Here is a 230686-nt window from a genome sequence, read left to right on the forward strand (position 1 = left end):
AGCCGCCGCCGCTGGTGTAGCCGAAGCCCGCCGCGGCCCGCGCGGGACCGGCGGCCGTGAGAACGGCCGCACCGGCGCTGCCGAGGGGGACGAGGGCGGCGGAGGCCGCAAGCACGGACCGTCTGCTGAGGGCCAATTCCGGTTCCTTTCAAGTGGGTTGGAATCCGCAAGGAGTGCAGAGCACGGGGAAAGCGCTTACTGTCAGCCGGGGAACGTAGCAACGCCCCTCACACGCGTCAATCGACGGCAACCAATCCGTGGTGGCCGGCAACTTCACGGCATCAACGAGTCGGAGGCAGACATGACTTCACCTGCACACAGTCGCCGTACCGCACGCCGTACCGTCGTCGCCGCGGCCGCCGCCCTGGGCGCGGCGGCCGTCGCCGTCCTCGCTCCCGGTTCCTGGGCCGGCCCGGCCCGGGCCGCACGCCCGGCGGTGGCGTTCGACGGCGCGGTGGGCTACGGCGCCACAGCCACCGGGGGCGCGGGCGGGAACACGTACCACGTGACCAACCTCAACGACTCCGGCAGCGGATCGTTCCGGGACGCGGTGAGCGCATCGCACCGCATCGTCGTCTTCGACGTGGGCGGCTACATCACGCTGAACTCCGCGGTGTCCGTGGCCGACGACATCACCATCGAGGGCGACACCGCACCCGGCCAGGGCATCGGCCTGCGCGGGAGGGAGGTGTCCTTCTCCAACTCCTCGAACGACATCGTCCGTTACGTCAGATTCCGGGAGGGTACGCTCGACCCGGCGAACGGCAAGGCGAGCCTGGCGCTCGCCCGGGCGAGCGACATGATCTTCGACCATGTGTCGGTCGAGTTCGCCAAGTGGGACGACATCGACGCCGTCGGCGCCAAGAACATCACCGTGCAGGACTCGATCATCGCCGACCCGATCGGGCAGCGGTTCGCCGCGCACACCGAGGGCGGACCGTTCACCTGGTACCACGACGTCTTCGCCGACGCGCACAACCGCAACCCGCTGGCCAAGGCCGACACACAGTTCGTCGGCAATGTCGTGTACGACTACCAGGGCGGGTACACGGCCGGCAACTCCGGCGGGACCTTCCGGCACGACGTGGCCGACAACGCGTTCATCGCCGGACCCGTCACCGGTACGGCGTCCAACGCCTACTACCAGATGGCCCACCAGACGGTCTGGAACAGCGGCAACATCCTGGACGGCGACAAGGACGGCAAGCTCGGCGGCACGGCGCTCGGTGTCGGCGCAGGCGCCACCGGCCTCGCCTCCCCCTGGTCGCCCACCACCGCGTCGCTGGCGGCCTCCGCGGCCAGCGCGCGGGACGCGTACGCGCAGGCCGTCGCCCAGGCCGGCGACCTGCCCCGGGACGATGTCGACTCGCTGGTGATCGCCGACGTCACCTCACTCGGCACTGGCGGACGGCTGTGGTCGTCCCAGACCCAGACCGGTCTGGGCAACGACGGCTACGGAACCATCACCGGGTAGCCGGGAACTTCCGGGACCTCGCGTGCTCAGAGGTTGATCATGTGGCCGGCGAGGCCGTGCAGGGCGTCCTGTACCGCCTCGCTCAGGGTGGGATGCGCGTGGACGTTCCTGATCAGCTCGGACACCGTCAGATCCCATTTCTGGGCGAGGGTCAGCTCCGGGAGGAGTTCCGTCACGTCCGGGCCGATCAGATGGGCGCCGAGCAGTTCGCCGTAGCGGGCGTCGCTCACCAGCTTCACGAAACCGGCCGTGTCGCCGAACCCGTGTGCCTTGGCGTTGGCCGTGAAGGGAAACTTCGCCACCCGGACATCGAAGCCCCCGGCGCGCGCCTCGGCCTCGGTCCAGCCGAAGCTGGCGATCTGGGGCCGGCAGAACGTCGCACGCGGGATCATGCGGTAGTCCAGTTCCATCGTCTCCACGCCGGCGATGCTCTCGGCGGCGACGACCCCCATCGCCTCGGCGGCGTGGGCCAGCATCAGCTTCGCCGTGACGTCGCCGATGGCATAGATGTGCGGCTGACTGGTGCGGCAACGGCCGTCCACGTCGATCGCACCGCGGTCGGTCAGCCGTACCCCCGCGGAGGCCAGCCCGTAGCCGGCGGTACGCGGCTGGAAACCCGTGGCCTGCAGGACCTTGTCGGCCTCCAGGACTTGTGGTTCGTCACCCTGCCGGACCATCACACGGACACGGTCGGCGCCCTCTTCGACGGACTCGACGCGGGCGGAGGTCAGCACGTGGATCCCCTGCCGTGCGAACCGCTTGGCCAGCTCCGCCGACACCTCCTCGTCCTCCAGGGGCGCGATCCGGCCGAGGAACTCGACCAGCGTCACCTCGACGCCGTAGGAACGCAGCAGATAGGCGAACTCCACGCCGATGGCGCCCGCCCCGGCGATGATCAGGCTCGACGGGAGGCTGTCGGCGAGGATCTGCTCCTCGAACGTCACGACGCGCCGGCCCAGGGTCGTACCCGGCAACAGCTTCACGGTCGCGCCGGTGGCGATGATGCAGGAGCGGAAGGAGAGTGTCGTCTCGCCGTCGCGCAGGCGTACCTGCAGCGTGTGCGGGTCGATGAAGATGCCCTGGCCCTCGAACTGGGCGATCTTGTTCTTGCGCATGAGGTAGCCGACGCCTTTCGCGCGGCCGTCGGCCACCGTCCGGCTGCGCTCGTAGGCGTTGCGGTAGTCCAGGTTCACATCCCCGCTGATCTTCACGCCGAACTTGTCCGCATCGTGCAGGATCAGCTGGGCGACCTCGGCGTTGCGCAGCAGTGCCTTCGCCGGGACGCAGCCGATGTTCAGGCAGACGCCGCCCCAGAAACGGGCTTCCACGATGGCCGTGCGAAGCCCCAGCTGCGCGCAGCGGATGGCCGCCACGTATCCGCCGGGGCCCGCCCCGAGCACGACGACATCGAAGTCAGTGTCCATCTCCACCTCTCCCACGCTGTTCGTCGGCACCGTTCACGGTGCCGGACACCTCGATTCGTCGGTTGCCGCCGGTGCCGGCACAACTTGAACGCTGGTCGCTCGCCGGCCGGCCTGCAACCGGGGACCTGGGGCCATATGGGTGGGTGAAGCAGGCGCCGGCCCCCTTGGGACGAAGTTCGTCCCGAGCCAGCCGTCGGTGATCTCGCCGGTGAGTTCCAGCACTGCGTAGTTGCGAATTGAGACTTACCCTGGCAAGGCTTCTGACCCGCATCTGCCTGCTGAGTTTCAAGGAGGGACTCGTATCATCGGGTCATGAGGCGTACGACGTTCGCGGACTGGCCCTGCTCTGCGGCCCGGACGGACCTGGCCGAGGGGTGACATCCTCCCAGCACAGGGGCTCCTTGCAGTGTGAGCAGACGACCTCGGCGCGAGTGTCGTGACCACACGGCTCGTGACGGGTGGTGACCGGCACTCCCGCCTCCTCGGCGAGCCAGCGGTCGCCCCAGGCGGTGATGGCCAGGATCACGGGGTAGAAGTCGCGGCCCGACTCGGTGAGCAGGTACTCGTGCCTGACCGGCTGGGTCTCGTAGACGCGTTTCTCCAGCAACCCCGCATCCACCAGCCGGCGCAGGCGTTCGCGCTGATGCGGACCATCCGCTCACACCCCTTGTCGCAGCATCGGAGTGGAGCCGATGCCCGGCCGCGTCTTCGACCCCGCCGAAGCCGCCCGCGGTGACGCGGCCGTCGTCCCCGGGGCCGGAGCGGTGCGCCGGCGGCTGACCCTGACCGACAGCTGTGTCTGCCCCTGACCCCCGCCGTACCCGAGTGAATTGGACTCCCTGTTGATGGACCTGCGAGCGGCTCTGACCGCGCACCGTCTCGTCGCGATCGTGCGCGGTGACGATCCCGACGCCGCGTTGCGCACCGTACTGACCCTGGCCGACGAAGGCATCGAACTCATCGAGGTGTCGCTGACCGGCAAGAGCGCCCTGACCGTCCTCGAGCGGGCCCGGCAGGCACTCGGCCCGGACCAGCCGCTCGGCGTCGGCACCGTACTGAACGCCGCCGACGCCCGGGCCGCCCGAGGGGCCGGCGCCGACTTCGCCGTCACCCCCGCGCTGGGTGGGGGCGTCGGCGCGGCGATCGAGGCGGGCATGCCGGTCCTGGCCGGCGTGCTGACCCCTACCGAGATCGTGGCCGCGCGCGGCCTCGGCGCCGCCGCGCTGAAGATCTTCCCGGCAGCCCAGGTGGGCGGGCCCGCCTACCTCAAAGCCCTGCGCGGACCCTTCCCGAACGAGCCGTTCGTGCCCGTGGGCGGCGTGGACGAGGCCACGGCGCACGCCTACCTGACCGCCGGGGCGACCGCGGTCGGCGTCGGCTCCCCGCTGGTCGGCGATGCCGCCGACGGCGGCAGCATCTCCGCCCTGCGCGCCCGCGCCCGCTCCTTCCGCGCGGTGGCCGAGGAGTTCACGCCGTGACCTGGACCTTGCGTCCAGACCGGCTGGAACCCGGCGAAGGTGTCCGCTGGACCGCCGGGGGGATCGTGCGTCGACATCCTCGCCGGCCGTCTGCTCGCCGCACCCGACGAGCCCGCCGCGCCGCTGCAGCAACTGGCCCAACTGCCCTTCCCACTGGGCGCGGTGGCGCGGGGCTGGTTCTGGGCGGGCAGCATGGCGTACACCGCCGGGCGTGAAGGCGGGACCGTTGGGCACGGTGCCCGGCAGGTGGCCGGAGTGTGCCGGCCGGCGAAGGAGGTGGCATGACACACATGACCGGTATGTGGCGGCCGGCCGACGGCCCTGTGGTGTGTGTCGGCGAGACGATGGCGGCCCTGGCCCCCACACCGACCGGGCCGCTCGACGGTGCCGGGGACCTGCGGCTGTCGGTGGCCGGAGCGGAGTCGAACGTGGCCATGTACCTGGCCGAACTGGGCCGTCCGGTCTCCTGGCTGTCGGCACTCGGCGACGACGCCTTCGGCCGGCGGGTGCGTGCCGCCATCGCCGCAACGGGCGTCGACGTCACCGGCGTACGCACCGACCGCGAGCGCCCCACCGGCCTGCTCGTGAAGGACCCGGGCCCCGCCCGCACCCGCGTGCACTACTACCGTTCAGGCTCGGCGGCCTCGGCCCTCGGCCCCGGGATCCTGGACGACGAGCGGTTGCGGACCGCCGCCCTGCTGCACCTGACCGGGGTGACCCCGGCGCTGTCTCCCTCCTGCCGGCACCTCGTGGAACGCGCCCTCGGCGCCCCGGCGGGCGCACGGCCGTACGCCGTCAGCTTCGACGTCAACCACCGCCCCGCGCTCTGGTCGGACGGCACGGCCGCCGCCATGCTGCGCGACCTGGCCGGCCGCGCCGACATCGTGTTCGTCGGCCTCGACGAGGCGCAGGGTCTGTGGGGCTCCGATCTCGAAACGGCCGACGTACGGGGGCTGTTGCCGTGCCCGCGCATCCTCGTCGTCAAGGACGGTGCTCGGTCCGCCACCGCCTTCGGCGAGGAGGGCGCGTGCACCGTGCCGGCTCTGCGTACCAGGGTTGTGGAACCCGTCGGCGCGGGCGACGCCTTCGCCGCGGGCTTCCTCGCCGGACTGCTCGACGGCGGGGACCTGCGGCGTGCGCTGCGGCAAGGCCACATCACGGCGTCGTCCGCCCTCAAGGCGAGCGCGGACCACGGGCCGCTGCCCGATACGGACACGATCGAGCGGCTCCTGGGGCTCAGCGACGGGCACTGGGCGCAGCTCGGGCTGACGGCGGTGTGAGGCGCGCCGTCGGCCCGAGGCCGCCCGGTTGTCCCGGTGGAATGGTCACCCGGCCGGAACGGACCGGTGTGCGTCAGGTGCGCAGGAGCCGCAGGTCGATCGCGTCGGCCATGGCCTTCATACCCCCGTCGTTGGGGTGGATGTGGTCACCGGAGTCGTACGCCGGCTCGAGGGCCGCCGGGTTCGACGGGTCACGCATGGCCTGGTCGAAGTCGATGACCCCGTCGAAGGCGCCGCTGGTGCGGATCCACTGGTTGACGCTCTGTCGGATCGCCTCTGCGGCAGACGTGTAGTAGCCGTTCCCCTCGTCGGGCATCAGGGTTGCGCCGACGACGCCGACGTGGGCGGCATGCGCCTCGGCGATCAGAGTGCGGTAGCCGTCGATGAGATCCTGGGCGGTCAGCGGCCGGCCGTCGGGCCCGGCGTTGTTGCCGATGTCGTTGATCCCTTCGAAGAGGATCACGTCCTTGACGCCCGGCTGGCCGAGGGCGTCGTGCCCGAAGCGCTTCAGGGCGCTGACGCCCTGCCACAGGTTGGGGACGTCGGTGAGGACCCGGTTGCCGCCGATGCCGGAGTCGACGACGCTCAGCCTCTGCGGGCCCGGTCCGGCGGCCAGCCGGCGGCCGAGGAAGTCGGGCCAGCGGCTGTAGGTGCCGGTCGACGAATGGTAGCCGTCGGTGATGGAGTCGCCGAAGGCGACGACGGTGCCCTTCGCGGTCGGCGACACGACGTCCAGCCCCGCCAGGTAGTACCAGGAGGTCGTCGTCGTGCCGAACGCGGCGGCACCGTCGTCACCGGTGTGGTCGCCGGAGGCGATGTAGGTGGTGTCGAACGCGTCGGAGTGCCAGGTCGACATTCCCGTCGTGCCCGGCACATACAGGCTGACGAGCAGGTTCTCGCCCGCGCTGACCGAGATCGGGACGACGTCGCTGACGGCCTCTTCACCGGCGGGTATCGTGAGGCGGCCAAAGCGGCCGAAGGTGACGTTCCGCGTGGTGCCGCGCGTCGCCTCGCCACCCTTCGCCTGGACGGCCACGTCCACGGCGCTGACGTCGAGCGGGGTGGTGCTGTACCGGTTGGACAGGGTGATGCGTGCACCCGAGCCGGCGACGCTGCTGTGCACCACCATCCGGATGGTCTGGTTGCCGAAGGACGGACCGCCGGTCGTCATGCCGGGCGACCAGGCACTGACCCGTGTGCCCTTGCCCTGCGGCGAAGACGTGGCGGCGTGTGCCGCGTTGGCGGTGCTCAACGGAACGACCGCGAGGGCCAAGCCGGTCAGTGCGCCGCACACGCACAGCAACGACCTGCGACGCGGTCGGCGATCCGCCGCCGTTCTTTCCTCTTTCCGGGACATCTTCTTCCGGCACATCGTCTTCCGGGACATCGTCGCTCTCCACTCTCGTCGTCGTCCGCACACCATGAATTCCATTGCGGCCGGCCTCAGCCGAGGTTGCCCAACGTGACGGACTCACCGGGCTCGAGACTGATCCTCCGCGACGTGCTGCCCGCGAAGACGGTCGTGTCACGGCCACCGACGCTCTTCAGCGTCACCTGCGTGACCTTGCCGTTCTTCCAATGGAGGTCGGCGACGAAGCCACCGCGCACGCCGACGCCCGACACCGAGCCGGATGCCGCCCACGCGGCGGGCAGCGCGGGCAGCAACTCGACGTGGCCCGGGCGCGAGTAGAGCAGCATCTCGATCATCGCGGAGGGTGTGCCGAAGTTGGCGTCGATCTGGAAGATGCCGCGGCCCTGCCCCATGTCCATGATGTCGAAGAGGTTCGACGCGCTGCCGTTGCTGCCGTGCACCGACGGCTTCAGGTTGTTGACGACGAGCTGGTAGGCCTTTTCCGCGTTCTTCAGCCGGGCCCAGCACAGGCTGCGCCAGGCGTTGGCCCAGCCGTAGCTGTTCATGCCGCGGGAGGTCAGCAGTGCGGTGGTGCCGGCGAGGATCTCCTTCGGCGTGGAGTCGTCCGGGCGGATCCGGTCGCCGGGGAAGAGGCCGAAGAGCGGGGAGAGGTGCCGGTGGGTGGTGTCGCCGAGGTTGTCGGGCGACATCCACTCCTCCAGCCAGCCGCTGCTGGGGCTGACCACGGGCAGGTACAGGCGCTCACGCAGAGCGTCGATGGTGGTGCTGTAGGAGATGTCCTTGCCCAGTATCCGCGTTGCGGTGTGGTAGTTGCCGAAGAGGTTCCACACCAGTTCCTGGGCGTAGGTGATGCCCTTGGCGTCCTGCGGGCCCTGCTCGGGGGACCAGTCGCTGTCGTCGACGAGGACCTCGCGCGGGGCTCCGGAGGAGTCGGTGACCGTCGTGGTGACCAGGCGGGCCTCCCAGAACTCGACGGCGCCCTTGAGGAGGGGATAGATCCTCTCGAGGTAGGCGCGGTCCTGGGTGAACTCGTAGTGCTCGAACAGACTCTGGCAGAGCCAGGCGCCGGCGCCGGGGTGCCACCACCAGCCGCTGCCGCCGTAGGGGTTGGTGGAGAAGGCCACCGCCCAACCGGCGATCTTCCCACTGGAGTTGCGGTACCGGTTGGTGGGGCTGTTGAACAGCCGCTGGGTGACGTCCGTCCAGGAGGAGAGCTGCGCGAGGCAGTAGTCCGCGAAGGCGTCGAAGCATGCGGACAGACCCGCCCGGTCGGCCATCCAGTAGTTCATCTGGACGTTGATGTCGGTGTGGTAGTCGCCCATCCAGTCCGGATCGTTGCCGTCCAGCCATGGACCCTGCAGGCCCATCGGCAGGCTGCCCCGCGATCCGGAGATCATCAGATACCGGCCGAACTGCAGGTAGGCGGCCTCGAGTTCGGGGTCGGGGACGTTGTCCCGGTCGCGCGCCTGCACCCGTTGCCAGGTGTCCAGCCTGCGCTGGGCGGCGGACGAGGGGCCGAGGTCGATGTCCAACTGCTCGAAGAGGGGGCGGAAGTCGGCGACATGCGTGTGCAGCAGAGTGGCCGCGGAGTGGCCTGCCGCGTCGAGTACCTTGGTCCGCGCCAGGTGTTGCGGATCCACGGACGGGTCGCGGAACCCGGCGGCCGCGTCCGGCGCGTAGTCGGTGCCGCCGCTGACCACCACGGTGAGGTCCGCGCAGCCGCTGAAGGAGATCGACGTCCCGTCGACGGCAACTGTGCCGGTGCTGCTGCGGGCCGTGACCGCGGCGCCGTACTTCAGGCCGTTGGCGAAGGATGCCCCGAACGAGGCGGAGCGTCCGGCGCCGTCGGCGGTGGTGGACTCACCGTGCGTTCCGGCGAGGGAGACGGTACCCGTGTAGGTTCCGCCGCCCTGCTGGGAGAAGTGCACGACGATGACGTCGTCGGGGCGGCTGGCGAAGATCTGCCGGTGATAGGTGACTCCGGACAGGTCGTACGACGCGCTGACGAGGCCCTGGCCCAGGTCGAGGGTGCGACGGTAGCTGTCGACGGAGCCCAGGTCGTGCCCGGGGACGTCGACGGTGAGATGGGCCAGCAGGGTCAGGGAGCCGAAGTCGTCGCGGCCGTAGGGGAACTGGCCGTCGCTCTGCAGGGTGTCGTTGATGCCACCCGTCCACAGGGTCGAGTCGGTGATCATCAGCAGTTCGCTGGCGGGGTCGTTGCTCGCGAGCGCGCCGAGTCGGCCGTTCCCGACGGGCAGTCCCTGCCGGATCATCGAGTCGGGGGAGGCGGGGGCCTGCCACCACAGCTGGTTCCTCGCCGCGGCGGCCGGGGACAACAGGGGCGAGGAGGTGGGGCGCAGGGGAGCCGCCGAGGCGCTGAAGGCGGGCAGAGCGCCGAGGGCGGCGGCCGTGCCGGCTGCGGCGGCGAGGGCGAGGAAGCCCCTGCGGTTCGGGTGGTTGTCGCGCGATTCGGTGTGCTGGTTGTCCACGTTGTGCACTCCATGTCCAAGGGACGGCGCATGCGGGAGACGGCGGGTGCGGGAACAGGGTGTGCGGGCCCCTCGGGCCAACTCCCGGGCCCGCAGGGGAGATCAGGCGGACCTGGGCACGTCGATCCTGTCGATGTCGGGCGAGTAGTCCCAGCCGCTGTCGAACGTGATGGTGTTGGAGCCCGCCTTCAGGGCCAGCTGGACGCTGACGGTGTCGACGGTGCCCCAGTCACCGGTGGAGGGGAACTTCAGGCTGGTGCCGTTGCCGCCGTTGGAGTAGACGGTCACCGAGCGGGGATCGCCGCTGACGTAGGCGACGTCGACGGTGTAGATGCCGTCCTTCTTCACTGTGATGTCGTTGAACTGCAGCTTGCTGTCCAGGTACAGGTTGCCGACCTTCTTGCCGCCGGAGCAGGAGCCGCAGGAGGCGACGGAGGCGTTGCCGGTCAGGGTGTTGTCCGCGGACTCGGCCTCGTAGCGGGTGGTCGCCAGCGGCGTGCCGCCGGGCTTGACGACGAACAGCCGGGAGCCGTGCGCGGGCAGCGTCGCAGTGATCTCGTTCCGGTACGTCCCGAGGTTCTGGTGGTTCCACAGGTCGCGTACGGAGGCGGCCCCGGTGAAACCGAAGGATGCCCAGTCGGCGGTGACGGAGGCCGGCGCATCGCCGAGGTTGAACAGGGCGACCGTGTATGTGCCGTTGGGGTTCTTGGCACCCCAGACCTGCTGGTCGCCCAGCGGCGTGACGGGTCGCGCGACGGGCGAGGTGTTCTGGTCGACGGCGATGACTTCCTGGTTGCCCAGCAGGGAGAGGCCGTAGCTGTCCAGCTTGGTGAGGTCGTCACCGGTGAACAGGGGGGACTTGTTGATGGCCCACAGGGTCATGTAGCTCTGCCGCTCGGCGTTGGTGAGGCCGTCCATCGCCCCGTTGCCGACGTCGAGCGAGTCGAGGTCGTTCCAGCCGCCCGGGCCCGCCCGGTGGCTCCACGCGGGGGCGTCGTTCCACCGGTCGTTGACCGAGTTCTCCCAGGTGACCAGGGTGTTGCAGTAGCACTCGACGTCGGTGTCGATGCGCCAGCCGTTGGAGTACTTCTTCCAGTCGGCGGCGTGCCCGATGTCGAGTGACCAGGAGATCTCCAGGTGGATCGGGCGGCCGGTGGCGGCGATGGCCTGGTGCCAGGCGGCGACGTCCGCGACGTTGTTGTAGTTGTCACCGGACTTGGACGAGCCGGGGCCCACGCCGTCGAGCTTGAGGAAGTCGTAGCCCCAGTCCGCGAGCATCTGCGCCTGCGAGTCGATGTACTTCTGCGCGCACGGGTTGTCGAAGTCCAGCTTGTAGGCGCTGTCCCAGCCGTTGGTGGTGCGCAGGTCCGGGTAGACGATGTCGGCCGTGGTGCAGCCCGGGGCGTTCCAGACCGGCACCTTGCCGTCGCCGTACGCGCCCTTCTCCAGGCCGACGGGCAGGTAGATGCCGGCTTTGAGACCCTTGGCGTGGATGTGGTCGGCGACCGACTTCATGCCGTCGGGGAACCGGGCCGCGTCGGGCGTCTGCCGGCCGTACTGGTCGAACTCGGACGTCCAGTTGCTGTCCATCCACCAGCCGGCGTCTATGTTGACGTGGTCGTAGCCGTACTTCTGCAGTGTGGTGGCGAGGGCGTCCGTCTGCTTCAGGACGTTCGCCTCGGTGAGGTAGCTGTAGTTGCCGTCGGGGTTCAGGCCCGGGTAGTGGGAGGACTGCATGCTCCAACTGGACCAGCCCATGTACGGCTTGGCCGCCAGGCCGGATCCGGCGTCCTGACTGGTCGAGGCCGAGGTGGCGGATGCGGTCGTGGACGGGGAACCCGAGGCCACGGCCCGGGTGGCGGCGGCCGGGACCGCCGTGGCGAGTCCGGCTGTGACGGCCAGGACCAGCGTCGCTCTGAGAGTGCGGCGCGGGAAGCCGGAGAGGTGTCCGCGCAGGGTTCGGTACGGGGATGACCGCATGGGTCGCCTCCTGGGGTGGGGTGGCGGTGTCGTGCGCTGGTACCCGGTGGGGGGCGGGCGGTGGTCCGGGCGGGGAGAGGACGTGGTTCCGGGCGGGACGCCGGGGCCGAAGCGGCCGGGAGCCCGGCGGCCGGGGCGTCGGGCCCGCGGTTCAGCCCGCGCCCGGGCCGGTCGTGAGCGGGCTGATGAACCGTCGCCGGCGCGTGCGGTCCACCAGGAACGTGGGGATCGTGGTCATGAGAGCGCGCGGCATGGTCACTCCTCGTACATGTCTGATCCCATGAAGGACTGGATGGCGGTGGCCGCGGCCCCGCGCGCCCACTCCTCGAACGGCAGGGGACGTGTCATCACGTCGCACTGCGCGGCCGTGCCGAAGGCGGACGCGGCGAACGCGTCCTGGATGCCCTCGGCGACGAGGTCGTAGGCGGCCAAGCCCTCCCCGGAGATGATGACCCGTTCGGAGCCGAGGAGGTTCACCAGGAAGCCGATGGCCTTGCCGATGGCTTCACCGGCCCGTGCGTAGACCGCCCTGACACCTGGTTCTCCGCGGTGGGCCAGGGCAAGTGCCTCGGCCGCGTCCCCGACCTGCCGGCCGGTGGCCGCGCGCACCGCGCGGAGTATCGCGGGGTCCGCCGCGATGGCCTCCACGCACCCCCGGTTGCCGCAGTGGCAGAGCGGCCCGAGCGGGTCGAGGGACACATGCCCGATCTCGCCGGCCACACCGTGCGCGCCCGACACCACCCGCCCGTGCACGACCAGGCCGCAGCCGATGCCGGCGCCCACGGTTACCAGGGCGAAGTCCGAGAGACCGACTCCGGCCCCGAACCAGTGCTCGGCGACGGTGAGCGCCCGCACGTCGTTGTCGACCGTGACCGGCAGCCCGGTCGCGGTCCTGGCGATCTCGGCGAGCGGTACGTCCCGCCACTCCAGGAAGGGGGAGTAGCGGACCACGCCGTCCGTGCGGTCCACGTCCCCCGAGATCGCGATGCCGACCCCCCGTACCCGCACACCGAATCCGTCGGCCTCCGTGAGCAACTCCTGGACCAGCGCGGTGAGGGCGGGGAGCACGGCCTGCGGCTCGCGGTCCGTGAGCCGCAGGTGCCGGGAGATCCGGACACGGCAACACAGGTCGGCGAGCACGGCGATGATCTCGTCGCCGGTCACCTTGATCCCGATGAACAGCGCGCTTCCGCCGTCCACCCACACCAGGCTGGCCGGACGGCCCACGGCGGGCCGCGCCTCTTCGTCCACTCCCTCGACCAGGTAGCCGAGTTCCATCAGCGGACGGACCGCCTTGGTGACGGCGGCCGGGGAGAGGCTGGTCCGCCGCGCCACCTCGGACCGAGTGAGCGGACCGTGGGAGAGCAGGGTGGTGAAGACCAGGGAAGCGGCCGGCGTCATCGCCGGGGCTGCCTCGTGGGAGAGGGCCGGGCACATGGCCGGAAACCTAGGGAGGTTCTTTTTCGCTGTCAATGAATTAAGCACAGTCCTTTCTAAGAACATGAGTTGACCAGGATGTACCTGGAAAACCTAGACGGTTGGCATGTGTTGACACACGATCGAAGGAAGGGTGCTGCACGGCTGCCAGCACCGGCTGCGCGGTCCCGGCGACGACGGCCCGACGGCCGTGCAGTACACCTCCGCGCCCTGCATCTGATCCGGGTCGATGACCAACTGCATTCGAACACAAGGGCGTAAGCCGCTATGATCCACGCGGCAAGGCTGTAGCGCAGAGGTCGTCGCGCCCAAGCATCAAGCTGGAGGACGTCGGTTCGAATCCGACCAGCCTTGCCGCCCTTGTCGTGGAGGAAAGTCGATTGGCGTCGGTTCGTCCTGGGCGGGCGGAGGGCGATGCCGCCCTCGGCCCGCCGGGCACCGGCCATGGACCGGTGGAGTGGTGATGACGCAGCCGACACCCGTACGCTGCCCCGCGATCGAGCACCCGGACATCCCGATCAGTGATCCCGCCGCCCTGGAGCCTTTGCTTGCGCGACTGCGCTGCGCACACCCGGTGGAGGCCGACGAGTCCTTCCCGCTCGGCACCGTGCGCGCGGACGGGCGTATCGACCTGTGCAAGCAGGGCCTCGGAGCAGTCGGCGCCGCCCGGCTGATGCCCGTGGCCGCCGCATCAGCGCACGCCACGCATGTGCTGCTCGGCACCAACGCCATCGGGAACGAGGGAGCCCGCACGGTCGCCGACGCACTGGCCGACGGCCACGGCCTGCGCACGCTCTACCTCGGCTGCAACCGCATCGGCCCCGGGGGCGTCAACGCCATCGCCCACGCGCTGACGACGGACCGCACCGTCCGCGCCCTGTGGCTCAAGCGCAACCCGGTGGGCGACGACGGCGCCCGGACGCTCGCCGCGATGCTCCGCCACAACACCGCGCTGCGCACCCTCGACCTCGTCAACACCGGTCTGACCACCCACGGTCTGCGGGCCCTGTACGAGGCCCTCACCACCCGGCCCAGCCCGGTGGAACGTCTCTTCCTCGGCGGCAACGGCCTGACCGCCGACGCCGCCCCGCTGCTGGCGGCGCTGATCCGTGAGGCGGGTGTGCGCGAGCTGTACCTCCCCGCCAACCACCTCGGAGACGAGGGCGCCGCGATCCTCGCCGCCGCGGCCGACCCCGCACGGCCGGTGCGCCTCGGCCTGGGCGGCAACGGGATCGGCCCCGCCGGTGCCCGGGCCCTCGCCGGCTCCCTCGGCGGGATCGAGGCACTCGACCTGGGCCGGCCGCCGTCGGAACGCAGCCTCGGTGCCCCCGCCAACACCACCGGAGACGAAGGCGCCCACGCACTCGCCGACGCCCTGCCGGGCAGCCCGCTGCGCCGGCTGGAGCTGTGCCACACCGGCCTGACCGGGCGGGGCGCCAAGACACTCCTGGCAGCCGTGCCCGACAACTCGCCCCTGGAGTATGTCGGTCTGGGACCCGGCCTGCCCCGCAAGGTGAAGCGGTCCTTCACCTCGCGTCTGCGGCCCGTCGGCAGGGCGCATCCCGACCTGCGCGCGATAGGGAGTGTCTACCGTTGAGTTCCCGTGGCGAACCCCGTTGCTTCCCCGCCGACGAGGCGGCAAGCCGGCGACGCATCCGCCGGTACGCGGTGCCCCGCTGGATGATCGAGCGGGCGACCGAACGCCGTCTGGCCGGTGACTGGCGGGGTGCCTGTGCGGCGGCGAACGTCGACGTCACGTTCGACCTGTCCGAGGTCGCCGACCACTGCGGCGACCTCGTCGCCACGGCCCTCGAGGACGACCTCCGCCACTTCGCCCCCGACCTGCTGCGCTGGCACCTGCCGCGCGTGCTCGGCGGGCGCACCACGCTCGCCACGGACACGACCGTCGTTCTCGCACGCTACCGCCCGAAGGCAACGGGCGAGGGCCCCCGGGCCACGCCGTACCTGCACATCACCACGTCGGCGATGGTCGACGGACCGCAACGGATAGCCCTGCGGTTCAGGACGGTCAAGGACGAGCGGGCCGCGGGCGTCTTCGGGCGGACCACACAGGACTGGCGGTCCGCACGGCACCTGTGGGACGCGCGGCACGCCGGCGAACTGCGTGAACGGTGCGGCGGCGGCACGCGGCGGCCGCCGTTCCTGCACGCCGACGCCACCCTGCTCGGCACGGACGACCTGCCATCGGCCGATCCCGGCGACGGCGACCTGGCGGCGCGGGCCGAGTGGGCCACGCTGCTGCACCAGAGGGGCGAGACCCAGGCTGCCTTCGCCGCCGCCGGCCTCGAGCTGGACCTGACGCCACCGCCGACATCCGGCTGGTACCGCGCCGACCCGGAGCGGCTGGTGAGCGGCCTCGCCCTCAACCACACCCGCCTGGAGCCGGAGATCCGCCGGCAGATGGCCGAGGGCGTCGCCGACCGCTTCCTCATCGCCGTGCACTGGCGGACCTACCTCCTGCTGGAGCCCATGGACACCGGCGGGCTGCTGGTGCGAGCCGTGGACCGGGACGACGTCAAGGACGAGGCCTTCCTCGCCGAGGCCCTGTGGCGCAGGCTCCCCGACCTCGACCTGATGCGCGTAGGAGGCGTCGCGGCGGAGCATCTGCATCCGCTCGTCCGCGAGGCACTGTTCCCCGCCCTCCGGGTCCCGCAAGGCCCGGCCGGCCCGCCCGGACCGACGCCTCCCGCACATGTGCGGGTCAGGTGCCGCGGGGAATGGCACGAGGTGTCCTTCCGGCCCGGCGGCCTGCTGGGCATGCCGCACAGCGACGAGGAACAGCAGCGCGAACGCGCCATGCGCGCCTTCGGCGGTGCCGTCGCCGGCTGCTTCGCCGTGGAGCAGACGTGGACCTCCGGAAAGGGCCGCCTGCCCAAGGCGCTGCGGGCACAACGCCACGAACTGTTCCTGCGGGCCGGGCACGGTGACACCCCCGGCGTGCTGGAACTGCTGGACGCGGGTGTCGATCCCCGCGTGCGGGACGCCTCCGGGCGCACCCTGCTTCACGTACTGAACCTCCTCGACCACGAGACGCTGCTGCCGCGGCTGCTGGCGGAGGGACTGGACCTCGAGGCCCGCGACCTGCGGGAGCGCACGCCGCTGTTCGTGGCAGTCAACGACCTCGGTTCGAAGGCGCTGGTGGAGGCGCTCGTCGCCGCCGGGGCGCGGCTCGACGTGATCGACCAGTCCGAGCTGTCGCTGGCCCAGCTCGTCCGTCGCTACAAGCGGTCCGACCTGGAATTCCTCCGGGCACGCGTACGGGAGGAACACCCAGACGTCGGCGCCGAGTGGTGGGACGAATGGATGGACGAGCAGGAGCAGTACTACGCCGACGAGTTCGCCGACCCCGACGACGAGGAAGAGCTGCCCTCTTGAGCACCGGCCGTACCACCCCCGCCGCGCCGTCCGGTCCGCTGGCGGCCGCGGACGACCTCAACCGCAGGCTGCGCACCCGACGGACCGAGCCCGCCGCGAACCCCCAGCTGGAGGCGCTCGCCCTCGCCGTGACGGCCAATCAGCCCGTACTGCTGTGGGGAGAGCCGGGCATCGGCAAGTCGGCCGCCCTGGAGCAGCTCGCCGCCGGGCTCGGCCTGCCGCTGGAGACGGTCATCGCCAGCGTGCACGAGCCCTCCGACTTCGCCGGACTGCCCATCGTCGGTGACGACCCGGCCGTCACCGGTGTGCCGATGGCCCCGCCGGACTGGGCGGTGCGCCTCGCCCGCGCCGGACAGGGCCTGCTCTTCTTCGACGAACTGTCCTCCGCCCCGCCGGCCGTGCAGGCCGCGCTGCTGCGGGTGGTGCTCGAACGACGGGTCGGCAGCCTCGTACTGCCGGAGGCCGTACGGATCGTCGCCGCCGCCAACCCGCCCTCCAGCGCGGCGGACGGCTGGCATCTCAGCCCGCCGCTCGCCAACCGGTTCGTCCACCTCGAATGGACCCACGACCCCCGGACGGTCGCCCGTGGCATGGCCGGCACCTGGCCGGAGGTGACCGTGCCCCTCGTCGACGGCGCCAAGGTGCCCGGTGCGGTCGCACGGGCCCGTGGCGCGATCTCCGGCTTCCTCACGGCCCGGCCCGGCCTGGTCCACCACATCCCCGGCGACGCCGAGAGCCGCGGCCGGTCCTGGCCCTCCCCCCGGACCTGGGAGATGGCACTCAAGCTGCTCGCCGCCGGGTACGCGGCAGGCGTCGGCCGTGAGGCGCTGGCCGCCGCGCTCACCGGTGCCGTCGGGGACGGCGCGGGCATCGAGCTGCTGTCCTACCTCGAACACCTCGATCTGCCCGACCCCGACCGTGTCCTCGCCGACCCGGACGCCTTCGCCCTGCCCGAACGCGGCGACCGGCAGCTGGCGTTCCTCATCGCGGTGGTCGCCGCCATCCAGAGCGACCTCACCCGGCCCCGGTGGGAGGCCGGCTGGGCGGTGCTGGCGAAGGCCGTCGACGCGGGCGTACCGGACGTGGCCGCCCGGGCCGCCACCGACCTCGCGGCGATGCGGGACCTCGACTGGCCCGTACCGCCCGGCATCGACGGGTTCCTGGACCTGCTGCAGATGTCCGGGGCGCTGCCCGGCGGCGGCCGGTGAGGCGTGCCGGGACGACGGGGGATCCCCGCGGTGCCCTGGACATGACCAAACTGCTCGCCGCGCGTTACCGGGCGGCGAGCGACCGGCCGTACCTGGCGTCGGCGTTGTACGCCCTGACCGTCGTCGCGAGCACAGAGGTCCGGACGATGGGGGTGGACCGGTACTGGCGTTGCTACGTGTCCCCCGCCTTCGTCGACGCGACGCCGGTACCCGAACTCGCGGGCGTCTGGGTGCACGAGGTGGCGCACCTGCTGCGCGACCACCACGGCCGGGCCGACCGGCTGCCCGCCGCCGCCCAGCGCGACTGGCACCGCGTCAACGTCGCGCAGGACTGCGAGATCAACGACGACCTGCTCGCCGACGGCCTGCGCCTGCCCGAGGGCCGCATGGAACCCCGCCTCTTCGGCCTCCCCGACGGCCAGTTGTTCGAGGTGTACCTCGACCGGCTGCCCCCGGACGTGCGGTCGCCGGACTGCGGATCGGGCGCCCACGGCCGGCCCGCGCCCTGGGAACTTCCCGAGTCCGCCGGCCCCGCACGGCTGGGCGAGGTCGAGGCGCAGGCCCTGCGGCGGCAGACCGCCGAGGCCATGCGCGCCCATCAGCGCACCCGCGGCACCCTGCCCGCCGGCTGGCAGCGCTGGGCCGAGGAGATCCTGGAACCCACGGTGGACTGGCGGCGGGCGCTGTCCGGCGCGGTCCGGGAAGCCGCGGCCTGGGCCGCCGGAGCCGTCGACTACACCTATCGCCGCCCCTCGCGCCGCACCCCGGCGCTGCGCGGCGTCGTCCTGCCGAGCCTGCGCCGCCCGCTGCCACGGGTGGCCGTCGTCATCGACACCTCCGGTTCCATGGGGGACGCCGAACTGGCCGCCGCCCTCGCAGAGGTGACCGGCGTCCTGCGCGAGGTGGGTGTACGGGGCAATCGCGTGGCCGTCCTCGCGTGCGACGCAGACGTGCACGCCGTGTCCCGGGTGGCGGCCACCGAGCAGATCACCCTGGGCGGTGGCGGTGGCACGGACATGCGCGTCGGTATCGAAGCGGCGCTCGCGACGCGGGACCGCCCGGGCATCGTCATCGTCCTCACCGACGGGCTCACCCCCTGGCCCGACGAGAACCCGCCCTGCCGCATCATCGCGGCTCTGATCGGCTCCGCCGCACCGCAGCCCCCGAGCTGGGTGGAGACGGTACGCATTCCCGCCTGACGCCGCGAGCCCGGGGTACCGCTCGGTGCGCCGGCCGGGGCCCGGCCGGCATTGCCCCGGCATCCCGAGGTTTCGGAAGCCGATGTAGGGTCGTGCCGGCCGGAACGGCGGGCCCGACGAGGCGCGCCGAAGGGCGCGGGAGGCGCGCGGACCACGAAAGGTGTGATCCCGCGCATCCATCCAGGTCACCGGGGCAGGAGTGTGCCATCGGTCGGTCCCGGGCCCGGGCTTCCGCGCCGCAAGCGTTGTCGTCAGAGGGATGGGGCTCCGTGCGAAAAGCGACGAAGATCGCACTTGCCGGCGCTACGGCGTCGGTGGCTGCCGTGGCGGTGGCGCTCGCCTGCTACGGCTGGGGACAGTCAGGGGCGGGCACCGGCCACGGGGCGCGTTCCGGTGCGGCGCAGCCGGTGAACACGAGTCCGCCGTCGTCTCAGGAGGTACTCGGCACGGCCAGGCAGTTCCTCGCCGCCTGGCAGTCGCAGAACACGGCGAAGGCGGCGGCGCTCACCGACGACGCCGCTCGGGCGGGCACACAACTGACCTCCTTCGACAAAGGTCTGCACACCACCTCGCTGACGTTGACCGGCAAGCCGCCGACCGGGTTCCGGGTCCCGTTCTCCGTCCGCGCGCAGCTCGCCTACGCCGGGCGGAAGTCGACGTGGACCTACGACTCGTCGCTGACCGTGGCGCGCGGCACGGACGGTCGTGCGGTGGTGAAGTGGATGCCGTCGGTTCTCCACCCGAACCTGGTGCCGGGTCAGTCGGTCGTCGCAGCGGCGTCCGGTGCCCCGCCGGTCAAGGCGGTGGACCGCACCGGCAAAGAGCTGACCGCCGCCCGCTACCCCTCGCTGGCCGGGATCCTCGGCCAGCTGTCCGCCCGGTACGGCACGAAGACGCAGGGCCTGCCCGGCACCGAGATCCGGGTCGAGAACGCCGACGGCAGCGCGGGGCGGGTGCTCAAGGTGCTCTCGCAGGGCAGGGCGGGCAAGCCGTTGCCCACCACCATCGACGCCAACCTGCAGGCCGAGGCGGAAAAGGACGTCAGGAAGCAGGGACCGGACGCGTCGGTGGTGGCCGTCCGGCCCAGCACCGGTGACGTGCTGGCGGTGGCCATGACCCCGGCCAAGGGCTACGACAAGGCCCTCCAGGGCGCCTACGCGCCCGGCTCCACCTTCAAGGTCATCACGGCCTCGACCCTGCTCGAGACCGGCAAGTTCACCCCGGGCACGCCGCTGAACTGCCCGCAGTACTTCTCTTACGGCGGTCTCACCTTCCACAACGTGGACAAGATGAAAATCGACCACGCCACGTTCGGGGCCGACTTCGCGGCGTCCTGCAACACCGCCTTCATGTCGACGGCCAAGGTCCTCCCGGACGGCGCGGTCGAGCACGAGGCCCGCGACGTGTTCGGCCTCGGCCTGAACTGGAGTACCGGTGTACCCAGTTTCGACGGCAGCGTGCCGACGACCGGCGGAGCGTCGAAGGCGATGACGTACATCGGCCAGGGCAAGGTGCTGGTCAGCCCGCTCGACATGGCGTCCGTGGCCGCCACCGCGAAGGCGGGACGGTTCCACCAGCCGGTGATCGTGCCGGCCTCCGTGGACAACCGCCGGATCGCGCAAGCGCCGGGGCAGTTGAGTGCCCGGGCCGACGCGTCCCTGCGTGATCTGATGAAGCTGACCGCGCGCGAGGGGACCGCGGCGCCGACCATCGGCGGCCTGAACGGCGATGTCGGCGCGAAGACCGGCACCGCGGAGGTCGACGGCCGGAAGAAACCGGACAGCTGGTTCGTCGCGTACCGTGACGACGTGGCGGCTGCGGCCGTTGTGCCCGACAGCGGCGAGGGTTACAAGTTCGCGGGCAAGATCGTGACAGCCCTCCTCGCCGCGAGCTGACGCGCCGACGAGCCAGAGAGTGACCTTGACGACCAGCAACAGTGAGTGGGCTCGGCCTTCCGCCTACGGGAACCCGACCGCTCTCCCGTCGGTACTGACCGCCGTGGCGCGGCCTCGGCCACGCGCTGCCGTTTGGATGTCCGCCGCGGGCATCGCCCTGTTCGCGCTGGTCGGCGCGAGCGCGCCCAATCACAACACCCTCAGGGCGCCGATCCCGTGGCTCCGGCTGCCGGCCATGTCCGGCACCGTCTCCGAGGCAGTCACCTCCGCGGCCGTAGTGCTGGCGTGCCTCGGAACACTCGGCATGATCAACGCCCATGCGCGGGGCTGGCGGCCCAGCCCGCGGCTTCTGTTCGGGGCGGGTGCGCTCGCCGTACTCCTCGTCGCCGATCTCACCCCGGTCGGCTCCTCCGACACAGCCAGTTACGCCGCGTACGGGCGGATCGCCGCACTCGGCGACGACCCGTACGTGACGATCCCCGCCCAACTGGGCGGCGCCTACGCCCACCTGGTGAGCGACGCCTGGCAGCACACCCCGTCCGTCTACGGGCCGGTAGCCACCTGGTGGCAGACGGCTGCCGCGTCGGTCGGAGGCGACCGGCCGTGGCTGACTATATGGGCACTGATGCTGGCGAACGGGGCCGCGTTCCTGGGCACCGGCTGGCTGCTGCTGCGCACCGCCGACGACCCGGTCCGGGCCGGCCTGCTGTGGACGGCCAACCCGCTGCTGATCGGCGTACTGGTCGCGGGCGGACATCTGGACACCCTCGTCGCCTGCCTGGCCGTCTGCGCGGTCCAGGTCGCCCGCCGGGCCACCCGGTGGCACCACGATCTGATCGTCGGAGTGCTGGTCGGCCTGGCCTGCGGTGTCAAGATCAGCGCCGCCCTGCTCGGCGCGGGACTGGCCTGGCCGCTGCTGCGCGCGCGAGCCTGGCGGCAGACCGCAAGACAGGCCTGCGCGGCCCTGCTGACCCTGGCCGTCCTGTACTGCGCCTACGGGCTGCACGCCCTCGCCCCGCTCTCCGCCGCTTCCCACCTGGTGTCCACCCCGTCACTGTGGGCGGCGCTCGACGACGTCGGCGTCGCACTCCTGGGCGCTCGTGCGGCGGAGACCGCCACCAGCCTCCTGTGGCCGCTGCTGATGCTCGCGCTGGCCTGGGCGTTGCACCGACGGGTCCCGGCGGAAGTGCCCGCCGCAGTCGCCGTACCGTTCGTGCTCGCCTTCGCCTGGATCCTCGCCGCCCCGTGGTCGATGCCCTGGTACACGGCACTCGCCTTCGTGACGGCGGCCCTGTTCCGCGAGAGCCGGCTCACCGGGTACCTCATCGTGACCACCGCCGTGCTGGCCCTGTGTCACAACAGCGGTGGTCATGGCTGGACGTGGTAGGGGTCCCACCTCCGCGTGACATCGCGGATCCGAGACGGACCGGTGGTGCCGACCGCCGTCGTCACGGTGCACTGACCGGTGCGGTGCTCGACTCCGAGGACGGCGGCTCCGCCCCGCCAGGACGGGGCAGTGTCCGATGTATCGTCGAGTGGATCCTCTCCGGCTCGTGGGCCGGGTTCCGTACGTGCGAGAAATGGCCGAGCCCTTGAACCTGGCGTACCTCCCCAGTCCCTCCCAGGGGGTCTGGCACCTCGGACCGCTGCCGATCCGCGCCTACGCACTGTGCATCCTGACCGGCATCTTCACCGCCGTGTGGCTGACCGGCCGCCGCTGGGAGGCCCGGGGCGGGCGCCGCGAGGACATCGCCGACATCGCCATCTGGGCCGTACCGTTCGGCATCCTGGGCGGCCGGCTCTACCACGTGATCACCGACCCGGAGCTGTACTTCACCGCCGGCAAGCAGCCCCTCCACGCCCTCTACATCTGGGACGGCGGCCTGGGCATCCCCGGCGCGGTGGCACTCGGTGCGGTCGGCGCCTGGCTCGGCTGCCGCCGCCGCGGGATCAGGCTGGCCGACTTCGCCGATGCCGTCGCCCCGGCACTGGTGCTGGCCCAGGCGATAGGCCGCTGGGGCAATTACTTCAACCAGGAGCTGTACGGCCGCCCCACCCATCTGCCGTGGGCGCTGTACATCGACCCGGCGCACCGGCCTGTCGACAGCCCGGACATCGCCCTGTACCACCCGACGTTCCTGTACGAGTCGCTGTGGGACGTCGGCGTCATGGCGCTGTTGCTGTGGCTGGACCGCCGGCACCACCAACGGCTGCGCCGGGGGCGGCTGTTCGCCTGCTACGTGCTCGCCTACACCACCGGCCGGGCCTGGATCGAGGCCCTGCGTATCGACCACGCCAACCACTTCCTCGGCCTGCGCCTGAACGACTACGTCTCCATCCTCCTGTTCACCGGCGCCCTCGTGTACCTGACCGTCAGCCGCCGTCCGCGCCCGGGTGACGACGCGCCCTATCCGGACGGCGGGGGCGCGGATGAGGCCCTTGAGCCGGTCGCGGCCGGCGCCGCTGACCGGGATGAGGTGTGACAGCGGCCCCGGGCGCCGACGAAGCGCAGGCCGCCTCCGGCCATGGCTCTCGGAACCGGCGCCCCGGCCCGCCTCCGTGTGTGCTGCGGTGACGACGCCGGGTTCGGCCGTTCCTCGCGCGCCAGGGTGGTGACGTCGGGCAGGCCGGCAGGCCGGAAGACCAGGTCTCCGCGGTGTGCCGCTCAGTGGTCCGAGCGTTCCGCGGACCCCTGCGGTTCCAGGTGCGACGCGAGGACCGCCGCCTGGACCCGGCGCTGGACGCCGAGCTTGGACAGCATGCGCGAGATGTGGTTCTTGACGGTCTTCTCGGACAGGTACAGCTTCTTGCCGATCTCCCGGTTGGTCAGTCCGTCGCCGATGAGGGCGAGGATGTCCCGTTCCCGGGGCGACAGGGCGGCCAGCTCCGGCGGCAGCGTGGGCGACGTCGCCGGGTCCCGCAGGGAGTGCATGAGCCGAGCGGTGGTGGCGGGGTCCAGCATCGACTGTCCCGCGGCGACGGTGCGGACCGCCGAGACGAGGTCGGAGCCCTTGATCTGCTTCAGGACGTAGCCGGACGCTCCGGCCATGATCGCGTTCAGCAGGGCCTCCTCGTCGTCGAAGGACGTCAGCATGAGGCACGCCAACTCCGGCAGCCTGCTGCGCAGTTCGCGGCAGACGGTGATGCCGTCACCGTCGGGCAGGCGGACGTCGAGCACGGCGACGTGCGGGCGCAGCGCGGGGCCGCGGGTGAGCGCGTGCTCGGCGGTGTCCGCGTCGCCGACCACGTGGATGTCCGGTTCGGCGTCGAGCAGATCGGTCAGCCCGCGCCGGACGACTTCGTGGTCGTCGAGCAGGAACACACGGATCGGGTCCTGCGCGGTGAAGGTGCGTGGCTCGGTCATGGCGACCTCTCGTTCCCCGGTGACGGGACTGCGGACTGTCCGTGACGCCGATCATGACCTGTCGGCGTCCCACCCACTAGGGCCGACCGGCCCCACTCACTTCATGGTCGTCGCGCGCGAGGCCGAACCGCACGTCCACCACGCCTTTCACGGCCCGCACCAGCCGCGCGGCCACCGGAACCAGAGCGCTGTCGCGGATGAGGCCCCCCAGGGTGACGACTCCGTCGTGCACCTCCACCTGGACGGACGAGGACGCCGGGGGGAAGAGGTGCGCCACGATCTCGTGCCGGACCTCCGCGGCGATGTCCGCGTCGTCGCGCAGGAAGACCTTGAGCAGGTCGGCACGGCTGACGATCCCCTGAAGCATGTCGATCTCGTCGACGACGGGCAGCCGTTTGACCCCGGCCCGTGCCATGATCCGTGCGGCCTCGGCGACGGTGGCGCCGGCCTGGACGGTGACGGCCGGGGAGGACATCAGGTCGCCCGCGGTCAGCGCTTCGGCCTTCGCCACATCGGACGGTCGACGCAGTGGGAGGTCGGCCGCGTCGGGGTCGTCGCGCAGTTCCTCCTTGACCAGCAGATCGGCCTCGGAGACCACGCCGACGACCCGGCCCTCGCCCTCGATGACCGGCAGGGCGCTGACCTGCCAGTCCTGCATCAACTGCACGATCTCCTTGAAGGGTGCCCGGCGGCCGACGGCGGCTACCGTCTGCGTCATGACATCGCTGACGATGTTCGGCGTGCCGTACATGGTGAACTCCGTCCTCGCGGCGACGCCTTCCGCACCGCCTCATGGCCTGGTGGGGGAGACGTCGGGCTGCGGCAAGGGCCGGGGGAGTTGCGGGTGCACTTCGAAGACGTTCCGCAGCCCCGTGACACGCAGGAGGTGCAAGAAGCTCGTGTCGCCGGTGACCAGCCGCAGCCGGCCCTGCCCGGCGTGCACCCGGTTGCGTGCGCGGCACAGGACGCCCAGCCCGGCGCAGTCGATGAACGCGACCGTACGCAGATCCAGCACCAGGTCGAAGTGCGATGCGGCGGTGAGCATGTCGAGCCGTGCCGACAGAGCGGGCGCCGTCAGCATGTCTATCTCGCCCCGTAGGGTCACGACCGTCGTTCCGCAGGCTCCATGGTGGGCCACGGCCGATACCGGATCGCTGTGTCCTCCGGTCACCCGCGGCGTGTGGTTCTCGGCCATGAGGAGATCGAACCGGGGACACCGGCCCGTCGGGTAGGGCCGACCGGCCCTGGTCACCGGTCCGTCCGGGGCACCCGTGCCGCCGGCACGGGCCCGTGGGTGCCCGTGGGCGCCGCCGTCCGGCCGGGTGTGGGGGCCGGTCGGCCCAAGCGGAACGGTTCGCGCACTGGCGAAGCTGAACATGTGGGGCGGCTTCCGGCCCGTGCCGGAAGCCGCCGGTCCCGCGACGGGCCGACCGAAGAGGGTGAGGAATGCCATGAAGGGCTTCGTCTTCCACGGTCCCGGACAGGCGTCCTGGCGGGACGTGCCGGACCCGGGCATCAAGGAGCCGACCGACGCGATCATGAGCGTCGGCATCGTGACGATCTGCGGCACGGATCTGCACATCCTCAAGGGCGACGTGCCCGAGGTGCGCCCCGGGACGGTCCTCGGTCACGAGGCGGTCGGTGAGATCGTCGAGGTCGGCAGCGACGTGCGCACCGTACGGCCCGGGGACCGGGTACTGATGTCCTGCATCACCTCCTGCGGACGGTGCCGCTTCTGCCGGGAGCGCACCTACGGCCAGTGCCGGGGCGGCGGGGGCTGGATCCTCGGCCATCTGATCGACGGCACCCAGGCCGAGTACGTCCGCGTGCCCTACGCCGACCTGTCCGTCCACCCGCTGCCAGGTGCCGTCCGCAGCGAGGACGCGGTCCTGCTCGCGGACATCTTCCCGACCGCCTACGAGGTGGGCGTCCTCAACGGGCAGGTTCGTCCCGGAGACACCGTGGTCGTCGTCGGCGCCGGGCCCATCGGGCTGGCCGCCGTCGTCACATCCCGGCTGTTCTCGCCCGAGCGGATCATCGCCGTGGACCTGGCCCCGGCGCGGCTGGAAGCGGCCCACCGGCTGGGCGCCGACGCGGTCGCGGACGTCCGGGAGGGCCCCGCCCAACTGGTCGCCGACCTGACCGACGGGCTCGGCGCCGACGTGGTCATGGAGGCGGTCGGCGTCCCCGACAGCTTCGAGCTGTGCACGCGTATGGTCCGCCCGGGCGGCCATGTGGCCAACATCGGCGTGCACGGCAGGCCGGCCACGCTGCACCTCGAAGACCTCTGGATCAAGGACGTGACGATCACGACGGGCCTGGTGGACACCTACTCCACCCCGACCCTGCTGCGGATGGCCGCCGCCGGCCGGCTGCCCACCGGGCAACTGGTCACCCACACCTTCCCGCTGGAGCAGATGGAAGAGGCGTACGACGTCTTCGCCAAGGCCGCCGAGACCGGCGCGCTCAAGGTGGTGCTCGGCGGCGAGCAGCATGCGGAAGTCGCCGTTCCCGCGGCCCGATCCGGAAGGACGAGCGAACCATGACCGAACAACAGACGAAGCCGGGCGCGGCCACGGGTGGCGCCGTGGACCTGTCGCCCGGCCTCGGACACGCGGTACGGGAGCCCCGGTTCGCCGATCTGGGACTCTGCGAGTGCCACGCCCTGCTGGGGTCGCACGGAGTGGGCCGCCTTGCGGTGCCGACGGGCACGGGGCCGGTGATCGTGCCGGTCAACTACAGCATCGTCGACGGGGCGATCGTCTTCCGGACCGCCGACGGCGTGACCCCCTCGTTCTCCTGCGGGCACCAGGTGGCGTTCGAGGTCGACCGGATCGACGACGCGTTCAGCCAGGGCTGGAGCGTGCTGGTCCGTGGCTGCGCCCGGGTCGTGACGGACGACAGGGACAGGCGCCGGTTCAGCGAACAGGCGTACAGCACGCCTTGGGCGGGCAGCTCGCGCGACGTATGGGTGCGGATCGAGCCGCACACGGTGACCGGGCGACGGATCGGTGTTCCTCGATAGCACCGTGTCCCCGGGCAGCACCGTCGGCCGGGGTCTGCCGCCGACGCAGCGGCCGCTCGCCACTCACCGGCCGCCGGCCGGGCCCCGGCGCCCGCCCGGAACGGTGTCCTCGCCGGTGAGCAGGACGCCCGAGACCAGTTCCGGACGGATGCGGACCGCGTGGTCCGTGCCCTGCTGTGGTGCCCACGGGCACAGCAGAGACCGGATCCGAGCCAGTTCCCGAGGATCGGTGACAAGGCGGGCGTACCCCGTGACCACCACGCTCCAGCCCAGGTGGGTGACGGGGTCGATGGCGTCGGCCTCGAAGGCGACCACCACGCCGGAACCGGCGTCCTGCCCGGCGTGCGAGGTGAGCGCCGCGCCCTCGTCGGTGCGGATGACGATGTCACCGTCGTCCAGAACGTGCTGGACCGGGCGGACGGTCGGCAGGGCCCCGCGGGTGAAGACGACCCTTCCCAGGGACACGCTGCCCAGCAGTCGCAACGCCTCGACACGGTCCAGCTCGAGGCTGCGCAGCACGGGCTCGTTGTACTGGATCATGGCTGGTCTCCGCTCACCTGCTGTCTCCGCTCACCTGCTGTCCCCGGTCACCTTCTGTCCCCGCTGTCGGTCCGGCCGAGGGCGGAAGCTGTTCCGGAAGACGTTCCCGTGACGGAGCATGGCGGGACTCCTCGGCCGTGCGGCTGCGTACCACTCCAGCGTCCGCCGGCATCGGACGGCCCGGGAGGTGCCCACGGTCCCGTCGGCCGGGCCGATCGGCCCCGCCGCCGGAGCGGGCGGGAAGGCAGTCCCGGCAGGCTGGCCGGTTGCCGCCGTTCGCATACCGCCCCTGGCCGGAGCGGGATACCGTGGAGACGACCCGCCGGCGCCGGGTCCGCGAAGCTGATGGACCGGGAGGAGCATGGTGGGAACTCCCGAGGATCTCCGTGATCTGCTGCCGCAGTTGAAGCTCGACGAGCTGCTGGGGGAGCTGCAGTCGCGGATCGATGCTGTCCGCGGCACCCGGGACCGTGTGCACAGCCTGCTGGGGGCGGTCCTCGCCGTCGGCCGGGAGCTGGACCTGGAACAGGCGCTGCGCTCCATCGTCGAGGCCGCCGCGACCCTGGTGGACGCCGGGTACGCGGCGCTCGGTGTCATCGGGCCGGACGGCAGGACCCTGTCGGCCTTCCACACCGTCGGTGTCACCGATGAGCAGGTCGCCGAGATCGGTTCCCTGCCCGAGGGCCACGGCATCCTCGGCGAGCTGATCCGGCACCCGGAACCCCTGCGCCTGGAAAAGCTCTCCCAGCACCCGGCCTCGTACGGTTTCCCGGCCCATCACCCACCGATGAACAGCTTCCTCGGCGTTCCGATCCGGGTCCGCGACCAGGTCTTCGGCAACCTGTACCTGACCGAGAAGCGCGGCGGGCTCGCGTTCGACGAGGAGGACGAGTCGGTGCTGGCCACACTGGCCGTCGCCGCCGGCATCGCCATCGACAACGCCCGTCTGTACGAGGACTCCCGTCTGCGCGAGCGCTGGCTGAGGGCGAACGCGGAGATCACCCACAGTCTGCTGTCCGGCAGCGGTCCCGCCGAGGCACTGGATCTGATCGCCGAACGCGCCCGGGAGATCTCCGGCTCCGCCCTCGCCGCGGTCGCGGTGCCCTTGGCGGACAGTGGGATGCTCAGTGTGGAGATCGCCGTCGGAGTGGACGCGGAGGCGCACCGGGGGCTGGTGCTGCCCTTGGAACGCACACTGATGGGTCTGGCGTTCTCCGGCGCCGCCCTGGTCATCAGTGACGACGTCGCCCACGACGAGCGGGTGTCCACCGCCCCCCCGCGCTTCGAGGGGCTCGGCGCCGCCGTGGCCGTCCCCATCGGGACCGGCGAGGACGGTGTGCGCGGGGTGGTGCTGCTGGCCCGTGAGGCCGGACGGCCGGTGTACTCGGGCAAGGAGACGGAGACGCTGCTGGGGTTCGCCGCGCAGGCGGCGATCGCGATGGAACTGGCAGAGCGCCGACGGGACGCCCAGCGGATCGCGGTGCTTCAGGACCGTGACCGGATCGCCCGTGATCTGCACGACCTGGCCATCCAGCGGCTGTTCGCCACCGGCATGACCCTGCAGAGTGCCGGCCGCTTCATCGAGCACCCGGAGGCCGCCGAGCGGGTGCAGCGGGCCGTGGACGACCTGGACGAGACCATCAAGATCATCAGGTCGACGATCTTCGGCCTGCGGACCCGCGAGAACGCCGTCGGCGGCGGACTGCGTGCCAGGGTCGTCCAGATGGCCGGCGAGGCCGCGCAGGTGCTGGGCTTCCCGCCCAGCGTGCGGATGGAGGGCCTGCTCGACACCGATGTGCCGCGCGAATTCGCCGACCATGTGGTGGCCGTGCTCTCCGAGGCGCTGACCAACATCGCCCGGCACGCGCACGCCGAGCGCGCGGACGTGGCATTGACGACCGACGGCCGCGAGGTACGCCTGAGGGTGTCGGACAACGGCGTGGGTATCCCGGGCGACGGCCGCCGCAGCGGGCTGCGGAACATGGCCGAGCGGGCGGAACAGCTCGGCGGACTGCTCGAGGTCACCGGTGCGGACGGTGGCGGCACCGTGCTGGAGTGGCACGCCCCGCTGCCTGCGGAGTAGAAGTCATGCTGCCTGCCGCAGGTTCAGGTGACGGTGGTGGACACGACGCTCATAGCTGGATGGGCAGGTGACGAGGCCCGCGGAGCATGGCGTTCTGGCGGTAGGGGGGCGGGTCCTCGACCAGGCCGGCGGTGCCGAGGTGGGGGAGCAGCGCGCCGAGCGCGGACATGGCCTCGATGCGGGCGAGGGGTGCGCCGTAGCAGAGGTGGATACCGCTGCCGAAGCCGAGGTGCTGGTTGTCCGGGCGGGTGGGGTCGAACCGGTCCGGCTCGTGGAACCGCACGGGGTCGCGGTTGCCCGAGGCCAGCACCAGGATGACGGACGTGCCTCGGGGGATCCTGGTGCCGGCGACGTCGATGTCGGCGTGCGTGATGCGCTCGCGCATGTGGACCGGGGGTTCGTAGCGCAGCAGTTCCTCCACCGCTCGCGGCAGCAGGCCGGGTTCACGGCGCAGGTGGTCCAGCTGTTCGGGCTGGCGCAGGAAGGTGAGCACGCCGTTGGTGATGAGGTTGACCGTGGTCTCGTGTCCGGCGATGAGGAGCAGTACCGCGGTTTCGGCGAGTTCCTCCTGGGTGAGCCGCAGAGCCGGGTCCGGCTCGTTGACGAAGGCGGAGAGCATGTCCTCGCTCGGCTTGCCGCGGCGCTGTTCTGCGAGGTTCACCAGGTACCCGCCCATCTCGACCCGCGCCTGGTCGCCCGCCTTGTGCGTCCCGGTGGTGTCCTCGTCGGGCCTGACATCCGCGGCCGTGACGATCGCGTCGGACCAGGCCCGGAACAGCGGCTCGTCCTCGCGGGGAACGCCGAGCAGGCGACAGATCACGGTGACGGGCAGCGGGTAGGCGAAGTCGTCGACGATGTCGATCCGGCGGCCCGCCTCGAAGGATTCCGTCAGGTCCTTGGTGATCCGGTCGATCTCGCCGCGCATGCCGTCGACACGACCGGGACTGTGCGGCGGCCCGAACGGCCGCATGGCCAGCGCGCGCAGCCTGTGGTGCTCGGGGTCGTCGAGCCGCAGGAACGGCGGCTTGTGGATCACGTCGCCGCGGGTGCGGGGATCGGCACTCATCCGCGGGTCGTGGAGCAGGGCGGCGATCTCGTGGTACGTGCCGATCAGGTGGCTGCCGCCGGCCTGCCGCACCACGGGACCGGCTTCGCGGAGTTCCGCGTACAGCGGGTAGGGATGGGGGCGGCTGGCGTAGTCGGTGATCCGTGCCAGCAGGTTCTCGGAGTCCATGGTGGCTCCTCGTGGTCGGGCAGGACGTGGACGGCCGGTGCGTTACAGAACCGTCAACCGGCGATCGGGGAGGTAGCCGGTGAGCGCTACGGTCGGGCCGTGGGACAGCACCGACGGATCCGGCACGAGAGAGGGGATCGGGATGTCGGCCGCGATCGCCCGGTCCGCGGCACCGGGCGGCGGCGGGAACGGAGCGGCCGTCTCGATCAAGTGCCGGTAGTAGTCGAGGGACTTCGCCATGTCGACGGTGACCGCGGCCGTGACCCGCCCTTGGTAGCCGTAGACCATCGCCAGCCTGCGTGCCTCGAGAGAGCCCTGGGCGATGACCACGTGGTCGGAGTAGGTGGGCACGCCGACCGACTTGATGTTGAGCCCGAACTGGGTCGACCAGAACGTCGGGATGGTCAGGTGCGGGCGCTGCAGGGCCCCCGGGTTGACCATGTTGTGGGCCGCCACCTCCGCCTGCTCCACCGCGTTCCCCCAGTGCTCCAGGGAGAGCATCTGGTAGCCGAACAGCGGGTGGGGGAAGCGGGAGACGTCGCCGGCCACGAAGACGTCGTCCGTGACGATCCCGTACATGGTGAAGGCCCGGCACCCGGCGTCGCACGCGATCCCGCGCGGGCCCGCCGCCAGCCCGGACTCCGCCAGCCACTCGACGTTGCGGATCGCCCCCAGGGCCACGACGCACACGTCGGCGTCGACGCGGCTGCCGTCGGACAACTCCGCACCGGTCAAGCTGCCGTTCCCGCGCAGGGCGGTGACCGTCACCCCGGTGCGCAGGTCCACGCCATGGTTGCGCTGCATGACGGCCGCGAGCTTGGAGAGGGTGCCGCCGAGGGCGCCCACCAGGGGTGCGGAGCCGCGTTCGGCCACTGTGACCTGCAGCCCGAGTTCCCGACAGGCCGAGGCGATCTCCGAGCCGGTGAAACCGGCACCGATCACCAGTACCCGCTCCGGGCCGGCGGCCAGCCGCTCGGCCAGCCCCCCTGCGTCCTCACGCGTGCGCAGAGTGAACACCCCGTCCAGGGCGGCCTCATCCGGGTTGGGCCAAGGCCGCGCACGGGTTCCGGTGGCGATCAGCAGCCGGTCGTACGGCAGTGACTCCGCGTCCTCCAGCAGCACCTGTTTCGCCAGCAGATCAAGGCCCGTGGCCCGTACGCCCAGCCGCCACTCGGCGTCCGGGTCCCGACGCATCGGCAGTCCGGTGGTCTCCGCCGTCGCCTGGCCGAGCAGCACCTGCTTGGACAGCGGCGGTCGGTCGTAGGGCGGATGGGGCTCGTCCCCGACCACGGTCAGCGAGCCGGTGAAGCCCTCCTCGCGCAGCCCCTCCGCAGCCCTCAGCCCGGCCAGCGACGCACCGACGATGACGATACGGCCGTCCTTCAGGTCACCGGGCACCGGTGCTCACCTCTTCCCCGAGGAGGATGGCCTGCACCGGGCACGCCGCCGCGGCCTGGCGGACGCGCTCGACCTGGTCGTCGGGGACGGCCGTGGCGTACAGCAGCCCCTCCTCGCCGTGCAGCTCGAACACCTCGGGCGCGAGGAACACACACTGGGCATAGCCCTGGCAGCGTGTGAGGTCGACAACGGTCCGCATCTTCACCACTTCCTCCGCTGTCCCACCCCCCTCATCTCCAGCATGAGGGGAGAGCCGGACACTCGCACGGCGCTCTTCGACGGCCAGGCCGGTTTCGCCCGCCGGGGCTGCCTCGACACCCGAGGCCGCCCCGAAGCCGACACCGGCCAGCTGATCCGATCAGATGCCTGCTTACAGATCGAGGACGACGTCGGTGGCCGGCTCGCTGCAGCAGACGAGTACGGTGCCGGACTCGGGAAGTTCGAGAGGCGCAGTGGTGTAGGCGACGTCGCCTGACACCAGGTGGGTGATGCAGGTGTGACAGACCCCGGTGCGGCAGGACCAGCGGGTGGGGATGTCGCAGGCTTCGGCCAGGTCCAGGAGAGACGTATGAGAGGGCGACCACGGGGTGGTGACGCCGCTGCGGGCGAAGGTGATGAGGGGGCCGGTGCCCGGTGGGCCGGGTGGCTGGTGCGGCCGGACGGCGGCAGTGGGCGTCACGCCGGGATTGATGGCCGGCAGCGCACTGAACTGTTCCGTGTGGATCCGCTCGGGGCTGAGACCGTGGTCGCGCAGATGACCGCCGAACTCGTCCATGAAGACGGGCGGTCCGCATAGGTAGGCGTCGGCATCGGTGGGAAGGTCCATGGCCGCGAGCGATGAGGCGGTCGGGCGACCCTGGACGATGTGGCGCGCGTCGGGTTGTGGGGCGCCTTCGGCGGTGTAGTAGATCTGCTCGTGCGCGTCGGGGAGTTGGGCCAGAAGCGCGTGGGCCTCGTCCGCGAAGGCGTGCTGGGCGCGGTCGTGGGCGACGTGGATCCACCAGACGGGGCGCGGGTCTTGTGCGGCGGCGAGGTGATGGAGCATGGCGAGCACGGGGGTGGCGCCGATCCCCGCGGAGAGGAGGACGACAGGGCGGGTACCTTCCTCGAGGACGAACGTTCCGCGAGGGCTGGCGATGTTCACGAGGTCGCCGGGGCGGAGCGCGTCGTGGATGTAGCTGCTGACCTTTCCACGGTCCTCGCGTTTGACGCTGATGCGGTAGGTGCCGGCTGTGGGTACGGAGGACAGGGAGTAGCTGCGCACTGCGGGGCCGGTGTCGCCGACGGCGAGACGGATGGAGAGGTACTGGCCGGCACGGGCCGCGGGCAGGGGAGTGTCGTCGGTGGTGTCGAGGTAGATCGACGAGACGGTGGGTGTCTCGGGGACGATGCGAGCGACGCGCATGGTCTTGAAGCCCGGCCATCCCGGCTCCTCTCTGGGCTGCTGGGTGCCGCTGCGTTCGCGTGGCCATCCCGGCTCCTGTGCGGGGGGACGGGCGGCGGCGAGTTCACGGAAGGACCGCTGCCATCCAGGGCTGAGAGCGGGGATGTTCAGTGCTCTGCGCAGCTTCGCCGGGTCGCGGTCGGGGAGGTAGAGCAGTGCGTCGCTGTCGGCGACGCTCAGTTCTTCGGGTCCTTTGCGGATCAGGGTGATGCGGTCGCCGGCCTCGACGCGTCCTTCGGTCAGGACACGCAGGTAGAAGCCGGGGCGGTGGTGGGCGACCATCAGGGAGGCCATGGCCGGTTCGCCCAGGCGCATGCCGACGCGGTAACAGGTGACCCGCGGCTGGGTGACTTCGAATTCGGCCTCGCCGATGCGGTACCGGTCGCCGATGCACACTTCGTCGTCCGGCAGCCCGTCGACGGTGAAGTTCTCGCCGAAGATCCCGAAGGTGAGGTCCTCGCGACCGAGGTGCCTTCGCCAGTACTGGTAGGACTGCAGCTGGTAGACGAGGACAGCGCGTATGTCGCCACCGTGCCCGGCCAGGTCTCCTTGGCCATCGCCGTCGATGTTCAGCCGTCGCACCATCCGGGGGCCGGACACGGGGGACTTCCAGGCTCCGGTGTGGACGGTCCTTCCCTGCCAGGAGACGTCCTTGGGCAGCCCCACGTTGACGGAGAGCAGCGTCGCCATGGCGGACCTCCTGCGGATGGCGGCCGGGGAGTGACCCTCATGACGCTGTGCGTCATGCGCTCGGAAAGATCCTATTCGTGTGCCGGTGCCACCGCGATTCCGTCGACCGCTCCGCGGGCGCGTCGATCTAACCAGTAAATTCAGCTTGACAGGTTAGTTCGTCCGTGCTCGACTGGGCTTGTAACTGTTGAAGGTTGTGAGAAAGGTTAGGGGTATGTTCTCCGCAGTCCACCACCGCACGGCCACCGTCAACGGTCTCGATGTCTTCTACCGGGAGGCCGGCGACCCGAAGGCACCCGTGGTCGTCCTCCTGCACGGCTTCCCGACCAGCTCGCACATGTTCCGGCACCTCATCCCGGCGCTTGCCGACCGCTACCACGTGATCGCTCCCGACCACATCGGGTTCGGCCAGTCCGCCATGCCCGCCCTGGCGGACTTCCCGTACACCTTCGATGCCCTCGCCGAGATCACTTCGTGCCTGCTGCAGCAGTTGGGTGCCGACCGGTTCGCGATGTACGTGCAGGACTACGGCGCCCCCATCGGCTGGCGTCTCGCGCTCGAGAGCCCCGACCGCATCACCGCGATCATCACGCAGAACGGCAACGCCTACGAAGAAGGCTTCATCAAGCCCTTCTGGGACGGCGTCTTCGCCTACGCCAAGGCCCCAGGGCCGGACACCGAGACCCCCATGCGGGGAGCCCTGACCCCCGAGATCACCCGGTGGCAGTACGTGAACGGAGTCGGCGACCCCAGCTTGGTCAGCCCCGACAACTGGGTCCACGACCAGGCGCTGCTGGACCGCCCCGGAAACGACGAGATCCAGCTCAAGCTGTTCCGCGACTACACCACCAATGTGGACCTCTACCCGAGGGTCCACCAGTACTTCCGTGATTCCCAGGTCCCGCTGCTGGCTGTCTGGGGAGCGAACGACGCGATCTTCGGCCCCGAGGGCGCCAAGGCGTTCAGTCGGGATCTGCCCGACGCCGAGATCCATCTGCTCCCCTCCGGGCACTTCGCCCTGGAGAGCCATCTCGAGACCATCGCCGGGCACATCCGCGGCTTCCTCGCCCGCGTCCTCGTCTGACGCGGCGGCTGCGGGCGGCCCGGGCGTCGGGCACTTCCTCACCCCCGAACCCCTGCCCGAGCGCCTCGTGTTCGCCGAGCGACTGCGCCGCCGTGTGCGCGTGAAGTTCAATGACGCCTGGATCGCTGACAGCGGGAGCGCCGTCCTCCTGTATGAACCGGGCCGCTACCCGGTCGCCTGCTTTTCTCGCGAGGACATCGACAAGCAGCTCCTCGCCCCGAGCGGCAGGGTCACCCACCGCACCACAAGGGCCTCGGCGACACGGTCTGGTACACGGTGCGGGCCGGCGACCGCGCCACCGAACACGCCGCCTGGGAGTTCACCGCACTGCCCGAGCACGCCGCCGACCTCCAGGGTCGTGTCGCGTTCGCCTGGCGGGCGATGGACGTCCTTCTGCGAGGAGGACGAACGCATCCTGGGGCACGTCGCGGACCCGTACCACCGCATCGACATCCGCGACACCTCCCGCATGCTGGAAGTCCGTGCCGGTGGCGCCGTGATCGCCCGCTCCCGGCACCCTGTCGTGCTCTGCGAATCCGGATTCGCCCCGCGCTGGTACGTCCCGCGCGCCGACATCGACGAGAGGCGACTGCGCCCCGGCGAGAGCCGGACGTTCGACGGCACCCGCCTGCACCTCGGGCCCGGGCAGAACGTCGTCCCGCACGGCGTCGAGCGCGGCCTCGACGTCAACGAGGTCCGGTGACCGCCGCGCGATCCGGGCGCTTCTCGATCGCCCAGATCTGGTTTACTATTCAATTAAATGTGCCGTGAGGAGGTCGCAGCATGGCGGAACTCGGCCTGGCGGACACGGTCGGCATGCTCCGGCAGCCCGGCGTGCGGACGCGGAACACCAGCTCAGGGCTTGGATGGGAGCGGCTGTACCTCTCCATGCAGGAGGAGCAGCCCTACCGCGCGGCGTTCGATCCGGCTCCCACCCACCTGCTGATCCTGCACCTCAGCGGGCCCGTCACCGTACGGCGGGGGCAGGGCGCGGACGGGCGGTCACGGATGATCCCGGCCGGTGGGCTCTTCCTGCAGCCGGCCGGCCGCGCTCTCGCCGTCGAACTCGGCGGGCGGCTGGAGACGATCCACGCGTACCTCACGGACGACGCCCTGCGCGACGCGAACGGCGGGCGGCCCGTGGAACTGTCCGAGAAACTCGGGGTCAGCGATCCACTCGCCGAACAGCTCATGCTCGCGCTGGAGGGAGCGGTCCGCTCCTGGGAACCCTCGGCCCGCACGTACACCGACCACCTGACCGGTATGCTCGCCGCCCAGCTCGCACGCCGTCACGGTGCCCGCGCGACCGCACCCCCGCCCGACCGGTCCGGGCTGTCCGACAGGCAGCTCGGCGCCGTCCGTGAGCTGATGCGGCAGCGCCTGGCCGAACCGCTGCCGATCGCGGACCTCGCCGCCTCGGCCTCGCTGAGTCCGAGCCAGTTCACGCGGAGGTTCCGGGCGAGTACCGGCCGCTCGCCCCACCAGTTCCTGCTCACCTTCCGTCTGGAGGCCGCCTGCCGGATGCTGCGCACCGGCTCGGCCCCGATCGCGGAGGTGGCCGCCGCCTGTGGCTTCTCCCATCAGGAGCATCTCACCCGGGTGATGCGTGCCCGGCTGGGCACCACCCCGGCCGCGCTGCGCCGGTCCGGCTGAGGAGGCCCTCCCCGCCTCTTACGGCCTTCCCTCAGCGCTCCAGTACCAGGGCCAGTCCCTGGCCCACGCCGATGCACAGTGCCGCCAGGCCCGTGCCGGTGCCCGCGGCGGCCAGCTGGTGGGCGACCGCTCCGGTGATGCGGGCGCCCGACGCGCCCAGCGGGTGGCCGATGGCGATGGCGCCGCCGCGCGGGTTGACCACCTCGGGGTCCAGCTCCGGCAGTGCGGCCAGGCAGGCCAGCGCCTGTGCCGCGTAGGCCTCGTTCAGCTCGGTCGTGTGCAGATCGCCGGGAGCGACCGCCGCCTTGGCGAGTACCTTGCGGATGGCGTCGACCGGGCCCAGTCCGAAGTACTGCGGTTCGATGCCCGTCACCGCGGCCGCCCGGACCCGGGCCAGGGGTTCGCGCCCGATCGCGGCGAGTCCGATTTCGTCGGCGAGCAGCAGCGCGGCCGCCCCGTCGTTGAGCGGTGAGGCGTTGCCGGCCGTGATCGTGCCGTCCGCGGTGAAGGCCGGTCTCAGCCGGGCGAGGGCCTCGAGGGAGGTGTCGTCCCGGATGCCTTCGTCGCGGGTCAGGTCCACGCCCTCGACGGGGACGACCTCTCCCGCGTACCGGCCCTCACGCCAGGCGCGGGCGGCGTTACGGTGGCTCGCCAGGGCGAACGCGTCCTGCGCCGCCCGGGTGACGGCGTACTTGGCGCCGACGAGTTCCGCGCTCTCGCCGAGCGGGATCGTCCACTCGGCGGGCATCCGCGGGTTCACCATCCGCCAGCCGAGCGTCGTCGAGTACAGCTGCTGGTCCTTCGCCGGGAAGGCCCGCTCCGGCTTCGGCAGCACCCAGGGCGCGCGGCTCATGGACTCGACACCGCCCGCCACCGCGATGGACGCGTCACCGAGCGCGATCGCGCGGGCGGCCTGGATGACGGCCTCCATACCGGAACCGCACAGCCGGTTGACCGTGGCGCCGGGCACGGTGACCGGGAGTCCGGCGAGCAGGACGGCCATGCGGGCGACGTCCCGGTTCTCCTCGCCCGCGCCGTTGGCGTTGCCCAGCAGTACGTCGTCGATGCGCGCGGGGTCCAGGCCGGGGCTGCGGTCGACCAGGGCGCGCAGCACGCCGGCGACCAGGTCGTCCGGGCGTACGCCGGCGAGGGCGCCGCCGTAGCGGCCGAAGGGGGTACGGACGGCATCGACGACGTACACGTCACGCGGTCGCTCGATCATCGGTTGCTCCCAGCAGGCTTCTCACGAGGGATCGTCACGGGAGTGCGGGCCGCGACCTGATCGGCCGTCACACCCGGGGCGGTCTCGACGAGTTCGAGCCCGCGCGGGGTCACGTCGAGGACGCACAGGTCGGTGATGATCCGGTCCACGCAGCCACGGCCCGTGAGCGGGAGCGTGCACTCCTGGACGATCTTGGAGGTGCCGTCCTTCGTCAGGTGCTCCATGAGCACGACGACCCGGCCCGCGCCGTGGACGAGGTCCATCGCACCGCCCATTCCCTTGATCATCCTTCCGGGGACCGACCAGTTGGCGAGGTCGCCGCGGACCGAGACCTGCAGCGCGCCCAGGATGGCGGTGTCGATGTGGCCGCCGCGGATCATGCCGAAGGACAGCGAGGAGTCGAAGAAGGACGCCCCCGGCCGTACCGTCACGGTTTCCTTGCCCGCGTTGATGAGGTCGGCGTCGACCTCGTCGGGCGACGGGTAGGGCCCCACACCCAGCAGCCCGTTCTCCGAGTGCAGGATTACGTCGACGTCCAGGGGCAGGAAGTCGGCCACGCGGGTGGGCAGCCCGATGCCCAGGTTGACGTAGTCGCCGTCCCGCAGTTCGCCGGCGGCGCGCGCCGCCATCTCGTCCCTGGTCCAGCTCATCGCTCGCGCACCGTTCTCTTCTCGATCGCCTTGTCGGCGGCCTGCTCGGGGGTCAGCGCGACGACGCGCTGCACGAACACGCCCGGCAGATGGATCTCATCGGGGCCGAGTACGCCCGGCTCGACCAGCTCCTCCACCTCGGCCACGGTGATGCGCCCGGCCATGGCGGCCAGCGGGTTGAAGTTGCGCGCCGCGCGGCGGAAGACGAGGTTGCCGTGGCGGTCTCCACGCGCCGCTCTGACCAGCGCGTAGTCCGTGGTGATGGCGTGCTCCAGGATGTGGTCCACGCCGCCGAAGGTCCGCACCTCCTTGGGCGGCGAGGCCACGGCGACCGAACCTCCCCCAGACTCCGTCCGGGAGGTGCCCCCAGCCGCATAGCGCCACGGCAGTCCGCCCTCGGCGACCTGCGTGCCGACGCCGGCCGGGGTGTAGAAGGCGGGGATCCCCGACCCGCCCGCCCGCAGTCGCTCGGCGAGCGTGCCCTGCGGAGTCAGTTCGACCTCCAGCTCGCCCGTGAGGTACTGGCGGGCGAACTCCTTGTTCTCGCCGATGTACGAGCCCGTCACCCGGGCGATGCGGCCCGCGGCCAGCAGGACGCCGAGGCCACGGCCGTCGACGCCGCAGTTGTTCGACACCACCGCCAGGCCGCTCGCGCCGCTCTCGTACAGGGCGCCGATGAGGACCTCGGGGACGCCGCTCAGCCCGAAGCCGCCGACGGCGAACGACCGTCCGTCCGTCACGTCCGCCAGGGCCTCCGCGGCCGTGGCCATCACCTTGTCCATCTCGTTCTCTCCTACCGGGACAGCACCCGGCGCAGAACGCCGAGCAGCTCGTCCTGGGCCGACTGCGCGCTCACCGGGGCGGTGGCGCGGCGCCAGGCGACGTGGCCGTCCGGGCGCACCAGCAGCACGCCGTCCTCGGCGATCTCACCGACCCGGCTCCATTCGCCGTACGCGTCACGGGAGTTGTCGTCCCCGATGCGCACCACCCGCAGCGGGACGCCGAGGTCCGCCCGGCACGCGGCCGCGGCCGACTCCCACACGCCGCCCGACAGGCCGGTCAGCACGGTGAAGATGCCGCCGCCGACGACGTCCAGCGTGGACAGACGCCCGCCCTGGGCGTCGACCAGCCAGGCGTGCGGCAGTTTCGCGCCGGGCCGGGTGGTCGGCTGGGCCACCAACTCCCGGTCCTGCTCCCAGACTTCGGCCGGTCCGTCCTCGGGAAGCACCGCGGAGGAGACATAGCGCTGGTTCATCTCGACGCCGTGCGCGTTGAACTCGTAGTTCTTGAGCTGGATCGCCTCTTCGAGCAGGCGTCGTTTCTTGGCGCCCTCGGGCGTCGGCGCGCCGATCGCCGTGAGTCCCTCGGCGATGGCTTCGTGGTCGCCGCCACCACCGATGCCGAGCACGTCGAAGATCGGGCCGAACTGGTCGCGGCTGAGGTTGGCCCGTTCGACGATCTGCCGTCCGACGGGGGCCCGTTCGGCGGAGTAGCTGTCGAGCAGTGCGGGGCCGGCTTCGCCACGGATCACCATGGCGAGCTTCCAGGCCAGGTTGTAGGAGTCCTGGATGGAGGTGTTGGAGCCGAGCCCGTTGGACGGCGGATGACGGTGCACCGCGTCGCCCGCACAGAAGACCCTCCCGGACGAGAACGCCGAGGCGGAACTGTGGTTGACCGTCCACAGCGAGGTCGAGGTGATCTCCACCGGCAGGCCGGGGTCACCGACGAGGTCACGCACGATCTGCCGCGCCGACTCCTCGTCCACCTCCGGCGGCGGCTGCTCGATGTCGTACCCCCACACCAGCAGCCACTCGTTCCACGGACGCACCATGCGGACCAGGCCCATGCCGATGCCACCGGTCTCCGCCCCGGGCTGCAGCACCCAGTACAGGACGCTCGGCCGGTGGGCGCAGTACCGGGCGAGGTCGGCCTTGAAGACGATGTTCATGCTCCCGGCCTTGGCCATACGGCCGTCGAAGGGGAGGCCGAGCTGCTCGGCGACCGCGCTGCGCCCGCCGTCCGCGCCGATCAGGTAGCGGGCCCGTACGGTGAACTCGTCGCCGCGGACCCGGTCGCGCAGCAGTGCGGTGACGCCGCTGTCGTCCTGGGTGAAGCTGAGGAACTCGGTGTCGAAACGCACCTTGGCCCCTCGGGCCGCCGCGTTGTTCGCCAGGATCGGCTCCAGATAGGTCTGCGGCAGGTCGATCATCTGGCAGGGGCTCTTCGAGGCGTATTCGGCGGCCGACGCGGGCCCCGTGCCCCAGCTGCGGATGCGGCCGATCTCCTGCCCGGTCAGCGCGGTGCACAGCACCGTGTCGCCCATCAGGTGGGACGGACTGCCGGCGGCCAGTGCCTCGGACTCCACTCCCAGGTCGCGCAGGACCTCCATGGTGCGCTGGTTGGTGATGTGGGCCCGGGGCGTGTTGGCCAGCCAGCCGTACTTCGTCACCAGCAGGGTGCGGATGCCGTAGGTGGCCAGCAGCAGTGCGGCCGAGCCGCCGGCGGGTCCGCTGCCCACGACGAGGACATCGGTGTCGTACGTGCGTTGCGTGTCGGTGGTGGTCATGGGTGGGCGCTCCTCGGTCATCCGGCCAGGGGGGCGAGACGGAAGGTGTAGGTGAGCCGGCGCCATTCGCCGTCGACCGGGCGGCCGTCGGGGGTGGGGCCGGTCTGCGGTTCGAAGTCGACGACCAGGTCGTCCTTGACGCCGAAGACGGTGTCGCTGTCCAGGTAGGCGCCGCCGGACACGAACAGCTGCGTGATGAGCCGGCGGTGACCGGGCGCGTCGACCATGAAGTGGAGGTGCGGTGCCCGGAAGGGGTGGCGTCCGGACGCCTTGAGCAGCTGCCCGACCGGCCCGTCCTCGGGGATCGGGTACTCCGAGGGCAGGATGGACCAGAACGTGAGCCGGCCCTCGATGCCGGTGCGCAGTCGCCCACGCAGCACCGGCCCCTCCAGATCCGGGAGTTGGACGTCGTAGAAGCCGTCCTCGTTGGACTGCCACACGTCCACGACCGCGTCCTCGACCGGTTCACCGGCGGTGTCCGTGATCCGCACGTCCACCCAGAGCGGGATGCCGGGCAGCTCTCCGGAGATGTCGCCGCCGTGCGGGGTGTCGGGCGGGCCCTCGACGTAGAAGGGACCGAGCACCGCGGACGGAGTGGTGTGCGGCGTACGGGAGTTGGTGAGCAGATCCACGGCGCTGGAGACGCCGAGCGTGTCCGACAGCAGCACGAACTCCTGCCGGGACGGGCTGCAGATCTCTCCGGTGCGGGTGAGGAAGTCGATGGCGTACTGCCATTCGGCCTGGGTGACGTCGTTGGTCGCGACGAAGGTGTGCAGATGCCGGACCAGGTCGCTCAGCAAGGTGCGCACGCGCGGGTCGGGCGCCTGCGCGAAGCTGGCCACGACCTGTTCGGTGAGACGGGCCAGCTCGGTCTCCGTGGCAGGGGGACCTTCGGGCCGGCGCCCGCGCCAGGCGCCGGCCAGCAGCTCCGCGATGCCGTCGGTGGTCAGCTCGCGCGGGTTCGGGTACGGCGTCGAGGTGGCCAGCTCGGCCGCGCGGGCGAGGCCGGACTCCGGCATGCCCAGGGCGCGCAGCGAGGTGGGACCGCCCAGGGAGGCGATCAGGTCGTACACCCCGCCGGGGGCGTCGGGCACGCCCAGGGCGTCGGCGATACGGCGCATCACACCGGGCACCGCGGGCGCGTTGTAGGCCATGGCGTGCGGCAGCACGACGGTGTGCGTCTCGGCGTGCGGGAGACCGAAGCTCCCGCCGAGGGTGTGGCACAGCTTGTGGTGCAGGCCCATGCCCACCGTGGCGAGACAGGTCCCGGCGAGCCAGGCCGCGTGCAGCAGGTCGGCGCGCGCGTCCACGTCGGCCGGGTCGGCGGCGAGGCGGGGCAGCGCCCGGGCGATGCGGGAGACCGCGTCGAGGGCCTGTTGATCGGTGACCGGGTTCGCCTCCTCGGAGTACAGGGCCTCGACAGCGTGGGCGAGCGCGTTGACGCCGCTCGTCACCGTCAGGGACACCGGCAGGGAGAGGGTGAAGTCGACGTCGTAGACGACCGTCTCGGGCAGGATCTCCGGAGACGACCGGGTGACCTTGCGTCCGTCCCGGGTCTCGCCCAGGACGGGGGTCACTTCCGAGCCGGCGTACGTGGTCGGCAGGATCACCTGCGGCAGCCCCGTGCGCAGGGCCAGCGCCTTCGACAGGCCCGTGGTCGAGCCGCCCCCGACGGCGACGATGCCGTCCACGCCGGACTCCCTGACGACCTCGAGAGCCTGTTCCGTCACCTCCACCGGGGTGTGCATGGCCGCGCCGTCGAACTCCGCCGCCAGCAGGCCCCCGAGCGCGTGACGGGCCCGCGCGGAGGCCGCCGCGAGGTGCCCGCCGGACAGCAGCAGCACCCGGGAGCAGCCGAGCCGCTCGACCTCCTCGGCAAGGCGCCCGACCGTGCCGGCGCCGAAGACCACCCGGGAGGGGTGGGATGTGTAGACGAACGTCCGCATTGAACTCTGCCTCCGCGTGTCATCCGGTCGCATCGGTCCCTTGAGCCACCGAGTATGCGAATGACGTCCGCGTGAATTCCTGCACGATCCGCGCGGGCCACTGCACGAAACACGCGCGTCGAGCACCGCTGGACAGGGCTGCGAGGTGTACGTCGTGGCGACGCCTGCGGCACGCCGAGTTCGTGCGCCGGCGGCCTGTTTTGGCAGGCTGTCTCCCGTGAGCGGTGGTGGCGGGTGCGTGAAGGCATCGAAGATCCTGGTGGTGGAGGACGATCCCGAGGTGCGGTACGCCTTGGCGGACGGGCTCGCCGTGGAGGGCTACGAGGTGCGCGGGGTTCAGGACGGCCTGGCAGCATTGGCTGCGCTTGCCGACTGGGGGCCCGACGCCGTCGTGCTTGACGTGGTGATGCCCGGCCTGGACGGGCTGGCGGTCTGCCGCCGGCTCCGTGCCCTGGGCGACCGCACTCCGGTGCTGGTGCTGACGGCCCTGGGCTCGGTGAGCGAGCGCGTGGACGGCCTCGACGCGGGGGCCGACGACTACCTCGTCAAGCCTTTCGCGCTGGACGAGTTGCTGGCACGGATCCGCGCGCTGCTCCGCCGCACCGCCGCCGCCGCGCCAGAAGGGGAGGCACATCTGTCCTTCGCCGACCTCGTGGTGGATCCGGCCGCCAGGACGGGACGGCGCGGTGTGCGCCGCATCGAGTTCAGCCGCACGGAGTTCCTCTTGCTGGAACTGCTGTTGCAGCACCCCGGTCAGGTGCTGCCGCGGGCGACGATCCAGCAGCGCGTGTGGGGTCGCGACTTCGGCCCGGAGTCCAACTCACTGGCCGTATACGTCCGGTATCTGCGGCGGAAGCTGGAAGCCGGCGGTGAACCCCGGCTCGTGCACACGGTGCACGGTGTCGGTTACCGGCTGGACCTGCCATGACGGGGGTGCGACGGAGCCGGGAGCCGCGGGACACCGGCCGACACGATCGGTGGCTGCGACGCCGTCCGCTGCGCACCCGCTTGACCATGGCGGCCTCGGTGGCCGTGGCGGTCGTGGTCGTCGCCGTGTGCGGGGCAGCGTTTCTGGTGATCCGCCAGCAGCTGCTCCACCAGCTCGATCTGCACCTGACCCAGTCCGCCCGGCTGGCCGCCCAGCAGTACCGGCACGAGCCTCTGGGCGTGGTGCAGGGCGAATGCCGCTACCTCGCCGCGCCGGCGTGCGCACAGCTGGTCCCCGTCCGGGCCGGCGACGACCCCGCCAAGCCGTATCTGCTTCCGGTCGGCCCCGCCACCCGTGAGGTCGCCGCCGGGATCCGGGGCCCGTACTACAGCAGGCTGACGTTGGCGGGACACCCCGCTCGCATGCTCACCACTCCGTTGGGCACGGGGCGTGCCCTCCAGGTCGCCGTGCGCTCCGACACGGTCGACCAGGGGGTGCGGCGGGCCGCCGGGCTGCTCGGCGTCGTCGGGGCGATCGGCGTGGTACTGGCCGGTGCCCTCGGCTCCTGGGTCGCGCGTACCGGCCTGGCCCCCGTCAGCCGGCTCACCGCCACGGCCGAACGCATCGCCACCACCCGGGATGCCCGGCACCGCATCGAACTGCCGGCGGAGCGGGCGGGCCGCGAGGACGAGATCACCAGGCTCGCCGCCTCCTTCAACACCATGCTCGACGAGCTGGAGAAGTCCGTCACGGCTCAGCGCCGCCTGGTCGCCGACGCCTCGCACGAACTGCGCACTCCGCTCACCTCGTTGCGCACGAACGCCGAGCTGCTCGTGCGCTCCGCACAGCTCACCGATGCCCAGCGCGAACGCGCGGCCGCCGCGCTGGCCCGGCAGCTGCGCGAGGTCACCGTCCTGGTCAACGACCTGATCGAGCTGGCACGCGAGGAGGAGCCGGACCCACTGATCGAGGACGTACGCCTCGCGGATGTCGTCGTCCACGCCGCCGACGCCGCCCGCGACCACTGGCCGGACATGACCTTCGCCCTCTGCGTCGCCCCACAGGCACGCACCAGCACGGTCGCGGGAGTGCCTGCCCGGCTGTCGCGCCTGCTGTCGAGTCTGCTGGACAACGCGGCGAAGTACAGCCCACCGGGCCTCCCGGTAGAAGTGCGGCTGACCGCTCCGGCGGGGCATCTGGAGGTGGTCGTCCGTGACCACGGTCCAGGGATCGCGGAGGAGGACCTGCCCCATGTCTTCGACCGTTTCTACCGAGCCCGCTCGGCACGGGCCCTGCCGGGTTCCGGCCTCGGGCTGGCCATGGCCCGGCAGATCGCCCGTGCGCACCATGCCGACCTCACGGCCGAGCACGCACCCGGCGGCGGCGCGCTCTTCCGCTTGAGGATCCCGACCCAAGGCCCTGGCGCTCCATGACGGAGCCCACGGACGCATGTCCTGGCTCTCACATCTGTCTTAGATTCGGTCGCGAGAGTCGCGCCCATGAAGGCGAGGAAACTCAAGAAGACGAAGCAGAAGATCATTGCCCTGGGCGGTGCGGTCGTGGTGATCGGGGCGGTCGGTACAGCCGCCGCGTTCGGTACGGGTACGGACGAGCACCGGCGCATCGAGGCGCACGGGAACCAGCTCTCCGTGCCGGTCGACGGTGGCCGTGCGGTCGTGGACATCCGTTCGCTGGCGGTGCGGGCTCGGGCGGACGACGGTCGCACCTGGCAGCTTTCGGCGTCGGCCGCCGGCGATCTGGGTCAGCCGGGGAAGGTGTCCATCCGCGAGGGGAAGGCCACCTGGCGCTACGGCGACAAGGGATGGACGGTCACCGCCTCCGCACAGGACGGGCGCCTGGCCGTCACCGTGCACTCCGCTCGGCAGTCCAGCCTGACCTGGCCGGTCTCCGGCACCGACCGGAGCACGCAGGAGCTGCAGGTTCCCCGAGGTGAGGGCCTGACCATCCCGGTCGCCGACCGCTGGTGGAACTCCGCATCCGCAGGCCTGGCCGGAACCGAGGCCGCCATGGCCGGCGGCCTGACCATGCCCTTCTGGGGCACCAGCCAGTCCGGGCGGCACGGAGCCAGCTACATCGTCCCGTCGGACATCGGCACCACCCTCAAGGTCGTCTCCGACCACGGCCGTCTGCACACCGAGACCGAGCACGCGTTCTCGCCACAGCAGGACACGGAGAACTACACGGTGACCTTCGCGCTCACCGACGGCTCCCCGGTGGCCGCGGCACGCGACTACCGCGCCTGGCTCCAGGACCAGGGTGGCATCACCACCTTGCGACAGAAGATCGCCCGCAATCCCGAAGTGGCCAGGCTGGTAGGCGCGTTCCATGCCTACACCTGGGGCCAGGCGCGCACCGCCGAAGGCGTACGCCGCCTTTCGGAACTCGGCATCGACCGCATGTGGCTGGGCTACGACGCCGACGGCAACCCCATGAGCCGGCAGGCCACGCGCCTTGCCCAGCAGGCCGGTTACCTCGTCGGGCCCTACGACTCCTGGGCCAACGCGCAGGATCCGGTATCGGCCGACACCTCGGTGTCCAAGTGGCCCGCCCCCGTATGGCAGGACGCCTGCGTCCGCAACACGGACGGCACCGTCCTCACCGGCTTCGGCAACCGCGGCTGCTACGTCAGCTCCGAGGCCTTGCGGCGCGCCGAGCCCTCCCGGCACTACCTGGCCGACCGCACCCGGGCCATGACCGCCAACGGCGCCGCCGGCTACTTCCTGGACGTCGACGCCGCCGGGGAGCTGTTCACCGACCACTCCCCGGCGCACCCCATGACCCAGGCCCAGGACCGCGACAACCGGCTCCAGCGCATGGCCTGGCTTTCCGGCAACCGGCACCTGGTGCTCGGCTCGGAGGCCGCGGGATCCTGGGCGAACGGGGTGCTGGACTTCAGCCACGGCTCGGGCACCCCGGTCGACGACCGGCTGTGGAAACTGGAGAGGGACCGGCAGACCTGGGGCGGCTACGCGCCCTACAACGCGCCGGGGATCTTCTTCAAGCCCGTCCACCTGCCGGCCGACGTCGCGAAGGCGATGTACGACCCGAGGTACCGGGTGCCGCTCTACCAAACGGTCTTGCACGACTCGGTCATCAGCACCGAACGCTGGGAGCTGTCCTGGTCGAAGCTGCCGGACCAGAGCCGCACGCGTGCCCAGCTCGCGATGCTGTACAACGTGCCGCTCAACCTGGTCCTCGACCAGTCCGAACTGGACCAGCACGGCGAGCAGATCGCCGCGCTGCAGAGGTACTTCGCACCTCTCCACAAGGCGGCGGCAACCGAGCCGATGACCGACTTCCGCTGGCTGACGAACGACCATCTGGTGCAGCGGACCACCTTCGGCGACGGCGCCCTGACCGTGACCGCCAACTTCTCCGCCGCGCCCCACGGGGGACTGCCTGCCGGATGCGTCGACGCGACGATCAAGGGCGGCCGGGCACACCGCTTGTGCCCCGCAGGTCTGTGATTGGGCGGGTCCGGCGCCACAAGCGGGAGCGCTCGGTGTCGTACACCCTCGTGGAGCGCGCGACACGCTGACCGCTGCGCGCGGCGGCCGGACCTCCCGCCGAACGCCCTCGCGGGAGCCGCTCAGCCGCGGGCCACGAGATCAAGTACCTGCCGGGCGTGGGCGAGGGAACCGTCGACGGTGTCGACGGCGTACATCGAGTCGACCATGAAGTGCTCGATACCCGTCCGCTCGTGGACCCGTTTGATGGTCTCGGCGACCTGGGTCGTGCGGGTGCCGGCGTCGATGTTCACCCGTAGGACCGTGTCGATGGCCTCCGGGTCCCGGCCGGCCTGCACGGTGAGCCGGTCGAGCAGGGAGCGCTGGGCGATCAGTCCGTCGATGTCGACGTAGCTGGGAACGACGCACAGCGGCAGCCATCCGTCGCCGCGCCGGGCGACTCTGCCGAGCGCGCGCTCGGACAGGGCACCCAGGTAGAACGGGGGCCGTGGCCGCCTGGCCGGTTTGAGTGGTGAGTGGTGCGGCGGCACCGACAGCTGGACCCCCTCGTAGTGCGCCGGGTCGGTCGTCCACAACGCTTCGAGGGCGTCCAGCAGTTCGTCCATGCGCGCGCCCCGGCGGGTGAAGTCGAGGCCGGCCGCCTGGTACTCCTCGGGCGACCAGCCGACCCCGAAGCCGGGCAGGAGGCGCCCGCCGCTGATCAGATCGATGGTGGTCAGCGAGCGGGCCAGCTGGACGGGCGGATAGAGAGGGGCGATGAGCACGTGGCTGCCCAGGAGCACCCGCCGGGTGGCGCCGGCGGCGACGCCCAGCAGGACGAACGGGTCCGCGGCGGAGTTGAGTTGCTCGGGGATGGTCGCGCCACGCCCGCCGTAGCCGACGACCGGATCGACCGCGGCGAGGTTGCGGTCGCCCACCCAGAGGCTCGCGGCTCCCGCCTCCTCGACGGCGGAGGCGAACGCCGCTGCGTGAGCCACGCCGGAGGCCTGCCGGTGGAACTGGGGGAGAGCGAAACCGAGCTTCACGACTTTCCTCTTCCTCGCCGGCATGTATGACCTACGGCGAGTTCATAACACCTTCCTCGGCGGCCGGTGTGCCGGAGGCGTCTTGCGCGGATTTGGTGCGCGGAGATCCGGCCACGGGTTCTGTCAGGGTCGGTGAGCCCATGGAAATAGGGGACATGAGGTGTCCGGATTGGCCCGTAGTGTCGTGCTGGAAGCCGTAGAAGGGACACCATGCCATGCGCGTAGCAGTCACGACGCCCACCGGAAACGTCGGGCGCCACGTCGTCTCCATGCTCCTGAGAGCCGGGATCCGTCCGCTGGTCCTCGCGCGCGATCCCGGCCGGCTCGATGCTGCCGTCCGGCGCGAGGTCGAGGCGGTCGCGGTGGACCAGCGCGACCGCCAGGCCGTCGTCGCTGCCACCGCCGGGGTCGACGCTCTGTTCTGGGTCGACCCACCGTCGACGGGTGACGATCCGCTCGCGGACTATGAGCTGGCCACGGCGAGCGTGGTGAGCGCCGTCAGGGCGAACGGCATCGAACGGACGGTCTTCCAGAGCAGCGTCGGTGCCGAGAAGCGCCACGGGGCCGGCGAGATCGACGGCCTCGCAGGAACCGAACTGGCCCTCGACGCCCTCGGCGCCACGGTTACGCACCTGCGGTGCGGCTACTTCTTCACCAACCTCATGCTCCAGCTCGATGCGGTCCGGGCGGGCGCGATTCCGGTGATCCTGCCTTTGGACCAGGCCCTTCCCTGGGTCGCGCCACGCGACATCGCGGAGGTCGCCGTGACACGCCTCCTGTCGGCCGACTGGTCCGGACGCCGTGTCCAGGCCGTCCACGGCCCGGCCGACCTCACCTGGCCCCAGGCCGCCGAGACGGTGTCCGCCGCCACCGGCCGCCCGCTGCGTGCCGAGCGTGTCAGCGATGACGCGATGCGGAACCTGCTGCACGCATCCGGGATGTCCGCCGGCCTGGCCGAGGCAGTCATCGGGATGTCGACCGGGCTGAGGGACGGTTTCGTCCCGGAACAGCCGCGAACCCTGCGCACCACCACACCGACCACTCTGGCCGCCTGGGCCTACGACGTCCTCCGCCCCGCACTGTGAGTGACCTGCCCCTTCAGCGGAAGGGCGGCTGCTCGGCCGCGATGGCAGCCTCAGCCGGCGTCGGCCGCGCCGGCGCTCCAGCGTTCCTCGACCTTGGCCAGGCGCCAGTAGGCGATCGCCGCGGCCCAGACGACCACGAACAGGCCGACGATGACGTAGCCGACGTTGTCCAGGTCCAGGCCCGCGATCCAGCCGGTGACGTCGTCGCTCAGGCCGAGCTTGTCGTGCAGGACGCCGACCAGTTCGATCGTGCCGACGAAGAAGGCCACCGCGATGGACAGGCCGGTGATCGTGAGGTTGTAGAACACCTTGCGGACGGGGTTCGAGAAGGCCCACTGGTAGGCGAAGTTCATGAACGTGCCGTCGAGCGTGTCGAACAGGCTCATGCCGGCGGCGAAGAGGAGCGGCAGGCACAGGACGGCGTACCAGGGCAGGCCGGCGGCGGCGCCGTTGCCGGCCAGGGCGAGCAGCAGGACCTCGGTCGTGGTGTCGAAGCCGATGCCGAACAGGAAGCCGAGCGGGAACATCTGGCCGGGCCGGCGGACGGACTTGGTGAGGCGGCCCAGGATGCGGTTCATGAATCCGCGCGCGTCGAGGTGGGCCTCCAGCTCCGTCTCGTCGTACTGGCCGGCCCGCATGGCGCTGAAGACGCGGAGGATGCCGAACAGCGCCACGAGGTTGAGGGCGGCGATGAGGTACAGGAAGCCGCCGGAGACCGTGGTGCCCACCGTGCCGAGGATCTGGTGGGTGCGGGAGCCGTCGTTCATCAAGGTGCCCGCGAGCTTCGCGCCGCCGGCGACCAGCGCGGCCAGTGCGACCACCACGCTGGAGTGCCCGAGCGCGAACCAGAAGCCCACCGACACCGGCCGCTGACCGTCGGCCATCAGCTTGCGGGTGGTGTTGTCGATGGCGGCGATGTGGTCGGCGTCGAAGGCGTGCCGCATCCCGAGGGTGTAGGCCGTGATGCCCAGGCCGACCCCGAACGCCTTGCTGCCGACCTCGTAGTGATGAGGGACCACGAGCAAGAAGAGGATCCCGAAGGCGACCACGTGCAGGGCGACGACCACGGCCAGCAGGCCGGCGGTTCGGACGGTGTCCTCACGGCGCCAGCGGAACGACTTGGCGGCGGTGGTTTCGGGCACACCTGGGGACAGGGTCATACGGTCACGCTCCAGCACCTCGTGGATCAGCTTCGTGATGCCGTGGCCGGTCTCCTGGCTGACGGGTCGACGCTCCCGCCCCTGCCTTCCCGGCCGTGAGGCCAGTGGCAACGCGTGGGGCGAGAACTTCCCGATCACAGTGGCGAGGGCCGCTCCGGACTGAGCCTTTGAGGGGCTGTCACCGGTCTTCCCGAACACCACGGCCCTGTCACCCTAGAAGGTGGCGGCTCGTACCTGCAAGCCTGCACAACTGATCAGATATCGCGGCTCGAGTGCCGGTGGCTGCGATGATGAGTACATGCATCTCGTCCCCGCGGAACGCTCCGGGCAGCGCACCATCGACGGCCACAGGGTCTGCGATGCCATCGCCGCCGTCGGCGAGCCCGAGCGTGTGCGCGCCTGGGCCGATCGCTTCACTCTGCTCTCCGACCCCGGACGTCTGTCCCTGCTGCTCGCCCTCCGTGAGGCCGGACCCATCGCCGTCTCCGATCTGGCCGTCGCCACCGGTATGCGGGACACCGCGGTCTCCCAGGCCCTGCGCCTACTGCGCACCGCGGGCATCGTCGAGGGCGACAAGGACGGCAGGATCGTCCGCTACCGGCTCGTCGACGGCCCGATCTCCGACTTGCTGCAACACTGCACGTCCCGCGAGCCGGAAGCGGACGGTACGCCGCTCCGCTAGGCCCTGGGCCGCCCGAGCACCGATCGGTCCTGGACCGGCTGCCGCAGGGCTAATGCGTGCTCGGTCAATCGGTGTGCACGCACGCCCGGCCGGGTGTCCCGGTCACCGCTGCAATCGCTGCCTGCGGTACGTGCCCGGCGTCACCCCGTAGGCCGACTTGAACGTACGGTTGAACACCGCGGCGTCACTGAAACCCCACCGCCTCGCGATCTCGCGCGCACTGCGCTGCGCCTGGGACGGATCGGCCAGGTCCGCCCTGCAGTGTTCCAGGCGGCTTTCGCGCAGGAACGTGCCGACGGTGAGCCCGTCCCGCTGGAAGAGGTGGTGCAGGTAGCGCAGCGAGATGTGGTTGGCGGCGGCGATCGAGGCCGGTGACAGGTCGGCGTCGCGTAAGTGGTCGGCGACGTACGCCTTGATCTCGCGCAGCAGCAGGTCCGGTCCCGAGGGGACGGCCGCCGGCGAGGGGCGCACCGGTTCGGACGGGTGCCGGTCCGTCTCGCCGTGGAGGAATGCGGTCTCGCTGTCGAGGAAGGCCGTCGCGAGGCTGACCGCGGCGGTGCCCCACCACGCGGTGTGCCGGGCATCGACGGACGGCACGTGTGCGGCGAGCCCCTGCACGAAGGACGACAGGAGGGCCGCGGGCCCCGACCGGGTCGGCGCGGGACGCCCGGACACGTCGTGCAACACCGCGCCGGGCAGCGGCAAGGCCGCTTCGGGCAGATGCAGGACCAGCGCCCGGACCGGGGGACCGGCGGTTTCGGCCGAGAGCCGGACGCACAGGGAAGGCTCCCGCAGCATCACGGTGCCGGAGTCCAACCGGACAAGCCGTTCATCACGGTCGACGACCAGCGGCCCGCGCGTCGCGAAGACCAGGTGCCAGGTCCGCGGCGCACTGGCGGCGCACCGGGCCTCCAGCTCCACCACGGCCGGCGACGCGGGCGGGCTCAGCAGGGACAGCCGCACCGGCCCGAGGTCGAAGTGGTGCCGCTGGCCCGCACTCGTGCCGGGCTGTCCGGCGGCGGGCTTTTGAAGGCGAGTGCCGGTGGCGGACGCCGTGCCGTACGCGGTCTCACGCTCGTCCGGGCCGGCCGAACCGCCGTGAGCCATCATGTTCCGATCCCCCTGAAGCGTGCATGAAGTGCCGTGCGCACCTGCGGCGCCGCGACCGGCCGCACGTGTCGTGGACCGAAGGCCTGTCGTGCGCGGGGCCTTCTGCCCCGCCGCCCCGCTCCCCTCCCACGGGACGGCCCGCGCGGCGGCCCCGCACGTCGACCTGACCCGGCTGCCCACAGGTGCTGACCCCGAGTCTGTGCGGGGCTGACGGCACCGGCCAGCGCTGCCCGAAAGTAGCGTCAATCCCGGGACGTCCCACCGTCTGACCTGCGGGGACACTCCGTGGCCGGGTGGCGTGGCGGGACAGCCGTGAGATAGTGGGCCGTGCGGAGAAGGGGGATGCCGTCGTGGGACGCTGGCAGCCGCTGCGGAGTGACCTGCCCGCCGAGGTGGTGCGGCTGGTGCGAGAGCTGCGCCAGTACGTCGACCGCTGCGAGCTGAACACCGAGACCGTCGCCGCGAAGACCGGCTACAGCCGCAGTTCCTGGCTGCGCTACCTCAACGGCCGGAGACTGCCGCCCTGGCCGGCGGTCGCGGGGCTGGGGCGGCTGGCGCAGGCCGATGCCGAGTACCTGCGTGTCTTGTGGGAGTCGGCAGCGCACGCCTGGACGCCGACGGGCCAGACCGGCGGCACCGGCCCGGCAACCGCCCTGCGGCGTCCGGCAGTTCGCGCCGCGGATCCGGCCACTTCGGTCACTTCGGTCACCGGCCCGGCACCGGAAGGGAAGCGGCGCCCCCGCTCGAAGCCCACAGGGCCGCGCGCGGGCGTACTCTCCGCCGTCGCCGCAGTCTGTTCGCTGCTGGCGGCCATCCTGCTCGCCCGGCCATGGGACACCGGAGCCGATGCCGGACGTCCGCCGGACGGTGTTCCTGCCGGCGCACCCGGCTGGCCGTGGCCGTTGCGCAGCGCGGTGGACGGGGCGGCCGCCGCGTGCCGGTCGGCCGGCTGCCGGGGCCTGGACCCCTACCGCGAGAGGTGCGATCGCGACAGCGTGGCCGTCCACCGGCTGCGCGCGTACGGCCGAGTCCTGACGCTTCGGTACAGCCCGACGTGCCTGGCGAGCTGGGCGGAGGTCGAGACCCCGGCGGGGACGGTCGGGTTACGGATCACCACGAACCGGGGCGATGAGCAAGTGGCCGCCAGGGGCGGGGCGTACACGGCGATGGTCGGGAGCGGGCCGGACGCGGCGCGTGCCACGGTCGTCGTCGCCGGCCACCAACTCGGCGTGGCGCGGTACGACAGCTGGATCGACGCGGTCACCGGCAGCGTGTGAGGGTGACGGCGTCCGTACGCAGCCGGTGGAACCGCCCGGCGTCGTAGACCTCGTACGCGCCGCCCTCGTCCAGGCGCAGCGGGAGAGCGAAGCGTTCCCCCTGGTAGACGACCCATGAGCCCGCGTGGGCGATACGCTCCTCGGCCGCGCCCCAGGTGGCCGCGCCGACGATTCCGTCCGCGGACAGGTGGTGGTTGCTCTGCCAGACGCGCGTGGCGCCGGCGGTCGCGTCGTCGTAGGTGCAGGTGACGCCGGAGCGTGCGGTGTATCCGTCGGCCCACAACATGCTCTGCCACAGGCCGATCAGGTCGCTACGCCGGGTGCCGCCGGCCACCAGCTGCTGCGCGGCAGGCAGCCCGCCGGCGAGGAGCACGCCGTCACTGCGGTCGTCGGACCGGTGTGCGCGCGGGCCCGCGGCTCCCGCGCACACCACTGCCAGCACCAGTACGCACAGTGCGGCGCGCGCCGCAGAACCTCGGCCCATCACACCGTCATATCCTCAACTGTCCCATCGCCGGGGTGACTTGTGTGAAACCGGTGTTCCGAGTCCGCGGCGCGGTGGGTACGGTGGGGAAGAAGACGATGAACAGAAGGCACTGGGGCCCCGGAGGACGTGCTTGACTGACTGGCAGCCGTTACCCGACGCTCTCGCCTCGGATGTCCGCCATCTGGTGGTCGAATTACGGGCGTTGAAGGACCGCGCCGGGCTGAGCCTCGCGGCCCTCGCCAGGCGCACACCGCACAGCAGGTCTTCCTGGGAACGCTATCTCAACGGTAAGGCACTGCCACCGCAGCACGCGGTGGCTTCCCTCGGCAAGCTGGCCGACGCCGACCCCGCCCGGCTCGTGGCACTGTGGGAACTGGCGAACACTGCCTGGCACGACCGGGAAGCCCAGGACCGCGGGGTCCGGGACCCGCAGCCCGAGGCACCCGCTGCGACGACGGAGCCGGCCGCGGCCGTGCAGGCAGGGGAGCCGCCCGCAGTCCGTCGTCCCGGCAGGCGGGCGCTGATCTGGTCCATGGTCGCCCTGGCCGCTGTCATCGCGTCGTGCACCGCCCTCTTCAGCACGATCGGCCGGCACGCGCACGCGCACGCCGGCCCGGACGGCGCGCCGGCGGCGAAGACTTCGACGAGACAACTCGACGTCAACTGCTTCGCGGACAGCTGCACCGGCAAGGACCCCAAACAAGCCGGCTGCGGTGGCGACGCGTGGACGTCCGCCCTGAACAAGGTCGCCGGGGTCTACGTGGAGTTGCGATACAGCGACGCCTGCAAGGCCGCCTGGTCCCGGATCAGCTGGGGACGCCCCGGCGACAGCGCCCAGGTCGTCGGCGAGGGGGGCCGGACGTACGAGAACAAGGTCCACTACGACACCGACACCTACAGCGCGATGGTCGCCGCCCCGAGTCCCTCGGCTGCCAAGGCCTGTGTGCTGCTCACCTCCGGGGTGCACGGCTGCACCTCCCCGGGCGGCACCCAGCATCTGACCGAGCCCCCGAACCCGCCCACCTCGTCCCCGCCGGCCGCCACCGCCTCGGCCACCACCCGCCGGTAGGCGCCCAGTTCCCGGCGGGCCGGTATCGGTCACCGGCCGAGGCTCGGCTTCACACGGAAAATCCCTTCGTCGACACGGATACTGCCCCTCTAGGGTGGATCGCGTGCTGAGCGACAGTCAGATCAACGAGTTCGCCGAGCGCGGCTTCGTCGTGGTTCCACAGGTGGTACGGGGCGATCTGCTGGACCAGGCGGCCCGGCGGCTCGACGAGGTCATCGCCGCCGATCCACCTGACACCGACAAGCAGGGCAGCCATTTCTACTTCCTCCGGACCCAGGACGAGCCGGCCCTGATGGCGCCTTTGACCGGCAGCCCTGCCTTCGGTTTCGCCGAGGAGCTGGCCGGAGCCGGGACGCTGCAGGTCCCCTGGCAGGTCCAGGTCGCCCTGAACATCCCGCCGTACTCACACCGTCCCGGCCGTCCCCACATCGACACGGCCAACCCGGAACCGACCGGTGGGCCGGTCCGCGGCACGTTCACGCTCCTGGCCGGCGTGCTGATGTCCGACCAGCTCACGGAGAACTCCGGCAACCTCTGGGTCTGGCCGGGCACGCACCTCGCACACGCCGCATACTTCCGCGACCACGGCCCGCAGATGTTCTGCGCCTACCCGCCCATCGACCTGCCCGAGCCCGAGCAGATCAAGGGACGGGCGGGGGACCTGCTGCTCGCCCACTACCTCCTCGGCCACAACATCGGCGGCAACTACGAGTCAGAGCAGACACGACGCGCGCTGTACTTCCGGATCAGCACCATGGACCATGCCACCCACCGGAACGAGTTCCTCCAGGACCCGTGGCTCGACTACGGGCCGATCAGGCCCCGGACTCGGATGACGTGACGTACCACTGCCACTGCTGAAGCTGCGGTGGCTGCCTGGCCGAGGGTCTCGCGCCGGGTGCGTTGCGGATGCCCGCCGTCGACCTCACTCGAGGACGAGGCGATCGTGGGAATCGCCGAGGCGTACGGGGTAACCCCGGCGCAGGTCGTGCTGCGCCGGCACCTGCGGAGCGGCAACATCGTGATCCCCGAATCCGTCACCCCCGACCGCATCCGGCAGAACCTCGACGCCTTCGGCTTCGAGCCGACCGACGCCTTCATGGCCGCCCTCGCGTGCCTCGACCGGGGTCTGCGCGCCGGCCCCACAACCTCGACAACCTCGACGAGGGGAACGCATCATGCAGATCGATCTCTCCGGCCGCACCGCCCTGGTCACCGGCTCCACCCAGGGCATCGGCCAGGCCATCGCCACCGGCCTTGCCCGCGCGGGAGCCCGTGTCGTCGTCAACGGCCGCGGCGAGCAGCGCGTCGCGGACGCCGTCCGCACCGTGCGTGCCGACTCCGGCAGCGACGACGTGACCGGCGCCGTGGGCGACCTGGCGACGGAGCAGGGCACCGTCGCCGTACTGGGCTCCGTGCCCACGGCCGACATCCTCGTCAACAACCTCGGCATCTTCGGCTCCGCGCCTGCGCTGGAGATCGACGACGCCGAGTGGCGCCGCTACTTCGAGGTGAACGTCCTCTCCGCCGTCCGGCTCATCCGCGCCTTGCTGCCCGGCATGAAAGAGCGGGGATGGGGACGCGTCCTCAACCTGGCCAGCGACTCGGCCGTGGCCATCCCCGCCGAAATGATCCACTACGGCATGACGAAGACCGCGCTGCTCGCCGTCGGCCGCGGATTCGCCAAGGACGCCGCGGGCACCGGCGTCACCGTCAACTCCGTCATCGCCGGACCCACCCACACCGGTGGTGTCGAAGGATTCGTCCGCGAACTCGTCGGCGACGAGCTGCCCTGGGACGAGGCGCAGCACGAGTTCATGGTCAAGTACCGCCCGCAGTCGCTGCTGCAGCGCCTCATCGAGCCCGAGGAGATCGCCAACATGGTCGTCTACCTCGCCTCGTCCTACGCCTCCGCCACCACCGGCGGTGCCGTACGGGTCGACGGCGGCTACGTCGACTCGATCCTGCCCTGAGCCCAAAGCGCCCGCGAACTCAGGCGGGTGACGACGGGCGTGGGCCGCCGAAGCCGTGTTCCGAGAGGTCGAACCAGTTTCCCTCCGGATCCATGGCCCGGTACTCGGCGAAGGGGCGGTTGGTGAAGCGTTCCGCGGGTTTCGGAGTGCCTGCCGCCACCAGCGCCTCCGACGTGACCGCCGTGTCCTCGACGTGGAAGCCGAAGTGGTTCATTCCGATCGGGGTCTCGCCGTCGAGCTGGTGCTTGATCAGGGCGAGGGACAGGTAGCCGTCGGACAGGAAGCAACTGCGGTCCGGGTCGCGGTCGCGGGCCACGATGGCCAGGTGGCGGAGCTTGGGCCGGCCGGTGGGTCCGTCCATGGTGGAATCCTTCGCGTGGGGGGGGCGTGCTCAGGCGGGCGGGGCGCCGGGCCCATGTTGTGGAACGCTCTGACCTGCCACTCGGACTGCGGCGTCCGCTCCACGACGGCCAACGCGTGCGTGGCGGCAAGCGGTTCGCCGCCCCCGGGCGATGACGGTCGACTCAGCCTCGACCGTGGCCAGGTCGGGGCGCAGGAACTGGACGGCCACGACCACAGCGCCCGGATCGCCCGATCGTCGTCCCCGGTGCCGCCACCGGGTGCGTGTTCAAGGGCGTCGCCCGAGGCGGGGGCGTTCGTTGCGTCGGGCTCACGCATCGTTCTCACACCTTCAGCAAGGAACTCGTGCGGATGAGCAAGGCGAGTTCGGGGCAGTCAGCGCCCTCGGACGGACGCGGCGGAGGCGGCGCCCAGGCCGCCAGGGCGTGGTAGAACGTGCCGCCTCGACGTTCCAGGTAGCAGCTGAGGTTGAGGGGCCATCCGGTCCGTCCGAAGAGATGACGGTCCATGGGAGTCGGGCGCTCGCTGAGCACAGTCCCACCACCAGCCGCGGTGTTCGTTCTCGTAGGCCGGCCCGAACGTCGGCACGATCGTCTCGCGGAACTCCCGTCGGGCTGATGGATCGGTCGTGCGGGCGTTTCGGCCGAAGGTGATGCGCCGTACGTGGTACGTCGTCGCCTCCGCATGGCCGAGCAGGAGCGCGAAACAGGGCAACGGAGCGTCGGCCGCGATGAGTTGGTACTCGCCGATGGCAGCTGCGAGGAAGTCCGAGAGTGCCTGGTCGTCCATCAGCACGGTGGGAGGAGCGGGGGCCGTGCCGAAGGGTGCGGAGCCTTCGGGGACGCTACATCGGGCGTTCGGTAACGCTGGTTCGGGTGTGTTCGCCATTGCGGACATGGGGGGTGGTCTCCGTTGCCCTATGTCTCACACGTCCGCCGGGGCAGTGTGCGCATTCCCTGCCCGGTGTCGTGGGAGAAACGGCATGCGTGTCTCGGGCACTGTCGGACCCCGTTTCTCCCTTCGCGCCGCGGATGTAAGTCAATCGACTGACTTAAAATTGCGCGTCCGGCAACCGATGGAAGGAGATCCCTGGTGATGGCGGTCGCACGGTCCGCGAGGTCGACGACCCTGCCGCTGAGCCGTCCCTCGCCCCGCGCTGCCGGTGTGCGCAGGACGGCGTCAGGCCGCGCGGGCCACGGTTCAGCTGGCCCTGACTGCGGCAATGGGCTTCGGTCTGTATCTCTTCATCGCCGTGCTGCTGATCACGGCCGTCGCCACCCTCGTGGTGATCGGGGCCTGGATGCTGCCGGAAACGGTGCTGCTGATCCGGAGGATCGCGGGGGCGAAGCGGCAACAGGTGGCAGCCTGGACCGGCCGGCAGATCCCTGACGCATACACGCCGCTCACCGGCACCCTGCGTGAACGTCTGCGCAAGACGGTCCACGACCCCGGCACGTACACCGACCTGCGCTGGCTCGGTGCCCAGTACCTCTGCAGCCCGCTGGCCCCGCTGGCACTGCCGCTGTGGCCGCTCGGGCTGGCCGTCGACGGGGTGTGGTGCGGGGCGCTACGGCGCAAGGCGGTCGTACTCCCGCTGATCACGAACCTTGCCGACCTGGACGTTCGTTGGTCCGAGGCCCTGCTCAAGCCCTCTCCGAAGGCCCTGCTCGCTGAACGGGTGGCAGAGCTGACACAGACACGGGCGGGCGCGATCGCCGCGCACGCCGCCGAGTTGCTGCGCCGGATCGAACGGGACCTCCACGACGGCACCCAGGCCCGGCTGGTCTCGCTCTCCATGCGGATCGGCCTGGCCAAACGCGCCTACGACCATGACTCCGAGACGGTGCCCCGGATGCTCGACGACGCCCAGGACCTGGCCGAGGAGGCCCTCACCGAGTTGCGGCACGTCGTACGCGGCATCCACCCGCCGATCCTCACCGACCGCGGGCTCGTGGGCGCCGTCCGGGCACTGGCGGCGAGCAGCGCGCTGGATGTGAGCACGCAGGTGGACGGGCTGGAGGACCCCGGGGTGCGGGCCCCGGCCGCGGTGGAGGCCGCCGCGTACTTCGCGGTCGCCGAGGTGCTCACCAACGCGGCCAGGCACAGCGGGTCGTCGCGGGCCTCGGTCCAGGTGGAGCGTCTTCCCGCCGGTCTGCGGGTCGCGGTCCGCGACGAGGGACTTGGCGGCGCGGACGAAGGGGCCGGCACGGGACTGCTCGGTGTCCGCCGTCGTGCTGCCGCCCTGGACGGCGCGGTGACCGTGTCCAGCCCCGTCGGGGGACCGACCACGATGGTCGTGGAGCTGCCGTGCGTGTGGTGATCGCCGAGGACGATGCCCTGCTCAGGGAAGGGATCGTACTGCTGCTGAGGTCGGCCGGACACGAGGTCGTGGCCGTCGTCGGCAGCGGGCCCGAGATCCTCCCCGCATCCGACCAGCGTCCGGGCGATGGTGCTGTTGTCCAGCCCTTCGGCCATCAGCTTCAGGACCTCGCGCTCGCGCGGTGTCAGCGAGTCACCGAACGCGCGGTCAGCAAGCACATCGGCAACGTCTTCCTCAAGCTCGGCCTGCCCCCAGTGACAGCGGCCACCGCAGGGTTCTCGCCGTACTCGCCTACCTCGACAACCCTGGACGCCGCGGGTGACCGAGGGGGGAATCAGTTCCTGCAGCCGCACTGGTGAGAAGTCCCGCGACAAAAAACAGCCAGAGCGTCACGGACCGGAAGAACTTCTTCATCACGGACCCGAGGCCCGACTGCCGTCGGCCGCCGGCGCAGGGGGCACCACGTCCCCTCACCTGGGTTGCGGACGTCGGCTCTGTGGCCGCATATGGGGGGTGTGGCGTGATGCGTCGTACTCGACCGCGACCGCGACGGCGGGAGGTGCGCATGTCCGTGCGGATCCCGGGACGGATGCAGCCCGCGGCACGCCTGACGGCGTGGTGGCAAGACCGCGATCCGGATCTCGCGGCGACGAGGCGGGCCGGCCGGACCGCGCTGGTGATGCCGGCCCTGTTCGCGCTGGGCAGTCAGGTGTTCCACTCGCCGACGATGGCGAGTTTCGCCGCGTTCGGGTCATTCTCGATGCTGTTGCTGGTCGACTTCAGCGGTCCGATGGTGCAGCGGCTGCGGGCGCAGGCCGGGCTCGCGCTGGCCTGGGCGGTGCTGATCTGCCTGGGGACGCTGGTGGCGCCCGTGATCTGGCTCGCCGTCGTCACGACGCTGCTGGTCGGCTTCCTGATCCTCTTCTCGGGCGTCGTCAGCTCGGTCCTGGCGGGCAGCGCGACCGCGCTCCTGCTGGGCTTCGTCCTCCCGGTCACCACACCGGTGCCGCTGTCACAGCTGCCCGACCGCCTCGCCGGTGCTGGGCTGGCAGCGGCGGCGGCGCTGCCGGCCGTATGCCTTCTTTGGCCGCGCCCCGTCGCCGATCCGCTCAGCACGCCTGCTGCGCAGGTCTGCCGTGCCGCTGCCGCACACCTGCGCGCGGACGTCTCCGGCCCGGGCGGACCAGGTCCCGCGATCGACCGTGCGCAGCACCGGGCGGCGGCCGACCGTGCCGCCGACGCCGGAGCGGACCTGCGACGCGCCTTCGACACCACCCCTTACCGCCCCACCGGCCTGTCCACCGCGTCCCGTGCCCTGGTCCGCCTGGTCGACGAGCTGATCTGGCTGACCGGCATCCTGGCTGACCGGCCCGCCCCCACCGGCGAGCCCCCGGACTGCGACCCGGCCGCGCGCACGGTGACCCGCGCGGCCGCCGACGTCCTCGACCACGCCGCCGGCCTCCTCACGGACCCGCGCCGGGACGTCGGCCCGCTGCGTGCCGCCATGGCGGAGCTGCGGGCGAGCATGAACGGGATGGAGGAGAGTTCCACGGTCCGCCTGCCGGCCGGCCATCCGGTCGGCGACAGCGCGGCGGAGATCTACGGGTTCATCGCCACGCTCGACCTCTCCTTCCGTGCTCAGGAGCTGGGTTTCGCCGTCCTGCAGATCGCCGGCAACGTCGAACTGGCCGCCACCGCGTGGCAACGGCACTGGCGCGACCAGCTCCTCGGCCGTGAACCCGGTGCGCTGACCGAACCCCTGACCTCGGCCTGCGAACGGGCCGCAGCGCATCTCGAACTCCGCTCGGTGTGGCTGCGCAACAGCCTGCGCGGCGCCGCCGGACTCGGCATCGCTGTGCTGCTCGCGGACCTGACAGGCGTCCAGCACTCCTTCTGGGTGCTGCTCGGTACCCTGTCCGTGCTGCGTTCCAACGCGCTGAACACGGGCCAGAAGGCCCTGCGTGCCGTCCTCGGTACGGTGCTCGGCTCCTTCGTCGGCGCAGGGCTGCTGCAGCTGATCGGCCACCACGGCACCGCCCTGTGGTTCCTGCTCCCCGTCGCCGTCCTGGCGGCCGGCATCGCCCCCGCCGCCATCTCCTTCACCGCGGGTCAGGCTGCCTTCACCGTCACCCTCGTCGTGCTGTTCAACATCGGCCAGAACCCCGACTGGCACATCGCCCTGCTCCGCGTCCAGGACATCGCCCTGGGCTGCGCGGTCAGCGTCCTCGTCGCGCTGTTCTTCTGGCCCCGCGGTGCGACGGCCGCCGTGCACGAGGCACTCGCCGACGCCTACGACAACAGTGCCCGCTACTTCGCGGGCGCCGTGGACTACGCCGTCGGCTGCTGCACCGCCGCGACGCACGCCGCCGAACCCGTGCGGCAGAACCGCGAGGCAGCGGCCTCCGCACGCCGTCTCGACGACGCCTACCGGACCTATCTGGCCGAGCGCGGCGCCAAGCGGGTGTCTCTGGCCGACATGACCACGCTGGTCACCGGAGTGGCCGCGCTGCGGCTGGCTGCCGACGCAGTCGTCTCCCTGTGGCGGGGGAACGCCCCGGTGCGTACGGCCGCGGATCACACCGAGGCCCACCGCGCCATCCTCGGCGCCGCGTTCCAGGTCACGGAGTGGTACCGCGGCCTCGCGGCGAACCTCGGCGGCAGCACCGCCGTCCCGGACGCCGTCCCGCTCCACCCCGACGCCGCGGCCCGGCTCGTGGAGTCCGTTCGCACCGACCTGGTCGACGGTCGCGGTCAGGCCACCGCCGCTGCCGTCCGCATCATCTGGACCCGCGACCACGTCGACGTCGCCCGCCGACTCCAGCCCGGCCTCGCCGCGGCGGCCAAGGGCGGTGCCCTCCCCTGACAGCCCTTCGCCGTTCGGTGACAGGTGTTGACGGCACGCCGCAGCGCGGGCCGGGGATCGCTCCCGGCCCGCGCTCTATGGCCCGCTCGTCAGCCGTCGGTCGTCAGCCGAGCAGCTTGCTCGCCAGTGTCGCGGCGTTGTACGAGCCCCAGCCGGAGGTGAAGTCCCAGCCGCTGGCGGCGGAGTAGGCGCCGTTGCTGCCACTGGTGATGTCGTGGAAGCCGGTGCCGCTCGCCGTGTAGAGAGCAGGGTTGGCGAAGCCGAGGTTGGCCTTGCCGGCCGCCGCGGCCTGCTGGTTGTACAGCGCGGCGAACGCCGCCCACTCGGGCGCGGCGGCGCTGGTGCCGCCGACCGAGGTCCAGGAACCCTGCGAGTAGATCGAGACGCCGGGGCTGGGGTTGGCGTGGGCCGAGACGTCCGGCACCTGGCGGTAGCCGCCGCCGGCGCTCTTCTGCACCGCGGTCTGCCAGCTGGGGATCTTGAAGACGGAGGACTTGCCGCCACCGCCTCCGGACCAGGCCACCTCCTTGCTCCAGGCATTGGACGAGGTGACGGTCAGCTTGGTGCCGCCGACGCCGGTGACGTACGGGTCGCTGGCGGGGTAGTCGACGGAGGTGCCGCCGTCGCCCGCGTCGTCGGAGCCGCTGTCACCGGAGGCCGCGTAGAAGCCGAGGCCCTGGGCGGCGCCGGCCTTGAAGACGGCGTCGACCGCGTTGATGCCCGAGGTGGTGCGGGCGCTCTCGGCGGCACCCCAGCTGATCGAGGTGGTCGGGATGCCGCTGTCGACGATGGCCTGGTACGTGTCGACCTCGCCGGCGTCGGAGTTCGGGCCCTCGAAGACGGTGACGTTCGCCTTGGGGGCGATCGCGTGCAGGACCTCGATGTCCAGCTCGACCTCGACCTGGCCGTCGCCGAGCGAGCCGGAACCGCCGTCCACCTGCTGCACGGTCGGGGCGGCCGAGCCCAGGCCGTAGTGGCTGTCGTAGGCGCTGATGTTGGACTGCTGGAAGCCGTCGAACTCCAGCAGCGCGATCTTCTGGCCGCTGCCGGTGTACGTGCCGGAGACGTTGTAGCCGCCCTTGAGCTGGGCCGGGGTGTAGCCGCCGCCCGGGCCGTTGTGGGGAGTGACGGTGGAGGGCGCCTGGTGGTGGAGCTGGAGACGGTTGTTGAGGCCGGCCACATCGCTGACGAGGGACGCGAGGGCGGTCGGTAGCTTCGGCGCGGTGTCGTTGGCGTAGAACGAACGCCCCGACGCGGCGTCCTTCCAGGTCGACAGCTTGGTGCCGAAGGCCTTCTCCAGCTGGGTGGCGGTGCCGCTGGCGTCGACCAGCAGGTTGCCCGAGTGGACGGTGCCGACGGTGAGCCCCTGAGCGCGCAGGTAGTCCTTGAGCTGCTTGATCTCGGCGTCGGTCCGGCCGAAGCGCGCAGCGAACTGACGTTTCGTCAGGTAGTGGCCGTAGGAACTCGAGTGCGGGTCGCTGACCTTCGCCACGAAGGTGTCAAGTGCCGTGCCGCCTCTGGGAGTCAGGCTGATCGCCACCGATATCCGTTTCCCGGCCGCGACGCTCCCGGTGCGGGCCGCGTGCTGCTTCAGGCCCGGCAGGACGTCTCCGGCGATGGCGGCGCGGGTCGCGTGCGGCTGTGGGGAGTTCGCGGCGTAGGCGGCGGGGACGACTGCGGTGACCAGGGCCGGTGCGGCGACCAGGCCGAGCAGTTTCAGGCGTGACTTCACTGAAGTCCTCCGGAGAGTGGGGTAATTGTCCCGGAAGAGGAACGCCTTCACCGTAGAAAGGCCGGCCCCACCCCCATAAGCGGGGGAACCCTTGCGTTACGTGTTAACGGCGGATGTCACGTCAACGGCGTGTGTCGGGAGTGCGACGGGTCGGCGTATGACTTGACTGACTTACCGTCACGGTCGGTTCCACCCGCTTCATTTGGCCGTCGTCGCCGGAGTCGACACTCGTCCCGGAGGCGATGACGGCGACGGCCATCGCGTGGGCGAGCGCGGTGCGCGAGCGGACCCCGACCTTGCGGTAGACCCGCGACAGCGTTCCTTCCACCGTCTTGATGCTGATGAACAGCTCTGCCGCGACCTCACGATTGGTGGCCCCGCCCCTGACCAGCTCGGCGATCCTGGACTCGGTGGGGGTGAGTTCGGGCCCGCCCGCTCCCGCCTCAACGCTGCGGTCTCCGGCGTCCAGCCGGGACAGTTCGTCCCTGGCCCGTGCCGCCAGCGGAGCGGCGCCGATCCGTGTCGCGGTCTCCAGCGCCTCGCCGAGGACCGTCCGCGCCGCGCTCCTGCGGCGCGAACGGCGCTCGACCGCACCGAGCGCGATCAACGTGCGTACAAGCTCGATGGGCAAGGGGAGTTGGCGCAGCCGGTCCACGGCGTCCCGCAACCGCGCCGCGCCTTCCTTGGCCCGGCCGATGCCCGCTTCCCGCAGCCCCTCCGCCCGCTCCAGAGCGGCCAGCACACTGCCGGGCGTCTCGCCGGTCACACGAGCGTAGGCCTCGCGGACGACGGCCCCGGCCTCGTCCGTCTCGCCCAGGAGGACCAAGGCTTCGGCCAGGTCGCCGTGCCAGTGCAGCATGGGCGGGTCTGCGGCGCACATGGCAGCCCCGAGTTCTCTGACGCGCCGCAAGGTCTCGGCCGCGGAGGCCGCCCCCCGCGAATCGCCCGCGAGCAGTTCGGCCTGCCCGAGCACGGCCAGCGCGCGCAGCAGGAACAGCCGGTCACCGTCCGCTTCCGAGGCGCGTACCGCCCGCTCGGCCAGCTGCCGGGCCTCCTCGGCGGTGCCGCCCGCGGCCGCCGCCAGCGCGGCCGCGTACAGCGCGGGCGCCGCCTCGGCCATGACGCGCGAGCAGCGCGTCGCGGTGTGCAGTGCCTCGCGGCACTGTCCGGCATGCACCTGGATCCGGGTCAGTGACACCAGGGTCGCCATGATCTCCTCGACACCGGCGAACTCCCCGATGGTGGCCAGGAGTTCCACGACCTGCTCCATGGCCTCGGCCACGCTGTCGGAGTCCAGGGCGAGGACGGCCCGCATCCGGATCAGCCGCCAACTCTGCGGACCGCCGTCGGCGCCTCCGGCCAGGGCGAGCGCCTCCTCCAGCGCGGCGTCCGCCGCGACCGGCTCGCCGACCAGGGAACGCACTCGGGCGAGAGTGGCGAGCGCCCCGATCCGGGTCTGCGCGTCGCCCGCCACGGCCGCCTGCCGGGCAGCATGCCGGGCATGCCGGGCGGCCTCCTCCAACTCCCCGCACAACAGGCCGCGTACGGCCGCCCAGTGGTGCAGCCACGCTTGTGCCTCCGGATCACCGTCGGCGTCCCGGAGGCCTTCGTGGATCAGGGCTTGAGCACCCTCCAGCGCCTGCCCGGCGTTGCGCAGCAGGACCAGGCGGGCCCGCACCCGCCGGCGTGCCGAGCCCGATGCGGCAAGGACCGTCTCGGCGGCCTCGCCCGCCTCCTCCAGCCGACCGGCGTCGCACGCGTACTCGGCCGCGGCCAGCAGCCGGTCGGCGCGGTCCGCGGGCCGGTCGCCGGGGGTACGCCGGACGGCGAGCCGCGCCAGCTCGCAAGCGGAGCCGAGCGCGCCGTCGCGGCGCGCGTGCTCCGCCGCGTCCATCAGGGTGCGGGCGGTGTCCTCGTCCTCGTGCGGGCGGGCGTACGCAAGATGGCGGGCTTGCTCGACGGGCTCGGTGATCGCGTGGGCCAGCAGCGCGTGTGCCTGCCGACGGCCGTATTCCGGGGCGTCGGCATAGACGGCGGCCCGGATCAGCGGATGCCGGAAACATATGGTGCCGCCGGAGTCGGTCGTCGCGACGCCGAGTCGTTCGGCCTCGGCCAGGTCCGCGGCGGGGTCGGGGAGCCCGGTGGCGCGCAGCAGGGTGAGGCTGGGGCGGGAGGCGGCGCTGGTGACCAGGAGGGTGCGTCGCACCCTCTCCGGCAGTGCGCGCGCCTGGTCCAGCAGCAGGGTGCGCAGTCTTCGGGGCACGGGCAGCGTGGGCCCGAAGGACACGGGTGCCGGGCCGCGCAGGACCGCTCTCCCCAACTCCAGTGCGTACAAAGGGTTTCCGGCGGCCGTGTCCTGGATCTCCCGCAGCACCCCCGGTGGCAGGTCGCCTCCCACGCCGGCGCGCAAGAGGTGGGCCACCTCGGCGTCGGTCAGCGGCGGCACCGGAATTTCGGTGGTGCCGGGCGGGCAGCAGCGCAGCCGCTCGGGCTGTTCACCGTCCGCCACCCGCTCGGCGGCCACCACCCGGACGTTCAGGCGGCCCAGGCGGCGTACGGCGAAGGCGAGCGCCTCGGCGGTCGGCTCGTCGAGCCACTGCAGGTCGTCGAGGACCAGCACGACGGGACCCGTGGCGGCCAGGGCACGCAGCACGCCGAGGACGGCGACGCGCACCGCGAGCCGCCCGCGGCCGTCCGCCGGTTCCGGGCCGTGCAGCAGGGCTGCCCTCAGTGCCGCCCGGGGCTCGGGCGCGAGGGTCTCCAGGCAGCTCTCCGGCACCGGTGCGAACAGGTCGACGAGCCCGACGAACGGGAGCTGGGCGTCCTCCTGCGCGGGCGAGCAGCGCAGCACAGTGCCGACCGACGGGTCAGGCGCCGCCCTGGATGCCATGAGGGCTGCCACGAGCACCGACTTGCCGATCCCCATGGGACCGTGGAAGAGCACCCCGGGACGGGCCGCCAGCTCGGCCCGAGCGGCGTCGAGCAACTCGCGGCGCCCGGTCAGTGACCGTACTCCCACTGCAGTCGCCCGTCCTTCGCCCCGGGGGTGACACCTGTGGTCTTCGCACATGATCCGTTCCGTGACGGGCTACGCCCGGCGCGGAAGGCGGAACGATCGGTTCGGCGGCTGCAGTTGCTCCCCGGACCTCGGATCATGTGTTCATGACAACCCGCGGTGATTCGGCTTGTCAATGCTTGTCAATGAGTGCATCACTGAGCATGGCGAGGACCACACCGGCGGTCTTGACCTCGATCGGTACCTCTCGCGGCCCGGGGACGGGCACGGGGACTTCTTCCGCGCGGTACTTCCCGGTGGGCACGTGCACACGCCCGGCAAACATGGTGTGCATGACGCGGAACTTCGGCCGCCGGCCCTTCCAGCCCCGCGCGGGTCGGGCGTGCCGGACGGCCGGGCTGCCCGGACACTGGGGGTGGAGGACCGCTGCCTTCGGAAGGGCGGTGTGCCATGACGGCGCCGATGATGCGGGCCTGGTCGGTCGCACGGCCCGGGCCGGTGGAGGGGGACCCGCTGCGGCTGGTGGAGCGTCCGGTGCCGGTGCCCGGCGCGGACGAACTGCTGGTGCGGGTACGGGCCTGTGGGGTGTGCCGGACCGATCTGCATGTCACCGAGGGTGACCTTCCGGTGCGCCGGGCGGGCGTGACGCCCGGGCACGAGGTGGTCGGCGTGGTCGCTCAGGCCGGATCCGCGGCGGGGGAGTTCAGGGTGGGTGACCGGGTGGGGGTGGCCTGGCTGCGCCGGACCGACGGGGTGTGCGCGTACTGCGCCCGGGGTGCCGAGAACTTGTGTCCGCGCTCGCAGTACACCGGCTGGGACGCCGACGGCGGCTACGCCGAGTACACGACCGTGCCGGCCGCCTTCGCCTACCCGCTGCCCGGCGCCCTCGAGGACGTGGCGGCGGCGCCGCTGCTGTGCGCCGGGATCATCGGATTCCGTGCACTGCGCCGGGCCGCGCTGCCGCGGGGCGGGCGGCTGGGCCTGTACGGGTTCGGGGGCAGTGCTCATCTGTGTGCGCAGGTCGCGCTCGCCGAGGGCGCCACCGTTCATGTGGTCACCCGGGAGGCGGCCGCCCGTCGCCTGGCACTCGATCTGGGCGCGGCCTCCGCGGTGGACCTGACCGAGCCGGTGCCGGAACCGCTGGACGCCGCGATCCTGTTCGCCCCGGTCGGCGAGCTGGTCCCCGTCGCGCTGCGCGCCCTGGACCGGGGCGGGGTGCTGGCGCTCGCGGGCATCCACCTGAGCGACGTACCGCCGCTGCACTACGAGACCGACCTGTTCTACGAGAAGGAGCTGCGCAGCGTCACCGCCAACACCCGTGCGGACGGGCGGGAGTTCCTCACGCTCGCGGCCCGCTACGGCGTCCGCGCGACCACGCACCCTTATCCGCTGACCGAGGCACCCCACGCGCTGCGGGATCTGAAGGCGGGTCGCTTCGACGGGGCGGCAGTGCTGGTGACCGACCCGGCCTGACAGCGGGTGAGGGATCGGCCGCACCGTCACGCCGACGACCACGAGCCCGGCGTGTGGGGGGCTAGGACAGTGTGTTGATTCTGCTGCGGACCTTGTCCACGATCGTGGCGGGGAGTGTCGCGTAGCCCTCGAAGCTCAGGTCCTCCTGGCCTCTCGTACCGGAGATGTACGTCAGGAAGGCCTTGGTGGTGGGCCATGTGGCCGGCTTGTTGCCCTTGTCGCAGACGATCTCGTACGTAACCATGTCGATCGGGTAGGCGCCCGGGGTCTCGGTCGCGTAGTCGAGCTTCAGGACGAGGTCGCCGCTGGTGTTCGCCACGGTGGAATCGGCGATCGCTCTGGAGGCCGTGAGGACACTGGCATCGACCGGGGAGGGGGCTCCGGTGGCGATGGAGGCTGTGGCAACGTTCAGGGCGAGGGCATGCGACAGTTCGACGTAGCCGATGGCGCCCGCGGTTTTCTTCACCTGGTCGGCGATGCCCGTGGAACCCTTGGCGGACTGGCCCCCCTTGGCCATCCACACCTTGTTGTGCCCGTGGGGCCAGGCGTTCGGCGCGGCGGCGCTCAGGTAGGCGGTGAAGTTGTCCGTCGTGCCGGAGGAATCGGAACGGTGTGAGGTGCGGATCGGCGTCGACGGCAGCTTGGCGCCCGGGTTGAGCTTCGCGATCGCCGGATCGTTCCACTTCGTGATCTGCGAGTCGAAGACCTTGGCCAGTGTGGGGGCGTCCAGAACCAGTTTGCTGACTCCTGGCAGGTTGAAGCCGATCGCGATCGGACCGCCGACCATCGGCAGGTGGACGGCCCGTCCACCGTCGGAACAGATGCTCTTGGACTGGGTGATCTGGGCGGTGCTCAGTGCGGAGTCGGACCCTGCGAAGGCGGTTCTGCCCTCCAGGAAGTCGGTCTGGCCGGCACCGGAGCCGTTGCCTTCGTAGCTGATCCGGGTCCCGGGACATGCCCGCATGTAGTTCTTGATCCAGAACTTCATGGCGAACTCCTGCGCGGTCGAGCCGGAAGCCGACACAGTCGCCGCCTTGCCGCATGCGATACCAGTGGCGGCGGGCGAGGGCGAGGCAGCCGCGGACGGTGTGCCGGCGGACCGGGAACCGCCGCTTGAGCCGCACGCCGTCAGGAGCAGGGCACCGGAGACAACCGCCGCACCGATCGCCAGGCTGCGCGGGCCGCTCGTTGGCTGAAGCACTCTTCGGCTCTCCTTCTGTGGACCGCCGGGGTCGGCCCACTTCGAGGGTGTGGTGCCGCCTGATCCCTGCGCGTGTACGGGCTGCGAGGCCTGCGAGCAGGCCACAGGAGCGTGGGCAGGGCAGTGGCCGCAACCCGCCTGCTCAAACTATACGTAATCGATCGATTTCGTCAGGTAACGCACGTTGTCGACATCGAACGGCCTGCTCCTCGTGGCGGCCGGCACCGCCGCCTGCTGTGCGGCACTGTGCCCACCGCACTCGGGGCGCGGGGGCACGGTGCTGGTCGCCGCCGGCGAGGCCGTGGCCGGCCGCGGCGATCTTGGCGCCCGTGTCGAAAGCGCTGTTGCGCGGGTGCCGGCCATGTCGGCGTTACTTGTCGCCGAACGCCCTTGGTCACGGTCGCTGCATCACCCAGGGCGTCCTCGACGCTGGCGCGCGCCGGTGGTCGAGGATGCCGCCTTTGGTTGGACAGGGGCGGGAGCCATGTGCGTTTGTGTCGCCATACGGGCAAGTAACCCCAGGTGAGACGTGTAATCCGTAACGATCTTGACTCAGGCCTTGTGTGATTCCTGGGCCCGCTTAATCTCCCGTCATGGCTTTTCTTTCAAGTCGCCGCAGAAGATCCCGCCTTGCCCCGGAACTGGACGACCAGGATCTGGGCAAGCTGATGAAGAACCTGCTGGCGACCACGAGGGCAAGCACGGTCGGGATGACGGACATGTGCGTGGCACAGATCTCCCGTCTGCTGGAGCGTGACCCGGGCGACTGGGACCGTAGGGCGCACCGCATGGGCGTCCTCGCGGAGTTCCTCGCCGGATGGCGCCTGCCGCGCTCCTGGGCCACGCGCGAGCCGCGGAACGCGAACGCACTCGTGTTGTACGCATGGAGCGAGGTGGCCCGCGCCCGCGCCTACTCCCAAGGGAGTCTGGAAGACGCCGCCAGTGTGATCGACAGCTGTCTCCGGGCCGCCGAACTCACCCCGGAGGACCCCACTCCGTGGGTGGTCGTCCTGAAGGCGGCACGCCTGGAACACTGGGAACAGCCACAGGCGTTCGGCGTGTGGAACGAGGTGCTCGCGCGCGACCGCTGGAACCGTGAGGCCTACCTCAACATGCTGAGCTATCTCACCCCGGAGGAGGCCGGGTCGCGCCTCCAGGTTCTGGAGTTTGTGGACGCCGCGTGCGCGCGCATGCCCGCGAACGCGCCCTGCGCGGCGATGGAACTCACCGCCCAGGTCCTGCAGTACCACTCCGTCCTCGGCCGGGGCGGCTTCGAAGCGCTGGTGGCGCGCAACCACTGGTCCCAGGCGACAGCTGCCCAGGCCCTCGACCGCGCGGCTCACACCTGGGTGCAGCCCGGATTCCTCCGCCACGCGCGGGCACTCGCAGACCTCAACATCCTCGCCTACGCGCTGATGGCCGCAGACCGGCGCCACGAAGCCCGTGCGGCATTCGAAGCGCTCGGCGGCACCGTCGCCCCCTGGCCCTGGCAGGCCGGCGGCGACCCGCTGTCCGAGTTCGAGCAGGCGCAGCAGAGAGTTGCCCGCGGCGGGTGATCCGACGAGTTGGCGCAGGGCCCGGTCGTGGGTGATGCCGGCGCGGCCGTGCCGGCCGGTTGTGTGGGGGAGATCGCCGACCCGAAGATCACCACCCCGACGGTTGCCGTCGCCGTCTCGCCGGGGCGTCGTATCCGCCTTGAGAGGGCCTGGGGGAGTGATGCCACCCATAGGACCCAGATCACATCCTATCCGGCCTCGTAGCCCCAGAACGCCCTGAACAGGGAATAAAACCTCCAAAAGCTGCCATACCGGGCATAGCTCCGATCTAGGGTAGTACGTCACATCATTGCGCCCCGCCCCGCCCGCCGCTAACTATTGCTCTCGTCGCCGGGAGCCAGGCGACGGACCGAACGGACACCCGCCGGATCCGCCCACTGGCACCAGCAGAACGAGACCCGCCCCACGCGGCCCTCGACACCACCGGCACCCACGATGTCCCCCACCGAAGGGTTCCCCCACGCATGACCATGACCGCTCGCACCCGCATCGCCCGCCTGCGCACCCTCGCCCTCACCGGCATCACCACCACCGGCGCCGCAGCCGCCGTCCTCACCCTGATGCCGACCACCGCACAGGCCGCCGAAGCGACGCAGATGCACACCTCCCACGCGGTCACGACCACGGGGACGCACAGCCGCACCACCACCCAGCACACGACCGGCAACGCCAACAACCTCGACGGCTGGATCAAGCAGTCCCTGCAGATCATGAAGGCCAAGGGCATCCCCGGCAGCTACGACGGCCTCAAGCGCAACATCATGCGCGAGTCCGGCGGCAACCCCACCGCCCAGAACAACTGGGACGTCAACGCCCAGAAGGGCACCCCCTCCAAGGGCCTGCTCCAGGTCATCGACCCCACCTTCCACGCCTACCACGTCAACGGCACCGCCAGCAGCGTCACCGACCCCGTGGCCAACATCACCGCGGCCGCCAACTACGCCGCCCACCGCTACGGCTCCATCGACAACGTCAACTCCGCCTACTGACCCAGGCACAGACGAACGTCGACACGCCGCCGCACCACAGGCCGACGAGACGCGCGCGGCAACTCCTCTTCGCTGGCCCGCGCGCGGACTGCCGGGTGAACCCCGAGCCAGGGTCAGTGTCCCGACGATCGCCTTGGACGTCCGGGCGGCGAGCACCGTGTTGGCGTCGCACGTCACCATAGGGTCGACGGCCTCGTGGTGGACCGAGTTCATATGTCCCACTCAATTCAGTGGGCCTTTGCCGTCCTGGTCACGGGCGTCGGGCGGCTGATTCTGGGGTTCGGTGAGAACACACCGGTTTCGGTTTCCGGCAGGGGGTAGCCGTGTCGGCGTGGGGTTGTCCGGCCCGCCGCTGTTCCCCGTGGCGGTGGGCCGGGCCTTTGCCCGGAACCCGGTGCGCCCTGTGTGCGGCAGCCGGTGGCCGACCGACCCCGGCGGGGCGGTCGCTCGCTTCCTGACATCCAGGGACGGTCCCCGCAGTGTGCGGCTTGCGCCTTCTTCACCCGTTCGGAGGTGGGGAAACACCGGGAAGGAAGCCGGCGGCGAGGGCGCGGGGACGCACGTCTGCGGGCGGCGTTCGGGCACAAGTTCCCAGGTGGGTCGGCTTGCGAGCGAAAAGACGACCGCCCGGACACCAGGGTGAAGCGCCTGGTGTCCGGGCCTGGAGATGTGTGCACGGCGCGTGGGCTGCCGGACAATGGTCGTAGCTAGGGGCCCCGGCCCGATTCCGGCGGGCCGGGAACCCGTGTCATGCTTCCGCTCGGGACTAGTCCTCGTCCTCGCCGCAGGTCACACGGAAGCTGGCCACGATGCCGTCCTTGACGTGGACGCCGTCCTTGACGTGGAGGTCGTCGACGCCGAAGCTGGAGCTGTGGGGGCCGACGGTGGCGATGGGGGCGCCGTTGTCGCAGACCGCGCCGCGGAAGACCTCGACGCGCTTGTGGCTCTCGTTGCGGACGTTGAGGGTCTTGGCGCCCAGGCCGCTGATCACGGTGATGCAGTCACCCGGGCGAGCGGAGTAGGACCGCTCATTGACCAGGATCCGGCCCTCCTCGTGGCGGCGCTCCTCGTGGCCTCTGCCCTCGTTGCGCCTGCCCTCATTGCCCTTGCCCTCGTTGCCCTTGCCCTGTCCGGAGTTGCCCTGTCCGGAGTCGCTGCCGAGAGGGGCGTAGGCGGGGGCCGGGGCCGCCTGCGGGACCGAGGTGGGGGCGGACGCAGCCGAGGCGTAGGTGATGCCGGTCGCAGCCAGGGCTGCGGCGGCCGAAACAGCGGCGGTAACCATGGTGGAACGGGCGACCTTCATGTCGCTTCTCCTGTCTTATGTCTCCGAGATGCCGGCCCTTCAGCCGACTGCGACCCAACGTACACACGGCAGTCATATCAGTCATATCGGAATACTAGTTCAGAGCGCCGATTGGGGTATATGCAGCGGTATTTGTCACTTGGTCAGGACGTCAAGTGACCAGAAATCCAGGCATATTGAACGACTATTAGCCCGACCGGATGATCTACTGACGCCTGGTCACCCTGTGCCTACGGCGTGTCGCTGTGAATTCCATGAGTTGATCCGTGTTAGCGGATCGGCCGCCGTCGAAGCCCGCTCGTTGCGCAGCCTGGCAGGAGACCGCGGAGCGGCGGCGAGTCGGCGTCCCGGGGAGCCGGTGTCGTCGGCCCGTGAACCGGTGCAGTGATGCGCGTCCTGCCCCGGGACTTCGCCGACCGGCTGGGCGGGATCGCGATCGCTGTGGTTCCGTCAACCTGCCGGTGACAGCGGACTGTTGATCTCAGCACGGTCGTGATGGCGGGTGCGCAGGCGGGCGGCGAGGTCCGGGAGCGGGGCTCAGGCCGAAGCGGGGGCATGGACGGCGGCGCGCGGCAGGGCATGTACGGCTCGCCGAGAGTGCGATCGATGAGGGGCAGATGTTCCTCGGGAGCATCCTCGGCCTCTGGTCCTCGCCGATTCCCGGGGCGGATCTGGCGTACTCCCCCCGCCGTGACCGTCGCTGCCTGCGCCGACGGCAGTGGGCCGCTCTCGCCGCCGCGCCATGGGCGACCAGCCCGTCGGCTCTTCGGGCGCACGCCTTCCCCTGCACGGGTGCCCCGGCGGTAGGTGACGCCCGCTCGGGAGCGGGCGGCGAGTGCCTGCAGGGTGCCTCCCTGTGCGGAGGAGGCACCCTGGGGTGTGGCGGACTACTTGAACCAGTAGCGGACGCCGTGGTGGTGGGAGCAGGTGCCCTGGGAGTGCCGCGAGTAGGACAGGGAAGCGTCCATGCACTTCGCGGTCTCGTACTTGTCCTTGGGCTTTTGGTGGTGCGTCCAGCCGCACAGCCCGGTGGTGTGGTGTATGCAGTGGTGGGCGGTGTTGGTGGACGGCAGGGTGGCCGCAAAAGCGGCCGGTGCGCTGAAGAAGACGCCGGCGAGGGCGACAGCGACGGCCGAGGCGGCAAGACGTGTGCGCAAAGGAACCCCCCTTTGAAGTCGAGCAAGTGCAGCGGGAGTTTAATCGGCTTGAACGACTTAAATCCCCGCTTTGGCCGGAAAGTCGGTCGACAACGGTGCCGTGCGGTGTGCGCCTGCCGGTCGAAGCGTTCACCGCCCGCGCGGGCTGGTGGTTCTTTCGGCCGTGCGCCCAAGCCGGTGCGTCACTGGCGCTACCCGGCAAAGAGGCGCCGCCACCGAGTGGCTGAATCCACAGGCGGGGCGGCGTGGCAGGCCGGGCGGCTGCTGCCGGCTCGGAGCAGGGTGGTCGGTGTCGTCGTCGAGGAGGAATTGTGAAGCGTCGTGCCGTCGCCGTCCTGGCCGTTGTCGTCGCTGCCGTCGCCGGGCTGGTGCTGTCCGCGGTACCGGCTGTTGCTCAGGATGGTCATGGCCACGTCGAGAGCAACGACTGGAACGTCCCACTGACCAACATCGGCCTTCTGTAGTGCCGGCGACTACGGCCGCTTTCCTGTCGGCTGTGCCTCGTCGACGCCACGGCTCAGGGAAACGCCGTCACACCCTCTCACCTTGCCGCGCTGAGCGGCGCAGCCGGCCGCGGTTCTCCCCGCTCCCGTAGACCTCCTGAGCGAGCCGGCCCTTGACGGCGGCACTCAGGTGGATCGTGATGGTGACGCCGCCGTCTTCTTGCGTCTGTGGCAAGTTGTCCGGATACGCTCCGGTCTGGCCTGGGAATCGATCAGCGGAACTCGGGAGTCGGGAGAGCGTCATGTCGAAGATCGCCCTGTTCGGAGCCACCGGCACCATCGGAAGCCGCATCCTGGACGAGGCGCTGAACCGTGGTCATCAGGTCACCGCCGTCGTGCGGGACCCGGCGAAGCTGGCCGCTACCCGGCCGGGCCTTGCGGTGATGACCGGCGACGTCCTGGACCCCGCGTCCGTCGCCGATGCGGCCCAGGGACAGGACGTGGTGCTCAGTGCGGTCGGCGGGGGCGACGGACCCGGCCACGTCGCCACGATCAGGCCCGCCGCCGAGTCTCTGGTCGCGGGACTGCGCGCACTGGGGGACCGGGCGCCGCGGCTGATCACGGTCGGCGGCGCGGGCTCCCTGCGCACGGCGGACGGCAGGCAGGTCTGGGACGCCGAGGGCCTGCCCGAGGCCCTGCTGCAGATCATGCACGCCCACGGCGACGCCCTGGACTTCTACCGCACCGTTTCCGACGTGAGGTGGACGAACTGCAGCCCGGCCGCGACGATCGCGCCCGGCGAGCGCACCGGAACCTACCGCAACGCCATCGACGACTTGATCGTCGATGCCGACGGTCAGAGCCGCATTTCCGCCGAGGACTACGCCGTAGCTCTGCTCGACGAGATCGAAAAGCCTCAGCACGTCGGCGAGCGCTTCACCGTCGGCTACTGAAGACATCGCCCCATCGGTGCGGTCCGGGACCTGAGGGGACGTCCGGGCCGCCCACCGTGATGGCTGTGCTTCGCACGCCCGACATGTCGTGGACGGCGAAGGCGCCGCGAAGAAGGGGGCGTAGCCGACGAGGAAGATGAGGTAGGGAACGTCGGTACCTCCCGCACCGAACGCGGGAGGTACCCGAGTGCTGCTGTTGCACCGACGACAGACCAACCTCCACGCCTACCAGTAGTGCCGTCGGCCGGCGAGTGCGTGACCCATCGACCCGAGGATCCACAGGGCCGCGCCCACGACGAGGAGGATTATGCCGATGGTCCAGAGGATGGATATCCCCGTGACGAAACCGACGATGAGCAAGATGACGCCGAGAACGATCATGACAGGCCTCCTGAAGATGAATCGCTCCTGCCATCGAGTGCCCCCGAACTGGAACTTCATACGCCACCCTGAAATGTGCAACCTGGAGTGACCGCGAGGCTCCGGATGGTTGCGGATCCTAGGCGTTCTCCTGCGCGGGCACGCACCGCTCGGCGGCGGGTACGGGCAACCCGGTCACGACGGTGTCGCCGGTCTGCGGCCCCAGGCGGTCAGCATGCCGGGGGACAGCCCGGCGAACTCCGGCGCCTCAAGACACCGCTTCGCCTCATCGATCCCGGCGTCGTCCACCAGGCCGGTGCCCACCATGGCGGGGCGCGCCCGGTCCCACGTCCCGGCCCAGAACCGGCTGATGGGGCTGCCCGGCATCAGCGGAGGCACATGGATCTCGGCGGCCACCGCCTCCAGCCCCGCAGCGGCCATCAGCCGGGGACAACTCGGCACCCACGAGATGTCGGTGCCGATCGTTTCCCGCAGACCGCGCCACATCGCCCGCATCGCCGTCGTGTACGGCGTGCGGGGTGCGTGCTCGGTCGTCAGGTCCACCGCGTCGCTGAGCACGAGGACGCCGCCGGGTGCGAGCAGCGTGGCGAGCCGCTCGACCATCCGGGCGGGGGCCGGCAGATGCATCAGCACGAACCGGGCGTGGACGAGGTCGAAGAGACCGGGGGAGAAGCCGGGGGAGGCCGCGTCGGCCTCGAGCACGGTCAGCCCGGCGACGGGCTCGGCGGTGAGGAACCGGATGTCCCGGTCCACCGCGACTACCTCGGCCACGCCCGCCTCGCGCAGCAACAGCCGGGCCACTGTTCCGGTGCCCGCGCCCACGTCCAGACAGCGCATTCCCGGGCCGGCGCCGAGCTGCCGCAGGCGCGCGAACGTCGTGGCGTCGTAGGCGAGTGCCCCGAGGTCGATCCGCTCCGCCTCCCCCTCGTCCTGGGGGCGGAACACACGTTCCCCGTAGAGTCCCGGCCCTGCCGGACCTCGCGGGATCCGGCCGCCGTCTTCCCGTGCCACTCCTCCATCGTGGTGGCCGGGCGCGCACCGCACATCTGGAGACCGCGGTGCGGACACAGGAGGCGGATGCGGTCTCGAGCGTACGGAGATCAGTGGTGACTCTGCGTAAATGTGCGGGCTTCAGCGCAGGTCGATGACCGTGCGGAGCTTGCCGCTGGCCCGCGTGCGCTCGAAGGTTTCCCTCCGCACGCGCTGCACGGTGAGGGACAGCAAGCCCTCCTCCAGCGCGGAGGCCAGCTCGGGGACCTCGGTGGTGATCGCGGTCAGTGTGGCGTCGGGGCCGGGGGCGTACTGCTCGTCGAGCCGGACCGTCAGCTGCTCGCGGTCGGAGCCGGGCGCGACCGACAGCTGCACCTCGCCGTGGTACGCGAGACGCTCCTCCAACGCCCGCACGATCCGCCGGTAGTTGACGAAGTACGTGCCCACGCGCACCACGTCGCCGTAGCGCCCGAGCAGTTCCAGGCGAGGCACGGTGCTGCCGCACGCACATGTGCCCTCCACCGCACGTCCCAGGTCCCCGATCTCGTAGCGCTCCAGGCGCTGACCAGCCCGGGCGCGGGAGGTGAACACCAGCCGCCCCGGTTCGCCCGCAGCCACCGGCCGGTCCTCCCGCGGGTCCAGGATCTCCAGCGTGTGCAGGTCGGTCAGCACATGGTGGACCGAGCCGTCGCAGGACGCGCACTGGTAGCCCAGCGGCCCGAGGTCGGTGCTGCCGTAGGCCGCGGACCGGATCACCTCCACCCCGAAGTCCTCGGTGAGCACCCGGCGTTGTTCGGCGGTGAAGTGCTCGCCGCCGTAGAACACCTTGCGGATGCCTCCGTAGCTGCGCAGCCGGTCGGCCTCGGCGTGCAGCAGCTGCCACAGGTAGGACGGCATGCCGAAGAGGGTGTCGGCCCGGTGGGCGACCAGTGCCTCGGCGACCATGGCGTGGTCGGGGCCCGCTGCGATCGGGAACTGTGTGGCGTTCAGGCGTTCCAGGATGGAGAAGAAGCTGATGAAGCTTCCGTACATGCCGCCGCCGTAGAAGAGGTTGGCCGCCCGGTCCCGTGCCGGGTCGAAGCCGGCCGCGAGCAGTCCGTGCGCCGCGGCACGCATCTGGTTGTCGTAGTCGTCGCAGGTGAAAACCGACAGCGCGGGTGCGCCCGTGGAGCCTCCGCTGCGGAAGTGCAGGTGCGCGTGGCGCGGGTCCAAGGTGGCGAGCGCGCGCTGCACGCCCTCCTTGCCGAGGAGCGCGGCGTCCGGCGCGGGGAGCAGCACCGGTGGCGCCACCAGGTCGTCCAGACAGGGCACCGTACGGAAGTCCGAGTCCGTGGCGCGCACGCTTACCCTGCGGCTGTAGCGCTGCAACGCGTAGACGCCGTCGTGCGGTTCGCCCTCGTAGCTCTCCAGCATGGAGCCGACCGGGGTGACGCGGGTGACGCCCGCGGCGAACATCGCGCGGGACAGCTCGGCCACCTCCGCACGGTCGCCGCCGATCGCGGCGGTCTGCAGGTAGCGGCGCATGGGCCGCAGCGTCGCGGTGATCGCGTGCCGGGGCAGCGGCTTGACCCAGACGCTGCGGTGCAGCGGGGAGGCGTCCAGCGCGGGGCGGGTGTCGGCGAGGACCCGCCAGGAGCCGTCCTCGGCGGCGAACACACGGGTGAGGCCCAGGTGTTGTTCGAGCCGGGCGAGCTGCTGCACCGTGGTGATCTCCGCCTGCTCGGCGGGACCCGGCGCAGCGGCCCGACGCCCGTCGGACACCTTCGCCAGCCGTTCGGCGAACCGGCCGGCGAACGCGAAGAGTTCCTCCGCGTCGTCGGTGGCGTCGGCGTCGGCGGTGTCGAGATACACCACCTGCGGGCTGGAGCACGCCTGCTGTTCGTACCGGCAGACGTCTTCGGCGAGCGCGTCGAGCACTTTGTCCTCGGAAGCGGCCCGCCGGGTCAGGTAGGCGAAGGAGATCCGGTGGCCCCACTCGACCACCCGGCAACCCGCCTGGGCCAGTTCGCCCGTCGCGCGCACCGCGTCCTCACCGCCCCACACCGCGATCGCGTCCGCCGGACCGCACAGCGCCTGAAGCCACTCGCGGCGCGCGGAGGAGAAGCGCAGGGCGACGATCCGCTCGGCGATCAGCCCGGACGGGTCGGCCGCACCGAGCGCGGCGAGCAGGTCGAGGGCGAGGGCCGAGTCGGAGCTGCTGGTCTTCAGCACGTTCAGGTTCCCGGCCAGCAGGCCCTCCACGACACTCAGCGGTGCCACGGCCGCCGCGTTGCCCGGCGCGATGTGCACCAGCAGGCCGACGGGCGCCCAGGCCTCGTACACCGTCTCGCGCGCGTCCGGCCGGGTCAGCCGTTCCGGACGCAGGCCGCCCAGCTCCCGCCGCAGCTTGCGCTCCAGCGCCTCCCGGGTGAGTGCGCTCGCCAGCTCGGCCAGCACGGTCGGGGCCTCGTCCGCGGGCAGCTGCCCGGCCAGCCGGCCGTACAGGGCGGAGGCGGGATCGGCCAGGTCACGGCTGACCGCGGCACAGGCGCCGAGCACCACGTCGGTGGGCAGGGGACGGCTCAGGACCTGCCCGGCCAGCTCGGGCAGGGCGGCGAGCCGCCGGCCGGCCTCGGCGTCGTCGACGAACTCGCCCTGCCAGAGGTGGAGTACGGAGGTGATCACGACATTCCCTTCATCAGTTCGGCGGCGGCGACCGCGCAGCTGCGGTTGCGGCTCACGCCGGCACGGCCGTGCACGGTGAACCAGTCGGTGGACAGCGGACAGGGACACTCTTCGCCGGGGTGCAGCGAGGCGAGGTCGCCCATCACCACGCTGTGCGCGGGCACCGAGGTGATGTAGGGGCTGACCAGGTGCAGGAAGCCACGATCGCCGTACGGCAGGGGCCGCAGCGTCCCGGTGTCGCGGACGGCCGCCCTCGACCACACCGGCACATGCAGCCGGTGATGGGCGCACTCGACGTACGGCACGCAGTGCTCGACGGAGCCGAAGGTGTCGCGGACGCGCTCAGCGGGGATCCCGAGGCGGTCGGTGACCTCGGCGTAGAGGACGTCCTTGCCGATCTGCCGGTCGGCGTGCCCTTTCCAGCCGCCGCCGAGCACCACCAGCGATCCCTCGGGCAGCCGGAGGGGCGGCAGGCCCATCGCCCGCATCCGCTCCAGGGTGAAGTACAAGAACGCGGGGAAGCCCAGGATGCGGACCGGAACGTCGTCCTCGGCGTAGCGCTGAAGTGCCGCGATGCAGCCGTGCACGTCGAACTCGTGGCCGGTGCCGGTGTGCCGCAATGCGTGGGTGGTGTGCCGGGCCGGGGCGAAGTCGCACAGGTAGTTGTCGGTGAACGAGGTGCCCAGCTTCAGCGCCGGGGCCGGCTCGTAGCTGTACAGCAGGTAGTTCACCGGCTGCTCGGGAGTGATCCAGCCGTAGTGGTCGAAGATCCGGGCCACCATGCGCTGCGCCGAGCGGATGGTCCACTCGTCGAAGAACATCTGTGACTTCTGGCCCGTGGTGCCCGACGAGGTCAGGTGCAGGAACACCTCGTCGCGCGGGATCGAGAGCACCTCGTGACGCTTGAAGAAGGCGGCGGGCACCAGCGCGGTGCGCACGTCGTGGCCGACCGTGGCAGCGGGTGCTTCGGCCGGGTCCTCGAGCAGGGCGGCGAAGAAGGGGGAGCGGCGGGCGTGCCAGGCGTTGGCCTGCGCCATCGCGGTGGCGAACAGCGCGTCGGCGTCGGGGCCGTCGGCGTACGGCTCCGCCAGGTCGCACAGGCGCTGCACCTGGCCGAGCGCCGCCGGGTCGGGAACCTCGACGGGAGCGAGATGGGGTTTCATCGGGACACCTCGTGAAGGGGCAGGTAGGTGGTGGTCCATGCACTCAGGTAGGCACCGAGGTACGGCTGGAGCAGCGGGCTGACGGCGGTCGTGCGGAAGTCGATCTGACGACTGGTGCGCGAGAGCACGACGTAGTCGTGGAGCCGCTCGCCGATACGGCGCATCGCGGGATAGACCGCGCTCGGCACGAATCCCGAGGCCAGGAACACCTCCAGCGCCTCGGAGTCGGCCAGTGGCAGCAGCGCCTCGACATAGTCGGCGCCCGCCCGCGTGACCGACGCGATCACCGCCTCCAGGGTTCCCGCCACCGCGGACGGGCGCGGATGGACCGCGACCAGCGCGCAACTGCCCGCTACGGCATCGAGTTCGGCATACGCTTCGAAGCGGCCGTCGGCGGCCACCAGGACCGCGTTGGGCGTGTGCAGCGGGAAGAAGCGGTCGTCGGCCGCGGGGAACAGCTCCAGGAAGCGGCGCCGCACGAAGGCGGGGGCCGAGATCAGCTCGATCGGCCCGCCGCCGGCGGCGGGCGCTGTTTCGCCGCAGGGGGCGGGCCGGGTCCGGGAGTAGTCGATGCCGACGCCGTGGGAAGCGGCGGACAGCAGCGCCGACAGCCGTTCGGGCACGCTCGCCACGGGTTCGCGGCGCTCCAGCACACCGTCGGCGTAGCGGGCGAACAGCGCGAGGGTCTCGCAGCCCTCGACCTCGACGGCGTTCGGCAGCAGGCCGAGCGGCCGGAATCCATTACGTACGACGACCTGCTGCGGGCCCTCGGTGACCAGGCGGACGGTGGCGTACACCGAGTCCAGCAGGCCCGTGGCGAAGGCTTCGTCGCAGACCGCCCCGGTCAGCCGGGAGGCCAGACCGCCGCCGCGATGGGCGGGGTGCACCGCGAGTCCGACCAGTTTGCCGATGCGGCTGCCCGGTTCGGTCAGGACGACCGCGGAACCGACCAGGCCGCCCGTGCCGGCGCGGGCGGTGAGCCAGTGCGCGGTGCCGTCGCCGATCAGCCGGCGCATGACCACCGGGTCGCTGCCGAGCGGCACCGGGTAGCCGTGCCCGTACACCTCGAAGTACAACTGCCGCAGCTCGGCGATGTCCTGGACGGATGCGGGGGACAGGGCGGCGTTCACGAGGCTTCTCCCGCGGGTACCGGCGCCGGTGCGTCCGGGCGCCGGTACTGCCCGGCGGCGTGCGCGCGGCTGCCGAGCCACCACAGGGCCAGCGCGACCGGCGCGAGTCCCGCGCCCTGCACCAGGCACAGCGTTGTGGCCGTCAGGTGGTCGCCCAGGGTGCCGAACACGAGCGAGGAGACAGGGAAGGTGGCGCCCAGTACTCCCTGCATGACTGCGAAGAAGGCGGGCTTGTCGTCAGCGGGCACGAGCCGCTGGAACAGCGCGACGAACCGCACGCCGATCACGCCGACGCACCAGCCGGCCACGGCCATCGACGCGAGGGCCGCCGCATGCCCGGCGAACAGGCCCGGCAGGGCGAGGGCCGCGGCCATCACGGTCAGGCACACGCTGCCGACCGTGACGGGACGGCCGGGCAGGCGCCCGCCCGTGACCGATCCCAGCAGGGTGCCCGCACCGAGGGCCGTCTCCAGCGAGGCGACGGTCGAGCCGGTCGAGTGAAGCACCTCGCGGGTGTACAGCGGCATCACGACGTAGACGGCGGTCGTGAAGATGTTGGCGGCGGCGAAGCAGACCAGCACACGACGGATGAACGGCAGACCGGCCAGTACCTGGCGCAGCGAGCGCCGCTCGGGAGCCGGGCCGCTTCCCGCCCCATGGTGCGGAAAGCGTGTGGCGCCGATCAGCAGGGCGGCGAGCAGGTACGCGGCCCCGCAGACCCCTGCGACACCGGTCAGTGCGCCCGCGTCGACCACGAGAGGGCCGAGCAGTCCCCCGCACAGCCCGGCGACCGACTGGGTGGACAGTTCGAAGCCGGTGGCCGACTCGATGTCGGCGTCCTCGACGAGTTCCGGCACCGAGGTGGTCAGGCATGGATCGAAGACCGCCTGGCAGCCGGCCAGTGCCAGCCCCACCGCGTAGGCGGCGGTCATGGGAAGGACGCCGGCCCGGGCCAGGACGGCCGCCGTCACGGCCACCGCGCCCGCCGCGGTCGCCGCGCCCGCCAGCACCGTGCGGTGCGCGTGCCGTGCGACGGTGCGGGCGATCAGCGGGGCGAGAGCCACCGCGGGCACGGTGCTCACCATGAGGAACAGGCCCGAGTCGAGCCCACGGTGCCCGCCGCCCGCGAACCCGACGAGCCACCACACCGCGCCGACCTGGAACATGCGGCTCGCCGCCTGGGTGAGGAGCTGACCGGCCCAGACCCGGCCGAAGGACGGATTGCGCAGGACGAGCGGCAGCCGCCGTGCCCGCGCAGGTGCCGCGCTCACGTGTGCGGCCGTTCGTCGACGACCCGGACGAGCTTGCCCGAGCGGGAGTTGACCGCGAGATCCTGGTGGCGCACCCATTCGACGCCGAGCGGGTTCACGTGCCCGGAGGCGGTCGCGCTCGCGTAGAAGGGCCGCTCGGCGAGGACCGCCGCTACGACGGACTCCCCCAACATGGCCGGAGCCTTCCGGGGATCGGTCACCGCGAGCCGCAGCACCAGGCCGTCGCGACCCTCCCGGCGCCGCACCACGAGCTGCACACCGGTCACCTCGCCGCGGCTGTCAGCGGCTGTGACGACGTCATGGACGTCCTGGGTGTGGAGGGAGACGGGGCCGACCCGCACGCCCTCCTCGGCGCGCCCGAGGATACGGAAGACACCCCCGTCCCGGTCCACCCACTCGGCCCGGTCGCCGGCCGGATAGCGGAGCACGGGCATGAGGCGTCTGCGGAGATCGGTGACGACCAGCCGCCCCGGCACGCCGTTGCCGGCAACGGGTTCGTCGGTCTCGTCACGGAGGATCTCGACGACGGTGTGCGGTGTGAACGCGCGGTGCACGCGTGGATCCCCGCCCGGCACGGCTTCGCCGAGCAGGCCCGCGTCGACGCTCGCGTATCCCAGGGAGCGTGGCTCGGCATTCGGGAACGCCTGCCGGAGCAGCGGGAGTTGGTCTCCGAAGAGGCATTCCCCGCCGAAGAAGAGCAGCTCCACGTACGGCAGGGTCCGGTGTGCGCCGGCCAGGCGTTCGGCGAGCGAGCACAGGGTCGTCGGGGTGCCGGCGACGACCTGGACCTGGAACTCCTCCAGGGTCGCCGTGGTGGATTGCCAGGGTGTCGCGCCGCCGATGGGCAGACGGACGTTGGCCACGGGGGAGCGGTGCAAGGAGTCGAGGACGAAGCTGAAGCTCGCGTACAGGTCGCCCGCGTAGAAGAGGTCCGCCACCCGGTGACCGGGCCGCAGTCCGGCGCGGACGAGCCCGGCGCCGAACGCGGCGGTGAATTCACGCCATTCGGTGCGGGTGTAGTAGGAGAACTTCGGCGAGCCCGTGGTTCCGCCACTGCGGAATACGACCGCTTCGTTCAGGGGAGCGGTCAGCAGCCGATTGTCGCGAGGCGCGTTGGCTCGCCAGAAGTCGGCCTGGGGCACCACTGGGAGATCCGTGAGGCGCGTCACGTGATCGGGGAGCTGAGTGTAGAGATCGCGGTAGAAAGGCGAGTTGTGCCGGGCGAAACGTATGAGTTCCGCAATTGGTTGAACGGGCATCAATTCCTGCTCGAAGGCGTGGACCGCCGGCGCGGGAAAGGCCGGCAGGGTGCGACGGGAAGCTCCACTGACGTGGACTTCGTTCGCTGAGAGTGTGAGTGGGCGGACGCTCGTGACGAGTGGGCGTCCGCAGGCGAGTTTATCTCACCATTCGGGATGGATTTGCGCCAACTGGCCACCCGTGGAAGGGGTATTGATGCGCATGGACGGGTTGTCGGGAGCTTCGGTTCCAGGGAGGCCGGAGATGGTGATCACATTCAACGTGTCACCAGTAAAGGCTCTTTGAGAGCATTCAAGGAAGCCTTATGGGGAGCCGGTTCCCGGCAGCCCGTTTCATGGCTTGAAGTGACTCCGTCCGATCCGAAGAACGGGAAGAGCCGGAAGCCCGCCGTTGTGCGTCTCGCGGTGGATCAGTGGTGGCCGCCGACCGGTATGAGCGGAGTGCCTTCGGCGAATCGCGTGCCGCGCTCGGAGCGGAGGGGCGTGACGGCGCTCGGCGGCCGGTCTCGACGACGTCGCGGGGGTCCCCCGGGTAGTGGTCCCCGGGTGGACCGGGACTCCCGACCGGGATTCCCTGTCGAAGAAGTGTTATCCGGGCGGTGTCGAGAGGTCTCCCAGGTATCGGACACAATCGTGCGGTCTCGAGGACAGGAAGCATGGGTATGAGCACGCAGGACGCGATGAAGACGGCGGCACTGGTCACGGCGGCCCGAGAGGGCGACACGCAGGCGCAGGACGCCCTGGTCAACGCGTACCTCACCCTGGTCTACAACATCGTGGGCCGGGCCCTGAACGGCTCGGTGGATGTCGACGACGTGGTGCAGGAGACCATGTTGCGGGCCCTGGACGGGCTGGGCGGACTGCGTACTCCCGAGCGTTTCCGCTCCTGGCTGGTCGCCATCGCGATGAACCAGGTCCGGGAGCACCGGCAGAATCGTCTCTTCGCCCCGGGCGGGGTGGAGGAGGCCGAGGACCTGGCCGATCCGGGTGCCGACTTCGTCGATCTGACCGTCGTCCAGCTCCAGCTCACGGGCCAGCGCCTGGAGACCGCGCGGGCGACGCGCTGGCTGGAGCCCGACGACCAGGAACTGCTGTCCCTGTGGTGGCTGGAGTGTGCCGGCGAGCTGACGCGGGCCGAGGTCGCCGCGGCTCTGGACCTCTCGCCTCAGCACACAGCGGTCCGGGTCCAGCGGATGAAGGCACAGCTGGAGGCGGCCCGCGTGGTGGTACGAGCGCTGGACGCACGGCCGCTGTGCGAGGAACTCCGGAGCGTGCTGGCTTCCTGGGACGGCAGGGCCTCGGCTCTGTGGCGCAAGCGAATAGCCCGGCACGCCCGTGGCTGCACGCGCTGCAGCGGGCTGTGGAGCGGACTGATGCCCGCTGAAGGGTTGCTGGCCGGTCTGGCACTGATCGCGGCGTCACCCGCACTCCTCGCCATGGTCTCTTCCGCTTCGGGACGGCTTGCCCCGGCCGGTGCTGTCGCGCCGCCGGACGGCCAGGGCGGCGCCGTGGGATCGGACTCGGGCACCGGACGGCCTGGCGTACGGGGCCGGACCGGCTCGCGCAGCCAGTCCCGCCGGCGCAGGCGCATGCGCCGGCGGGCCGTCGGCGGCGCCGTCGTCGCGGCCTGTGTGGCGGGAGGCGGCCTGTGGTACTTCGGTACCGACTCCGGCACCGGCGCCGACCGCGCGAGCGCCGAGCGGAGTGCAGCCGTCCCCGTCCTGGACCTCTCCACGCCCAGCGCCGAGGACGGGTCGCCGTCGTCCTCGCCTTCTGCCTCTCCGTCCCCCTCTGTGACGAAGCCGAAAAGGACGAGCGCCCCGAAGTCGGCGAACCCCGCCAAAAGGAGCACGCCCGCGGCCCCGCAATCCGCCCGGAGGACTCCCGCGGCGGGAAGCACACCGCAGGCACAGCCGGATCCGACCGACGTCGCCGGCCAGGTCGTCGCGCTGGTGAACAAGGAACGGTCCGCCGCCGGCTGCAGTCCGCTCACCGAGGACCCGCAACTGCAGAAGGCGGCCCAGGGCCACTCCGACGACATGGCCGCACGCCACTTCTTCGACCACACCAACCCGGACGGCGCGGATCCCGGGCAGCGCATCACCGCCGCCGGCTACCACTGGTCCACCTACGGCGAGAACATCGCCCAGGGTCAGCAGAGTCCCGCAGCCGTCATGGAGTCCTGGATGAACAGCCCCGGCCACCGGGCGAACATCCTCAACTGCTCCTTCAAGGACATCGGGGTGGGTGTTCACAACGGCGCCGGCGGTCCGTGGTGGACGCAGGACTTCGGCGCCAAGATGTGACGCACCCGCGATGCGGCCTCGGCGCGGCCGGAGCCCGTGGGTGCGGGTCAGCCCGTGCCGAGTGCGGTGAGGAGACGGGTGCAACGCTCTGTCATCTCGGCCGCGCTCTGCTCCGGATGATCGGACCACCAGCGCATCACCGCGGTGACGGCGTACTGCCAGACGTGGTTGAGGAGTTGATGGTCGAGCGGGTCGTCGTGTCCGGCACGGGTGAGGAGCCCGGTGGCGCCCGCGGCCCCCATGGCGGCGAGCCGCCCGCGGTAACGGTTCACGGCATCGCGCAGCTCACCGGCCGGCGGGAGAGCCGGATCGTAGAGCACGGACCAGGCGTGCCTGCAGCCTTCGACCGCGGTGAAGATCGCGGAGAGGGTGTCCAGCGCGTGACCGGCCGTTCCGCTGCGGGACCCGGCTCCGGCCACGGCATCCACCAGGAGGCCGCCCACCCGGTGCACGCAGGCGAGGTGCAGACCGTCCTTGGAGCCGAAGTAGCTGTAGATCAGCGGCTTGGAGATTCCGGCGCGCCGTGCGACGGCGGTGACGGAGACACCCGCGTAGCCGTGTGCGCCGAACTCCTCCACGGCCACGTCGACGATCTGTTCCTCGCGGTCGGCACGAGAGACGCCCTTGGTTCCGGCCTTGCCCATGGGCCGCACTCTAGTACACGATATGACCGCTTGGTAATTTACCCATGGGTTAATTCGAGGAGTCGAGGTCGTGACACGGTCCTGGTGGGGATGGGGAAACGTCGAAGACGCCGTGGGCGGCGCCGAACTCGAGACGCTTCTGACGCGCGTACGGGCCCTGATGCCGGGCGGGCTGACCGATCACGAGCCCCCGGACATCTCCGCGCTCGGCCTGCCCGGGCCCCGCGTCACCCCTCCGGCCTCGCTCGCGGCCCTGTGCTCGGCGGAACCGCAGGACCGCGCCGCACACGCGCACGGGAAGGCGTTCCGGGACGTGGTGCGCAACCTGCACGGGGATCTGCGCCACGTGCCGGACCTCGTCGCCCGGCCCGCCGAGGAGCGTGACGTGGTCGATCTCCTCGACTGGTGCACCCGCGAGGGCGTCGCCATGGTGCCGTACGGCGGCGGCAGTTCGGTGGTCGGCGGCATCGAACCGCGATGCGACGACTACCCCGCCGTGGTCACCGTCGATCTCGGGCGTATGAACCGGGTCCTCGAGATCGACCGGACAAGCCGTGCCGCGCGGATCCAGGCCGGCGTACTGGGCCCGCACCTGGAGAACCAACTGCGGCCGCATGGTATGACGTTGCGTCATTTCCCGCAGTCCTTCGAGTTCTCCACGCTCGGCGGCTGGCTCGCCACACGCGCCGGTGGCCACTACGCGACGTTGTACACGCACATCGACGACCTGGTCGAGTCGATGCGGGTGGTGACCGGAGCCGGGGTGAGTGCGTCACTGCGGCTGCCGGGCTCCGGCGCGGGACCGTCACCCGACCGACTCTTCCTGGGCAGCGAGGGATCGCTGGGCGTCATCACCGAGGCATGGATGCGCCTGCAGGAGCGCCCCCGTTGGCGCGCCAAGGCATCGGTGCGGTTCGGTGACTACACGGCGGCGGTGGCAGCGACCCGGGCGATCGCCCAGAGCGGCCTGAACCCAGCGAACTGCCGCCTCCTCGACGCGGCCGAGGCACTGATCAACGCCGGCGTGAGCGTCGGCGGCGGACTGCTCGTCCTCGCCTTCGAGTCGGCCGGCCATCCCGTACGCCGCGACCTGGAACTGGCCGTGGAACTGTGCCGCGACCACGGCGGAGAGCCGACCGCCGACATCACCGAGGATCCCGGCAGGGACACGGCGGGCGCGCCAGAGGGGGCCTCCGCCGCGGACACCGCCGCGGAGACCTGGCGCTCGTCGTTCCTGCGGATGCCCTACCAGCGCGACGCGCTGGCCCGGCACGCGATGATCGTCGAGACGTTCGAGACGGCATGCACGTGGGACCGCTTCGAGGCCCTCCACCAGGCGGTCACCGAGGCGGCCCGGCAGGCGATCCGTGAGGTCACCGGAACAGGAGTGGTGACCTGCCGGTTCACCCACGTCTATCCCGACGGGCCGGCCCCGTACTTCGGGGTGTACGCGCCGGGCTGCTGGGGCAGCACGGTGACCCAGTGGGACCACATCAAGGACGCGGTGTCCGAGGCGATCCACGCGTGCGGCGGCACGATCACCCACCACCACGCGGTCGGGCGCGACCACCGGCCCTGGTACGACCGCCAGCGCCCCGCCCCCTTCGCCGCCGCGCTGACAGCCGCCAAGGCCGTCCTGGACCCGGCGGGCGTCCTCAATCCGGGAGTACTGCTTCCTGTGCCCTGACTCCGGCCACGGGCGTGGAAACACGGTGCACACGGTCGGTGTGCCGGCGGGCCGTGGGCCGGCCGGCGCGGCGCAGGACGGCGAGGTGGCGGGAAACTGCACGGCGACGTCCGTCCAGGCGGCAGCGAAGAATGCCTCGGCGCACTGTTCGAGAGTGTGGCGCACTCGGGCCCGCACTGCCCTCGGGCCCGCGAGCAGCCGTTCCGTGAAGGCCTCTTGCCGCGCGCCACGGGCCTGGGCCAGGTCGAGCGCCCGCTCGCGCGCGGTCGCGTCCGCGAGTGGCGACCGCGCGGCGAAGTCGCCCCGGTTGCTGCCGCACGTGGTGACGAGCGCGGCGGTCACGTACGTCTCGTCGTCGATCCGGTCCACGTCGTCCAACTCCTCGGCGAGGGTCGACCGAGGCCGGGCGGGGATCAGGAAGTCGGCTTGTGAGGAACGCCCCAGCGGTCACACCACTCTCGCGACCCACGGCCCGGCTGCCCTCTGGGGCGGCCTGGCCGCGGCGACGCTCCTCTCCGCCTCCGCCGTCGCCCACTGAGCCGACCCGGCGTGTGCGACGCAAGGGAAGGGCCGCTGCGGTTGAGACGGATCGAGGAACGCGGCTCGGTGATCCCCGACGGCATGCGTCCGCGCGCCTACCACAACTTGGCCCGCCCCCTTGGAGCAGGGCTGGTCGCTGCCCCTGCCAGCGGCGCTGGATAAGCTGATCCGTCAGACGATCGGCTCGCAGCTTCGCGGCTGCCGTGCCGCGCCCACCTCAGAAGGCAGATCCCAGCGTGTTCCAGGAAACCCCGATCTTCAACCGCCTTGTCGCAGAGCGCGGTGATGTGCCGACCCAGGTTCGTGGTGAAGCCGACCGCGTACGCCACGAGTTGGCGAGAGTTTTGCCCTCCGCTCCCTGGCCTGTCGCCGACCTGCGCCGGCAGCAGCCTCAACTGCCCGGCGGAGGCGTCTCTTCCGGCGCCCTGTGAGACGTGCTCGCGCGGGTGTCAGGGCGGTGTCCGCGGCCGGCTGCACACCATCGTCCCGCTTGTCAGTGGCGGATGCTTGACTGCCCGTATGGACCCAGAGACCATCCGCCCTGCCCTGCGTGACTTCTGCGCCGAACGGCTCGGTGTCGATCTCGCCACCCGGCTCGACCGTCTCGCCCGACCCGGATTCGGGCTCACCGCGGCCGGTCCGGGAGAAGCCGCCGGGCACAGCCGGTTCGGCGGCCGGGCGATGCTTGAACCGGGCACGCCCTGGCCGACCTGCGACGGCTTTCCGCTGAGCCTGATCGCCGTCCTCGACACCGACGCCCTGGCCCCTTGGCTCGACGGTGTCGTCCCGGCCGGGACGGGTCTGCTCAACTTCTTCTGTCTCGACAGCGACTCCGAACAGTGCGATCCCGCTGCCTGTGAACTGGCGCTGAAATACAACCCCTTCGACCCGCAGACGGGGAAAGTGATCGCAGCCCGATCCGCACACGCCGTCGAGACGAACCCACCCGCCCGGTCGAGTGTCTTCGACCCCATCGCCTGGGCAGCCACGCCCGGGCTCGACTTCCCCGACACCTGGGACCCGGCCTGGAACGCCCTCGACCTGGGACCCGAAGCCGACTACATGGCCAGAGCCTTGCCCGGCCAGTACGTGGAGGAGCTGCTCACCCACGGGCCGAACCGGCCAGGCGCGCTCGTTCACGAGGACATGGCCTTTGGATGGCCGAAGTTCCCCACGGGCAGTTCGCCGATGGTGCCGTGGGGCGAAGACCCGACCACCTACCACCACCTGCTCCAGTTGTCCGGACAGGACGAGTGGTACCTCGGCGGCGACGGCGGCTGGATGCATTGGTCGATACCCACCGACGCGCTCCGGGCAGGCGACTTCAGCCGGGCGATCCCAACCCCGGACATCTGGTGATCACGACACGACCGGTGCGCTGCCCTTGCCCCAGGCCGAACCCGGCTTCCCACATGTCTTCGCCGGTCTCTTCGATGGCGCCGCAGCGGCAAACCGGAGATCACGTAGCATTCTGATCGACCAATCGATCAACTGTTGCAGTCACCCGCATTGCAGGAGTTTCCTCCTCACCACGGACCAAGGGCGACTGCGCAGGGGGGAAGGAAGAAAACCGATGAAGTCAACCAATGCCTGGCGCCGCCTTGCCGGGACCGCCGTCACTGCCGTGATGGTCGGCGTGGGTGTCCTCGCGACCGCCCCGTCGGCAGCCGCCAAGGCCAACCTGCTGACCATCGACAAGGTGTCGTTCCGCGACCCGAACATCCAGGTGAAGGTCACCTACTCCTGCGATCCCGGCCTGGACCACGAACTCGTGGCCAACGGGACGACGCTGAGCACGGGTACCCATCGCGAGGGGATTGCCGCAGGCACCGTGAAGAAGGACAAGCTCATCTGTGACGACGGCAGTCACGTCGCCCAGGTGACCATGCGTCCCGCCACGGGCATGAACTTCGTGAAGGGAGACAAGGTCAAGGTCACCGTCTTCTACTTCGACAACGACGGATTCAGCTACGCCAACGAGACGACCGTCGTCGTGTTGTAAGCCGGCCTGCGCCGCGGGAAGGCCGCGTCCGGCTACCGCGCCGGGAGGACTGCTGAGTTCTCCCGGCGTGCCGGCGCGCGGATGGGAGGCGGGCCGCAGCCTTGCGTGACGGCCGGTCAGGGAATCCAGTATGAGACTGGGCACGGAAGGGGTGATGCCCGTGTCGGGCCGAAGTGCTGCGCCTGCTCATCCACGCCATCCTCGAGTACCAGCGCAACCGACTGCGGGACGACGCGACCATCCTGCTCTTCGAATGGTGCCCGCAGGTCCGGTGACGCGGTCACTGGAGGGGGTGGCCCTCGTGACCCGGGCCAGGAGGTCCGTGGCCGTCGCCGCGCCCGTGCAGGACGTCGGGACGCTCAGCGGGCCCCAGGTGTCCGAGCGCGTCACCGTCGCCGTGGTGAGCGGTGTGCTCGCCGTGGTCTGTGGTGTCGGGCGAGCCGCCCATCATGGCGAGCATCTGCCGGCCGCCGGTCTGGAAGAAACGCACCACCAGGGCGGCGGCCAGGAGCAGGAAGGCGATGTTGAGGAACGTGGTGTAGTCCCAGGTGATCCCTTCCATGGGGATCTTCGCTCTGGCTTGGCTCGGAACCAGGCCGAGCCCGCCGAAGACCAGCTCGACGACGTATCCGGCGGCGGCCATGGCGAGGTAGAAGGTTCCGCCGAGGTAGAGGGCCATCCGGCGGCCGTAGTACTTCCGGTAGATGTTCAGGATCGGCAGGATCAGCAGGTCCGCGAAGATGAACGCCACCACGCCGCCGAAGCTGATGCCGCCCTTCCACAGCACGACCGCCAGCGGCACGTTCCCGATCGAGCAGACGAAGGAGATCAGCGCGACCACCGGGCCGATCAGCGGACCCCAGAATTTGGCCAGCAGGGGGTGGCCCGCGAAGAAGAAGTTCTGCCAGAAGGAGTCCGGCACCCAGGCCGCGATGGCACCGGCGATCAGCAGGCCCAGCACCAGATCGCGCAGGATCGCCGCCCACTCCATCGCGAACACGTGGGAGACGCTGGTGTAGCCGCGCCACGACAACAGGCGCTTCCAGAAGGAGCCCGCACCGGTGACGGACATGTCCATCGCGGCGTGCCCCTCCATCGAACCGGCCAGCCCGCGGTCGGCCTGCGCTCGGGCCTCGCGCAGCAGACCACTGCGCAGAGTCAGCCGGAACAGCACGGCCAGCAGCACGATCATGATCGGGCCGCCGACGAACTCGGCGAGCGTGAACTGCCAGCCCATCAACAGCGCCAGGATCACGCCGAGTTCGACGACCAGGTTGGTCGAGGCGATCTCGAAGGCCATGGCGGCGGTGAAGTTCGCGCCTTTGCGGAACAACGAGCGGGCGAGCGCGACTGCCGCGTATGAGCAGGACGAGGACGCCATCCCGAGCAGCGAGGCGACCGTCAGCGTGCGCGGCCGGTCGTCACCCATCAGCCGGACGATGGTCGACTTGTGCACCACGGCCTGGACGATCGAGGACAGCAGGAAGCCGAGGATCAGCGCCCAGGTGATCTCCCAGGTCATCGACCCGACGATCGACAGGGCATGCAGTACGGCGTGCACGACTGGCATGGGGCGATCATCCCTCGTGAGAGTGCGTGCCCATCATTCCCGCGGCGGGGCGCGCCGTCCATCGGCAGGAACGCATCATGCGCCCGACGATGGCATCGGCCTCACCTCGAGGACCACAGGCTTCACCTCCCCGGCGCGGGCTGGACGGTGATGGTGCAGAGCCGCTTGGTGACGCGGTGCGGTCATGGTGCGTTCCAGCGTGCTGGTGACCTGGTCGACCAAGCGCTGCTTGAACAGGTCTTTGGCGGGGTTTCGCCACCGCGGCCTGCATCCGCCCAGTTCGCCCTGCCTCCAGCACCTGCGTGAGCGGGCCGTCGAACCGGGTGCCCACTGCTCGGCGTCCGCGGGTCCCTGGACCGCGTTCGGTCATCTGCCCCAGATCTTCCGGTACGCCTCTCGGTAGCCCGGTGGGTCCCAGGTCGTGGCTCCGGCGCTGTTCGCGGCCGTCGAGACGTGGACGGCGGCGACGTAGCCGCTGGCGGGACGGCCGGAGAAGGCACGGTTGAACTCGTCGACGATCTGCCAGCCCTGTTGCGACAGCGGCTCGGGAACGGTGGCGGCCTGGAACTTCCTGCTGTTGATGCGCTGGAAGGCGGACGGGTCACCGTCGCCGGCACCGATGTTGAACGGCGGGCCTGCGCCCTGCTTGCCCGCCGCGCGGAAGGCGGGGGCGGCGTCGGCGAACTACAGGTCGTTGATGGCGACGGAGTCCGTCCATCTGCTCTGGAAGCGGGCGAGGAGGCTGGAGACCTCACGGGGCGTACGGTTGCTCGCGTCCGGGATCGGGATGTTCTCGTACGCGAGCAGCCGCACGCCGGAACAGGTGGCGAGTTCCTTGCTGATCAGCTCGGACTTCCTCCTTGCGAAGGGGGCCGAGGCGTCGGTGATGAGCACGACCCCGGCCCGGCCGTCGGAGCGCGAAATGATCCACTGTGCGCTGATGGCGGCCACGTCCTCCACCCGGGTGGTGACGTTGGTGAACAGCTCGGGCCGCCTGTTGGGGCCGGGCGAGGCGACCGCGTGCCAGCCGACGAGAGGGATGCCGGCCGCATTGGCCTGAGCGACCTGCTGCGAGGTCGAGCCTGGGTCGAAGCCGCCGATGACGATGCCCGAGGGCCTGAGAGTCACGGCCTCGCTCATGGCTGCCTGGGTGCCGGCGGGGCTGCCGCCCCCGTCGATCACCCGGACGTTCCAGCCGATGACTCCCGCGGCCTCCCGTACGCCGTTCGCAACGCCTGCGACTCCGGGGTTGGTCATGGTCTGTGCGACGTAGACGATCGTCTTGCCGGCCACCCTCGTGGGGCCGCTGGTCGGTCCGTTCCAGGCGGCGTCGGTCATCTGCGCTCGTGCGACGGCGGCTTGCGCCCTGGCCTGTGCCGCAGGGCAGTCGCCCGGGCCCGTGGTGGAGACCGCCGGGCCGTTCGACGGGCCGCGCCCGCAGCCGGCAAGGACGGTCGCCGTGGCCAGCAGGGTGATGGCGACGCACCGGGCCGCGACGGCGCGGGAGGTGGCCTTGCGGTTGCGGTGCACGAGAACTCCTCGCGGAGGGAAGAGCGTCAGGGTGTGGCGGGGGTCCGGCGCCGGGGCCCTGGCGCGGGTCATGGAGCGGTGTCCGCGGTTCCCCTTCCGGACGCCGACGGCGGCCGCGGCGGTACCGTCGGCGCCTCGCGGGCCGCGCCCGCACCGGTGCTCAGTCGGCGGGCGGAGTAGCCGGCCAGGCCGACGGCCAGCAGCAGAGTGTCGCCGTAGAACAGGGGGACCGTCCAGAAGTCGGCGCCCATCTGTCCGATGCCGGTGAGGTCGACGGCGAGCACGGCTACGGCGACGACCGTGCCCAGGGCGTTGGGACGGCCTGGTTTGATCGCGGTGGAGCCGAGGAGGGCGCCGACGAAGGCGGGCAGTAGATAGTCGAGACCGACGCGGGGATTGCCGATCTGCTGCTGAGCCGCCAGCAGCACACCGGCGAAGCCCACGATCAGCCCCGATCCGGCGAACGCGTAGACGGTGTGCCTGCGGGTCGGGATGCCGACCAGATCGGCGGCGCGAGGATTGGAACCGATGACGTACAGGCACCGGCCGAGCGGCAGCCGCTCCAGCACCACCCAGAGGGCGGCGGCGAGCGCGAGTACGTAGAGGGCGGGCAGCGGCAGGCCGAGGAACCTGGAGTCGTAGAGGTCGGTGAAGGCGGTCGGCAGACCGTGCGGGCCCGGGACGATCCGGCCGCCGCCGGTGACCCAGCCCGTCACGGCGTACAGCATGCTGCCGGTCCCGAGGGTGGCGATGAACGAGTCGACCCGGCCGAACTCGACGACCGCGCCGTTCAGGACGCCCACGACCGCCCCTCCTGCGATCACCACGAGGCAGGCCCAGGGCCAGGGCCATGCGTCGGTGACGACGAGTTGCAGCACCATGACGTGCGCCAGGGCGAGACCGTAGCCCGGACATCTCCGGGGGTCGGCCTGGCCATTTCTTCCCGACCTTTGCCAGCGATACTAAGTGGCGCAAATCGGAGTTCCATGCCCCCGACCTGGCCCACCACCGCGATGTCGCGGTGCGCTACCTGCCCGCCACCGGCTCCCTCAACGTCTGCGGCGACTGGTACGACGTCGTCGACATCCCGCCCGACCGGCTCGCCGTCGCGGTGGGCGACGTCATCGGCCACGGCCTTGAGGCGGCGGCCGTGATGGGCATGCTCCGCAGCGCCCTGTCCGCGGCCATCCGTGCCCTGGAACGCCCGCCCAGGCCCTGGAGGTTCTCGGCCTGTACGCCCGGTCCGTGGAGGGCGCCCTGGGCACCACCGCCTTCAAAGCGGTCGTCGACACCCGCAGCCGTCTGATCACCTACAGCAGTGCGACGTGCTCAGCGAGTGCGGCAGTCTGGGCACAGAACCGCTCGCCGACACCGTCCTGGCGCGCCTCGGCGTCGCCAGTGGCGGCCGGGACGACGTCGCGCTGATCGTCGTACGGCTCTGACCAAGGCCAAGTCCGGTGCACGGACCTACAGGGAAGGCGTGGCGGCCTGCGCCGTCGTGCTCGGCGAACTGGAGCGCGTGCAAGACGCGTTCCGTGAGCTGGAACAGCCGCACGCCCACGGCGAGATCGTGCTCCGTCCGTAGCCGGACGACACGCTCGTGAGGCTGCTGTCGCGGCCTGGATCCGCCGACGGCAGGGAACTCAACGACAAGAAACGAGGCACTCGTTGCTAAAGCGGTCTCCCATGGCCACGCCCTAACTTGAGAGCGTCGAAAGGCCAATTGAAGCGACGGCGCGGGGGGACGCGAGAGGAGATCTGCGTCCATTTCAGGGCGACGTCGTATTCCGTACGGGAGGGAAAAGGAATTGCTGAAGATACAGACCGCTCGCCGATTCGGCGTCATGCTGGCGGGGGCAGGCGCCATCACCGCGGCCCTGGTGCTTCCGGCCAACGCCGCGGGATCCGCGACCGCCTCGACGGTCGTGAGCGGCACCGCGTGGGCGGGCAAGTGCGAAGCGATCCTCTACACCAACGACGTGCCCCAGGCCAGCTCGGGGACCTACCAGAGCCAGACGGCGAGCGACAGCGAGGTATGTACGGGGTGGCTGATACGGTCGGCCGACAACGGGGCCACCTGGAGCGTCGTCTCGGGCTACCACGACGTGTACGACCAGGGCGCCAGCTCGTACACCGGCTGGTACTGGGACGGCGCCGGCTATCAGGCGAAGGCCTGTGTGATGGACGCGGCGGGCGCGGTCGCCTGCACTGCCGCCTGGTGACGTCTGCCTGAGGTCAACGGGCGTCCGGGGTCCGGCCGACCGGCCGGGTGGCCACGAGGCCGGACCCCGGACCGGTCGGCTCGGGCGGCCCGCCGGACTCGCGCGCACCGGTCGGGTGCGGACACCCGTGGGGTACGGGGGCCTGAGCGCGGTGCATTCAAGCCGCCTCCCGGGCCCGATTCTGTGGGCCGTCGGGGGCAAAACGGCCGTGCCTGCTTGTGCCTGCCGCCGGGCCGCCCCGCCACGCTGAACAATGGGCCCGGTCTGCAGACAGGCACAGGTTCGTACGGTGCAGAGGGGATCGACCGATGGGCACAGCAGGGCGTCTGGACCGTAGAGCTGTGCTTGTCGGCTCACTCGCGGGTGCCACGGTCGCCCTTACGGGATGCTCATCGACGAGCGCCGCCATTCCGGAGACCAGTTCTTCGCCCAGTCCGCGCCCGACCACGTCTGCCACCGCGTTCGCGAGACTGATGGATGGCAATGCGCGCTGGGTGAGCGGACATCTTCAGCACCCCGACCGGGATCCGGACCGGCGTCAGCTCGTGGCTCAGCAGCAGGAGCCCTTCGGGTCGGTTCTCTCGTGCATCGATTCCCGGGTGCCGCCCGAACTGCTCTTCGACACCGGGCTGGGTGACCTTTATGTGATGCGCACGGGCGCGCAGACGGTCGATCCGGTGGTCACTGGTTCCGTCGAATACGGCCCCATGACGAGTGGCACCCCGCTCGTCGTCGTCCTGGGGCATCAGCGCTGCGGCGCCGTGAAGGCGGCGTACCAGTCCCTGCGTGACGGCAAGCCCCTGCCCGGCAACCTGCAGGCGATCGTCACGGCTCTGCGGCCGGCGTACGAGCAGGCGGTGCGGGAAGGCGGGGCCGACCCGGTCGAGACGATGGCCCGAGCCCAGGCCAAGTTGACCGCCACCGCACTTCGCTCCAACGAGGACCTCGCCCCACTGGTACGCAAGGGCTCCCTGGCGGTGGTCGGCGCGTACTACTCCCTCGACACCGGCAAGGTGGAAGTCCTCTCCGGAGCACCCTCCTGAACTGCCTCGGACCTACGCGGGGCAGGCATGTCTCGTCTGCGTGCTCGGCGTGGTGTCTGTGTCTCGAGTCGGAGGGCCGGCGCGATGCATGCGGGGCCGCCCCGGCATCGTCACGGCTTCACCCGGGTCGTCGCCGCGGTGCCTCGCCGTCGAGTCGCCGCGCTGCCTCGCCGTCGACAGGGATGCCCAGCCGCTCGGCCACCGTGGTGAGGGCCGTGCCCAGAGGGAGCGCGACCCGGGTGAGGGCGTGCAGGTCGCCCCGGGTCGGGTCCCGGTTGACGATCAGCACCGGCTTCCCGGCCTGGGCCGCCTGGCGGACGAACCGCAGCCCGGACATCACCGTCAGTGAGGAGCCGAGAACCAGCAGTGAGGCCGCCTCGCGCACCAGTGTGCGGCAGACCTCGACCCGCTGCGGCGGAACGGCTTCGCCGAAGAACACCACGTCCGGTTTGAGGATGCCGCCACAGATCGTGCAGGGCAGCACACGGAAGTCCCCGACCTGTTCATCGGTGAGGTCGGCGTCACCATCGGGGTTGAGTCCGGCGGCCACCGGCTCGAAACCCGCGTTGGCCTGCTCCAGCCGGCGGGCGAGTTCGCGGCGCGGGCTGAAGGCGCTGCAGGAAAGGCAGACGACCCGGTCCAGGCTTCCGTGGAGTTCCACGACGCCTTCGCTGCCGGCGGCCTGATGCAGGCCGTCGACGTTCTGCGTGATCACGCCCGAGAGCAGGCCGTGCCGCCCGAGCGCGGCCAAGGCCCGGTGTCCCGCGTTGGGGCGGGCACGACCGAAGGTGCGCCATCCGAGGTGGCTGCGCGCCCAGTACCGGCGCCGGGCCTGAGCGCTCGCGGTGAAATCCTGGTAGGTCATCGGGGTGTGCCGGCTCAGGCTCCCGTCTTCGCCCCGGTAGTCGGGGATACCCGACTCCGTGGAGATGCCCGCTCCGCTGAGCACCAGCACACCGCCTGTGCGCAGCGCGTCGGCGACCGGCTCGAGATCCGTGGTGCCTGGTGGCAGGTCCGCGGTAGGGGTCCAGCTCAGAGTGGGGCGCATGCGCATGCAACCAGGGTACGAAACCGGCCGCCTTCAGTCGTCGGACGTTCCAGGCAGCGTCCCCAGGTGGGCTGCCTGATGGAGGAAGGGGCAGGTGCCCGGGCACCTGGGTGTGACGCCTGGTGTCCGGGCTTGTTGGTGCGTGCATGGGGCGTGGGCTGTCGGACAATGGCGAGGACTGGGGTCCCCGGCCCGATTCCGGCGGGCCGGGGCCCCGTATCGTGCTGTGTCTATTCGGACTAGTCCTCGTCGCGGCAGTTCACGCGGAAGCTGGCCACCACACCGTCCTTGACGTGGATGCCCTCGGTGCGGTCCGGGTGGACGCCGAAGCTGGAGCTGTGCGGGCCGACGGTGGCGATCGGAGCGCCGTTGTCGCAGACCGCGCCGCGGAAGACCTCGACGTCCTTGTGGCTCTCGTTGCGGACGTTGATGGTCTTGGCGCCCAGGCCACTGACCACGGTGATGCAGTCACCCGGGTGGGAGGAGTACGAGCGCTCGTTGATCAGGATCCGCCCTTCCCCCTCGTGGCCGCCGCCTCGGCCTTCGCCGCCTCGGCCCTCTCCACCGCGGCCTTCTCCGCCTCGGCCTTCGTCACCGCGGCCTTCGTCACCGCGGCCTTCTCCGCCGCGGCCTTCGTCGCCGCGGCCCTGGCCGCCTCGGCCCTCGTCGCCGCGGCCTTCGTTACCCCGGCCTTCGTCGCCTCGGCCTTCGTTGCCCCGGCCCTCATTGCCCCGGCCCTCATTGCCCCGGCCCTCATTGCCCCGGCCCTCATTGCCCCGGCCCTCATTGCCCCGGCCCTCATTGCCCCGGCCTTCGTTACCGCGGCCCTCGTTGCTCCTGCCCTGCCCCGAGCCGCTGTCGAGGGGCGCGGCGGCGGCTGGGGCGGGCACGGCCGGGGCGGGAGCGCTTGGGGCGGCAGCGGCTGGGGCGGGTGCGCTCGGGGCAGCGGCCCGGGCCGCGTGCGGGACCGAGGTGGGGGCCGAGGTGGCCGAAGCGTAGGTGATGCCGGTCACGGCAAGCGCCGCGGCGGCCCCGGCAGTGACGGTCACCATGGTGGATCGAGCGAGCTTCATGTCGCTTCTCCTGTCTGCTGTCTCGGAGATGCCGGCTCGTCAGCCGACTGCGACCAAACGTACCTATGCCGGTCATATCGGTCATATCGGCAGGGGTACGTCAGGGAGCCGATCGGGGCATGTGCGGCCTTGTTCGCTGCTCGAGATGGATGTCAAATACCCGAGAAAAAAAGGCCTATTGCCATACTATTAGGCCGTACGGGGGAACTGGTGACGCCTATCCACCCGTGCGGGCGGTGTGTCGCTGCGGACACCGTGGAATGAAGCGTGTTAGACGTTTCAGGTTGCCTGGTCCTCAGTGCGGGAAGGCGCGAGGGGGCCGCTGCCGGGGCAGTTCCTCGCGGAAGCTCGAGATGGCGGTGCTGATCTGGCGCATCAGGACCGTGTGCTCCAGCCGGTCGAGGTAGAGGTTCGCGCGTGCGAGGGTGGGCAGGTCCACGCAGAAATAGAGTCCCATGAGCGGGTTGACGAACAGTTCGCTGCCGCGGGTGCGCTCGGTGAACCGTACGTCGCCGAATTCTCCCCGTACGGCGGCGGCGACGGATCCGTGCACGATGCTGGGATGGCTGACATGGCAGTGCTGGGCGTGGGCGACCGCGTCCAGGTAGGCGGTGCCCTCAGAACTTTCGCGGGGAAGCGAGAAGGCGCCCAGGTAGCCGCCTGCGCGGTCCAGGCCGGCCAGGTTCTCCAGCACCAGAGAATGGTTGACACCGTGATAGGCGTCCACGCCGAAGCCGACGCAGGCCACGAGTCGGTGCGGGACTTCCTCCAGTCCGGCGACGGCCGCCAGGCTGGCCATGTCCTCCTCCGGAGTTCCGAGCCCGTGCTCGTCCCCCTGCATCAGGATGTCGGTCCCGCCGTCCACCAGCACGACCGCATCCACGCCGCCGACGTGCTCCAGCAGCGCCCGGTAGGCGGCCCGCAGCGGCTGGACACCGATGCAGGGAAAGGCGTAGACGGTATCGGGCAGTCCCTGCGTCCGCAGCCAGCGGGCGAGAGAGCGCTCGGGGAAGTAGTCGCCGCGCAGCGGGGTGTCCGGGCGGACGGCGGCGACGTCTTCCGCGACCCAGGAGTCGAGGTCCAGGCCGTACAGGTCGGAGAAGGACAGGCTGGCCAGGTGGACCTCGGCGCCGGCCGACCGCAGCGCCAGGGCCAGTGGCAGTCCGGCGTAGACGTCGAAGCCCCCGCCCGCGCCGGCGACGAGGATCCGGCGTGCCTCGCGCAGGCGGGTGAAGAAGGCGGGCTCACGGAGGGAGAACATCAGCAGAACCTAACAAGGCCGGCCCGCCGCCCGAACAGCAGGCCGAACCGTCCCGGCCTCGGGGCGTCCGGAATGCGGCGAGCTCCGGCAGAACTGACGGAAGCCGTCATCGGACGTATGTGCGACGATCCCTGGGTGAATGATCTACGCTTTCGCTCTGCCACCGAGGCCGACTTGGCTGCCCTCGTCCGCCTCCGCGACGATGCGGCTCGCTGGATGCTCACCCGCGGTGTCACAGGGCAGTGGCGGCCGGGAGAGCTGGACGAGGACCACTTCCGCCGGGTCATGGCGCACGGCGAGGTGTGGCTCGCGGAGGCCGGCGGGCGTGTCGCCGGCGCCTGGGAGCTGTGGTGGGCGGACGAGGCCGCCTGGGGTCCGCAGCCACCCGTGGCCGGGTACGTGCACCGGCTCATGGTGGACCGGGGTGTCGCCGAGCCCGGCACAGGGAGGCTGCTGCTGAGGGCGGCGGAACACCGTGTGGCTGCGGTCGGACGGACATGTGTGCGCCTGGACTGCTTGGCCGCAAATGCACAGCTCAACGCCTACTACCAGAATGCCGGATACCGCGTGGTGGGCCGCAAGGAGGGCAAGCCGCAGCCGGGTGGAGCGCCCAAGTCCTTCACGCTGCTGGAGAAAGAGATTCAGCAGCGGACTAGGGCGGACACCGGGGAGCCTCTTCCCCACGGGCATCGAGTTCACCAGTGGTGAACTCCGGTTTCTGCGAGCGGGCTCGCCGCGATCGTGTCGGTGTCGGATGCGCGACCTTGGCCCCCGCCTCGGAGGCCGCCGTCGGCCGCGCCGCCGTCGGCAGACGCCCCGGCGCGCCTCTCACACGGCGTCAAGTCGACCGAGCGGGTGCCATCCGGCGCGCCGCACGGTGCCCTGCCACGCCCGTCCGTATGTGCCTTCTAGCCTCGGCGGCATGCTGGGGCTTCCTGCACACGTCCGTGCCTGTCTGTTCGACCTAGACGGGGTGCTCACCCAGACCGCGAAGGTGCACGCGGCTGCCTGGAAGGAGATGTTCGACGGATATCTCCGCGAGCGCGCGACGCGCGAGGGGACCGACTTCGTGCCGTTCGACGCGGTCGGCGACTACGACGAGTACGTGGACGGGCGGCCGCGTGAGGACGGCGTGCGCACGTTCCTCGCCGCACGCGGGATGCACCTGCCCGAGGGGGCGCCGGGGGACCCGCCGGAGGCGGAGACGGTGAACGGCCTGGGCAACCGGAAGAACGAGCTGGTCCTGCAGCGGATCCATGAAGAAGGGGTGGAACCCTACGACGGCTCCGTCCGGTTCGTGCACGCGGCGCGGGCGGCAGGCCTGCGCTGCGCGGTGGTGTCGTCGAGCGCGAACTGCCAGGACGTGTTGAGAGCGGCCGGCATCGAGGACCTGTTCGACGAGCGGATCGACGGAGTGGTGACGCACGAGCGCCGGCTGCGGGGCAAGCCCGCGCCGGACACCTACCTCGAAGCCGCCCGAGGGCTGGGCACGGATCCGGGAGAGGCCGCGGTGTTCGAAGACGCCCTCGCCGGCGTCGAGGCCGGACGGGCGGGACGGTTCGGTGTGGTCGTCGGCGTCGACCGGGTGGGCCAGGCGGAGCAACTGCGGGCGCACGGCGCCGACGTGGTGGTCCGTGACCTGGCCGACCTTCTGGAGGAACGGTGATCACCCACCCCAGCTTCACGGTCGAACCATGGTCTCTGCGCGAGACCGAGCTGAACCTGGACGTACTCGCGCAGAGCGAATCGGTCTTCGCCCTCTCCAACGGGCACATCGGGTGGCGCGGCAACCTCGAGGAGGGAGAGCCGCACGGTCTGCCCGGCGCGTACCTCAACGGCGTCCACGAACGGCATCCGCTGCCGTACGCCGAAGCGGGCTACGGATATCCCGAGTCCGGCCAGACGATGATCAACGTCACCGACGGCAAGATCTTCCGCCTGCTGGTCGATGATCACCCGTATGATCTGCGCTACGGTCGGCTGGTCGCGCACGAGCGGGTCCTGGACTTCCGCTCCGGCATCCTCAGCCGCACCGCACGGTGGACATCACCCGGCGGTCGCACGGTGCGGATCTCCTCGCGGCGGCTCGTGTCCTTCACTCAGCGGGCGGTTGCCGCGGTGGTCTACGAGGTGGAGCCGCTCGACGGACCGACCACCGTGGCCGTGCAGTCCGAACTCGTCGCCAACGCCCAGCTGCCGCGCTTCGAGGGCGATCCGCGCGTCGCCGCGGCGATCGGGTCACCGCTGGTGGCCGAGGAACACTTCGCGCAGGACACCCGGCTGCGGTTGGTGCACTGCACCGACCGCAGCGCGCTGCGGGTGGGGGCGGCGGCCGATCACCTCGTCGAAGGTCCGCAGACCACCCGCTGGACGGCGCAGAGCGAGCCGGACGTCAGCCGTCTGACGGTGACCGCGGATCTGGTGCCCGGGCAGCTCCTCCGGCTGGTGAAGTTCGTGGCCTACGGCTGGTCGGGGGAGCGTTCGCTACCGGCCGTGCACGATCAGGTGGACGGGGCGGTGGCGGCCGCGGTCAGCACCGGCTGGGACGGTCTGGCGGCGGCGCAGCGGGAGTACCTGGATCGCTTCTGGGCGGGCGCGGACGTCGAGGTCGAGGGCAGCGCGCGCATCCAGCAGGCGGTGCGGTTCGCCCTCTTCCATGTGCTCCAGGCGGCGGCCCGTGGTGAGAACCGGACGATTCCCGCCAAGGGCCTGACCGGAACCGGGTACGACGGACATTGTTTCTGGGACACCGAGTCCTATGTGCTGCCCGTGCTGACCTACACCGCTCCGGAGGCCGTCGCATCGGCGCTGAGGGCGCGCCACAAGATGCTGCCGGCGGCGCGGGAACGCGCGCGTCAACTGGGGCTCGCGGGAGCGGCGTTCCCCTGGCGCACGATCGAGGGCGCCGAGTGTTCCGCCTACTGGCCGGCCGGGACGGCCGCCTTCCATATCAACGCCGCCATCGCGGCGGCCGCCGACCGGTACGTCATGGTGACCGGGGACGAGGACTTCGAACGCGGTGAGGGGCTCGACCTCCTGGTGGACACCGCCCGGCTGTGGCGCTCCATCGGACACCACGACCCGGAAGGCGTCTTCCACATCGACGGAGTCACAGGCCCCGACGAATACAGCGCGATCGCCCGCGACAACCTGTACACGAACCTGATGGCCCGGCAGAACCTGGTCTCGGCCGCCGACGCTGCCGCGCGTCATCCGGAACGCGCCGCGGAACTCGGTGTCGACGACGAGGAGGCCGCGGCGTGGCGGGACGCCGCGGCCCGCATGGCGGTGCCGTACAACGAATCGCTCGGCGTGCACGAGCAGTCGGCCGGCTTCACGACTTTCCAGCACTGGGACTTCGAGGCGACCCCGCCCGAGAACTACCCCCTCCTGCTGCACTACCCCTACTTCGACCTTTATCGCAAGCAGGTGGTGAAACAGGCCGACCTGGTGCTCGCGATGATGGAGTGCCCGGATGCCTTCTCCGACGAGCAGAAGGCACGCAACTTCTCCTACTACGAGGCGCTGACCGTCCGTGACTCCTCCCTGTCGGCGTGCTTCCAGGCGGTGCTCGCGGCCGAGACCGGGCATCTGCGGCTGGCCTACGCCTACCTCGGCGAGGCCGCCCTGATGGACCTGGAGGATCTGGAGCACAACACCCGTGACGGTCTCCACATCGCATCCCTCGCCGGGACGTGGATCGCGTTGGTCGCCGGGTTCGGAGGCCTGCGCCGGTACACCGGCGCAGGCGGGAACCAGGACCAGCTGGCGTTCGCACCGCGCCTGCCGGAGGCGCTGTCCAGGGTGGCGTTCACACTGCTGGTACGCGGACGCCGGATGAAAGTGGACATCAGTCCGTCCCATGCGCGCTACCGCCTGGCGGATGGCGAACCGCTGGTCGTGCTGCATCACGGAGAGCCGACGACCGTGACGGCCGACGCCCCCGTGGACCGGCGGCTGCCGCCCGCACCCGTGCGTCCCGAGCCGCAGCAGCCGCCGGGCCGCCGCCCGGTGGGCCTGCCCGTCGAGGAGGAGGACCGGGCGGCGACACAGGAGTAGCGCCGGCACGACCAGTGGTTCGACCCTCGGCACCCCCAAGAGGCGTCAGAGCATGAGCAGCAGCCGCGTGTTCGGGACGAGCTTCCGGTTCACGCTGGTGCTCTGCACGAAGATCGTGAAGTCGTCGTTGTGGTCCGGCTTGACGCGAACCTCCACGCCCGGCAGGCCGAGCAGGGCTCGGGCCTCCGGCCCTGTGTACACCCGGTCCGTCTTCTTCTCCAGCACCGCGATCCGCTTCTGCGCCTGGATCTTCTCCGACTTGCTCAGCTGGTAGAACGCACCACCCGTGCGGTAGGTGTGCCCGCATTCGATGACCCAGTCCCGGATCGCAGCGTCACGAGTCACCGATATCAGCTGGTACTGAGACGGATCCACCGGGGTGAGGCCGGCCGCCTTGATGGTGTCCTCGTTGACCACCTCAGCACCCGTGGAGAACACCGCCCGGGATCCCCGGATGCCCTGGGTACGCCCCACCATGAACTTCTCGGTGGCCTGCTGGATGACCTGCCCGGCCTCCTCCAGACCCTGTGTGCTCGTGGCGTCCCAGATGGCGATGTTGTCCTTCGGGAAGCCGCACTGCATGGCCTCACGCTTGCCCATCTGATCCGGCACAAGGACGGCCAGCGTCCAGTTGACCTCCTGTGTCTCGATCAACTCGGCCACAGCCCCGACCAGTTGACGCGGATCCCTGGCGGGGGCGTCCGGGCAGCGGTGGCTTGCGTTCTCCTGGCCGTCCGTCAGTACGAACGTCAGGAAGCTGTGGTCGCCGTACAGTTGAGCCGTCTGCGCCAGTTCCCGCTGCGACTTCAGTGTGGCCGCCAGCAGAGCGGTCATCCCGCCGACCCGGTACAACTGCTTCAGCGACGGCATCCGCAGCACGTCCTTGTCGTAGATGACGCACTCCACCTTGTCTGCGAAGACGTACAGCGTGACGCGGGTTTCCTGGTCCAGCTCCCTCGACCGGCGGGCAAGATAGGCGATCTGCTGGTCGGCGACGTCGACGACCTTGCGGCTCAGATGCGACATGGACGAACTGGCATCCAGCACAAGAGCGACGTGGTTGATGTAGTTCTGGCTCCCGGACATGGCGGCTCCCCCTCATTCCGACTGGATGCTCCTACCGTCTCACGCACCACTGACAATCGATCTCGGCTCACGGCGCGACTGAGACAGGAGGCCGACGAATGCCGGCAGCCCGGCTGCTGCTCAGAATGGACGACAAACTCAGCCCGCCGCCTGCTTGATGCCAAGGGGGTTGTGCCGACGGGCCACGCGCGGGGATTCTGCCTCGTGCGCTGGGGCACATGCCGGTTGCCGACATCTGCGCGCGGGCGGACGCTGGGTGACTTCTTCTTGAGTCACTCTCATGCGGAGGTCTCCGGTGCTCAGTGGTGTGGTGAAGTGGTTCGAGCCCGACCGGGGCGCAGGTGTCATCGCCGAGGGCGGCGACAGCCGTGCCGTTGCCCACCGTTCGGCGGTGCGCGGTGACGCAGGCAGCGAGCCGGCGGCGGGCAGGCAGGCGTGCTTCGACATCACCCAGGACACCGCCGGTGGCCGAGCCGACACCATCCGGTCTCGGACGCCGGAGTTCTGTGCGCCGGCCGAGGAGCCGCAGCAGGACGCGTCCGCGTACGAAGGAGTCGGGTGGCCCATTGAGACGGCCGACTCGGTGGACGCAGCGGAGGACTGTCCGTGGTGCGTCCAATTGAGGGAGGCCGACGCCGCGGACCGGCAGTGGCCGATGCGAGGAGGCGGGGTCGCGGCCGCTGCGGTCCGGTCCCACACCGCAGGACTGTGGGCGGGCACGGTCGTGCTGGCTGTGGCCGCGATCGGCGTTGTGGCACTGCTGGTCATCACGTCCGTATGAGCCGACCGCAGGTGCGCAAGACCGCCGACGCGAGCACCGGAGGCACGCCACCACGGTCAGCCGGACGGACATGCCCCCAGCGCCACCGGAATACGCCTATTCGGGCGATAGGGGCGGTAAGCCATAACTCATGGAGTTTCACAAACGTTTCACAGGGTGCGGGCATGTACCCGCGATCACCTCTGGAAGGCAGGATCCTATGAAACGGGTCACCCGCAACGGTGTGATCGCCGTCGCCGTCGCCTCGGGCGCGATGGCTGTGGCGGGGCCGGTGTACGCCGACTCCACGGCGAACGGTTCCACGATTGACTCGCCGGGGCTGATCTCCGGCAATGCGATCCAACTGCCCGTACATGTCCCGGTGAACGTCTGCGGCAACACCGTGAACGTGGTGGGACTCCTCAATCCCGCCATGGGCAACAGCTGCGCCAACGCAGGAGAGAGCGGCCGGGCTAAGGCACCGGGCCAGGCCACGGCCCGCGGCAGCGCACGGAACTCGCCGGGTGTCGTTTCCGGCAATGGCCTCCAGCTGCCGGTTCATCTGCCGCTGAACGTGAGCGGCAACACGGTCAGCGTGGTCGGAGTGGGCAATCCCGTCTTCGGTAATCAGTCCGTCAACTCCTCGGACGTCCATCCCGACGCGCCCACCCGTCACACACCCGAGCCGCCCACCCGGACCACACCGCCGGTCCGCTCCGTACCGTCGGTGCCGCACAAACCGGTCACGACGCGCCCCACGCCCAAGACGACGCATGTGACCGCGCGAAAGCGGACGGGGAGTTCGCTCGCCGAGACCGGCGTCGACGGCCTCTGGACTGCCGCCGCCGCAAGCGGGATGGCTCTCCTCGGCGGAGCGGTGCTGTACCGCCGATTCCGCGTGCCGATGCCACGCTGAGGAGGGCGGTCGAGGGCCTTCCAAAGCCGATCCGCTCGTACCACCTCCCGTCCGGGTAACCGGACGGGAGGCAAAGGACGCAGACCGAGACGTTGTCGGACAACGCCGCGATGCTGCGTTCCGCCGAGCGTAACGACTTCGTCCGCGAGGGCGTGCTCCGCGCCTCGGCCTGCGTGATGGGGGAGTCCCTGGACGAGGTGCTGCTGGGGAGACGACAGCGCGACTCGCGGGCAAAGCCGGCGAAGCCGTGTCCCTGTCCGGAAAACCATTCGCCAACCCGTTTCTGAGGGCCGAGACTGATGCCCTTGCCGGAACGAGCGGAAGAGTGGTTCGACACTGGCGTACAACCGAGACACCTTGCCGTTCCCCGAGAACCGTGTGCCCCGCGCCAGGTCTCTGGCGAACTGGGACGAGGTCGATCCGGCCCGCCATCCCTTCGCCTGGGACGAGGACGAGGACGCCCGCCTGCGCGCGCTGGTCCGCGAGTGGGTACCACCCGTGCTCTCCGGCAGGGCAGGGTGGTGGCAGGGCGAACACTGGTGTGAACGCCAGGTGGACGCGCTCATCCGGGAGCGCTACGGGAGTTGGGCTCAGGGATGGAACTGGTGCTATCGGCACGGAGGGGTCATCGGCAGCTGGGTCACCGGGACCAGCTCGGTGACAACCCCTGATGAGACCGCAGCCCGCGTCGTAGCCGCGCTGCTGGAGTGGCGGGGATGGCTGGAGAGGCTGGCTCAGCGCTTCGCGGAATTGGCGCCGCCGCCAGAGGCCGCTCCCGAGGATCGCAGCTGGCATCTGGAGCGAGCCTGCGTCCGGTTGATAACACTCGCACTGGACTCAGGCGCGGAAGGCGGTTGGCACGGGCAGGCAGCGCTGGTTCTGCGTTGGTTCCTCACCACAACCGGCATGGACCAGGCCGAAGCAGGCCAGGTGGTGGAGGCCGCAATCGGCGGCCGGTTCGAGAGCTGGGTGACTCCCGGGCAGACAGTGGTCGACTCGGTCGGTGAGGACCTTGCCGTCGCCCTCACCGGCCACGTCCCCTACCGGGACCATCGCGAGTGGGCCGTCCTGGAGGAGTTCCATGACCGCTACTGACAGCCTCAGGACCTGGTTGCTCGTGCGCCGTGAGACCGACTGGTACCAAGCCCCGGCCCTGCGGCGGGAGCTGACCGCGCGGGACGGGTTCCGGGCCTGGTGCGCGGGGCCCGTCCACCGCCGCGACGCGATCCGCGCCGAACGCCTGCTCTCCGCCTATACCCTGGCCCGCGCCGATGCCGTACGCCGCACCCCGCTGGACTTCGCGCTGCTGTCCGCCTGGCAGTGCGAAGTCCTCGGCGTGGCAAAGGCGTTGTTCCGTACGGGCGATGCCTATGCGAAGAACGGCACCGAGCGGTACGGCCTGACCGCCCGCACCCAGGCCGACTTCGCCGCCTGCCTGCGTGAGGCGACGGACCCGGGCGTACCGCTTGCGGCTCGCGCGGCTCGCGCCTACCTCGACGTGGCGTTCTTCCACCCTTTCACCGACGGCAATGCCCGTGCGGCCCTGCTGACTCTGGTTCATGTCCTGGCCCGCGAGGACATCGTCCTTCCCGAGGTGGGCCCCCTCCAGACCACCCGCTATGCGGACGACCCCGCAGGCGCCGCCGACCTGGCCGCACTTATCGGCCTGCTCAACCGCAGCCGGCATTGAAGTCGCCGCCGGGAGGTCGCTCAGGGGGCGGTGAACAGGGTCGGGAAGCGGGAGGCCAGCCACGGCCGGGGGCCCCAGGCGAGGACCTGTCCCCGGGCGATGGCACGCCATGGATCGATTCGGCCCAGCGCGATGAGCAGGAAGGCGACGGGGTCGAGGAGGATGGTGCAGTCCGCGCGCTGTAGTGGTGCCTCCGGTGTCACCTGCACGGTGCCGTCGGCCAGAAACACGCCGAATGCCTCGCCGCCGCGCAGCCGGATCCGGTATCGGGCCGTGAGGCCGGCCGTGGCTGTGGGGTCCGTGACACGCGGCATGACCGAGAGCATGAACGGCATGCACAAGCCCGCCCGTGCGCGGTCGACCATGTGCGGACGCTTCAGGGCGCGAGCCAGGTCGTATCCATGGCCGAGCATGTGCGTGAGCAGGTACGACGCGAGAACGGACCGGTTCATCGGGCCCAGGGGGGTGACGGGTGCCGGGCCGTCGGCCGCGGTGCGCGACAGAGCGTCCAGGAACGCCTCGGCCTGCTCCGTGATCATCGTCGCGAGGGGCTCCGCGCGGCGCTCTGTGAAGACGGCGAGGGACTGGGCGTTGGCCCGGGCGAGGCTCTGGGGTGTTCCGTCGCCGTAGGGGCGCTCCCGGCCGGCTGCCAGGTCGGCCATCAGCTCGTTGGCCATGGCCAGGTGGGCTGCGGCCTCGCCGAGTGTCCACTGCGAGCCCGGCACGGCAAGCGCCGTGTCGCTCACGCTGCGCACCAGCGTGGCGATCTCCTCGGCGGTGCCCCGGATCGCCTGTCCCAGCCCGTCGGGCAAGGGCCATGAGCCGTTCTGCCGTACCGTCGTGTACACGTTGCGTGCTCCAGTCCCCACTTGCCCGGCACGCCCGACGTGCCAGCGGCGGTGGTACCCAACCAGACTCGCAGGCGCGCGGCAAGCCCCCGCGCGCCCCTGGCGCTGTGGTCCTGGTGCTCGGCGGCTGCCCGGTCAGGGAAGAGGCGGCTCAGGACGGTGAGGCGGTCCGCACCCGCTTGGCGTCGGTGCCCGGCTCGGCTCCGGGGCCGTGGCGGCTCGCCGACGAGTCCTGGCCCGTCCTGCGGTCGCCGTTCGCCTGGTCGCCGTGCGGCAGTAGTTCCTCAAGCACCTGTATCGCTCCGCTGATGCGAAGCAGGGTTTCGCGCAGTGTGGTCTGTTGTTGCAGCAAGGCGCTGAGCTGCGCCGAGCCTTGCTCGTACTCCCGCTTCAGTTCGTCGAGGCGCGTGTGGATCCGTTCCGACTGAACCGACATGGTCACCGTCATCCGCTTCTCCGATTCGTTGCGGCCCCGGTCAGGGGCTCTTCCCCACCGCCTTGCTCACGGGCTGTCCATGGACGTCGGGGTGCAGATACAGGTCTCGATCGCCGTCCGCCTTGTCCTCCTCGACGATGATGGGGTGGGCCTTGGCCCAGGCGTCCTGACGAACCCCGGTCACCTGCCATGACACCCTGACCCCGGGCCGGTCCGTACGGATGGTGAAGCTGTTGTCGTGGATCTCGCGGACCACGGCCGCGCGCGCCAGCTCGCCGACGGGCGTGAGCTGATAGTGGTAGTCCCGATTGAGTGCCGCGAAGAAGTCGGGCAGGACGACGGTCGCCTCACCGACGGCATCGGTGACGACGGTGCCGTTGTACAGGTTCACCATGTGCGGTGATTCGACGAACGAGTGGGAGAGGTACTTGCCGGCCGGGTCGAGAGGGTGGTCGATCTTGAAACCGCCACCGCCTTTGAAGAGACCTCCGGTGACACTGAGACCGTCGACCGTCAAGGTGCCGCTGACGAACACCCTCCCGTTGAAGAACATGTCTCCGTTCAGGAGGCTGTCGCCCTCCACATGCAGCCTGTGCTGAGGGGCGGCCGTTCCGATCCCTACAGAGTCGTCGCCGTCGAACGCGACGACGCTGCCGCCGCTGCGGAGGAAGAGTACTCCGTTGCCGATGTCACCGATCTGAGAGCCCCATAGCGACATCGTGGACGCTCCGTCGGGCCGGCCGAAGTCGCCGTGGAACGTGAGATTGTTGTTTGTGACGTTCATGGTGAGGCCCCACCCCGAGTTCGCTCCGTAGAATCCGACCTCGTTGTCGTCGGCCATCCCGACGAACGCACGCAGATTCGCTGTCGGCATGGGGCCCTGGGCGAACCAGATCCCGGCGGAATCGTCGTTGCCCTGGCACACCCGCATCCGGCGTGGCACGTCCAGCGCGTAGCCCTGGGCACTCGTCGGGCTGGCGGTGAGCATGTCTCCGCCGGACCACAGCCGTGCCTGCCCGCCGCTCGCGTACCACACCCAGCGTTCGCCCGCGCCCGGATTGTCGGTGAATCCGGTGGCCTCCCGGTTGGCGAAGGAGAAGCCCCCGCCGGCTCCACCGCTGTGGACCTCAGATCCTTCGACGTGCAGGATCCGCTGTGCCGCGCTGGTGCCGATTCCGATGCCGATGTTCCCCGCCTGGTCGACAACCAGGCGATCCTGTACGGCGGTCTGGTCGGTGAAGTGCCAACTGCCGTCGGATCCGGAGTAGGTTCCGTAGGTCCGTGCACCGGTTGCGGTGTTCGCGAGTTGCAGTCCAGAACCCCAGCTGGCCCCGGACGACACCAGGCGCAGTGACAGGTGGTCGGTTGCTCCGCTGTCGATCTCCAGAGCCGCGGAGGGACTGGTCGTCCCGATGCCCACGCTGCCGTGGAACTCGCCGGCGACCGCAGACCCCGAAGCGACGATGCCGCGAGTGCCGCCTTTCGCCACCACTCCGGTGCCGTGCTCGCTGAGTCCCTCGATTCCCGCACCTGTGGCGTGGTCGGCCTGGCCCAGCACTCCCACGCCCTCGAAGCTGTCGTTCAGGCCGAGCACACCCGCACCGCCGTGACCATCGCCTGAGGTGCTCGCTCCGCCGGCCAGGCTGCTGGTGCCGACGACACCTTCGCCGACGGCGCTGTCACCCCATACACCGAACTCGATCGGCGGGGTTTGCTGTGCGGGGTCGAAGCCGCTGGGAACGTTCTTCGCTTGAAGGGGTCCCGTTGGTTGCGACATGGTCGGCTCCCTTCGTGAGTTCCTGGGCGAATGGGCTACTGGTAGGTGATCTGGATGCAGAACAGCTGAATCATGTCCGCGCCCGTCGCGCCGGTGAGATCTGCTGTGACGAAGTAGCGGTGCGTCCCGTTGTTGACAACCGCAAGCCCGGGTTGAGGCGGCGGCGAAGGCGGCTGGGACGCCTGATTGAGTTTCGCGGCATCGATGATCGGCTCGGAGCCCTGGGCATTGTTGATGTCACGGCGGCGCAGGATGACGTGAACGGTGCCGCTCGGCTGGTTTCCGGTGACAAGCATGGACTGGATCGTGGCCCCGTCGGGGAGCGAGACGTTCATGAGGCCGTGTGCCTCCTGCGATTGACCGTCGCTCGGTTTTCGTGCGCCGTCGGGCCCTTGCAGCCAGGGCGGCTGCGTGTCGCCGCTCTGTGTCACCAACGGCGTCAGGATCGGTGCCAGCGTGAGGTTGGCCTGCGGCCTGCTGAGCGCGTCGACGAGCGGGTTGATGTGATCCTGGGCCAGGGTGGCGAATTCTGCCGCCACGTTGTGGAAGCGGGCGTTGAACCCGTTGTCCCCGCCGGCCTGGACCCGGTCTACGTTGTCGATCCAATCGGTGTGCGCGAACTTGGGGATGTAGTGCGGAATTTGAAGATCTGTCATGGTCCATCCGTCTTTCCGGGCCGGAGGAACGGGGAGGGGTACGGGCCCGACATGTGGTAGGTCGGGAAGGTGTAGCTGGGCAGCAGGTCGGCATCGTCGGCGCGCAGTGCGGCGACATGGGCACGGAGCCGTTCTGTTCTGACCTCGACTCCGAGCGGGTGGAACCAGTTGAGGATGTTGAGTACCAGGTCGTACTGGTCCTTGCTGATCACCGCGTCGGACCGGTCCTCCAGCGCCGGTCTGAGCCGTACTTCGCACTGGTACGGCAACAGGCGGTCGCCCTGGACATAGGCGGCCTGGACGAGTACGGGCCCGGGTGCCAAAGCCGTGATCCTGTCGGACGGGCGGATCAGCGAGGCCAGTTGAACGCTGCCGCGGCCGAACGGCGCCGTCGACCACGCCGGTTCCTCTCCGGCACCGGTGCCCAGATGCACATAGGCGGTGAGCCGGGGCGGACGCGGTGGTGTGTCGGCCAGCGGTGCGGGGTCGGCGAGGCTGAGCGTCGCCGCCGTGGCGGAGGCGGCCAGCAGGCACGGCTGGTACGCCGCGGTCGCGGGGCTGGCGGCCAGTGCCGTGCAGGTGCCGCCCGGGTTGAACGGCCGGGGAAGCAGGGTGTCGGTGCTCGGTGCGATGACGTGCACGTGACCGGGCCCCGCGGCGGAGCCGGAGGTGGCCGCATACACACATGCCTGGTCGGCGCTGATGCTCAGCAGCAAGGGTGGGGAGTGGGCCGGGAAGTCATCGATGACCGCGCTCTGTTGGTTGTCCGCGGTCCGATACACCCGCACCGTTCCGGTGTCACGCTCCGGGTCGTCACCGGCGCAGGCGATGTAGAGCTTTCCGCCGTCCGGGGTCAGGGCGGCGCTCGCCGCACCGACTCCGGTGGCGACGGTCGTGCCGATGACTTCCAAGGAGACCCGGTCGACCTGGCAGAACTCGTCCTGGCCGAGCAGGACGTAGAGCGAGGGGTTCCGCGCTGTCACCGCGATGGACACCGGCACGTTCGGGAGATTGAGGCCGCCGGTCTGCGCATGACTGTGCACGTCGTACGCCCGCAGCGTCGAGTCGCCCGCGCAGCCGACGAAGAGCCGGTCGCCGTCGGTGGCCAGTGTGATCGGGCGTGGCCCGGTGGTGATCAAGGCCGTGGTCGCCAGGGTGACGGGGTCCAGGACCGATACGACGGGGGATTGATCATGGACCACGAACAGCTGGCCGGCGGCGAACACCAGCACCCGGGGGAACGCCGCCACGGCGGCGGAGCCGTCCGGGGCGAGGCGGGGAACGGCGTTCGTAGCCGCGGCGGAGACGGTGAAGGAAGCCACCCGATGCGTTCCGGAGTCCGCGATGTAGGCACGTCCGCCGTCGTCGGACAGGCATACGGCGACCGGATCGGTCCGCGGCTCGATGGCGACGTCGGCCGATTCCCCGACCCGCAGTTCGCCGGGTCCGGTCACGCTGATCGTTTCCCCCGCCGCCACCGCCACATGAATGCCCGGTGCCGTGCCCGCATCCGCTGAGTCCTCGCACGCCACGTAGGCGAACCCCGCCGCGAACGCGCGGGCGGCCAGCGCTGCTGCGGGCAGTGTGGTGTGGCGCAACAGCAGTGCGCGTCCCTGCTGGTGCAGTCCGGGGTCCGCGGGATCATAGGACTTGGCCACGACGAGATTGCCGGGGACGGTGGCGAGGAGGGCGAGCAGCCGGTCCAGGGCCTGCTCCGTGGCCGGCTGCATCCGGCGATCGGCCAGATCGGGTCCGTAGTCGACGCCGGTGTGTCCTGTCTGGTCATCGGTGCGCAGCCGCAGATACCGCTCGCTGAAGTCCTCGTCGAGGCCGCCGGCCGCCGCTGTCTCCGTCACCCCACGACGGCCCCCACCATCGATCGACTGCCCGGCGCCAAGGCCGTCCTGCGCGAGGCCGATACGGACGGCCCGCGTGCCACCACGGGTGTATCCGCTGCGGGTGACCTCGACGTGGACCGACACATCCCCGGCGGCGAGCGCCCGCAACGTGGCCGTGCCGCCCTGCGACTGAAGTGTGGCGGCACCGGCGCCGGGGCGGGTGAGGGACCAGCGCACCTGGGTGTCGGCAAAGCGTGACGGGTCGGGATCGACACCGAGCACCAGGTCATGGCCTTCGTCGACATCGGGCGGCTGCGGGGCGCCCGCGTCGGCGAGCGGGGTGATACGGAAGACATCCGCCCGTGGCTGCGCGACCTCGACCTCGTCGGCGCCGGTACGGCACACCCAGCCGAATCCGGCGGCGTGCGCCTGTACGGCGACCTCTCCCACGTCCACGGTGTTGTGCCGAAGGAGCAGCGCCCGGCCGACCCGGTGCAGGTCGGGGGCGTCCGGAACGTAGGCCTTGACCACGCTCAGCACTCCGCCGGGCGCCGTGCCGAGGCGCCTCAGCAACTCGTCCAGGGCCTGCCGGACACTCTGCTGCATCATGCGGCGGTCTTCGTCGGTGCCGAAGTCGAGCGCCGACGAGCCCGTGTGGCGGCACAGCCAGGCGGGGTCGAAGTCGGTCTCGTCCGCCACGGTGCCGACCGCTTGTGCCGCGGTGCCGCGCTGGTCGCCGTCGGCCGCGACGGACTCGCCCACCGCAGGCGGCTGGGGCAGGACCCGGATCTGGTGGGTTCCGGTCACCGGGTGCTGAGCGGCCTCGTCGACGACGAAGGGGGCGTCGTCACCGGCGACGTCCACCGCCGCCTTGTTGAGTGCGTCCTGGAGGGCGTCGGGTGTGGGCAGCAGCCACCGCTGGAAGATCCGCAGGCGCGCGCGGTACTGGTCGTCGCCCTCGCCGGTCACCGGGTGGAAGGTGCGGCGGGGCGCCTTCGACAGACGTACCTCCTCCACCAGCCCGACGTACTGGGCCTGCGTCAGCCCGCTTTCCGTGGCCTCCTGCCCGAGTCCGATCACGATCGGCTGGGAGGCGGTCAGCGCGCCCAGGTGGTCGGGCGTCAGGCGGGCGACCGCCACACCGTCGACATAGAGCAGCACGACGGTGTGCGGCGGTGGTCCGGGCCGGTTGTCCACGACCCCGGCGACGTGGTGGAACGTGCCGTCGGCCAGGTCGCGGTCGGCGAAGAGGTCGACTTCCTGGGTGCCGTCGGAGAGCGAGAAGCGCAGGTTGTGGTCGAACCCCTGGAAGGTACCGAGGGTCAGGGCCCACCCCGTGCCCGCCGTCGTATTGAGGGGCGAGCGCTTGGCGATCACGACTCCGGGCCCGGTGGAGGCCGGGTCGGGCTTGACGAGTGCCTCGACGGTGAAGGAACTGCCGGAGGCGAGGGCGAACTCCGGGCGGTCCGCGATGGTGATGCTCGATGCCGGCTCGGTGAATTCGACGGCGCGGGAGAAGCGGCCGGTACGACCGCTGACGCCGCCCTGGGTGACCGCGGGATGTCCCGCGGCGTCGCGGACCGTGGCCGTCTGCCCGTCCGGTGCAGCGGGCTCGTCCAGGTGGTACAGGGCCAGGGTGTCGGCGTCCCAGGTGTAGGGCCTGGGCGGGAAGCGAGGTGCTCCGAGGTCCAGGCCCAGCAGGTCCAGGCTGGCTCCGTGGGCGGCGTCCACGTTGCGCTGGGCGGCCACATCGGTGCCGTGGCAAGCCAGGTCCTCGAATTCCCGGCCGGCGGCCCACAGGAGTTTGGCGAGGTTCCCGAGCAGGGCGGTGAGTTCCCAGTCCTGGTCGGTCTGGTCGGCCGGCGGCTGGGGTTGGAGGCGTGTGATCCTCAACCGGTCGGTGATCTCGGCTGCCCGGCCGGGGATGGGGATGGCGACGCCCCCTCCCGCCGGCCATGCCGCGGGGATCCAGACGTCGACGTGCTCCTCTGCCGACGCGTCGCTCCGGGTGAACCATATCCGTACGGTCAGGGGTTCGAGGGCGGTTCCTCCGGGTGCCAGCAGGTATCTCGGGGAGTCGGGCGGCACGCCGTAGCACCGTTCGTAGGCGTCGAAGTCGTAGTGCGTGACCGGGATCGTGCCGTCAGGGCCGCGCGGTCCCAGGGCGAGCGTGAGCCGCTCCATGCCCCGGGTGTAGGGCGAGGTGAGGGCGGTTTGCATGATCTCCAGGAAGCGGGTGCTCATCGTTCGGTCACCACCTGGATGTCGATCAGCGGGGAGTCGATGGTGAACTGGGCGATCTCGGTCGGCGCCATGACCAGGTTCTCCCCGACCTCCAGCTCCTCGGAGCGGCCGAAGACACCGCCCGAGAAGTTGATGTCGTCGAAGGCCGGCGGGTAGCGGCGCAGGTGCAGGTTCTGCACGTCCACCACCCCGGTCGTGGTCCGGGCGATCAGCATGATGTCCGAGTAGCGGACGCCGCTGCCCAGCCGGAGGTTGTTGACGCTCGCGTGCACGGCGGCGAGGATCTCGCCCTGGATCGCGTCCGTGTCGTGGCCCGGTTCGACGACGAAGGTGGCGCGGATGGCGACGTCGACCTGGTTGGCCTGCACCACGTTGGCGAAGACGGAGACGGGCCGCCACTGCCGCACGATGTCGATCACGGCGTCCTGGGCCCCTTGGACGGTCCCGCCGCCGGTGGTCCAGGGCCAGCCCGGCTCGGTCGCCACCACGACGTCGAAGTAGTAGGGCGAACCGATCCGGCGCTGCGCGGAGAACGCGCGCTGGCCGAACAGGAACGTGTTGAAGTACCGCTGGGAGGCGTCGACCCCGCCGAGCGGGTCGAAGACGGCGGCGTCCCGCACACCTGTGACGTCGAGGATACGGTCGAGCACGGATTCCTTGGTCCACAGGGTACGGGGAACGCCCAACAGCCGTGCGCGGTAGTCGGCGTCCGACTCCAGCAGGGAATGGCCGTGGAACTCGGCCGCGGCCGCGGGCTTCACGGTCGCCGTGCCGAGGCTGAGGTGGAGGCCGGCCCAGTCGGGATCCAGCCGGAGTTGCTCCCCCGCTTGGATCTGCCCCGCCCATTCGGGATCGACCGCCTGGACGCCGACCACGGCCGACGGGGTGACTGCGCTCAGGGAGACCGTCTCGGTGGTCCGGAGGCTGACAGGCTGCTGGGTGAGGCTCTCGACGAGGGTGCCCTCGGGGAGTACATAACGGCGCCCCGGCGCCGCGTCGGAGAGGGTGAGCGCCACCCGGCCCCCTGCCGGGAGCCAACGCCGTCCTATCCCCAGGTCGGTGCCGAGCAGGTCCAGGCTGGGTCCCTGCGCCGTGGTGACGAAGTTCGCGTAGTACTGCGCCTCCAGGCCGCGCCACAACTCATGGGCGTGGACGGCGACGGCGTCCAGGACCTTGCGCAGGGCGCTCCCGGAGGTCAGGTCGACGTCGTCACCGAACATGTCCCTCGCCCGGGCCTGCTGGTCGGCGATGATGCGGTCGAGGCCCTTGAGGACGAAGCCGTCCGGGCCCACGCCGAAAGTGTCGAAATCAGTCAAGATTGCTTCCCACCTGCAACGTCAGTGTGTCCTGGGCGATGGTGTCCACGACCACGTAAGCCGTGTGGCTGCGGTCGGCGTGCTGCGCGGCGACCACCCGGCTGCGGGCCGCCGGGTCGATGTCGGGGTGCAGCTCGAAGAAGCGCGGTTCGTCGTCGAAGAAGATCTCGCGGACGTCGGCGACCCGGGGGTCGCTGCTGATGCAGCGGACCAACTGCATCTTCAGGTACTCCTTGCGGCTGTGCAGGCCTTCCGCGTACGTGCCAAGCGCCAGCAGGTCGAAGCCGAACCGCGTGTTGACGCGGTCGCTGCCGAGCTGCGTCTCGATGCTCAACGTCAGGGCCTGGGCGAGCGCCTGCCGGCCCTCCACCAGAGCCAGGTCACCGGTGTCCGGGTCGAAGACCAGGTCACCGGCGTCCGTGCGCAGGCTGCAGCCGAGGCCGGGGGCGCTGTCGGAGGCTGCCATCAGGTGGCCTCCAGAATGCTCTGCCCGGGATCCACCACACTCCAGGTACCCGGCCCGGCGCCGCTTGCGGTGAATCCGTGCGCCGAATCCAGCAGCACCGGCAGCCCGTCCACGGCCAGCTTGAGCGTACTGCCGCCGGGGAGCGCGGGTTGGGTGACACAGGGGTTGGGAGGGGACGGGGGCGGTATGGTGCACGGGGTGACCATGCCCGGCACCGGAGTGGTCGGGGAGCCGAAGGTGAGTCCGGCCTCCGCACCGGCGGTGAGCACCCCGTGATCCTGGACGGTCATGTGCCCGTTCCCCGCGGTGATTCTCAGCTGCCCGCCGTGGGGACACATGATGATCGCTCCTTCGACCAGGACGGTACCCATCACGTGATCGCCACCTTCCCCTTGTCCATCGTCAACGTGACCCCGCCGGCCGAGAGGACCAGGGGGTGTGCGCCACTGTCGATCGCGACGTTGCCGTCGGAGCCGATCCGGATCGTCGTCCCCGACGCATGGGTGATCAGGAAGACGTCCGCGGCGCCTTCGCCGGGCCGCTTGCCGACCGGGGAGCAGGCTCCCCGGCCCACCGCGATCCGCAGTCCGACCGTCTCCAACACCCGGCGGCCGTCCGCACCGGTGAGGTCATTGGCACCCTTGCCGGTGGGTCTCGGGGAGGAGCCGGTCGTCAACTCGGTGGGCAGACAGAGCCACCAGTCGCCCTTCCTGGCCTCGGGCCGCTCCATCTTCGGGTCGTTGGCCCACACGAACCCGGTCACCACCGCGTCGTCGTGGGAGTCACGGACCTGATTCACCAGCGCCCGCATGCCCTCGTAAACCGGCACCGACAGGCCGACGTTGTGCCAGGCGAACGCGGCCGCGAGCGGTTTGTCGGGCAGAGGCGGCTCGGATCCGGAGATGTCCACGTCCACGCTGGGCGATACGACCGCGTCGGCCCTCTCCTGGCCGCGCTCCAGGCTGGCCACCCGATCGCCCGGTTTGACGGACCGGATCCGGCCCACATCGACCGAGGGGGAGATGGCCATACTGTCCTGGATCTTGGCCGTGATGCGGTCGGCTATCGCCAGCGGACTGCCCTGGCGCGCCAGTTCGCTGTGACCGCGGTTGCCGCTGTCGCGCACGGCGACGGCCCGGCCGCCGCAGGTGTATCCGGACCTGGGCGAGAAGGAGTGGGTGAGCTGGAGAATGCGGAATCCCTCGAAGGGGTTCTGGTATCCGTCCACACCGGCCGCCACCATCTGGCCGGCGCGCAGGCCGGGCATGCCGAGCACGGTGAAGTCGAAGGCCGAGACGTCGGTCTGCTGCGGCAGGTCCCTGGTGATGCGCTGCTTGGCGACCGGACCGATGCGGACCGGGCGGAACTCGGCCAGCCGAGCGCTGGACATGCTCGCCAGGTCGATCAGGCAATCCTCCCTGCCGATCAGAGAGGTGAGCGAAGACGGGCTCGAGGACAACGAGGGTCCGTTCCCCGGTGGGTACTGCACCTTGGTGCCGAACTGCGCCTGGCCTTCCTGCACCAGCACCTCGGCTCCGTAGCGGTGGGCGAGCCGCAGCAGCAGGCCGAACGCGTTCTGGGCGGTTGCGGTGATGCTGGACCCCTCGACCGAGTCCGGCGTCATCTCGCCGGCCGGGGCGACCTCGGCACTCTTGATGACGTACCGGGCCGCCGCGGCGGGCGAGACGTCGCACAGTGAGATGGCGGCCAGCGCGGGAGGCGGCTTCTCGCCGTTGACGGCCACCGTCGTGAGGAGCCTGAAGGAGGCCTCCTCGTAGCCGGTGAGCAGCATGCCCAGTGGCGGGAAGCGGGTCGAGGACTGGATGGAGCCGACCCGGCCGGCCAGCACGGCCGTCTTGTGTCCGGCGGGTTCTTCGAGGTAGCCGAGGCGGATCACGACGGGGACTCCGACATGACCGGTGCCGGACGAGGTGTCCAGGGCGTCGGTCAGCGTCCGGTGGACCGCCAGCGGCAGGTCCGCGAAGTGGATCTGGAAGCTTCCCGGCTCGCCGATCGCGTAGCTGACGCTGATCTCGGCGTCGACCAGGCAGGATCCGCTGTGGGGGTCGCTGGACAGCTTCAGCTGCTGGTCGGTGAACTCGACCTGGTACCAGAGGATCACACCCATCGTTGCGCCACCCCGATCTCGATCCGCGTGCCGTAGTGCCCGGGGCCGTTGAGGTTGCCGCGGGCCACCCGGGCTTCGGCCAGCGTGACCGCCAACTCACCTGCGTAGTGCACCAGTTCAGGCTCCACGACCAGCTTGCGCAGCAGCAGGACCTGAGGTCCGGCCGGGCCCTGGCGGACCACGCGGAGCACCAGATATCCCAGTGGCACCTTCGGTTGCCCGTCGGGCGCACCCAGCTCGTACACGGTCTCCACCGGGTCCGCGTCGCCGACGTCGACGCTGGCGTAGAGGCCGAAGTCGTAGCTGGTACCGCCGATGACGCAACTGAACGCCTGCGGCAGACCCTGGTCGGGTTCCACCGGGAGGCGCCGGAAGTCGTACGGGCTCACAGCGGGCCTCCCAACTGCCGCTGGACCGGGGTAATTCCACTGACGCTCGGGATGGCCGCGGCACCTGCCGCAAGGGCCGTGTCGAGCGCTTCGCCGACGATCGCGGACAGGCTGGAGCGCGGCACCTGTTCCAGGGTGATGCTGACGTCGATCGCCTCACGCTTCTGGTTCGACTGGGTGAAGCGCAGGCTGCTGATCTGCATGTCGAGGCTGATGGTCATGCCGCACACCACCGGCAGCCCGGCCACGTTCATCGTCGGCGCGGTGGCGGCCGCCAGGGAGCGGGATGTGAGGGCCATGGCCTCCAGGCGCTTCTTGACGATCAGCCGGGTCGAGCCGACCAGTACGGCTTCGACCGCGATCGTCCGAGTGGTCGGGGAGACCAGCTGCGCCAGCCGACTGCCCGCGATCCGCGCCACCTGGTAACCCTCGGACAGGGTCAGGCTGGTGACCGTGAACAGCGGCACGGCACCGATCAGGACCGGAACGTTCACACCGGCGGGCACGTCACCTCCTCCTTTCCGCCTCCTCGGCTTCGGCTCGGGCGTGGGCTCGGCTGACTCCTCAAGTGCTCCGGCACCCTCCTCCAGGGCCCGTGCGGCCCGATCCTCATCTGCGGCGACGCGAAGGCGCACTGCCGGGGGCAGGGGCGACGCGGTACTTGACGGAGGGGGCGCCGGGCGCCGAAACCGGCTTCCTGCCCGGGGCCACGGCTTCGAGGACCTCCTCGAGTTCCTCCGCGGTCATCCACTCGAAGTCGGTCTCGTGCGCGAGCAGCGACTCGGCGAAGTCATGCCCTCGCGTGGAGAACTTCACCTGAGGATGGGTGAAGCTCTCCCAGAGATCGCGCTTGAGCAGCGCAAGTTCCTCGGCAACCTGTCCGTTGCGCTTGCCCTTGATCATTCGGAGGGTCACCTCCCGGTAGTAGAAGTCCGTGTGCAACGTCGGGTGGCGTGTCCCGGCCGCCGGGATCGTTCGCGCCTCCATCGAGGTGCGCGGCAGATGGATGCCGTTCAGAGGGGAGTTGCGCGGGTTGATCCCAGCGTCCTCGAGGATCTTGCGGGCGATCGCGGCGCGGGAGTCCTTGTAGGCGACGATGTGGTGCGTGTCGTGGCCGGGAGGACGCGGGTCGCCGGCGGCGGCCATGTTGGCCTCCAGCTCCGCCGAGGCGCGCCTGATCTCCCTGATCTCCTGATGCCGCTTCTCGGTGACGGTGAGCGCTTCGGCCGGCTCCTCGCCGGGTTCGTAGTGCAGGGCTTTCTCGTCGTGGGTCGCCTGACGGGCCGCGTCGTCGAACTCCGCGGCGATGTCCCACTTGCCGCCGGTGGTGCCCGTGCGGTCCGGCCGGTGTTCCTCGAACCACGCGATCACCCTCGTCGCCCGCTCCGGGTCCTCGCGGGCCATACGCCGCAGGCTTCGCAGCCGCTTGTCCAACTCGGCGGGGTGCGTGGCCAGTTCCCCGTACCGGCGCTCGATCTCGTCGATCAGCTTGAGTACGGCCGCCTGGTCGGCCTGTCGCTTCCTGGCCATGATGCCCGGCAGCCGACTCCAGGCCTCCGGGTCCCCGCGCTCCAGTCCGTCCAGGAGGCGGCGGAAAGCGACGGGACCTTCCTTCTTGAGGTACTGGACCTGCACGCGTCGCAGCTCCTCGAGCGTGGTGTCGAACGCCTTGGCCTGCCCGCCGGACCGCTCCAGGAGCCCGGCGACGACTCCGTAGCCGAAGTCCCCGACCGCGTTCATGCGTTGCGTGTCGCCGGCGAGCAATGTCAGCACATCCGCCCCGACCTCCGCCTGCGGCCCGATGCGCTCCAGCCCGATGCGCTCCAGAACAGCCACGAAACGCCTCCCTTCGCCTGCGGGGAGCGCGTCGGCGATTCGCCTCAACTCCGCCATCTCGAAGCCGTCCCGGCCGGCGAGGTGACGGAAGGCCGTGCCCAGCCGCTCGGTGAGACCGCCGGCCTTGGCAGCCAGCGTCTGCAGCACCTCGATCTTGCGCAGCGACTCGTGGGCCAGCGACCCCAGCTCGGTGTGGGCGGTGGCCAGGGTGCTCAGGGTGGCTCCCTCGGCGACCTCGACCTGTCGCAGGAGGTCACCGAGCCGGACTTGGTCCTCCTTCGGCAGGTGGTTCAGCAGCTCGATCACTTCCCCCTCGCCCTCAAGCTCCTTCAGGACCGTGCTGCCCTCCCGCAACGCCTGGGCGAGCCGAGCCAGCCGAACGGCGATCACCTCGGCCTCAGGCGTCTTCGCCACCGCGCCGAGAACACTCAGGAACCGCAGTACGGCCGCCAGCTTCTCGCCCAGGCCGACACCCTCTACCGCCGCCTTGACCTCCCCGACGCCGATGAACCAACTGGCGACCTCCACCACGACAGCCCACTTGATCCGGGTGACCACCCTGTCGCCGACGTGCAGCACCGCCATTCCCTTGAACCCCTCGGCGAGCGCTGTACCCAGGTGGCTCAGCAGAGCCGCGCACTCGGCACGCGCGGGCGGATAGCCGAAGCGGGCGAGTGCGACGGTGATGACCAGGCGGGTGAGCTGGGCCAGGCCTTCCACGATTTTCACGGGCTGGGTCACCAACAGCTTGAGGGAATCCAGCATGCCGCCCAGCAGCCCCAGTACGGCCCGCACCGCTTCGGTGACCTCGGCCAGCTCCCTCCAGGCAAGGTGTTCCGGGTCGCCCTCTTCGACCGCGCGCTGGACGGCCTCCTGGAAGGTGCGGGGCAGGCGGAACGCCTCCTCGACCAGGGTGACGAAGCTGCCGAAGGTGATGGGTGCGGGGTCGCCGAACTTGCGGCCGACCGTGATCAGCAGGTTCCACAACTCTTCGGTCAGGTCGTCGAAGAGTTCGGCATAGAGCCCGCTCGGCGTCAGCATCGCCTGAACGGCCAGCAACTCCGAAGTGCTGTCCAGCGACCGCATGATCTCCACGATGGCCCGGTCGTGCTCCCTGAGCCGGTGGGCTTCGACGAGGACCGTCAGGTATCCGGCCTTTCCGGACCAGTCGACGAGCGAGAAGGCTTCCAAGCCGAGCTGGGCAAGCCGGTCGGCAGCCTCCTGGAGCCGACGCTTGTCACCGGCGAGGACCTCGGCGACCAACAGGTCGAGTTCCCCGAAGACGAAACGGTGGACCTCCTCCTTCGCCAATTCGGGCCCGGGGCGATTGATGAGCCGTATCAGCCGGGTGGCCGCCGCCCTGTTGCGGGTCAGCGGATGCCGTTCTTGCGTCACCACCGTGTGAACGGTGTAGCGGAGACCGGCGTCGTCGGACACGGTCGGCAGGATTTCGCCGACGGGTACGGACGTCACGGTCATGCCTTCGAACTCCCAGGGGGAACCACCGCGGTTCATCGTCTCCTCGGTGACGCTCGGCGTGGTCCCCACCACCCAGAAGCCGCTCGCCTCGGTTCCGGCAGGCCCTTCCAGGATCGCGAAGGACGTGGCGCCGAAGACCGCAAGGCCGAGCTGCCTCGCGCGGGCGAAGTTGCTCGCGCGGACGTACCGTCCGGCGCCGCCCAGCGTCACTCCGCGGAAGGCGTCGAGCATCATCACCAGACGCCCTTCGAACGCGCTCGGACCGGTGACGACCCGGTCCCCGGCGAGGTGTTCCGGGGCGGCGGCCGGGGTCATGGCCGCTGGGGGTGCGGCGACGACGAGGACGGGGCCTTCTGGAGCCTGTCCCGCTCCTGGCGCGGTCGCCTCCGCGCGGGGTCGCCTCGGCGGCGTCGTCCGCCGGGGACCGTCGGGAAGAACGCGCGGGACGTCCGCGGGAGGCTCCGTCTCGCCGCCCACTGCCGCGACGGATACGGGTGCCGGCTGCGTCAGCGCCTGCACCGTACCTTCCGTCTGCGTCTGCGTCTGCGTCTGCGTCTGCGCCGTGACGGGTCCTCCGGTGCCGGGCCGGGTACGGGCGACCGCGCGGCCGACAGCGGCGATCAGTACCTGCTCCAGCGCATGCCGCTGCGCCTCGTCCGGTTCGCCGGTGACGACGGCCGACTCCGGCAGATGGATCCGGATGCTCGTCGTGGACGCGCTCGTCATCGCGATTCCAACAGGCTTAGCTGGTCCATGAGTTCGTCGCGGCGCCGTTGCGAGGCGCGCAGTTGCTCCGGTGTCGCAGAGCTTTCCTGAACGGTGGCTTCCTCGGTGGCGATGTCCTCCAGGAGAACCGCGCGGAGTTCGTGGTCGCCGAGCGGCATCAGCTCGATCGAGAGGGTGGAGCGGATCAGGTCGAGCGGCGCTCGCGCGGTGAGGTAACTGCCGACCCAGATACGTGATTGCTCGCTGTGTTGGACGCGTGTCGTGCTGATCGCGACGGAGGTGAGTTCGATGTCGCAGCCTATGAGTTCCTGGTCTTCGCCGGGGGCCCGGTAGACCGTGGTGAGGATGCCGATGTTGCCGAAGAGCGGTGCACCGGGCTGCCGCAGCTGGAGTTCGGCCATCGTGCGGAACTGCTCGTCGAGGCGCGCGAAGACGGCCGGTTCGAGAGCTTTGAGTTTCTCGGCGGTCAGATGCTCCAGAACCTTGTTCTCGATGGCCCCTTCCACCAAAGTCATGATGGCGTTCCACAGCACCACGGCGGCCAATGCCAGGAGGCGGCTCCCCGCGCCCCTGACTCTTCGGGTGACGCTCGTGCGGCCCGGTGCCGGTATGGGCTCGCGAGACTGCGCGCCACGCACACGCCGGCGCGTTTCCCCGGTCGTCGCATGTTCACGCGGGCGTCCGGGCTTCAGTTTCGCCTTCTTGGCCGCGGTAACCTGCGCCCGGCGCGCGGATATGATCCCCGGGCCGACGATGTCCTCGAATTCCACGCCCTTCGGCAGGTTTCTGCCGCGTGGGGCATATCCGCCGGCGTTGAGCACCTTCAGCTTGATGTCGAGGGCCCCGAGGGTCTCGGGAATCGGACGGCCGCCGCGCACGGCCCCGAGTGCTTCTCGTAGTCTGGCGAGAATACCGGCCCTGTCGGGGAAGTCCGGCATGTCGCGTACGAGGGTGATCGCTTTGTCCAGGCTCGCGGTGAGGTTCACGCCGAGCGAGGTCACCTCTTCGCCCCTGATGGCCTCCGCGGTCCCGCGGGCCTTGTTGTCGATCAGCCAGAGTTCGCCCGTTCGCGGGTGGTACGCGATGGCGTCGAAGCCGGAGGCGGTGAACCCGTGGGCACCGGGACCCGTCGATGCCACGAGCAGGACATAGCCGCGTTGCCCCAGGATGAATCCCAGATCGTTCTCACCGTACATGCCGCCCGCGTGGGAGGCGGTGACGGCCAACGGCTGGTCTGTTGCCGGTGTCCCGCCGCCGGCGGAGGCCAGCCGACTGTCGGCCAGGCGCAACCGCTCCTCGACAGCTCCCTCGACGGCCTTGCCGAGTTCTTCCAGTGCGGGGGGCGAGAGGTTGCCCCTCACCACCACGGTGATCGGAAAGTGACATGTCGCCGGCATCGGAGTCTCCGCGTCAACCCATGGCGTCGTAGAGGGCGTTCCAGATCCGGGCCTCGATCTCGCTCTTGGTCTCCTCCTCGACGTCCCCGACCATCACTACGTGGATCGGGAAGTGGTAGTGCACCTCGTCGCCGGAGCGGGAGACCGTCACCGGTTCCACCCGGTGCGCCGCGCCTTCCTCGTCGCCCGGCATGCTGTTGTCCGGCATGGCGTTGTGCGACATGGTGTTGTCCGACATGGTGTTCTCCGGAATCCTGCTACGCGCTGGTCGCGATGACTTCCAGGCAGATGCAGTTGAAGGTCGTGGTGGGTACCCCGTCGATGACGATGGTGTTGGCGACCGACGTGATGTAACAGTCGTTGAAGGCGATCTGCCGGAAGGTCCAGTCGTTCCCCCTGGCCTCCTGGATCCCGACGCTGAACTTGGTGTGGCTCAATGCCATGGTGGTGAGCTGCGCCACCACGGGGCCTATGGCCTTGACGGCCATGGTGAAGGTGAAGGCCTGCGGCTGGGCCACGTGCGCGACGTTGTCGGCCTCCAGGGAGTGCAGTGGTTGCACCGGCACGTTGAACGTGGGGTTGAACGAGTCGATGGGGGTGACGGGGGTCGTGCCGACCATCACCGTCAACCGGGTATCCCATTTGAGAGCATCGGGCATCGTTTCGCTCCGCTTACGTGAGGGTCAGGTCGATGTGGAGCCGGTGGATGGCGCCCGCATAGACGACGCTCACCTCCATGTCGACCGTGCGGTTGGACTGTGCCTGGCGGATCTCCTGCTGTTCCGCCGCCGACAGCGTCTGCGGGTCCTTTTCCAGCAGTGTCAGCAGCGGGATGTGTATCGCGTAGTCCTCGATGACCGCTCGCCCCACCAGCGGCCCGAGTACGCTCTGGACGAGCGTCACCGCGGAGCGCAGCCCGGAGCGGCTGGTACGGAGGTTTCCGATGGCCTGAATCAGCACCGCCTTGATCCGGAAGGTGACGTCGTCGATCGTCCGGACGATGTCGATGTACGCCTTGTTCCTGCTGGGGTCAGCCGTGTAGCCCTCGCCCAGGAAGAGCGAGTGTCCGGGAATCAGCGACGGACTGGTGATCCAGTTGACGTGGTTCTCGACGAACACATCGATCTCGCTGTCCGAGAACACCCCGGGCATCGAGATGCTGATCGGCTTGAGCAGCATGGAGATGTGCGGCTCGTAACCGGCGATCACCCCGGCGGTCGCCGCCGCCACATCGTCGGCGGACTTGTGGGCGACCAGGAACATCCGCTCGTTGTGCACATCGCCGGCGTTGAGGCCGGCGACATCCTTGGCCGCGAGGGTGCCGTCGAGCAAGTTGATCATGGCCACGCCGATGCGCTCCTTGCCGTCCCCGCCCTCTTCGGAGACCTGCACCACATGTTTGGCCAGCTCACCCACCACCCCTGCGTTGTCCTTGTTGAGCGGGGTGTTGGCGAGCAGCACGATCTGGACGTCGAGGTTCTGCACTTTGTCGAGTGCCGACTTCCAGTCCGGGTTCGTCGCGTCGACAGGGACGCCCCAGATCCTGGTCGGGGGTGGTGACTGCGAGAACGCGGTGGCGATGGCTGCCGCCAGGGGTGGCCTGTTGCCCTGCACCGGGGTGTTGGCCGCATGGTCCTTCGCCAGGGCCTGGGCGAGTGTCAACGTGAACGGACCGGTCCCGTCCACCTTCGCCACGGTGGCGGATTCCGACGTCGTGCCTGTGCCGATCGTCACGGTGGTGGACACGGCCACACTGTCCTGGGTGGTGATGGTGGTGGCGCCGGCGGCTGCGTCCGCGGTGAGTTCTGTCCTGACGCTGGGATAGGCCGCGTCCGACTGCGACGGGCTGGTGAAGTCCTGCGGCTCGGCGTCGGGCGATCGTGCTGTGACGCCGGCTTGGCCGACGATGGCGATGTCACCGAAAGCCCGGGTAGCGGGTACGAAGAGTTCGCTCTTCGCGTCGACTTCGATGTACTTGACCGGCATCAACTGCCTCCTGAATTTTCAAACGCGGCCACGAAGCCCTCCTCCGCGAGAACATCGGCCACCTGCTGCTGTGTCACCGGAGGCGTCGCGGAAGGGAACAGGTCGGCGGGGAAGACCCCGAGCCACGCGCTCGTGGTGAGCAGATCGCCGCCTTCGTAGGCGTCGAGGCCGGGCTGGAACGCGTCCAGGGCCCGCTTGCTCTCGGTCAGTTGGCGCAGCGCGGCGCCCAGATCCAGGGTGGGGAAGAAGAGCACGGAGACACGCAGTCGAAAGGTACGGACGGGAGCCTGCGGATCGAAGGGCGGAGGCTCCGCGAAGTGCAAGTGGTAGAGCCGTGGGAAGTCCGCTTGAAGCTCGGCGTAGCTCGGCACATGAGCTGCCTGCATCAGTGCGGGCAGGTCGAGAAACTGGAACCTTGCGACGAACTCCTGCTCGGTCAGGGCCGATACGTCATCGAAGGCCACCGAGTCCAGGGCCCCCTCGGTCAGCGCGACGTGGGCCGTGACCACGGTCTCCAGGGCCATGTCTATCCAACGGGTCGGCACGATGGCCGGAACCTTGACGCAGGCGCGCGCCTGCTCGGGCTGCGGGAGCACCTTTTCCCACTCGGCCCGGAGCGTTACGGGTTCGACAACGGGCACCTGGAAGTGTTTGGCGGTGACGGTGACCGAGTCGACCGTCTTCACCTCCAACCGCTGCGGCTCGTAGACCGAGGCCAGCAGGTCCTGGATCCGCTTCCGGTCGGTGTCGCCCTGCGGGATCAGCAGCGATTCCACATTTGCCGGATCCGAATAGCGGATCAGGAGAAGGTCGGCGAACCCGGTCATCACGCGTGGCCTGCGGTGCGGGGCGTTGCCGATGACGGACTACAACAAGTCCCGAGCGAGCACATCGCCTACTCCTCGTGTGCACATCCACGGATGGCGGTCGCCACGAATGGGCGACGACAATGGCGGAACCGCATCAGGCGTACTCACCTTCCCCTTGCAGAGTACGCTGATCGGGTGAATCCGGCATATTGAACGGGTACTGCACATAGGCCTATGCCACAGCGCAATTCCATGTGACGCTCACACCCACAAGACGGCCACGGTCCTGGCGGCGATGAAGAGTTCGAAGCAGCTGGCTGTTTGACGAGTCAACATATCTCCGCTGGACACCCGACCCCACAGGAGGGAAGCTGGCATCAAAACCGCCCGCCGGGCGGCAGCGGCACCGTTGTCCCAGCTGTTCCGCCGACGGTCCACACAGCCGTTCCTGACGCCTGCGGACGTACTCGACCCGTCGGGCCATCTTGCGCGAACTCCGGTACTGCCCAAGGCGGTTGGCGTCCCACGGCCTGGGCGGGAGATGAACAGGGGCGCTTTCCTTGCACCAGTTCCCTTGCACCAGGAGGGGTCGTCATGCCCAAGCGTCTCGTCATCTGCTGCGACGGAACATGGGACTTCGCCGACCAGCCGGGCAAGACCAACGTCACCAAGGTCGCGCTGTCCGTGCGCTCCGGAGTCGCTGACGGCAAGGAACAGCGTGTGTACTACCACAGCGGCGTCGGAACCCGCCGCTGGGAGCATCTCAGCGGCGGCGCGTTCGGCGTGGGCCTGTCTCAGAACGTGATCGATGCCTACCGCTTCCTCGTCGAGACGTACGAGCACCGCGACGAACTGTTTCTGTTCGGCTTCAGCCGAGGCGCGTTCACCGTTCGCAGCCTGGCGGGTCTCGTGCGCAACTGCGGCATCGTGCGCCGGGAGCACACCCGCCGGATCCAGGAAGCCTGGGACCTCTACCGCGACCGGATCGAGAAGCCGAGCGGCGCGGCCTCCACGCTGTTCCGCCGTTCGTACGCGCACGAGACGGAGATCGACTTCATCGGGGTGTGGGACACGGTCGGTGCCCTCGGCATCCCGGTCCCGTCCTCCCGGGCGCTTGATCCGGTCGTGGATCGCATCAACCACCGCTGGGCCTTCCACGACACCCAGCTGAGCAGTCGGGTCAGGGCGGCCTTCCATGCGCTGGCCATCGACGAACAGCGCTCGGCGTTCCGGCCGACGCTGTGGCAACAGCAGCCCGGGGCAGCCGCTCGGGGCCAGGAACTGAAGCAGGTGTGGTTCGCCGGAGTGCATTGCGATGTCGGTGGCGGCTACCTGGAGACAGGGCTGTCCGACATCACCCTGCTCTGGATGGTGGACCAGGCTCGTAAGTACGGCCTGGTGTTCGATCCGGATGCGCTCAGTGCGGCCGGGCCGAGCGCGATGATGCCGGAGGAGAGCATCGACTTCCGTGTGCGACCGGACGTCATGGGTAAGTTGCGCCCTTCGCGGACAGGCCTGTACCGATTGGCCGAGCCGCTGCACCGGCCCATCGGACGCGCGGCGGACAAGACGGGCCGGCTCGACGGCGAGGAGTTCCTGGCGGTGGAGGCCAAGGAGCGCTACGACAGAGACCCCGGCTACCGGCCACCCGAACTCGAAAAGTACCTCGCCGACCAGCAGCGGGTACAGCTGGAACCCTGACACCCCGCGCGCGGGAAGACCAGTATGACCCGCCCGCAGGGCATCGGCGCCAGGTTTCCGACGTCTGGGAGGCGAAGAGCCATGCCCTGGAATCTGAACGGCACATACCTGGAGAGCTGCAATTGCGACGTGGTGTGCCCTTGCACCACCTCGGGTCTCACCGCACCCGCCGACCACGAGCGCTGCCAGGTGACCTTCGCGTTCCACGTCGACAGCGGGAACGTGGACGGCGTGGACGTCTCCGACCGCAGCGTCGCCGTCTTCGTCGACGCGCCCCGCGTGATGGCCGAGGGCGGCTGGCAGGTGGCGCTGTACGTCGATGCGTCGGCCGACGACGGCCAGGCGGAGGCGCTGGGAAAGGTCTTTTCCGGCCAGGCTGGCGGGCCGATGGCGGCGCTCACTCCACTCATCAGCGAGGTCCTCGGCGTGGAGCGCGTCCCCATTGACTACCGCAACGACGGCCGCCGCCACACCGCACGGGTGGGCGACGCCATCGACATCGAGATCGAGGACCAGGTCGCCCCGCAGTTCGGCGAGGACGGTCCGGTCATGGGCCTGACCGGTATGTTCCACCCGGCGAGCAGCACACTGACCATCGCCCGGTCCATCCGGGCGAGGGGCGAAGGCGTGTACGGCCGGTCCTGGGACTTCTCCGGCGGCAACGGACACTCGGCGCCCTTCACGTGGTCCGCGTGACCGGTCGGCTGGTCATCGTCCGTCGCGGGGTGGGCCCCGCCGGACTGCTGCTGGTCGCGGCGGCTGCCGCCTGGGTCTGGATGGTGACACGCTGGGGCGGCAGACAGGCGATGCCGGGCACCATGGGCCTGGGCCTGCCCGTTTTCCTGGCCGTGTGGGCGCTGATGATGGCTGCGATGATGCTGCCCGCCACGGTGCCCGTCGCCGCGCTGTACGCACGCACCGTCATCGTGCACCGGGCGCCGCGCATGGTCGTTTTCACGGTCGCCTACCTGCTTGTCTGGGCCGCGGCCGGGCTGCCGGCGTACGGGCTGGCCGTCGGCCTGGGCCGGGCGGCGAGCCTCCCCGCTGCGGCGGGAAGCGCAGTGGCCGCGGCCGCGTTCGCGGTCAGTGGCGTCTACCAGCTCACGCCCCTCAAGGACCGCTGCCTGGCGAGGTGCCGCTCGCCGATGGGGCTGATGCTGCGCTACGCCTCGTACCCGGGGTCCTCGCGTGATGTGCGTGCCGGAGCCCACCACGGGGCCTTCTGCCTGGGCTGCTGTTGGTCACTGATGGTGCTGCTGGCCGCGTTCGGCGTGATGAACCTGTGGGCCATGCTGGTCCTGGCCGCCGTGATCACCACTGAGAAGCTCGCTCCGGCAGGCCGCCTGGTGGCCCGTGTCGTGGGGATCGCCTCGATCGCCCTGGCCGTCGCCGTCTTCTGGGTCCCGGCGCTGGCTCCGGGCCTCACCGGTAGCGGTACGGCCGGGATGTGAGGACGTAGGCCGTGCCCACCAAGAAGTCACACACCGGGCGGACACATGAGGGGCACATCGTACGGGGCCGCCGGAGGGTGGTGGCCGGCCCGTCGAGGGGGTCCACGGCGTCGGCCGGCTCCTCGACGGTTGCTCCTCCGACTCCGAGCCATGGGCCGCGAGGTCTCCGCCGGTACCGGGAGTTCTTCGGGCGTGCGATCTGCCCCGATAAGATACCTTTTGTGATCGGGACAGGACGGCCTCGGCGTCATCGCCCTCCATACGGTGGCCGACGCGAGACTGTGCTGCTGTCCCCCGTGGTTCTCACCATCCTCGTCGCCGGCCTGGCCTTCGCCACCCCCAGGGAGATCGCCTTCAGCCGTCTCCTGCCCGCCGCACCCGCGCTCGCCGCCGCGATGTGGCCGGTTCTCCCGACGATCCTGCTGGGGGCGTTCTGCCTGCTGGTCATGATCGGACTCAGCCTCGTCTACACCGATCTGGGGACGCCCTACACCGCGGCCGCGATCGTTGCGGTCACGCTGGCGGCCGCCTACACCAGCCATCTCCGACTGCAGCGAGAGGAGACACTCTTCCAGATCCGGCTCGTCGCCGACGCCGCCCAGCAGGTGCTGCTGCGCCCGCTGCCGCGCCGGGTCCAGGACGTCGAGATCGAGTCGCTGTATCTGGCGGCCCAGGAGCAGGCGCGGATCGGAGGCGACTTCTATGAGGTGGCCGACACGCCGTACGGGGTGCGGCTGCTCATCGGTGACGTGCGCGGGAAGGGGTTGTCGGCGGTGGGGGCGGCCTCGGCAGTGATCAACTGCTTCAGGGAGAACGCGTACGACCAGCCCGACCTGAGGGGCATCATCCATCGCCTGGAGGCCAGTATGTGCCGCTACAGCGTCGCGATCATCGATCCGGATCAGTCCGAGCACTTCGCCACCGCTCTGATCGCGGAGATCCCGTACGACAGCGGCCATGTCAAAGTCCTCAACTGTGGGCACCCGCCGCCACTACTGATACAGGGCGGAAAGATCAGCGTTCTCGAGGCCACCGTCCCCTCGCCGCCCCTGAACCTCGCGATGCTCCTGGAAGACGACTACACCGTCGACACCTTCACCTTCGCCTCGGGCGACCAGATGCTGCTCTACACCGACGGCGTAACGGAGACGCGGGACCGCACCGGCGAGTTCTTCCCGCTGCCGGAGTGGATGACGCAGCTCGGCCCGGTGGCGCCCCGTGAGCTGCTGGACCGGCTTCACCAGGACCTCCTCCACTACAGCGGCGGAAGACTTGACGACGACATCGCGGCCGTCGCCGTCCGCTGCCGGCGCCCCGAGGCCCAAGAGCGCTCCGCTGAGCAGGCGTAGGTGGCCGTGACCAGGCCGATCGTGCCGCTGCGGGTCGGATCGGCGGTCTTTTCGGAACAGCGATTATCGGTTGAATTGTCGCTGGACCACCTACGGGCCGTGCCATCACTCATGCCGGCCGTCGCGTCGGCGGTCGCTCCAGATGTGTGCTGCCTCGGTCTGGGCCGACCATGGATGAAGGCAGAACGCCCGCCGGTACGGCACGAGCCAAGGCGCCGAGCGGGAAGGAAAATGAGGCATGGGCGCGACGGATTCCTCCCGAGCACGCGAGGGGCGGTCAGCGGCGGGTCCCGCTGCGCCGCCCAGTGGCCTGCTCGATCTGCTCGGCGTCGCCGCGGTGGTGCTGAACGCGCAGGGCCAGGTGGTCTTCTGGAGTTCGAAGGCCGAGGAACTGTTCGGCTACACCGCGGCGGAAGCGCTGGGTCAGTACGCGGCTCCGCTGACGATCCACGAGGAGCACCAGGACGCGGTGACCAAGCTGTTCACCGAGGTCATGGAATCCGGCATCGACTGGGCCGGGGCCTTCCCGATCCGCCACAAGGACGGCAGCACCCGCTTGGTGGAGTTCCGCAACATGCGGCTGCTGGACGACCTCGGTGACGTATACGCCCTGGGCCTCGCCGCGGACCAGGCCGCTGTGGAGCGGGTTGAGCGAGATGCCTCCCTGGCCATGCGCCTGGTGTCCCAGTCGCCGGTCGGGCTGGCCATTTTGGACACGGACCTGCGGTACCTGGCCGTGAATCCTGCTCTCGAGCGCATCACAGGCCATTCCGCCGCCGAGCGTCTCGGCCGGCCGGCCGGTGAGGTCCTGGGCTACCTGGACACGGACCCCGAGGCACGTCTGCGCCGTGTCCTGGAGACGGGCGAGTCGGTCGTGGACCGGGACATCGTCTGCCGTCCCCCCGGCGACCCGGACCACGAGCATGCCTGGTCCGTCTCGTACTACCGGCTGGAGGACTCCGGCGGGCGGGTGCTGGGGCTGGCCTATTCCGTCATCGACGTCACCGAGCGCCATCGAGCCGCTGCCGAGGCGGCACAGGCGCGGCAAAGGCTGACACTGATCGCCAGGGCTTCCGCCTCCGTGGGTACCACCCTCGATCTGGTGACGACCGCGTGCGAGCTGGCCGACGTCGTCATCCCGGCCCTGGCCGACGTGGCCGCCGTGGACGTACTCGACAGCGCCCTTGACGGCCGGACCGCGCCGCACGAGGGACCGGCCCTCTTCTGCACCCTCGCGGTCGGCGTGGCCCCCTCCGCGGAGGCGGTCCGCGCGGCCGACCCGCCAGGGGGACGCGCCCCCTACGGCAGCGACCGCCTGATCACCCGGTGCGTGCGCACCCGCGAACCGGTACTGGTACCCCGCACCACCCGTCAGGATCTGGAGCGCATCGCCCGACACGGCGAGGCCGCCTCCCTCCTCGAGGCCGCCGGCGTGCACTCCTACCTCGCCGTACCACTGATGGCCCGGGGCGAAGTCCTTGGCGCCCTCGACCTCAAACGCACCCGGAACCCCGCGCCATTCGATGACGACGACGTGTTCCTCGCCCTGGAGCTGGCCGCGCGAGCCGCGGTCTGCATCGACAACGCCCGTGGATACCAGGCCCAGCGCCATGCGGCCCTCACCCTCCAACGCAGTCTGCTTCCCGAGCCCCCATCGCACCTGCCCGGCCTCAAGGTTGCCTGCCGCTACCAGCCGGCCGACGCCACGAGCGAGATCGGCGGCGACTGGTACGACGCCATACCTCTCCAGGGGGACAGGACCGCCCTGGTCGTCGGGGACGTCATGGGCAGTGGCATCAAAGCCGCCGCCACCATGGGGCAACTTCGCAGTGCCGCCCGCGCCTTCGCCGAACTCGCCCTCGCCCCCGCCGAGGCCCTGCGTCACCTCGACCACCTGACCGAAGGTGCGGAACAGACCATCACCACCTGCATCTACTGCGTCTACGACCCTCACCAGGGCCAGTGCGAGATCTGCCTCGCCGGCCACCTGCCCCCGGTTCTGATGCGTCTCGGCCACGCAGCACAGCTTCTCGACCTTCCCACCGGCGCACCGCTGGGCGTCGGCGGAGTCCCCTTCGAGGCCGCCACCATCCCCTTCCGCCCCGGCGACGAGCTGGCCCTTTACACCGATGGCTTGGTCGAAACCCGAAGCGAACCGATCGACGCCCGCCTGGACACCCTCCTCGACGCCCTCACCACGACACGTGGCCACGATCTGGAAGACACCTGCGAGCGCATCCTGCGGATTCTGCGCTCGCCCGGCGGTGAGGACGACGTCGCACTGCTCATCGCCCGAGCGCAACCTTGAGCGGTACGGCAAAGGCTCGAGTGCCCGAGCCGACGGTGGGTCCGGCCATCGGCGGCACGGGCACGAGCGGCGCTGTCGGCCGGTGCTGGTCGCGATCTGTACATTTGTGCATGAAGAGTCACGACTGTCAGACATGCGACGGTCGCGCCCATGCTCGGGAACCCTCGCAGGCGAGGACGACATGATCGACTTGAGTGCGCCGATCATGGCCACATTCCTCGTGTATGTGGCCGTCATGATCGCAACGGGAGTCTGGGCCTACAGCCGTACTCACACCCTTGCCGACTTCGCGCTGGGGGGCCGAAGGCTCAGCGCGTTCGTCGCCGCCCTGTCCGCAGGGGCCAGCGACATGTCCGGCTGGCTGTTCCTCGCCTTTCCCGGAGCGGTGTACGCGGCCGGTGTCGGTGCCAGCTGGATCGCCGCCGGTCTGGTGGTCGGTACGTACCTCAACTGGCTGTTCGTCGCGCCGAGGTTGCGCACCTACACCGAGCGCGCCGGGAACGCCGTGAGCTTGTCGGCCTATCTGGAGGAGCGGTTCGAGGACCGTACCCGGCTGCTCCGGATGGTCTCGGCGGCGGTCACCCTCGTGTTCTTCACCGTCTACGTCGCCAGTGGGCTGGTGGCCGGTGGCCTGCTGTTCGGGCACATCTTCGGTGTCGGATTCGGGCTCGGAGTGACCCTGACCGCGCTGGTGATCGTCGTCTACTCGTGTCTGGGCGGCTTCCTCGCCGTGAGCCTGACACACGTGTTGCAGGCCACGCTGATGTTCCTCGCCCTGCTCGTGCTCCCCGTCGTCGGTATCGGGGCGCTCGGCGGCCTCTCGGCACTGCGTGACGCCCTGAACAGCAAGACCCCCGGCCTGCTGGACATGGGCGCCAAGGTCGACTACGGAAACGGGCGGTGGTCGGCAGGGGGGTCGCTCGGCGCCGTCGCGATCATCTCGCTGCTCGCCTGGGGGCTCGGCTATTTCGGGCAGCCCCACATCCTGGCCCGCTTCATGGGCATTCGCAGCACCAGTGCCGTCCCTGCGGCCCGCCGTCTGGAAACCGGGTGGGTCATCGTCGTGCTCGCAGGTGCCACCCTCGTCGGCCTGGTGGGCATCGCCCGGACCGGCGCGCCGCTTCACGACCCCCAGACCGTGTACATCAGTCTCAGCCGGACGCTGTTCGATCCCTGGGGCGCCGGCGTCATGCTGATCGCCGTACTGGCCGCGATCATCTCCACCGCGGACAGCCAGCTCCTCGTGTCGTCCGTCGCCCTCACGGAGGACTTCTACCGCGCGTTCGTGAACCGGCGCGCCTCGGACAGGACCCTGGTCTGGGTCGGTCGCGCCGCCGTCGTCGCCGTGATTCTGGTGGCCTTCGTGATCGCGCTCAGGGGCGGCGGGCTGTTGGGCATCGTCGCCTACGCCTGGGCGGGCTTCGGAGCCGCCTTCGGGCCGGTCGTCCTCCTCTCCCTGTACTGGCCCCGCATGACCTGGGCGGGGGCCATGGCCGGCATCGTGTCGGGTGCGGCCACGGTGCTGCTGTGGAAGAAGATCAATCCGCTCCTCGGCCCCTTCGAGTCGGGCATCTACGAGATGGTCCCGGGCGTCCTGGTCGCCACGGCCGCCGCACTGGTCTTCGGCCGGTTCGTCGGCCGGCCGCCGAAACGGGCCTTCTGGCGGATGCCGGGCGGCGGGGTGAGCCAGCTGATGCTCACCCCCTTCCTCGCCCACGCTCCCGTCGGCATCGCCGTCCTTGACACCGACCTGCGGTACGTGTGGGTGAACGACGCGCTGGACCGCCAGATCCCCCTCGAACGGCGGCTGGGGCGGCGGATGGCGGAAGTGGCGCCGAAGGCGGAGGCCGCGGCCTTCGAGGAGAGGATGCGTGGGGTCCTGGAGACCGGCGCTCCGGTAATGGACTACGAATACCGCGGGGCCGGCCACACGGCTCCCGACGCCGGACGCGCGATCTCCGCATCCTTCTTCGCCATGAAGGACCGCCGCGGTCGCACCGTCGGCGTCTGGTACATGGTCATCGACGTCACCGAGCGCTGGCGGGCCCAGGAACGCCTTGCCCTGCTCAACGATGCCGCCACCCGCATCGGCAGCACCCTGGACGTGACGCAGACCGCGCAGGAACTGGCCGAAGACGCCGTGCCGTCCGTCGCCGACTTCGTCGCCGTGGACCTGCTGGACTCGGTCATGCGGGGTGAGGAACCGGCACCCGGGCCGGTCGGGATGGCGCCGGTCATCCGGCGCGCGGGGCAGCAGTCGGTGCGCGAGGGCTGTCCTGAGGCGAGTCTCGCCGTAGGGGAAACGGTCCGGCGTGCCGCCACGTCGCCCGTGACCCGCTGCCTGCTGGAGAGCAGGACGCTGGTGGAGCGGGTCCTGGACCGCACCGCCAGCCCGTGGGTGACCGAGGACGAGTCGCTGGGCGCCTCCTTCCGCGATTACGACTTCTGCTCGGTGATGGTCGTGCCGGTCCGGGCGCGCGGCGTCACCCTGGGCGCGGCGACGTTCGCCCGGTCCCGGCGGCTGGGCCCCTTCGAGGAGGACGACGTACGTCTTGCCGAGGAACTCGTCTCGCGTGCGGCGGTGTGCATCGACAACGCGCGTCGTTTCACCCGTGAGCGCACCGCGGCCCGTTCCATGCAGCGTTATCTGCTGCCGCAGGAACTGACGGGAGGGTCCGCGCTGGAGGTGGCGTCGTGGTATCTCCCGGCGGATGTCCCCGGTGGTGTGGGCGGCGACTGGTTCGATGTGATTCCGCTGTCCGGAGCACGGGTCGCTCTGGTGGTCGGGGACGTGGCCGGACACGGCATCAATGCCGCGGCGACCATGGGGCGCCTGCGCACCGCAGTACGCACGCTCGCCAACCTCGATCTCTCCCCGGACGAGTTGCTGGCCCATCTGGACGACCTGGTCATCGGTCTCATGGGGGCACACGGCAACGACGCTGCGACGGCGACCGAGGATGAGGGCGCGGGCACCGCGTTCATGGGCGCCACCTGCCTGTACGCCGTGTACGACCCGGTCAGCGGGCGGTGCACGCTGGCCCGGGCCGGTCACCTCCCGCCGGTGATCGTCGGTCCGGGCGGTGGTGCCCGCACTCTGGACCTGCCCGCCGGGCCGCCACTTGGTCTCGGCTACCTCCCCTTCCAGTCCGTCGAACTGGAGCTGGCCGAGGACAGCCTCATCGCGCTCTACACCGACGGCCTCATCGAGTCCTTCGACCGGGACGTCGACATCGGGCTCTCCCGACTGGGTGATGCCCTTGCGGTGCCCCTGCCGACGCTGGAGGAGACGGGCTGCAGGGTGATCGATGATCTGGTGACCGGTCCGCCGGCCGACGATGCGGCCCTGCTTCTCGCCCGGACGCGCGTCCTGGCCCGGGACCGGGTCGCCTCCTGGGACCTGCCCACCGATCCGGCCGCCGTCGCGCATGCCCGTAGCCTCGCCGTCCAGCAGCTGACCGAGTGGGACGTTCCCGATCTGACGTTCACCACGGAACTCATCGTCAGCGAACTGGTCACCAATGCCATCCGCCATGCGACCGGACCCATCTGTCTCCGTCTGATCCGCGACCGTGGCCTGATCTGTGAGGTCTCCGACGCCAGCAGCACCTCGCCGCGCATGCACCATGCCCGGACCACTGACGAGGGAGGGCGGGGTCTGTTGATCGTGGCCCAGCTGGCCCACCGGTGGGGCACTCGCTACACGGCGACCGGCAAGATCATCTGGACGGAGCAGGTCGTTCCGTAACCAGTCACACGTGGCTCAGCACGCCATCGAGGCCACTGCCCGACAGTTCGAAGCCCGGCATCAACGTGTGGTGATGCAGAAGGGGTGCCCGGCCGGATCGGTGAGGACCCGCGCACCGTCCCCATGAGGCTGCTGATCCGGCTTGCCCGCGCCCAGCTCCAGCAACCGAGCCTCGGCTTCGTCCAAGTCCTCCTCGACCTTGAAGCAGAGGTGAAGTTGCTGGGGAACGATCTGGTCGGGCCAGCTCGGGGCCCGGTAGTCGTCCACCCGTTGAAAACCGATGAAGAGTCCGTACTCACCGTTGAGACCCGCGAAGTCGGCATCCGACTTCGGGTGCGGCTCAAGGCCGGTGGCCTGCTGGTAGAACGCCGCCAAAGCCAGCGGATCGGGGCAATCGAGCGTGATCGCAACCAACTTCATCTGCAGGACCATGGCTTCCCCGTGTCGATCGGTGGACTTCCGCGATGAACACCCTACTGCAGCGACACTCTGACGTTCTCCCTGGTCAGGGGCGGGATACTGCTGCTACGCGCTGGGGGCTACGCAGGCCGGTGCCTGGGAGCGGGGGAAGGCACGGAGTACACGGCGCGGCCGACGAGGGCGCCGCCGACTCCGTGTAGGGCCAGCGCGGCGACTGCCCGCAGGCCTTCCTTCCGGGCTGACGCCGGTGATCACGCAGCGGGCGCAGCCGGCATCGTCGAGCACGGTGACGACGGGCAGACGGTGGCCCCGGCTCGCCCCGGCGTTGCTGCTCCTCGGCTTCGCCGCCTACCCGGTGACCGCCCTCCTGTGCCGGGGCCCGGTCCTGCGCCCGGTGCGGTGGTTGGCCGGGCTCGGCCTGGTCGCGGTCGTGGCGGCGGTGGCCTGCCCGTTCGCCGTCTTCGCGCTGGGGGACGACGCGGCGACGCCCGTGCTGTGGGGCCGCCCGGTGGTATGGCTGGCGGTGCAAGGGCTCGCCGTCGCCGTGGTGGTGTCCGCCTGTGTCTCGGCAGCCGCGGTCCGGCGTCGGCGGCCGATGCCGTGCAGGCCGGCCTGGCTCCGCCTGGCCCCGGTAGCGCTGGCCGCGGCGGCGTTCGTGCCGTGGGCAGGGTGGTGGGGTGTCGCTGCGTGAGGGTCATCGTCGTCGCGGCCGGACCCCTGCCCGTTCCGGGAGAACCGGTGGGGACTTCGGAGCCGGATGTCGCCGAGTTGCTCGAGCGGGGCCGCGTCGTGCCGGACCGACCCACGGCAGCCCGCCGGTGACACACCGGGACCGGCCATGTGGGGCGCGCAGCGGCCCGCCCCACGGGCCTACGGCGCCGGTGACGCGTCGCGCTCGGCATTCTCCAGCCAGTCGGTGTACCAGCGGGCGAACGTCACCGGCGTACCGTCGTCCGTGAGGAGCGGGGCGAGGTCTACGTCATCCACCCGGCAGTCGGACCAGATCGTGCCGCGGTGGCTGCCGCTGACGATCAGCCATTCCCGCTGGGCGCAGCCCAGGTGGGAGATGACGATGGCGCCGGCGGTACGCTCCGGGGCGAACATGACGGCCTCCCACCGCTCGTCCCACACCTCGATGGCGTCGTCGAAGTCCTCGATGTCGGCGAAGTCCTCTTCCTCAGGGCGTTGGGCAAGGAGTTCGTCGAGCAGCCTGCGGTCCGGCCCCCGGTCGGGAAACGGCTCGGCGAGTCTGGACAGGTCGGCCAGGTCCGCGCCGTCGCCCTCCCACCGCCAGCGGCCTTGCAGGCGCCGGACCGGGAACAGGCCGTAGGCCGGGCCGGCGCCGCCCGCGCCGACGTGGAGCAGGAAGGTCCGGTACTCCTCCGGCAGCCGCACGCCTGTCTGGGCCTCGAGTACGGCAAGCTCGCCCTGGGTGAGCGGGTCCTCCACGATCCACTTGTGCCCCATTGCCCCGAACACCTTGCTGCCGGCCGGTCCTGCACCCGCCGCCTCGACCCGCTGACGTACGCCCGCCCACCACTGATCAGTCATGTACAGACCGTATGTGCCGCCATCGACATCCGTGGCGCGGGGCCGCCGACGCCGCCACAGACATCCGCGGCGCGGGCCCACTGCCGCCGTCCGGAGGGACGCGGGGACGGCCCGACACCCCCCGGGGCAAGACACAGACGCACACCGACCGGCGACAACTCCAGCCAATTCCCCGAGATCTGGGGCGAACTGACGTCGGCTTCCGTGCCAGCTCAGCCGCCAGTCGCTGCTGGCCGACGTCGCGAACCTCACGGCCCGTGTTCCGGAATACGCCAGAGACCTGCCTTCTGCCGGCGGCAGAACACCGGCCCGACCAGGCTCGACGATCACTACAGTCCAGGCTCATGACGACGGTTACAACGCGCACGATCGAATACGTCGCCGATGGCCTGACGATGATCGGGCACCTCGCGCTCCCGGCCGGTGTCGACCGCCGGCCCGCGGTCCTGGTCGGGCCCGAGGGGATGGGGCTCAGCGACGTCGAGCGTCGCCGGGCCGATGCGCTCGCCGAACTGGGATACGTGGCGCTGGCCTTCGACCTCCACGGAGGACGCTATTTGGGCGACCCTGAGGAGATGCTGGCCCGTTGTCTGCCGCTGCTCGCCGACCCCGACCGGATGCGAGGCATCGGCCACGCGGCGCTCGACGTGCTCCGCGCCGAGCCGCGGACCGACCCCGACCGGATCGCCGCCATCGGCTACGGCACCGGAGGCGCAATCGCGCTGGAACTCGGGCGCGACGGCGTCGACCTGCGCGCGATCGGGACATTGAACGCACTGACCACGGGCCGACCGGACGAGACGGCGCGCATTCACTGCCCAGTGTGGGCCGGGGTCGGGTCGGAGGACCCGATCATGCCGCCCGCTCAACGGAACGCATTCACCGCCGAGATGCAGGCTGCGGGCGTCGACTGGCGCCTCACGGTCTACGGCGGCGCCTTGCACGCCTTCCACCACCCGCCGGTCGACCACACCATGCTCCCCGGCGTCGGCTACCACCCGCAGCACGCGCAGCGAGCTTGGTGTGACGTCGTCGACCTGCTCGCCGAGTGCCTGCCCATAGCGGAGTGATCTGGTCGGCAACCGCGATTCCGGATCTCAAACCAAGCTGGTCGTCCGTCACCACTTACCAAGTCCGGCCCACCCACCACCGATGCTCCGGTCGCCACAGCAGGCTTCTGGCGCGTTCCGGTCCTACCCCCTGGCCAAAGTCGCCGCAACTCTGGCTGGTCGACACCCTGTATCCGGACGGCCGCCCGGCCGCCGCCCAAGAAGTCAACTCGTACGCCGAGAGTGCCCCGGTGACGCGTTTCCAGCCCGTGCTCAGCATGAGCCGGCTGACGAGCCTCGCGCTCGACAAGAGGCTCGCCGGGGGCGTTATGGGAACCGCGTGGAAACTGACGTGCCGGGAAGTCCCAGGGCCGCCTTGGTCTGTCGCGTGCGTTCGTCGGCGAGCACTTCCGTTCGGCTCGCTTCGACGGCGTCGAAGACCTGTTCGGCGATCGCTTCCGGGGTGTTCTTGGGGCCGGTGACATGGGCGGCCATGTCCGTGTCGATGTAGCCGCTGTGCACGCCGACGACGAGGATGCCGGTGTCGTGGAGTTCGCCGCGGATCCCGTTGGTCAGGGCCCAGGCGGCGGCCTTGGAGGCGCTGTACGAGCCCATCGCCGGGTTGGTGAACCAGCTCGCGATGGACAGCACATTGACGATGGCGCCGGGCGCGTTGCCGATGAGCAGCGGTGCGAAGGCGCGGCACACGGAGAGCGTGCCGAAGTAGTTGACCTCCATCTCCGTGCGGGCGGCATCCAGATCGGGTGCGGCCAGCAGCGGGCTGTCGGTGAGGACTCCGGCGTTGTTGACCAGCAAGGTCACGTCGGGGCACGTCTTGGCGGCCGTGGCCACCTGGGCGGGATCGGTGATGTCGAGGCGGACCGGGATCACGCCGGGTTCCACCACGGACCGTGGGTCGCGGGCGCCGCCGTAGACGCGCTGGGCGCCGCGCTGCAGGAGCATCCGTGCCATCACCTGCCCGAGCCCACGGTTGGCGCCGGTCACCAGCGCCGTTGCCCCTTGGATCTGCATGCTTTCAACCCCCTGCCTCGCCCCCAGTAGACCATGTGAGATGGACGGCGGTCTCGGAGAACCCCAGCCCGCGATGGATGCCGGCCACGCTGCGAGACCTGGCGGTCCTGCCGGTCGACGTGCTGGCCAACGGCTGGGACAACCTCGTGTGCCGGCTTGGCGATGAGTTCCTCGTCCGGTTGCCGCGGCTGGCCATGGCCGCCCAGTTCGTCGCGCACGAGCAGCGGTGGTTGCCGGAGTCGGCGGGCCGCCTTCCGTTGCCCGTGCCGGCACCGTGCGTGTCGGACAGCCGAAGGCTCAGGAGCGTTGGCTGAACATGCCCCGCGCAGGGCGGTGCGGGCAGAGCCTTTGGGCTGGGGTTGACACTGGGTGACGTCATCCTGATGGCCCGTGCCGACCGGCAGACCCGTCCGACTGCGGTGAGGATGAGCGGGACAAGAGGGGGGAAGTGAAAGGAGCTGATCATGTTCCGCTCGATTGCTACGGTACTGGCTGCGACCGCCCTCACCGGTTTCGTGGGCGCCGGCATTGCCAGCGCTGTGCCTAACCAAGCCCAGGTCTCTGCGGCCGTCATTCAGCAAGCGCGAGGCGGCGGCGAGGGCGTCGGCGGCCTCGGCGCCGCCGGCAGTGATTCCGGCGTCGGCGTCGGCGGCGTCGATGCCAGTGGCACCGTCGGTGTCGGCGGCCTCGGTTCCAACGGCGACGAAGGCACCGGCGTCGGCGGTCTGTGAGGTTCTCACTGCTGTTCCCTCCCGGCACCCGTCTCGTGCGGGGGCCGGGAGGTTTCGGCTGACGGCAGGCGCAATGTGACCCGGCAGGTGTTCCTCGGGCCGCGACGGCGCTGATGCGCGGCACGAGGAGGGGCGAGTGAGAGTGATCAAGCGACGGACCCAGGTCTGGGACGGCATCGACGCCGGGAAGGGCCACCTCTGGGCAGCCGCGCTCCCCTCCAGCCCAACTGGCAGCCTTTCCCGCGAGGTTGGAGAAAGGTTCGCAGCTTCCACGCCCCCGATCGGTGTTTGCGAAGCGTCAGTAGGATCAGGTCATGCCGTCCCCGATGGTCCGCCGCTATCTGCTGTCCGCCCTGCTGGTCGTGGCACTGGTCGCATTCGGCTACTACGCTCTCCAGCCCGTCCGGGTAGCTTGCACGCTCGACTCCGGACCCTATGGCTCCACCTTCACCCCGAACAGCGCCCACGCTTCTGGCGATGGTCAGTGCGGTGAAGAGCGCACGCGGTTCCTGACGTGGATCGGGCGATAGGCGCACGGGAAATTCCCAGGCGGTTGGCCAGCTTGATTGACCGGCCTTGGTCACTGTCCGCAGTGAATCCACGTCTCGGCGAGTTCCGCGACCCAGGTGGCTGCCGCGTCAGGTGAAGGCGGGGGCGCGCCGACGACGACCACTTCGTTGACGCCCGCTGCCACGAGGGCGGGTACGTGCTCCGGGGTCCCGTCGCTGAGTGCGACGGCGACCATGAGTTGGTCGAAAGCGCGGCCGCGACGGGCACACTCGTCGGCGAGAACTGCGACGCGCATGGGCACCTCGGCCGCCGGGACGTTGAAGCCGTACCAGCCGTCGGCGAGCGTGACCGCACGGCGAAGAGCGGCGTCGCTGTTGCCACCGACCACGACCGGGAGCCGGCCGCCGCGCAGCGGCTTCGGGTTGACCCTGATCGCGTCGAAGCGGGTGAACTCCCCTGTGAAAGAGGCCGGGTCCTCGGTCCAAAGGGTGCGCATCGCGGCGAGGTACTCTTCGGCGCGCCGCCCTCGCCCGGCGAAGGGGACCCCGAGCGCTGCGAATTCCTCGGCCGACCAGCCGACCCCGACACCGAGGACGAACCGCCCGGCAGAGAGCACGTCGAGGGTGGCGGTCTGCTTGGCGACCACGACCGGGTTGTGCTCGGGCAGCAGGAGCACACCGGTGGCGAGCCCGATCCGGCTGGTGGCCGCCGCGGCGAAGGCAAGGGCGAGCAGCGGGTCCAGCCAGTCCGCGTCCGCCGGCACGCTGATCCGGCCGTCGGCGGAGTACGGATAGCGAGAGGCCGGAGTGTCCACGAGCACCACGTGCTCACCGCACCAGAGCCTGGCGAAGCCGTGGGTCTCCGCGGCCGTGGCCACCGCACGGATCACCTCCGGACGGGCACCGTCACCGACACCGAGCGCGTGCAACCCCACCCGCATGCGCCACCTCCTGACGCCACCGTAGGCGCTGAGCGCAGACACACCCTGGTGACATGACACGCCGCGCGCAGACGGTGGGGCATGTCACCCGGACGGGCGAGGCCACCGTCCTTGCCTGCTCTGTGTTTCCGGCGGCGGGTATCAGGCCCCGGTCTCCCGCACGCCAGGGCAGCGCAGGCGTGGCCGGGCAGGCGGGGAGTGCATCCCGTGCCGCTGACAGCCGTGAATACTTGACCTGGAGGTACAGAATTTGTAGTGTTCCCGGTATGGGCAGGCCCAAGCAGTTCGAACCCGGGATCGCCGTCAGCGCGGCGATGGAGGTCTTCTGGCGCAAGGGTTATGCCGCGACGACACCGCAGGACCTGGTGGATGCGCTCGGCATCGGCAAGGGGAGCCTGTACCACGCGTTCGGCAGCAAGCAGAAGCTCTTCCTGCTCGCACTGCGACACTACGGCGACGCCCAGGTGGCGGCGCTGGCCGAGCGGTTGCGGGCGCCCGGGCCGGTCAAGGACCGGCTGCGAGCCGCGCTGCAGGAGCTTGCGCAATCCGATCTTGCGGATCCTGATCTGCGCGGTTGTCTGGCCGTGAACACTTCGGCCGAACTGATCAGTGTGGGCCGGGAGGCGGCCGCCGTCGTCCGGAGTGTTTTCGACCGTATCGAGAGCGTGCTGCGGGCGGTGGTCGAGGAAGGCCGACGCGCTGGGGAGTTCGACGCCCGCCGCGATCCCCAGGAGATCGCGAGCGGCTTGCTCGCCGTCATCGTCGGCATGCACGTCTTGGCGAGAACTGCCGACGGCCCGGACCGCCTCAACCGAATCATCACCGCGGCCCTCTTGCCCCTGTAAGTCCCTTTCTCTGCCTGGTCTCAGTCCGCACCGACAGGCGGAACAGCGACAGCGACTGGAGTGAAAGCCATGGTCGATGTGGGATTGTTCGTGCGCGTGGAAGCCAAACCGGGCCATGAGGCCGCAGTGGAAGCCCTGTTGAGGGCGGCACTGCCGGACGTCGAGGCGGAATCCGGCACCATCGTCTGGATGGCGCTGCGCCTGGGGCCGACGACCTACGCGGTCGTCGACGCCTTCCCTGGCGAAGCCGACCGGCAGGCTCACCTGGAGGCAGGACGGGCCCGGCTGGCCGAAGCGCTCGAGCACTTTGCCCAGCCGCCCACGCTTGAGCGTACGGACGTCATCGCCGCCAAAATCCCCTGGCCGGCTGACCGTTCTGCGGCATAGGCGATGGGCGTCGACTGCCGCTCTGCGCGCGGGCCGGCATGGCACCAAGCGTGGGGAATGTGTCGTTGACGCCGTCGTTGTCGGATCACGGAGTGGAGGGGTGAAGCAGCGCCCCATCGGCTTCGTCGTCTTCGAGGGTTTCCGGCCTCTGGACCTCTTCGGTCCCTACGAGGTGTTCCAGCACGACGACCGGCTCACCGGCGGATACTCCTGCCAGATCGCCGCGCCGCGGTGTGGCCGATCTGGACCCTGCTGGGATCGATACGTTGGTGGTGGCCGGTGGCGGCGGAATCGACCAAGCTCGGCACGATCCGACGCTGACACGTTGGATCGCCGGCGCGGGGCCACCGCTCGGCGCGTCACCTCGGTGTGCATCGAGGCTGCCAAGCGGGCGCTCGTCGAGAGCGCCACCTTGCAGGCCCGGGGCGACATCACCGTGGTCCGCGACGCCGGGCGCGGGAGGCCTGCTCATTGCCGGCTCCTCTGCCTTTCCGGCCCCCCGCGACCCGGCGTAGCGTTCAGTACTGCTCGGTCTCCGCGAACCCGGTGTCCCCGTCGTCGTCGGCGCCGAAGGCGCCGGCCGCGGCGGTCGGGTCGAATCCGGGCGGGCTGTCCTTCAGGGCCAGGCCCATGCCGGCCAGCTTCGCCTTGACCTCGTCGATCGACTTCGCACCGAAGTTGCGGATGTCCAGCAGGTCGGCCTCGGAGCGTGCCAGGAGTTCACCCACCGAGTGGACGCCCTCACGCTTGAGGCAGTTGTAGGAGCGGACCGTCAGCTCCAGCTCCTCGATCGGCAGCGCGAGGTCGGCGGCCAGGGCGGCGTCCGTGGGGGACGGGCCCATGTCGATGCCCTCGGCGTCGATGTTCAGCTCACGGGCGAGACCGAACAGCTCGACCAGCGTCTTGCCGGCGGACGCCATGGCGTCACGCGGACGCATGGCCTGCTTGGTCTCGACGTCGACGATCAGCTTGTCGAAGTCGGTGCGCTGCTCGACACGCGTGGCCTCGACCTTGTACGTGACCTTCAGCACGGGGCTGTAGATCGAGTCGACCGGGACACGGCCGATCTCCTGGCCCACCTGCTTGTTCTGCACGGCGGAGACGTAACCGCGACCGCGCTCGACGGCCAGCTCCATCTCCAGCTTGCCCTTGCCGTTGAGGGTGGCGAGGACGAGGTCGGGGTTGTGCACCTCGACACCGGCCGGGGGCGCGATGTCGGCGGCGGTGACCAGGCCCGGGCCCTGCTTGCGCAGGTACATCACGACCGGCTCGTCGTTGTCCGAGGAGACGACCAGCTGCTTGATGTTGAGGATCAGGTCGGTGACGTCCTCCTTGACGCCCGGCACGGTGGTGAACTCGTGCAGGACACCGTCGATGCGGATGCTGGTGACAGCAGCGCCGGGGATCGACGACAGGAGGGTACGGCGGAGAGAGTTGCCGAGGGTGTAGCCGAAGCCCGGCTCCAGCGGCTCGATCACGAACCGGGAGCGGAACTCGTCGACGACCTCTTCGGTCAGTGACGGACGCTGCGCAATCAGCACGAGGTATTGCCTCCAGTGTTTGGCGCCCGCTATGTGACGCCGTAGACACCACGAAGCGTACGGGCGGTTCGGCCTTCTGCGAATCCGAACCGCCCGACACAGTCCGTCTGCTAGCCGAACGGCTGGCCCAGCCCATGCAGGAGTGGAGTCCGACGATCGGCTGCTCCTGTCCCTGAAAGTCAGCCACCAGCACAGTTCGTGGGTGCATACTGAGGGAGATGACAAAGCCTGCTGCGCCGAAGCGACATTTGCCTACCAGCCCATTCAAAGCACCGGTCACGCCAGTTCCCAAGCACTTCGCCCTGGGCGACCAGGTCACACACGACATGTACGGCCTCGGCCGTGTAATCGGCATCGAGGATGGAATCGCGGCACTCGTGGATTTCGGCTCGGCGCAGGTGCGGGTCTTGAGCCCGTACACCAAGATGACCAAGCTCTAGGACCGCTGTGCCCGGTCACGGCACACCAGGCCCCCCGGACTGCAGGCGCATCGTGCCGAGTGCGCGCGCGACAGTGAGAGGCCCCGGAATCCGGGGCCTCCCGCGATTCTCGTGGATCACTCCAGGACGTTGAGGAAGTTGGTGGCGTCGTCGACGAAGTACACCGCGTCACGGTCCAGGTCCACCGCCAGACCGAACAGCGCGCCCGCACCCGGCGGGGAGCCGCTGTTGTCGAGTTGCCGGAAGGCCACTTGGCGGCCCGACGACGGGATGGTCTCCACGATGTTGCCGTCACCGCCGTTCACGGTCAGGATGTGGCCGTTGGGCGCGATGGCCAGGCCGAGAGGGCCGTTGAGCCGGCCGCCGCTGCTGACGACCGGACCGGTGCCGGCACTGGACTCCCGGGACAGTGCATCCGGAATGACGGTGATCCGGTTCTTGACCGTGTCGGCGACGAAGAGCGCGCCGTCCCGGGCGAGGCCGACGCCGGTCGGGCCGACCACCAACGCGTCGGGGTCGGTCCTCTCGGCGAAGTCCGAGCCGATCGTGGTCGTCCGCACCCGCTCCGGCGGCTGGTTGCCATGGAGCTTGAGGGCGATGCGCAAAACGGTGCCCCCGTCCACTTCGTTGCCGCCGCCCGCCACCGTGCCGTTGAGCACGTTGGTGACGAACAAGTCGGTCCAGTCGCCGTGGCTCGCGGCGGTCATGTCCCACGGTCCGTTGATGCCGTGTCCGGCGAGGGTCTCGCGGACCCGGCCGTGGCTGTCCAGGATCAGCAGACAGCCTGCCTGCGCGGTGGCGGAGGTGCCGTCGGCGGTCGGCAGGCTACCCACCACCACCCACCCGCCGGGCAGGATGCTCAGAGCGGTGGTGAGACCCACGCCGCCGGGGCAGGGGCCGGGCAGGTGGGCAGGGTCGATCTGGGCGAACAGCCTGGCGGTGCCCCGCGGGCTGATCTGGACCAGGGTGGTGCCCGTGCCCTGCTGGTTCTGGCTGTTGTTGAAGTTGCTGACCAGCACGTTGCCTCTGCGGAGCTTCCCAGCGTCGTGCCTGACCACGGCGGTGCCGTAGGGGTTCACATCGCCGTTCGCGGGGACCGTGGAGGCGATCTCACGCACGGTGTGGAGTCGGCCGAGGAACGTGTCATTGGCCGAGGCGGCGCCTGCCGCGGCCGTCATTGAGACGGCCGCGGCGGCCGTCAGCGCGGACAGCCGTCGCGCCAACCGTGACAGAAAGTTAGTCCTCATGAGCGTCACGTTAAGAGTGATGGTGGCATTTGGGGCGCACGGACACGCTCTACGCTCGGGCGTTCGCTCCGCCGGTGATCCGAAGCGCGCAAGCGTGCGGGGCGCGGCGCTGTCAGCGGCTGCAGGTGGAGTAGGGGTACGTCGTGGGCGGGGCGGTCGGCTGCCCATCGACTGGGTTCCCGTCGCTCGGACCTTGCTGCGCCTGGGCGGTATGGCCGCACGCGACCACTGCCCGCGGCCGTCGCCGTGGCCCGGCTGCTGTGGTGGTGCCACCGCCGCCTCGAAGACGAAGGCCAGGCAGGCCAGAGCGGCCTCGGTGGCGTAACCATGCGGATCGGCGTTCATCGCCGCCCACGGTTCGAGGTCGGACTCCCGCCACCGGCGGAGCAGGAGACGATCGGTACGCAGTTCTGGCATGTCGGTCAGCCAACGCCATCACGATCAGAGTGTCGATCGGTTATGCCGACTCCTGTGCGCTCGCCGATGCCGGCCCGCCGCGCGGGTCGTCGTGGCCCACACCGCTTGGCAGGGCGCCAGCGAGCGTGGTGGCGGACCTGCTCCGGGGGCCGGGACGGTTTCAGTGCACCGGCTGGTGAGCAGGGCTTCGTGTGCAGGGCGCCGTCTTCCGCTTGGCCTGGTCGCGCACCGGTGTCACCACAGAGCAGCGTGTGCCGGCCGGGAGCGGTGAGGGCGCGGGGGAGGGGACCCACCGAAGCGCGGAGGCCCCGCATGGTCGATTCGATCCTGCCGCTCTCGCCGGGGCGGCGTCCCATCCGGCTCATCCCAGGTCGAAGGTGTTGGGCAGACCGAGCCTGTAGCGCACCTCGTCGATCCGCTTCAGGGGCTCCATCTCCGGCGGCCGGTACAGCTCCCACACACGGCACCGCTCGGCGTCCGAACGGTCCGCGTCCAGCAGGGCGTTGACGGCTCGCCGTGCGGACTCGTTGGCGCCTTCCATGGTCGCGAGGTCGACGTCGGTGCGGACGTAGTCGCCCGCGAGGAAGAAGTTCGGGATCGCCGTCCGTGCCGAGGGACGGTGGTAGAGCGTGCCCGTCGGGTGGATGAGGAGCTGTTCGCGGTTGTGCGGGTCGGGGCCGCCGAGGCCCGTCACCGCCGGGTCCATGAACCAGCCGAGACGGTCCCCGTCCCTGAGCGTGGTCTTGCCGGCGTCGTTCAGCCCGTCCTTCAGCTGCGCCCACAGCTCGGCGACGATCTCGTCCCTGGTGCACTGCTTGGCCGTCTTGCCGTACAGGATGCCGGGCTTGTCCCACTCAGAGATGATCGCGGAGAGGCAGTCGTGGGCCCGCCCGTCGCCATAGTCGCGGGAGAAGTCCCGTCCGTCCCAGAACTGCGCCTGGCCGATGGCCGTCACCGACCAGGGCGAGTCGAGGCAGTTGATGTGGCCGTGCACGACGGGGGTGGGCGTGCGCAGGTAGAACATCACGCCGGTCATCCAGTCCGTCTTCAGCGCGTCGCACCGGCCGAGCTGTGGGTCGGCGGCGCGCAGGGCCCTGCCCCAGGTGGCGCGGGCGTGTTCGACGGGCATCGCGGAGACGTAGTGGTCGGCGGTGACCGTGCGTTCGTGGCTGCCGTCGCGGGCCGCGACGCGGACGCCGGTCACCCGCCCGCCCTCGTACCCGACCTCCAAGACCTGTGTGCCGGTCACGAAGTCGACGCCGAGCGAGCGCAGATGCGCCTCCCAGGGGTTGATCCAGGCCTCGCTGGTGGGAGCGTTCAGGACGCGGTCGATGTCGGCGTCGCCGTCCATCCCGCGGCCGAGCAGGCCCCACAGGATCAGGGCTTCGATGATGACGCGGCCGACGGTCCTGGTCGACGCCACCTCGGCGCGGGTGGCGACGAGGTTGCGGGTCTGCCCGATGCCGAGGAGCGTCTGGTACTCCCTGCTCATCTCGCCCGCGCGGATGAAGTCCCACCAGGCGACCTTCTCCCACTGGCCCTCGCGGCGTGCGTCGCAACTGGTGAGGTGGACAAGGAGACGGTCGGCGAAGTAGGCGGCCTCGTCGGCGGGCAGGCGGGTGCCCACATCCAGTACGGACAGGATCTGGTCGCGGATCCAGGACGTGGTGATGTCGCCGGGCGCCGGCGGAGTCGTGATCCGGCGCAGTGGGAAGTGCAGGTCGGGGCGGCCCGAGGTGCGGGCGAACAACTCCTCGGTGGCGTTGCGGAGGTTGCCGTGGACGCCGCCGGCGTTGCCGGGGAACGGGATGCGGTGCATCGTGTCCGGCAGGTTCCGGTAGAAGCCGGGGAAGAAGCGGAAGCCGTGCTCGCCGGGCAGGGGCCGCCGGCCGCCGGCGGCCGTGCCGGGGACGTCCATCGAGCGGGCCTTGCCGCCGAGGGTGTCGTAGTACTCGTACACGGTGACGGCGTAGCCCCGTTCGGCGAGTTCGTGGGCGGCGCTGAGCCCGGAGACGCCGCCGCCGAGGACGGCGACGCGCCGGCGGGAGGGCGATGCCGCGGCTGCCCGCGCTGCGGGACGTAACGCGGTCGCGCCGACCGCGCCGCCTGCGGCCGTGAGGAAACTTCTGCGGGAATGTCCGACGGCCGGCTGGGGCTGCTGCTGCGCGTGTTCTGTTGTCATGATTCCGGGAGGGTAGGGAGGCTTCCGGCAGCCCGGAAGCCCGTTTGCCGTCCTCCACAGCATCCTCACCATCACAGGCAGAAACAGACATGCCACGCGTGTTCGTGCAAGGTGGTCCGTCGACCCGTTGCCGCGGCCCGCGCCCGAGGCCCGGCGCGGCTCGGTGCGACGGATCACCGAGGGCGGCGGGGAGGTCCTGCCCAAGCCGTGCCGGGACGTGACCGGGTTCGGGCCCGACCTCTCAGCTCCCAGCGACGGCATGGGGCCGCCGAGCCCCCCGCCCACCGCCACCGCGCGGCCACGACCTCCGGCAGGCCGCGCAGACGCTCGCCGCGCGGGCGTGCGCATCCTGCCATCCCGTCGGACATGAAGTGCGCGGGAAGGACCTCGGGTTGCCGTCGTCCCGGTTTTCGGCCCCCGGCATCGTGGTCTTCCCCGACAAGGACGACCTTGCCGGGGACAGGAAGCTGCTGGAGGCGTGCGAGACGCCGGTACGCGACCTGCTGTCCGAGTTCGACCACCCGGACGACCTTTCTCTTGGATCACCGGACCCGACTGCCGCCGCCTGGTTGAATGTCCGTATGCCGCTTGGGGAGTTGCCCGTCGACGCAGGCGCCGGCCTGGTTCCGGGACACCGGCCGTTGCTCCTTCTGGACGTCGACGGGGTGCTGCGCGAGCATGTCTTCTTCCCCGGGGAGGAGCCGCCGGTCCGCCCGTGCGACGCCCATGGCCCCTGGCTCGCGGACCTGGGCCGGGAGTTCGAGTTGGCCTGGGCAACGGCTTGGGAAGACGAAGCGAACACCTTCGTTGCACCTGTCCTGAACCTGCCGACCCTGCCAGTCGTTCGTTTCCCGCCCGTGCCGTTCGATTCGGCGGAGAAGGTGCCCGCGATCGACACCTTCGCCGGCGACCGTCCGGCTGTCTGGGTGGACGATGTCCTCACCCCCGAAGCATGGACGTGGGCCCACTGCCGAACCGTGCCGACACTGCTGGTCACCACGAATCCCGCACACGGCCTGACCTCGCAGATGGTCCTCGAACTCCTCGCCTAGCAGGGTCCTTGTGACCGGGTGCCCTCCGGGCAAGTCGAACTCACCTCCAACTGGCCGCTCCTTCGTGATCATCTGTTCGTTGGGCTGGTCGCGCCGCTGACTGATGCGCAGTTGGGGCTCGCCCTGCGGAGCGGCCCGAACTCGGTGCCGATGGTGCCGCATTGACGCAGACGGCCCTGCTGATGGCCATGACGACTTGGCAGTTCGTTCGCCCCGTCCGCGACTTCGGTGCTCCGCACCGCAGACCTCCGGCGTCGAACTGGCCGCCGGGGAGGGCGGCGCGGCCCGTACTGGTTCGTGCCCAGACGAGCAGTCCCTCGTGCCACCGCACGTCGACGGGTGCGTCCACGCAGAAGTCCTCCGGTGCCGGGGCCGCAGAAGGCCAGGTCGCGACCCGCTCGGCGAGCCGCTCCACGACCGGCCGCCACTCCTCGCCGAGCGCCCACTCGGCGAGGTACTCCTCGAATGCGTTCACCGGCCCAGTGTGCCTGGCGCCCAGTGTGCCGGGAGCCCGGTTGCCGGGAGGCAGGGGCCTGCGCCGGGCCGGGCGTCTGTGCGCCGGTGGACAACCGGTCATCACATGCCTCTGGCAGGGTGCCGCGTCGTGGTTTGTACTGGCAGGGAACCGGCGCGGTGGCGCGCGGCCGGACAGGAGAGCCGCCGCCCCCGTAGGCGGCCGGCTGGCACCCGGGAGCTGCTGCACGCGTTGAGAACGGCATGGCCACGGCGATGCCCGTATGGCTCGCGGCCTGGTACTGCGGACGATGCGACGGTGTGTTCTTCCCGCCGGGCTGCCATCCCGAAGGGGCTGTCCCGGACACGCTCATGCCGACGGCCGCTTTTCAGCAGGCGGTCTGGAGGGCCGGCGGTTTTGCACCCCAGGGGGATCCGGTCAAGTAGCCAGAAGGCGCTCGACGTCGACGGATTGCCTGAAGCCTCCTGAGTTCCTGGAGCACCGGCGCGGTCGGCGGCGTTCCGTCCCCACCGCTGTCCAGCAATCACCCCCGGCACATTTCGGTGAACGCCGTCATCGCCCGCACGCGTCAGCATCCGGTGGGCGACGTAGCGTACGGCAGCGCAGTTCGCCTACCTCGTCCCCCGCTGTCGCCCATTGCGTCGGACAGCTTGCCGATCGCGGCGCACCGCTTCCCGGTCGCGGAGAGTCCATGTGGTCGAGGTGCCTGTGCCGCCGCGGGCGTCTTCCCGCTCCGGCGGCAATGACCAGGCGACTTCCTGGCTGACGGGAAGTCAGGCAGGGCCTGCGGGGCCGCTCTGCGGGGCTCCGCTTTCTGCGGTGTGCGCCGTGTCACGCACCCAAAGGGTCGCCCAAGTTGTCTGCATCACAGCGCAAATGTCCATTTAGCGTCCATGCTCGAAGCGGCTACCGGCTACCGGCTACGGCTACCGGCTCCCGAAGTGGAGCCCATCGGCATTCTCTTGGGCGCGAACTTCCAAAGTGGCCCATGTCATAGCACTCGTGATGTTCCTCCTTGTGTCCCCAGAAAGGTGCTCATTATGGCCGCTTACCTCTGCCCTCCTGCCGTGATACACGGCGAGCACGCCGTGAAGACCAGCGAGATCGTGGCGGAGGTGCGTGACCGGCATCCGCACGCGGCGTGGGCGCCGCGGATCGACGGCATCGCGGCCAGCACGGGCATCGAGACCCGCGGGTGGATGCTGCCGCTGGAGACGGCCGTCGCACCCGGCAGCGGCGGTGGCCTGCGGACTGTCGGCGTCGGGGCGGCCCAAGAGGCGCTGGCACGCGACGGGTTCACCCAGCAGGACGTGGACCGCGTGATCGCCGCCCTCGAGGCGATACCCACGCCGCAGACCGTCCAGGAGCGCACGGCGCCGGCCTGGGAGGCCGTGCAGTCCTACGGGGAGCGTGCGGCGCGCGGGGCCCTGCAGATCGCCGGGCTGGACGCGGCAGACGTCGACTGCCTGATCACCAGTAACTCCACCACCCCGGCGCTGCCGGGTCTGGACATCGCCCTGGCCAACAAGCTTTCGCTCCGCAACGACGTGATGCTGCTGCCGGCCACGCAGTGGGCCTGCATCGCGGGGACCCGCTCCCTGGCGCTGGCGGCGGATCTCGTGGCCGCGGACCCCGACCGGGTGGTCCTCGTCGTGATCGCGGAGGCGCTGAGCACGACCTACCAGCCCGCGGACGACACGCTCGAGTCCCTGATCGTCCGGCTGCTGTTCGCGGACACCGCGGTCGCCATGGTGGTCACGGGCCGCCAGAGGCGCGAGTCGGTCCTGCGGCTGGACGCCGCATGGCACCACACCCTGCCCGGCACCCAGGACCTGCACCGCCTGGACACACGGGCGGACGGCACCCACTTCGTGATGGACCGGCGCGGGCCGCGCGCCGTACAGGAGACGGTCACCGCGATGTGGGAGTGGCTGCGCGTCCGCTACCAGGACCACCCCGACTCCTGGCACCCCGACGTGCTGCTCGCGCACCCCGGCGGGACCCGGGTGCTGGAGTACATGGAGCAGACGATGCCTGATGCCTGGCCGTCGGGGCTGCTGGACTACAGCCGGGACAGCTACACCAGCGGCAACCGTGGCGGCGCGGCCGTGTTCGACATCATGCGGCGGGCGCACGACGCCGGGCAGAAGCCGGGCAGTCGCGCCGTCCTGTACGCGGCGGCACCGGGCCTGACCGCCACCGCCCTGGAAGGCGAGTGGCTGTAGTGCGAGCCCGCGCCACCCGTACCGGCGAACGGGCCGCCCGCATCACCGGTCACGCCGCCGGCGCCGCCGGGGGCGCCGTCCGTAACCGTCGGTGCGCCGCCTGACGCGCACGCCGCTCGTACCCTCGCCGTGCTCCCGTACGACGGCCGAGCCCCCGTCCTGCACCCGCGTCACCTCGCGACTTCCGCCCAGACCACCTTGCCGGTGTCCGTCCACCGCACCCCCCACCGGGTGGTGAGCCGGTGCACGATGTGCAGGCCACGACCACCGTCGTCGAGGAGGCCGCCCCGGCCCAGACGTGGCCGGCCGTTGCCGGTGTCGCCCACCTCACACAGCAGGCCGTGACCGGCCCTGATCAGCCGTACCGTGATGGGGCCGGTGGCGAAGCGCACCGCGTTCGTGACCAGCTCGCTGACCAGCAGCAGCACGGTGTCCCGGGTGTCGTCCCTGGTGCGCCATCGCCGCAGCAGCGCGGAGACCTGCGCGCGGGCACGGGCGGGGGCGTCGTCGCGGGCGGGCAGCCGCCAGGTCGCGGTGTCCCCCTTGCGATAACCGATCATCCGCGCGAGCAGCAGGGTCACGTCGTCGCGCTGGGGCACGGGTGCGAGGGCGGAGGCGACGTGCCGTGCGGCCTGCTGCAGGGCGTCCCAGGGGTGCACCCCGGACACGGCGTCCGCCAGCCTGCCGATGCCCTCGTCGATCGACACGGCCGGATCCTCCACCAGGCCGTCGGTGTAGAGGGCGAGCAGGGAGCCCGGGGGCGCGCCGAACGTGTACACGTCGAAAGGCTCCCGGAGCGCGAACTCGGCGCCCAGGCCGGGGTGAGGACGGACGGCGAGCGGGCCCGCGTGCCCGTCCGGGGACACCAGGACCGGGGGGAGGTGGCCGGCGCTGGACAGCGCCACCTGGTGGCTGACCGGGTCGTAGAGGGCGATGCAGCAGGTCGACCCGAGGGCGCTGTAGCCGGCCGCCAGCCCGGACTCCGCGTCGTCCAACAACGTCACGGTCTCGTCCAGGTGCTCCAGCACCTCGTCCGGCGCCAGCCCCGCGGACAGCAGCGCGCGGGCCTCCATGCTCAGCTGGCCCATGGTGGCCGCGGCTCCCAGACCGTGCCCGACGACGTCACCGACCACCAGCGCGGTACGGCCGTCCGGCAGCGGAAAGCTGTTCACCCAGTCGCCGCCCACGCCCGCGCTGTCGGGCGTGGCGGGCTGGTAGACGCTGGCGATCTCGATGGTGTCGCCGCCGGCGCGGGGCAGCAGCCGGCGCTGCAGCGCCAGCACCTGCGTGTGCTCACGCTGGTGCTGACGGGCCAGGTCGACGTGATGGACGGTCCTGGCCACCAGTTCCTGCAGGTCGAACAGCTCGCTGTCGCGGAAGGGGCAGTCCGCCCGCCGCCAGACCTCCGCCACGCCCAGCACGACAGGCGGCGGGCCGTCCAGGACCAGCGGTATGCACGCCACCCCCGCCGACCGCTCACCCGGCACCAGGGCGCGCATCACTCGCGGGCTGCCCAGAACCCGCTCGACCGCCTTTCGGTCGGGTATGACGATGGCCTGCGGGGCATCGTCCCGTCGTACCGCCTGCGCCAGCAGGCGACTCGCGTCGCTGGGAAGATCGTCGCCCGGAGTCACATAGCCCTCGGGCCACGCCCGGTCCGGCACCAGGGCCGCCCGCCGCAGCCGGATGCGCCCCTGCGCCTGCCCGGTGACTCCCTCGCCCGTCCACACGGCGAAATCGAGGTCGACGGCAGCCACGTCCCCCCAGGCCAGCAGGGACTGCGCCAGCGACTGCGCGGTCTCGCCGATGTCCAGCGAGGTGCCGATCGCGGTCTCGGCGGCGTACAGGTGCAGCCTCCTGGCCATGGCGATCACGGAGACGGTCAGGCCCTCCTGAGGCACCGCGGCGGGCAGGATGCTCATCGAGACCACCAGCTCCGACCCGTCGCCGCGCCGCAGGCGCTGGATCCGGGCGACATGCGCCTCACCGGTTTGCAGGACCTGCCGCAACCGCCGTGTGACCGTCGGTACGTCCCCGGCGGGCAGGAGATCGACGAAAGGACTCCCGGCCACGGCGTCCAGACCCGCGAACACGGGGGCGTCCAGATTGCAGCCGGTGATCGTCAGATCCCTGTCCAGGTTGACCACGCCGAGAATCTGATCCTGACGGCCGGCTGCCGCGCCGTCCGGTACACGTTGGCCGGCGGTGCGGTCACCCTGCGCGTCGGCGGGACCGGCGGCAGCTGCCGCTCCGCCGCGCGGGATGTAGCGCCCCAGCGCGCTGCTGACCAGGTCGAACGGCGAAGAGGACGAAGGAGAGGGTGTGGAGTCCATGCGGCTCTCTCACGCAGTCCCCGGCGCAGCGCCGGGGCCGTACTCGGACCCGTGCGACCGGGCCCCGAGATCCCTGACCGCACACCTCATTGAATAACACCCGCAGTCGCTTCGCCCACATCAGCGGATCACGAGGTGAACGCGGACAGTGAGGAATGCCCTGACGCGCCGCAGGCGGCGGCCGACGTGATGGCGGCCGCCGCCCGACGGAAGGCATTCAGGTTGATGTGCGTGGCGTGACGTGGCGTCAGTGTGTCGCGCTGCCCGCTTCCCACTCGGCCCACGGCATGTTCCAGTCGCTGAGGCCGTTGTCCGGGGCCAGCACGGTCTTGTCCGCGGAGTTCTTGACGATCACGACGTCACCGATCATCGAGTTGTCGAAGAACCACGCGGCGGGCTGCTTGCCGTCGCCGCCGCCCTCGATGTCCTTCAGGCCCACGCAGCCGTGGCTGGTGTTGGCCTTGCCGAAGATCGAGTCGGCACCCCAGTAGTTTCCGTGGATGAACGTGCCCGAGTCGGTCAGGCGCATGGCGTGCGGTACGTCCTTGATGTCGTACGCGGGCTTGCCGCCCTTCTTCGTGAGGCCGACGCTCGCACCGTTCATATGGATCTGCCGGAACTTCTCGGAGATGACCATCTGGCCGTTGTACGTCGGGTGCTCGGGGCTGCCGGACGAGATCGGGATGGTCTTGAGCGTCTTGCCGTCCCGTACGACGGTCATGTGCTTCGTCTTGGCGTCGACGGTGCTGATCTGGCTCCGGCCGATCTTGAACGTGACCGTCTTCTGGACGCCGTGGTGGGTGAGCTTGACGGTGACGGTGGAGCCGGGCTTCCAGTAGTTCTCGGGGCGGAAGTCCAGGCGGTCGTCGTTGAACCAGTGACCGACGACCCGCTGGCCGCTGCTCGAGCTGACCTGGATCTCCGACTGCACGGCGGCCTTGTCACTGATCGCCTTGTCGAAGTCGACCGTCACCGGCATGCCCACACCGACGGTCGAGCCGTCCTCGGGGGAGAGGTGCCCGATGAAGTCGTTGCCCGGGGAGACCGTGGTGATCGTGGCGTTCCCGGTGGCGGAGCGGCCCTTGGCGTCCTCGGCCTCCGCGGCGACCTGGTACTTGGTGGCCCGCTCCAGCCGGCCGTTCAGCTTCCAGGACGTGCCGTCCGCGGACAGGGTGCCCGGAATCTCGGTACCGGTCGCGACGGCCGTCATGGTCACCTTGGTGAGCTTGCCGTTGCTGACGGTGACCTTGACGGGGGCGTTGATCCCGACGTTGTGGGCACCTTGCCCGGGCGTGATCTCTATTCGGGCGTCGGAAGCCTCCTGTGCGGCCGCCTGGCCTCCCAGCACCTGCGATTTCGGGTGATTCCCGGTGTCGTTGCCGCTGGTGGCAGCGTTGCTGGTACCACCGAGGGCCGTGAGTGCGAGTACGCCGCCGAATACGCCGGCCGTTGCCATCATCCCGGTGCGTCGCTTACGTGCCGTGATCAAACGCTTCTCCCATGCCGCTGGTCGTTGAATCCCTGGCGCTGGTTACCGGAGGAGTGCAACCAGCCGTAAAGAACTACCTTTACGCATTCATCCACCCTAAAGGGAGTCAATTGTGGCGAATTCCACGCGCCGGGAGAGCGTCACAGAGGCCGGTTCAGGGCGCGGCCTGCGTGGTGACGACCATCACCTCCTCGACACCGGCGGCCATGACCGTCTGCTGGATCTGGTCCCTACGGGAGTGTCTGCAACTCGGTACGGCCGGCTGGACCGCCCTACGCTTGGTACCGCTGGGCGGCCGCGGTGGAGAAACGGTCCAGATGGCGAGGTCAGGTCCGCCGGGTACAACGGGGCCCGCGTCGCAGCGGCCAGCACTCGTTCGAGCATCTCTTTGGGCACCGGCTCATCGCTGAACGCGCGCACGGCCCGTCGACTGTCCACGGCCTCATACACATCCACGCCTTCGCGCCCTCGCCGTGTTCGGGCCGGGCGCGAGGACTCGGAGTTGGAGAAAGCGATCGACGGGGCGGCATTCGACCTGGCGACCGATATCGCGTACCCCACGGCAGCCCAGGCCGAATTCGGTTATGACGTCGACACGGATCTCGGTGTGGAGCCAGGTTGGCGTTCTGGCTCGGCCGTTCCGGATCAGCCGTTCCGGTCGGCCAGGAAGCCGTAGAGTTCGGCGCGTGTGGTCCCCTTCGGACAACGTCTGGCCCCTGGCCTACCTGGACGGATAAACCCCGGAGGAGGGGAGGGCGAGCCTGGGTCGGCTGCAGCCAGCGCCCCCGTGCTCGTGCTCGTGCTCGCGGCCCGGCGAGCCGGCCGGCAGGGGGACCGCCGGTTCAGCCGGCGGTCGCCCAGGCGCTGCGCGCCCAGTCGGCGAAGCCGGTCCAGTGGATCTCCGGATGGGCGGCATGGAGCGCGGGGATGTCGACGCGATAGCCGGGTCCGTTCAAGAACGTCCACATCGCGTGCATGTCCGGATTGTCGATGGCCGCGAGCGGTACGTACTCATGACGGACCTCTCGTCCCAGCGCTGCACCGAGCGCGGCGGCCATCTGCGTGGGCGTGGGCGCGTCGCCGGCCAGTTCGATGCGCTGCCCGACGTACGCAGCGGAGTCGAGCAGCACTTCCGCGGCGAACGCGCCGAGGTCGGGCCGGGCGAGCTGCTGCAACGGCCGGTCGGGCGGCAGCGGCAGATCGAGCACGCCGTCGAGGATGCGCCGGGCGCCGCCGAGCGCGTTGTCGAAGAAGTACGTCGGCCCCAGGATCGTGTACGGCACGTCGCCCCCGGCCAGTTCCGCCTCGATGCGCGCCTTGCTCTCGAAATGCGGTACCCCGCTGTTCTGGTCGGCCCCGGCCACCGAACTGAACACGAGGTGCGCGACGTGCTCCCGCGCCGCAGCGGCGAGGATCGCCCGCCCCTGCTCCACCTCCGCCTCGACACCGGCCTCGAAGGGCGTGGTGAACGCGAAGACACCGGACACACCCTTCATGGCCGCGGCCAGCGAACCGGGATCGCTCAGGGAACCCGCCACCACCTCGACACCCTGGTCGGCCAGTTGCCGCGCGGCACTCCGGGCGGGGTCGCGGACCAGCGCCCTGATCCGGGCCCCGCGGGCCAGCAGCGCGTCGGTCACGGCCCGGCCCTGACCACCGGTCGCAGCAAGCACCAAGACTGGTTCATCGACCATCGAAGAACTCCTTTCCGAGCAGGAGGGGCGGCGGATCGGCAGCCGGCCCCGCAGTTCATCATCGGCGCCGAACGACGGCGCACGGCGGCGACAGGCGGGTGCAGGGCGTCGACCTCATCGACCCGGACGCCCTGACGGGCAAGCCGGTCCTGATCGCCGTGACCGGAGGCTGCTCCTGTTCGGCAATCACCACCGAGGTCGCGGGCAGGGCCCGGAACTGCGCCTCCAGCAGCTCCTCGGATGAGGACGACGGTCTCCGCGACGGTCCCGGCCGGCAGCTCGTGCACCGGCGTGCCGCAGAGGAGACCGTGCCGGTGGGTGCCGGTATCCGGCCGGCGAGCTGTCCGAGCAGCGTGGACTTCCCGCTGCCGTTGGGGCCGGTGATCAGCAGCAGGCCGGGGCCGGACAGGGCCGTGGTCAGGGGCGCGGACGAGCCGGGGAGCCGCAGGCCGCTCCTCTCCACGCACAGCACGGCTGACCGCTGCGGCGTGACGTTGTGTCATGCCGTCCCTGTCTACGTCTGTTCTGTTCCGTTCCGTGCACCGTCAGGTTCTGGCGGTGCACGGCACCGGTGTCCGTACGGCGGGTCCGCCGCGGAGGATTACCGGCAGGCGCACGGGGTGTTGCCGGTCACAGAACCGTGCCGGCTGGCCTGAGCGCCCACAAGGTGGTTGAAGTCTCCACGCATCCGTCGCTCCTGACAGCTCCCACGCCTTGCAGTCGTTGCCGTTGCCGGGCACCGGACGGCCGACGACGACCAGCCGCCTGTCGGTGTCGATGACGACCTGATGGTGCGTCGAGCGCGTGAGCCAACGGTAGGCGCCTGCGCCGCTGGTACCTGGCCGACCACCGCTGCGCCCGACTACTTCTTGCCCTTCTCGTCGTTTTCCTTGAAGCAGACGACGAACGATCCTCCTGCGCCCATCTCGGTGAGTGAGCCGGTCGTGCCTGGAACGTCCGAGCACGAGAAGGTGTCGACGACTCCGTGCTTGTCCATCTTCAGGACCTTGTAGTCGGCGTGCGGGTCGGTGCAGTCGAGCTTCTTGGCTTTCGCTGCCTTGTCCGTCCCGACGTTCTGGAAGCAGTCACCGGCCTTGAGCGTCGCGGACTGGTCCTTCGCGTCGTGCGGGCCAAAGACCACGAACGCCACCAGGCCCGCGATGACAAGGAGCAGACCGAGGAAGATCCGGCGGTTGCGCCGTATCTGCTCCGGGGTGTGAGAGGTGTTCAGGCCGCCCTGGGGCGGTATTTGAGACACGGGGGTAGTTCCTCAGGCAGTGGGGACGTGCGAAGGCGACCATGAATCTAGCCCACGTGCCTGTACTCGTCGTGCGCCGCCCCCTGCTGATCCTGCTTGTCAGCATCGGGAGTTGCGATCGACGACCGCGGGAGCAGGTTCCGAGGTGTCTGGCTGCGGACTGCACATTTCCGGCCGTGCCGCACGGAACCCCGGGCTGTGTGGGCCCCTCTCATTCCCCGGAAGGGGACGCCAATGAAGATCACGATACGGTACATACCCGTCGCTGCCGCGCTCGTCTGCTGCTGCCTGCCGATGGTCTCCTGCGGTACGCAGCACGCAGGGGCGCGAGCGGTCGCGACATCTGGACCGGGACAGTCTGCGGCGGACGGGACGAGCGACGATCAGACGCTCCCCGACACCACCAGCGACGACCAGCAGGACCCTGGCCCTCCCGTGGGCGACACCACGGACGACACCGGGGGCGTGCCGACGGCCGGTCCGTACCGCTGGTTCCCGATGCTCCGCGGATTTCGCGCATACCTCACGACGGATGCCCGGAAAGGGGATGCCGCCATCGCCGTCCGCGTGACCAGTGTGTACACCCGCACGCCCGCGGGCAGCGCCCGCAGTATGTCCCTGGTTCGGGTCGACTACGGAGTGATGGAACGGGAAGACGTGGACCGCACTGCGCAAGTGTTCGCCCGCTGGCGGCGTTCCGTGTACGGCGATCACGGCCATGTGGATGTCCTCGGCCTGGGGAAGATGAACGCCGAACAGGACTGGTAGTCGTCGGCCGGGCAGGCACACAACGCTGAGGGGTGTGGCGTGGTGCCGGACGACGCCCTCGGCGTTCGCCGGTCCCGGCCTCAGCCGGTAGCGGAGAGGCGGTCTCCTCGCACTTCGGAACGTGCGTCAATTTCAGATTGACGATTGGGGATCGTCAATCTACGATTGACGCATGAGCCCACTCAACATCAGCCTCGCTGACCTGATCGCCCGTCTCGACGAGGAACTCCCCGACGCCGACGACCTGGCCCGCATCAGCGAGGCCCACGTACGTGCTCAGACCCTGTCCCTCCTCGGCGACCAGCTCGTCGACCACTACGTCGGCAAGGCCAAGCAGGCCGGCGCGTCCTGGACCGAGATCGGCGACGCCATCGGGGTGTCCAAACAGGCCGCCCAGCAACGCCATGCGCCCGCCGCGTTCGAGCGGTTCACGGAGCTGAACCGGCACAGCATCGTGCTGGCGCAGGAGGCCGCCCGAACACACAAGCATGACTTCATCGGCACCGAACACATCCTGCTCGGCCTGCTCGGCGAACCGCGGGGCCTGGCGTACGAGGTGCTGATGGCGAAAGCCGGGTCGGAGCAGCACATCCGCGAAACGATCGAGGAAGCGATGCCGCCGGCCGGGCCGAAGGCGCTGCGGGGCCACATCCCGTTCCGGGCGGACAGCAAGGAGGTCATCGGGCAGGCGCGCCGCGCTTCGGCCGACCTCGGCCATGACTGGGTCGGCACGGAACACACGCTGCTGGGACTGATCCGCGCCGAGGAGAGCCCGGCCGCGCAGATCCTGCGCAGCCTCGGCTTCACGTCGGACGAGCTGTACGAGACGGTCAAGACCGAGATCACCAAACGGTTCTCCGCGCGCGACCAGTAAACCGCCTCGGGCCGCTCGGCCTCTCCATCGTGTTGGTCCAGTATGTGTGGGTGCCCACCTGGATGGCGAGTTCACCGCGTCAGCCAGGCGGCTTCAGGCAAGGCCTGTTCGGTCCAGATGCACTTACCCGAGGGGGTGTAGCGGGCGCCCCAGCGTTCGGCGAGTGTGGCAACCAAGTGCAGCCCCCGGCCGCCCTCGTCGGTGTCAGCCGCGCGGCGAATATGAGGCATGGTGGCACCGTTGTCGGTGACCTCGCAGATCAGCGACCTGCTGCGCATCAGGCGCAGAGTGGACGGTCCGCCGACATGACGTACCACATTGCCGACGAGTTCGCTGACCAGCAGTTCGGTGGTCATCTCCAGATCATGCAGGCCCCACCGGGCGAGCTGGTCGCGGACGTAGCCGCGGGCCTGGCTCGCGGCCCGGGGATCTGCCGGCAGCCGCCAGCAGCCAATGTCCTCACGGGGAAGCGGGTGGACGCTGGCGAGGAGCAGGGCAGCATCGTCATTGGCCTTCTGTGGGTCACGCGGAACCGTGGCGATGAGTGAGTCGCACACCGAGTTGAGCCGTGCGGCCGTCGGCTCGGCCTGAGCTGCGAGGACCTGGCCGGAGCCGAGGTGACGGGCCATCAGGGTCATGCCCAGGTCCAAGTCGCGTTCCGGGGACTCGAGAAGACCGTCGGTGTAGAGGACCAGCAGGCTGTTCGGAGGAAGCTCAAGTGAGTGCGACTCGAACGGCGGGCACGCGGTGCCGAGCGGCGGGTTGAGCGGGAGATCGGGGAAGCGGACCGTTCCCTCGGGGTGAACCACGGCAGGGGGCGGGTGCCCAGCCGTAAGGATGGTGCAGCCGCTGCTGGTGGGGTCGTAGACGGCGTACAGACAGGTGGCGTAAAAGTCGTCGCCGAGAGCGGTGACCAGATTGTTGAGGTGAAAGAACATCTCTTCGACCGGCAGGTCGAGGTCGTCGAGCGTGTGGACCGCGGTCCGCAGCCGCCCCATGGTGACCGCTTCGGACAGCCCGTGGCCCATAACGTCTCCGACAACCAGGGCGACCCGGCTCCCGGACAGCGGGATGACGTCGTACCAGTCGCCTCCGATCTCTGCTCCCTCTCCGGCCGGAAGATAACGGGCGGCAGCGGTGACTGCGGGCAAGGCGGGCAGGTCGTGAGGGAGTAGGCCGCGCTGCAACTCGCGGGCTCGGCGATGCTCGCTGTCGTACAGGCGACCTCGCTCCAGCGCCTGGGCCACCAGACCGCTCACTGCCGTGAACAGCGTCCGCTCGTCGCTGGTGAAGGTGTGCGGCCGCGCGTAGGAGACGCACAGGACACCGACCCTCCGCCCGGATGTGACCAGCGGCAGGTATGCCCAGGTCTGGCTGTCGGACCGCTCGGCGATGTCCGAGAGATGGGGATAGCGGCGGAGGTACTCCTGTGGCGAGGAGATGTACAGCGGCACACCACTCCTCAGGGCTTGGTAGGGCGGTGTGTTTTGCTCCACGGGGACCTCGCCGATCAGCATCAGGAATTCCTGCGGCATTCCGACGGCACCCAACAGGACGGGGTGCTCGCCTTCCTCGTTCCAGATGGTGATGCCTGTGGCGTCGAACAGCGGCCGCAGATGCTCAGCGACAGCATCGATGACGTCCTGCCCGGTGACTGCGGCAGCGAGAGCCTGGGTCAAGTCCGCGACTCGAACGGTGCGCTCCGCAGCGGCAGTCTGCGGTGTCTCCGCCGGCGCGCCCTCATCGGACCGCAATCGTGCCGCGATCCACTGTGCCACGGCGTCGAGCAATTGCCGGGCAGTTTCGGGTTCGTCCGAAGCGGCCGTCAGGACAGTGAGGGTGCCCAGCGGCCCGTGCGCGCCGGGCAACGGGACTGACACGAGCCCTGTCCCGGAGGGGAGGGGCAGAGGACCTTGCTCCTGCCGGCCGGTCCGCACCATGGTGCCGTCGCGCACGGCGCGGGCGGGTGGCAGCGCATCGTCCAGTGCGACCTCCCGCCACGCCTCAAGCAGAGCCGGAGGCAGGCTGGTGTGCGTCGTCAGGCGCAATCCGCGGCCCGCAGGGTCGCTCAGATGCAGCAGCCCGCCAAGCCCACGGAGCACGACCACAGCCTGGTCCAGGCCGAGCCGCACGGCTTCCTGGTCGCTGAGACCGTCGCCGACGGCGGCGACGGTGTGAAGAAACTCCCTGGCCGGCGGTTCCAACGCGAGGTCTTGTGCCGGTGTGGGGGTCGGTCGGCTTCCCTGGTGGGGGGCCATCCCCTTGCCTAGCTCGGTGATGGACACACCTAGCATACGGGCAAAGAGTGCAAAGGGTAAAAATGGGCAGGGCTGAGGAGTGGGGGCACGGCCGGCGTACCGCCTCGCCAGGCCCGGCAGCTCAGGCGGTGACCAGGGCCGTTGTGCCGCAGCGAATCCTGCAGGCGTCAGACGGAGAACCTCATCAACGCGTCCTGGTCGAGGGGGGACACGGGCGCTGTGAAGACGGCCTCCCGCTGGGGTCTTCCCAGCCGCAGGGTCCGGTAACTACCTCTCCCTGGGGGGCGGTTCCGGGTGTCTTCCGTCGGGGCGCCGGTCCACCGGGCGCGCGGGCGGGATTTCGCCGCCGGGGAAGTCGCGGGGACCGGTCCACAGGGCGGGTACGGCGTCGCAGCGGCGGCACAGTTCGTAGGCGATCGCCTCGTAGTTGACCCGCCAGCCCTGGAAATGCGGCCAGGCGTCCTTCGGCGGGCGTTCGGCCCGGAAGCCGGCCGCCTCCAGCATCGCCACCGCCGCGTCGAACTCGTCGTAGGTGAGCCGGATGGGCGCGTCCGGCGAGGGGTCGGCGTCGAACGGCATGCGCAGCGCGCGGGCGATGTCACGAAGGGCGGTGAAGCCGGCCCTCAGCACCAGGCGGGCCTCCGGCGGCGTGTGCCTGGGCGCGAGCGCGAGTTGGAGGGCCGCCGCGTCCAGCACGGCGATGAGCCCGACCAGCCAGCTGCGGTGCGGGCGCGGCGAGCGGAAGGTCAGCAGGATGGGGTAGGTGGAATGGCTTTCGCCCATGTCGGAGGCGAGGCGTTCCCAGGCGCGGTACAGCTCGGGCAGCGCGGTCTCGGTGTCGACCAGCCACTGCCGGGCGAGGATCTCAGGTCCCCAGGCAGGCTCGCCGGCCCGCGCCTGGAGCAGGGTGACCTCCAGCTCGCGGCGGTTGTAGGCGGCGTAGAGCGTGGGCAGGTAGGCGATCTGGAGGGCGATCAGGACCGGTCCGGTGGCCGCCGCGGCGAAGTCGAGAGCGGAGAGGCGCAGCCGGGCGCCGCTGGCGAAACCGAGCGTGAACAGGCTGGAGCCGGCCTCCCGGAACGCGGTGGTCCAGGACAGCGAGGACAGGGCGTAGAGCAGTAGCCCGAAGCCGAGCAGGGCCCCGCAGAGCCAGGTGGCGAGCATGCCGATGAGCATGAGCGGGGCCAACCAGGTCTGGGCCCTGTCGATCGCTGTGTACCCGCCGCGCGGGGCGGTGAGCCGGAGCATGCGGCGCAACAGCCACCAGAGGCGGAAGACGAGTGCGGAGTGCAGGCCTCTCGGGACCACCAGAGTGCGCAGGATACTGCTCAGCACCAGTACAAGGGCCAGCGCTCCGGCCGCGCCGGAGATCAATTCCATGGACTCATTCTCGCGCCGGGCATCACCGCGCGCTCCGCCGAACGAGGACTGGTACCGAAGTGCGCTGGACCGGCAGCCGCGGCGAGGTGACCGGACCGACCGGCGGTCGCTGACCGTGCGACAGGCCGTCTCTTCTACCGCTCTACCGCACAACCAATCCCGCTCCTCGACTGTCACACCCGTGACATACGCTGCGCTGGCAGCCGCGCCCGGCCGTCACCGCGCAGTTTCGGTCATGTCCGGGCTGTGCGCGGCGCTATCGGCTCCCGGTCTTGGGCCGGGACTCCACGTGGGGGTAACACAACTGTGCGTAGGCGCACCCTCTCAACCGCGACGGCGCTCGCGGTTGTCTTCAGCTCGGCGGCACTGAGCGTCGTCGCGGCTGGTACGGCCTCGGCGGCTCCCGCCTCCGTGTACGTGGTCGGCGGCTTCGTCGTCGACGGCGCGATCGGCCGGGTCTTCGTCGGTGACGCCGAGACCGGCAAGGTCTTCGCCGCCGACTACAACGGCAACCAGGTCGGCGAGGCGGACGGCATCACCGGCGTCACCGACCTCGCCCTGTCCGACGACGGCAGCACGCTGTACGCGGCCGCCTCGGGCAACCACCAGATCGTGGCACTGGACGCGGCCACACTGAACGTCAAGACCCGCTACACCGTGCCCACCACCACCGGTCCGACCCAAGTGGCCGTCTCCGGCGGCAAGGTGTGGTTCACCTACGGCGACCAGTGGGACGGCAACCTTGGTTCGGTCGACCCGGCCGGCGCCGGCACGGTGACGACCGGCCAGTACACCAACAAGCTCTGGGGGCAGGCGCTGCTCGACACCGACCCCAGCCAGCCCGGCATCCTCGCCGTCGGTGAGACCGGCCTGTCCACCGATTCGATGGCCGTCCTCGACGTCTCCTCCGGCGCGCCGCAGCAGGTCGCCTACTACCACGGCGACTACTCGCTCAACAGCGGCATCCACGACATCGACCTGGTGCCCGGCGGCACCCACGTGCTGGTCAACGGCACCGACCGGCAGGCGTACGCGAACGGCACGTTCACCGCCGACGGCGCGTATCCGGCCGGGACCGATGCCGACATCGCCCCGAACGGGCTGGTCGCGCAGGCGAACGGCAGCGCCGTGTCGGTCTACCGGCCGGACGGCTCCGTGCCGATCCGTACCTACGACACCGGCTCCAACGGGGCGAAGACTCCGCTGGCCTGGTCCCCGGACTCCACCGAGCTGTTCGCCCTCGTCGGCACCAACAACGGCTGGGTCGTCACCCCGCTCGGCAACCCTGCGCTGGAGCAGCCCACCCTGACGGTGAACGCCCCGTCCACCGCGTCCGGTGGCAGGCAACTCACCGTCTCCGGCAGGCTGTCGACGTCGACGCAGCCGCCCGCCGGCACCACGCTGAAGGTCACCCGCACCGACGCGGAGAACCCCTCCGGCAAGGCGCTGCCCACCGTCCCCGTGCAGGCCGACGGCTCGTACTCCTTCACCGACACCCCGCAGGCCGGCGGCACCGCCACCTACAAGGTCTCCTACGCGGGCGACGGCACCCACGCGGCGGCCACGGCCACCGCCCAGGTCAAGGTCTCCTTCGCGACGCCGAGCCTGACCCTGAACAACAACGGCACCGTGTACGACTACAACAAGGCCGTCACCTTCACCGCGCACCTCGGCCCGACGTACAAGAACCGCACGCTCGAGATCTGGGCCAACCCCTACGGCGCCGACAAGCCCAACAAGCTGGTGAAGAGCGGCACCGTCGACTCGCGCGGCAACCTCTCCGTCACCCTCAACATGGTCCGCGACACGGACGTCACCGCCGTCTTCAAGGGCGACACCCGCACCGCGGCCAAGACGGTGAAGTCCACGGCGCACGCGAGCGTAGCCATCTCCCTCGCCGTCTCCCGGCAGTACAAGGCGGCGAAGATCGGCACGACCCCGTACTACTGGTTCCACAAGAACGTCGCGCCCCTGTTCACCACGACCATGACCTACTACCCGGGTCGCAAGCAGCGCCTCGAACTGCAGGTCTACGTCAATGGCAAGTGGGTGGCGGAGGGCTCCAAGTACTTCAGCCTGGGCACGGACGGCAGGTCCGTCGTCTACCTCCCGGCTCCCGGCCAATCCGGCATCAAGGCGCGGGTCCGGTCCTCATACATCCACGGCACGTCCGGAGACACCGTGAACACGACGACGTACGGGTCCTGGAAGTACCTGTACTTCACCAACTAGCCGTTCTAGGCACCCCGTTGGCGCCGCCGTTCCTCGTGTCCGAGGGACGGCGGCGCCCTTTGTGCCCGGGAGATGGAACCATCTACGCAGGCGAACTCGTCGAGCTGACCGGGGATCCGCACAAGGTGAACTCCATCTGCGATCTCACTGCGCCGCAGCTCGGTGTCCGATTCCCCGGCGTGGCCGGGAGCATGCCCGAAGCACTCATCGAGGCCGTCACTCTCCTCTCGCGGGGAAGGCTCCACATCCCGGTCGAGAAGTCGTATACGCCCGACGAGGCCCCGGCGGCGCACATCGACAGCAAGGCCGGTCACACGCCTGCGCCGCTTCCGGCCCCGTGATGAGTACGGCGGAAGTCATGGTGTGTGTGCGTGGTCCAGATCGAGCAGCAGTCTCTCCACGTCTGTCATCAGGGAGCCGTAGATGTGCCATGCGCCCGGCCTGGTGAGGGTGCCCCGGCCGATGAGGTCGGTCATGGTCTCATGCCAGGTCAGGGCACCCTCGATCGCTCCGCGCAAGCGCTCCCGGGGGGCTGCGTCCGGTGTGCCGGTCGCCGGGCGCGGTCCGGCGAACTCTTCGACGGCCGTTCCCGCCAGCTTCAAGGTTTCGCCGTACCGGTCCAGGAACTGGTGGCCCAGATGGTGATCGGTGTGACCGTCGTGCGCGTTGTCGGCCAGCGTCCGCGCGATTCCGCGTACCTGGAGAAACACGCCGCGTAGAGTTCTGAACGCCTCGCCGTAGGTCACGTCCTTGCGCCGTGCATGTGCGGTGCACCGGGTGTTCCAACGCAGGCTCTCGTCCGCCTGCCGCACCTGCTCCTCCGCGTCCACCAGGTCTTTCTCCAGATCGCGCGCCTGGTGCAGCCATACGCGTGCCCTCGCCGCCACCTGCCGCTCGGCCAGCCCGGCGCCCATCTCGCCCAGCAGCGTTCCCATGGCCCGGGCCAGGCTGCGCACCGCGGAGTCGGATTCATCGAGGTAGAGCGGGGGCAGCACGAGGGCGTTCACGACGATGCCCACCACCGCACCCGTCAGGGTCTGGGCCCCAGGGGCCACCAGACCGCCCACCGGTGCCGCGGTCGTGGCGGCCAGGGCGATGACCGCAGTCGAGGCGATCTGAAGACGATCGTCAGCGGCGCGACGAGGTCCGACCACCACCGCGATCACGGCAATGGCCGCGACGCTTGCCGCGGTCGATCCCATCAGCCAGGCGGTCGTGAGGGCGAGGGCCAGTCCAGCCGACCTGGCGACCACGCTTTGTACCGCCTTGGTCACGGATCGGTACACCGTGGGGGCATTGGCCATGATCAATGCCGTGGCGACGGCCAGATACGGGCGATTTCCGGGGGACCACGGAGCCGCGACGCCCCAGGCGAGCAGCGCCGCCGTCAGGCTCTTCAGGCCGTGCACCACGTAGTCGGCTCGCCTGAGGTCGGCGTGGCTGGCGCGGTCGGCAAGACGGGCACCTGCCGCTCCGGTTCTGGTCACGAGAGCGCGCAGCGGCGAGATGGTTGAATCTTGCATGACGTGATGTTGGCACGTTTTATCCCTTTTCGGGTATGGCGCGCCTCACGCCTCCGCCTTCTCGTGGGGTGAATGGGGTGGAGCCGGAGGTGCGCCCACTTCGAATTCGACGCGGCTTATCACTCCTGCGTATTCCGGGCTATTCGGGTGATTTACTTCACGCATCAAGTTTATTGTTCAACTACCTCTGGATGTGTAGCTTTGCCAGGGCCAAGACAAGGGGGTGTCCGTCGTCAGCAGTCACGGAGCGACGGGCAGTGCAAGGAGGAAAGATCATGAAGAAGCTCATGCGGCGTATCGCGACCGTAAGCGTCTCTGCGGCACTTGCCGGAGGCGCTCTCCTCGCCGCCGGCGGCCCCGCGGCCGCGGCCACTTCGCAGGCCGCCGGGCCCACCCCTGCCCGAGCCGTCCTGACCGCGGCCGCGAAGCCCATCGGCCCCTACGGCACGCATCACGACCGTGTCGGCCATGCGCGCGGTCACCGCTTCCATGACCGCGGCGACCAGGGTTACGGCAGCCTGTATGACGACGGCCACGGCCGCACGGGCACGTACCGGATGGCGAGTGGCCGAATCGACCCTTGGGTGGAAGACCAGCTGCTGAACCTCGACCCCTGGATCGAGGACCAGTTGGCGACGTTCGTCCACTCCGGCGAACTCGGTCATCGGCACTTCGTGAACGACTGGCGCCACACCATCCACACGCACTCGGACCGGTCAGGAGAGGGGTACCGCCGCTGAGTGCTCGCCCACGGCACACTCAGGTGCGTCGCCCCCGCGTCGGCAATCGGCGACTGTTGCCCGGTGCGGATCGCGGACCCGTGTCGCCGCCCCCCTGTTTGCCGTGGTGAGGGTCTTCGGTGACGAGGCCCTGGCCACCGCCCTCCTCGACCGCCTCCCGCACCACCGCGAGGCCGTCCCCGTCACCGGCAACAGCTACCGGGTCGAGAACCGCCTCCGGGCCATCGAACGAGACGCCGACGTGGCCTGAGTGGTCCGCATATCCCCGTATTTGGCGGTGCACTCACACGACTACGGGGAGCCCCCTGACCACATGCCCGTCCGTGCGGCCTCTTAATATCATTTCGCATTCTTCGACGGACGCTGATGCCTGCTTGGCCGTGCCCGCCGTCCAACGCCCAACGCCCAACGCCCAGTGCCCATGACGACACAGTGACTCCACCGTAGGGCGACGGGGTCGTACATCGAGGAGGAACGTTCATGCACGCTCGAAGGATCGGCGCGGCCGCCGCAACCGCAGTGGCGGTTCTGGCTGCCCGCGACCTCATCCAGAAGAAGCATGCACTGCTCCGGAATTACCCGGTGATCGGGCACGCCCGGTACCTGTTGGAGAAGATCGGGCCGGAGCTGCGACAGTACATCGTCACGTCCAACGAGGAGGAGCGGCCGTTCAGTCGTGACCAGCGTTCCTGGATCTACGCGTCGGCGAAGGAGGAGAACAACTACTTCGGGTTCGGAACCGACGTCGACGTCGAGCACGTGCAGGGGCACGCCTACCTGAAGCAGCGCACGTTCGCCGGCACTCTGCCCGACGCGCACGACCCGCAGGCGCCGCTGCCCTCGGCCAAGGTGCTGGGCGGACCGCGCGGGCGCGCCAAGGCGTTCCGGCCCGCGAGCGTGGTGAACATCTCGGCGATGAGCTTCGGATCGCTCTCGGGCGCGGCCATCACGGCGCTCAACAAAGGGGCGGCACTGGCGGGCACGATGCACAACACGGGCGAAGGCGGGCTCTCGCCGTACCACCGCAACGGCGGCGACCTCGTCCTTCAGATCGGGACGGCGTACTTCGGCTGCCGCAACGAGGACGGCAGCTTCAACCTGGACAAGCTCAAGGACGTGGTCGCCGGGGCCCCGGTCAGGGCGATAGAGATCAAGCTTTCCCAGGGCGCCAAGCCGGGGTTGGGCGGGATGCTGCCGGGCGCGAAGGTGACCGAGGAGATCGCCGGCATCCGCGGCATCCCGGTCGGCAAGGACTGCGCCTCCCCGTCGCGACACACAGCGTTCACCGACGTCGACTCGATGCTCGACTTCGTGGAGTTGCTGGCCACCGAGACCGGTCTGCCGGTCGGGGTCAAGAGCGCGGTGGGGGAGATGGGCTTCTGGCAGGAACTGGCCACGCTGATGGCGCGCGGTGACCGTGGTGTCGACTTCGTGACCGTGGACGGCGGTGAGGGCGGCACCGGGGCGGCGCCGCTGATCTTCACCGACTCGGTGTCGCTGCCGTTCCGCATGGGCTTCTCCCGGGTCTACGGCACCTTTGCCGAGCTGGGGCTGACCGACGAGCTGACCTTCATAGGCTCCGGCAAGCTCGGCCTGCCCGAGAACGCGATGGTCGCCTTCGCCCTGGGGGCCGACATGATCAACGTAGGCCGTGAGGCGATGCTGTCCATCGGCTGCATCCAGGCCCAGAAGTGCCACACCGACAAATGTCCCACCGGCATCGCCACTCAGAACCCATGGCTGGCCCGCGGCGTCGACCCGGTCTCGAAGGCCACCCGGGCCGCTGCCTACCTGCGCACCCTGCGCAAGGAGCTGATGAAGGTGTCGGCGGCCGTCGGCGTCGCCCACCCGGCACTCATCACGGCCAAGGACATCGAGATCATGAACGGCGACTACGAGGCCCGGACCCTGGCCGGCGTCTACGGTTACAAGGACGGCTGGGGCGAACTCGGCCCGCACCTCGCAGATGGGATCACGGCACTGCTCACCCCCCAGTAATGCTTCGTTCGGTTCTGGCTCTGGTTCTGCTTGTGGTGAGTGGGCGGCCGCAGGTGGTGCAGGTGCCGGTCCAGCACCTCAACAGTTCCTGCAAGACGTCGAGGACCTGGTAGAGGGTCAGGCCGACGGGTGTGCTTTTGGGTCGGGGTCGAGCCGCCGGAGGGTGCGGACGGCCTGGGCGGCGGTGACGAGGGTGACGTGATGGTGCCGGCCGCGCCAGGTGCGACCTTCGAAGTGGTCCAGGCCCAGGCCGTGTTCGAGTTCGCGGTAGTCGTGCTCGATCCGCCGGCGCATCGTCGCCCACCGCACCAGGTCAGCGATCGGGGTGGCGGGCGGTGAGGTCCATCGCGGAGGGCGCGCCGTCGTGGATGCGCAGGGCGAGGTTCGTGATGCCTGTCGGCAAACGTTTGCCGACAGCTGAGACCTCACCGGCTGGTGAACTTCCCTCGGTGAGCCCACATGAGGGCCAGCCGGGGTGCGCAGGCTGTGCCGTCTTGTCCAGAGACTGTGGTTGGGGACGGCCGTCAGTTGGGCCGCCGACTTGAGGCGCGGGCCAGCGCTGCTCGGGCTCGTACGACTTCGGCTTCGCGGCGCCGATCGCCAGTCTCTCGAAAGATGGCAGCAGCGGTGGAAAGAGCCTCAACGGCCTCGTCGAGCCTGCCTACCTGACACAGACTGAGCCCGACATTCTTCCAAGCAATGCCTTCGCCGTGGCGGTCGCCCAGCTCCCGGCAAAGCGACGCGTCCTGGGCACCAACGTCAGCAGCCTCGTCGAATCGGCCTTCTTCGGCGAGGGCTTGTCCGAGGAAATTCAGCGTAGAGGCCGCACGGCGGCGATCGCCGGTTTCCCGGAAGAGGCTGGCAGCGCTGGTGAGTGGAGTGATGGCCTTGTCAGGGCTCCGCTTCTGATGCAATATTTCCCCGAAGTTGCCCAGCGCCATGGCCTCGCAGTGAGGGTAGCCGATCTCCTTGGCGAGGCGAGCAGCGCCAAGGACAGCGTCGGCGGCCTCGTCGAATTTACGCATCTGGATCAATGCGGCCCCGAGGTTGTTCAGCGCTTGTGCCTCCCCATGGGGGTCACCGTATTCACGAAAGAGGGCAACGGCATCAGTGTGAGCCTTGACTCCCTCCCCGAACTTGCGCGCGCCGACCAGGGCCAGTCCGAGGGTGTCCAGCGTCACGCTCTCTGCGTGGCGATCGCCCAGCTCCCTCCAGTGAGCGAGAACCTCGGTCAAGTAGCCGACGGCCTCCTCGGATCCGCCCAACTCGATCTGAATGGGCCCTAAGATGCCCAATACCCTGGCTCCGCCCAGGCTGTCTCCCATCTCCCCGAAAAGAGCTGCAGCATCGGTGAGGACATTGGCGGCCTCCACGAATTTCTCCAGGAATGCCAGAGCCTGTCCGAGATTGCTCAACGTCGTGGCTTCTGCGTGGCGGTCTCCGGCCTCACGGCAGAGATCGAGAACCGCCGTGAAGATGCCGGCAGCTTCTTTGAACCTGCCTGCACGGATGAAGGCACGCCCTAGACCATCAAGCGCTGCTCTCTCATTGTGGCGGTCTCCGGCTTCACGGCAGATGGCAACGGCGGCATTACTGAGGTTGATCCAGTCGTTGGCGTAGCGGCGCAGGTCGAAGAACGTGCCAAGAGCCAGTACGAGTCCTGTCGCGGCGGCGTGGTGTGCAGGGGCGGCCGTGGCGGCGGCGACGAGGTTGCTCTGTTCGGCATCCAGCCACTCCAGTGCCTGATCGCGGTCGGTGAAATCGTCCGGGAGGGGCAAGCCCGGCGTTGTCTGCAGGTGGATGTCGGCGGCCTGAGCGGTAGTGAGGTAGTGGTCGAGCAGGCGGGTCACCGCCGCATCCCGGCCGTCGTCCGAGGCGCGGGCGTGGCCGGCCTCGTCCGCGAAGAGCCGGACCAGATCGTGCATCCGCCAGCGGCCCCAGACCTGCCCAGGATCGACCAGGTGCGCGTCGGCCAGGTGTTGCAGCAGTTCTTCGGCCCTGTCCGTGTCGGTGCCGACAAGGCGGGCGGCGGCTTCGGTGGACAGTTCGGGCCCGGGGTTGAGGGGCAGCAGTCGGAACAGCCGGACGTGATCACTCTCGAGGAGCCGGTAGGACAGGTCGAAGGCGGCCCGGACGGCCCGGTCGCGGCGGCTCAGCTTGTCCAGGCGGGTGTGCTCGGCCTGAAGGGCGGTGGCCAGGGAGGCCGCGGGACGGGCAGGCGCAGCAGCCAGGAGGGCGGCGGCGATACGCAGGGCCAGCGGCAGGCCCGCACACAGACGGGCAATCGTCGTGGCCGCTTCCGGATCGTCGGCAATGCGGGTGTCGCCGTCTCCACGGGCGTGGCGTAGCGCCTGGTCGAGCAGGGCGATGGAGGCCGACTCCTCAAGGACGTCGAGGTCGTGGAGGCGGGCGTCGAGTCCGTCGAGGGTGTGGCGGGAGGTGACAAGGGCAGCGGTCACACCGTCGGTGGGCAGCAGCGGGCGGGCCTGCTCGGTGGTGAAGGCGTTGTCGACGACCACCAGGATCCGCTGCTGGTGTTCGGCGTAGGCGGCCAGCACGCTGCGGTACAGCCGCTGCCGGTCTTGCAGACCGTTGGGTATGTGATCGCCGGGCATGCCCAGTGCCCGCAGCAGGCCTTCCAGGGCCCGCTCGGGAGACAGGCGGCGCTCGGGGTCGTAGCCGGACAGGTCGGTGAAGAGCACCCCGCCGGGGAACCAGCCCGGCTTCTTGCGGGCCCGGGCGGCGGTCTGGACGGCCAGTTCGGTCTTGCCGATGCCGGCCAGACCGGACACGGCGGTCACCAGCACTGCCTGCCCGGCGCCCGTGCCGCTTTCGCCTGGGGCCAGGTCCTTCAGCAGCCGGTCGACGTCCTGGTCGCGGCCGGTGAAGGCAGCAGAGGGGGCGGGCAGGCCGGACAGGGCCGGGGTGATCTGCGGCGGCAGCTGCACGGCGATGTCCCGGCCCTGGATGACCGCGTGGAAGAAGAACCCACCGCTGATCGTGTTGTTGACCCGGCCATCCGCTGCGCCCTCGTGGGCTGCCTCTGTCTGCCCCATGCCGGTCAACCCCGCGCCGGTGGGAGGATGCTGTCACCGTCGTCGGTATCGGCCGTCGGCTGCGCGGCCGGTGCGGAGGGCGCCGGGGGTGGGGTGGTGAAGGACAGGCCGGAGAAGTCCCGGCCCTGCAGCACCGGCCCGTGCTGGGTACCGCCGCTGATGGTGTTGTGCACCGTGCCGTCGCCGGTGCTCATCAGCTTGGCCTGCTCCTGCCAGGCTTCAAGCCCGTTGCGGAAGTCCGCATCCAGCGCGGCCCGTACGGCGAGTGCGGTGCTCAGCGCCTGCGCTTGCTGCTGGTCGGCCGGATCCTGTTCCAGCCGCGCCAGCTCCGCCTCCCCGGAACTGACCGCTGGTGCCTTTTCACCGGCATCGCGGCGGAACGGGCGCCGCACCAGAGCCGTTAACCCCGCCCAGGCCTGCCGCCCGAGTTCCCCGCCAGCCCCGCCGGCCAGCGCCGCCAGCAGCCCTACCGATACCGGGTCCACTCCGCACCACCTTCACCTTCCGTAATCAGGCTATTACTAAGAACGGAACGAGCGGGAAGGAAACGGTAGTTCCCACCCGTCGCCAGGCGTCCGCCTCGTGGCGCCCGTCGCGCGCAGCGACGGCAGCAGTGGATTCCCTCATACCCGAAAGGCCCGGACGGCGCCCCCTTTGCCGGCCACCGAGCACGTCAACGTATGGCGTCGATCCGTCTCCGCACTGCGTGTCCCCTCAGCTGCCGTGATCGTTACCGGAGTATGCGAAAGATCATCACGACCGCGGCGTTCGCCTTGGCTGCCATCGCCATGTCTGCTCCAGCTCACGCCGACAGCGGCGACGGCAGCGCTTCCGCTGCGCCGGCCGGGAACATGGGCCGCACGCTCCTGTGCGCACTCACTTCGATCACCGGAACGGGCGACGGCGTCCATTTCGACCGCTGTGTGAACGCCGACCCAACACATCCGTAGCACGGTCTGGACCGCGAGCACAGCGCCCAGGGCCGCGTTCTACCCCAGGGAACCTGTGGATGCAGCAGCGCAGCGGTTCGCGCCCTGGGCAGCCCGCTCCGCTGCCTGTCCACGTGGATGGCCTCGCGATGGCGCCGGTTGCGACGGCCGTACGGCGCGCCACAGTCACCCGAGCGCGATCCCCGGTACGCAGAGCACCGCGAGCCCGCCGAGGACGCATGCGACCGGGGATGCGCACACGATCACGATCACGGGCGTCAGGAACGTACCGAGCGGTGTCTTGGTGGCGCCCTGCTCGCCCGTTCTGGCCAGGAATATGCGGCTCGGGTGGCAATTCGCCGCGCTCTCGGCGCACCGGACCTGCCCGTGCAGATCGGTGAACTCGCCTGATCGTAAAGCCTTCTGTCGAGACGATCGGCCCCTTGCATCGCCCACCGAGCAGCACGCCGACGTCTGCGCCTTCGAGCATGGCCTGGAGACGGGAACATGGTCGGCCAGCCGCGGAAGCCGCAACGGACGTGGCCACGCCGGTGACGGGCGCACACCCGTCACCGTCAGGCTTCACGCGGACCGCGCCGAGTACGTCCCGCCTCAGGCTTGATCTATCGAGCAGGACCGCGACGCACATCATGAGGGCGGCGCCTTGGCCGGGTCCACCAGCAGTGCCCGGCTGTCGCAAGCGCCTCTTCCGCCTCGCCACGTAGGACCAGCCCTGACGGTGGCGCCGGTCGACCGCCCTGACGCTACGTCAGATTTTTGTGGAGGTGTGACTGGACCACAGGGCGCCGCCCGAATTCGGGCCGCCGCCCTTGCGGTACACCACGAAGTTGCCGTCGTCCTGGAGCAGGGCGTAGGCGCCGTAGTTGCCTGCGGTGCCCGTGTGCCACAGCCACTTGGAGACGAGGCGCGGGTGGAGCCCGACGTCACCGTCGGCATCCACGTCCAGGGTCCAGGTGTCCTTGCCGCTCGTACCGCTGTTCCAGATGGCCTTGTTGTCGCGCTTGCGGTAGATGACGAGGTTGCCGTCGGTCTGGAGCACCATCCAGACGGTGGCGGACTGAGCCCAGTCACCGAACCACATGCTCTGGTACGGGGCCGACGGGTAGGGGGCGCATCGGGTCGGCGAAAACTCGTGTGTCATGGAGGACCACTTGGGCCCCCACGAGCCCTCGTCGCCCCAGACGGTGAGTTCGCCGTCGGAAGTAAGGCGCACCATGCCATTGGTGGCGCCGTAGGTCTTGCTGCTCCACAAGGCGCCGCCGGTCTTCGCGTCGCCGCCCTTGGGGTAGACGACGAAGTTGCCGTCCAACTGCATCACTGCGTACGCGCCCGGGTGGCCGGACGTCTTGCTGCTCCACAGCGCGTGCCTGGGGCCGCCGGGCGTGGTCACCGCATAGAGGACCAGGTTGCCGTCGGGCTGCATGACCAGGCTGGTGGTCTTGCTGAGGCTGGTGAGGCTCGCCCCGGGAGCGAGTCGATCGCCGCGGTCCAGGACGGCCACACCCGCGTCCTGCAGAGGGTCGCAGTTGACCGTGTCCGTGGGCGCGGGAGCGGCGGACGCCGTCGGCACCAGGCCGGTCACCGCCGAGACGGCGAGTAGAGACGTGAGTGCGCCACGCATGAGGTGTCTGCGCATGAGTTGGATATCCCCCTTGGATTGGTGATGCCCCGTAGTCAAGGGCTGTCGTTAAGAGCTGGTCATCGGTGGTCGGGGTGGTCTGGGCCCGCCAGCCAAGATCTATTTCTACATGGAGATGTCGGCGCCGCTGTACCTGGGGGAGGGGATCGAGGCCTCAGGGGTGTCCGAACAGCGCGAACGACGCGGGTCGCTGGGCCGGACAGGACGACGGTGACTGCGCTGCTCTGCAGAAGGGCCTGCGCGTCACGGCCAGCCGGGTCATGGCGGCAGACCGGCCGTACGGCCGTACGGCCGTACGGAGTGCAGCGATCTGATCGGCACGCTGATCGAGGCCGCTGCCGCTGAAGGATCTTTCGGCCCTTCAAGGTTATGACGGGCATGGGGCGTTGACTGGGCTGGGCGAGCCTGGCGCGGGTCTGGCGCGGGGAATCACAGGACCGGTTGCTTGGTACGAGCCGTTGTCGCATCGGGCCCCAGGCTCCAGGCCGGCCCGAAGACGATCAGAACTGCCGCGTGACCGCGTGGCAGGCCGCTTGGACTGGTCTACGGCCTGGCCGTGGTCGTGGAGGTCGCCCGGGCCGGGCCACCCCCTGGCCGTGCATCTGACCTGGGGCGGGCCGAGTGAATTCGGCGCCGTGCGGTGCTGGTGTGGGTTGCCTGGTCGGACAGATGTCTCCCGGCGCTGGTCATGCCGAGCACCGGAGGCAGGCGCGGACTTCTCGGCCGCTGTGCGTCTGGTGGATCTCGGTCGACTGCGCGAGGTACTTGACGATGCCCGTGCCGCGTCCGTGTTCGTCCGGGGCGACGTCGTGTGAGCCACGCTCCACCGTGGTTCCCGAGTCACTGACCACGATGTACAGGGCGCCGTGGTCGAGGACGAGTGCCAGCGTCATGCACTCGCGGCCGTACTGGGCGGCGTTGGCGGTGAGTTCGTCGACGATGAGCACGGCGGAGTCGCGCTCGCTCTCGGGGACGCTCCAGCACTCCAGTAGATCCGCCGTAAAGTGACGCGCGGCGGACACGTGTGCCTCCCGTGCGGGCAGGGTCAGTGTCGCTCGATGGGGGCAGGGCCGCGAGCTGGCGCGCTCGGAATCGGTCACAAACATGGTCTTCTGGCTCTTCTGTGCGCGTGTGGAGGCTGGATCAAGGTGGGTACCGCCAGGAACGCGGAGGTGGTCGGTACGCCGGAACCTGTATGTGAGCGCTCATCTGGTAATACGCACGGTGAGTGGCATATGGTTCGAGCGATTCGCACCTTTTTCCCGACTCGATGGCTTCCGGTTGACCTCACGCACGGATCGTGACCAGCTTCTGGCCGTTGCCAGCGATGATCTCGAAGCGGTCGATGGATCCCGGAGACATGGGGACCGCCCCTGGAATCTTCGTTCCGGTCGGGTACTGGCCGGCCCGCCAGGTAGCGGCGTCCGCCCTGGTCCCGCCGGGTCCGATTGCCTGCAGTCGGCAGATCATGCCGGCCGGCGCACCATGGGCCGAAACCTGGAGGACACTGCCCCAGGCCGAGGGGAAGACCTTCACCGAGGCGGTGACGCCGGTGGAGGAGTCGTTACCGGAGAAGGTGCGCGACGGGGTCGGAGCGGTAGGTCCGGGTGGCTTACCCTGGCTTGTCACTGATGTGCTGGTCGCCAGCCAGGTGCCGCCCACTGCCGCCGCCGCGACCAGCATCAGGGACGTAGCCGCGCCGGCCAGTTGCAGCCGCCAGGTCCTGCGACGCCGGGCCGCGGCCCGCTGGAGCATCCTGTCGATCAGCGCGGCCTGGGGAGCCTGGGGCGCCACGGACATGCCGGACGGTGCCTGCGGCGCGCCCTGCGCGCTCCGACCTGCCCGCCGCACCAAGCGGTCGGCCAGGTCCTCGGCGCCGGCGGGCACCGGCTGGCCTTCCGCTTCGGCCGCAGTGACCATGGCGAGCAGCGCCGGCAGTCCGGACAGCTGCTCGTACTCCACCCGGCACGCGTCACATGTCGCCAGGTGGGCCCGCACCTGTTCCATCTCGGCTGGGGGCAGCGCGCCCAGGACGTACCCTCCCAGTGCCATCCGCACGGCGTCGTGGTCCGTGTTCATCGCCGGCACCTCCTCCATGCCTTGCTCATGGCTCGATGCCTCGTTCCTCCAGCGCAAGCCGGAGGGCGTGCAGGGCGTAGTACGTCCGCGACTTGACGGTCCCCAGCGGGATGCCCAGCACACCCGCGGCCTCCGCCATGGTCCGGCCCCGGTAGTACGTCTCGACCAGTACGGCACGGTGGTCCGGCGACAGTGTCCGGATGGCGTCGGCCACCGCCCAGCTCTGCAGTGCCTGCTCGATCTGGTCCTCGCCCGCCGTCTGTTCGGAGGCCCGTTCCAGGGCCTCGCTGCCGGTCTCCGCAGGCCTGGCGCGCCGGGCCCGGTGGGCGTCGATGACCAGGTGCCGGGCGACCGTGAACAGCCAGGCCCGGGCCGAGCCGCGGCGGGGTTCGAACGCGGTGGGGTGCTGCCATGCCCGCAGCAGGGTCTCCTGCACGACATCTTCGGCCCACTGCCGGTCTCCTGACGTCAGGCGCAGCGCGTAGTGGAACAGGGGGCCCGCGTGCTCGGCGTACAGAGCGCGGATCAGTTCCTCGTCCGTGGCCGAAATGGCCCCTTTACCAGAGACACGGTGTCCGGAGCGATCCGTATCAGCTGTTTGGCCACGTTTGCGGGTGCTCCATGGCATAAGTCGATCATTACGCACATACGCTCGTGTGTCGCGCTGCGCGCTGCGTGCTGCCCCTGTGTGCCGTGCGACGCCCTCGCGACTGGGTCGTGCTGAGGAGATCAGAAGAAAGTTCGACAAAAGTCGTGAATCGGTTGAACCGGGTGGAACCGGCGCCCGTGAAGTCAGACAAGAGCTGAGACGCGCGGCAGATCGTCGAAGAACGTCGCTGCACTGCCGCCGTAACGCGCCCCCGCTTGCCGGGCCCGTTGCGGGACGCGCGGCCCTCGCACGCGCATACCGCGCACGTCAGACCGTCGCGCGTGCTCGGCCACCCCTTCCCCCACTTCTTGATCGGTGAGGAACAAACACCATGTACCCGAATTCTGGTCATGCCGGCCACCGGTCGCGCGTCGCGGCCGGGCTCGTAGCCGTGACGGCAGCCGCTCTGTGGTTCCTGAGCGCGTGCGGCCCGTCCCCGCATTCCACCGCAGTCGGCGCCATCACGCCCGGCGCTGGTCGGCATGAGGTGGCCGGTATGCCCGGTGCCCCCGCGCCGGGACATGCGGCGAGCACCGCGCCCGGCGATTCGCCGATGCCCGGCATGAACATGCCCATGCGTTCGCCGGAGACGGGCGCAGCTGACGAGCCGGTGACCGCAGACGCCGTGACGATCAAGAACTTCGCGTTCTCCCCGACCGCGCTGGAGGTCAAAGTGGGCACCACGGTGACCTGGACCAACCAGGACACCGATGCCCACACCGTCACCAGCGCCGCATCGGGCGGACCGTTGCACTCGCCCGCACTGGCCACCCACGTCACCTACGGCTACCGGTTCACCAAGCCGGGCACCTACGCCTATCTCTGCACCATCCATCCCTTCATGACGGCCAAGGTGGAGGTGACCCGATGACCGGGTACCGCGAAGCTCAGGATCCAGCCCCGGGCGGTGCCGCCGGCCGGACAGCCGGAGAACATGACATGACACGCCGTCAACTCATGCGACATGCTGGATGGTTCGGCGGGGCCGTCGTGCTGACCGTGGCCGGCGGAGAGGTGATCAGCCACATCGCCGGCTCCCGGGGAACCGGTGCCGAGGCCGCTGCGGGAACCAGCGGCGCCCTGCGGTTCGTGCAGGTCTCCGACAGCCACATCGGCTTCCACGGGCCGGCGAACGTGGACGTGGTCGGCTCGTTCACCGAAGCGATCGACCAGGTCAACGCGCTCGGGTTCCGGCCCGACTTCGTCATGCACAGCGGCGACCTGACACACCTGTCCACAGTGGACCAGTTCGACCATGTCAGGCAGATGATGACCCGGCTGCGCACGGACCGCGTCTTCACCGTGCCCGGCGAGCACGACTCCATCGGCGATGCGGGTCGCGCATACCGGGAGATCTTCGGCAAGGGCACGCTCGGCGACGGCTGGTACAGCTTTGACACCCACGGAGTGCACTTCATTGCCCTGGTCAACACACTGAACCTGGAAAAGCTGGGCCACCTCGGCACCGAGCAGATCAACTTCGTACGCAAGGACCTGGCGGGAGTGTCGTCGGACACGCCGATCGTGGTCTTCAGCCACATCCCGTTGTTCGCCATGTACCCCAAGTGGGGCTGGAGCACGGACGACGCGTTGAAGGTGATCGCGCTCCTGCGCCGCTTCTCCTCGGTGACCTGTCTCAACGGACACGTCCACCAGCTGTTCACCAAGACAGAGGGCAACATCACCTTCCACTCTGCCACCACCACTGCTTACCCACTGCCGAAGCCGGGACAGGCTCCTGCCCCCACCCCCCAGGTCGTGCCCGCCCGGCAGCTCAAGACTGCGCTGGGCATTCGCACCGTGGGCTACCGGCAGGGCGACCGGGAACTGGCGATCAAGGACAAGAAGCTGGCATGAGCCAGGGAAGGCCGTGGGGAGCCGCGGACATGCCCGCAGGAGATCAGCAGGGCGCCCTGGTCCGCGGCCTGCCCCAGCATCCGGCGCCGGCCGTCCCGTGCGCGGGACTCGTGCTCGTCGAAGGTGGGGCAGTCGTCCGGCTCCATGATCTGCAGTGGGCTGTGCAGCAGATCCCGCGTGAACACCGCCTGGTCCGTTCCCGGCCACAGCCTTCGCAACCGCCACAACACGCCGTTGATCACTTGTGTGGGCTGGGCGCGGACCGTGGCCACATCAGCTGACTCGCATCCGGGCATGGAGAGAGCAAGCAGTCGATCGCCTCGAGCCGCACCGCAGCAACGCTGCCAGCGACGGCGCGTTGGAGTGAAGGTCCAGTGGACGCCATTGGGGGCTGCTCCGATCAGCCGAGCCGGCGCAGATGCTCGACACTCAACCGAGCGGCTGCGCCGATCGCGGGATCGGCCTGCGGTGGCCGAGGACCAGGCCCGGTGGGTCTGGTGAACACCGCCACCGCGAAACGGGATCCGTCTGGGAACTCCACAACACCGACATCGTTGCTCACACATCCGGGAACGGTGCCCGACTTGGCGGCTACCCGCACCGCGGCACTGAACCCGGTGGCGATCTTCCGGGTCAGCCGCTGCTGACTGAGGATGGTTCGCACTGCCGCGCATGCCTCACCCGGTCCGGCCTCGTCCCGCCAGACCAGCCTCAGCAGGGCTGCCATCTGCCCGGCCGTTGCGCTCGTGACACGTCCGGGCTGCAGGGACGGAGCGGACAGGACACGTTCCCAAATGCGGTCGGCATCCCCTGGTGCGCCCGCTTCGCGCATCGCGCGCTCCATCTCCGCCCACCCGGCGAAGCCGGCATCGCAGCCAATCGCATCGAACTCCTCCCGGATAGTGCCCGCCAAACGGATCCGGTCCAGGCCCAACCCGGCCAGGCGAGCATGGATCCGAGGCACCGACACCCGGCGGATCAGCACATCGGTCGCGGTGTTGTCGCTGATCGTCATCATCATTCGGGCGGCATCGCGCAGCGAGACCTCGGCCTCGTCCTCAAAAATACAAAATCCCTGACCGCCTGGCGTGGCTTGCGACGGCGAGAGCCGAACACGCTCCGCCAGGTTCAGACGCCCCTCGGCGCCCTGGCAGAACAGCTCCAACGCCACCGCGATCTTGAATGTCGACGCGGCGACCACCAACTCGCCATCACCCAGCACCACCTGCCCGGGACCGTCGATGTCCAGGACAGCCACATTGCCCTTGCACCCGGCCTCGGCAAAAACCTCTTCCAGTCTGTCCTCGATCACTCGCCTACGATGGTCTGTCCTGCGACCATCCTGAGTCGGGATTCGCGGACAGTGAACGAATCCGTCGTGCTGCGAGTCCGGCACTTCGTGCCCCGAGCGAGCAACCACGCGACCCGAACTCACGTTGAAAGGACATCCGCCGAAAGTGACCTTCCGGGTGCTGGCGGACCAGGTGGAAGGGGCACTGCCACTTCACCGGCCAGCGGTCCTTACTCGGGATTTCGCGCGAGTGCTCTGACCGGAAAGGTTGAGGGCGTCATGATCCGGTACCGCTTCATCACGCGGCTTTGCGTGATCGCCCGCCCCAGCGGATGCCCTTCCCGCTTCGGGCGCGGGCGTGTTGTCTCAGACGGGGCTGAAGTGCGACGCGCCGTCAGGGATCACGTAGATCGGTGCGCCGTCAGGCCGGGCGGCACGGATCGACCTCAGCGTGGTCGGCACGTTCGCGGCACCTTTGCTGCGGCGGTTGACGCCCCACAGGACGTCGTCCCCGATCGAGTAGCGGCCATGGAAGCAGCGGACACCGCGGGTACGGTGGTACGCAGCGGGCAGCCGGTCGGGGTGACCCTGCTCGGCCCAGCCGGGCCCCGCGGCGGGCGTGATCCCGAGCGGGCCGAACTCGTCGAACGTCAAGACCCGGTCCGGCGTAGTGCTTCGCGGCCGATGCAGATGACCCGGCCATGGACTTCCCACAGGCAGGCGACGAGTTTGCGCAGCGCCCAGCACGCGAAGGTCCGGCCCGGCTATGCCTCTGCTGCCGCGCGCGACTCCTCGGACTGGCCATGCAGGACATGGTCTAAGCCGTCGGCGACCAGCGCCAGCCAGATGCGTGCAGAGCCTGGGCCCTGTCGATCACGATTCCCTGACGGAGTCTCTTTTCTTCAACGTTCTTGTGGGCGGCGCTGGCGGTCTGCTGCTCCGGGTGCCTGCGATAGACCTCGCCCGGCTGGGCCTGCATCCACCCCGGGCTGACCGCCTCGCAGAACAGAGCGACGGCGAGATCCTCGTAGCCCGGAAGCGCGGGCCAGCCGCCCACGAGGCGCACAAGGTCCGTCCGGGCGGTCAGCGTGGTTCCCATGACCGGTATGCCGCGCTTGGCGCCGTCCAGGAGAACCTGCTCCGGCAGCGGTCCGGGGGCGGGATGCGGGCCTGGCTCCAGGCGGCCGTCGGGGTAGAGATCCAGGAATGGGGCAACTGTCCAGCCGTAGGAGGGATTGCTCTGCAGGACCTCGATGTCGCGGGACAGGGTCTGCTGGTCAGGCAGTAGATCGTCGGCGTCGACGCAGCGCAGCAGAGTTCCGGTTGCGCGCCCCAGGCCAAGCGTGCGGGCCCGGGCGGCTCCGCCCCAGCGGCCGGTGCCCTTAGAAATCCATGAGGCGTCCGGGACGGCCTCGAGCGGCTTGCCCGTTTGTCCGTCCTCCTGTACCACCCACTCGAGCTGCCAGCCGCCGGGAAGCTTCTGATCGGAGAGGCATTCGTACAGTTCATGCAGGTATGTGTGCCCACCCTCGTACACAGGCGTCAGAACGGTGATCGTCGGCATCGGGGAAAGTCTCCATTTCGGCACTTGATTGACGTGGACAAGGGCTGAGCGGTTGGCGGGCACTGGGATGTCTGAAGCCCAGTATCTCGTGATCCGGTTGTTGCTCCGGTGGCGCGCAATCGCGTCGGCCCAGGTCTGCACGGGGCGGCGGCATCGAGAATCCGGCCTTGTCCTCGAGGCGCAGCCATGTTCCGAGTGTCGCCGCCGTCATGCCGCCTGCGGCCACACGTCCTTCTGCCACAGTCCCGCTGCCTGCTCGTTGCGTTCCGCAGCACGGCGGGCGGGACTCTGCCACGACCAGCCGTGCCGGTGCAGCAGCCGCCACGCCGCTGCCGTCGAGCAGTCGATGCCGAACTTCCAGGCGACAGCGCTTCGATCCGGGCCACGATCCTCCGCTGGTCCTCCCAGCTGTGCTCAGCGGGACCGAGGGCCCTCTCGCCGCGCCGGTGGTGCTGGATCCGACTGACCACCTGGCATCTGGAGGTCCGGTCCCTGTACTGGCCGCCGCCGCAATCGACCGGGTCGCGGAACGGATGTTCGACCGGCACGGATCGACGTCGGCCGACTGGTGTGGGTGGTGTGCGACAGCCGCCGCAGCCCGAGATCGTCAGCGTGCTGGTGAGCTGTCCGGTGCGGCCACGCGGCCCCTGGCGTAGCCACAGAACTCGCCGCTCACCGGCCGTCGTCGCCTTCGGCCGTGCGGCCACCGCGGTCGCCCACGGCGACGGGCTGGTTCATCGGATGCGAGCCACGCCCGAGTAGATGCCGCTGGCCTCCGGTTCCGGGGCCGGTGTGGAGGCGAACCAGTCCGTCGCCGTCACCAGGCCGGGTGGCACGAGATCCAGGCCGTCGAAGAAGCGCTCCACTTCTGCGCGAGTACGGAAGGCGAGCTGGATACCGCCCTTGGCATACTCGGCGACGACCAGTTCGGCGAGTTCCGGAAACAGGTCGGATGCGGCGTGCGACAGGATCAGGTAGCTGCCCGTCGGCAGTGTGTCGACCAGGGCGCGGACGATGCCGTGGGCGCCTTGCTCATCGGTGATGAAGTGCATCAGCGCGATGAGCGACAGCGCGATGGGGCGGTCGAACTCCAGGACACGTCGGGCATGCTGGACGATCGCCTCCGGGTCGCGCACATCTGCCTGGATGTAGTCCGTCGCTCCCTCAGGGCGGCTGATCAGCAGCGCCTCGGCGTGACGCAGGACGATCGGGTCGTTGTCGGTGTAGACGACCTTGGCCGACGGTACGACGTTCTGCACGATCTGGTGGAGATTCGGCTCGGTGGGAATTCCGGTGCCTATGTCCAGGAACTGATCGATGCCCTGCGTGGCGAGCCACGCGGCCGCCCGGTGCATGAACTGACGGTTCTGCCGAGCGGCGTCTCGCGCCTCTGGCGGCAGCTTCTCACCGACTGCCTCGTCGACCGGATAGTTGTCCTTGCCGCCGAGCAGCCAGTCGTAGACCCGTGCAGGGTGTGCCTGGCTGGTGTCGATCGGCAGGGACGGCTGTGGGTTGGTTGTCATGGCAGCTCCGTCACGCCGGTGAAAGTTGCAAACCGAGTTCGCGGTGATCGTACTCGGAAGTCTCAACTGCACTGCATGAGGGGTGACTTGAACAGCGTGACTCTCTGCGGCGGAAGCGGAGCCAGAACCTGTCGAAGCGCTACGAAGCTTTACGGCCGCTTCTGGTCGTCCAGTCGGAGGCGAGCGCTTCCTGCGCCGCTTCGAGAGTGACCTCCCCGAGCAGACCGAGGTGGGCAGCTTCATCTCCACCGGGTCCTTCTGGTTCTTCACCCCGGAGTCTGGCCGGCGGCCTGGGCCGGGCGGAGTTGAGCCGCACATGCCGTTGCAAGCTCGGTTCCTGGCCGTGGAGTCGGGTGTCGTTCAAGTGATGAGCGCCATGCGGACCTGTGGCAGACGGTTACGTTGCAGGGTCGCCGCCTGCAATCGGATCCGTCGTACCCGGCGCCTCCTCACCACAGCCGGCGTCCGGCTCCGCACCCGCCGGGCAAACCGTTTCTCCTGCTCCCTGCCGCGGCGATTTCTTCCCCACGGCCATCGCAGCAGCTGCACGAGCCAACTGCGCCTGCACTTGTTCGAACGCTCGCGACCCTGATCGCTTCCGTCTGTGACTTCCGCTCATACACGTTCAACGCCCCGCCGCGCTGTCCGTAACCGCAATACCGCCAAATGGGGCACATGGATCCGGCTCCGAGCAACGTCATCCGACGACAACCGGGGGATTTGCTCACCCTGCATCGTTCCATTGGCCAGGGGCGGCTGCCGGTGTCCTTGCCGCGCCTCTCGGGTGAAAGGTCTCGAGGGTCAGCCGTGTGCAGAACGGCAAGCACGCACCCAGCCGTTCAGCGTGCGGGGTGCGCGTTGGGCGGCGCGGTCCCAAGCTCGCGGGGACCGCGCCGCCGGGTGGAGCGGCGCTTACCTGCCCGATCCGGTCAGCCAGTAGTTGCCGTTGGTCGCGACGTTGTATCGCTGCCAGAAACCGCGGTGGACGGGAGAGCCCTTGTAGACCCAGGACACATGGATGTTGTCGCCCATGTTCATGTAGTAGGAGCCGTAGCCGCCGTTGTTCCAGTAGCCGCACCAGTTAATGTCGACGCTGTACCCGGCACCGCCGTAGTCGCTGCAGTCGGTCCAGTGCTGCCACACTCGGTCATTGCCGTTGTAGGCGTACTCCGTTGAGACCTTGGAGTGCCAGATCCAGCAGCTGGCACCGCACAGTTCGGTCCAGCCCGTGGCCGTCTTCCATGCCGTAGGGCTTGCCGCCCCATTCGAGGCATGGGCGGTCTTCGCCGCGTCCATGTGCACGGTGAGGGTGTCGTAGCACGGCCCGGTGGCCGGAATCAGGCCGGGGTGCGTCTGCCTGACGTAGCCGCATTCTTCGACCGGGGCCTCGATACGGACGGACTTGGTCTGAGGTTTCGACGACGGGGAGAGGGTGATGTCGGGCAGAGCGGCCGTGCTGCTGCTCTGCCGTTGGAGTGCCGTTGCCGGAGTGCTGGTCGCGGCCGAGGCGCTGCTGGTTCCGATGCTCAACGCGGCGAGCCCGGCAGCCGCAGCGAGCCCGACCCACTGGCGGATACGCACGGATGAACCGTCCTTTCCTTCTTGTCCGGAGGGGAGTTTGACGCCCGAACCAGCAGACGAACGCGTGATGCGAGTGGCGGAACGAGCAGAGACTGAGGGCAGGTTCTGATCGTGCGGGCGTTCCGCGACTCGTGGAGGGTCCGGGTGCTGGCGAGGAGGCGTGGTGAGGTGGAAGGTACTGTCTGAAGCGCGTGTCTCAATGTTCTCGCCCTGCGCTGTCGTACCCGCCCGCCGGGTGCGGGCGGCTGGGTCATGGACATGCACCATGGACGGCGCATCTCTTCCTGCCCCGATCATTCCCGGGTGCTGATGGCATGTGGATAGCAGTGCGTGCCACATGCTTAGCGATGGACGCCAGCATCTGCGCGCAAGATTCCCTGGCGGTATTCGGTGGGGGTGGAGCCGTAGACGGTGCGGAAGGCCCGGGTGAAGTCGGCGGGGCGGGGAAAGCCCCAGCGGGCGGCGATCGCGTGTACAGGCCGTGTGGACAGGCTCGCGTCGTCCAGGTCGCGTCGTGCGTGCGCGAGGCGCTGCCGACGGATGTAGGAGGCGACCGTGGCGCCGTGGGCGTGGTGGTGGAAGAGGCGGTGCAGGGTCCGCAGCGAGATGTGGTGAGCGGCGGCGACGGTGGCAGGGGAGAGTTCGGCGTCGCCCAGATGCCGGCGGATGAAGTTCTGGATCTCCAGGAACTGGATGTGCTGGCGGGTCTCGGCGGGTGTCTGGCCGGCGGCATCGATGTGGTGGGCCAGCCAGGCGGTGATCAGGTCGACGAGGACGCTGCCGAGCCGCTGGCTGTCGGCCGGCGGATAGGGCGCGGTGTCCGTGGCCAGGTGGGTGAGGAAGCCGGCGAGCAGACCGCCGACACCTTCGCGTCCTGACATCCGGGCCGCCAGTATCCGGTCCACACGGTTCGACGACACGGGGACCATGGCCCGGGGGATCTGTACCACTACGGAGGCCGCTGTGTCCCGTCCGGCCTCCACGACCGCTGCGTAGGGGCGGGAGGTGGAGTACACCACGAGATCGCCTGCTCCGAGCGGCGCCTCGCACCGGTCCTGGACGATGACTTGCTGTCCGCGGAGGATGAGTCCTACAGCGTACATTTCGGGGTCGGACTGGCGGATCAGCTGGGGTGTCCGTCGTGACGTCATGGACGCGTAGGTCAGGGCGGTCACCTGTGCCCCGCCCAGGTCCGCGGCCTTCAGTGAGGCCCGGAATTCAGATGCGCGGTCGATGGTGAACTCATTGGGTATCAGCGCGCTTGCCGTGATGTCCCGCCATGCCTCCACCCGGTCCGGCACCGGCACGCGTTGACTGTCGAAGACCTTCTCCAGCATCGACAACGTCCCCCCTCTTTCTTGCCTTCTGTGCGGTCGCTTGCACTCTCTCTGGTGGGGAGCTGCCAGAAAAGCCGGTCGTCGGACACAGCAAGGTGACCGGAGGCGGACGAGAGCGCCGCAGGTCGCGGTGCCATCCGAGGTTGTCCCTGAACGAATGCGAGTGCGAAGGCCGGTTCGCCGGCCGGTGCGCCGAAACTGTCCCGCCCCGGGCCCGAACGGCTGCGGGGCTCGAAGATCCGTCACCCGGTCACTCGTTGTGGCGTGGGCAGGGTCCTTGTGGCCGGCGAGGCATACGGCCGGTCTGCCCGCCACACACTCCGGGGAGGGAGGCAGCGGCGTTGCTGCTGATCGATGCCGCTCGTCCGTATCCGACGCCGAGCCGGTCAATCCCCTGTGGCATCTGTTCCTGAACCGGGTTTGGTGGGTGGCCTCGGGCGCGGCTGGTCCGGTGAGACATGAGCCTTGCGGGTCCTGCGGGTCCTGTGGGTCCTGTGGGTCCTGTGGGTCCTGCGGTTCCTGTGAGGGGTTCCGGTGGCAGGCCGGGTGTCTGCGGTGTCGCAGGTGCCGTGCGTCTTCCCGGTCCGCGAACGCGGGCCCGGAAGGCGGGTCATTGGCCCGTGCCGTAACGGAGCCCGTCGAGGATCAGGTCGAGGATGCGGCCGGTCCGTTCACGTTGGGCGGGGGCATTGGTGGCCAGTGAGACGCTGCTGAGGCTGAAGCCGACGTCGATGGGATCGACGTCCGAGCGCAGGAGGCCCGCTTCGGCGCCGGCGTGCAGCAGTGAGCCGATCGCGGTGCCGAGTTTGTCGAGGCTCTCGGCGAAAGGGTCCGCGCCGGAGGCGACCGCGGCGCGCAGGGCTTGTGCCATGCCCTGCTTGGCGGCCAGGTAGTCGATGAACTTGTCCATCCACAGGCGCATCGCCCGGTCCGGCGGGTTGTCGGCCAGCAGCTCGGCGGCGCTGTCGCAGACCCGGGCCAGTTCATTGCGGTAAGTCGCTTCGATGAGCGCCTCGCGTGTGGGGAAGTGCCGGTAGAGGGTGGCCGAGCCGACGCCCGCGGCCTTGGCGATCGTGTCGATCGGAACGTCCGCGCCTTTCTCGGAGAAGGCGCGCACGGCCGCTTCGAGGATGCGTTCCCGGTTGCGGCGGGCATCGGCCCGCAGCGGGCTCGGCTGGGTGGGCAAGGCTGCTCCCTTCGTCTGGGGGAACAGTCTAGCTGGACAACCGGGGAGTTCCCCGGTTAGCGTTGCAGTTAACCGGGGAACTCCCCGGTTATGGCGGACGGACGCCACTTCTCTGTGACAGGCAAGGAGAGCCCTGATGACCTCCCCGAAGACGGTTCTGATCACCGGCACGTCCTCTGGTATCGGCCTGGCCGCGGCCGTCGGTGCCGCACGGGCGGGCTGGACGACCATCGCCACCATGCGTGACACCGGCAAGGCCGAGGCCCTGCTCAGGGCCGCCGACGAGAACGGGGTCGGCGACCGTGTCCAGGTCAAGCGTCTGGACGTGGTCGATGCCGAGAGCATCGCCGCCTGCCTGGACGAGGTGATCGCCGAGCACGGCCACCTCGACGCACTGGTCAACAACGCCGGCGCCGCCCAGGTCGGCACCATCGAACAGAGCAGCCTCGACGACGTCCGCGCCGCGATGGAGGTCAACTTCTTCGGCGTGGTGGCCACCACCCGCGCCGCGCTGCCCCACCTGCGCGCCGCCCAGGGCCGGGTGATCACCGTCACCAGCGTCGGTGGTGTCGTCGGCCAGCCCTTCAACGAGGCTTACTGCGCGGCCAAGTTCGCCGTCGAGGGCTTCATGGAGTCCCTCGCCCCCGTCGCCGCCACCGTCGGCGTCGACGTCACCGTGGTCGAACCGGGCGCGGTGGCGAGCGAGTTCGTCGCCAACCTCGGCCTGGACGTCCCCGCCCTGCTCACCGCGGCCGGCCCCTACGCGCCGGCCCTTGAGGCATACATCGCCCGCACCAGGGACTCCTTCGGCAACGCCCAGACCCCGGCCGAGGCCGCCGCCCCGATCATCGACGCCCTCACCAGCGAGCGCCCGGCCTTCCGGATCCAGACCTCCAAGTGGGCCCGCGACTTCGTCGCCACCACGCTCGCCGACCTCGACGGCTCGGCCGTCCAGGACCTCACCCGCGCCTGGGTCCGCTGAACAACCCCACAACAGGAACCACCGAGCTTCCCCGAGCCCACCGCACTCGACACCCTCCACGCCGTCCTCACCGCCACCGTGACCGCTGGTACGCCGGCTACGAGACCGGGAACCGAAACCTCGGCCACCACGGCGAACTTGTCACCGAGGACTTCGTCCTGCACCGCCCGCCGCAAGGCCAACTGCCCGACGTCCAGGGCCGCGAAGCCTGCCTGGACGGCATCGCCACTGCCTTCCCGGGCCGGTCCAACGCCCACCATGGCCGAACCCACCCACCGGGACGCGCTGTGGGGTCAGCTCCGCCGACATCCGGCGAAGTTCCCCGGCGACCTCGGGGCGGGCAGCCGGCAGGCGGCGCACCCTCGCCTGCCCCTCGGCGGTCAGTTCGCCCGCCGTATCGGTGTCGCCCGACCGCCGCGCGAGCAACAGGTCGTCACGGGCGGCATCCAGTTCGCCGGCGACGGCCTCAGCACGCTCTGGCTGGAAGCGCCGCCAGAGGGAGACCAGAGCCTCGTGGACCGCGTGCCAAGCCTGCCCGGCCATCAGTGCCGTCACCGTTGTCCCCGCCGTCCTGGCGAGGTCGGCGATCTCGGGTCCCATGGCGCCGCCGCCCCCTTCCTACTGCCGTCGACAGTAGTCCGACGTCCGACGGACGGTCCGTCGGCCCGGCGCAAGCATCGCCGCGTCCACCGAGGAGAAAGGCGCCGTCGACGAATCCCCGTCCGCCTGGTCATCACCCTGTTCCACCGTCGTCAGATACGGAATCGCGCCCGCGGCGCGCTCGGCAGCGAGCTTGAGCGCCCTGGGGCCCAGTGCGGCCGCAGCCGGGTACTCCACTGGCACGCCGGCCTGGTCCAACTGGTCGAGATGATCCGAAAGAAACGGCCTACACGCAGGTGAAGTCGGTGTGCGAGCGACGACGACCGCTGCGGAGAAGCCGACGCTGTCCTCGAGCCCGTGTCCGGTTCAAGGTCTCATGTCAGTGGCTCTCTGCGACGGCTACGCGGCTTGACTGCAAGGACGTCCGCCCGGCTGCCGGGGTGCCGAGGCGGTGTGCGAGCGCGAGGAGGTTGTCGTCGGACACCACCTGCAGGCCGTACTGCGCGAGCAGCGAAGCCATCTGCTGCGGCCTCCACAGCGAGCGCCATGGTTCGCCGGATGTGATGGAGCTGCCGAGCACGCGTGTCAGCAGCCGCCCTGCGGCCGCCCTCACCGAAGGCGCCTGGTAGTTGACGACGAGCGCACTTCCCGGGGCCGTCCGGGCGGCGAGTGCGGCCACCGTGGCGCGCACCTCGTCGCGCGTGAGGTAGGGGACGACGCCCTCCCACAACCATGTCGTCGGCGCGGCAGGGTCGTGCCCGGCGCCGTCCAGGGCCGCACCGAGATCATCGACGGTGAAATCGACCGGCGTGAACCGTACGGAACGGGCGATGGCCGGCAGCCCGGCGGCGAGGCGATCGTCCTCTTCCGGTGCTCGGGGCGCTGGTGCGGCCTTCGTGAGGCGGGCGCGTTTGTCCTGCTGGGAGGCCGGATGGTCGACTTCCCACACGTCAGTCCGGGCGAGTTCGGGCATGCGCCACGCGCGCGTGTCCAGGCCGGCGCCGAGGATCACGAGCTGGCCGGCCGCGTGGGCGCGCAGTGCCTCGTCGATCGCGACCGTCCGCGGTACGAGTACCTCGGCGCACGCCCGCACACTCTCGTAGAGGATGCGCTCCTGCCAGCCCTTCGGCGCAGTGTTCGCGCGCACCTCGTCCACGGGTGTACGTTCCGCGGCGCGCAGCAGCCGTACCGCCACCGGATCCGCGAAGTGGCCTGGAGCAGCTGTCCCGTCCGCGGCCGCCCGTCCCTGGCACACCAGCACCGCCGTCCGGCTCGCCGCACGCCCACTGTCGCTCATGGAGCCATATTTAATACCACTGGACCATCACGGCCCTGCCTCCGTGCAGTACTTGCAGCGCCTCGCCGCCCTGCACACCTACCTCGTCAGGCCGCCGCCGACAACGACCGCTACGAACTGCGCCATTCAGCCCAGGTTGGCCAACGCACGCTGTGGGATGCTGCCGACCTGCCCCAGAGCCAGGACAACCACTCGGCGTCCACTCGGTCTCGGCCCAGCTCATTGACCGTGAGCGGCTGATGTTGCAGCTCGCCGACCAAGTCACCCAGATCTCGGGGCGCATGCGCACCGATGCGGCCGGCTACAGCGCAGCGAACCAGCCCGGCGGGCACGCGAGGCCGTTGGGTCCCCACCCGCCCGGTACTCCACACGCCGGAGGGGCGCGCTGCCGTCCTGGCGGAGGTCGGCACGTTCCTCGCCTGCCTCGTAGCCGAGCGGAACCTCTGGCCGGGCGACGGCCTGCGGCCCCCGATCTTCCAGCGGGTGCAAGGACACCAGCGTGGGCCCCTGCCGAGTTGGCAGGGGCCCATGGCACAAGCAGCAGACGTGCGCCAGGACCCTCCCTCGACGAGCAGCATCCTGGTCAGCGCGGTTTACTGTCTGCTCGTGGCCTGCCGACCCGGCCTCACCTCAGATGCCTGGTGAAGAACTGAGCCGCGGCGTCCCCCGCGAACTGCGGGACGCCGGTGTGCCCGCCCATATTGGCGTGCAGGGACTTCTCCTCGGAGCCGAAGGCGTCGAACAAGTCCAGGGCCGCCTGCCGGTCGTTGCCTTCATCGTCCCACTGCAGCAGGACATGCAGCGGAATGGTGACCTGGCGGGCCTCCTCGAACACAGCGCGAGGCACGAGACTCCCGGCGAACAAGCCGGCGGCCACGATGCGCGGCTCGACCACCGCAAGGCGAACCCCGATGGAGATCACTCCGCCTGAGTACCCGACAGGGCCGCCGATCTCGGGCAGCGACAGGAGGGCGTCCAGGGCGGCCTGCCATTCCGGGACCGACTTTTCGACGAGCGGGAGGGTGATGGCGTCGATGATCTCGTCGCTTACCGGCTCGCCGGCCTCCAAGGCCCGGCGCAGGTCGGCGCGGGCCCGCTCGACGGCGGCCCAACGGGGCCGGTCACCGCTCCCGGGGAGTTCGATGGTGGCCGCGGCGAAACCGTCCGCCGCGGCGTGCCGGGCCCGTCCCGCCAGCCGGGGGTACATCTTGCGCAGTCCGAGCGGAGGGTGGCCGAGCAGGATCAGCGGCACCGGTGCGGTCGCGGATGCGGACGCCGGCGTCCACAGAATGCCGGGGATCTCGTCGAGTGTGAATTCGCGTTCGATGACACCGTCGTCGAGACGCTGCTCAGAAGTGAAATGCATGGTCGTGCCTTTCGGGAGTGCACATTACGGCGCTCCCGGACGACCTACCGCCCGACCGCGACCCCGGAGGGGAGCACCCACGTCGATACTGCGTACACGGGTACCACCTCCTCAATCTCTCGCACGGCCTCCGGAAACGTAGCAGCGATCGCGGCGGTCCGCCAAACGGTTTTTTGCGCGAGGTCCCTGGCCGGATGCCAAGGAGTCGGAAGAAGGCAGCAAACGGTGACGCTTCGTCAGGTAGCTCTGTGCGGTCTGCCCGGACTGCAGGCGCTGTTCGGACCGGGTGCATGACTCCTGCCAGCGCAGACCCAGGGGTCTCCCGCTCGGTGAGTTCCGCGTCGTGATCCTGTCGACGATACGGCGTCTCATCTGTGGCTCGGCAGACTGCCCACCTCCCCGGCTGGCTGTCCAACTGGGCGTTGACGCAGGGAGGATGACCTTGCTGCGCCGGGTCGTGACGCTGCTCGATCCACAGTCCAGCACACCGCGGGTGCTCGGGGTCGTCGATTTCGCCACCCGGCGCGGACAGGCGTACGCCACTGTGATCACGGACGGCGAACGCCACCACCCAGTCGATGTCCTCCCGGCGGCGCCCTCGGTGCCGCTTCCTGGACTGGTCGCGGTTGATCCGACCGCAGCGCATTGCGAGTATCCGTCGCTCCTGATGACACATCTGGCGGGACGGACAGTCCTTGGTGATGAGGGATTGGAGACGCGCGTCCCTGTGCTGGCCCGGCAACTCGTGGCGATCCACGCGTTGCGACCCGCTGAGCGGCCCCGGGAGTACGTGATGTTGACGACCGCCGACACCGTCGTGACTCCGAAGGGCGCCTGCGCGGCGGCATGCGCCGCGGCGATCGACGTGATCCGCAAACCCGCGCCGCCCTATGAAGGACGGTTCCTGCACCGGGACTTCCAGCCCGGCAACGTGCTGTTCGACGTGTCGCCCCCAAGGCCGACAGGTGCCCGGATCACGGGGGTCGTCGACTGGGCAGCGACCTCCTGGGGCCCGGCGGATCTCGATGTGGCGCACCCATCTCGCACTGCTGCACGGCCCGGCCTGGGGTCTGCGATTCCCTGAGGCGTATGAGGAGGCCGGCGGGGTGCTGGCCGCGGCGGCGCACGAGCGGCTGTACTGGCGGGTGCGCGACTCGCTGGCCTGCTCAGAAGAAGTGCAGCAGGTGGCGCAGGCGTGGCGTGAGTCAGGGAGGCCGGAGCTGACGTCGCAAACCGTGGAGGAGCGGCTGAATGCCTATGTCACCGCCCTGATGGACGCGCTGGGCTGAGCCGAAGCAGCCCGTGACGCGGGCACGGCGGCGAGCGCCGGTCCCGGCTGCCACGTCCGGCAACGGAGCCGATCGCACACCGCGCCGGGGCACACCCGAGTACGGGCTGGCTCCCGGCCGACAACTCTGCGACCCCTCCGAATCGAACGGCAATGTCACTCGCCGTAACAGCTCCCCGCGATCTGTGCCAGAGCCCCGTGTTCACCTACGGAGCCACGTGAAGTACTGGTAGCAGTACAGGTACGGGATGAACATCACGGTCCCTGAGAAGAACGCGCTGGCCCAGATGCTCAACACCTGCGACTGACGTCTCACGGCACCCCGGCACCCCGGCGCCGTGCGCTGGCGTCGCGAAGCAGAGGTACCGGGGTAGCGCCCCGATCCCTCCATCATGAGGACCGGGGCGCTTGTGCTCCGGCTCACTGGGCGTGGTGGGCCGGGAGTGGACTCGCCGCATGGAACGGTGTGGCCTCACTGTGTTGTTGACAGAGCGATCTGGCTGCTGCTTTCTGAGGACTTGCGCAGGCGTGCGTTGCCCAGGGCCAGCCGCTGGATGCGGGCCGCGGCGAACCTGCGGTTGTCGGTTGGTACCCGGTTGGCAGCGCTGCCGCCGGGCTACTTGATGTACTGGTAGTTCCACAGACCGCAGAGGGTGGTTGCCGCGACGGCCAGGCAGGCCGGGTTGACCGCGTTGTGGCTGAAGACCCTGGCGGCGCCGTAGTGTGCCCACTGGCTGCCGTTGGTGTACCAGTCTTCCTGGAACACCTCGTGGCTGGGCATCTTGACGTGGCTTCCGTAGAACCAGCGCTGTCCGTTCTTGTACAACTCCTGCCAGCTCGTATAGCGGATTTTCGTCGCGGGGCAGAAGGGGTTGCCGACGGAATGGGTGATGTACACCCGCGCGAAGTTGCCGGTCATCACGACTGCTTTGATCTTGATTCCCGAGGCGCTGGCGGTCTTTGCCGCAGGATGGGGGCTGAGGCGATGCGTGGTGTGTACGTCCTTGTATCCGTACACGTGCTTCTTGTCCCAGTCGTACTTGATGGCGACGCGGGTCCGGTACCGTCCGGAGTTGAAGGCCGATCCGCGCCCGTCACCGGCGTACCACTGACCCGAAAGCGATCCGCAGGCCACCGAGGGGCCGGTGGGCACCTTCACCCGGCTTTGCGGGATGAACGTCTCGTACGTCGTCCATGTGGAGTTCTTCCGCCAGCCGGCACGCAGCAGACTCTGCTCGCGGGTCACTGTCCCGGCGGCCTGCTGAGGGACCGGGAGGTGTGCCAGCCGCGCGACCTCCTGCATGCTGATCGCGGGTGGCGTGATGTCGATCTCGTTGGTGACCGAATCCAGGGTTCCGGCACCCCCACCTGCCGTACGAGGAACGCTGGCTACCTCCGCTACCCCTTCCTGGCCCAGACGGGTGCTCAGCGAGACACGTGATCGGGGGAGCGCGGTCACCTTCCCGCCCACTGTCGCCGTGTGCACCGACCGGGCGTCGGAGGCCTGTGTGCCTGCTGTAGTAGAGGCGCCGGGGGCCGTCCAGTCGATGTTTGTCCCGGTCGTCGCGGACACCACGGTCACAGGCGTGACCCCGCTCGCTCGTTCCGGATCCGTGGCGACGACCTTCGCGATCACGGACAAGTGACCGCCGTGTGCGACTCCCAGCAGGACCAGGCTGCGGTAGCGGGACGCCTTCATCGCGAGGTCGAGCGACGTTCCGGTGCCCCTCCAGACCAACGTGCCCGCCGCGTCGTCTGCCAGCAGGTACTCAACGGCACCCGCCTGCGCGTGCCATCGGAGTCGAAGGGTGTCGTCGGCTAACGAGGCTGTGAGCGGCTCGGCTTGCCGGCTGCGCACGACGGCACTTCCCGTGCGCGGCTGCGCCGGCGCCGAGACCGTGTGGGGGGAGGCCACTTCTGCTGCGGCCGGGGCCGTCAGGCTCATTCCCAGCATGGCTGAGCCGAGCAGGATTCCCCACGCTCGTGCTTGGTGTGTGTGCTTCACGTCTCTCCTTCGTGTTCGTCGGGAGTGGCCCAAGGACGGGCAGGCCGTCGTGAGGACGGACGCCCGTCTGGTGTGCCCGGGCGACAGCCGTCTGGCTGAGACGGGCTCAGGGAAACCACTGCTTCGGCGAGGGCCCGGGCCGGCGGCATGGCATCGCGCGGCGGCGCAGGCCGAGTTCCGTGGCGGCTGGCCCGGTGTCGGTGGTACTCGCCTCAGTGCGTTTGGGACGTCCAGAAGCTCTGGAAGTCGCCGTCGAGGCGGTTGGCGTAGGAGGTGAGCCCGTCCTTCTTCGGGTCGCCGCCTTCCCGGAGCCCTCCGAGCACTCCGATGACCGTGCCCTCGCCCGCGAGCGTGTTGCCCGGCCCGATCAGGACCGGCGATCCGCTCACGCCGTCGGTGAAGCCACGGCACTGGAACTGGTATTCGGGCTTGTGGTCCTTGACGCCCTTCTTGGCCAGGGCGGTAGGGCCGCAGATGGTGGAGTAGTTGTACTTGCTCGGGTAGCCGACCAGCGTCGCGCACTTCCGCTCCAACCAGCGTGAATCCAGTACGGGTTGGCGCCTGTGACCGACTGGATGCGGACATGGCTGTGGCTCTTGACGTGGATGACCCCGTAGTCGTAACTGGGGTTGCGGTAAAACGCCCAGCGGTCCGGAATAGCCCAGCTCTTGATGCCCCATTTCCCGTAGGGCGCCTGCCCGTGGTAGTAGGCGGGCACAAAGACCGACAGGTCATTGCCGACATTGATACCGTGCCAGACCAGGCAGTGGCCGGCGGTGAGGAACGAGTCCCGGCTGCCGCTCGTCACGACCGTCCCGGTGCAGCTCAAGTCCTTGCCGGCGAAGTGATAGAAGATCTTTCCCACACGCTTGGGATGGCCGACTGACCGCGGCGTGACGTCCGAGGCGGAATTCCCGCGACATCTGCTGCCCTCATGCGCTGGGGCGTCCAGTACCGCTCGGCGGCAGTGGCCTGAGCGTCATCTACGTGACCGATCACGGCATGCCCGGCCGTGGAACCCGCCGAGCCGCCCGGTGCGGCGGCGGCCGGCAGCGTGGCCAGCCATAGGCCATGGCTGCCCCGCACACGGCGACGGCTGTCTTGCTGCGCAGTCGCATGATGTCCTCCCGTTGTGTCGACTGTGTACCGCAGCGTCATGGGCACGCCGACGCCCACACAAGCCTGGGCAGCAAAGTGACGCACCAACGGGATGCGCCGTCCCCTGACCTGCGGCGACCCGCTGTACGGAGGTACCGCGGCGGGACGCTCCAGCAGTGACACGTCAGGCTGGAAGTGGGTGCAAGGCCTGCGGCTTTGACGCAGTGTCGGGCTGGGGTGTGGGCACCCGGTCTCCTGAGGCCGAGACCCGGGCCGCTTCCACTGATCCGGGTCGTCGGTGGGCAGGTGGCGTCGGCTGGTGAAACGAGGGATCCGCCGGCGGGCCACTCCTGGTGCGGGGGCGGCCCGCCTGCGCGGTCGCGTGGGACAGGCGCGGCCGGCACGGCTGAGACATTGCGAACGTGGGCTCGAGGATGTGGTCCGGTCCGGGCCGGTCCTTTGCCGCGGTGGTCACTGGGCGCTGGGCGTCAGGGACACGGTAGGAACATGCCGGTTTCGGCTCCTGGTGAGGGGTGGCCGTGTCACCGTGGGGCTGTCCGGCCCGTTGCTTTCCCCCGTAGCGGCGGGCCGGACCTTTGCCTGGATCCCCGGGCGGCCTCCTGGCCTGCGGCTTGCGTCCTTTCTCACCCGTTCGAGGGCGGGGGAAACGCCCGGAGGGAAGCAGCTGGTGAGGGCGCGGGGAGATGCGCTGGCAGGAGGCGTTCGGGGTGTAAATCCGCAGGTGGATCGACCGGTGAGTGAAACGACGCGGCCCGGACACCAGGATGTGGTGCCTGGTGTCCGGGCCTGTTGGTGCGTGCATGGCGGGTGGATTGTCGGACAATGGTGGGGGCTGAGGTCCCCGGCCCGATTCCGGCGGGCCGGGGCCTCATATGGTGTTGTCGGTTTCGGGTCAGTCCCAGCCGCCGCCCTCGCCTCCGCCGCCTTCGCCGCCGCCCTCCTCGCCGCCGCCTTCGCCGCCCTCGCCGCCGCGGCCGTGGTCGCAGTTCACGCGGAAGCTGGCCACGATGCCGTCCTTGACGTGGACGCCGTCCTTGACGTGGAGGTCGTCGACACCGTTGCTGGAGCTGTGGGGGCCGACGGTGGCGATGGGGGCGCCGTTGTCGCAGACCGCGCCGCGGAAGACCTCGACGCGCTTGTGGCTCTCGTTGCGGACGTTGAGGGTCTTGGCGCCCAGGCCGCTGATCACGGTGATGCAGTCACCCGGGTGAGCGGAGTAGGACCGCTCGTTGACGAAGATCCGGCCCTCCTCGTGGCGGCGCTCCTCGTGGCCCCGGCGCTCGTTGCCGCGGCCTTCGTTGCCCTTGCCCTCGTTGCCCTTGCCCTCGTTGCCGTTCCCGTTGTTGTTGCCGTTGTTGCTGTTGTTGTTGCCCTGTCCGGAGCCGCCGTTGAAAGGCGCCGCGGCTGCGGCCGGGGCCGCCTGCGGTGCCGAGGCGGGGGCGGAGGTGGCCGAGGCGTAGGTGATGCCGGTCACGGCAAGCGCCGTAGCCGCCCCGGCAGTGGCGGTCACCATGGTGGAACGAGCGAGCTTCATGTCGCTTCTCCTGTCTGCTGTCTCGGAGATGCCGGCTCGTCAGCCGACTGCGACCCAACGTACCTAAGCCAGTCATATCGGTCATATCGAATTACTGGCACCATGGGGCCGATTGGGGCATATTCGGCCCCATTCATCGCTCAGCCAAGGTGCCAATTGCGCCAGAAATGCATGCGTATTGACACACAATTAGGCTGGCCGGGGGATCTCGTGACGCCTTTTCACCCCTCCATCGACGGCGTGTCGCTGCGAACACCGTCAGATAAAGCGTGCTATCGAGACGGCTGCATCAAAGCTCGCTCACCGCATCGCCCACCAAGAGACTGCAGAGTGGCTCCTCGTCAGTCAGTGCACGGGCCGGCGTCGCTGGCCGGTGAACCTGGCGTCGTGGTGCGCATCCTGCCCCGGGTCTTCGCAGACTGCGTGCATGACATCGCGATCTACGTCGTTCAGCCAACCCGCGTGTGGCAGCCTGTCGTTGACCATTCCGACATGTGTTTCCTCGCGGGCACCGGCTGCCCTGCCAGTTGACGGCGGCTGATCTCCGCGGCGCAGCCGCGCCAGGTGGCCCCCATCGGTCACGGCATGTACGGAACAGCAGCCGCCGTCTTGGGGGTGGCGGCCAGTCGTGACACAGTGGCAGGACATTTGCAAGGCGCCCGCCTCTCGGCACTCGTCGTCGGGGAGTGACGTCACATCAGGCCGGTACGCGACACACGCACACGAACCCCCGGGGTGCCGGGGTACGGCAGCGATACCGGCCGTCATGTCCCAAGCGACTGACAGGCCGACGGCCTCATTCGCCCGGATCAAGGTTCGCGCCCTTGTCTTCCGCGGCAACGATGCTGCCGTCATGCGCCGCGACCGCACCGACTCCACCCCACCCGGCGCCAACGTTGATGGGGGTATTTGAATCTGGCTCTGTCCGCAGTTCCGTGAATCCCCAGGTCAGTGGCGGGAACTGGGAATCTTTCCGGCAGCGTGGCTCCTGTCGTGGCGAGGAGGACGGATGAGTCTCGGTTTCGAAGGGACGGCCTTGCTCTACTCGCTCAGCCCCACGATGCCCCAGCCTCGTCCGGCGGCTTCGGTGAGGACGTGGCCCCACTCCGTCAACAAGTCTGTGAATGCGGCGAAGTTGCCGACCCATCCTTCGGGATCGGCGGCATGTTCAATGAAGGCCCCTTGCATCCTGTCAAGCCAAGGCCGTACCCGCTCCCAGGTCGCGGCCAGTTCCCGCACGCCGTCTGGTGGCTGTGCGAGCAGCAGCCCATAGACGCTGGGGTCGTCGCTGAAGAAATCCGGATCCGTGTGCTGTGCCTCGCCGTCCAGCCCATCCCAGACCAACCCGGACAAGAACGCGTCCAACTCGGTCCGCACCAGAGGATCAACATGGTCGCGGATGGATTCCCACCGCTGCCCGGCCCAGAAGTGCGCCTTGAACGAGCCACAGGTGTGCCGGAACTCGTATACAGCGAAGAAGGCGCTATTGGGTCCCCGTGGCCACTCCCAGTCGCCCTCGACCATCGGCGCGTCGTGATCCCACAGCCCCGTCTCATCGGCATACCAGGCATTCCTCAGCCGCGGCAGCCGCTCCCGGGGCGGAACCTCCCTCAGCCATGACCAGTCTGCGATCATCACCGTGATGTCCAGCCCCATGGGGGTCAGCGTACCGATCGCTCGAGCTTCACCCGTGCGGCCCAGGTCGCGGCATGACCACCTGCGTCCGCAACCCGTGGCTGGCCGTGAGCCTCTACCGCTTCTCCTTGGAAGCCTGGGAGAGCCGGACTGTGACTTGGCTACCGTGTGCGACCCGCGTGCCGGGTAGCGGGATCTGACTGCAGATGTGCCGTGGGAGCGTTCGCGGGCCGTCGGGACACTCCCCGGCGCCGGAGTTCACGAGGCGCAGACCGTAGTTCCGCGCGCTGGCTCGTGCCTGGGCCACTGGGCGGCCGACCAGGTTGGGAACCTGGACAGAGGTGTGGTGATCCACGGTGGTGGATGGCATCGCTCCGTGAGTGTCTGAGAAGAAGGGGGCGCCTGCTGAGGCCCACACCGCCCACACCGCTCCGGCGATCAGCAGCGAGCCCAGGAGCGCTCCGAAGATGGCGTGGCGGCGACGGGCTGTGTGTTGGCGGGGAGCCGGTTGATCCGCGGTGTTGGGTGTTTCGCCAGTGGTCGTAACCTCCCGTCGACGGTTGCTGGTGCGGGTGGTCTTGTGGGCGGAGGCGCGCGTGTCTGAGGAAGGGGTGGCCGTTGGTGTCGCGGGAATCGAGGCTGTGCCAGTGGTGTCTGCGTGAGCGGGTTGCCCAGGTGACACGGCCGTGCCGAGTTCTCTGCGGATGCTGTCGATAGCGGCCAGCATCTCCCACGCCGTGGCGTAGCGGTGGTCGGGGTCCTTGGCGAGGGCCGTCAGGACCACACCGTCGCATGCCGCAGGTGGCTTCGGTACGCAGGCGGAGGGCGGCTGGGGCTCGTCTCCCAGGTGTTGGTAGGCGATTGCCATCGGGGACTCGCCGGTGAACGGAGGATGCCCGGTGAGCAGCTCATAGAGCAGGCAACCGGTGGAGTACAGGTCAGTGCGCCCGTCAAGGTGCTGCCCGCGGGCCTGTTCGGGAGAAAGGTACTCGGGGGTGCCCACCACCATCGACGTCTGGGTGAGCGTCATGCCGGGCGTGAAGACGTTCCGGGCGATCCCGAAGTCCATTACTTTGACCGAGTCGTCGGCGGCGATCATCACGTTGGCGGGTTTGATGTCGCGGTGGATGATGCCCCGTTCATGGGCATGAGCCAACGCTTCGAGCACGCCGGCGGTCAGGCGCAGGGCCCGGTGCGGCGCGAGCGGGCCTGAGCGCACCAACTGGTGCAGAGTGTGGCCTGGGACGTACTCCATAACGATGTACGGCCACTCGAGCCCGTCAACGCTTTCCATGCCGACGTCGTAGATCGCGACGATCCCGGGATGACTCAGGGAGGCGACCGCCTGCGCCTCGCGGGCGAACCGGTCCCTGCCCGTCGCATCCAGCGCATCGACGCGCAGCATCTTCACCGCAACCCGGCGAGCGAGCACGAGGTCGTCAGCGAGGTGCACCTCGGCCATCCCGCCACGGCCAAGCAGGCGGCGAAGCACGTACCGGCCGCCCAGCGTGCGTTCCTGACACGTCGACTGCTGCATGATCTTGTGTCCCCCCGATCCGTCGGTGCGGGCCGGAAACAGCCCCGTACATGTCTTCCTCACGTTCTTGTGGAAACTCTGTGGCCGCGCTCGACGAAGGAGGATGGAGATGCTGGTCGGTGCCCCCCATCCATTGCGCAAACCCTGTTCGAGGACCCTGCTTCCGGCAGTGCGCCTTTTCCAACCCGAGGTCGCCAGCCGCCAGCCGCCAGATGGACGGTTCTGGGGGACGCTGAAGCGCGGGGGAGTACCTGGTGACCGGCACCCGCATGAAGCCGACTGTGCACACCATCGAGCGTGTCGGCATCTGGGTGATCCCGCCGGTGACCGTGATCGTGACGGCCCGATCAGAGCAGTAGCCAAGCCGATCCGGGCGGCCGCTGCAGCGGAGGCCCGGACCGGCCCCAGCACGGCAGCCACGGAGCACGGCGTACTTCTTCCGCCCGAGACTGCTGTGGTTGAGTGACAATGGCACGGCTTCCCGGGGATGATCACGATGTGGGCAATTGATTCCTCTTAGCTTCTTCTGAGAATCGGATGTGTCGCCCAGCCGGCGGTCGCCTGCGTCCGTCACCCATGGAGGTCATCGGATGATTCTTCGTGCCTGGGTTGCAGCGCCGCTGGTGGGTGCGGCTATCGCCCTCGCGTTTCCGTCGGCCGGCATCGCTGCGCAGGCGTCTGTACGGCACGCGGCCGACTCCCTGCGGCTCGATGAAGGGGACGGGCACCACGGTGACCGCAGTCCGTGGCGGAACTGCCGCAGTCACCGCCGTGTCGTGCTCATCGACAAGGGCCTGAGGGCCATTTTGATCAATGGCCGACGTGGTCCGGAGGCTCTCGTCCTCCAGGGCTCGGGACCCTCCTCGTCGCCGGCGGCACCGTGGGACAGCTTTACTGTCTCGACGTATCTGGACGTGAATTATCCCACCCAGACAACCGCCCAGTACGAGTTGGCGATTAAGGAATTCTTCAGAGTGCACCCGGTCTTCGTGGTGAAGGCCTTCGACAACCACGAGCGATCATTTCCCTTCCCGGCCGCCCACTGCCATGACGGCCAGGACGACGGTGACCGCGAGGACGGGACCCGTCCGCGTGGTGGTAAGGAGGGGAGTGGCTCGTCCAGCTCCCCGTTGCCCCAGAAAGGACGTGAGAGCGCGGCTGCCGGCTGGAGCGCCGGCCTTCCGAGCGCTGAGTACACCGTGATCGCGGCCGGCGGTTGGCTGACGGTTGTGGGAATGCTGGCTATGGGCTGGCTTCGCCGACGTCGTTCTGACGCGCGACGCTCGGCTGGAGGGGGAACCGGCACCACCTCTGGTCCCTGACACCACGTCGCGTCAGGACGAGAGGTGCTGCCGCCTCAGTCGTACCAATTGACGAACGGCCGGCCTCTGGGGCGCCAGGGAAGACGCGGTCCTCCGTAGCCCGAAACGAGGCGTGTAGAAGACTCGCTGTGTACTCTGCCTGGCTATCACGGTCCGATGCCGGCCATCCGACCCCAGCGTGGAGGTCGGGGCGTGGGCCGAGCAGGTCTTCTTCCATCGGCAGCGCCTGCGGTTCGACCGCCACCGGTGGGTGTGCACCGCCGCTGCTACCGGTCGCCGGGGGCCTCTCGACGGGACCGGTCAGGAGGAACTGCTGCTTGCGGCGGTGAGCGACGTGGCCGAAGCGGCTGGGCTTGACCACGGGGCTGGGCCTGGCCCAGCGGTTGGATCTGCCTAAGCGACTGAGTTTGGCCGAGGAACTGCCGCTTCCGGCGGAGGTCGACGTGCCTGAGGAGCTGGGTGTGCCTGAGGAGCTGGGTGTGCCCGAGGAGCTGGGTGTGCCCGAGGGGCTCGGGCGGGGGTCGTGGCGGCAGAGCCAATCAGGGTCTTTGAATCCGTAGCTCAGGCCCCATTCCTTGTCGCAGCCACCCCAGTATGTTCTCACCCAGCCGCAGTAGGGGCCGCCGTAGCTGTAACAAGGGGGCGCTGATTCCTCCGGGCCCGGATTCGTGAAGGGCAGCTGGGGTGATTCGCCATTGCTCGTCGAGGTGCCGATGGCGCTGACCATGCGGACCTGCGTGGCATCGGAACTCCGGGGCATCCAGTCCGTGAAGAAGACGGGCAGGCCGATGGCTGAGGCGGAAGCCGCCACCGTTGCAGCCGCGAGAGCGCAGCGGGTCAGGCGCATGACTGTTCCTCTCGGCTTTGTGGTCTGTGGCAGATGTGAACGAACTCTGTGCACGGGCGCCACCGCTGTGAACACTGGAGCTGAACGTAAGTTTTTGAGATCCTCGCAACAACTCGCGAATCGCCGGTCAGGTGGCCTTGCTCCGGTTTTTCACTCGAAGAGTCTCGCCTCGATCTACCAACGCGTCGGCCGCGGCGACCACCTCGGAGAACACGACCGCATCCCGCCCCACGATCCGCCACCGCTCCAGGCCGGTCCCGGCGTTGCCGCCCACGGGAGGCCGGTACCCGTGGCGGCGGCTCGCGGCGCGGCGCCCGCCCTTGCTCGTCCTGGCCCCTCTACGGTGCGGTGACACCTACGCTCAGCTCGCCGCCGGATTCGGCATCGGGATCGCGACCGTCTACCGCTGCATACGCGAAGTGTCGACGTCCTGGCCGCCCTCGCGTCGACGCTGGACGAGGCGATGACGACAGCCCCTGCGAAGGGGTTCATCATCCGGCTGGCCAGGGGGCCGTTTCAGGCAGCGGACCACATCCTTCCTGGTCACGTCCGCAGGGTGCGGGCTTGACGGGCGCCGCGCCCCGCGCCTTACGGGTGCTGCGCCGTGCCCGCCGCAGGCTGTTCCGTCCCGCAGTACCGGCACTTGCCGGCCGCGGCGGGAATGTCCTCGGAGAGGCAGGCGGGGCACGTCTTCACCGCACCGGCCTCCTTGAAGGCGGCCACACCGCGCCGGGCCTGGAACTTCTTGTACGGCACGACGATCAGGAAGTAGACGACGGCCATGAAGATGACGAAGTAGATGACCGCCGAGATGAACGACCCGATGTCGAGGAAGGTCGCCTTGTTCCCGGGCCGCCCGAGCTGCCACCCGAGCCCGAAGTTCCGACCCCCTTGCGCCCGCGCGATGATCGGGTTGATCACATTGTCCGTGAACGACTTGATGAGGGTGCTGAACGCCAGCGCGACGATCAGCCCGACCGCCACGACGACGATGTCGCCCCGCATCAGGAAGGCCTTGAATCCCCTGAGCATCTTGTCTCTCCGCGTTGGCACCGGTTCAGCTGATCGGTCGCCAGAACGCTAACCGCCGTGCGCGCAGGGCCGAGGATGCGACGCGCAGGAATCGCCGCACTCGGTCCGGCAACCGAGATCTTTTGTACGAGCCCGTTCACCAAGGCCTCACCCAGACGGATCATCGGCACCGCATGCCCTCTCGTCCCTGTGACGGCGCTCTACTGCCAGCCCGTCGGCAGCCGGCCGGGCCATCGCCGACATGCTGCTCACGCGCCCCGAGCGTGTCTGAAAGATCGTGTAAGTCCGTGACATGACAGCCTGGCCGTGGGCTCGGCCTCGGGTCCTTGGCCAGGCGGATCGGACAAGTCATGGCGGAGAAGACAGAACCGGTCGCCGCGGCGGCCGGGGAGGCGATGGTCGACGAGGTCGTCGAGCGGCTGCTGAACAGCGCCGACGCCTCTGGGGCGGCTTTGCTCGGTGAGGGCGGGCTGCTGACGGAGATCACCAAGGCTGTTCTGGAGCGGGCTCTGGAGGCCGAGATGAGTGGACACCTCGGCTACGAACGCGGTGATCCCGCTGGTCACGGGTCGGGGAACTCCCGCAACGGCACGTCACCCAAAACGGTTTTCACGGATGCCGGCGCGGTCACTTTGGCGGTGCCGCGGGACCGCAACGGCGACTTCGAACCACGACTGGTCCCGAAGAACGCCCGTCGGCTCGCGGGCTTCAACGACCGGATCCTCTCGCTCTACGCGCGAGGGATGAGCGTGCGGGACATCCGCTCCCATCTCGCTCAGATCTACGGGGTCGAGGTCAGCCCCGACCTGATCAGCAAGGTCACCGACGCGGTGGTCGACGAGCTCGTGACCTGGCAGAACCGGCCCCTCGACGCTGTCTGGCCCATCATCTACATCGACGCCCTGTGGGTGAAGATCCGCTGCGGCTCGGTGACCTCGAAGCCGGTCTACCTGGCCGTCGGCGTGGACATGGACGGCCGCAAGGACGTTCTGGGCTTGTGGGTCGGCTCCGAGGGCGAGGGCGCCACCACCTGGATGGCGGTCTTGTCCGAACTGCGGAACCGGGGCATCGAGGACGTGTGCATCGTCGCCTGCGACGGGCTGAAAGGCCTGCCCGACGCGGTCACGGCGACCTGGCCCAAGGCCACCGTCCAGACCTGCGTGATCCACCTGACCAGAGCCTCGCTGAGGCTGTCGTCGGTGCGCGACCACCCCAAGCTGGTCCCGGCACTCAAGGCCATCTACACGGCCCCGACCGAGCAGGCCGCCGAACAGGCCCTCGACGCATTCGAGACCTCTGAGCTGGGCGAACGCTACCCCGCGATCGTGCGGACCTGGCGGGCGGCCTGGCCGGAGTTCACGCCTTACCTCGCGTTCCCGCCGGCCATAAGGACCGTTGTCTACTCCACGAACATGGTCGAGTCGATCAACTCGCGGCTCCGTAAGGCCACCCGCAACCGCGGTCATTTCCCCTCGGAGCAGGCCGCGTTGAAGGTCCTCTACCTCGCCGTCCGCGAGCAGATCAACCCCAAAGCGCGCGACGCGAACCACGTCGCCGCACACTGGAAAGAGGCACTCAACCAGTTCTCACTGTTCTTCGAGGACCGGCTCAGCATCCAATGAAACCAACCGACTTACACAAAGTCGCTGACACGCCCCGCGCCCCCCCTTCTCCGCTCGCGAGACCCGTCGGGGAGAAGGAGGAGAGGCCCGTGCCGAGGCCGGCACGGGGCGGATTCGTGGCCTTGCTGCCTCCGGGACGCGGCCAGGAATCAGTACCAGGCCCCGCAGTCGTCCCAGCCGTTGTTGAGGTTGTTCACGCACACGCGGGCCTTGTAGCCACGGCCGTCGTAGTGGAAGCGGGTGGTGGCCTTGTTGAGGTCCCTTCCTGTGCCCGCACTGTCCACCCACTTGATCTGCTGATCGTGGTCGATCTCCAGGCGCATCGCGCAATCGGAGCCGCTCCAGGTCTGCACGAGCCCTTGCACCTTGGGACCGGGCTTCTTGCCGTTCATCCATGCCTTGCAGCCCGGAATGGTCACTGGTGAGGAGGAGATGAAGTAGACCCTGGAAGCCGCAGAAGCCGCAGAAGCCGCAGAAGCGGTAGGAGCCGCAGAGGTGCCGACGCGGCTCGGGGATGTCGCTGTGGCATGCGCCGGGGAGGCCAGGCCGGTCGCCGCACCGGCCAGGGCGGTCGCCAGAGTGGTGGCAGCAAGGTTCTTGAGTCGGTTCACTGTGCCGTTCTCCCGTTGACGTGATTGGTGGCAGGACCATCTCGCGGGAGCAGGGCATCGTGCTATCGGTGCGGGGCAAGTGACGACATCTCGGGACGTCCACGCCTGCGACCTGCGCAAAGCTGCTTGCGGCGGACGCCTGCGTGGGACACGACGGGCTTGTGGAGCGGCTGCTGGAGGGTCAGTTGAGGTCGACGAGGGGGCTGACAGACAGCGGGCAGGGCGACATCGACGCCGTCACGGCTTGCATGTTGCGTTTTGGCGTGCACTGCTGCTGGTCAGTGCGCGCGGGCTCGCAGGCGGCGGAGCATGCGGGGATCCTCGAAGCCGACCGCGCGGGCGGCGGCATCGACCGTGGCGCCGTGGCTGATGAGGTGCTCGGCGCGTTCAAGACGCAGGGTTTGCTGATAGCGCAGCGGCGTGAGACCGCCGGTGGCGCGGGTGAAGAGGCGGGTGAGAGTGCGTTCGCTCACGCCTACGGCCGCGGCCAGGGCGGACAGGGGCAACGGTTGGTCGAAGCGGGCGTCGAGCAGGTCCTGGGCGTGGTGCACGGTGTCGTCGAGGTGGGATCGGTACCGGAGCATTGCGCTGGCCTGTGGTTCATGGCCGTTGCGCCGCGCGTAGACGACCATGTCCCGGGCCACCTGGGCGGCGACGGCGGGGCCGTGCCGGGTGGCGATCAGGTGCAGGGCCAGGTCGATGCCGCTGGCGATTCCGGCCGAGGTGACCACCCGGTCATCGGCGGTGTACAGGACGTCGCGAACGACCATCGCCCTGGGGTAGCGACGGGCGAGTTCGTCCTGCACGTCATGGTGGGTGGTGCAGCGGCGGGCATCGAGCAGGCCGGCCCGGCCGAGCGCCTCGGCCCCAGCGCAGACGCTGGCAACGGTCCCGCCCTTGGCGTGGTGGTCCCGGAGAGCCTGCAGGGTGGCCGCGCCGATGGCAGGACTGCCGGCCAGGGTGCGCGCCCGCCAGCCGGGCACCACGATGAGGTCCTCGGGGCCGAGTTCGGGCCAGTCGAGCTGGGCCACCAGCGGCAGGCCCTGAGCGGAGGGGACCAGCGGCTGCTCGGCGATGTAGCTGAGTGTGTAGGGGTGCCCGAAGTCGGAGGCCGTGGAAAAGGCCTGCGCGGGGCCTCCCAGGTCCAGCAGATGGAGTCCGGGGACCAGGAGAAAGACGATGTGGCTCACGATCCGGTCATCATGCCCGAAGCCCGCCCGAGGCCTCCAGTTGCCCGACAGTGGTGATGGTGGCGAAGCGTCCGGCGAGGGCGTACTCAGTGCGCCTGATGACTTCTTCGGCGCTCAGGGTGCGAGGATCCGACAGCAATTCTGCGACGCTCTGGTCGGCGGGAGCGTCACGGTGCGGGATGGGGTTGGTCGCGGTGGCGTCGATGACGAAGGTGACCAGGTAGCCGAGGTCGCTCGCGACGCGGGTGGTGGTCTCGACGCACTGCTCGGTACGGATGCCGCAGACAGTGAGTTCGTGAATGCCGCGCTCGGTGAGAAGTTGCTGCAGGTTGGTGGTGGTGAAAGCGTTGTGCGAGGTCTTGTGGATCAGCGGTTCCGAGTCCTGGCGCTGCAACTCCTCCATCAGCCGGACATGGCCGAGGGCGGGGTCGAAGACGTCGCCGCTGCCGGGCTCGGCATGCAGTACCCACACCACTAGGTCCCCGGCCTGGCGGGCGAGCCGGACGAGTCGGTCCACCTGGTCGGCGATCTTCGGGTTGGAGATGGTCTCCCACAGCGGGCGGGCGCGGAAGGATTCCTGGACGTCGATGACGATCAGTGCTCGATTCATGTTCCCAAGCCTGACCGGCGGGCCCGGAGCGGCGACAGGCCTCATCGGGTCCGGGTACGGACCGATCCGGTCACAGCTGGAGCCGTGACCACTCGGTGCGTACTGGCCACCACGCCCTCTCTGCCATCACTGTCAGGAGGGGGGAGTGCTCTGGCGTCGTCATGTCCGGACCGTACGGTGCGTACCTTTCCTGGACGGCGGTCACGACACCGGGGCTCTCAGGGGTGCCGCTCGATCGGGTGCCCGATCGAGCCAGAGCGTGTCTGACCGTAAATGCGCTAATTATCGTAGATGGGAGACAAGATGGGGTTCCATGGCGCATAAGATGACGAAAGACGAGTGGAAGTCGTTCATTTCCGAGGGCACCCGCACGGCGAAGCTCTCGACCGTACGGGCTGATGGTTCCCCTCATATCGCTCCGGTCTGGTTCCTCCTGGACGGCGACGAGATCGTATTCAACACAGGCAGTGACACCGTCAAGGGCCGGAATCTCGCCCGCGACGGGCGTGTTGCGCTGTGCGTGGACGACGAACGGCCGCCGTTCGGTTTCGTCGTCCTCCAGGGCACAGCGGAACTCGGTGATGATCTCCCGGAAGTCCGCCGCTGGGCGACGCGTATCGCCGCCCGGTACGTGGGGGAGGAGCGGGCTGAGGAGTACGGCGCCCGCAACGGTGTTCCCGGGGAACTGCTGGTACGGCTCCGGGTCGACAAGGCCGTCGCCCTTGCCAGGATCGCGGACTGACCAGTGACGGCGCCGAACTCTCGGGTTCCCCGCCCGATCGGGTGCAGCAACGGGCAGGAACGGCAAATGGTGGCACCTCCGGATTCTCGTTCCGGCTGCTCGCGCGGCGGAGGCTTCTGATGCGGTCCCTGGCCCTTACGGCGGGCTTGGGCCTGAGCCCTGGGACCAGACCAGCTCAGGCAGCTGAAGAGCGCGGGCGCGCTCATGCGGTCGGTCTGCGGGCGGTTGAGGTGGCCGAAGAGCAGATCGGCATTCCCTACGCCTGGGGAGGCGGTGACCGTACCGGTCCGGGCCCCGGCTTCTGCGACGACAGCAACGGCTACCTCAACGGGGTCTGCGTGGCAGACTCCACCGTCGGCTTCGACTGCAGCGGCCTGACCCTGTACGCGTGGTACACCGCCAGCGGCGGCACCGTGGACCTGCCCCACTACACGGCTGCCCAGTACCGGACCAACCGCCCCGTGGACCTCGGCGAGCTACGCCCGGGAGACCTGCTGTTCTTCTCCCGTCCCGATGCCCCCCTGCATCACACCGGGATCTACGCAGGCGGCCAGGCGATGATCCACGCGGAACGCACCGGCACCCGCGTCGCACGCCTCGACGGCGTCTTCCAGGACCCCCGCTGGGGCGCCGAGTACGCGGGGGCGGTCCGCCCCGCTCCGCAGCCTTCCTCGCCGAGTTTCTGGAAGGCTCCGGCATCCCCTCGGTGACGCTCACCGAGGCGGTCGTGCAGAGACCGGTCTGTACGGTGGGCCCCGCGCGACGGGAGCCACCGTACAGACCTCCGGCACCTATCACTACGCCGCCCAGTCGAGCCGTACCTGCCACGGACCCTCCGGGTACCCGGGCAGGTCGCCACCGCCGCGGCGGATGCGGATGACATTTCCCATCCAGTTGATCAGCGGGCCGCCGAAGTCGACCGCGGCCGGCGGTCCCAGCCGGTCCCGGCCCACGCGTGCGCCGAGCGGGAGAACGTCCCGTCGGCGGGCAGCGGCCGCGGACGCCTCCCGCCGCTGTCGCGCCATGCCGGCTCGGCCATCCCAGGCTCCATATGCCGCGCACTGTGCCCCACCGACCGTCGCGGCATCTGCACCGACCTCACGGCCGAAGGGCTGGCACTTCTGGAACAAGCCCGTGCCACCTGGGGCGAAGTCCTCCATACGGTACGTGGGACGAGCAGCGGAAGACGCGCGCCTGTGTGTCCTGGTCGACGCGGTGTACACGTATGCGCCGGGGCCCCATGTGTGACCCGTCTCGCTGCGTCACGCTGCTCGGCGATGCCGCGCACCCGATGCTTGAGTGGCCTCCACCGCCCCGGCCCCGCGGCCGCGCCGGCGTCGGTCATGTGCACTCTCCACAGCGGTCGCATCCGACCCAGGGCGGCGTCGTCAGAGGGTGTGTGCCGGAGTCCCGGTGTGGCCGCCCTGAGGTCTGATCAGCCGGGGCCGTCATCTGACGGGTGTTGCGAAAGCGCTGGTCATAGCCAATCGGCAGGTGGCCATGACGACGACCAGTCTCGCCTTCTCGGATCGACAAGCCGAAACGCCGTTGCCGCTCGGCTCAGGTGTCGAGGAGTTCCGGCACGAAGATGTCCTCGCACGTCAGCTTTCGCTTCGACAGGCCCTGCTCGTGGTGGTAGCGCAAGAAGGTGTCGATGGCCTTGCGGTTCGCGGCGACGCCGTAGGGCCACCAGTCGTCGCCGAGCAGCCGACGGTTCTCCTCGAACAGCGTGCTGAACCACGGCGTGATGACGCTCATGTGCTGCTTCGTGGCGTCGTCGAGGTACTTGCGCTCGGCGAGTTCCTTGGCTTGCGTGAAGGCGTCGTACACGGCCCGTGCGAGGCCCGGCCGATGTGCCAGTTCCCTGCGGATCGCGATGATGTGCATCGGGGGGAAGATCCCGGTGCGGCGGTAGTAGTCGCGCTCCACGGCCTCGTAGTCGGGGAACAGGCGGGCGACCTTCGGGGAGCCGTCCAGCACCGCCTGCGGTACGTCGACGGAGATCAGTGCGTCGATCTCGCCGGACTCGAGCATGGCGCCCAGGGTCTGGCCGTCCTCCGCGTGGCGTACGTCGACGCCGTCCGGGACGGGCTGCGGGATCCAGCCGAAGGCGGGGATGGGGTGGTTGGTGCCGCCGATCACCCAGCGGCACTGGTCGGGGGTCACGCCGTACTCGTCGGCCAGGATGCCCTTCGGCCAGATCCCGGCGTCGTGGCCGTAGAGAGCGAACTCGCCGACGGTCCTGCCGGCCAGGTCCTGCGGCTTCACGATCCCGCCGGCGGTGTTCACGAAGATCGCCGAGTGGCGGAAGTTGCGGTTCGGCAGGATCGGCAGCGCCAGGAACGGCGCGTCGTCGAGGTCGAAGGTGCGCAGGAAGTAGGTGAGACCGAACTCGGCGAGGTCGTAGTGTCCCTCGACGGCGCGGCGGAAGATGTCCGACACGAGCGGTGCCGTCTCGAACACCGCGTCCACCCCGTCGACCGTGACCCGGCCGTCGAACAGTGCCTCGGTGTGCTCGTAGGCGTAGACGCCGATGCTCAGCTGGGTGTTCATCGGTGGATCTCCTCTCCGGGAGTCCGTGGAATGGGCCGCTTCCGTGAATGACTGTTCACTTTAGGGTGTTCCCGGGACGGTGGAGCTGTCAAGATGAATGTTCATTCACGATGAAGGAGGTGGCCATGCCGCGCATCACAGCCGGGCGCCGCGAGGCGAAGCGTGCGGAGATCGTCGCTGCGGCCCGTCGTTGCTTCGCCCGCGACGGGTTCCATCAGACCTCGATGCCGGACATCGCCGCGGAGGCAGGCATCTCGGCCGGCGCGCCTTACCGCTACTTCACGAGCAAGGAGGAGATCATCCTCGCTATCGCGGGCGACGCGTTCCGGCTGATCTTCGAACCGGTTGAGCGGCTGGCCGAGAGCGTGGACGCCCCGTCAGTCGCGGAACTGGTGGCCGCCGCGCTCGGCACGATCAGCGGCGAGACGGTGCAGGACGCGGCGGGGCACGAGGTCGCAGTGGAGGAACTGCTGCGCTGCGTCGTGCAGACGTGGGCGGAGGTGCTGCGCAACGACGAGGTACGCGGCCCGGCAGCGGAGGGCTTCGAAAGGGTCCGCGCCACCGTCGCCGACGCTCTGCGTCGCGGCCGGGCCGCGGGCACGGTGCCCGCCGCCATGGACCCGGACAGCGCAGCGCGCGTGGTGATGGGGCTGCTGCACGGACTCCTGCTCCAGCGCGTGGCCTTCGGACTCACGGACACGGCCGGCTTGGCAGACGACTTGCACGGCGGCCTGATCTTGTGAAGTGCCATGACTGCGCCAAGGCGGCGCGACACCGGCATAACGGCGGACGGACACGGCGCATTGATCCCCGCGCCCCGCGCGTCGCGGTGGCTCACTGCGCAGTACAGGAGTGCTGGCCCGGTTCATGGTGATCTACCAGCCCAACCCGGAGGTCGGCATGCGCTGCCTCTGTCCGGCGCGCTCGCCAGCTCGGCCGTCAAACGAGGATGTGCCGACGTCGTTGTGGCACGGCGCGCATACGACGAGACCCATCCCGATAGGGCATCCGGTGACCCGTGACAGTGGCCGTGCGGGCGGTGTGGCCCCACCTCAGCCGCCCACTGCCGGGCCGGTGCGCTCGCGGGCGGTGGCTCGGACGCGGGCGATGACGGGTGAGGTGGCGAAGACGTCGCCGAGTTGCGCGAGCCAGTCGGCCTCGGCGTCCAGGGGCTGATGGAGTGCGTCCGTGTCGGTGGCATCGGCGTCAGCAGGAGTCGGGAGGGCGCCGACGGCGGCGCGCTCGAGGGCGCCGGCCAGGGACGCGGCTTCGGCGATGAGTGGGACCTGGTCTGCGGCCGGGGGGAACCGACGGGGTTGCCTCAGCAAGCCAGTCGACGGTGCGGGGATCCGTGTAGTGACGGAGGATCATGCGGGCATCCTGGATCTCGATGACTCTCCGGTAGAGCGCGAAGTGCACCTGGAACGGCCCGGACTGCCTTCGCGGCGCAACCAGCGTGATCTCGGGCAGCACGGCGTGCAGTTCGCCCCATAACGGGGTGAGTGCACGGTAGCGGCGACAGGCGCCGGACCAACCGCGCACGGCGGTGGCGATCGGTGCCCACAGTGTGGTGCCGACCCCGGCCGCGAGCAGTCCGATGCACAACGAGCCCAGCACGGCGGACAAGGTGTCGTCCCCGCTGTCCTGAGTGCTGGTCATCGCTTCGCGGATCATGTCGTCGACTCCCCAGACATCTCACGCGAGGCCGGCCAGGCTGCCGAGGGTGAACAGCCGCGTCGCGGTGCGCAGGAGGCCGGGTCCAGCCAGGCGGGCACGCCGGGCCAGCGGACGGACCAACGCAGCCAGGCAGTAGCCGAGATACAGCGTGATGATCGCGTCGTACCCGACGAGGTACCACCGGTGCGACGGGCTGGTGACCAGATCGCCGTTGACCAGCCGCGGACGAGCGAGGAGTTCGTGTGCGAGTGAGGTCAGCAGGGCCCCTCCTGCCAGGACCAGTTCCCGGCGGACGGCACATCGTGGCGGCTTCGCGGCGTACAGGGCGAGGGCGAGCAGCCGGAACGCACACGCCGCGCACACGTACAGGCCGGCACCCAGCAGCACCGGCAGCAGGACCAGCCGTAGGCGCGCGGCGCTCTCGATGGTCAAGGGATCGAGCAGGCTCAGCTTGGCGCCCAGTGCCGCCGCCGCGAGGGAGCCGTACCGGGTAGCGGCCGCGAGGCCCTCCCAGCGGACGCGGCGGAGGTAGCAGGCGCTGAGTACGAAGACCGCGGCGATCAGGTAGAGGGCGATGTCAGTCACGGCCGTCGTGGTCCGGTGCTGGAGCGAAGAAGACGTTGAGGCTCAGGAACCGTTCGCGGTGCAGCGATGCCGTGTCGGCTCGGGCTGCCTTGCTCATGATCAGCGAAGCCAGCAGTTCGGCCTCCCGCTCCTGTGGTTCGTCGTAGCCGGTACGTCCGAGCACCCGCCGTACCAGGTCGGAGGACAGGTGCGGGAGGAGCACCTGGGACGTGACCGGAGAGAGCGGCGTGGTGCCCGCGTGGTCGAACAGGAGGTGGGCTGCCTCGTGGACGAGGATGTGCTGTCGGTGCAGGGGGCTGGTGTCGGCTGTGTAGAGGATGTAGTCGGTGCCGCTCGTGGACACCAGGAGGCCGCAGGGAAGGTTGGGGCGGGAGGCCACGGGGAGCAGCTCGATGGTCCGACCGCGTCTGCGGCCGAGCCGGGCGAGTATCTCCGCGGCGTCGAACGGCTCGGGCATTTCGAGCCGTTCGGCCATCTGTCTGCATCGCCGCACCGCTCATCAGGGAGATCCAGGACGGTGGTGGGGACATGAGGGTGTAGATCCTCGGTAATTACGAATTGTGTCGATATTCTCGTGCGATGTAATCGAACCAGGTGTTCCGCCTGGGTGACGAAGGGTCTGTTTCATGCGCAAGTTCCAGCGCGTTGCGGTGGTGGCGGCGGTAGTTGCGGGGCTGTCCGCTCTCGGTGCGGGGGTCAGCTCGGCTGCCGGCGGCGAAGACGAGCCTCCGCAGATCACTGCGGTGGCCAACTCGTCGGCCAGCGCTGTGGCTACTGGCGGCGACTTCAATGCCTCGCCGCAAGAGCAGGGTCACCCCGGGCCCGATGAAGGTCACGGCCAGCACCAGGGCGACGAGTAAAAAGGTACCGAGGGCGCGTCCTCCTGGCGCCACTGACGGTGCGTGGGCCTTCTTCGAAGGCCTGATAGGCATCGCACGAACTCGGCATCTCGGACACAGCGTATCGGTCTGTTCCGCAGCGTGCTGAGTGACACTCCTGTCGAAGACAGCCCGGACACGCGACGGTTTTGCCGCGGTGCGCGTCCGGGCTGCGGCAATTCTGTTCCGACCTTCTCGGGCCCGGGCGCACGCCGGTCACTGGTATGCGCGCCCGGGCCTCCGTCGTAGTCGTAAAGGAAGCGCAGTTCGCTTCGGGGAAGACCCCTGCCGTCTTGGGCCCGCACCGACAAGGACGGCGCGCATGTCATCGAGCAGACGCGGGACTGCTCGGGGCATGCGCGCACGCGTGGGCTTTCCGGCGCCCGGCTGGCGGACGGCGGACGGCGGATGGCGGATTGGTCGGCGTCGGGCCGGTCGTAGCTTGCTCCGGCATGGCAGAGCTGCCCAGGGGTTTCAAGAAGCAGCACATCGAAAACTGAGCGCTGTCGGCGCAACGGCAATCCCCGGTATCCAGCCAGCGGTTGAATACCGGGGATTGCTGCGCGGCGCTGCGCACCGCATGACACCCGAGCCATGGCGAGTGCCAGCCTTGCCGAGGAATCGAGTTTGCTGTCGAGCGACCGGCGCTCGCTGCTACACCCGATCCGGAATTCACGGCTACCCCTGGCCAGCCCTTCAGCCCCGTCGGTGTGGGCAGCGCAGGCCCGGGCCTCAGAAGGCGCTGTTGTTGCAGCCCATCGTCGAACCCAACCTGCTGGCCTGGGCGCCCGGGTTGCCCTCGCCGTTGAGGGCGTTGCCCAGCGCGCCGTTGATCAGGCCGACCTCGCCGAGGACGTCGGCGTTCAGGTCGTGCGACCTGCACTTCGAACTCTGCATGATCTGGAAGCTGTCCCCGTGCTTGCCGCCCTTGCCGCCGCCGTCGCCTGCGTAGGCTGTACCGCTGACGAGCCCGATGCTGCCGAGTGCGGCGATCAGGACGGCAACGTTGCGAAGCTTGCGCATGTCATCTCCGTGGAGTGAGTGGATGCGATCCCTGACAGATCGACTTTTTACAGCTACGGGAGATTAGTATGAAATGCGACCAAATCGGCAATGGCGCGCCGACTTTGTGATCAGGTGTCAAAAACATCCGAAAGTCGTATCGCGTGCGACCGGGCTCGTCGAACGCCATCCCGAAGGGCCCGCGCGGGGTGCGCGTCGACGTCTGGCCGTCAGCCCAGAGCGCTGGCCACGGAGTTCGGCTACGGCGCGGGGTGCGGCATCTCCCGCGTGCCGGGCTTCTTGGCTGGCTCTTCGTTACCTGCTCCCCGCCAGAGATCCGCCAGCCGGCGGTACGGCTGCGGGGTATGGCCGGGCGCGCACTTTCCTGGAGGATCTGCAGCCGGGTCAGGTCCGGTGTTGGTTTGGCTCCGTTCGGATCGGGCTGCTCGTCGAAGCCAGTCGCCTGGCAGGCGGGAGCGGTTGGGCTGACACCCAGTCAACGATCACGGTGCACTGTGGGACCCCACACATGCGGCATGCGCCTACGCGTGCCCGCCGAGCGGGTACGCGTAGGCGCATGTGCGAATCGGAGTCGTAGCGTGGGGGGCGTCGTGGACTTCCCGACAGTCCCGATCCGATGGCGTCCCACTTTGTGGTGTAGCCGATCAAGGCTAGGGCGTACGCCCCGGGGCGTGTGGTGATGGGGATTCCGCTCCCTGCCCAGCAGGCGGGCCACCTGCAACTCTCCTTGGTGAACGGCCAGTTCAACCCGGGAGGTGCACGGTGGCCCTGTCTCAGTCTGACCTACTCCGCCTGCTGGAGTCACTACGTTCGGCGGACGGGCTCGAACTCGTCCGTTCGGTGGCCGAGCGGATGCTCCAGGAATTGATCGAGGCCGAGGCGAGCGCGAGGATCGGCGCGGAGTGGAACGAACACACCGACACCCGCACCGCGCTGCGCAACGGGCACCGGGACAAGACACTGACCACGCAGGCCGGCGACCTGGACCTGGGCATACCCAAGCTGCGCTCGGGCAGCTTCTTCCCCAGCCTGCTGGAGCGCCGCGCATCGACCAGGCCCTGTTCGCCGTCGTGATGGAGGCGTACGTCCACGGGGTGTCCACCCGCTCGGTCGACGAGCTGGTCAAGGCCCTCGGTGCGGACAGCGGGATCTCCAAGAGCGAGGTCTCGCGGATCTGTGCCGACCTGGACACCCAGCTGACCGCGTTCCGCACCCGGTCGCTGGACCATGTCCGCTTCCCCATGTATCTGGATGCGACGTACTGCAAGGCCAGGGTCGCCCACCAGATCGTCTCCCGGGCCGTGGTGATCGCCACCGGTATCACCGAGGACGGCGGCCGCGAGGTGCTGGGAGTGATGGTCGGCGACAGCGAGACCGAGGTGTTCTGGACCCAGTTCCTTCGCTCCTTGCGCGAACGCGGCCTGAACGGGGTCCGGCTCGTGCTCGGCGACCACCACTCGGGCCTGGTCAAGGCGATCCGCAAGGTGATCATCGGTGCGGCCTACCAGCGGTGCAGGGTGCACTTCCTGCGCAACGTCTTCGGCGTGATCCCCAAGGACGCCGCCGAGATGGTCGCCGCCACCATCCGCACCATCTTCGCCCAGCCCGACCAGGCCGCCGTTCGCCGCCAGCTCGACACGGTCGCCGACATGCTCGGCGCGCAGTTCCCGCAGGTCAAACAGATGCTCCTGGAAGCCAAGGACGACCTGACGGCATTCGCAGCCTTCCCCGAACGACATTGGAAGAAGATCCAGTCCACGAACCCGCTGGAGCGGGTCAACCGAGAGATCAAGCGTCGCATCGATGTCGTCCAGGTCTTCCCCAACGACGACGCGCTGCTGCGGCTGGTCACCGCCGTGCTCTTCGAGATGCACGACGAGTGGATCGCCTTCCCCCGCCGCTATCTCCCCGAGGGCAGCATGGACCAGATCTACCCCGCCGAGCTCCCCGAAAGCGCCCCCGAGCTACCCAACACCACCAACACAACCGCCGATTGATCGGCTACACCACGACAAGGGACACAACCCCCGATCCGGGAAGCCTCTCGGGCCAGGGACTACGGACGACGGTTTCATCGACGCTGTCGCCTGCCGGCCCTCGTGTCCGATCCGACCGCGGTACGACTGGCTGGCCGGCCACGTAGTGGTCACGCCGACCTGACGTGGCCGGCCAGGACCTCGTTGCTGGCGACGCCGACGAGGGGAAGACGTCCGGGAGCCACCACCCCATACGTCAGGACCGCCGCCTCCTGCGAGACAGCGGTACTGACGACCAGGATCAGTTCCAGATGCCGGTTATGTCGGAAGCGTTGGCTGCGGCTCCGGCATGGGTGGTCAGACCGGCCAGGTCCTCGAGGGTGCGCAGGGTGTTGTAGTGGTTGTAGTGCGTCGAGGTGGAGCTGCCCGGAGCGACGTGCGCGCCGTAGAACACGGTGGCGATGTGGTTGCTGTGCGAGCTGTCGTCCTCGTCGAAGGTGACGGCCAGGACGCTGTTGTGCGTCTTGGCCCAGGTGGCGTAGGCGCCGAGGTTGTTCTGCAGCCAGGTGTCCCCTGTGCTGATGGAGCAGTCGTGCATGTCGTCGCACAGGTTCGGGACCACGAACGAAACCTTGGGCAGGGTCGTGTAGTCCGTCGGGAACTGCGTGAAGGTGTGTGCCGTGTTCAGCGGGACGTTGCTGAAGGCGAACCACGGGCTGTGCTTCTGGGCGTATTTGGTGGCGGAGTTGGTGCACACCGTGGAGCCCTGGGAGGGCAGGCCCTCGTTGTAGCTGTCCCACGTCTTGCCGGCCGCGATGAGTTCGGAGCCGAGGTTCGCGGCGCTGCTGAACTGCGGGGTGTAGCAGTTGTCGTTGGTGATGCCCTGGTTGTTGCCGGAGAACAGGTCCAGGTAGTTCGGCTGGCTGGGGTGGGTGATGGCGTACGACTGAGTGAGGTTGCCGCCGCCGGCCACCAGGGTGTTGTTGAGGTACGGGGCGCTCGTGCTGCCGATGACCTGCTCGTAGGAGTGGTTCTCGAGCACCACCACGATCACGTGGTCGGGGGCGGGGAGGGCGGCTGCCTGGGCAGCCGGGGCGGCCGTCCACACCCCGACCAGGGCGGCGGGGAACGCGGCGAGGGGAAGCGCCCGGCGCGAGTGCTTGATGCGGGACAGCAAGGACACGGTGGACCTCCTGTGGGAGCGGTTGGGACAGCGCGGGGGGTTGTCTACTGCTCAGGCGGTCGTCTTTGCTTCGGGCAGTAGGAGAGTAGGGGGCGCTCTCGAGGTCTTCAGGTTCTCTGAAATGAAGGCCCGCCAAACAGTCGTAGATGGCCGGAAAACGACCCTGCACATCGCGTTCACCTGCCGGGGGATGCCCGCAAAGCACGCCAGAATACTGCGGTGCAGAGGACGCACAGGATCCCGCACGGCACCCGCGGTCCTCCAGCACCCTCTTCCCCCGGCCGTCGGCGCCCAGGCGGTGACGCCGGCAGCAACGGCTCGATCCGCGACCACAACTCGTCGTCAACCAGCCATGGCTGAGGGTTTCACTTGGCCATACCCAAGCAACCGGCGCACCCTGCCGAAGGACACGGCTATCCACGTTGCGTCAGGAGTTCAAAGTCACCGGGCCTCACCTGGCCGTTCCCGCTGCGGCTTCGTACTGGTTGATCAGCCCACCGGGAACGGGTTACCGGCAGATCCGCCCCGCGCGGACCGGGAACGGGATCACGTTGCGGTCGTCGTGACGATCTGGCCGGCAACACCGGACGGGACAGCACCGCAGCGGCGAACCGGTAGATCAGCCGAACCAGCACGGTCTTCCATCATCGCAGGTCTGAGCCCGTGACCGAGTTTCGGGAGTACTCCAGGGCAGTGGGGCCGGCCGCCGGCGGGCGTACCGACAGCCCGGAACCGGGCCCGGGGAAGGTCACGGCTTACCCCCAGAGCCTGTGGCGCCCCCGGCTGGACCGTACCGTCTTCCCCTACGTCGTCGTAGACGCCACCCGCGTTTCCGGGTGCTTCCTGCATCTGATCGGCTGGACATCCCCCAGCCGCCCCCCTCCGCCGTCCAGGGATGCCGCACTCAGCCTGCTCTCAGCACCGACGTGCGAAACTGGTGGGGTCCCGGGGCGGTGCCCGGCCCCGGCGGAAGGAGCGCGGCATGTCCGGTCTCCGGCACGGATTTCTCCCGGGCGCGATCGCTCCCCTCGCGGCCGTCGCACTGCTGTCCCAGGGCGTAGCCGCGCCCGTCGCCACCAGCGCGCCGGATCACCGTGTCGACTGCCGGGTCAGCCGCTGCGTCGCCCTGACCTTTGACGACGGGCCGACCCAGTACACGGCACCCATACTGGACACGCTCCAACGCGAGCACGTACCGGCCACGTTCTTCCTCATCGGGCCGCACGCGTTGCGCTACCGGGCGGACACGCTCAGGGAGTACCGGTCCGGGGACGCGATCGGGGACCACACCGTCACCCATCCCCACCTCACCCGTCTCCCGCTCGCCCGGATCGAGGACGAGATCCGCACCGCGGCACGGCAGATCGCCTCCGTCACCGGGCAACGGCCGACGCTTTTCCGGCCCCCGTTCGGGGCGTGGGACGCGCGGGTGCGGAAGGCGGCCGGTGCGGAGGGCATGGCGGTGATCATGTGGAGCGTCGCCGCCCGGGACTGGAAGTTCCACGAACCGCCGGTCATCGCGCACCGCGTGCTGAGCCTGGTGCGGCCGGGCGCGATCGTCGTCCTGCACGACCGGTACGCGACCACTCCGCCGGCGGTCCCCCACATCGTCCGCGCGCTCCGGGCCCGCGGCTACCACTTGGTCACGGTGCCCCAACTGTTCCGATCGACAGGAGATTTGAAACCCGGAGTGGTCGTTCACCACGGTCCGTGACCGCCGCCCGACCACCCGCACCCGCATCCGCTCGCCGCGGGCTGTCAGGTGCCCGGCCGCCCAGGACCGCATCACCTGCACCGGGGCGGTCCGGCCCGACTGGGCGTTCTTCCTCCTCTACCGGGAACTCGGCGCTGTCGGCACTGAGCAGTTCCATGAGCCGGGGCCGGTGCAGGCAGGCGATGTCTTCGAGCAGTCCGGGATGGCGGAGCAGGGCGGCGGCTTCGGTGTCCCGGTCACTGGGGTCGGTCAGCCGCTGACGGCTGCTGGCGGTGTGGTGCTCGGTTGTGGGAAGGACCTGTTGTGCGAAGGACCCGGTGGGCGCGTGTTGCCAGGATGGGGTCGGCCAGGAGGCAGGCTGCCCAGCTGACGACGAGTGCCCGGCTGGGTGCGCTGGATGCAGCCGAGCTGCCGCCGGCCGAGAGTGTCATCGCAGCCGACGCGCGGGTCGATGACCCGCAGCGCGACTTGGAGGGCCCGGCGATCGACCTGCCGGCCAGGCGGCAGCCAGTCGTCACCGACCTGCGGAGCGTGGTCACCAGCCTGCGGATGAGCGCGGACCTGGAGCGGGCCGGGGTCCAGGCTCAGCACGTGGCGAAACTGCCCCGGCTGCGCCGCCCCGAACGTGCGGTGCCGGACGATGTGCACCGCACAGTGCTGGACATGGGCCGCCTTGCCCAGCGTCTGATGGCGCGGGCCGCCGAGGTACTGATCACCGAAGACGTCGACGCCGCCCTGCGTCTGGAGCAGGACGACGTCCGAACGGACGAGCTGCACCGGATGGTCTTCCAGCACCAGGTTCACGACCGGTGGGAGCGCGGCGTGGAAAAACGGCCGTCGATGTCACGCTGGTCGGCCGCTACGACGACCGCTTCGCAGACCGTGCCGTCTCGGTCACCCGGCGCCTTGTTCACCTGGTCACCGGCGAGCACGCGAACGCATTCCGCCCCGGCACCCCGCCAGCGCCCCGACCCTGGGTGAACGGAGCATGCGGGCGGTCAGGCGATGGTGGGCTGCTGGTCGGCCGGCACGTCAAGGCCGTGGGCGGCGACCAGGTGCGCGCGGCCGTCGGCCAGGCGGTAGGACAGGCC

188 protein-coding genes, 23 pseudogenes and 1 riboswitch (2 of these 212 running past the window's edge) are annotated in these 230686 nt (G+C 69.8%); of the genes and pseudogenes, 92 read left to right on the forward strand and 119 right to left on the reverse strand.

Features of this window, described 5'->3' with window-relative positions:
- Nucleotides 1-136, reverse strand: partial view of a rhamnogalacturonan lyase B N-terminal domain-containing protein gene (locus A6P39_RS39690; RefSeq protein WP_067038848.1) — the beginning only. 1508 nt of this gene lie to the left of the window's left edge; the window shows 136 of its 1644 coding nt (coding positions 1-136); the start codon lies at nt 134-136; its stop codon lies beyond the left edge, outside the window.
- 165 nt (nt 137-301) lie between these two features.
- Between A6P39_RS39690 and A6P39_RS39695 the strand changes: the two genes are divergently transcribed.
- Nucleotides 302-1474 (forward strand): hypothetical protein, encoded by a 1173-nt coding sequence (locus tag A6P39_RS39695; RefSeq protein WP_067038847.1) that lies wholly within the window; start codon nt 302-304, stop codon nt 1472-1474.
- Between the two features lie 26 nt (nt 1475-1500).
- Here A6P39_RS39695 and lpdA read toward each other — a convergent pair whose 3' ends face one another.
- Both lpdA and A6P39_RS39705 read right to left on the reverse strand, forming a co-directional pair.
- Entirely contained in the window at nt 1501-2898 is a 1398-nt protein-coding gene (gene lpdA / locus A6P39_RS39700) for a dihydrolipoyl dehydrogenase (protein WP_067038846.1), read from the reverse strand.
- A 310-nt stretch (nt 2899-3208) separates the two neighbouring features.
- Complete coding sequence (locus tag A6P39_RS39705) at nt 3209-3529, reverse strand: winged helix-turn-helix transcriptional regulator (protein WP_079133049.1); 321 nt, start codon at nt 3527-3529, stop codon at nt 3209-3211.
- Between the two features lie 214 nt (nt 3530-3743).
- On the opposite strand from A6P39_RS39705, the gene A6P39_RS39710 reads away from it, so the two are divergent.
- The 3 genes from A6P39_RS39710 to A6P39_RS39720 are packed head-to-tail and all read left to right on the forward strand — an operon-like array spanning nt 3744 to nt 5656.
- A complete protein-coding gene (locus A6P39_RS39710) occupies nt 3744-4376 on the forward strand; it encodes a bifunctional 4-hydroxy-2-oxoglutarate aldolase/2-dehydro-3-deoxy-phosphogluconate aldolase (protein ID WP_067038845.1) in 633 nt (210 codons plus the stop codon).
- Nucleotides 4377-4415: 39 nt separating this feature from the next.
- On the forward strand, nt 4416-4661 hold the full coding sequence (locus tag A6P39_RS39715) for a hypothetical protein (protein WP_067038844.1): 246 nt from the start codon (nt 4416-4418) through the stop codon (nt 4659-4661).
- A 5-nt stretch (nt 4662-4666) separates the two neighbouring features.
- Entirely contained in the window at nt 4667-5656 is a 990-nt protein-coding gene (locus A6P39_RS39720; protein WP_067038911.1) for a sugar kinase, read from the forward strand.
- 73 nt (nt 5657-5729) lie between these two features.
- Here A6P39_RS39720 and A6P39_RS39725 read toward each other — a convergent pair whose 3' ends face one another.
- The 4 genes from A6P39_RS39725 to A6P39_RS39740 all read right to left on the reverse strand — a co-directional run bounded on the left by A6P39_RS39725 (nt 5730) and on the right by A6P39_RS39740 (nt 12934).
- On the reverse strand, nt 5730-6908 hold the full coding sequence (locus A6P39_RS39725; protein WP_234378668.1) for an SGNH/GDSL hydrolase family protein: 1179 nt from the start codon (nt 6906-6908) through the stop codon (nt 5730-5732).
- Between the two features lie 191 nt (nt 6909-7099).
- The gene (locus A6P39_RS39730) at nt 7100-9517 is read right to left on the reverse strand and encodes a glycosyl hydrolase family 95 catalytic domain-containing protein (RefSeq protein ID WP_067038909.1); all 2418 of its coding nucleotides are present in this window, start codon (nt 9515-9517) and stop codon (nt 7100-7102) included.
- 102 nt (nt 9518-9619) lie between these two features.
- Entirely contained in the window at nt 9620-11497 is a 1878-nt protein-coding gene (locus A6P39_RS39735; protein ID WP_067038843.1) for an alpha-galactosidase D, read from the reverse strand.
- 255 nt (nt 11498-11752) lie between these two features.
- Nucleotides 11753-12934, reverse strand: coding sequence for an ROK family transcriptional regulator (locus A6P39_RS39740; protein ID WP_234378667.1), 1182 nt, complete (start codon nt 12932-12934; stop codon nt 11753-11755).
- A gap of 463 nt (nt 12935-13397) precedes the next feature.
- Here A6P39_RS39740 and A6P39_RS39745 point away from each other — a divergent pair, with 463 nt between their 5' ends.
- From A6P39_RS39745 to lgt, 7 genes are all read left to right on the forward strand, one after another.
- Nucleotides 13398-14531, forward strand: coding sequence for a gala protein (locus tag A6P39_RS39745; RefSeq protein WP_067038841.1), 1134 nt, complete (start codon nt 13398-13400; stop codon nt 14529-14531).
- Nucleotides 14528-16330, forward strand: a complete 1803-nt coding sequence (locus A6P39_RS39750) for an ankyrin repeat domain-containing protein (RefSeq protein WP_234378666.1) — start codon at nt 14528-14530, stop codon at nt 16328-16330. Before A6P39_RS39745 ends, A6P39_RS39750 begins: the two co-directional genes overlap by 4 nt.
- Nucleotides 16327-17538, forward strand: a complete 1212-nt coding sequence (locus A6P39_RS39755; protein WP_067038840.1) for an AAA family ATPase — start codon at nt 16327-16329, stop codon at nt 17536-17538. Before A6P39_RS39750 ends, A6P39_RS39755 begins: the two co-directional genes overlap by 4 nt.
- Nucleotides 17539-17579: 41 nt before the next feature.
- Nucleotides 17580-18737 carry a vWA domain-containing protein gene (locus A6P39_RS39760; protein ID WP_067038839.1) on the forward strand — a complete coding sequence of 386 codons (1158 nt, stop codon included), beginning with the start codon at nt 17580-17582 and terminating at the stop codon, nt 18735-18737.
- 269 nt (nt 18738-19006) lie between these two features.
- Nucleotides 19007-20632, forward strand: coding sequence for a penicillin-binding transpeptidase domain-containing protein (locus A6P39_RS39765; RefSeq protein WP_067038838.1), 1626 nt, complete (start codon nt 19007-19009; stop codon nt 20630-20632).
- Between the two features lie 136 nt (nt 20633-20768).
- A complete protein-coding gene (locus tag A6P39_RS39770) occupies nt 20769-22019 on the forward strand; it encodes a hypothetical protein (protein WP_067038837.1) in 1251 nt (416 codons plus the stop codon).
- Between the two features lie 205 nt (nt 22020-22224).
- Complete coding sequence (gene lgt, locus A6P39_RS39775) at nt 22225-23115, forward strand: prolipoprotein diacylglyceryl transferase (protein WP_067038908.1); 891 nt, start codon at nt 22225-22227, stop codon at nt 23113-23115.
- Between the two features lie 182 nt (nt 23116-23297).
- Here lgt and A6P39_RS39780 read toward each other — a convergent pair whose 3' ends face one another.
- From A6P39_RS39780 to A6P39_RS39790, 3 genes are all read right to left on the reverse strand, one after another.
- On the reverse strand, nt 23298-23996 hold the full coding sequence (locus tag A6P39_RS39780) for a response regulator (protein ID WP_067038836.1): 699 nt from the start codon (nt 23994-23996) through the stop codon (nt 23298-23300).
- 76 nt (nt 23997-24072) lie between these two features.
- The gene (locus tag A6P39_RS39785) at nt 24073-24747 is read right to left on the reverse strand and encodes a CBS domain-containing protein (protein WP_067038835.1); all 675 of its coding nucleotides are present in this window, start codon (nt 24745-24747) and stop codon (nt 24073-24075) included.
- Nucleotides 24748-24786: 39 nt separating this feature from the next.
- Nucleotides 24787-25191, reverse strand: coding sequence for an STAS domain-containing protein (locus tag A6P39_RS39790; protein ID WP_067038907.1), 405 nt, complete (start codon nt 25189-25191; stop codon nt 24787-24789).
- A gap of 256 nt (nt 25192-25447) precedes the next feature.
- Here A6P39_RS39790 and A6P39_RS39795 point away from each other — a divergent pair, with 256 nt between their 5' ends.
- Nucleotides 25448-26542 (forward strand): zinc-dependent alcohol dehydrogenase family protein, encoded by a 1095-nt coding sequence (locus tag A6P39_RS39795; RefSeq protein ID WP_067038834.1) that lies wholly within the window; start codon nt 25448-25450, stop codon nt 26540-26542.
- The gene (locus tag A6P39_RS39800; RefSeq protein WP_067038833.1) at nt 26539-27021 is read left to right on the forward strand and encodes a pyridoxamine 5'-phosphate oxidase family protein; all 483 of its coding nucleotides are present in this window, start codon (nt 26539-26541) and stop codon (nt 27019-27021) included. Before A6P39_RS39795 ends, A6P39_RS39800 begins: the two co-directional genes overlap by 4 nt.
- A 63-nt stretch (nt 27022-27084) precedes the next feature.
- Here A6P39_RS39800 and A6P39_RS39805 read toward each other — a convergent pair whose 3' ends face one another.
- Nucleotides 27085-27561 carry a pyridoxamine 5'-phosphate oxidase family protein gene (locus A6P39_RS39805; RefSeq protein ID WP_067038832.1) on the reverse strand — a complete coding sequence of 159 codons (477 nt, stop codon included), beginning with the start codon at nt 27559-27561 and terminating at the stop codon, nt 27085-27087.
- A gap of 361 nt (nt 27562-27922) precedes the next feature.
- Between A6P39_RS39805 and A6P39_RS39810 the strand changes: the two genes are divergently transcribed.
- Nucleotides 27923-29644, forward strand: coding sequence for a sensor histidine kinase (locus A6P39_RS39810; RefSeq protein ID WP_107304180.1), 1722 nt, complete (start codon nt 27923-27925; stop codon nt 29642-29644).
- A 49-nt stretch (nt 29645-29693) separates the two neighbouring features.
- Here the strand turns inward: A6P39_RS39810 and A6P39_RS39815 are convergent, their stop codons facing one another.
- From A6P39_RS39815 to A6P39_RS39830, 4 genes are all read right to left on the reverse strand, one after another.
- Nucleotides 29694-30878 (reverse strand): cytochrome P450, encoded by a 1185-nt coding sequence (locus A6P39_RS39815; RefSeq protein WP_067038831.1) that lies wholly within the window; start codon nt 30876-30878, stop codon nt 29694-29696.
- 42 nt (nt 30879-30920) lie between these two features.
- Entirely contained in the window at nt 30921-32276 is a 1356-nt protein-coding gene (locus A6P39_RS39820; protein WP_067038830.1) for an NAD(P)/FAD-dependent oxidoreductase, read from the reverse strand.
- Entirely contained in the window at nt 32266-32475 is a 210-nt protein-coding gene (locus A6P39_RS39825) for a ferredoxin (protein WP_030176846.1), read from the reverse strand. Before A6P39_RS39825 ends, A6P39_RS39820 begins: the two co-directional genes overlap by 11 nt.
- Before the next feature lie 171 nt (nt 32476-32646).
- On the reverse strand, nt 32647-34410 hold the full coding sequence (locus A6P39_RS39830; protein WP_067038829.1) for an MOSC and FAD-binding oxidoreductase domain-containing protein: 1764 nt from the start codon (nt 34408-34410) through the stop codon (nt 32647-32649).
- 214 nt (nt 34411-34624) lie between these two features.
- On the opposite strand from A6P39_RS39830, the gene A6P39_RS39835 reads away from it, so the two are divergent.
- From A6P39_RS39835 to A6P39_RS39845, 4 genes and pseudogenes are all read left to right on the forward strand, one after another.
- Complete coding sequence (locus A6P39_RS39835; protein ID WP_067038828.1) at nt 34625-35494, forward strand: alpha/beta fold hydrolase; 870 nt, start codon at nt 34625-34627, stop codon at nt 35492-35494.
- 100 nt (nt 35495-35594) lie between these two features.
- Nucleotides 35595-35741, forward strand: a pseudogene (locus tag A6P39_RS45675) (DUF427 domain-containing protein); the annotation flags it as partial.
- A 111-nt stretch (nt 35742-35852) separates the two neighbouring features.
- Nucleotides 35853-36197: a DUF427 domain-containing protein gene (locus A6P39_RS39840; RefSeq protein ID WP_234378676.1), complete on the forward strand. Its 345-nt coding sequence runs from the start codon at nt 35853-35855 to the stop codon at nt 36195-36197.
- 80 nt (nt 36198-36277) lie between these two features.
- A complete protein-coding gene (locus A6P39_RS39845; protein ID WP_067038827.1) occupies nt 36278-37147 on the forward strand; it encodes a helix-turn-helix domain-containing protein in 870 nt (289 codons plus the stop codon).
- A 31-nt stretch (nt 37148-37178) separates the two neighbouring features.
- On the opposite strand, the gene A6P39_RS39850 is transcribed toward A6P39_RS39845, so the two are convergent.
- Genes A6P39_RS39850 through A6P39_RS39870 form a run of 5 tightly spaced genes read right to left on the reverse strand, consistent with a single transcriptional unit; the run spans nt 37179 to nt 43531 of the window.
- Nucleotides 37179-38369, reverse strand: coding sequence for a thiolase family protein (locus A6P39_RS39850; protein WP_067038825.1), 1191 nt, complete (start codon nt 38367-38369; stop codon nt 37179-37181).
- Nucleotides 38366-39019, reverse strand: coding sequence for a CoA transferase subunit B (locus A6P39_RS39855; protein ID WP_067038823.1), 654 nt, complete (start codon nt 39017-39019; stop codon nt 38366-38368). Before A6P39_RS39855 ends, A6P39_RS39850 begins: the two co-directional genes overlap by 4 nt.
- The gene (locus tag A6P39_RS39860; RefSeq protein WP_067038821.1) at nt 39016-39801 is read right to left on the reverse strand and encodes a CoA transferase subunit A; all 786 of its coding nucleotides are present in this window, start codon (nt 39799-39801) and stop codon (nt 39016-39018) included. Before A6P39_RS39860 ends, A6P39_RS39855 begins: the two co-directional genes overlap by 4 nt.
- Nucleotides 39802-39812: 11 nt before the next feature.
- Complete coding sequence (locus tag A6P39_RS39865; protein ID WP_067038819.1) at nt 39813-41585, reverse strand: FAD-dependent oxidoreductase; 1773 nt, start codon at nt 41583-41585, stop codon at nt 39813-39815.
- Nucleotides 41586-41602: 17 nt separating this feature from the next.
- Nucleotides 41603-43531, reverse strand: coding sequence for a maleylacetate reductase and hydroxyquinol 1,2-dioxygenase domain-containing protein (locus A6P39_RS39870; RefSeq protein WP_067038816.1), 1929 nt, complete (start codon nt 43529-43531; stop codon nt 41603-41605).
- 238 nt (nt 43532-43769) lie between these two features.
- On the opposite strand from A6P39_RS39870, the gene A6P39_RS39875 reads away from it, so the two are divergent.
- The 3 genes from A6P39_RS39875 (at nt 43770) to A6P39_RS39885 (ending at nt 47947) form a co-directional block, all read left to right on the forward strand.
- Entirely contained in the window at nt 43770-44459 is a 690-nt protein-coding gene (locus A6P39_RS39875; RefSeq protein ID WP_079133048.1) for a response regulator transcription factor, read from the forward strand.
- Nucleotides 44456-45892 (forward strand): sensor histidine kinase, encoded by a 1437-nt coding sequence (locus A6P39_RS39880; RefSeq protein ID WP_067038815.1) that lies wholly within the window; start codon nt 44456-44458, stop codon nt 45890-45892. Before A6P39_RS39875 ends, A6P39_RS39880 begins: the two co-directional genes overlap by 4 nt.
- Before the next feature lie 66 nt (nt 45893-45958).
- Nucleotides 45959-47947, forward strand: a complete 1989-nt coding sequence (locus A6P39_RS39885) for a glycoside hydrolase (RefSeq protein WP_079133047.1) — start codon at nt 45959-45961, stop codon at nt 47945-47947.
- A 122-nt stretch (nt 47948-48069) separates the two neighbouring features.
- Here A6P39_RS39885 and A6P39_RS39890 read toward each other — a convergent pair whose 3' ends face one another.
- A complete protein-coding gene (locus tag A6P39_RS39890) occupies nt 48070-48972 on the reverse strand; it encodes a TIGR03619 family F420-dependent LLM class oxidoreductase (RefSeq protein ID WP_067038813.1) in 903 nt (300 codons plus the stop codon).
- 215 nt (nt 48973-49187) lie between these two features.
- Here A6P39_RS39890 and A6P39_RS39895 point away from each other — a divergent pair, with 215 nt between their 5' ends.
- Nucleotides 49188-50057, forward strand: a complete 870-nt coding sequence (locus A6P39_RS39895) for an NmrA family NAD(P)-binding protein (protein WP_067038811.1) — start codon at nt 49188-49190, stop codon at nt 50055-50057.
- A 50-nt stretch (nt 50058-50107) separates the two neighbouring features.
- Here A6P39_RS39895 and A6P39_RS39900 read toward each other — a convergent pair whose 3' ends face one another.
- A complete protein-coding gene (locus A6P39_RS39900) occupies nt 50108-51217 on the reverse strand; it encodes a HoxN/HupN/NixA family nickel/cobalt transporter (protein ID WP_107304183.1) in 1110 nt (369 codons plus the stop codon).
- Between the two features lie 27 nt (nt 51218-51244).
- Nucleotides 51245-51434, reverse strand: a riboswitch (cobalamin riboswitch).
- Nucleotides 51435-51515: 81 nt separating this feature from the next.
- Here A6P39_RS39900 and A6P39_RS39905 point away from each other — a divergent pair.
- Nucleotides 51516-51899: an ArsR/SmtB family transcription factor gene (locus tag A6P39_RS39905; protein ID WP_067038809.1), complete on the forward strand. Its 384-nt coding sequence runs from the start codon at nt 51516-51518 to the stop codon at nt 51897-51899.
- A gap of 102 nt (nt 51900-52001) precedes the next feature.
- Here A6P39_RS39905 and A6P39_RS39910 read toward each other — a convergent pair whose 3' ends face one another.
- Nucleotides 52002-53009, reverse strand: a complete 1008-nt coding sequence (locus tag A6P39_RS39910; protein ID WP_067038807.1) for a helix-turn-helix domain-containing protein — start codon at nt 53007-53009, stop codon at nt 52002-52004.
- A 350-nt stretch (nt 53010-53359) separates the two neighbouring features.
- Between A6P39_RS39910 and A6P39_RS39915 the strand changes: the two genes are divergently transcribed.
- Nucleotides 53360-54286, forward strand: a complete 927-nt coding sequence (locus A6P39_RS39915; RefSeq protein ID WP_159395910.1) for a helix-turn-helix domain-containing protein — start codon at nt 53360-53362, stop codon at nt 54284-54286.
- Here A6P39_RS39915 and A6P39_RS39920 read toward each other — a convergent pair.
- Complete coding sequence (locus tag A6P39_RS39920; RefSeq protein WP_067038804.1) at nt 54270-54770, reverse strand: peptidoglycan-binding domain-containing protein; 501 nt, start codon at nt 54768-54770, stop codon at nt 54270-54272. The genes A6P39_RS39915 and A6P39_RS39920 overlap by 17 nt on opposite strands.
- A gap of 133 nt (nt 54771-54903) precedes the next feature.
- Between A6P39_RS39920 and A6P39_RS39925 the strand changes: the two genes are divergently transcribed.
- The 4 genes and pseudogenes from A6P39_RS39925 to A6P39_RS39940 all read left to right on the forward strand — a co-directional run bounded on the left by A6P39_RS39925 (nt 54904) and on the right by A6P39_RS39940 (nt 57815).
- The gene (locus A6P39_RS39925) at nt 54904-55842 is read left to right on the forward strand and encodes a helix-turn-helix domain-containing protein (RefSeq protein ID WP_159395909.1); all 939 of its coding nucleotides are present in this window, start codon (nt 54904-54906) and stop codon (nt 55840-55842) included.
- A gap of 103 nt (nt 55843-55945) precedes the next feature.
- On the forward strand, nt 55946-56683 hold the full coding sequence (locus A6P39_RS39930; protein ID WP_067038800.1) for a phytanoyl-CoA dioxygenase family protein: 738 nt from the start codon (nt 55946-55948) through the stop codon (nt 56681-56683).
- Between the two features lie 87 nt (nt 56684-56770).
- Nucleotides 56771-56998 (forward strand): annotated as a pseudogene (locus A6P39_RS39935) (aldo/keto reductase); the annotation flags it as partial.
- Between the two features lie 22 nt (nt 56999-57020).
- Nucleotides 57021-57815 (forward strand): SDR family NAD(P)-dependent oxidoreductase, encoded by a 795-nt coding sequence (locus A6P39_RS39940; protein WP_067038798.1) that lies wholly within the window; start codon nt 57021-57023, stop codon nt 57813-57815.
- A gap of 19 nt (nt 57816-57834) precedes the next feature.
- On the opposite strand, the gene A6P39_RS39945 is transcribed toward A6P39_RS39940, so the two are convergent.
- Nucleotides 57835-58176: a VOC family protein gene (locus tag A6P39_RS39945; RefSeq protein WP_067038796.1), complete on the reverse strand. Its 342-nt coding sequence runs from the start codon at nt 58174-58176 to the stop codon at nt 57835-57837.
- Nucleotides 58177-59397: 1221 nt separating this feature from the next.
- Between A6P39_RS39945 and A6P39_RS39950 the strand changes: the two genes are divergently transcribed.
- Entirely contained in the window at nt 59398-60495 is a 1098-nt protein-coding gene (locus tag A6P39_RS39950) for a sensor histidine kinase (protein ID WP_079133045.1), read from the forward strand.
- Between the two features lie 149 nt (nt 60496-60644).
- Here the strand turns inward: A6P39_RS39950 and A6P39_RS45680 are convergent.
- A pseudogene (locus A6P39_RS45680) lies at nt 60645-60848 on the reverse strand (hypothetical protein); the annotation flags it as partial.
- A 212-nt stretch (nt 60849-61060) separates the two neighbouring features.
- Between A6P39_RS45680 and A6P39_RS39960 the strand changes: the two are divergent.
- Nucleotides 61061-63358 (forward strand): FUSC family protein, encoded by a 2298-nt coding sequence (locus tag A6P39_RS39960; RefSeq protein WP_234378664.1) that lies wholly within the window; start codon nt 61061-61063, stop codon nt 63356-63358.
- Between the two features lie 103 nt (nt 63359-63461).
- Here the strand turns inward: A6P39_RS39960 and A6P39_RS39965 are convergent, their stop codons facing one another.
- Nucleotides 63462-65090, reverse strand: a complete 1629-nt coding sequence (locus A6P39_RS39965; protein ID WP_079133044.1) for a S53 family peptidase — start codon at nt 65088-65090, stop codon at nt 63462-63464.
- 121 nt (nt 65091-65211) lie between these two features.
- Nucleotides 65212-68109 (reverse strand): helix-turn-helix transcriptional regulator, encoded by a 2898-nt coding sequence (locus A6P39_RS39970; protein ID WP_234378663.1) that lies wholly within the window; start codon nt 68107-68109, stop codon nt 65212-65214.
- A gap of 462 nt (nt 68110-68571) precedes the next feature.
- Here A6P39_RS39970 and A6P39_RS39975 point away from each other — a divergent pair, with 462 nt between their 5' ends.
- Nucleotides 68572-69579, forward strand: a complete 1008-nt coding sequence (locus A6P39_RS39975; RefSeq protein ID WP_199840640.1) for a zinc-binding alcohol dehydrogenase family protein — start codon at nt 68572-68574, stop codon at nt 69577-69579.
- 61 nt (nt 69580-69640) lie between these two features.
- Here A6P39_RS39975 and pstS read toward each other — a convergent pair whose 3' ends face one another.
- Entirely contained in the window at nt 69641-70780 is a 1140-nt protein-coding gene (gene pstS, locus A6P39_RS39980; protein WP_275883951.1) for a phosphate ABC transporter substrate-binding protein PstS, read from the reverse strand.
- 593 nt (nt 70781-71373) lie between these two features.
- Between pstS and A6P39_RS39985 the strand changes: the two genes are divergently transcribed.
- Together A6P39_RS39985 and A6P39_RS39990 are read left to right on the forward strand one after the other, a co-directional pair.
- Entirely contained in the window at nt 71374-72336 is a 963-nt protein-coding gene (locus tag A6P39_RS39985; RefSeq protein WP_067049141.1) for a hypothetical protein, read from the forward strand.
- A 470-nt stretch (nt 72337-72806) separates the two neighbouring features.
- On the forward strand, nt 72807-73325 hold the full coding sequence (locus A6P39_RS39990; protein WP_443053053.1) for a transglycosylase SLT domain-containing protein: 519 nt from the start codon (nt 72807-72809) through the stop codon (nt 73323-73325).
- A 766-nt stretch (nt 73326-74091) separates the two neighbouring features.
- Here A6P39_RS39990 and A6P39_RS39995 read toward each other — a convergent pair.
- Nucleotides 74092-74628 (reverse strand): hypothetical protein, encoded by a 537-nt coding sequence (locus A6P39_RS39995; protein ID WP_067044521.1) that lies wholly within the window; start codon nt 74626-74628, stop codon nt 74092-74094.
- Nucleotides 74629-75515: 887 nt separating this feature from the next.
- Nucleotides 75516-75785: a DUF3761 domain-containing protein gene (locus tag A6P39_RS40000; RefSeq protein WP_067044518.1), complete on the reverse strand. Its 270-nt coding sequence runs from the start codon at nt 75783-75785 to the stop codon at nt 75516-75518.
- A gap of 311 nt (nt 75786-76096) precedes the next feature.
- Between A6P39_RS40000 and A6P39_RS40005 the strand changes: the two genes are divergently transcribed.
- Together A6P39_RS40005 and A6P39_RS40010 are read left to right on the forward strand one after the other, a co-directional pair.
- The gene (locus tag A6P39_RS40005; RefSeq protein WP_159396002.1) at nt 76097-76249 is read left to right on the forward strand and encodes a hypothetical protein; all 153 of its coding nucleotides are present in this window, start codon (nt 76097-76099) and stop codon (nt 76247-76249) included.
- A gap of 281 nt (nt 76250-76530) precedes the next feature.
- Entirely contained in the window at nt 76531-77181 is a 651-nt protein-coding gene (locus A6P39_RS40010) for an NAD(P)-dependent oxidoreductase (protein WP_067044512.1), read from the forward strand.
- A 225-nt stretch (nt 77182-77406) separates the two neighbouring features.
- Here the strand turns inward: A6P39_RS40010 and A6P39_RS40015 are convergent, their stop codons facing one another.
- The 7 genes from A6P39_RS40015 to A6P39_RS40045 form a co-directional block, all read right to left on the reverse strand.
- Entirely contained in the window at nt 77407-77562 is a 156-nt protein-coding gene (locus A6P39_RS40015; RefSeq protein ID WP_234378837.1) for a DUF6131 family protein, read from the reverse strand.
- A gap of 174 nt (nt 77563-77736) precedes the next feature.
- Nucleotides 77737-78507: a class I SAM-dependent methyltransferase gene (locus A6P39_RS40020; RefSeq protein WP_234378836.1), complete on the reverse strand. Its 771-nt coding sequence runs from the start codon at nt 78505-78507 to the stop codon at nt 77737-77739.
- Between the two features lie 186 nt (nt 78508-78693).
- Complete coding sequence (locus A6P39_RS40025) at nt 78694-81216, reverse strand: acyl-CoA reductase (RefSeq protein ID WP_234378835.1); 2523 nt, start codon at nt 81214-81216, stop codon at nt 78694-78696.
- Nucleotides 81213-82379: a LuxE/PaaK family acyltransferase gene (locus A6P39_RS40030; protein ID WP_067044505.1), complete on the reverse strand. Its 1167-nt coding sequence runs from the start codon at nt 82377-82379 to the stop codon at nt 81213-81215. The genes A6P39_RS40025 and A6P39_RS40030 overlap by 4 nt, the downstream gene beginning before the upstream one ends.
- A complete protein-coding gene (locus tag A6P39_RS40035) occupies nt 82376-83509 on the reverse strand; it encodes a GNAT family N-acetyltransferase (RefSeq protein ID WP_067044501.1) in 1134 nt (377 codons plus the stop codon). The genes A6P39_RS40030 and A6P39_RS40035 overlap by 4 nt, the downstream gene beginning before the upstream one ends.
- Nucleotides 83506-84780 carry an MFS transporter gene (locus A6P39_RS40040; RefSeq protein ID WP_067044499.1) on the reverse strand — a complete coding sequence of 425 codons (1275 nt, stop codon included), beginning with the start codon at nt 84778-84780 and terminating at the stop codon, nt 83506-83508. Before A6P39_RS40040 ends, A6P39_RS40035 begins: the two co-directional genes overlap by 4 nt.
- Nucleotides 84777-85925: a phenylacetate--CoA ligase family protein gene (locus A6P39_RS40045; RefSeq protein WP_331454182.1), complete on the reverse strand. Its 1149-nt coding sequence runs from the start codon at nt 85923-85925 to the stop codon at nt 84777-84779. Before A6P39_RS40045 ends, A6P39_RS40040 begins: the two co-directional genes overlap by 4 nt.
- A gap of 776 nt (nt 85926-86701) precedes the next feature.
- Here A6P39_RS40045 and A6P39_RS40050 point away from each other — a divergent pair.
- On the forward strand, nt 86702-88345 hold the full coding sequence (locus tag A6P39_RS40050) for a sigma-70 family RNA polymerase sigma factor (protein WP_067044495.1): 1644 nt from the start codon (nt 86702-86704) through the stop codon (nt 88343-88345).
- 47 nt (nt 88346-88392) lie between these two features.
- Here the strand turns inward: A6P39_RS40050 and A6P39_RS40055 are convergent, their stop codons facing one another.
- Nucleotides 88393-88989, reverse strand: coding sequence for a TetR/AcrR family transcriptional regulator (locus A6P39_RS40055; protein WP_067044493.1), 597 nt, complete (start codon nt 88987-88989; stop codon nt 88393-88395).
- Nucleotides 88990-89059: 70 nt separating this feature from the next.
- Here A6P39_RS40055 and A6P39_RS40060 point away from each other — a divergent pair, with 70 nt between their 5' ends.
- Complete coding sequence (locus tag A6P39_RS40060; RefSeq protein WP_067044492.1) at nt 89060-90676, forward strand: FAD-binding oxidoreductase; 1617 nt, start codon at nt 89060-89062, stop codon at nt 90674-90676.
- 96 nt (nt 90677-90772) lie between these two features.
- Here the strand turns inward: A6P39_RS40060 and A6P39_RS40065 are convergent.
- Nucleotides 90773-91120, reverse strand: a pseudogene (locus A6P39_RS40065) (DUF5937 family protein); the annotation flags it as partial.
- Nucleotides 91121-91735: 615 nt separating this feature from the next.
- Between A6P39_RS40065 and A6P39_RS40075 the strand changes: the two are divergent.
- Together A6P39_RS40075 and A6P39_RS40080 are read left to right on the forward strand one after the other, a co-directional pair.
- Entirely contained in the window at nt 91736-92575 is an 840-nt protein-coding gene (locus tag A6P39_RS40075) for a DUF1963 domain-containing protein (protein ID WP_067044482.1), read from the forward strand.
- A 214-nt stretch (nt 92576-92789) separates the two neighbouring features.
- Nucleotides 92790-93218: a hypothetical protein gene (locus A6P39_RS40080; protein ID WP_067044480.1), complete on the forward strand. Its 429-nt coding sequence runs from the start codon at nt 92790-92792 to the stop codon at nt 93216-93218.
- Nucleotides 93219-93498: 280 nt separating this feature from the next.
- Here the strand turns inward: A6P39_RS40080 and A6P39_RS40085 are convergent, their stop codons facing one another.
- The 3 genes and pseudogenes from A6P39_RS40085 to A6P39_RS40095 all read right to left on the reverse strand — a co-directional run.
- Nucleotides 93499-94779: a permease gene (locus tag A6P39_RS40085; protein ID WP_079133305.1), complete on the reverse strand. Its 1281-nt coding sequence runs from the start codon at nt 94777-94779 to the stop codon at nt 93499-93501.
- Between the two features lie 375 nt (nt 94780-95154).
- Nucleotides 95155-96318 (reverse strand): annotated as a pseudogene (locus A6P39_RS40090) (substrate-binding domain-containing protein).
- A 68-nt stretch (nt 96319-96386) separates the two neighbouring features.
- Nucleotides 96387-97226 (reverse strand): annotated as a pseudogene (locus A6P39_RS40095) (ABC transporter permease); the annotation flags it as partial.
- A 62-nt stretch (nt 97227-97288) separates the two neighbouring features.
- On the opposite strand from A6P39_RS40095, the pseudogene A6P39_RS40100 reads away from it, so the two are divergent.
- From A6P39_RS40100 to A6P39_RS40110, 3 genes and pseudogenes are all read left to right on the forward strand, one after another.
- A pseudogene (locus A6P39_RS40100) lies at nt 97289-97760 on the forward strand (PP2C family protein-serine/threonine phosphatase); the annotation flags it as partial.
- Between the two features lie 366 nt (nt 97761-98126).
- Nucleotides 98127-98540: a hypothetical protein gene (locus A6P39_RS40105; RefSeq protein WP_067044476.1), complete on the forward strand. Its 414-nt coding sequence runs from the start codon at nt 98127-98129 to the stop codon at nt 98538-98540.
- Between the two features lie 494 nt (nt 98541-99034).
- The gene (locus tag A6P39_RS40110) at nt 99035-99583 is read left to right on the forward strand and encodes a carbonic anhydrase (protein WP_234378834.1); all 549 of its coding nucleotides are present in this window, start codon (nt 99035-99037) and stop codon (nt 99581-99583) included.
- A gap of 118 nt (nt 99584-99701) precedes the next feature.
- Here the strand turns inward: A6P39_RS40110 and A6P39_RS40115 are convergent, their stop codons facing one another.
- The 4 genes from A6P39_RS40115 to A6P39_RS40130 all read right to left on the reverse strand — a co-directional run bounded on the left by A6P39_RS40115 (nt 99702) and on the right by A6P39_RS40130 (nt 102965).
- The gene (locus tag A6P39_RS40115) at nt 99702-100637 is read right to left on the reverse strand and encodes an NAD-dependent protein deacetylase (RefSeq protein ID WP_067044474.1); all 936 of its coding nucleotides are present in this window, start codon (nt 100635-100637) and stop codon (nt 99702-99704) included.
- A 233-nt stretch (nt 100638-100870) separates the two neighbouring features.
- A complete protein-coding gene (locus A6P39_RS40120) occupies nt 100871-101089 on the reverse strand; it encodes a hypothetical protein (RefSeq protein WP_067044471.1) in 219 nt (72 codons plus the stop codon).
- Between the two features lie 44 nt (nt 101090-101133).
- Nucleotides 101134-101358, reverse strand: coding sequence for a hypothetical protein (locus A6P39_RS40125; protein WP_234378833.1), 225 nt, complete (start codon nt 101356-101358; stop codon nt 101134-101136).
- Between the two features lie 641 nt (nt 101359-101999).
- The gene (locus A6P39_RS40130; protein ID WP_067044467.1) at nt 102000-102965 is read right to left on the reverse strand and encodes a DUF1152 domain-containing protein; all 966 of its coding nucleotides are present in this window, start codon (nt 102963-102965) and stop codon (nt 102000-102002) included.
- 117 nt (nt 102966-103082) lie between these two features.
- Here A6P39_RS40130 and A6P39_RS40135 point away from each other — a divergent pair, with 117 nt between their 5' ends.
- From A6P39_RS40135 to A6P39_RS40145, 3 genes are all read left to right on the forward strand, one after another.
- Complete coding sequence (locus A6P39_RS40135; protein WP_067044466.1) at nt 103083-103673, forward strand: GNAT family N-acetyltransferase; 591 nt, start codon at nt 103083-103085, stop codon at nt 103671-103673.
- Nucleotides 103674-103887: 214 nt separating this feature from the next.
- Entirely contained in the window at nt 103888-104631 is a 744-nt protein-coding gene (locus A6P39_RS40140) for an HAD family hydrolase (protein ID WP_067044465.1), read from the forward strand.
- A complete protein-coding gene (locus A6P39_RS40145) occupies nt 104628-107024 on the forward strand; it encodes a glycoside hydrolase family 65 protein (protein ID WP_067044463.1) in 2397 nt (798 codons plus the stop codon). The genes A6P39_RS40140 and A6P39_RS40145 overlap by 4 nt, the downstream gene beginning before the upstream one ends.
- Nucleotides 107025-107069: 45 nt before the next feature.
- Here A6P39_RS40145 and A6P39_RS40150 read toward each other — a convergent pair whose 3' ends face one another.
- Entirely contained in the window at nt 107070-108110 is a 1041-nt protein-coding gene (locus tag A6P39_RS40150; RefSeq protein ID WP_067044460.1) for a vWA domain-containing protein, read from the reverse strand.
- 280 nt (nt 108111-108390) lie between these two features.
- Here A6P39_RS40150 and A6P39_RS40155 point away from each other — a divergent pair, with 280 nt between their 5' ends.
- From A6P39_RS40155 to A6P39_RS40175, 5 genes and pseudogenes are all read left to right on the forward strand, one after another.
- Nucleotides 108391-108891 (forward strand): cold-shock protein, encoded by a 501-nt coding sequence (locus A6P39_RS40155; RefSeq protein ID WP_107304318.1) that lies wholly within the window; start codon nt 108391-108393, stop codon nt 108889-108891.
- Nucleotides 108892-109090: 199 nt separating this feature from the next.
- Nucleotides 109091-109786, forward strand: a complete 696-nt coding sequence (locus A6P39_RS40160) for a chaplin (protein ID WP_107304317.1) — start codon at nt 109091-109093, stop codon at nt 109784-109786.
- Nucleotides 109787-109851: 65 nt separating this feature from the next.
- Nucleotides 109852-110073, forward strand: a pseudogene (locus A6P39_RS40165) (GNAT family N-acetyltransferase); the annotation flags it as partial.
- 70 nt (nt 110074-110143) lie between these two features.
- Complete coding sequence (locus A6P39_RS40170; protein ID WP_234378832.1) at nt 110144-110881, forward strand: hypothetical protein; 738 nt, start codon at nt 110144-110146, stop codon at nt 110879-110881.
- Nucleotides 110868-111476: a Fic family protein gene (locus A6P39_RS40175; protein ID WP_079133302.1), complete on the forward strand. Its 609-nt coding sequence runs from the start codon at nt 110868-110870 to the stop codon at nt 111474-111476. The genes A6P39_RS40170 and A6P39_RS40175 overlap by 14 nt, the downstream gene beginning before the upstream one ends.
- Before the next feature lie 20 nt (nt 111477-111496).
- Here the strand turns inward: A6P39_RS40175 and A6P39_RS40180 are convergent, their stop codons facing one another.
- The 17 genes from A6P39_RS40180 to A6P39_RS40260 form a co-directional block, all read right to left on the reverse strand.
- Entirely contained in the window at nt 111497-112324 is an 828-nt protein-coding gene (locus A6P39_RS40180) for a maleylpyruvate isomerase family mycothiol-dependent enzyme (RefSeq protein ID WP_067044452.1), read from the reverse strand.
- A gap of 151 nt (nt 112325-112475) precedes the next feature.
- Nucleotides 112476-112760, reverse strand: coding sequence for a hypothetical protein (locus tag A6P39_RS40185; protein WP_275883952.1), 285 nt, complete (start codon nt 112758-112760; stop codon nt 112476-112478).
- Between the two features lie 40 nt (nt 112761-112800).
- On the reverse strand, nt 112801-114537 hold the full coding sequence (locus A6P39_RS40190) for a hypothetical protein (protein WP_159396001.1): 1737 nt from the start codon (nt 114535-114537) through the stop codon (nt 112801-112803).
- Nucleotides 114538-114572: 35 nt separating this feature from the next.
- A complete protein-coding gene (locus A6P39_RS40195; RefSeq protein ID WP_067044447.1) occupies nt 114573-115193 on the reverse strand; it encodes a hypothetical protein in 621 nt (206 codons plus the stop codon).
- A complete protein-coding gene (locus A6P39_RS40200; protein ID WP_067044446.1) occupies nt 115190-119275 on the reverse strand; it encodes a LamG-like jellyroll fold domain-containing protein in 4086 nt (1361 codons plus the stop codon). Before A6P39_RS40200 ends, A6P39_RS40195 begins: the two co-directional genes overlap by 4 nt.
- A complete protein-coding gene (locus tag A6P39_RS40205; RefSeq protein WP_067044444.1) occupies nt 119272-120591 on the reverse strand; it encodes a baseplate J/gp47 family protein in 1320 nt (439 codons plus the stop codon). The genes A6P39_RS40200 and A6P39_RS40205 overlap by 4 nt, the downstream gene beginning before the upstream one ends.
- Nucleotides 120584-121057 carry a hypothetical protein gene (locus A6P39_RS40210; RefSeq protein WP_067044443.1) on the reverse strand — a complete coding sequence of 158 codons (474 nt, stop codon included), beginning with the start codon at nt 121055-121057 and terminating at the stop codon, nt 120584-120586. The genes A6P39_RS40205 and A6P39_RS40210 overlap by 8 nt, the downstream gene beginning before the upstream one ends.
- Entirely contained in the window at nt 121057-121347 is a 291-nt protein-coding gene (locus A6P39_RS40215; RefSeq protein ID WP_159396000.1) for a hypothetical protein, read from the reverse strand. Before A6P39_RS40215 ends, A6P39_RS40210 begins: the two co-directional genes overlap by 1 nt.
- 80 nt (nt 121348-121427) lie before the next feature.
- Nucleotides 121428-123185, reverse strand: coding sequence for a hypothetical protein (locus tag A6P39_RS40220; RefSeq protein WP_067044440.1), 1758 nt, complete (start codon nt 123183-123185; stop codon nt 121428-121430).
- A complete protein-coding gene (locus A6P39_RS40225; RefSeq protein ID WP_067044439.1) occupies nt 123176-123574 on the reverse strand; it encodes a hypothetical protein in 399 nt (132 codons plus the stop codon). The genes A6P39_RS40220 and A6P39_RS40225 overlap by 10 nt, the downstream gene beginning before the upstream one ends.
- Complete coding sequence (locus A6P39_RS40230; protein ID WP_067044437.1) at nt 123571-124080, reverse strand: hypothetical protein; 510 nt, start codon at nt 124078-124080, stop codon at nt 123571-123573. Before A6P39_RS40230 ends, A6P39_RS40225 begins: the two co-directional genes overlap by 4 nt.
- A 103-nt stretch (nt 124081-124183) precedes the next feature.
- Nucleotides 124184-127615, reverse strand: a complete 3432-nt coding sequence (locus A6P39_RS40235; RefSeq protein ID WP_275883953.1) for an AHH domain-containing protein — start codon at nt 127613-127615, stop codon at nt 124184-124186.
- Nucleotides 127612-129012, reverse strand: coding sequence for a hypothetical protein (locus tag A6P39_RS40240; RefSeq protein WP_067052159.1), 1401 nt, complete (start codon nt 129010-129012; stop codon nt 127612-127614). Before A6P39_RS40240 ends, A6P39_RS40235 begins: the two co-directional genes overlap by 4 nt.
- A 13-nt stretch (nt 129013-129025) precedes the next feature.
- Nucleotides 129026-129250 (reverse strand): hypothetical protein, encoded by a 225-nt coding sequence (locus tag A6P39_RS40245; RefSeq protein ID WP_067052162.1) that lies wholly within the window; start codon nt 129248-129250, stop codon nt 129026-129028.
- A gap of 19 nt (nt 129251-129269) precedes the next feature.
- Entirely contained in the window at nt 129270-129671 is a 402-nt protein-coding gene (locus tag A6P39_RS40250) for a hypothetical protein (RefSeq protein ID WP_067052164.1), read from the reverse strand.
- A 13-nt stretch (nt 129672-129684) separates the two neighbouring features.
- A complete protein-coding gene (locus A6P39_RS40255; RefSeq protein WP_067052166.1) occupies nt 129685-130998 on the reverse strand; it encodes a hypothetical protein in 1314 nt (437 codons plus the stop codon).
- A complete protein-coding gene (locus A6P39_RS40260) occupies nt 130998-131825 on the reverse strand; it encodes a hypothetical protein (protein ID WP_067052168.1) in 828 nt (275 codons plus the stop codon). Before A6P39_RS40260 ends, A6P39_RS40255 begins: the two co-directional genes overlap by 1 nt.
- A 576-nt stretch (nt 131826-132401) precedes the next feature.
- On the opposite strand from A6P39_RS40260, the gene A6P39_RS40265 reads away from it, so the two are divergent.
- From A6P39_RS40265 to putP, 6 genes are all read left to right on the forward strand, one after another.
- Nucleotides 132402-133508 carry a DUF2235 domain-containing protein gene (locus A6P39_RS40265; RefSeq protein WP_067052170.1) on the forward strand — a complete coding sequence of 369 codons (1107 nt, stop codon included), beginning with the start codon at nt 132402-132404 and terminating at the stop codon, nt 133506-133508.
- 81 nt (nt 133509-133589) lie between these two features.
- Nucleotides 133590-134204 (forward strand): DUF1326 domain-containing protein, encoded by a 615-nt coding sequence (locus A6P39_RS40270; RefSeq protein WP_067052171.1) that lies wholly within the window; start codon nt 133590-133592, stop codon nt 134202-134204.
- The gene (locus tag A6P39_RS40275; protein WP_067052185.1) at nt 134201-134959 is read left to right on the forward strand and encodes a DUF2182 domain-containing protein; all 759 of its coding nucleotides are present in this window, start codon (nt 134201-134203) and stop codon (nt 134957-134959) included. The genes A6P39_RS40270 and A6P39_RS40275 overlap by 4 nt, the downstream gene beginning before the upstream one ends.
- Before the next feature lie 296 nt (nt 134960-135255).
- Nucleotides 135256-136308, forward strand: coding sequence for a PP2C family protein-serine/threonine phosphatase (locus A6P39_RS40280; protein WP_234379120.1), 1053 nt, complete (start codon nt 135256-135258; stop codon nt 136306-136308).
- A gap of 238 nt (nt 136309-136546) precedes the next feature.
- Entirely contained in the window at nt 136547-138616 is a 2070-nt protein-coding gene (locus A6P39_RS40285; RefSeq protein WP_067052175.1) for a SpoIIE family protein phosphatase, read from the forward strand.
- Between the two features lie 181 nt (nt 138617-138797).
- A complete protein-coding gene (gene putP, locus A6P39_RS40290; protein WP_067052176.1) occupies nt 138798-142364 on the forward strand; it encodes a sodium/proline symporter PutP in 3567 nt (1188 codons plus the stop codon).
- 60 nt (nt 142365-142424) lie between these two features.
- On the opposite strand, the gene A6P39_RS40295 is transcribed toward putP, so the two are convergent.
- Nucleotides 142425-142796, reverse strand: a complete 372-nt coding sequence (locus A6P39_RS40295) for a VOC family protein (protein ID WP_067052178.1) — start codon at nt 142794-142796, stop codon at nt 142425-142427.
- Nucleotides 142797-143070: 274 nt separating this feature from the next.
- Here A6P39_RS40295 and A6P39_RS40300 point away from each other — a divergent pair, with 274 nt between their 5' ends.
- Nucleotides 143071-143475 carry a hypothetical protein gene (locus A6P39_RS40300; RefSeq protein WP_234379122.1) on the forward strand — a complete coding sequence of 135 codons (405 nt, stop codon included), beginning with the start codon at nt 143071-143073 and terminating at the stop codon, nt 143473-143475.
- A gap of 179 nt (nt 143476-143654) precedes the next feature.
- Here A6P39_RS40300 and A6P39_RS40305 read toward each other — a convergent pair whose 3' ends face one another.
- Nucleotides 143655-144335 (reverse strand): SMI1/KNR4 family protein, encoded by a 681-nt coding sequence (locus A6P39_RS40305; protein ID WP_067052182.1) that lies wholly within the window; start codon nt 144333-144335, stop codon nt 143655-143657.
- 344 nt (nt 144336-144679) lie between these two features.
- On the opposite strand from A6P39_RS40305, the gene A6P39_RS40310 reads away from it, so the two are divergent.
- Nucleotides 144680-145405: a dienelactone hydrolase family protein gene (locus A6P39_RS40310; protein WP_275883954.1), complete on the forward strand. Its 726-nt coding sequence runs from the start codon at nt 144680-144682 to the stop codon at nt 145403-145405.
- Nucleotides 145406-145711: 306 nt separating this feature from the next.
- Here the strand turns inward: A6P39_RS40310 and A6P39_RS40315 are convergent, their stop codons facing one another.
- The gene (locus A6P39_RS40315; protein WP_067040161.1) at nt 145712-146416 is read right to left on the reverse strand and encodes an SDR family oxidoreductase; all 705 of its coding nucleotides are present in this window, start codon (nt 146414-146416) and stop codon (nt 145712-145714) included.
- A gap of 77 nt (nt 146417-146493) precedes the next feature.
- On the opposite strand from A6P39_RS40315, the gene A6P39_RS40320 reads away from it, so the two are divergent.
- The 3 genes from A6P39_RS40320 to A6P39_RS40330 all read left to right on the forward strand — a co-directional run bounded on the left by A6P39_RS40320 (nt 146494) and on the right by A6P39_RS40330 (nt 147677).
- On the forward strand, nt 146494-146730 hold the full coding sequence (locus A6P39_RS40320) for a phosphotransferase (protein ID WP_067040158.1): 237 nt from the start codon (nt 146494-146496) through the stop codon (nt 146728-146730).
- 150 nt (nt 146731-146880) lie between these two features.
- Nucleotides 146881-147147, forward strand: a complete 267-nt coding sequence (locus A6P39_RS40325; protein ID WP_067040154.1) for a hypothetical protein — start codon at nt 146881-146883, stop codon at nt 147145-147147.
- Nucleotides 147148-147461: 314 nt separating this feature from the next.
- On the forward strand, nt 147462-147677 hold the full coding sequence (locus tag A6P39_RS40330) for a hypothetical protein (protein ID WP_067040151.1): 216 nt from the start codon (nt 147462-147464) through the stop codon (nt 147675-147677).
- Between the two features lie 50 nt (nt 147678-147727).
- Here the strand turns inward: A6P39_RS40330 and A6P39_RS40335 are convergent, their stop codons facing one another.
- The gene (locus A6P39_RS40335) at nt 147728-148597 is read right to left on the reverse strand and encodes an LLM class F420-dependent oxidoreductase (RefSeq protein ID WP_067040146.1); all 870 of its coding nucleotides are present in this window, start codon (nt 148595-148597) and stop codon (nt 147728-147730) included.
- A gap of 266 nt (nt 148598-148863) precedes the next feature.
- Here A6P39_RS40335 and A6P39_RS40340 point away from each other — a divergent pair, with 266 nt between their 5' ends.
- The 3 genes and pseudogenes from A6P39_RS40340 to A6P39_RS45685 all read left to right on the forward strand — a co-directional run.
- Nucleotides 148864-149442: a TetR/AcrR family transcriptional regulator gene (locus tag A6P39_RS40340; protein ID WP_067040143.1), complete on the forward strand. Its 579-nt coding sequence runs from the start codon at nt 148864-148866 to the stop codon at nt 149440-149442.
- A 69-nt stretch (nt 149443-149511) separates the two neighbouring features.
- Entirely contained in the window at nt 149512-149829 is a 318-nt protein-coding gene (locus tag A6P39_RS40345; protein WP_067040140.1) for a putative quinol monooxygenase, read from the forward strand.
- A gap of 100 nt (nt 149830-149929) precedes the next feature.
- Nucleotides 149930-150202, forward strand: a pseudogene (locus A6P39_RS45685) (GlxA family transcriptional regulator); the annotation flags it as partial.
- A gap of 145 nt (nt 150203-150347) precedes the next feature.
- On the opposite strand, the gene A6P39_RS40350 reads toward A6P39_RS45685, so the two are convergent.
- A complete protein-coding gene (locus A6P39_RS40350) occupies nt 150348-151370 on the reverse strand; it encodes a DNA-directed RNA polymerase subunit alpha (RefSeq protein ID WP_067040137.1) in 1023 nt (340 codons plus the stop codon).
- Nucleotides 151371-151588: 218 nt separating this feature from the next.
- Between A6P39_RS40350 and A6P39_RS40355 the strand changes: the two genes are divergently transcribed.
- On the forward strand, nt 151589-151810 hold the full coding sequence (locus A6P39_RS40355; RefSeq protein ID WP_067040134.1) for a hypothetical protein: 222 nt from the start codon (nt 151589-151591) through the stop codon (nt 151808-151810).
- A 116-nt stretch (nt 151811-151926) separates the two neighbouring features.
- Here A6P39_RS40355 and A6P39_RS40360 read toward each other — a convergent pair whose 3' ends face one another.
- The 3 genes and pseudogenes from A6P39_RS40360 to A6P39_RS40370 all read right to left on the reverse strand — a co-directional run bounded on the left by A6P39_RS40360 (nt 151927) and on the right by A6P39_RS40370 (nt 155656).
- The gene (locus A6P39_RS40360) at nt 151927-153057 is read right to left on the reverse strand and encodes a hypothetical protein (protein ID WP_067040131.1); all 1131 of its coding nucleotides are present in this window, start codon (nt 153055-153057) and stop codon (nt 151927-151929) included.
- A 330-nt stretch (nt 153058-153387) separates the two neighbouring features.
- Nucleotides 153388-153474, reverse strand: a pseudogene (locus A6P39_RS40365) (GNAT family N-acetyltransferase); the annotation flags it as partial.
- 361 nt (nt 153475-153835) lie between these two features.
- A complete protein-coding gene (locus tag A6P39_RS40370; RefSeq protein ID WP_067040128.1) occupies nt 153836-155656 on the reverse strand; it encodes a hydroxysqualene dehydroxylase in 1821 nt (606 codons plus the stop codon).
- An 89-nt stretch (nt 155657-155745) separates the two neighbouring features.
- On the opposite strand from A6P39_RS40370, the pseudogene A6P39_RS40375 reads away from it, so the two are divergent.
- From A6P39_RS40375 to A6P39_RS40385, 3 genes and pseudogenes are all read left to right on the forward strand, one after another.
- Nucleotides 155746-155918: pseudogene (locus A6P39_RS40375) on the forward strand (peptide deformylase); the annotation flags it as partial.
- Nucleotides 155919-156237: 319 nt separating this feature from the next.
- On the forward strand, nt 156238-156708 hold the full coding sequence (locus tag A6P39_RS40380; protein ID WP_067040173.1) for a hypothetical protein: 471 nt from the start codon (nt 156238-156240) through the stop codon (nt 156706-156708).
- A gap of 1515 nt (nt 156709-158223) precedes the next feature.
- Complete coding sequence (locus tag A6P39_RS40385; RefSeq protein WP_067040125.1) at nt 158224-159408, forward strand: polyketide synthase; 1185 nt, start codon at nt 158224-158226, stop codon at nt 159406-159408.
- Nucleotides 159409-159578: 170 nt separating this feature from the next.
- On the opposite strand, the gene A6P39_RS40390 is transcribed toward A6P39_RS40385, so the two are convergent.
- From A6P39_RS40390 to A6P39_RS40400, 3 genes and pseudogenes are all read right to left on the reverse strand, one after another.
- The gene (locus A6P39_RS40390; RefSeq protein WP_067040122.1) at nt 159579-161741 is read right to left on the reverse strand and encodes an ATP-binding SpoIIE family protein phosphatase; all 2163 of its coding nucleotides are present in this window, start codon (nt 161739-161741) and stop codon (nt 159579-159581) included.
- 247 nt (nt 161742-161988) lie between these two features.
- On the reverse strand, nt 161989-163200 hold the full coding sequence (locus A6P39_RS40395; RefSeq protein WP_199840688.1) for a L,D-transpeptidase: 1212 nt from the start codon (nt 163198-163200) through the stop codon (nt 161989-161991).
- Between the two features lie 305 nt (nt 163201-163505).
- Nucleotides 163506-163686 (reverse strand): annotated as a pseudogene (locus A6P39_RS40400) (nitroreductase family protein); the annotation flags it as partial.
- Nucleotides 163687-163732: 46 nt separating this feature from the next.
- On the opposite strand from A6P39_RS40400, the gene A6P39_RS40405 reads away from it, so the two are divergent.
- On the forward strand, nt 163733-163906 hold the full coding sequence (locus A6P39_RS40405) for a hypothetical protein (RefSeq protein ID WP_199840689.1): 174 nt from the start codon (nt 163733-163735) through the stop codon (nt 163904-163906).
- 166 nt (nt 163907-164072) lie between these two features.
- Here A6P39_RS40405 and A6P39_RS40410 read toward each other — a convergent pair whose 3' ends face one another.
- The 4 genes and pseudogenes from A6P39_RS40410 to A6P39_RS40425 form a co-directional block, all read right to left on the reverse strand.
- On the reverse strand, nt 164073-164924 hold the full coding sequence (locus tag A6P39_RS40410; protein WP_067040116.1) for an NmrA/HSCARG family protein: 852 nt from the start codon (nt 164922-164924) through the stop codon (nt 164073-164075).
- 58 nt (nt 164925-164982) lie between these two features.
- Complete coding sequence (locus tag A6P39_RS40415; RefSeq protein ID WP_234378741.1) at nt 164983-165387, reverse strand: ATP-binding cassette domain-containing protein; 405 nt, start codon at nt 165385-165387, stop codon at nt 164983-164985.
- A 220-nt stretch (nt 165388-165607) separates the two neighbouring features.
- Nucleotides 165608-165724: pseudogene (locus A6P39_RS40420) on the reverse strand (IS5/IS1182 family transposase); the annotation flags it as partial.
- A 62-nt stretch (nt 165725-165786) separates the two neighbouring features.
- Nucleotides 165787-166182, reverse strand: a complete 396-nt coding sequence (locus A6P39_RS40425; RefSeq protein ID WP_067040111.1) for an LppU/SCO3897 family protein — start codon at nt 166180-166182, stop codon at nt 165787-165789.
- A 234-nt stretch (nt 166183-166416) separates the two neighbouring features.
- Between A6P39_RS40425 and A6P39_RS40430 the strand changes: the two genes are divergently transcribed.
- Both A6P39_RS40430 and A6P39_RS40435 read left to right on the forward strand, forming a co-directional pair.
- Nucleotides 166417-166950: a hypothetical protein gene (locus tag A6P39_RS40430; protein ID WP_067040109.1), complete on the forward strand. Its 534-nt coding sequence runs from the start codon at nt 166417-166419 to the stop codon at nt 166948-166950.
- Between the two features lie 172 nt (nt 166951-167122).
- Nucleotides 167123-167824: a Clp protease N-terminal domain-containing protein gene (locus tag A6P39_RS40435; protein ID WP_067040106.1), complete on the forward strand. Its 702-nt coding sequence runs from the start codon at nt 167123-167125 to the stop codon at nt 167822-167824.
- A gap of 71 nt (nt 167825-167895) precedes the next feature.
- Here the strand turns inward: A6P39_RS40435 and A6P39_RS40440 are convergent, their stop codons facing one another.
- Nucleotides 167896-169503: an ATP-binding SpoIIE family protein phosphatase gene (locus A6P39_RS40440; protein WP_275883956.1), complete on the reverse strand. Its 1608-nt coding sequence runs from the start codon at nt 169501-169503 to the stop codon at nt 167896-167898.
- 846 nt (nt 169504-170349) lie between these two features.
- Nucleotides 170350-171462: a hypothetical protein gene (locus A6P39_RS40445; protein WP_067040100.1), complete on the reverse strand. Its 1113-nt coding sequence runs from the start codon at nt 171460-171462 to the stop codon at nt 170350-170352.
- A gap of 306 nt (nt 171463-171768) precedes the next feature.
- On the opposite strand from A6P39_RS40445, the gene A6P39_RS40450 reads away from it, so the two are divergent.
- A complete protein-coding gene (locus A6P39_RS40450; protein WP_067040097.1) occupies nt 171769-173694 on the forward strand; it encodes a hypothetical protein in 1926 nt (641 codons plus the stop codon).
- A gap of 89 nt (nt 173695-173783) precedes the next feature.
- Nucleotides 173784-174035, forward strand: a pseudogene (locus A6P39_RS40455) (NADP-dependent oxidoreductase); the annotation flags it as partial.
- Between the two features lie 15 nt (nt 174036-174050).
- Here the strand turns inward: A6P39_RS40455 and A6P39_RS40460 are convergent.
- Entirely contained in the window at nt 174051-175217 is a 1167-nt protein-coding gene (locus tag A6P39_RS40460) for a hypothetical protein (protein WP_107304231.1), read from the reverse strand.
- A gap of 275 nt (nt 175218-175492) precedes the next feature.
- Between A6P39_RS40460 and A6P39_RS40465 the strand changes: the two genes are divergently transcribed.
- The 3 genes and pseudogenes from A6P39_RS40465 to A6P39_RS40475 all read left to right on the forward strand — a co-directional run bounded on the left by A6P39_RS40465 (nt 175493) and on the right by A6P39_RS40475 (nt 177955).
- Nucleotides 175493-175957, forward strand: a complete 465-nt coding sequence (locus A6P39_RS40465; RefSeq protein WP_067040088.1) for a hypothetical protein — start codon at nt 175493-175495, stop codon at nt 175955-175957.
- Nucleotides 175958-176066: 109 nt separating this feature from the next.
- A pseudogene (locus A6P39_RS40470) lies at nt 176067-176207 on the forward strand (ATP-binding protein); the annotation flags it as partial.
- 230 nt (nt 176208-176437) lie between these two features.
- A complete protein-coding gene (locus A6P39_RS40475; protein WP_067040085.1) occupies nt 176438-177955 on the forward strand; it encodes an FMN-binding glutamate synthase family protein in 1518 nt (505 codons plus the stop codon).
- 117 nt (nt 177956-178072) lie between these two features.
- Here A6P39_RS40475 and A6P39_RS40480 read toward each other — a convergent pair.
- From A6P39_RS40480 to A6P39_RS40490, 3 genes and pseudogenes are all read right to left on the reverse strand, one after another.
- Nucleotides 178073-178300, reverse strand: a pseudogene (locus tag A6P39_RS40480) (IS701 family transposase); the annotation flags it as partial.
- A gap of 179 nt (nt 178301-178479) precedes the next feature.
- Entirely contained in the window at nt 178480-181011 is a 2532-nt protein-coding gene (locus A6P39_RS40485) for a tetratricopeptide repeat protein (protein ID WP_067040079.1), read from the reverse strand.
- Nucleotides 181012-181016: 5 nt separating this feature from the next.
- The gene (locus tag A6P39_RS40490; protein WP_067040076.1) at nt 181017-181496 is read right to left on the reverse strand and encodes a hypothetical protein; all 480 of its coding nucleotides are present in this window, start codon (nt 181494-181496) and stop codon (nt 181017-181019) included.
- 255 nt (nt 181497-181751) lie between these two features.
- Between A6P39_RS40490 and A6P39_RS40495 the strand changes: the two genes are divergently transcribed.
- The gene (locus tag A6P39_RS40495; protein ID WP_159395952.1) at nt 181752-181961 is read left to right on the forward strand and encodes a hypothetical protein; all 210 of its coding nucleotides are present in this window, start codon (nt 181752-181754) and stop codon (nt 181959-181961) included.
- 748 nt (nt 181962-182709) lie between these two features.
- Here A6P39_RS40495 and A6P39_RS40500 read toward each other — a convergent pair.
- The 4 genes from A6P39_RS40500 to A6P39_RS40515 all read right to left on the reverse strand — a co-directional run bounded on the left by A6P39_RS40500 (nt 182710) and on the right by A6P39_RS40515 (nt 186307).
- A complete protein-coding gene (locus tag A6P39_RS40500; RefSeq protein WP_079133156.1) occupies nt 182710-183597 on the reverse strand; it encodes a hypothetical protein in 888 nt (295 codons plus the stop codon).
- Nucleotides 183598-184286: 689 nt separating this feature from the next.
- Entirely contained in the window at nt 184287-184622 is a 336-nt protein-coding gene (locus tag A6P39_RS40505; RefSeq protein ID WP_234378739.1) for an ATP-binding protein, read from the reverse strand.
- Nucleotides 184623-184887: 265 nt separating this feature from the next.
- Nucleotides 184888-185679 (reverse strand): anti-sigma factor, encoded by a 792-nt coding sequence (locus A6P39_RS40510; protein WP_067040170.1) that lies wholly within the window; start codon nt 185677-185679, stop codon nt 184888-184890.
- 25 nt (nt 185680-185704) lie between these two features.
- On the reverse strand, nt 185705-186307 hold the full coding sequence (locus A6P39_RS40515; protein ID WP_079133155.1) for a sigma-70 family RNA polymerase sigma factor: 603 nt from the start codon (nt 186305-186307) through the stop codon (nt 185705-185707).
- Between the two features lie 517 nt (nt 186308-186824).
- Between A6P39_RS40515 and A6P39_RS40520 the strand changes: the two genes are divergently transcribed.
- Both A6P39_RS40520 and A6P39_RS40525 read left to right on the forward strand, forming a co-directional pair.
- The gene (locus A6P39_RS40520) at nt 186825-187199 is read left to right on the forward strand and encodes a plastocyanin/azurin family copper-binding protein (protein ID WP_234378738.1); all 375 of its coding nucleotides are present in this window, start codon (nt 186825-186827) and stop codon (nt 187197-187199) included.
- 86 nt (nt 187200-187285) lie between these two features.
- Nucleotides 187286-188185: a metallophosphoesterase family protein gene (locus A6P39_RS40525; RefSeq protein WP_234378737.1), complete on the forward strand. Its 900-nt coding sequence runs from the start codon at nt 187286-187288 to the stop codon at nt 188183-188185.
- On the opposite strand, the gene A6P39_RS40530 is transcribed toward A6P39_RS40525, so the two are convergent.
- The 9 genes and pseudogenes from A6P39_RS40530 to A6P39_RS40570 all read right to left on the reverse strand — a co-directional run bounded on the left by A6P39_RS40530 (nt 188134) and on the right by A6P39_RS40570 (nt 196667).
- Nucleotides 188134-188481: a hypothetical protein gene (locus A6P39_RS40530; protein ID WP_331454184.1), complete on the reverse strand. Its 348-nt coding sequence runs from the start codon at nt 188479-188481 to the stop codon at nt 188134-188136. The two genes, A6P39_RS40525 and A6P39_RS40530, sit on opposite strands and share 52 nt — an antisense overlap.
- A gap of 104 nt (nt 188482-188585) precedes the next feature.
- Nucleotides 188586-189497: a serine hydrolase gene (locus A6P39_RS40535; RefSeq protein ID WP_067040063.1), complete on the reverse strand. Its 912-nt coding sequence runs from the start codon at nt 189495-189497 to the stop codon at nt 188586-188588.
- Nucleotides 189498-189860: 363 nt separating this feature from the next.
- Nucleotides 189861-190237 (reverse strand): annotated as a pseudogene (locus tag A6P39_RS40540) (IS630 family transposase); the annotation flags it as partial.
- A gap of 56 nt (nt 190238-190293) precedes the next feature.
- On the reverse strand, nt 190294-191040 hold the full coding sequence (locus tag A6P39_RS40545; protein ID WP_067040060.1) for a glycosyltransferase family 2 protein: 747 nt from the start codon (nt 191038-191040) through the stop codon (nt 190294-190296).
- Between the two features lie 109 nt (nt 191041-191149).
- A pseudogene (locus A6P39_RS45690) lies at nt 191150-191477 on the reverse strand (helix-turn-helix domain-containing protein); the annotation flags it as partial.
- Between the two features lie 297 nt (nt 191478-191774).
- A complete protein-coding gene (locus A6P39_RS40555) occupies nt 191775-192563 on the reverse strand; it encodes an SAM-dependent methyltransferase (protein WP_067040057.1) in 789 nt (262 codons plus the stop codon).
- Nucleotides 192564-193475: 912 nt separating this feature from the next.
- Complete coding sequence (locus A6P39_RS40560; RefSeq protein WP_067040054.1) at nt 193476-194144, reverse strand: hypothetical protein; 669 nt, start codon at nt 194142-194144, stop codon at nt 193476-193478.
- Nucleotides 194145-194485: 341 nt separating this feature from the next.
- Nucleotides 194486-195481 (reverse strand): helix-turn-helix domain-containing protein, encoded by a 996-nt coding sequence (locus A6P39_RS40565; RefSeq protein WP_067040051.1) that lies wholly within the window; start codon nt 195479-195481, stop codon nt 194486-194488.
- Nucleotides 195482-196091: 610 nt separating this feature from the next.
- Nucleotides 196092-196667, reverse strand: a complete 576-nt coding sequence (locus A6P39_RS40570; RefSeq protein WP_067040047.1) for a TetR/AcrR family transcriptional regulator — start codon at nt 196665-196667, stop codon at nt 196092-196094.
- Between the two features lie 136 nt (nt 196668-196803).
- Between A6P39_RS40570 and A6P39_RS40575 the strand changes: the two genes are divergently transcribed.
- A complete protein-coding gene (locus A6P39_RS40575) occupies nt 196804-197649 on the forward strand; it encodes an SDR family NAD(P)-dependent oxidoreductase (protein ID WP_067040045.1) in 846 nt (281 codons plus the stop codon).
- 979 nt (nt 197650-198628) lie between these two features.
- Here the strand turns inward: A6P39_RS40575 and A6P39_RS40580 are convergent.
- Entirely contained in the window at nt 198629-199546 is a 918-nt protein-coding gene (locus tag A6P39_RS40580) for a class I SAM-dependent methyltransferase (protein ID WP_067040037.1), read from the reverse strand.
- A 625-nt stretch (nt 199547-200171) separates the two neighbouring features.
- Complete coding sequence (locus A6P39_RS40585; protein ID WP_067040034.1) at nt 200172-200912, reverse strand: hypothetical protein; 741 nt, start codon at nt 200910-200912, stop codon at nt 200172-200174.
- A 265-nt stretch (nt 200913-201177) separates the two neighbouring features.
- On the opposite strand from A6P39_RS40585, the pseudogene A6P39_RS40590 reads away from it, so the two are divergent.
- Together A6P39_RS40590 and A6P39_RS40595 are read left to right on the forward strand one after the other, a co-directional pair.
- Nucleotides 201178-201276: pseudogene (locus tag A6P39_RS40590) on the forward strand (hypothetical protein); the annotation flags it as partial.
- A 237-nt stretch (nt 201277-201513) separates the two neighbouring features.
- A pseudogene (locus A6P39_RS40595) lies at nt 201514-202201 on the forward strand (phosphotransferase family protein); the annotation flags it as partial.
- Nucleotides 202202-202816: 615 nt separating this feature from the next.
- Here A6P39_RS40595 and A6P39_RS40600 read toward each other — a convergent pair.
- The 5 genes from A6P39_RS40600 to A6P39_RS40620 form a co-directional block, all read right to left on the reverse strand.
- Nucleotides 202817-204205 carry a hypothetical protein gene (locus tag A6P39_RS40600; RefSeq protein WP_275883957.1) on the reverse strand — a complete coding sequence of 463 codons (1389 nt, stop codon included), beginning with the start codon at nt 204203-204205 and terminating at the stop codon, nt 202817-202819.
- Nucleotides 204206-204417: 212 nt separating this feature from the next.
- Nucleotides 204418-204738 carry a hypothetical protein gene (locus A6P39_RS40605; RefSeq protein WP_067040023.1) on the reverse strand — a complete coding sequence of 107 codons (321 nt, stop codon included), beginning with the start codon at nt 204736-204738 and terminating at the stop codon, nt 204418-204420.
- A 1478-nt stretch (nt 204739-206216) separates the two neighbouring features.
- The gene (locus tag A6P39_RS40610; RefSeq protein WP_067040020.1) at nt 206217-206858 is read right to left on the reverse strand and encodes a hypothetical protein; all 642 of its coding nucleotides are present in this window, start codon (nt 206856-206858) and stop codon (nt 206217-206219) included.
- Nucleotides 206859-207899: 1041 nt separating this feature from the next.
- Nucleotides 207900-208514 carry a hypothetical protein gene (locus A6P39_RS40615; protein ID WP_067040017.1) on the reverse strand — a complete coding sequence of 205 codons (615 nt, stop codon included), beginning with the start codon at nt 208512-208514 and terminating at the stop codon, nt 207900-207902.
- 94 nt (nt 208515-208608) lie between these two features.
- Entirely contained in the window at nt 208609-210030 is a 1422-nt protein-coding gene (locus A6P39_RS40620) for a protein kinase domain-containing protein (protein ID WP_067040014.1), read from the reverse strand.
- Between the two features lie 776 nt (nt 210031-210806).
- On the opposite strand from A6P39_RS40620, the gene A6P39_RS40625 reads away from it, so the two are divergent.
- Entirely contained in the window at nt 210807-211352 is a 546-nt protein-coding gene (locus tag A6P39_RS40625) for a hypothetical protein (RefSeq protein WP_275883958.1), read from the forward strand.
- Nucleotides 211353-212326: 974 nt separating this feature from the next.
- Here A6P39_RS40625 and A6P39_RS40630 read toward each other — a convergent pair.
- Nucleotides 212327-212473 carry a hypothetical protein gene (locus tag A6P39_RS40630; RefSeq protein ID WP_159395949.1) on the reverse strand — a complete coding sequence of 49 codons (147 nt, stop codon included), beginning with the start codon at nt 212471-212473 and terminating at the stop codon, nt 212327-212329.
- A 16-nt stretch (nt 212474-212489) separates the two neighbouring features.
- Between A6P39_RS40630 and A6P39_RS40635 the strand changes: the two are divergent.
- Nucleotides 212490-212695 (forward strand): annotated as a pseudogene (locus A6P39_RS40635) (helix-turn-helix domain-containing protein); the annotation flags it as partial.
- Nucleotides 212696-212787: 92 nt separating this feature from the next.
- On the opposite strand, the gene A6P39_RS40640 reads toward A6P39_RS40635, so the two are convergent.
- On the reverse strand, nt 212788-213231 hold the full coding sequence (locus A6P39_RS40640; protein WP_067040008.1) for a large conductance mechanosensitive channel protein MscL: 444 nt from the start codon (nt 213229-213231) through the stop codon (nt 212788-212790).
- A 350-nt stretch (nt 213232-213581) separates the two neighbouring features.
- Between A6P39_RS40640 and A6P39_RS40645 the strand changes: the two genes are divergently transcribed.
- Nucleotides 213582-214853 carry an IS256 family transposase gene (locus tag A6P39_RS40645; RefSeq protein WP_067052681.1) on the forward strand — a complete coding sequence of 424 codons (1272 nt, stop codon included), beginning with the start codon at nt 213582-213584 and terminating at the stop codon, nt 214851-214853.
- A 149-nt stretch (nt 214854-215002) separates the two neighbouring features.
- Here A6P39_RS40645 and A6P39_RS40650 read toward each other — a convergent pair whose 3' ends face one another.
- The 3 genes from A6P39_RS40650 to A6P39_RS40660 form a co-directional block, all read right to left on the reverse strand.
- Nucleotides 215003-215245 carry a hypothetical protein gene (locus A6P39_RS40650; RefSeq protein WP_067055866.1) on the reverse strand — a complete coding sequence of 81 codons (243 nt, stop codon included), beginning with the start codon at nt 215243-215245 and terminating at the stop codon, nt 215003-215005.
- A gap of 497 nt (nt 215246-215742) precedes the next feature.
- Nucleotides 215743-216654, reverse strand: coding sequence for a GlxA family transcriptional regulator (locus A6P39_RS40655; RefSeq protein ID WP_067055863.1), 912 nt, complete (start codon nt 216652-216654; stop codon nt 215743-215745).
- A gap of 10 nt (nt 216655-216664) precedes the next feature.
- Nucleotides 216665-217264: an isochorismatase family protein gene (locus tag A6P39_RS40660; RefSeq protein WP_067055860.1), complete on the reverse strand. Its 600-nt coding sequence runs from the start codon at nt 217262-217264 to the stop codon at nt 216665-216667.
- Nucleotides 217265-217589: 325 nt separating this feature from the next.
- On the opposite strand from A6P39_RS40660, the gene A6P39_RS40665 reads away from it, so the two are divergent.
- The gene (locus A6P39_RS40665) at nt 217590-218006 is read left to right on the forward strand and encodes a PPOX class F420-dependent oxidoreductase (protein WP_079133817.1); all 417 of its coding nucleotides are present in this window, start codon (nt 217590-217592) and stop codon (nt 218004-218006) included.
- Between the two features lie 230 nt (nt 218007-218236).
- Entirely contained in the window at nt 218237-218716 is a 480-nt protein-coding gene (locus tag A6P39_RS40670) for a C40 family peptidase (protein ID WP_067055855.1), read from the forward strand.
- Nucleotides 218717-218803: 87 nt separating this feature from the next.
- Here the strand turns inward: A6P39_RS40670 and A6P39_RS40675 are convergent, their stop codons facing one another.
- Complete coding sequence (locus tag A6P39_RS40675; RefSeq protein WP_234379276.1) at nt 218804-219031, reverse strand: hypothetical protein; 228 nt, start codon at nt 219029-219031, stop codon at nt 218804-218806.
- Nucleotides 219032-219566: 535 nt separating this feature from the next.
- Nucleotides 219567-220559 (reverse strand): 4,5-dihydroxyphthalate decarboxylase, encoded by a 993-nt coding sequence (locus A6P39_RS40685; RefSeq protein WP_067055853.1) that lies wholly within the window; start codon nt 220557-220559, stop codon nt 219567-219569.
- Nucleotides 220560-220684: 125 nt separating this feature from the next.
- Here A6P39_RS40685 and A6P39_RS40690 point away from each other — a divergent pair, with 125 nt between their 5' ends.
- Nucleotides 220685-221302 (forward strand): TetR/AcrR family transcriptional regulator, encoded by a 618-nt coding sequence (locus tag A6P39_RS40690; protein WP_067055869.1) that lies wholly within the window; start codon nt 220685-220687, stop codon nt 221300-221302.
- 463 nt (nt 221303-221765) lie between these two features.
- Here A6P39_RS40690 and A6P39_RS40695 read toward each other — a convergent pair whose 3' ends face one another.
- The 3 genes from A6P39_RS40695 to A6P39_RS40705 are packed head-to-tail and all read right to left on the reverse strand — an operon-like array spanning nt 221766 to nt 223296.
- Nucleotides 221766-222233, reverse strand: a complete 468-nt coding sequence (locus tag A6P39_RS40695; protein WP_331454185.1) for a DUF6545 domain-containing protein — start codon at nt 222231-222233, stop codon at nt 221766-221768.
- Nucleotides 222234-222254: 21 nt separating this feature from the next.
- The gene (locus A6P39_RS40700; RefSeq protein ID WP_234379271.1) at nt 222255-222821 is read right to left on the reverse strand and encodes a hypothetical protein; all 567 of its coding nucleotides are present in this window, start codon (nt 222819-222821) and stop codon (nt 222255-222257) included.
- The gene (locus A6P39_RS40705) at nt 222814-223296 is read right to left on the reverse strand and encodes a ParH-like protein (protein WP_067055847.1); all 483 of its coding nucleotides are present in this window, start codon (nt 223294-223296) and stop codon (nt 222814-222816) included. Before A6P39_RS40705 ends, A6P39_RS40700 begins: the two co-directional genes overlap by 8 nt.
- A gap of 151 nt (nt 223297-223447) precedes the next feature.
- Here A6P39_RS40705 and A6P39_RS40710 point away from each other — a divergent pair, with 151 nt between their 5' ends.
- Nucleotides 223448-223681: a hypothetical protein gene (locus A6P39_RS40710; RefSeq protein ID WP_067055843.1), complete on the forward strand. Its 234-nt coding sequence runs from the start codon at nt 223448-223450 to the stop codon at nt 223679-223681.
- A gap of 750 nt (nt 223682-224431) precedes the next feature.
- On the opposite strand, the gene A6P39_RS40715 is transcribed toward A6P39_RS40710, so the two are convergent.
- Nucleotides 224432-224722, reverse strand: coding sequence for a hypothetical protein (locus tag A6P39_RS40715; RefSeq protein WP_067055840.1), 291 nt, complete (start codon nt 224720-224722; stop codon nt 224432-224434).
- A 762-nt stretch (nt 224723-225484) separates the two neighbouring features.
- Between A6P39_RS40715 and A6P39_RS40720 the strand changes: the two are divergent.
- A pseudogene (locus tag A6P39_RS40720) lies at nt 225485-226719 on the forward strand (IS256 family transposase).
- A 280-nt stretch (nt 226720-226999) separates the two neighbouring features.
- On the opposite strand, the gene A6P39_RS40725 reads toward A6P39_RS40720, so the two are convergent.
- Entirely contained in the window at nt 227000-227881 is an 882-nt protein-coding gene (locus A6P39_RS40725; protein WP_079133112.1) for an alkaline phosphatase family protein, read from the reverse strand.
- 982 nt (nt 227882-228863) lie between these two features.
- Between A6P39_RS40725 and A6P39_RS40730 the strand changes: the two genes are divergently transcribed.
- Together A6P39_RS40730 and A6P39_RS40735 are read left to right on the forward strand one after the other, a co-directional pair.
- The gene (locus A6P39_RS40730) at nt 228864-229595 is read left to right on the forward strand and encodes a polysaccharide deacetylase family protein (RefSeq protein WP_067039395.1); all 732 of its coding nucleotides are present in this window, start codon (nt 228864-228866) and stop codon (nt 229593-229595) included.
- A gap of 336 nt (nt 229596-229931) precedes the next feature.
- Nucleotides 229932-230554: pseudogene (locus A6P39_RS40735) on the forward strand (phosphate signaling complex PhoU family protein); the annotation flags it as partial.
- 39 nt (nt 230555-230593) lie between these two features.
- Here the strand turns inward: A6P39_RS40735 and A6P39_RS40740 are convergent.
- Nucleotides 230594-230686, reverse strand: the 3' portion of a protein-coding gene (locus A6P39_RS40740; RefSeq protein WP_067039397.1) for a carbonic anhydrase. 558 nt of this gene lie beyond the right edge of the window; only the last 93 of its 651 coding nucleotides appear in the window; the start codon falls outside the window, past its right edge; it ends in the stop codon at nt 230594-230596.

It is taken from the genome of Streptomyces sp. FXJ1.172 (assembly GCF_001636945.3).
Taxonomy (GTDB): domain Bacteria; phylum Actinomycetota; class Actinomycetes; order Streptomycetales; family Streptomycetaceae; genus Streptomyces.

Excerpts from the sequence above, each read along its gene's own strand:
- A6P39_RS40115 (WP_067044474.1), bottom strand. The coding sequence starts at position 100,637 with ATGCGCATGCGCCCCACTCTGAGCTGGACCCCTACCGCGGACCTGCCA.
- A6P39_RS40410 (WP_067040116.1), bottom strand. The coding sequence starts at position 164,924 with ATGGTCGATGAACCAGTCTTGGTGCTTGCTGCGACCGGTGGTCAGGGC.
- A6P39_RS39770 (WP_067038837.1), top strand. The coding sequence starts at position 20,769 with ATGTCCGCCGCGGGCATCGCCCTGTTCGCGCTGGTCGGCGCGAGCGCG.
- A6P39_RS40195 (WP_067044447.1), bottom strand. The coding sequence starts at position 115,193 with ATGACAGATCTTCAAATTCCGCACTACATCCCCAAGTTCGCGCACACC.
- A6P39_RS39805 (WP_067038832.1), bottom strand. The coding sequence starts at position 27,561 with ATGATCCAGTACAACGAGCCCGTGCTGCGCAGCCTCGAGCTGGACCGT.
- A6P39_RS39985 (WP_067049141.1), top strand. The coding sequence starts at position 71,374 with ATGGCTTTTCTTTCAAGTCGCCGCAGAAGATCCCGCCTTGCCCCGGAA.
- A6P39_RS39695 (WP_067038847.1), top strand. The coding sequence starts at position 302 with ATGACTTCACCTGCACACAGTCGCCGTACCGCACGCCGTACCGTCGTC.
- A6P39_RS40245 (WP_067052162.1), bottom strand. The coding sequence starts at position 129,250 with ATGTCGGACAACACCATGTCGCACAACGCCATGCCGGACAACAGCATG.
- A6P39_RS39785 (WP_067038835.1), bottom strand. The coding sequence starts at position 24,747 with ATGTACGGCACGCCGAACATCGTCAGCGATGTCATGACGCAGACGGTA.
- A6P39_RS39940 (WP_067038798.1), top strand. The coding sequence starts at position 57,021 with ATGCAGATCGATCTCTCCGGCCGCACCGCCCTGGTCACCGGCTCCACC.
- A6P39_RS40320 (WP_067040158.1), top strand. The coding sequence starts at position 146,494 with ATGCCGGCCACGCTGCGAGACCTGGCGGTCCTGCCGGTCGACGTGCTG.
- A6P39_RS40155 (WP_107304318.1), top strand. The coding sequence starts at position 108,391 with ATGCGGAGGTCTCCGGTGCTCAGTGGTGTGGTGAAGTGGTTCGAGCCC.
- A6P39_RS40015 (WP_234378837.1), bottom strand. The coding sequence starts at position 77,562 with ATGATCGTTCTCGGCGTCATCTTGCTCATCGTCGGTTTCGTCACGGGG.
- A6P39_RS40520 (WP_234378738.1), top strand. The coding sequence starts at position 186,825 with ATGCCCGGTGCCCCCGCGCCGGGACATGCGGCGAGCACCGCGCCCGGC.
- A6P39_RS40370 (WP_067040128.1), bottom strand. The coding sequence starts at position 155,656 with ATGACAACAGAACACGCGCAGCAGCAGCCCCAGCCGGCCGTCGGACAT.
- A6P39_RS40640 (WP_067040008.1), bottom strand. The coding sequence starts at position 213,231 with ATGCTCAGGGGATTCAAGGCCTTCCTGATGCGGGGCGACATCGTCGTC.
- A6P39_RS40255 (WP_067052166.1), bottom strand. The coding sequence starts at position 130,998 with ATGCCGGTCAAGTACATCGAAGTCGACGCGAAGAGCGAACTCTTCGTA.
- A6P39_RS40385 (WP_067040125.1), top strand. The coding sequence starts at position 158,224 with ATGGCCGCTTACCTCTGCCCTCCTGCCGTGATACACGGCGAGCACGCC.
- A6P39_RS40695 (WP_331454185.1), bottom strand. The coding sequence starts at position 222,233 with ATGATCCGCGAAGCGATGACCAGCACTCAGGACAGCGGGGACGACACC.
- A6P39_RS40530 (WP_331454184.1), bottom strand. The coding sequence starts at position 188,481 with ATGCCCGGATGCGAGTCAGCTGATGTGGCCACGGTCCGCGCCCAGCCC.
- A6P39_RS40270 (WP_067052171.1), top strand. The coding sequence starts at position 133,590 with ATGCCCTGGAATCTGAACGGCACATACCTGGAGAGCTGCAATTGCGAC.
- A6P39_RS39835 (WP_067038828.1), top strand. The coding sequence starts at position 34,625 with ATGTTCTCCGCAGTCCACCACCGCACGGCCACCGTCAACGGTCTCGAT.
- A6P39_RS40565 (WP_067040051.1), bottom strand. The coding sequence starts at position 195,481 with ATGCTGGAGAAGGTCTTCGACAGTCAACGCGTGCCGGTGCCGGACCGG.
- A6P39_RS39720 (WP_067038911.1), top strand. The coding sequence starts at position 4,667 with ATGACCGGTATGTGGCGGCCGGCCGACGGCCCTGTGGTGTGTGTCGGC.
- A6P39_RS40435 (WP_067040106.1), top strand. The coding sequence starts at position 167,123 with ATGAGCCCACTCAACATCAGCCTCGCTGACCTGATCGCCCGTCTCGAC.
- A6P39_RS40660 (WP_067055860.1), bottom strand. The coding sequence starts at position 217,264 with ATGAATCGAGCACTGATCGTCATCGACGTCCAGGAATCCTTCCGCGCC.
- A6P39_RS40080 (WP_067044480.1), top strand. The coding sequence starts at position 92,790 with ATGAAGTCAACCAATGCCTGGCGCCGCCTTGCCGGGACCGCCGTCACT.
- A6P39_RS39960 (WP_234378664.1), top strand. The coding sequence starts at position 61,061 with ATGTCCGTGCGGATCCCGGGACGGATGCAGCCCGCGGCACGCCTGACG.
- A6P39_RS40555 (WP_067040057.1), bottom strand. The coding sequence starts at position 192,563 with ATGACAACCAACCCACAGCCGTCCCTGCCGATCGACACCAGCCAGGCA.
- A6P39_RS40465 (WP_067040088.1), top strand. The coding sequence starts at position 175,493 with ATGAAGAAGCTCATGCGGCGTATCGCGACCGTAAGCGTCTCTGCGGCA.
- A6P39_RS40620 (WP_067040014.1), bottom strand. The coding sequence starts at position 210,030 with ATGCAGCAGTCGACGTGTCAGGAACGCACGCTGGGCGGCCGGTACGTG.
- A6P39_RS40265 (WP_067052170.1), top strand. The coding sequence starts at position 132,402 with ATGCCCAAGCGTCTCGTCATCTGCTGCGACGGAACATGGGACTTCGCC.
- A6P39_RS40160 (WP_107304317.1), top strand. The coding sequence starts at position 109,091 with ATGAAACGGGTCACCCGCAACGGTGTGATCGCCGTCGCCGTCGCCTCG.
- A6P39_RS40240 (WP_067052159.1), bottom strand. The coding sequence starts at position 129,012 with ATGCCGGCGACATGTCACTTTCCGATCACCGTGGTGGTGAGGGGCAAC.
- A6P39_RS40390 (WP_067040122.1), bottom strand. The coding sequence starts at position 161,741 with ATGGACTCCACACCCTCTCCTTCGTCCTCTTCGCCGTTCGACCTGGTC.
- A6P39_RS39740 (WP_234378667.1), bottom strand. The coding sequence starts at position 12,934 with ATGTGCCCGGCCCTCTCCCACGAGGCAGCCCCGGCGATGACGCCGGCC.
- A6P39_RS40500 (WP_079133156.1), bottom strand. The coding sequence starts at position 183,597 with ATGCGCAGACACCTCATGCGTGGCGCACTCACGTCTCTACTCGCCGTC.
- A6P39_RS40665 (WP_079133817.1), top strand. The coding sequence starts at position 217,590 with ATGACGAAAGACGAGTGGAAGTCGTTCATTTCCGAGGGCACCCGCACG.
- A6P39_RS39900 (WP_107304183.1), bottom strand. The coding sequence starts at position 51,217 with ATGACCCTGTCCCCAGGTGTGCCCGAAACCACCGCCGCCAAGTCGTTC.
- A6P39_RS40190 (WP_159396001.1), bottom strand. The coding sequence starts at position 114,537 with ATGTCGCAACCAACGGGACCCCTTCAAGCGAAGAACGTTCCCAGCGGC.
- A6P39_RS39845 (WP_067038827.1), top strand. The coding sequence starts at position 36,278 with ATGGCGGAACTCGGCCTGGCGGACACGGTCGGCATGCTCCGGCAGCCC.
- A6P39_RS40430 (WP_067040109.1), top strand. The coding sequence starts at position 166,417 with ATGAAGATCACGATACGGTACATACCCGTCGCTGCCGCGCTCGTCTGC.
- A6P39_RS39920 (WP_067038804.1), bottom strand. The coding sequence starts at position 54,770 with ATGGGCCGAGGTTCTGCGGCGCGCGCCGCACTGTGCGTACTGGTGCTG.
- A6P39_RS40325 (WP_067040154.1), top strand. The coding sequence starts at position 146,881 with ATGTTCCGCTCGATTGCTACGGTACTGGCTGCGACCGCCCTCACCGGT.
- A6P39_RS40360 (WP_067040131.1), bottom strand. The coding sequence starts at position 153,057 with ATGAGGACTAACTTTCTGTCACGGTTGGCGCGACGGCTGTCCGCGCTG.
- A6P39_RS39860 (WP_067038821.1), bottom strand. The coding sequence starts at position 39,801 with ATGGACAAGGTGATGGCCACGGCCGCGGAGGCCCTGGCGGACGTGACG.
- A6P39_RS40305 (WP_067052182.1), bottom strand. The coding sequence starts at position 144,335 with ATGACTGATCAGTGGTGGGCGGGCGTACGTCAGCGGGTCGAGGCGGCG.
- A6P39_RS40315 (WP_067040161.1), bottom strand. The coding sequence starts at position 146,416 with ATGCAGATCCAAGGGGCAACGGCGCTGGTGACCGGCGCCAACCGTGGG.
- A6P39_RS40445 (WP_067040100.1), bottom strand. The coding sequence starts at position 171,462 with ATGGAATTGATCTCCGGCGCGGCCGGAGCGCTGGCCCTTGTACTGGTG.
- A6P39_RS39995 (WP_067044521.1), bottom strand. The coding sequence starts at position 74,628 with ATGAAGGTCGCCCGTTCCACCATGGTTACCGCCGCTGTTTCGGCCGCC.
- A6P39_RS39735 (WP_067038843.1), bottom strand. The coding sequence starts at position 11,497 with ATGCGGTCATCCCCGTACCGAACCCTGCGCGGACACCTCTCCGGCTTC.
- A6P39_RS40140 (WP_067044465.1), top strand. The coding sequence starts at position 103,888 with ATGCTGGGGCTTCCTGCACACGTCCGTGCCTGTCTGTTCGACCTAGAC.
- A6P39_RS39790 (WP_067038907.1), bottom strand. The coding sequence starts at position 25,191 with ATGGCCGAGAACCACACGCCGCGGGTGACCGGAGGACACAGCGATCCG.
- A6P39_RS39885 (WP_079133047.1), top strand. The coding sequence starts at position 45,959 with ATGAAGGCGAGGAAACTCAAGAAGACGAAGCAGAAGATCATTGCCCTG.
- A6P39_RS40380 (WP_067040173.1), top strand. The coding sequence starts at position 156,238 with ATGCCGCTTGGGGAGTTGCCCGTCGACGCAGGCGCCGGCCTGGTTCCG.
- A6P39_RS39760 (WP_067038839.1), top strand. The coding sequence starts at position 17,580 with ATGACCAAACTGCTCGCCGCGCGTTACCGGGCGGCGAGCGACCGGCCG.
- A6P39_RS40545 (WP_067040060.1), bottom strand. The coding sequence starts at position 191,040 with ATGCCGACGATCACCGTTCTGACGCCTGTGTACGAGGGTGGGCACACA.
- A6P39_RS40335 (WP_067040146.1), bottom strand. The coding sequence starts at position 148,597 with ATGCGGGTGGGGTTGCACGCGCTCGGTGTCGGTGACGGTGCCCGTCCG.
- A6P39_RS40510 (WP_067040170.1), bottom strand. The coding sequence starts at position 185,679 with ATGAACACGGACCACGACGCCGTGCGGATGGCACTGGGAGGGTACGTC.
- A6P39_RS40345 (WP_067040140.1), top strand. The coding sequence starts at position 149,512 with ATGGTCGATGTGGGATTGTTCGTGCGCGTGGAAGCCAAACCGGGCCAT.
- A6P39_RS40705 (WP_067055847.1), bottom strand. The coding sequence starts at position 223,296 with ATGGCCGAACGGCTCGAAATGCCCGAGCCGTTCGACGCCGCGGAGATA.
- A6P39_RS39810 (WP_107304180.1), top strand. The coding sequence starts at position 27,923 with ATGGTGGGAACTCCCGAGGATCTCCGTGATCTGCTGCCGCAGTTGAAG.
- A6P39_RS39945 (WP_067038796.1), bottom strand. The coding sequence starts at position 58,176 with ATGGACGGACCCACCGGCCGGCCCAAGCTCCGCCACCTGGCCATCGTG.
- A6P39_RS40580 (WP_067040037.1), bottom strand. The coding sequence starts at position 199,546 with ATGAGCGACAGTGGGCGTGCGGCGAGCCGGACGGCGGTGCTGGTGTGC.
- A6P39_RS40615 (WP_067040017.1), bottom strand. The coding sequence starts at position 208,514 with ATGGGGCTGGACATCACGGTGATGATCGCAGACTGGTCATGGCTGAGG.
- A6P39_RS40475 (WP_067040085.1), top strand. The coding sequence starts at position 176,438 with ATGCACGCTCGAAGGATCGGCGCGGCCGCCGCAACCGCAGTGGCGGTT.
- A6P39_RS40485 (WP_067040079.1), bottom strand. The coding sequence starts at position 181,011 with ATGGGGCAGACAGAGGCAGCCCACGAGGGCGCAGCGGATGGCCGGGTC.
- A6P39_RS39825 (WP_030176846.1), bottom strand. The coding sequence starts at position 32,475 with ATGCGGACCGTTGTCGACCTCACACGCTGCCAGGGCTATGCCCAGTGT.
- A6P39_RS39865 (WP_067038819.1), bottom strand. The coding sequence starts at position 41,585 with ATGACCACCACCGACACGCAACGCACGTACGACACCGATGTCCTCGTC.
- A6P39_RS39830 (WP_067038829.1), bottom strand. The coding sequence starts at position 34,410 with ATGGCGACGCTGCTCTCCGTCAACGTGGGGCTGCCCAAGGACGTCTCC.
- A6P39_RS40355 (WP_067040134.1), top strand. The coding sequence starts at position 151,589 with ATGACAAAGCCTGCTGCGCCGAAGCGACATTTGCCTACCAGCCCATTC.
- A6P39_RS40125 (WP_234378833.1), bottom strand. The coding sequence starts at position 101,358 with ATGAGGGCCGGGGCAACGAAGGCCGAGGCGACGAAGGCCGGGGTAACG.
- A6P39_RS40130 (WP_067044467.1), bottom strand. The coding sequence starts at position 102,965 with ATGTTCTCCCTCCGTGAGCCCGCCTTCTTCACCCGCCTGCGCGAGGCA.
- A6P39_RS39800 (WP_067038833.1), top strand. The coding sequence starts at position 26,539 with ATGACCGAACAACAGACGAAGCCGGGCGCGGCCACGGGTGGCGCCGTG.
- A6P39_RS40250 (WP_067052164.1), bottom strand. The coding sequence starts at position 129,671 with ATGCCCGATGCTCTCAAATGGGATACCCGGTTGACGGTGATGGTCGGC.
- A6P39_RS39850 (WP_067038825.1), bottom strand. The coding sequence starts at position 38,369 with ATGATCGAGCGACCGCGTGACGTGTACGTCGTCGATGCCGTCCGTACC.
- A6P39_RS40030 (WP_067044505.1), bottom strand. The coding sequence starts at position 82,379 with ATGAAACCCCATCTCGCTCCCGTCGAGGTTCCCGACCCGGCGGCGCTC.
- A6P39_RS40185 (WP_275883952.1), bottom strand. The coding sequence starts at position 112,760 with ATGTCGGTTCAGTCGGAACGGATCCACACGCGCCTCGACGAACTGAAG.
- A6P39_RS39870 (WP_067038816.1), bottom strand. The coding sequence starts at position 43,531 with ATGCGGACGTTCGTCTACACATCCCACCCCTCCCGGGTGGTCTTCGGC.
- A6P39_RS40675 (WP_234379276.1), bottom strand. The coding sequence starts at position 219,031 with ATGGCGCGACAGCGGCGGGAGGCGTCCGCGGCCGCTGCCCGCCGACGG.
- A6P39_RS39910 (WP_067038807.1), bottom strand. The coding sequence starts at position 53,009 with ATGATGGCTCACGGCGGTTCGGCCGGCCCGGACGAGCGTGAGACCGCG.
- A6P39_RS39855 (WP_067038823.1), bottom strand. The coding sequence starts at position 39,019 with ATGAGCTGGACCAGGGACGAGATGGCGGCGCGCGCCGCCGGCGAACTG.
- A6P39_RS40685 (WP_067055853.1), bottom strand. The coding sequence starts at position 220,559 with ATGAACACCCAGCTGAGCATCGGCGTCTACGCCTACGAGCACACCGAG.
- A6P39_RS40310 (WP_275883954.1), top strand. The coding sequence starts at position 144,680 with ATGACGACGGTTACAACGCGCACGATCGAATACGTCGCCGATGGCCTG.
- A6P39_RS40260 (WP_067052168.1), bottom strand. The coding sequence starts at position 131,825 with ATGACCGGGTTCGCCGACCTTCTCCTGATCCGCTATTCGGATCCGGCA.
- A6P39_RS40055 (WP_067044493.1), bottom strand. The coding sequence starts at position 88,989 with ATGGGCAAGGCCGGAACCAAGGGCGTCTCTCGTGCCGACCGCGAGGAA.
- A6P39_RS40690 (WP_067055869.1), top strand. The coding sequence starts at position 220,685 with ATGCCGCGCATCACAGCCGGGCGCCGCGAGGCGAAGCGTGCGGAGATC.
- A6P39_RS40395 (WP_199840688.1), bottom strand. The coding sequence starts at position 163,200 with ATGATGGCAACGGCCGGCGTATTCGGCGGCGTACTCGCACTCACGGCC.
- A6P39_RS40730 (WP_067039395.1), top strand. The coding sequence starts at position 228,864 with ATGTCCGGTCTCCGGCACGGATTTCTCCCGGGCGCGATCGCTCCCCTC.
- A6P39_RS40295 (WP_067052178.1), bottom strand. The coding sequence starts at position 142,796 with ATGGTCCTGCAGATGAAGTTGGTTGCGATCACGCTCGATTGCCCCGAT.
- A6P39_RS40220 (WP_067044440.1), bottom strand. The coding sequence starts at position 123,185 with ATGGGTGTGATCCTCTGGTACCAGGTCGAGTTCACCGACCAGCAGCTG.
- A6P39_RS39710 (WP_067038845.1), top strand. The coding sequence starts at position 3,744 with ATGGACCTGCGAGCGGCTCTGACCGCGCACCGTCTCGTCGCGATCGTG.
- A6P39_RS40050 (WP_067044495.1), top strand. The coding sequence starts at position 86,702 with ATGAGCACGCAGGACGCGATGAAGACGGCGGCACTGGTCACGGCGGCC.
- A6P39_RS40175 (WP_079133302.1), top strand. The coding sequence starts at position 110,868 with ATGACCGCTACTGACAGCCTCAGGACCTGGTTGCTCGTGCGCCGTGAG.
- A6P39_RS39990 (WP_443053053.1), top strand. The coding sequence starts at position 72,807 with ATGACCGCTCGCACCCGCATCGCCCGCCTGCGCACCCTCGCCCTCACC.
- A6P39_RS40010 (WP_067044512.1), top strand. The coding sequence starts at position 76,531 with ATGTCGAAGATCGCCCTGTTCGGAGCCACCGGCACCATCGGAAGCCGC.
- A6P39_RS40650 (WP_067055866.1), bottom strand. The coding sequence starts at position 215,245 with ATGAACGGCAAGAAGCCCGGTCCCAAGGTGCAAGGGCTCGTGCAGACC.
- A6P39_RS40150 (WP_067044460.1), bottom strand. The coding sequence starts at position 108,110 with ATGTCCGGGAGCCAGAACTACATCAACCACGTCGCTCTTGTGCTGGAT.
- lpdA (WP_067038846.1), bottom strand. The coding sequence starts at position 2,898 with ATGGACACTGACTTCGATGTCGTCGTGCTCGGGGCGGGCCCCGGCGGA.
- A6P39_RS40210 (WP_067044443.1), bottom strand. The coding sequence starts at position 121,057 with ATGGCAGCCTCCGACAGCGCCCCCGGCCTCGGCTGCAGCCTGCGCACG.
- A6P39_RS40645 (WP_067052681.1), top strand. The coding sequence starts at position 213,582 with ATGGCGGAGAAGACAGAACCGGTCGCCGCGGCGGCCGGGGAGGCGATG.
- A6P39_RS39895 (WP_067038811.1), top strand. The coding sequence starts at position 49,188 with ATGCGCGTAGCAGTCACGACGCCCACCGGAAACGTCGGGCGCCACGTC.
- A6P39_RS40515 (WP_079133155.1), bottom strand. The coding sequence starts at position 186,307 with ATGCCATGGAGCACCCGCAAACGTGGCCAAACAGCTGATACGGATCGC.
- A6P39_RS40575 (WP_067040045.1), top strand. The coding sequence starts at position 196,804 with ATGACCTCCCCGAAGACGGTTCTGATCACCGGCACGTCCTCTGGTATC.
- A6P39_RS39815 (WP_067038831.1), bottom strand. The coding sequence starts at position 30,878 with ATGGACTCCGAGAACCTGCTGGCACGGATCACCGACTACGCCAGCCGC.
- A6P39_RS40460 (WP_107304231.1), bottom strand. The coding sequence starts at position 175,217 with ATGCAAGATTCAACCATCTCGCCGCTGCGCGCTCTCGTGACCAGAACC.
- A6P39_RS40610 (WP_067040020.1), bottom strand. The coding sequence starts at position 206,858 with ATGAAGCTCGCTCGTTCCACCATGGTGACCGCCACTGCCGGGGCGGCT.
- A6P39_RS39795 (WP_067038834.1), top strand. The coding sequence starts at position 25,448 with ATGAAGGGCTTCGTCTTCCACGGTCCCGGACAGGCGTCCTGGCGGGAC.
- A6P39_RS40075 (WP_067044482.1), top strand. The coding sequence starts at position 91,736 with ATGGACCCAGAGACCATCCGCCCTGCCCTGCGTGACTTCTGCGCCGAA.
- A6P39_RS39975 (WP_199840640.1), top strand. The coding sequence starts at position 68,572 with ATGCGGGCCTGGTCGGTCGCACGGCCCGGGCCGGTGGAGGGGGACCCG.
- A6P39_RS40200 (WP_067044446.1), bottom strand. The coding sequence starts at position 119,275 with ATGAGCACCCGCTTCCTGGAGATCATGCAAACCGCCCTCACCTCGCCC.
- A6P39_RS40235 (WP_275883953.1), bottom strand. The coding sequence starts at position 127,615 with ATGACGAGCGCGTCCACGACGAGCATCCGGATCCATCTGCCGGAGTCG.
- A6P39_RS39950 (WP_079133045.1), top strand. The coding sequence starts at position 59,398 with ATGGGCTTCGGTCTGTATCTCTTCATCGCCGTGCTGCTGATCACGGCC.
- A6P39_RS40585 (WP_067040034.1), bottom strand. The coding sequence starts at position 200,912 with ATGCATTTCACTTCTGAGCAGCGTCTCGACGACGGTGTCATCGAACGC.
- A6P39_RS40525 (WP_234378737.1), top strand. The coding sequence starts at position 187,286 with ATGCGACATGCTGGATGGTTCGGCGGGGCCGTCGTGCTGACCGTGGCC.
- A6P39_RS39880 (WP_067038815.1), top strand. The coding sequence starts at position 44,456 with ATGACGGGGGTGCGACGGAGCCGGGAGCCGCGGGACACCGGCCGACAC.
- A6P39_RS40710 (WP_067055843.1), top strand. The coding sequence starts at position 223,448 with ATGCGCAAGTTCCAGCGCGTTGCGGTGGTGGCGGCGGTAGTTGCGGGG.
- A6P39_RS40495 (WP_159395952.1), top strand. The coding sequence starts at position 181,752 with ATGCGAAAGATCATCACGACCGCGGCGTTCGCCTTGGCTGCCATCGCC.
- A6P39_RS40285 (WP_067052175.1), top strand. The coding sequence starts at position 136,547 with ATGGGCGCGACGGATTCCTCCCGAGCACGCGAGGGGCGGTCAGCGGCG.
- A6P39_RS40715 (WP_067055840.1), bottom strand. The coding sequence starts at position 224,722 with ATGCGCAAGCTTCGCAACGTTGCCGTCCTGATCGCCGCACTCGGCAGC.
- putP (WP_067052176.1), top strand. The coding sequence starts at position 138,798 with ATGATCGACTTGAGTGCGCCGATCATGGCCACATTCCTCGTGTATGTG.
- A6P39_RS39745 (WP_067038841.1), top strand. The coding sequence starts at position 13,398 with ATGACGCAGCCGACACCCGTACGCTGCCCCGCGATCGAGCACCCGGAC.
- A6P39_RS39905 (WP_067038809.1), top strand. The coding sequence starts at position 51,516 with ATGCATCTCGTCCCCGCGGAACGCTCCGGGCAGCGCACCATCGACGGC.
- A6P39_RS40330 (WP_067040151.1), top strand. The coding sequence starts at position 147,462 with ATGCCGTCCCCGATGGTCCGCCGCTATCTGCTGTCCGCCCTGCTGGTC.
- A6P39_RS40135 (WP_067044466.1), top strand. The coding sequence starts at position 103,083 with ATGTGCGACGATCCCTGGGTGAATGATCTACGCTTTCGCTCTGCCACC.
- A6P39_RS40215 (WP_159396000.1), bottom strand. The coding sequence starts at position 121,347 with ATGACCGTCCAGGATCACGGGGTGCTCACCGCCGGTGCGGAGGCCGGA.
- A6P39_RS40340 (WP_067040143.1), top strand. The coding sequence starts at position 148,864 with ATGGGCAGGCCCAAGCAGTTCGAACCCGGGATCGCCGTCAGCGCGGCG.
- A6P39_RS39780 (WP_067038836.1), bottom strand. The coding sequence starts at position 23,996 with ATGACCGAGCCACGCACCTTCACCGCGCAGGACCCGATCCGTGTGTTC.